Raw genomic sequence first — 199,608 nt, forward strand, 5'->3', positions numbered from 1 at the left:
GGGCGGGGGGTGGGGGCGGGGGGGGTGCGCGGGGGCCGGGGCCGGGGCGGCCCGGGGGGCCGGGCGCGGGGCCCCCTGGGGGGCCCCGGGCGCCCCCGCCCGCGGGGGCCCCCGGCGCGCCGGTCACCCCCGTTTCGGCGGGCCCGTCCGCCGCGCCCCACCTGCCCTCGACGGGAATTCCCGGGCGAGCGACGGCCGCCGCCACCCATTCGCTAACGGGACCGCGCGAAGGCCTGGCGGCGCGCCCGGTGTTGAGTCAGTAAGGCGGAGAGCCGATGTCGTTCGTGATCACCGAACCCGACGCGATGGCGACGGCCGCCGACGAGCTGCAAGGGATCGGCTCGTCGCTGCAGGCGACGAACGCGGCCGTGGCCGGCCCGACGACCGGAGTGCTGCCGCCGGCCACGGATTCGGTGTCGGTGCGCGTGGCGACGATGCTGGACGCGCACGCCCAGCAGTACCAGGCGCTCAGCGCGCAGGCGGAACTGTTCCACAACCAGTTCGTGGAAACCCTGATCACCGCGAAGAACGCGTACGCGCAGACCGAGGCCACGAACGCGGCCGCCATGCAGTCGTCGACGGGCACGGACAAGATCGCGCTGATCATGGGCGGCACCGGGAACCCGTCGCCGGACCTGAAGTACATGACGTCCATCCAGCAGGCGTACCTGGCCCAGAATTACTCCGACTACACCCTGGTGAGTTTGCGTACGCCCGAACAGTTTTGGCCGATCACCGGGCTGGGCAGCGAGACCTTCGGCAAGTCGGTTTACCAGGGCATGGCCACGCTGAACTCCGCGATCCTGACGCAAACGGCGGCCGGCAATCACGTTGTGGTCGTTGGTTATTCGCAGAGCGCGACGATCGCCAGCCTGGAAATGCGCTACTTGCAAGCCCTGCCGGCCGCCCTACGCCCGAGTCAGGATCTGCTGAACTTCGTCCTGCTCGCCGATCCGAACAATCCGATGGGCGGCATCCTGACGCACTTCATTCCGGGCTTCGGGGCGTTCCACTTCGCCACCCCGCTCACCACGTCCTACGCGACGTCCATCTTCACACTGCAATACGACGCGATCGCCAACTTCCCGTCGAACTGGCTGTGGCTGCCGTCGGACCTCAACGCCCTGTTCGGGTTCTTCGACCTGCACCACACGATGCCCTTCCTGTCGGCCGCGCAGGTCGCCGGCGCGATCCAGCAACACGTGGGCAACATGACCTTCTACTTCATGCAGACCGCGCAATTGCCGCTGCTGGATCCCCTGCGCTGGATCCCGATCCTCGGCAACCCGCTGGCGGACCTGCTGCAACCGTTCGTCAAGCCGTTCGTGGACCTTGGCTACTACGCGCCGGGGCTGTTGCCGGGCCCGGTGACCATGGCCGGTTCCCTCGGCCAGGGCGTCACGTCCGGAATCGCCGGACCGCTGGTGCTCGGCTTGCCCCCGCTGGCGCCCAGCGGTGTGGCCAGCGGCTTCTAGCCGCGTCAGCGGATCGACACCAGCGGGCCCGGCGCCCGGCCGGCCGCCAGCGCGGCCGCGTCGCCGAGGAGTTCGGGCAGCTGCATCGGGTACACCGTCTCGCCGGCCGCGGCCAGCGCGGCGATGTCGGAGGCGTCACACCACCGGTGGCCGTGAATGTAGCTGCGTTCGAAGTCGGTTCGGCCCGCGCCGGACGGCTCGAACCGCCGGGTGCGGTAGACGAAGTAGAACTCCTCGCTGTCGATCAGGGAGCCGTTGAACTCGAACACCTCGTCGCGCCGCCAGACCGGGCCCACCATCTCGCCCGGTGCGACCCGCAGCCCGGTCTCTTCGGCCAACTCGCGGGCGGCGGCCTCGGCCAACCGCTCGCCCTTTCCCACCTCGCCGCCGACGGTGATCCACCACCTCGGCGCGTCCGCGCGAGCGATGGCCGGATCCGAACCGCGCAGCAACAGGACGGCGCCGGTCTCGTCGAGCAGCACGACGCGCGCCGACGTGCGGTGGTTGAGCACCCCGTGGTCGCCGTGCGCCAACGCGTGGGGCCGTTCGACGATCTCGAAATAGCTGGGCAGCGCGGCGGTTCCACCGAGGTGGAACAGGCGCACCAGCGGCCGCTCGGCCAGCGCCAGCGTGTCCCGGACCGCGTCGTTGTGGAAGCGGCGGGCCAACACCACCCGCGCCTCGGCGTCGGCCAGCTCGGCGATCAGTCCCGCCGGCAGCGACGCCGGATCGACGATCGCCAGCGCGGCCGACAGCTCGTTCTCGCAGGACTCCCGCGCCTGGCGCGGCGCGGCCTCGGCGGCGTCGGCCAGCGCGGCCAGCCGCCTGCCCTCGGAGGCGCCGCCGTAGGCGTCGATGGCGACGGCGCGCGCGACCACCGCGCGCCGCGCCAGGGCGCCGTCGAGCGCCTGCCATGACAGGTCGTAGCGCACGTGCAACCGGTCCAGCCGGTTGGCCGTCTGATACGCCCAGGCGCCGACGATCGCCAGCACCGCGACGAGCACCGCGATGGCGACCACCAACCACGTCATCAGCTGGCCACCTGCACCTTGGCGCCGGACGCGGCGACCGTCTCGTAGACCCGCGTGATCTGGCTGGCCACCACCGACCAGTCGTAGCGCTGGACGACCGCCGAACCGGCCGCCACGTAGCGTTCGCGCTGCACATCGTTTTCTAGCACCGCGATCAGGGCATCCGCCAGCGCGGCGCCGTCACCCACCGGCACCAGGCAGCCCGCCTCGCCGTCGCGCAGCACGCGCCGGAACGCGTCCAGATCGCTGGCCACCACCGCGGTGCCGGCGGCCATGGCCTCGACCAGGACGATGCCGAAGCTCTCGCCGCCGAGGTTGGGCGCGCAGTACACGTCGGCGCTGCGCATCGCCGACGCCTTCCCGGCGTCGTCGACCTGCCCCAAGAATCGGATGTGCTTTACCAATTCGCCTGCCTGGCGGCGCAATTCGTCCTCGTCGCCGCGACCGACGATGAGCAGTTCGATGTTCGGGAAGCGCGCGAGGACCCCCGGCAGCGCCTCGAGCAGCACGGGCATACCCTTGCGGGACTCGTCGTAGCGGCCCAGGAACAGCACGGTCTTGCCCGGCCGCGGGTACCCGTCCAAAGGTGGCGCCGAGGCGAACGAGTCGACGTCCACCCCGTTGGGGATCTCGACCGCGTCGGTACCCAGCGCCTCCATCTGCCAGCGACGGGCCAAGTCGGACACCGCGATCCGGCCGACGATCTTCTCGTGCATCGGCCGCAGGATGCCCTGGAACACCGTGAGGGTCAGCGACTTGGTGGTCGAGGTGTGAAACGTCGCGACGATCGGCCCGGCGGCGATGTTCAGGGCCAGCATCGACAGGCTCGGCGCGTTGGGCTCGTGCAGGTGCAATACCTCGAAATCGCCTTCGGCGAGCCACTTTTTGACCTTGCGGTGGGTCGCGGGGCCGAACCGCAGCCGGGCCACCGAGCCGTTGTAGGGAATGGGGACGGCCTTGCCGGCGGAGACGACGTAGTCGGGCAACACCGCGTGCGGCGACGACGGCGCGAGCACGCTCACCTCGTGCCCGCGTTCACGCATCACCTCGGCCAGCTGCAGCACGTGCGACTGCACCCCGCCCGGCACGTCGAACGAGTAGGGGCACACCATCCCGATGCGCATCAGATCTCCCTGAGCCGTGCCTGTCTGGCTTCAGACAGGTCGGCCAGCCACTGCGGTTGCAGCATGTGCCAGTCCTCGGGGTAGGCGGCGATGTTCTTGGCGAACTGGTCGGCCAGCGCCTGGGTGATGGCGGCCACGTCCCCGCCGCTGCAGTCCAGCGGCGGGAACACCTCAAATCCCCAGCTATCGCCATCGAACCAGCAATGCACCGGAAGCAACGCCGCACCGGTCGCAATCGCCAGCTTCGCCGGCCCGGCCGGCATCCGGGTGGCCTCCCCGAAGAAGTCGACCTGCACGCCGGTGCGGGTGAGGTCGCGATCGGCCATCAGGCACACCAGTTGGTTGGCTCGCAGCCGGTCGCACAGCACCTCGAAGGCCGGCCGCTCGCCTCCAGACAGCGGCAGCACCTGGAACCCGAGACCCTCGCGGTAGCGCAGGAAGCGCCGGTACAACGACTCGGGTTCGAGCCTCTCGGCGACGGTGGTGAAGGTGCCGCGCGTCTGGGTGAACCACACCCCGGCCATGTCCCAGTTGCCGCTGTGCGGCAACGCGCAGATCGCGCCCCGGCCCGTGGTCAGCGCCGCGTCCAGGTTGTCGGCCCCCCGGAACGCGGCGTCGAGTTCGCCGGCCAGCGCGCGCAGGTCCATCGACGGCAGGCGAAACGCCTCCCGCCAGTAGCGGGCGTAGGAGACCAGCGAGGCCCGCATCAGCTCGTCGGGCACCTCGGCCGGCGTGACGCCGATGACGCGGGCCAGGTTCTTGCGCAGCTGCTTCGGACCGCCACCGCGGGCGGCATACCGAGCGCCGGTCTCGAACGCGGAGCGCGCGGCGAATTCCGGCATCGTCCGGACGGCCATCCAGCCGGCCGCGTAGGTCCAGTCGGTCGCGGCGCCGGACACCAGGCGGCGCGGCGCGGAGATCAAACCCATGCCCGGGATCACGGCATGCGCTCCGTCGCGCCGGGCGAGGTCCGCACCGTGTGTAGCCGCTGCAGGCAGGTGAGGACGCTGGCCGCCGCCAGCAGCCACATCGCCACGGGCAGCGCGGGCGGCCAGGCGAAGAACGGGAAGTCCGACACGCCGGCGCCCACCAGCACGATGATCAGCCGTTCCGGGCGTTCGATGATGCCGCCGTCCCCGCGCAGCCCGCTGGCCTCGGCCCGCGCCTTGATGTAGGAGATGACCTGCGAGGTGACCAGGCAGATCATGGTCGCCACCACCAGCGGCTTGTCGTGCATGCCGAACGCGATCCACCACAGCAGACCGCAGAACACCGCGCCGTCGCTGACGCGGTCGCAGGTGGCGTCCAGCACGGCGCCGAACCGGGTGCCGCCACCGCGCTCGCGGGCCATCGCGCCGTCGAGCATGTCGAACAGGACAAAGAACCACACCACGCAGGCACCGGCGAACAACTTGCCCATCGGGAACAGCGTGAGCGCTCCGGCCACGGATCCGGTGGTGCCCAGGATCGTGACGGCGTCCGGCGTCAGCCCCATGCGCAGGCACGCCCTGGCGGTCGGGGTGGTGAGCCGCGCGAACGCCGCCCGCGACAGGAACGGCACCTTACTCATTGCTGCTTGGCCCACTCGCTCGACAGCAGCCGGCGGGTTTCGCGCAGCAGCTGCGGGATCACTTTCGCGCCGCCGATGATGGTGATGAAGTTCGCGTCGCCACCCCAGCGCGGCACGACGTGCACGTGCAGGTGCTCGGCCAGTGACCCGCCCGCCGACGTGCCCAGGTTCAGGCCGACGTTGAAGCCGTGCGGGTGTGACACGTTCTTGATGACGCGAATCGCCTTCTGTATGAAGGCCATCAGCTCCGCGCTCTCTTCGGGGGTGAGGTCCTCGAGCTCGGACACCCGCCGATACGGCACCACCATCAGGTGTCCCGGGTTGTACGGGTAGAGGTTGAGGACGACGTAGACAAGTTCGCCGCGGGCGACCACCAGGCCTTCCTCGTCGGGCAGTTGCGGAATGTCGGTGAACGGCTGCTCGGTCTTGCCCGACGAGTTCGGCTCGCGCTTCATCGGCGCCTCGGCCAGATAGGTCATCCGGTACGGCGTCCACAGCCGCTGCAGGTGGTCGTCCTCGCCGACACCGGTGTCGAGGATGGTGTCGTCGGTGCGTTCCTCGCGTTCACTCACCGCCGGTGACCTTCACGAGTTCGGCTGTGGGGACGGCGTTTTGGCGGTCGACGATCCAGGCCACGATGGTGTCGACGGCGCTGTCGCGGGGCACGCCGTTGATCTGGGTGCGGTCGCCGAAGCGGAAGCTCACCGCCTTCGCCTGGACGTCGCGGTCGCCGGCCAGCAGCATGAACGGCACCTTCTGGGCGGTGTGGTGCACGATCTTCTTGGCCATCCGATCGTCGCTGCCGTCCACCTCCACCCGCACACCGTGCGACTTCAATTGGGCGGCAATGCTTTCCAGGTAAGGCAGATGCTCGTCGGCGACGGGGATGCCGACCACCTGCACGGGCGCCAGCCACGCCGGGAACGCGCCGGCGTAGTGCTCGGTGAGGATGCCGAAGAACCGCTCGATCGACCCGAACAGGGCGCGGTGAATCATCACGGGCCGCTGACGGGTGCCGTCCGGCGCGGTGTACTCCAGCTCGAAGCGCTCCGGGAAGTTGAAGTCCACCTGAATGGTGGACATCTGCCAGCTGCGGCCCAGCGCGTCGCGGGCCTGCACCGAGATCTTCGGGCCGTAGAACGCCGCACCGCCGGGGTCGGGAACCAGTTCCAGGCCCGACTCGGCGGCCACCTCGGCCAGGGAATTGGTGGCCTGCTCCCACATTTCGTCGGTGCCGACGAACTTCTCCGGGTCCTTGGTGGACAGCTCCAGATAGAAGTCCTCCAGGCCGTAGTCGCCAAGCAGCTCGAGGACGAACCGCAGCAGCGACGCGAGCTCGCCGTGCAGCTGCTCGCGCGTGCAGAAGATGTGCGAGTCGTCCATGGTGAATCCGCGCGCCCGGGTCAGCCCGTGCACCACACCGGACTTCTCGTAGCGGTACACGGTGCCGAACTCGAAGAGCCGCAACGGAAGTTCGCGGTACGAACGCCCCCGCGACCGAAAGATCAGCGTGTGCATCGGGCAGTTCATCGGCTTGAGGTAATAGTCCTGCCCGGGCTTGCGCACCGTGCCGTCGTCGTTCAATTCCGCGTCGAGGTGCATCGGCGGGAACATCCCGTCGGCGTACCAGTCCAGGTGCCCCGAGGTGTGGAACAACTGCGCCTTGGTGATGTGCGGGGTGTTGACGAATTCGTATCCGGCCTCGATGTGCTTGCGCCGCGAATACTCCTCCAGCTCCCTGCGCACCACGCCGCCCTTGGGGTGGAAAACCGCCAGCCCGGAACCGATTTCGTCGGGGAAGCTGAACAGGTCCAGCTCGGTGCCCAGCTTGCGGTGGTCGCGGCGCTGCGCCTCGGCGAGCAGCTCGAGGTGGTGATCCAGCGCCTCCTGCGACTCCCACGCGGTGCCGTAGATGCGTTGCAGGCTGGCGTTTTTCTGGTCGCCCCGCCAGTAGGCGGCCGAGCTGCGGGTCAGTTTGAAGGCCGGGATGTGCTTGGTGGTCGGGATGTGCGGACCGCGGCACAGGTCACCCCAGACCCGTTCCCGGCTGCGGGGATTGAGGTTGTCGTAGGCGGTGAGCTCGTCGCCGCCGACCTCCATGATGTCGGGGTCACCCGACTTGTCGTCGACCAGTTCGAGCTTGTAGGGCTCGTTCGCCAACTCCGCGCGCGCCTGGTCCTTGGACTCGTAGACCCGCCGCTCGAAGAGCTGCCCCTCTTTGACGATCTGGCGCATCCGCTTTTCCAGCTTGTCCAGATCCTCGGGTGTGAACGGCTCGGCCACGTCGAAGTCGTAGTAGAAGCCGTCGGTGATCGGCGGCCCGATGCCCAACTTGGCGTGCGGGAACAGGTCCTGGACGGCCTGGGCCAGCACGTGCGCCGCCGAATGCCGGATGACGCTGCGGCCCTCGTCGGTGTTGGCCGGCACCGCAACGACGTCGGCGTCGGCCCCAGGCACCCAACTCAGGTCGCGCAGCTTGCCGTCGGCGTCGCGCACCACCACCACCGCGTCGGGCGCCCCGCGGCCCGGCAGCCCCGCTTCCCGCACCGCGGCCGCGGCGGTGGTCCCGGCGGGCACCCGGATAGGGCCAGCTGGGGACGGGTTTGCCGGGGCGCTCATCCGTGGGTTCTCCTAGGTCGGTGGGTCGACGACCATGCTATCGGGGCGTTCCGGACTCGAGCAGGGCTGCCGACAGAGCGCTTCCGCGCCGGACGAACGGTTCTTCAATCCGGTGATGGCTTACCGTTTTGCTTTCGGGCCTCCGGGTAGTCGGCGGTGACCGCTCGATTGAGCGCGAAGTTGTCGTTCCGGTACCACGCGAGCCAGGGAGGCCACCCTATGCAATTCGGTTTGTGTTACTTCCCGACGGGTTACGGCATGCGGCCCGACGATCTCGCCGCAGCGGGCGAAGAACGCGGTTTTGAGTCGCTGTTGTTCTGCGAGCACACCCACATCCCGACCAGCAGGAAGTCGCCGTACCCCGGCGGCGGCGAATTGCCGAAGATGTACGCGCACACCTACGACCCATTCGTCGCGTGCACCGCCGCAGCGGCGGCCACGAGCAGCTTGAAGATCGGCACCGGGGTGTGTCTGGTGGTGGAGCGGGACCCCATCACGACCGCGAAGGAGGTGGCCAGCGTTGACCGCCTCTCCGGCGGACGGTTCCTGTTCGGGGTCGGGGCCGGGTGGAACCGCGAGGAGATGGCCAACCACGGCACCGATCCGCGCGTCCGGATGTCCATCATGGGTGAACGCATGGAGGCGATGCGGCAGATCTGGACCGCCGACGAAGCGGAATACCACGGCGAATTCGTCAACTTCGACCCGATCTGGTCCTACCCCAAGCCAGTCCAATCGCCCTTGCCGGTGCTCGTCGGCGGGATGGGCCCGACCGTGGAGGACCGCATCCTTCGCTTCGGGGACGGTTGGCTGGCGCAGAACGTCACGCAGGAAAACTTGGATGATTTCGCCGACCGCGCGGCCGGGTTGCAGCAGCGCGCCGCCGACGCCGGGCGCGGCCGGATTCCGATCAGTCTCTTCGCCGCGTCGTCGGATCGGGGCATGGCGGACAGATACGCATCCGCCGGGATCGAACGGTGCCTGTTTCTGCTGCCGGACGGTGGCGACTCAGAGGTCACCAGGGAACTCGACAGATTGGCCGAACAAGTCGGGATCGGGCAGAACGCGTAGGGCCGCTCAGCTGTGTCGTCTGTGGTACCGGGCGACGGCGTCGTCACGCACGGTGGCGGCGAAGCCCAGGCGCTCACCGCGCCAGTACCCGATCGCACCGAGGGCCGTGATCAGGGCGCCCGCGACCCAGGCGGTCCACGCGGCGTTGCCATCGGCGAACCCGGCGACCCAGGGCGCCAGGAAGAGCGCGAACCCGGCGCAGGCCAGCGTCAGGAAGTCGTGCGTCGGGTCGACCGCCAGCAGCGACCACGCGGCGAACACTGCCGCCAGCACGCCCAGACCGATCGTGACGGCCGTGCCGGCGGGCGTGGTGCGCGCCGCGATGCCCAGCAGCACCGCGGCCAGGGCGACCCCCAGCGCAACCCGGCCGATCCAGAAGCTCATCACGCTGCGCTCGGCCTGCCCGGTGCCCACCTCGTTGACGCCGTACTCCGTCGGCGTCCGGTCACCTAGCCAGCCGATCGCTCCGAGAACCATGGCAATGCCGCCGGCCACCCAGCATGTCCAGGAAGCGCCGGGGTCTGCCTGGTACCCGTTGCCCAAGAACGGGACGACGACCATGGCCAGCCCGGCGACCAGCAAGCCCCAATGATCGGGGGTGCGCTCGCGGGCGAAAGCGGCGAGCACCCCGAAGAAGGCGATGAAGGCGCCGAATCCGAACGCGAAGCCCTCCCCGACCCGGGTCGAGCTGGCGGCGATCGCTGCTACCGCCGCGCAGACGCCCAGCGCCACCGCGGCCCAGGCGATCCATCCCCGCGAAATTGCAGCCATGACTAACGCGCATACCCACCCCTGCGCGCCTCATGCAACCCTCACCGCGTCGGACGGCTCAAATGTTGGCGGCGTCGGCGGGAAATTCCGGCGCCAGTTGCCGGGCGTCGGATCGGGTACCGGCGGCGCGGGGGCAAGGCGATCCCAGGGTGTAAGCGGTCATCGACAGAGATCCGTACGTGAAGCCATCGACCAGGACGTCGACCTCGTCCGACGCCACACCGGCGAGCCCGGCAAAGTACAGCAACGGGATGAAGTGGTCGGGTGTCGGGACGGCGGCCCCGTAATCGCGGTGCCTGTGCAGCCGCACCGCATCGGCCGGGTCGGACAGCATCAGGGCCTTCGCGTCGTCGTCGAAGCGTTCGGCCCAGTCGAAGCCGTATTCGCCGAGCGCCCAATCCATTTCGCGCAGGTTGTGTACGACGTTGCCGCTCGCGATGATCAGCACACCACGCTTTCGCAGCGGGGCGAGCCGGGCACCCAGGTCGAGGTGGTAGTCCAACGGCTTGTCGGCATTGATCGAGAGTTGGACAACCGGAATCGAAGCGTCCGGAAACGCGTGCACCAGCACCGACCACGCGCCGTGATCAATACCCCAGCTGTCCATATCCGCTCCCACCCACACCGGGTTCACCAATTCGGAGATCTCCTCGGCGAGCTGGGGCATACCGGGAGCCGGGTACTGGACCTCGAACAGCTCGTGCGGAAACCCGTAGAAATCGTGGATCGTCCGGGGCCGGGCCATCGCGGTGACGGCTGTGGCGTTGATGTACCAGTGCGCGCTTATCACCAAGATCGCCCGCGGGCGCCGCACAACTTGCCCAAAGGCGGCCCACGCCGCCGTGTATCGGTTGATCTCGATCGCGTTCGTCGGACTGCCGTGGCCGAGGAAGGCCGCGGGCATCGCGTCCGAGCCGGCGGCACTCACCCGGGACTCATCCCGCGGGTTATCGGCCACTCCTCCTTCCTACGCCTGGCGCCGGGCGGTTCGCGAACGGGCGTCAGGGCCGGTTGTGGCCCAACGATTATGTCGGCGCGAGCCAGGCCAGCGCGGCGACCGTCAGGGCTTGAGTCCCGGTGTCGAGGGTGGGCTGGATGACAGGCGCGAACGTCGGGGAATGGTTGACCGGGATGTCCTCGCTGACGCGGCCCGCGTTCACCGCCTTGCGATAGGTGTCGGGGTCCACGCCGCCGATGCCCCAATAGCAATAGGGCGTCTCGAGCGCCCTGGGGATGTCGCTGAAGTCCTCGCTGGCGGCCTGCAGCGGCAGCTCGGACGATCGGTCGCGGAAGAAATCGTCGAACGCGGCGCGCACCCGCTCCGCGACCGCGGAATCGTTGACGGTGGCCGGATAGTGGTCGAAAAGCTCGAAGTCGGGATCCATCGGGGATTTGGACGCCTGGCATTCGGCGGTGACGATGCGCCGGATCGCGTCGAGGACCCTGGTGCGGGTCTGCTCGCTGTAGGTGCGCAGGTTGAGTTCCAGCACGGCGCGGTCGCCGATGATGTTGCTCTTGGTTCCCGCCTCGATCCTGCCGATGGTCAGCACGGCGGAATCGGTTGGCGCGACCTCGCGCGAGACCACGGTCTGCAGCCGGATCACGATCATGGCGGCGAGCACCACCGGATCGACGGTGGCCTGGGGCATCGAGCCGTGGCCGCCGCGGCCATACACGGTAATCCGCATGCTGTCCGCGGTAGACAGAACGGGCCCGGGCCGTGCGCCGACCCGGCCGGCCGGGAAGGGCAGGACGTGCTGGGCGAGGGCGACGTCGACGCGGCCGACCAGCGTTGCGAGACCGTCGTCGAGCATGCCGCGTGCGCCGTCACCGACCTCCTCGGCGGGCTGAAACAACGCGATCACGGTGCCCTTCCACTGGTCGCGGGCGCCGGCCAGCAGCGCGGCCGCTCCCAGCAGGCAGGTCACGTGAACGTCGTGGCCGCAGGCGTGCATCACCGGCACCCGATTGCCGTCCGCGTCGGTGGCGGTGGCCGTGCTGGCATACGGCAAGCCGGTGTCTTCCTTGACCGGTAGCGCGTCCATGTCGGCCCGCAGCAACACGGTCGGGCCGTCGCCGTTGCGCAGGATCCCGACGACGCCCGTGCCGCCGATGCCCTCGTGCACGTCGTAGCCGAAGCCGCCCAGCCGCTCGGCCACGGCCGCGGCCGTGTCGCGTTCCTGGTGTGACAGCTCCGGGTGTTGGTGCAGGTTGCGGTAGAAGTCCTCCTGCCAGTCCCGGGCGTCGCGCAGTCCCGCGAGCACCCGGGTGGACACCGAGTTAGTGGCTGTCCCCATCGTTGACGTCCTCCTCCGTCTGAGGTGCCCCGGGCGCCGACCGGCGGGACCGACCCCGGGCGAAACGGGTTGCCGGCGACCAGGTGCCCACGGCGGGCAACATCCAGCCACGCCACTGCGCGAGCCAGCACAACACCGTCCCTGTCAGTGTGCCCACCAGCAGTCCGGGGGTCGGATGGTCGCGGTAGTTGAAGAGCACCAGGACGCCGCTCGCGGCGAGGGCGCAGGTGGCGTACAGGGTGTTGCCACCGAAGATTCCCGGGACGCGACGCATCACGATGTCCCGCGTCGCTCCCCCACCGACCGCGGAGATCGTGCCCAGCAGCAACGCCGCCAACCAGCCGAGCCCCACGGCAAGCGTCTTATGCGCACCGGTCGCCGCCCAGCATCCCAATGCCAGTGCGTCGACGACCGGCCATACCCGGTTCCACACCCGGCCCTCGACCCGGAACGCGAAGGCGAACGCCGCTCCAGCCAGGGCGGTCAACAGATAGGCGTAATCGGTGAGCGCGACCGGGGTGCCACGCTGCAGCAGAGTGTCGCGGATCATGCCGCCACCCAGGCCCGACAACACGGCGAGGGCCGCGAAGCCAACGGGGTCCAGCTTCTCCTTGCGGGCGACCACGCCGGCCAGCAGGGCATTGCCGAACACGCCGGTCAGGTCGACCGCACGGAACAAGTCCGCCATTGTCAGGCCGGCGAGCGCCACACCGAAACCCCTTTCCCCATCCGGGTCAGTGTCCCGGGTACCCGCGCGGACAGGGCCCACGCAGCGGCGCAGGCATTCACCCGGAAGTGACCGGAATCCTTACGGGGCAACGACTTTCGCCACGGCATAGCTCTAGGGCTGGCCGGGCTTGAGCCGCACGAACAGGGCGTCGGCTTCGGTGAGCAGGGTGTCGCCGTCGGTCAACCGCCCGGACACGAAGATCTTGCGCCCGTCCACGCGGTCCACCCCGGCGTCGAACTGCAACTCCTTTTCGATGGGCACGACGTTGCGGTAGTCGATCTTGAGGTACGCGGTGCGCTGGCGGCGGCTCCCCGTGAGCAGCACCGCCGTCAGGCCGAGCACGGTGTCGAACAGCATGCCGAGCGAGCCGCCGTGCACCGCGCCGTTGCGTCCCAGATGGAACCGGGCGAAGCGCGCCCAGCCGTGCACGCGGCCGTCGTCACCCCTGCGGGCCGACATCGGGACGGTCAGGACGTTGCCGCGCATCGGCAGGTCCATGCGCCGGCCGGACGGCGACGCCCACTCGTCGGCGTCGTAGGGCGCGAGCAACGCCGACAGCTTCTCCAGCTGATTCGCCGCCTCGGTGATCACCTCGTCGGGGGCGTCCACGGCGCGGGCGTGGTCCTGCAGCTTGCGCACGGCGTCGATGAACCGGCCGTAGTCGGGGCCGCCCTTGGTCGTCGGTTCGGGCGGGTTGAACCCGCCGCCGGGGTGCCTGGCCTGTCCGCTGCTCACCCGGACACCGTATCGGGTGGTCAGACGGTGTTCTGACCTCCGGCGGTCGACAGCGCCTCGAACTCGTCGTCGCTCAGCTCGATCTGGGCGGCGGCGACGTTCTCCTCCAGGTGCGCCACCTTCGACGTGCCGGGAATCGGCAGCATCACCGGCGACCGCTTCAGCAACCAGGCCAGCGCCAGCTGCGACGGGCTTGCGTGGTGCTCGGCGGCGATGCGCTGCAGCGGGCCGTCGGTGGCGGCCAGCGGCCCGGCGGCCAGCGGGAACCACGGGATGAACCCGATGCCCTGGCTGGTCGCGGCATCCACCAGCGGTTCGGCGCCCCGGGCCGACAGGTTGTACATGTTCTGCACCGACACGATCTCGGTGGTCCGCTGGGCCTCGGTGAGCTGATCAACGTTCACCTCGGAAAGGCCGATGTGGCGGATCTTGCCCTCGTTCTTCAGCGCCGCCAGCTCGCCCACCTGATCGGCCAGCGGGAAGTCGCGGTCGATGCGGTGCAGCTGGAACAGGTCGATGGTCTCGACGCCGAGGCGGCGCAGGCTCATCTCGCATTCCTGGCGCAGATAGCTCGGGTTGCCCAGCGGGATCCAGACGTCCGGCCCGGTGCGCAGCAGGCCCGCCTTGGTGGCGATGACCAACCCGTCGTAGGGGTGCAACGCCTCGCGGATGATCTCCTCGGCGATGTAGGGGCCGTAGGAGTCGGCGGTGTCGATGAAGTTCACCCCGAGTTCGACGGCCCGGCGCAACACCCGTACGGCCTCGTCCCGGTCGGCCGGTGGACCCCAGACGCCCTTGCCGGTCAGGCGCATGGCGCCGAACCCGAGTCGGTTGATGGTCAGGTCGCCGCCGAGTGTGAACGTTCCGGACGATTCTGCAACGGTTTTCGAGTTTTGTGCGGTCACTTTTACGACCGTACGCCGGAAATCCGCCGCGCATCCCGGCGTGGCAAGCTGGGCAAGTGGACCTAGGAGCGCTCGAGGAACTGCCGTTGACCTACTCCGAGGTGGGGGCGACCGCGTCCGGCACGTTGCCCGCGGGGTACGGCCACCTGCACACCGAGAAACAGATCGGCACGGGACAGGAGCGCTTCGATAAGGCCGCCGACGCCGTCATGCGGTGGGGCATGCAGCACGGCGCGGGCCTGCGGGTGCGGGCCAGCTCGGAGGTCGCCGAGGTCGGCACGGTTGTGTTGGTGCGCATGGGTTTTCTGCCCGCGCCGTGCCGAGTGGTGTACGTCATCGACGAACCCGACATGCGCGGATTCGCCTACGGCACCCTGCCGGGGCATCCGGAATCCGGCGAGGAACGCTTCGTCGTCCGGCGCGACCCCGCCACCTCCGCGGTGTTCGCGGAGGTGACGGCGTTCTCCCGGCCGGCGACCTGGTGGAGCAAGGCCGCCAGGCCGGTGGTGGCGGTGGCCCAGCGCGTCATCGCCAAACGCTATCTGCGCGGGGTCTGAGCCGACCGGTCACCCGCAACGAGGGCTAGGCTGGCGCTAGGTAACCCAGGCCCTAAGCAAACGCTCTGCGCCCGAACACATTTCGTCGATCACCTCGGCCACCGACGCGTCGTCGCGAATCATCCCGACGCCCTGACCGGCATCGACCGGGGCCACCCGGCGATCGTCGGCGGCGATCGAGGCCTCGAGTTCGTCGCACGCCTGCGGGTCGAGCGCGTCCTCCTTGCCGGTCCAGCGCTCGACGAAGTCGTTGGTCAGCACGCGCGACGGGAAACGCGCGGGCCACGGCCGGGCCTGGGCGACGTCGAACGCCCGGGTGACCGCGGTGTCGGTGGCCCGCGCCGCGATCAGCGCGCGGCGGCTGCCGTCGCCGGAGAGCGCCTCAGGGCACGCTGCCAGGCGGGTCCCCACCCACGCCCCGCTCGCCCCGGCGGCCAGCACGGCGGCCAGGCTGCGCGCCGACGCGACACCGCCACCCGCGAGCACGGGCACCGAGACGGCGTCCAGCACGGTGTCGAGCAACGGCAGCGTCGCGAGCTTCGTCTCGCCATGGCCGCCGCCCTCCGCACCCCGGGCGACCAGGATGTCGACGCCGGCGTCGGCCGCCTGCCGCGCCCCGACGCCGTCGTATACCTGTGTCGCCGTGGGGATTCCGACGTCGTGGGCCTTGGCGACCCACGACCAGTCGGTCCCGAAGCTGACAGACAGCAGCGCCGGCCGTGCGGCCAGGGCGTCGTCCAGCAGGCCCGCCTCGGTGCGCATCACCCAGTCGACCAGGCCGATGCCGAAGGTCCCCCGCACGTGCCGCAGCTGGGCCGCCAGCAGTTCCCTCGTCGCGACGCTGCCCATGCCGACCATGCCCAGACCGCCGGCGGCGGTGACCGCCGCGGCCAGCCGGCCGCCGGCGACCCCACCCATCGGCGCGTTGACGATCGGGACCCGCAGCCCGAATTCCCTCGACCAGCGCGTGGCGAGCATCCGGCTAGTGAACCGAGGGAATGGTCTTGAGCACAGTCAGCATGACCACCGAATCCTCGACCGCGTGCAGCGCGTGCCGCACCGCCGGGATGGCGACATAGTCACCGGTCTTGCCCTCCCACGCGTCGCCCCCGGTGGTCAAGCGGACATGACCCTGCAGGACCTGCAGTGTCGCCTCGCCGGGGCTGTCGTGTTCGGAAAGGTCATGGCCGCCAAGCAAAGCCAACACGGTCTGCCGAAGTTCGTGGGTGTGGCCACCGTGGATGGTGTGGGCGGCCCGCCCGCTGTGCGATTCCTTGGCTTCGGCCAGCTTTTCGGACGCGAGGCTGGTCAACGAGATCGATTCCATAGCTGAGTCCTTTGCGGTTGAGCGGACGCGATCAGGCCGTCAATAGCAGTATCCCCGCCACCACCAATGCGATGACCTTGACCACTTCCAAGCCGATGTACACGTAGTGGGCCCGCGAGCGCGGCCCCTGCGCCCCGGCGAGCACGCTGTCGGATCGGCGCGTCAATCGGGGCCGCACCGCGATCAATTGCACCGCCAGCGCACCGATGGCGACGAAGATCGCAGCGGCGACGCCCGCCCGCGACGGGCCGGCGACCACGATCGCCGCCACAACCAGGGCGAAGGCGACCTCGACGGTGTTGAGGGCGCGAAAAACCAGCCGCCCGATGCCGAGCCCGATCTGCAAGGTCACGTTGGGCGCGCGGAATTTCAGCGGTGCCTCCAGGAACGAAATGGCCAGCACCATGCCGAGCCACACGAACGTCACCGCGACGGCGACCGCGGGCCCGACGCTCATTTGGCCACTTTCTGCGGCGCCAGGTGCGCCACGCACAGATCGGGTTCGACGAACGCGTCGAGCCGGTCGACCGAGACCGGCGCGCCCCACGCCTCCATGGCGCCCTGCATGAGGCCGAGGTGCACCGGGCAGACGACGGCCATCCGGTCTTCGGCCAATTCCAGGAACGGGCAGTGCCGCAGCCCGACCTGCTGCTCGCCATCGGACTTCCGGCGCTCGGGTGCGAAGCCGAGTTCGTCCAGCATGTCCACCAGTTGGTCGATGGCGTCGGCGGCGTTGGCGGCCTTCGGCGGCACCGCTTCCAGGCTGGATTCCAGCTTTCGGCCCCAGGCGCGGCCCGCGGCCAAGGCCTTGGCACCGGCGTCCCGCTCGCCGGCGAACGCCACGGCGAGGATCTCGGCGAGGAGGCGATAGTGCCGCGTGCCGCCGCGGTCCATCTGCCGCACCGCGCGGAACATCAGGGGTGGACGGCCCGGCCCCTTGCGGTCCAGCTCGACCTGCTCCACTTGGCCCTGGCCGACCAGGCTCTCGAGGTGGAAGCGGACGGTATTGGGATGCACGCCCAGCACCTCGGCGATGGCGGCGATGCTCATGGCATCGGGTGACGCCCGCAGGATCCGCAGCACCTCGCGGCGGCGGCTGGCGGATTCGCCGGTCGACCTCGGCGGCAACTTCACGGGACCCTCACGCTCCTTCTGCTTGGCCGGCCCTCGATCGAGCGGCCACCCAAGGCGTGTCTACACCGGCCGGGGGCGTCTTGGCCGCCCAACCCGCAAATCCCGCGCGCACGCACGCCATGGGCCAAGAGTTTACACAATAAATTTTTGTAGAAAAGAAAGGCGGCCGACGATCACAACCGGCACCTCCCCCGCGTAGAGCCATCCGCTCAAATGCTCTGCGCCGACGCCCGTTTCGGGTCTTCTGGGTGGGCGAGCCGATACACCTCGATGAGCCGAGCCACGTCGGTAGGCGTGACGATGCCGACCACCTCGTCGCCCTCGAACACCAGCGCACGGCTGCGGGGGCCGGCGGGGGCCATCCGCTCCAGCAGGGCGGTCAGCGGCTCCTGCGGCGCGCCGGACGGCACGTCCTGCAGGGGTTGCGCCACCTCGCCCACGGTGGCGGTGGCGCGCCGCCCGGGCGCCATGTCCCGCAACTGCCGCAACGTGATCAGCCCCGTAACCGACCCGCTCCGGTCGACGACCGGGTACGCCGAATGCCGGTCGCCGAGCACATAGCGCTGCACGAAATCGTCGACGGTGATCCAGCCTGGGGCGGTGTGCGGCCGCGCGGTCATGGCGTCGGCGACGCGTACCCCGGCGAACATCTGCTGCGTCGAAATCCGCGTCTCCTCTTCGCGACTGGCGGCGAAGATGAACCAGCCGATGAAGGCCAGCCACACACCGCCCACGACACCGCCGACCAGGAACTCGGCCAATCCCAACGCAATCAGGATGAACGCGACCACCCGCCCGGCGTGGGCCGCGCCGATGGTGGCGCGCACGCTGTCCCCGTGCCGGCGCCACAGGAAGGCCCGCAGCACCCGGCCACCGTCCAAGGGGGCGCCCGGCAACAGGTTGAACAGCCCGAGCAGCAGGTTGATGCCGGCCAGCCACGAAGCGACCCCGACGGCGATCGGGCTGGCGCCCATGGCCGGCAGGGCGGCTACCAGGCCGCCGAAGACGGCCGCCAGCCCGAGGCTGGTGACCGGACCCGCGATCGCGATGCGCAACGCCGCCGCCGGCGTCTTCGCCTCGCCGCCCAGCGTGGTCACGCCGCCGAACAGCCACAGCGTCACGCTGCCCACCGGCACCCCGGCGCGGCGGGCGACGACGGCGTGCGCCAGCTCGTGCGCCACCAGCGACGCCAGCAGCACCAGCGCACCGCACGCGCCGGCCGCCCAGTACGCGACCGGCGAATAACCCCCGACGCTGGAGGGCAGCGTGCTGGCCAGGCTCCAAGTGAACAACCACAAAATGACCAGCACGCTCCAGTGCAGGTTCACCGGAAAGCCGGCGATCCGCCCCAGTGGGATCGCGTCGCGCACCTCGAACCTCCAAAGTCGTTGAGGGGAGGCGGTTCGAGGGCCGCCTCTGACCCGAACGTAGGTCGACGCCGCCGTCGCCACTAGAGTCGTTGGACCCCGCGCGGGGCGGTTGTACCGGCGCGGGCACTGCCCTCCGGTGATGACTTTGGCCCCGATCCGCAATCCAGCCGTGACGGTTTAACGGCGCCCGCTGCCGTAACTTGGCTGATGCGGTTGACCAAAGGAGTAAGACGGCATGGGGGGTATCTCACCGTTGTTGCTGACCGACTCTGACGTGGACGCCCTGGCTTGCGAATTCCTGCAGTCGCACTACCTCGGACCGTTTTATGCCGACTGGTCCCCCGACCGCCGCCTCGACACATTCCTTCGGCGCCGCGGCCTCTCCCGCGTTGCCGACGATGGCGATCTCTCCAACACCGTCTTGGAACGCATCCTCGGCCTCGGACCCGGGTGATGCACGTTAGGCCTCAATTAGCAACGCCCACAATGCTTTCCAACTCGGCAAGGGATTCCTCGGTCCACGGGATCAGCGTCTCGATATCGGGCACCACGTCGCGGCCCGCGGCGTAGCCGAATCCGACCCGATCGGCGTACAGGCACGTCGTGATGTTGAGCGCGTGGCCGTCGTACACCGTCGACACCGGGTACATCGCCTCGATACGCGCGCCGTTCCAATACATTTGGGCCGAGGGGCCGCGAACGTGCGAGATGGGCAGGTTGTACCCGGTACGGATTTTCGGTGTGAACGGCAGCAACGGGCCGATGGCCGTCGCGGCGATGCTTCCGGCGTTGGTCAGCAGTGATGCCGCCGCTCCCCGCTTGGACACCCACTGCTTGCCCTCCGACATCGACCGATGGATCAGATCGAGCCGGGCCTTCGGATCGTCCAGGTCGGTGCCCAACGGGCACATCCACAATCCAAACCGGTTGCCGTGCTGGTCGTCCGGCACGTCGTGGTCGCGGTCGCGCACCGTGACGGGGCACGCCGCCACCAGGGACCGATTGGGCAGTTCGCCGTGATCACTCAACCAGCGCCGCACCACGCCGGCCGCCATCGCGGTGAGCACGTCGTTGCCGGTCACCCCGGCCGCCTCGCGCACCGCGTGGATGCGCTCGAGTGCCCAGCTGCCCGCGGCGACCGCGCGTTCGGGGCCCGGGCGGCCGTTGAACCGCGTGAAGGGGGCGCCCAGGGGCAGCACCGTGGTGTGCCCGACCAAAGCGTCGAGCACCGTTGCGATCTCGCCGGTGGCCACCTTGCCGATCAGCCCCGCACCCGACGCCGCCGCGCCCGTCAACACCCGCAGCGGCGCGACCAGGCGGGACACCAGCCCGCCCGAAGACGAGGGCGCGGGTTGGGGGCGGCAGTCGGCGTAGAACGGGGGCATGGACCGGCGGCTGGGATCATCGCTCAGGGCGTCGGTGATCATTTGGAAGCCCGCCACCCCGTCGGTGACGGTGTGATGCACCTTGATGTAGAAGGCGAAGCGCCCATCGTCGAGGCCGTCGATCAGATACGACATCCACATCGGCCGGCTCCAGTCCAGGCGCAGCGCGTCCAGCTCCCCGATCAGCCGCCAGAACCCGTCGCCGGACACCGTGCGACGTTGGCAATGTTGGCTCACGTCAACGGGATCCATGTGCCGCCACACCCACACGCCCCCGGTGTCCGCACCGCGGTGCGGGTACTTGCACAGCCGGGGATCGATCGGGTCGTTCGCCGCGAGCGTCTTGCGATGCAGGTCTTCGACGTAGTCGGGCCCGGCGTCGTCGGGCGGCGACAGGATCAGCACGGCGCCGACGTGCATCGGGCTGGACACCCACTCCGCGGTCATCATGGCCGCGTCCAGCGGATCCAGCGGATTCATTTCGGCCTCTGCGCCTAAGCGGGACGGTCGCGCTCGGTCATGGCCCCGTTCAGCAGGCCCGACTGCTGCAGAGCCGCCTCGACGAACCGCTGTACCGGTCGCGCGCGGAAGAATCCGGTGTGACCGCCGCGGTACCAAACGATTTCGGGTTTGCCCCAATGCTCCCAGAGGCGGACCACCTGCTCGCGGGGATGTACCACCTGATCGGCGACCCCGGCATAGATGAAACGCCCCGGCATGGGGACCCGCGGTGCAAGCGACAGCGGCGACGTCATCCGCCCGATGGGCTCCGCGAGTTCGAAGGTCTGACGTCGGGGATCTTCGGGGCCTAGCCCGGAGTGCCGGCTCAGCAACCCGACCAGGTCCGCGACCGGGACGCCGAGGATCGCGCAGGTCAGCCCGGCTTCGAGGCTCGCGACCAATGCGGTGATATAGCCGCCGAGCGATAGACCGTTCAACCCGATCTGAGATTCCGGCTCTTGCCGGCGTATCCAGGACAGCAACCGCCGGATGTCCCACACCGCCTGCGCCGTCGCGTGCACGTCGTCGAAGATGTCCTCGCCCGGAAACACGGCCCCCTTCGGCAGACCCCGGGCCCGGGGCCCGTGCATCGGCAGGACGGGCATGACCACGTTCAGTCCAAGCTCCGCGTGCAACCGCCAGGCCCGGAACAGCGCGAGATCCAATGCGGCCCTGCCCATTTCCGTTCCGTGAATACATACCAGCCAGGGCCGCGGTTGCGGATGGCGAAGCAACAGGGCGTACTCGCGGTTGTTTGCGGTGTAACCCATCCATCGATCCGCGCCGGGTTCGCCCGAACGCGGCCGGTACCCGCTGTCGAAAGACATGCGGTAGAAGGAACGCCTGCCCTTTTTGACCTCGCGCACGGTGACGTCCGACAGCGGCGGGGGCGCACCGAAGAATCTCTTCGGACGGTCGAGCCATCCCCGGTCACCGTAGAACTTCAGCCCGGCAACCACCTCGTTCGTGATGCGCGCGAACTCCTCGGGGCGGCTGACCGGGCGTCGCGCCTTGAGACCCATCAGGACGACCTCGTCGCGAAACGCCTGCGCCGCCAGGGCCAGGGTGGGCCGCGCGATCGGAAGCTCGTCGGGCGCTTGCCCGAGGTAATCGCGCCACGACTCGGCCAGGTAGCGACCGGTGCTCGTGAACGGTTTGACGGCGCTGCTCAAGCCGGTGGGTGGACTCAGCGGCAAAGCGCCGCCCGGGCGTCGGGAAACGCCGTCGTCGTCGGTCGGTACCGCCATGGTGGCAAACTAGCAGGCGCCGAAAACGGCGTGTTAGGGACTTACGGCCCGGTCGCGCCCCCGAAAGTCCTTGCCCGACAACCCGACGATTTGACCGGCCCGGGTCCTATGACCAGGCGCGAAGGGTCCTTAGTCACTCGCGCCGCTGCCCGGGCGGTCGTAACGTCAGAGCCGCCCCAATCTCCCCAGACGCTTCCTAGGAGTCAGATCATGAGCGAGGCGCCGCAAAAGACCGAACCGCGATGGGCCGAATTGTCCGATGATGTGCTGGAATCTGTCGAAACCGGCCGCAAGCAAGCCATCGATGCGGTCCGCAAGTTCGTCGACCAGGTCAGCCCCGTGCTACCCGAGCAGTCACGACGCAAGACCGTCGTCGACGCCGCCCTGGACCTGGCCGACGAGTTGGTCACCGCACGCATGGAGTTCTTCCGCAGCGTCGTCCGCAGTGCCGGCCACGCCGTGAGCAAGCACGACGAGTAGACACGCCCGGCCGGCAGCTTGCCCTAGTCGAACGCGTGGATCACCTGACGGGCCACCAACCGGATCTGTTGATACACAACGCGATCGAGGGGGATATCCCGGTAACGCGGGATCTCCCCCGTCGTGGTGACCACGCCCGGCTCCTCGTGCGCCCAGTGCGCGTTCACCTTCTCGCCCAACGCGCGCGCGGGCGGATTGTCGGACAGCACGCGGGCGTGGAAGCGCCTGATGCCGTCGACGCGCGCCGCGACCGCGAGCGCGCCGAGCAGCAGCGTGCCTATCCCGCGCCCCTGGTAGCCGTCCGCCACCGTGAGCGCGACCTCTGCCGAGGTGGCGTCGTCCTGATCCCGGACGAAGCGGGCGTCCGCGACGACCGGGCCTGCCACGCCGTCGGTGACCACCCAGACGAAGTGGTCGACGTAGTCGACCTCGAAGAGATAGGTCAGCCGCGCATCGGTGGGAGCGCCACCCTGATACCGGCGATACAGGGTCTCCCGGGAGAATGAACCGCTGCTCTTGAACCGCTCGGCGTCACCGGGCAGTACCGGCCGCAGCGAGAGCACGGCACCGTCCTTGACGGTCACCGGGATGGGGGCGACGTATGCGGCGAGCCGCTGCCGCGCGGTGCGCAGCATTCGGTCGGCGATGACCGGCATGGTCAGCATGCGGTCGAAGGCGGCGCCGTATCCGATGTACCCGCGCACGTCCTCCACCGCCGTCACCGTCGCCGTTCTGGTGGCGTGCCGCAACAACGCGATCTCCCCGACGATCGTCGCCGACGACAGCTCGGTGACCGTGACCCGGCCCTTGGATCCGACGTGCCGCACCCCGATGCGGCCGGACGCGATGATCGCGAAAGACTCCGCTCGTTCCCCTTGCCGCATCAGGACCTCGCCGGCCATCGCGTGCAGGGGCTCGAGAAGGGCGGCCAACGTCTTGAGGTCCTCGGCCGAGATGTCGGTGAATACGGGCAGGCCCGCGAGTTCTTCGGCGCGGACAGCCCTCACATCGGCCCACCTGTCAGCTCGAGTCCCCGGCCCGAATCACACCCCGATTGCGAATCCATTGCTAAAGCGGTCATCTCGCCGATTTCGTAATTTGGGGAACTCGAAACGAGTAACGTGGCGATGCACCATCCCGATGTACGGTACGCGACCCGCATCGCCATCGCCGGAGAAGTAAGTAGGTGACCGCAGTGACAAAAGACCCTGTCGGACCGGGACTTCGGCAGGCCGCAAGCAAGACCAAAGCCTTTCGGTAGTCGTGCTCTTGGCCTCTACGCCCGGCCCCTCGGGACTGGTCGGATGGATCGTTAAGGCTAACGGGGAGGGAACATGAATACAGCGAAGTGGCGGCAGCATTGGCCGCAACGCAGGCCCACTGCCACGATCTACCAGCTGACGGATCGCCTCCACGCAGGACACATCGCTCGGGTGCCCGCCCATCAAATTCCCGCGACCGTCTCCGCGTGGTTGGCGGAGCTGGGCGCGCACAGCCCGCTGGTCGACGACCTCGAGCGCGCGGTTCGCGGCGGTGATTGGTCCGCGGCGCACGCCCTCGGGGAGTGCCTGTCCATCGAGATCGCGTTGGCCGACTGACCGGAGTCCGATCGGTCGCAGCGCGCACGGGGACGTTTGCCGCCCCCCACATGACTTTCGTCACTACCGCATAACCGCCACGCTCCGCAGGATCGACGGTATGCCGGTGCGCCACGTCATCGGTATCCGTTTCGGCAACAATGGATTCGCGTTATGAATGCACCACTGGCCTCAATGGAGAGGCCCGACCTCCGCAAGATCGAGAACCGCGCGCCGTCGGTGGCACAGATGTTCGTCAACCGGGTCGCCGCCACTCCCGACGCGGAGGCCTTCCGCTATCCACAGGACCACACCTGGGCCAGCGTGACCTGGCAGCAAGTCGGCGAACGCGTCAACAACCTCGCCGCGGGGCTGATCGCGCTGGGGATCGCGCCCGAGGACCGGGTCGCGCTCGCCTCCGCGACGCGCTACGAGTGGGTCCTCGCCGACTTCGCGATCATGTGTGCGGGCGCCGCGACCACGACCGTCTACCCCACGACGAACGCCACCGATGTGGCCTACATCGTCGCCAATTCCGGGAGCCGGGTGGTAATCGCCGAAAACCAGACCCAGCTCGACAAGCTGATCGAGCATCGTGCCGAACTGCCCGCCGTCTGCAAGGTCGTCATGATCGACGGTAACGGCGACGGCGACTGGGTGATCTCCCTCGCCGACCTCGATCTGTTGGGCAAGCAACTACTCGCGGACACGCCCGATGCCGTCAGCGACAGGGTCGCGGCCGTCGGTCCCGACCACCTGGCCAGCCTCATCTATACCTCCGGCACCACCGGTCGGCCCAAGGGCGTGCGGCTGACGCATGGGGCATGGACGTACACCGCGGCGGCCATCGACTCGCTGGGCATCCTGGGCCCCGACGACCTCAACTTCCTGTGGTTACCGCTGGCGCACGCGTTCGGCAAGGTGATGCTCGCGCTGCCGTTGCAGATTGGCTTCCCGACCGCCATCGACGGCCGCGTGGAGCGGATCATCGACAACCTCGCGGCCCTGCGGCCGACCATCATGGGCGCGGCTCCGCGCATCTTCGAGAAGGCGCACGCGCGCATCCAGGACATGGCCGCCGAGCGCGGCCGGCTCAGAAAAATGATCTTCGATTGGGCGATAGGGGTCGGCAAGAACGTCTCGGAGGCGCGACAGTCCGGGAAGAAGCCCTCGCTGGCATCGTCGCTGGCCTACAAGGTCGCCGACCGGCTGGTGTTCACCACCATCCGCGAGCGGTTTGGCGGCCGCTTGCGGTTCTTCGTTTCCGCGGCCGCCGCGCTGGACCGCGACGTCGCACAGTGGTTCGACGCCGTGGGCATCATCGTGCTGGAGGGCTACGGGCTGACGGAGACCGCCGCCGCGTCATTCATCAACCGCCCCAACGCTTATCGATTCGGTACGGTCGGGTGGCCATTCCCCGCCACCGATGTGAAGATCGCCGACGACGGCGAGATCCTGCTCAAGGGGCCGGGTTTGATGACCGCCTACCACGACCTACCCGACGCCACCGCTGAAGCGCTCGACGGGGACGGGTGGTTCCACACCGGCGACATCGGCGAATTGGATGCCGATGGATTCCTGCGGATCACCGACCGCAAGAAGGACATGTTCAAGACCTCACAAGGCAAATACGTTGCGCCGTCGGCGATCGACGCGCGTTTCAAGGGCTGCTGCCCGTACGTGAGCGAGATGGTGGTCTACGGGGAGGCCAAGCCGTACTGTGTCGCCCTGGTCAGTCTCGACACCGAGGCGATCACCGACTGGGCCAACAAGAACGGCTTGGCGGGCAAGTCTTTCGCCGACATCGCGCGCGACGACAAGACCCAGCAGTTGATCGCCGGCTACATCGACGCCTTGAACACCGAACTCAATCGCTGGGAACAGATCAAGAAGTTCACGATCGCCGACCGCGAATTCACCGTCGAGTCAGGCGATCTGACGCCAAGCATGAAGCTGAAGCGCAAAGTGGTCATCGACAAGTTCACCGACCGCCTCCAGGCTCTGTACGAATCCTGACGCCCCAATACCGGCTCGTTCGCTGCTAGGAGGGGCGAAGCTTGGGGCGGCGGTCCCGGACAGGGGGACGCCGGGACCGCCGCGGATTCAGTTGGCCTATCGGCGTTTCAGGTCGCAGGTTGGATGCGTCCGTAGTGGCCGTCGCAGCGGTGTTGTCTCATCGCGTCACCCGGTCAGTGATGCAGGCCCGTGACGGGCTCGTGCGTGCTGGCTTGAATGTCGGTCGATGTCGCAGCGAACAGCTGATTCGCCAGGTCGGATAGCGCGCGGGCGATCGCGAGCTCGTCGCCGATCGTGGCCACGGGCTCGTCGGCCGGGTCGAGCCGCGCCCGGCCGACGCCGACCAGCGTCTTGCCCTGCCAAGACAGCCGCGCCTTCGCCCGGGTCTTTTCGTCGCGCTCTTCCACCAGCACGTCGATGTGGCACGCCTTGGTGGCGTCGTCGTTCTTCGTCATCACTCGATGCGACCATCGAGCGCCTGGGCCGCAGTAGGGGCGGAAGTCCCGATTCCCCGGGCAGTTCGTCGGCCTGGGCGCGGCCCGCCCCACACGATGAAGCGGCCAGCAAATGCGTCGGCACCCGCAAACAAAGCGCCGAACTTAATCGACATTATTGCTGCGCGTAATCAACCGTTTCGTTCGCGTATATCGGCGTGCCCAACAGTAACGGGCGTGTCCGACCTGCCGACACGAACCAAGTTCCTGCACGCCTCGCGGGGCCGCCGGTCGTCACCGCACTCCGGTGACGACCGCGAGCAAGCGATCCTGGCCACGGCCGAGCGGCTGCTCCAGGAACGGCCGCTGGCCGACTTTTCGGTGGACGACCTAGCAAAAGGCGCCGGAATTTCGCGTCCCACCTTCTACTTCTATTTCCGATCGAAGAACGCGGTGCTGCTGTCGCTGCTCGACCAGATGAACGGCAAGGCGCACGCGGCCCTCAGCACGCTCGGCGGCATCTCGACCGGCGACCCCGCGGATCTCTGGCGGGCCCGCATCGAGGCGTTCTTCGAGGTCTCCGGCTCGCACCCGGCGGTCGCCGTGGCCGGCGCCGCGGCGAAGGCGACCAACCCCGAGGTGCGGCAGTTGTGGTCCGCGCTCATGCAGCGGTGGATCTCGCTGACCACGACGGCCATCAAGGCCGAGCGCGGGCGGGGCGCGGCCCCCGACACCGTCCCCGCCGAGCAGCTGTCGGTCGCGCTCAACATGCTCAGCGAGCGGGTGATGGCCGCGACGTTCACCGGGGAGGACGAGGCGATGCCCGAGGACCGCGCCGTCGACACGCTGCTGCACATCTGGCTGGCCAGCATCTATCAGCGCTGACCGATCACCCGCCGCGCCCGGTCCAGGCTCTCGTCGATCAGCCGGTCCACCGCACCGAAGTAGGTCGGCGACGCGGCCTTACCCGCCAGCTCGGCGATCGCTTCCTGTTCCCCCAAAACATCTGCCGCGTCGAGGTTTTCGTACATTCGATCGGCGTGCACCGTCAGCCCGGCCAGCAATTCGCGGCATTGGGATCCGGCGACCACGGTGCGCCGGGCCAGGATCCGCAGGGTGTCCCACTCCGCGTGCCAGGCGCCATCGGGCCGCTCGTCGTTGGCCAGCGCCGCGGCGGTGTGCAGGGTCGCCGCCAGCTGCGGGCCGGACAGCGCGGTCCGGCGGATGAGGATGGACAACACCGGGTTTCGTTTGCGCGGAATCGACGACGAACCCCCGCGCTTGGCGCCGCCCGGCTCGCCGAGTTCCCCGATCTCCGGCCGGGCCAAGGTGACGACGTCCGCGGCGATCCGGCCCCACGAGTCGGTGCAGCCGACGAACGCGTCGGCCGCCGCGGTGACCGGTGTTCGTGTCGTGTGCCAAGGCATTCGGACCACCAAACCCAGGGCCGTCGCCGCGCTGTGCGCCAGTCCGGCGGAAACCCCGGCGGGGTCGGCCGCGCCGGCGAGCAGCGCGGCCAGCTCGGTGGTGGCGGCCAATGTTCCGGCGGCACCGCCGATCTGGGCGGGCACGACCAACTCGGACAATCCCTCGAAGGCGTCCACGACGCCGTTCAGCCAGACGGCCGCCTTCGCGCCGAAGGTGGTCGGCGCGGCGTGCTGGCCAAGCGTGCGCGCCACCATGGGAGTGCTCCAGTGCAGGGCGGCGAGTTCGGTCAGCGTCGAGACCTGACCCCTGAGCTGTGCGGCGAGCTCCCCCGCGACCTCGCGCACGCCGAGCATGACAGCGGTGTCCAGCACGTCCTGGCTGGTGAGGCCCCGATGGATCCACGGCGCGACTTCCGGCGCGGCGCGTTGGCGCAGCAGCCCGACGAGGCCGATGACCGGGTTGCCGCCGTCCTCGGCGGCCACTGCCAGGGATTCACAATCGTTGGCGGTCAACAGCATTGGCAGGTCCGCCCCGGCGCACGCGGGTGGGGCCAAGTTTTCGGCGACGAGGGCGTCCAGCCAGGCGGACTCCACCGCGACCATCGACTGCAGGAGCGCCCGGTCCGTCATGTGCTCTCCGGCACGGTGATCCCCGGGCCACAACAGGTTGGTCATCGCCCACCGCCCCGGTATGCCAGGAACACTGTCTCACGCGGACCCTGCAGCCGGATGTCGAAACGGTATGCCCGGCAGTCGCTTTCGTGATCACAGAGCAGGGTGGCGCGCCGTTCGGGGTCGAGGCCGGCCAGCAGGGCGTCGGCACCCGGGTCGCCGCCGGGCAGGTAGGCGCGGGTGAACAGCCGGTCCAGCAGACCCCGCGCGAATACGGTGAGGGCGAAGAACGGCGGCGCTCCGGCGCTCGAACCCGGCACCACGGTGGTGAATGCGTAACGACCGTCGGCATCGGTCGCGCAGCGGCCCCACCCGGTGAACGCCGAAGTGTCGCGGCGCAGCGATCCGGCCTGCCGCGGGATGCGGCCGGCGCCGTCGGCCTGCCACAGCTCGACCAGGCCGTCGCCGACGCCGTCGCCGGCGCCGTCGTAGACCGTGCCGTGCAGCCGCACCGCCTGCGGGTGTCCATCGCCGACCAGCGCGCTGTCCCCCGGAAACGGCAGCCCGAGGTCCAGGAACGGGCCGACCGTTTGCCCTGGGGTGCAAGGGAATTCAGTCATCGTCGCCCTCGGTTGGCGTCCGGGCGGCGCCGGCCAGCACGACGTCCCACCGGTAGCCGGTCGCGTACTCCGGCTCGGTGAGGTCGTGGTCGTAGCGCGCGATCAGCCGTCGCCGCGCGGCGGGTTCGAGGACCGACTGGAAGATGGGATCGAGGTCGAACATCGGGTCTCCCGGGAAGTACATCTGGGTGACCAGGCGCTGGGTGAAAGCGGTCCCGAACACGGAGAAGTGGATGTGCGCCGGGCGCCACGCGTTGTGGTGATTGCGCCACGGATACGGGCCCGGCTTGATGGTCAGGAAGCGGTAGGAACCGTCCGGCCCGGTCAGGCACCTGCCGGCGCCGGTGAAGTTCGGGTCGAGCGGGGCCGGGTGCTGGTCGCGCTGGTGGCGGTAGCGGCCACCCGCGTTGGCTTGCCAGATCTCGACCAGCTGGCCCGCGACCGGCCTGCCGGATCCGTCGAGCACCCGGCCGGCCACGATCACGCGTTCGCCGAGGGGCTCGCCCGGGTGGCCCGCCGTCAGGTCGGCGTCGAGCGGGTCGACGTCCTGGTGGCCGAAGCAGGGCGCCCAGCGTTCGACCTCCTCGGGATCCACCGGCACCAGGGGTCGTTGGGGATGGCGCAGGACGGTGCCGCGGTAGGGCGGGTAGTGCAGCCGGGGCTGGGGCTCCGGCCCGCGGTATTCGGCTGCGATGGCGGCGATCTCGGCCGTGATGTCACCCTGAGACGCGACGCACTCGGGGTTCATGAGCCGTGACGCTACTCTCGATGGCCCGGCGAACCCCGCAGGGTGGCACCCGAGTTACAGCGAGCGCACCAGCGCCGCCCGCCCCTTGGTGCGCATCCTGTACAGGGCCGACCCGCGGTATTGCTCCATCTTGGCGGCCATCCGGTTGCCGAGTTCCTCGAGCTCCGCGTCGGTGATCTTCACCTCGGGGGGAGCCGGGATCATGTCGCGCTCCTCCTCGTCGGCGTGGGCTTCCAGCACCGTCTTGAAGGAGTTCCACTCGTCCTCGTAACCGGGCGCGCTCTGCGGCGTCTTGAGCAACACCGAAAGCTGGTCGATCACCTGGCGGTGCTCCGCGTGCGCGACGGCGATCAGCTTGGTGGCGTCTTTGAGCGCCGGGTAGTACAGGTCGTCCTCGATGCGGAAGTGGATGTCGAGCTCGATCAGCATGTCGTCGAAAAGGGCATGCCGCTCTTCGCTGTTCACCGGCGCCTCGCTCACCTTGCGGCCCAGGCCCTTGATCACGATGTGGTGTTCTTTCAACACTTCGTACGCGTTCACTTGGCTACCTCCTCGGCACGTACCTCGACCATTCCGTCGACCAATCTCGCCTGGTAACACGGCAGCGGCGCGGCCGCCGGACCGCGCAGCACATCCCCCGACTCGGCGGCGAACCATGAACCGTGCCAAGGGCATACGAGCCGGCCCCGGTCGATCCAGCCGTCGGCCATCGGGGCGGCCAGGTGCGGGCACCACTCCCCGAACGCCGCGACCTCGCCCGGCTTGGTCTTGCACACCACCAGGCCCACCCCGTCGACCTCGACGCGCACCGGCTTCCCGTTCAGCGAGCTCGCGGGGAGCACCGGCGTCCATTCCGTGCTGCGCAGCCGCGCGCCCGACTGGTCGATGCCGATGCCGGACTCGAACACCAGCGCCCCGCCGAGGTAACTGCCCGCGACCGTAAGGCCGTAACCCGCCGCCGTGAGGGCGATGCCGCGGCCGTGCCGGCCTTGGCGGCGATCCCACCAGGACTGCGCGTACAGCGCCGTGGCGACCAGGTTGACCAGGCCGTGCACCACCCCGACCCGGCGGTCCGATTCGTGGGTGTGCTGCCAATCGGTGACGCCGGTGACGGCGGACCCGATGCTGGCGAGGATGCCCACCCCGAGGGCGCGGGAGGCGAACTTCGACGCGTCGCGCACCTCGGTGGCGGGCCGCCCCGGCAGCAGGCTGATGGCGTCCAGCGCGACTGTGGTGCCGAGCGCGCCGCTCGTCAGCGACGCCAGCGGCGGGTGGACCGGGTGGCCCAGCCACACGCCGTGCAGAGCGTTGGTGACGGCGTTGCGGGCGCCGCCCAGGCCGTTGAAGGCGAAGCTCAACGCGTGCTCGAACCGATAGCTCGGCCGATCCAGCCACTCTTGCCGCCCGATGGCGGACACCACTCGCGATCCGAGTTTCCGCAGCCGATCATCGCGAGCAGCCATTCCACCAGCCCTTCCTCAGTTGCGTCGCCAGCACGCAGCAGCGCACGCAAAATCGAACCATTTACCGCTGATTTACCGCACGCTCACATGAGCGGCGGAGCCGACGTGACCACCGTAGCGCGGCGTTTCGGCCGGGTGATCGTCAGCAACCTGTGAGTTACCAGAAAGCATGCTGGTGAATGCCTGCCCGCCGGTCGGGCCCCGATTGACCGGCGGCGGGTGCATGCGGGATTCTACTTAGCGGAAAGCATCTCTGCTCAGCAGACAACGGGGAGTTACCGTGACGGTCGACAGCGGCGCCTGCGACGCCCTCGCCGACCGCATTTTCGGCCACGTGCGCGACGGCATGATCCCGGCCCACATCTACAACGACCCCGAAGTCTTCGCACTGGAGAAGCGCCGGCTGTTCGTCCGGTCGTGGATCTTCGTGGGGCACGAGTCCGAGATTCCGCAAGACGGCGACTATGTGGTGCGCCGGGTGCTCGACGACTCCTTCATCATCACCCGCGACTCGACCGGCGAGGTGCGCGCTTTTTTCAACATGTGCCTGCACCGCGGCATGCAGGTGTGCCGCGCCGAGATGGGGAACGCCTCCAACTTCCGCTGCCCGTACCACGGCTGGACCTACCGCAACGACGGCCAGCTCACCGGCCTGCCGTTCCACCGGGAGGCCTACGGCGGCGAGGACGGGTTCGCCAGAAGCACCCAAACCCTTTTACCCGCACCGAATTTCGCGAGCTACAATGGCCTGCTGTTCATCAGCCTGGACCCCGGCGCCGAACCGCTGGAAGACTTCCTCGGCGACTTCGCGTTCTATCTGGACTTCTACACCAAGCAGAGCACCAGCGGCCTGGAAGTCCGCGGCCCGCAGCGCTGGCGAATCAACGCCAACTGGAAGATCGGCGCCGAGAACTTCGCCGGCGATATGTACCACACGCCGCATACCCACGCGTCGATCGTCGACATCGGCCTGTTCCGCGAGCCGAAAGCGCAGAAGCGCAAGGACGGCGCCACCTACTGGGCGCACCGCGGCGGCGGCACCACCTACAAGCTTCCGCCGGGCACCTTCGACGAGCGGATGCGCTACGTCGGCTACCCCGACGACATGATCTCCCGGATCAAGCAGGTGTGGACGCCGCAACAGCAGCGGATGGTCGGCGAGGACGGCTTCATGATCTCGGCCGCCACCTGCTTTCCGAATCTGAGCTTCGTGCACAACTGGCCCAAGGTCCGCGACGGCCACGACGATGAGACGTTGCCGTTCATCTCGATTCGGCTGTGGCAGCCGATCAGCGAAAACGAAACCGAGGTGTGCTCGTGGTTCGCGGTGGACTCGGCCGCTCCCCCGCAGTACAAGCGGGATTCGTACAAGGCGTATCTGATGTGCTTCGGGTCGACCGGCATGTTCGAGCAGGACGACGTGGAGAACTGGGTGTCGCTGACCACCACCGCCGGCGGTGCGATGGCCCGCCGGCTGCTGCTGAACAGCCGGATGGGCCTGTTGTCCGACGGCAGCCCGGTCGTCGAGCCGCTGACGGCCGAGTCGTTCCACGGGCCGGGACGCGCGCAGGTCGGCTACAACGAGCACAACCAGCGCGCGCTGCTGAACCTGTGGGCCGATTACCTTCAGGGGGCGGACACGTGAGAAAGGCGTTGCCATTCAACGACGTTCGCCACCTAGAGGCGCATCAGTTCCTGGTGGACGAGGCCTACCTGCTGGACGCCCAGCAGTACGAGGCGTGGCTCGAGACGATGACCGACGACGTCCGCTACGTGATGCCGGTGCGCGTCACCACCGCGCGCGGCGCGGGGTTCGACACCTCTCCGCAGATGGCGCACTTCGACGAGGACAAGTATTCGCTGAGCCAGCGGGTCGCGCGGATGGGCACCGAGCACGCCTGGGCCGAGGACCCGCCGTCGCGGCTGCGGCACTTCATCGCCAACGTGCGCACCTTCGAAAGCGACGACCCGGCACAGTTGTTCGTCGAATCGGCCGAACTGTTGTTCCGCAGCCGGGGCGACGTGAACGACAGCGCGCTGCTGTCGTGCGGCCGCGAGGACGTGCTGCGCTTCAGCGACGGCCGCTGGAAGCTGGCCCGTCGCAACATCATCGCCGACGAGTCGGTGCTGCGGATGCAAAACTTGGCGGTGTTCCTGTGAATGACGAACTGCAACGGCTGCTGGACGGCGCGATCGGCGAACCCCTGGTCGTCGCAAACGAATTCACCGAGGTAGTGGTGCGCCGCGTGGACACCCGCAACGGGTCGAGGCTACTGATCAGCGCGCCGCGGTCCGGGCAATGGATCACGCTGGACGCGCTCGAAGTCGAGGCCCTGACGCGGCAGAACACGCGCACGCTGGCGGCGATGGTCGGCAATTCCCACGCGCCGTTGCTGCCCGACGACGCCGAGGAGGGCGATGACCGGCTGGCTTGAGGGTAAGCGCGCACTGGTGGTCGGCGGCGGTTCGGGGATCGGTCGGGCGGTGGTGGACGCTTTCGGTGCCCAGGGCGCGAAAGTCGCCGTGCTGGAACGGGATAACGGCAAATGCGAGGCCCTGCGCCGGCAGCTGCCCGGCGTCCCCGTCATCCAGGGCGACGCGGTCACCCGCGACGCCAACGAACGCGCGGTCGACGCCGCGGTGGACGCCTACGGCGGGGTGGACACGCTGGTCAACTGCGTCGGAATCTTCGACTTCTACAAGGGCATCGGCGACATCGACGCCGACGCCCTCCCCGGCGCGTTCGACGAGATGTTTCGCACCAACGTGCTGAGCCACCTGCAGTCCGTCAAGGCCGCACTCCCCCGGCTGCGGGCGGGAACGGGGCCCTCGATCGTCCTGACGGAGTCCGCGTCGTCGTTCTATCCCGGACGCGGCGGCGCGCTGTACGTGTCGTCGAAGTTCGCCGTCCGCGGCCTGGTGGCGGCCCTGGCGCACGAGCTGGCGCCGCGGATCCGCGTCAACGGGGTGGCGCCGGGCGGCACGCTGGGCACCGACCTGCGCGGCCTGGCCAGCCTGGGGCTCGACGGCGTCCGCCTGGACGACAAGCCCGGCCGGGCGCAGGAGGTGGCCGCCCGCACGCCGCTGCACGTCGCCCTGTCCGGGGAGGACCACGCGTGGAGTTTCGTGTTCCTGGCCTCCGACCGTGCCCGCGGGATCACCGGCGAAAGCGTCCGTCCCGACGGCGGATTCGGGCTGGGCACACCGCAATGACCTCGCTCGACGAGCAACGCGCGCTGGTGGCTCAGGCCTGCCGGGTGGCCGCGGCCCGTGGCCTGGTCGACGGCATCCTGGGCCACCTGAGCCTGCGGGTGGACGACGGGCACCTGCTCATCCGTTGCCGCAGCGACACCGACGCCGGGGTGGCGTTCACCCGGCCCGCCGACATCCGTCTCATCACCTTCGACGGCGGCTCCGGCGCGAAAGGCGAACTCGACGGGTATCGCGTGCCGAACGAACTGCCCATCCACGTCGAGACCCTGCGGGCCGATTCGCAACACCGGGCCGTCGCGCACCTGCACCCGCCGGTCGTGGTCGCCGCCGACCTGGCGGGCATCGCGATCCGACCGATCTACGGCGCCTTCGACATTCCCGGCGCGTGGCTCGCGCGCGGCGGCGTGCCGGTCTACGAGCGCGCCGTGCTGATCCGCACCGCGGAGCTCGGCCGCGAGATGGTAGCCGCCATGCGCGGCCGGCCGGTGGTGATCTGTCGCGGGCACGGGATCACCAGCGCGGCCGACACCGTGCAGCGGGCGGTGCTGCAGGCGATCAGCGTCGACACGCTGGCCCGAATGTCGTTGCGGGTGCGGGCCGCCGGCGCGACCCTGCGCGATATCGACGACGCCGACTGGGACGACCTGCCCGACCTGGGGCCGTCGTTCACCGCGGAGGCCGCCTGGCGTCACGAAGTGGCGCGGTTGCCGGCCGGCTGAGCGGGCGTCACAGCTTCATATCAACTCCGCGAACACCCCGCGGATGTGCCGGGTTTCGCGGCGGCGGCGCCCCTACCCTGGCAGCTGCCCGAATGTCGTTTTGCCAGGAGTGTTCGCGTGACCGAACTGGACCGGCGCCGGTTCCTGGTCGCGGTGGCCGCGACGCTGGCCGTCACCGGAATCCCGTTGCGGCCCAACGGGGCGACGGCGCTCGCGGACGCGCCCCGGCCGCTGGCACCGCCGCCGGACCCGCGCTCACGCGTCGCGCTGCCCGGTGGCGGTGTGCTGAACAAACTTCCGGGCAATGGCGATCTCTTGGCGTGGACGGTCGACGACGGCGCCAACACCGAAGTGGTGCGGCTCTACACACAATTCGCCAAGGACACCGGTGTGCGTCTGACCTACTTCGTCACCGGCGGCTACCGCTCCTGGACGGACAACGCCGGCCTGCTTCGACCGCTGGTCGACTCCGGGCAGATCCAGCTGGGCAACCACACCTGGACCCATGCCGACCTGACCAGACTGTCCAAGGGCCAGATCGCCGAGGAGCTCACGCGCACGGATGCGTTCCTGCGCAACGCGTACGGCGTTGACGCGGTCCCCTACTTTCGGCCCCCGTACGGCCATCACAATGCCGCGGTCGCCGCGGTGGCCGCCGACCTGGGCTACCAGATGACCACGTTGTGGTCCGGCGACTTACGGGACTCCGCACCGGTTTCCGAGGACCAGATCGTCAAAATTGCCTACCAGTCGTTCGTGGCACAGAACATCGTGATCGGCCACCTCAACCACCCGTCGGTCACCCGCGTCTACGGCCAGCTCGTGGACATCATCCGGTCACGCGGGCTGCGCACGGTGACGCTCAACGACGTCTTCCTGCGGCCCGCGCTCCGGACGCCTCACCCGAGCTGATCGCCAATCTCCTTGGCCGCCTTGACAAGTGCGGCGGCGACGGCCGCATGCCGGGAGGCGTCCAACCGGTTTTGGGGTGCGGCGGCGTTGAGCGCGAGCCGCAGGCCGGGGGCCCGCGTCGGGATGGGCACCGCGATCGATGCGACGCCCTCCTCGCTTTCCTCGCGGTTGATCGCGTACCCCCGTTCGCGGGTCGCGGCGAGCTCGGCCTCCAGCTCGGTGCGCCTGCCGATCGAGGACGCCGTGATGCGTTCCAACCGCTTGTGCGGCAGCAGCTGACGCAGCTCGGGCTCGGTCAGCTGCGCCAGCATGACCTTGCCCGTCGAGGTGCAATGCGCGGGCATGCTGCGGCCCAGCCGCGACGCGACCCGGACCGCGGCGGGGCCCTCGACCGCGGCGACGAAGCGGACGCTGGCACCGTCGAGCATCCCGACGTGAATCGTCTCGCGGAGTTGCTCGGCGAGGCCGCGCATGATCGGCGTCGCCGATCGCTGGATGTCGATGCGGCCGAAGATCGCGACGGCCACGCCGGTCAGCGACGGGCCGGGCAGGTAGGCCTTCGACAGCGGGTCCTGGCGGACGAACCCCCGGTAGGCCAGCATCGCCAGCAGCCGGTGCGCGGTGGACGACGCCACGCCCAGGTAGCGGGTGGCCTCGCTCAACCGGATCTGGGGTTGTTCGCCCAACAACAGCAGCAGCTTGAGCGCGTTGTCGACCGATTCGATCGGATACTGCGGCGCAAGCGAATCGGCGGCCGGCGCTTCGGCGTCCTTTTTCGCCATGACAGTGAAGCTACCCGCGCGGGTGGTGGCTCACAGCAAACTGAGCACGGCCGCGCCGGCCAGTCCCGCCGCGATCACCCCGCCCGTCGCGGTCGCGACGGCCTTCCAGCCGAACGTGCGGGCGACCATCGCGGCGCCGGGAACGCTCACCGCCGGCAACGTGATCAGCAGCGCGCCGATCGTCCCCGACGACGCGCCCAGCAGGGACAACCCCAGCAGGATCGGTATCTCCCCGGCCGTCGGGATGACCATCAGCGTGCCGGCGACCGCGACGACCGCCACGATCAGCAGGGCCGCCAGCACGCCCCGGTGCGCGGGTTGCCCCAGGGTCAGCAGGAAACCACGGAAGGCCCCTAGCAGGAGCACCAGGACCGCGTATTCGGGCAGCAGGAACACGCCCAACCACAGCAGCGCCCGCACGAACCCGCGCGGCCTTGCGGTCGCCTCGCCGTCGCGGTTAAGCGGCGTCGGCCCGGGCGCCTGCGAAAACAGGCCCACCGCGGCCGCGATGCCGAGCACCGCCGCGACCCCGACGATCAGCCTGGTCAGGCTCCACTGCCAGGGGGCGACGAAGAGCAGGAAGACGAGCACCGCCGGGTTGAGCAACGGATTGCCCAACCAATACGCGATGGCCGCCGCGGGGGTGATGCCGTTGCGCCGCAAGGTGACGGCGACCGGGGCGGCGCAGCAGGTGCACATCATCGACGGCATGCCGGCGGCCCCGCCGGCCACCGCGGAAGCGAGCAGCCGGCGGCGGTTCAACGCGCGCGGCAGCCACGACGGCGGGAGCAGCGCCTGCACCGAGGCGCTGATCAGGAGCGCCGCGACCAGCGCCGGCCAGATAGACCACAGGTAGGCGTGGAAGAAGGTCGCCGCCGCGTGCCAAGACGGGCCGTCGCCCGCGCGCACGCCGCCGACGGTCAGAATGCTCGAGGCGGACCAATGATGGGTTCGATGCGCCGCGGTGGCCTTCGCCGCGTAGGGCAGCCACTTCGCCCACAGCAGCCCGACCACGAACACGGTGACGGCGACGAAAACACCGGCCGCCACGGTTCCCCGGCGCCCAAGCTGAATTGCATTGCCCTTCAACGGCATAGCCACGTTCAACGAGGCTAGTCCATGCCCCACGGGCCCGCGGCGGCGCGTGGCGGGCCACGCCTCACGCGCCGGCATCGCCATCGCTATTATTCTCGGCTTCGTGCGCGGGGCTTTTCCCTCTGAATATCGCCGTTACGTCGCCATCGGGGACAGCCAGACCGAGGGCTTGTGGGACGGCGACGACGTCGTCGGCCTCCTCGGATTCGCCGACCGGCTCGCCGCCATGATCGATTCGCTGCATCCGGGCCTGCACTACGCCAACCTCGCGATCCGCGGCAAACGCATCGCCGATGTGTTGCACGAGCAGGTGCCGCGGGCCCTGGCGATGGAACCCGACCTGATCACCGTGTGCGCCGGCATGAACGACGTCATCCAGCCGGGCCGGTCGTTCGGGCCCGCCCTGGTTGACCTCGAGCACGTCTACGCGGCGCTGGCCGGATCCGGCGCGACGGTGGTGACGACCACCTTCCCGAACGTCGCGCAGTTCCTCCCGCTCGGGCGGCTGGTGTCCGGGCGCTTGGCCCGCATCAACGCGGCGATCACCGCGGCCGCCGAGCGCTACGGGTTCGGGCTCGTCGACCTGTACAACGCGCCATCGATGCGCGAGCTGGACACGTGGGCCATCGACCGGGTGCACGCGTCGGCCAAAGGGCACATGCTGTTCGCCGCCGCGGCCGCCGAGGCGTTGAATCTGCCTGGCAGCAACCATGATTGGGCCCACGCGACCGCCGACGCCCGGCGGCGCTCGCGCACCAGCGGCGCGTACGAGCAGCTGCGCTGGACGCAGGACAGCTTCTTCCCGTGGATCTGGCGCCGGCTGCGCGGCATGTCGTCGGCCGACGGGCGCGAACCCAAACGCCCGCAGTTGGAAAGCCTCGGCACGCCCAGCCGCGTCAACCGCAGGGTTTAGGGCGCGCACCGCTCGACGGTCAGGCATCCTGGACGCATGAATGTCGAGGCTTTGCTGCACGCGATCCCGCCGCTCGCCATCTACCTGGTGGTCGGCGGCGTGGTCGGGCTCGAGAGCCTGGGCATTCCCCTCCCCGGCGAGATCATCCTGGTCAGCGCGGCGCTGATGTCGTCGCATCACGACCTGGCCGTCAATCCCATCGGTGTCGGCGCCGCCGCCGTGATCGGCGCGGTGGTCGGCGACTCGATCGGCTACACCATCGGGCGCCGGTTCGGCATGCCGCTGTTCGACCGGCTCGGCCGCCGGTTCCCCAAACATTTCGGTCCCGGCCACGTCGCGTTGGCCGAGAAGTTGTTCAACCGCTGGGGAGTTCGGGCCGTGTTCTTCGGCCGCTTCATCGCGCTGCTGCGCATCTTCGCCGGTCCGCTGGCCGGAGCCCTGAAGATGCACTACCCCCGGTTTCTGGCGGCCAACGTCTCGGGCGCCATCTGCTGGGCCGGCGGCACCACCGCGCTGGTCTACTTCGCCGGAATGGCCGCGGAGCGCTGGCTGGAGCGGTTTTCCTGGATCGCGCTCGTCATCGCCGTCATCTGCGGCCTGATCGCAGCGGTGTTGCTGCGGGAGCGCACCTCGCGCGCGATCGCCGAACTCGAGGCCGAGCACTACCGCAAGGCCGAGAGCACCGCGGCCGACGCCGCCTGACCCCTAGCTGGCCGCCTCGCCGATGTCCTCCGGCGCGACCGGCCGGTGTTCCTCGATGAGGCCGGCCGCCATCTTGCGGGCGCGCAACGCCGCATCCGCGTCGCCGACGGCGGCCAGGATGATGGCGCCCTTCATCAGGATGTGCCAGGACGAGGCGAAGTCCTCGACGTCGGTCAATCCCGCCGCGACGGCGCGGTGACGCACGATGTCGCGGACGTGATCGATGTGGACGATGCAGGCCTGCCCCGCCGGCGAATCGTGCCCGAGCTCGAGCAGCACGTTGATGAACGAGCAGCCTTCGTAGCCGTCGCGGAGCTGAATCCACTCGTGCATCACGTCGAAGATGGCGAGCAACTGCTCCTCGGGCGTCTCGCCGCGCTGCCGTGACTGTTCCTCGATCAGGCCGTGCGTCCACAGCTCCTCGCGCCGCTGCAGCACGGCCAGCACCAGGTCGTTCTTGGTGGCGAAATGCCGGTACAACGTGGCCCGGGCGACACCGGCCCGCTCGATCACCTCTTCGGTCCCGACGGCCCGGATCCCACGCCTGCTGAACAGGTCATATGCCGCAGCCAAGATACGTTCACGAGCGGAGGCGGGGGGCGTTGCGACATCGGGAGTTGTCATAACAACCCACAACATACTCTTAAGTCAGTTATGTAGACAGACAGACCTGTCTTGTTATAGAAATGAGATTCGCATTCCGCGAAGAGTCTGTCTTCAGAGGGCAGGACGGGCATCCATCGCAGCGTCGTAGACGCCGGTCGATTAGGAGTCCACGATGAGCTCGGCCATTGCAGAACTTATGACAACCACCCACTTGATGCTGAGCACGAAGCTGGTCTACGAGCTGGGCGATCCGAACAGCACGCTGCGCGCGACAGCCGATCGCACCGGCCCGGCCGTGCTGATCTATGCGGGCGGCGAGGTCGACGCCTGCAACGAGCACACCTGGCGCCAGCTGATCAGCGAGGTGGCGGGCATCGTCATCGCGCCCGGTCCCCTGGTCGTCGACGTGACGGGCCTGGACTTCATGGGTTGCTGCGCGTTCGCCGTGCTGGCCGACGAGGCGCGCCGGTGCAAGGACCGTGGCGTCGAATTGCGCCTGGTGAGCCGCGAGCCGGTCGTCACGCGCCTCGTCGACGCGTGCGGCCTGTCCGGCCTGCTGCCCATCTATCCGACCGCCGACTCCGCGCTGGCGTCCGCGGCCCGTTGGTGACGGGTCGGCACAGGCGCTGAGCGACGCTCCCACCTTCGGCGCGGAGGAGGAATTTCTCCTCGTCGACCCGCGAACCGGCGAACCGGCGCCGCGCAACGAGGATGTGGCCGCCGAGGCCAAGCGCCGGGGAGTCGAGCTGCAGCTGGAACTGAGCAGCTGCCAGGTGGAAACGACCTCCAGCGTCGTGGCGGCCAGCTCTGAACTCGGCGAGGAACTGGCCCGGCTGCGGCGCACCGCGGCGCAGGCCGCCGAGGCGGTGGGCCTGCAGCTGCTGGCGGCCGGCCTCCCGCCGGCCACCCCGCACGAGTTCCCTGTCACCGACACCCCGCGTTACCGGCGCATCGGCGCCGAGTACGGGATGGTCGCGCACGAGCAGGGCATCTGCGGATGCCATGTGCACGTGCAGGTTCCGGACCGGGCGGCCGCGATCCGGGTCAGCAATTGGCTGCGGCCCTGGCTGCCGTCTTTGCTTGCCCTCTCGGCGAATTCGGCGGTGTACCGCAGCGCCGACAGCGGTTACGCCAGCTGGCGCAGCGTCCTGTGGCGACGCTGGCCGGTGGCCGGGCCGCCGCCCTTCTTTCCCTCTCCCGACGACTACGACCGCACGGTGCGGATGCTGATCGACAGCGACGTGATCCTGGACGAGAAGATGGTCTATTGGGATGTGCGGCCTTCGGAGAACTTCCCGACCATCGAGGTGCGGGTGGCCGACGTGCCGGCCACCGTCGCGGAAACGGTGCTGCTCGCCACCCTGGTCAGGGCCGCGGTGATGACCGCGCTCGACGCCCCCGGGGACGAGCCAGGGCGGCTCGCGCCGGCGGCCCTGCGCGCGGCGTATTGGAAGTCCGCCCACGACGGGCTCGCCGGACGCACGCTCGACCTGATCCACGGCCGCGGGGCGGTGCCGGCGCGGGACCTGTTGGACGCGCTGGTGCAGCGCGTGCGCCCCGCGTTGGAGTCGCTCGGCGAATACGACCGCGTCGCAAGCGAACTCGAGCGCGTCGCCGCCCAGGGCAACGGGGCCATGCGCCAGCTACGGGCCTGGCGCCGGCGGGGCGAGGTGGCCGACGTCGTCACCGAGGCGGCCGCCGCCACGCTGAGCTGAGGCCGCGCGGCGCCTACGCCACCGAGAGCAGGCGGTACAGCCCGATCAGGCCCACCACCACGATCGTGGCGCGCAGCGCGTTGCCCGACAGCCGACGCCCGTAGCGCGCCCCGATCAGTCCCCCGACCAGGGAGCCCGCCGCGATCAGCCCGGCGGCCGGCCAGCTGATCCGGTCGAAGGCCACCAACGTATAGGCAACGGCGGCAACCACATTCACCACCAGGGTCAGCAGGTTCTTCGCCGCGTTCATCCGCTGCACCGATTCGGGCAGCAAGGCCCCCATCAGGCCGACCAGCAGAATGCCTTGGGCGGCAGTGAAATACCCGCCGTAGACGCCGACCCCGAAGGTGCCGAGGACCAGGACGGCCATGCGGGCCGGGGTGATGTGCTCCGGTGAACGGCCCGCCGCCTCGGCGCGCCGGCTCGTCCACGCCTGGAGCCGGGGGCCGATGACCACCAGCACCAGCGCCAGCACCAACAGCACCGGCACCACCTCGGCGAAAACCTTTTCGGGCAGGTGCAGTAGCAGGAAGGCGCCCAGCACCCCGCCGGCCATCGACGCGGGCAGCTGCCAGCGCAGCCGGTCCCATTGCCCGCGCAGTTCCGCGCGATAGCCCCAGGTGCCGGAGACGCTGCCGGCAACCAAGCCCGTCGCGTTCGACATGGTGGCCGTGACCGGCGGGAAGCCGAGGGCGACCAGCGTCGGGAAGGTGATCAGGGTGCCGGATCCGACGAGCGCGTTGAAGGCGCCGGCGGCGAACCCGGCCAAGCAAATCAGGAAGAGGTGGGAAGGCGACACTGAAGAAAAACCCTAGCCTGCCGCCAGTTTCGGCAGGCGGCGGGTTCGGCTTGCGCGTCAGACGGCGGGGGCTTCGTCCCCGCGATCGACGCCGGTGCGCAGCTTCACCGACGCCGAATACGCGAGCGTCCGGAAGTGCAGCACCGGATCGTCGGAGGGTTCGATGCCGTCGGTCACCCGCATCGGGTCGAACACGACGATGTCGCCGCCGTGCTCGCGCTCGGTTTCCGGGCCGGTGATCTCGATGGTGCCGACGGTCGCGATCTGGGTGCTCTGCCAGGGCGCCGACGGGTCGACGGTCGAGTCGGTGGGCCCGGCGATCTGCACGCGATATTCGAACCGCACCGGCCCGCTGCCCAGGCGCGTGTTCAGCTCGTCGGTGAGGAAGTCGGCCCCCTCGCCGTGTGCGGCCGACGGCGACAGGAACTTCTCGGCCGCGGCCGGAACCAGGTGATAGCGAACGAATCTCGCGCTGCCGTCGGCCGCGACCCAGCGGAAGGCGTGCAAGCCGTGGTATTCGACGGTGGCGTAGCTGGCCGGGATCCTGTTGGCGTCGCGCACCACCGGCAGCGCACCGAGCAGCCGGGGGTGGGTGAGGAAGTACTTGGCCATCCGCAGCGGCGTGGTCAGCCCGGGCCGCATCGCCTTGAGCAGGTCGACGAACCCGTCCGGTGTGCTCGACACGAACAGGCGGGCCGTCTGCGTCGACACGTCGGTGGTGGAGCCGTCGGGCAGGGTGAACTTGACCGCCATCCCGCGGATGCCCGGCGCGTTGTCGCGCTGCTTGGGATTTCCGGCGCCGTTGGAGAAGCGGATCAGCGCCGGGACGGTCGAGCCGTCGAGATGCTTTGCGCGCGAGAGCATTAGCGCATCGGGGGTGGCGGTGAAGGTGCCGCGGTACAGCGTGCCTTTGGCGTGCAGCGCGCGGCAGCCCGGCTGCGCACCGCCGGTGCCTCGAATCGCCTCGATCGCGTCATCGGGAGTGACCATGCGCGAATCTTAAGGCGCTAGGAGGGAAAGCCGAAGAGTTTGACCACACCGTGATCTCGGCCGGCGGTGTAGCCGCCGTCCACGGCGATGGCCTGGCCGCTGACGAACGAGGCGTCGGGCGACAGCAGGAAGGCCGCCATGGCCGCGACCTCCTCGGGCTGACCCAGCCGTTGCAGGGCGTGCTCTTGCGTGATCGATTGCAGCGGGCCCTCCATGCCCGGGAGACCGAACACGCCTTGGGCCATCGGCGTTTCGATGAAGCCGGGACAGATGGCGTTGGCCCGGATGCCGCTCGGCCCGTAGTCGAGCGCGATGTTCTTGGTGAGCAACACGACGCCCCCCTTGGCCGCGTTGTACGAGCTGCCGCCCGCCGTGCCTTCCAGCCCCTCGACGCTGGCGACGGTCACGAGCGAACCCCGTTCGCCGTCGACGCGGGGTTGGGAGATCATCCGGGCCAGCGCGGCTTTGGCGACCAGGAACGTGCCGGTGAGGTTGATCCCGATCACCCGGTCCCATTCGGCCCGGTCGAGCAGGTGGACCGGGCCGCCCCCGGCCCCCCCGGCGGCGTGCAGGACACCGTCGAGGCGATCCGGGACGGCGGCCAGCACGGCGGCGACCGCGGCCTCGTCGGCGACGTCGGCGGCGACGAACTCGAACCGGGGCCCGAGGTCGGGCGGGTCGGCCAGGTCGGCGCCGATCACCGTGCCCCCCTCGGCCAGCAGGCGCCGCGCGGTGGCCAGGCCGATCCCGGAGGCGGCGCCCGTGACGACGAAGGTGCGTGAGCGGGCTCGGTCAGGATTCGCCACGGCTGGTCCCCTCTTTCGACGATCGTGTTGCCGCAGAAATGCTGACACACCCAGTCGATAAGGGAGAGCTATCAGCAAATAGCGGGGCGGTCTTGGACATCGCGTGCCGGCGGCGCGATCGTAGAGCCATGTTCACTTCGTCCCCGCCCGTACGGTTGTTCGCCCCGCGGTTCGTTGTCGCCGCGGCTGCGACGGCGGCGATGGTCCTGGTGGGCACGGCCCACGCGCCGTCGCCGGTGCGGCTCGCCTCGGCCGAGGCGATCGACATCGCCCAGGGCGTCTCGATCGTCCCGGCGCCCGGCTGGACGCTGGGGCATCGCGGGCCGAACTGGGTGGCGCTCAGCAACGCCGACGCCAGCGCGCAGCTGCGGGTCACGGTCAAACCCGCCGGCGGGACCGATGCCGTGGCCGTGCTGCAGGCGGACAAGGACCAGCTGACCGGGGACGCGGCGGCCATCCTGAGCAACGTGCGGAACGTGGGTGAGCCGCACACGAACGCGGTGGCGGGGCGGAAGTTCCAGCAGGAGGCCTCCGTCGACTACACCGCCGACGTGCTCGCCCCCGAAGGTGCGATCCCCGTCATCGGCAGCTTCACCGAATTGCTGAACCCGTCGACCGGGCAGTCGGCCTTCATCGACTACCGCCAGGACAACAGCGCGACCCCGCAGGCGGTCAGCGACGGCGGCACGATGATCGGGTCCATGTTCTGATTCCGCTTCGCGGGTGCCCGGGTTTTTGCGCGTGCGTCCACGGCTTTGCGCGTGCGTCCATGGCGGGAAAACCGCCCAATTTCGGCCCTCAGCGCACGGCCAAAGCCCTCAGTGCACACTCGACAGGAGAAAATTCACCTACTCGGAGGGGTTCATGCCATCAGGCGACGACACGACGGAGACGCTCGCCGGGTTCGTCGAGCGGCACGCGCGGCAACAGCCCGAGGCCATCGCGATCCGCTACGGGGAGCGGCAGTGGTCCTGGGCTGACTGGGCGGCGCGGATCCGTCGGGCGGCCGGCGCGCTGCGCGACGCCGGTGTGCAGCGCGGACAGTGCGTGGCGTTCCTGGACAAGAACCACCCGGCCTGCCTCGAGGTGCTGTTCGCCGCCGCGTCGATCGGGGCCGTGACCACCGTCGTCAACTGGCGGGTGATGGGCGACGAACTCGTGCACGTGCTCCACGACAGCGGGGCGCGGCTGCTCTTCGCCGGCGCCGAGCTGCGGCCCGCGGCCGAGGCGGCCGCCGAACGCGTGTCGGGGTTGGAGCGCATCGTCGCGGTGGGCGACGAATACGAGTCCCTGCTGGCCGCGGCCGAGCCCACCGAGGGCGACGCCGCCGTCGACCTGAGCGAGACCGCGCTGGTGATTTACAGCTCGGGCACCACCGGGCGGCCCAAGGGCGTGCTGCTGAGCCAGCGCGCGCTGGTCAATCACGCGGCGAACCTCGCGCCGGCCTTTCCGTTCGGCGACGGGGAAGCGAACCTCGTGGCGATGCCGTTGTTCCACGTCGGCGGAATCGGCTACGCGCTCTTCGGGATTCGGGCGGGGGTGCCGACGATCATGACCCGCGAACCCGACGCCGCCGCCCTGGTGGGGGGGGTGCGGGCCGGCGCGACGCACGCGTTCTTCGTACCGCCGGTGATCGCCCGGTTCCTCGAGGCCGGCGAGGCGGCCCACGCCACGATCGCGGGACTGCGCTACATCGTGTACGGGGCCGCGCCCATGCCGTTGCCGCTGCTGCACCGGGCGCTGGACACCTGGCCGGACACGCGTTTCGTCCAGGTGTACGGGCAGACGGAATTGTGTGGTGCGGTGACCGCGCTCAGCGACGACGACCACCGCGATCCCACCCGCCCGCACCTGCAACTGGCTGCCGGAAAGGCGGTGCTGGGCACCGAGATTCGCGTGGTCGATCCCGAGACGGGCGCCGAGGTGCCGGCCGGGGAGCCCGGCGAGATCTGGGTGCGCAGCAACCAGAACATGAGCGGCTACCTCAACCGGCCGGACGCGACCGCCGAGACCATCACCGACGACGACTGGGTGCGCACCGGTGACGTCGGCCGCCTGGACGCCGACGGTTACGTCTACATCGAAGACCGCCTCAAGGACATGATCATCACCGGCGGGGAGAACGTGTACGGGCCCGAGGTGGAAAGCGTGCTGATCGAGCATCCCGGCATCGCCGACGCGGCGGTGATCGGCGTGCCCGACGACTTCTGGGGCGAATCGGTCAAGGCGATCGTGGTGCCCGACGGTGAGGTCGACGCGGACGACGTCATCGCCTTCTGCCGCCGGCACCTGGCCGGCTACAAGTGCCCGCGAACGGTCGACTTCGTGGAAACGCTGCCCCGCAACGCGAGCGGAAAGATCCTCAAAACCCAGTTGCGCGAACCGTATTGGCGTGACCGGGGTCGGGGCATCTGACCGACCTATAGCCGGCCCTCGACCCGCAGGTCCGGGTGCACCCAGTCGGGCGAGCGGCGCTCCTTGAACGCGCGGAAGCCCTCGCGGGCCTCGGCGTCGCTGAGGCTGCTGACCATGCCGATGCGGTCGTAGAGGCCCAGGTAGCTATCGATGCTCGACTTGATCACGCCGCGGGCGCGCGGGGCGGTGCGACAGCACTGTGCGAGAAGCTCTTTCGCGGTATCGAGCAGGATCTCGTGCGGCACGACGCGGGTGACCAGGCCCCAGTCCAGGGCTTCGGCGGCGGTCAGCACCCGGCCGGTGAACATCAGGTCGCGGGTGCGCACCGGCCCGATGACCCGGGCCAGCATCTGGCTGTAGTAGGTGTCGGCGTAACCGCGGAACAGCTCCGGCACGCGGAAGGTGGCCCGGTCGCTGACCACCGACAGGTCGCTGCACAGCGCGATCTGGAACCCGCCGCCCTGGCACAGGCCGTTGACCGCGGAGACGATGGGTTTGGCCGAGGTGCGCACCGTGTCGAACGGCGTGACGTCCATGCCCAGCGCGCCGCCGAAGGTGATCCAGTTGTCGGTCGCTCCCCCGCCGCCCATGTCGCCGCCGGGCGCGAACACGTCGCCCGTCCCGGTGATCAACAGCCCGGCCAGGTCGGGGTCCTCGTTGAGACGTCCCACGGCGTAACGGATCCCGAAGTACATCGCGGGGGTCAGGGCGTTACGCGCCTCCGGACGGTCGATGGTGCACACCGCGATCGACCCCTGACGCTCGAAGGTCAAATACGGCGTGCCCAGCCAATCCCCCTCGGGCGGGCGGGGGCTGTCGTGCGGGGTCGGGGCCACGGGATTCCTCTGACGTCGGTCGCTACTGTCGCTCTTACAGTAGCCGCGCCGGTCTACGCGTATGCCAGTGTGGCCGTCGCGCTGCCCGCCGATGCGTCGTCGAGCAGGGTCGCGAGCTTGCTCTGCAGCGCGGTCGTGGCCTCGGCCACCGGCTTGTCGCAGAACCGGCAATTAACGCTGAACCTGGGTTGGTCATCTTCGTCCGGCCAGAACCGGCGGGGCCCCACCTGGGCGCCGGGGTCGAAGGCGACCGCCTGGTGCGGGGCATCCTTGAGCAGCCTGCCGACGGGATGACCTTGCGGGCATTCGAGTTTGAGGATGCCGATGCCTTCTTGGTTGCCTACCACGGCCACCGTCCTTTCGCGTGTTGTGTGTCGTCGTCAACCGAGGCCGGCGTCGATGAGCAGCCGCGGCAATCCGTGTCGCGCGCACAATTCGCGCACCAGCGCCAGGTCGTCGCGCGCGTCGTCGGCGCGCCCGACGGCCGTGAGCGTTTCGACCAGCAGCAGGCGGGCCTGCAGGGCCGCGAGTGGCCGGGCGGCCGGATCGATGCCGGCCAGCAGCGCGGTGGCGTTCCGGCATGCCCGGTCGCGGTCGTCGCGGGCGTGACTCCGGGACAGCAGCCGGATGCCGGAGGCGGCGTCGAACTCGGCGGTGACGGTCGCGATCCCGTCGCCGTCCCGGGGCACGTCGCCGGTGGCGCGCAGCCGCGCGGCCTCCGAAGGGTCGATGTCCAGCCCCAGCCTGACCCGCTCGTGGGTGATGGCGGCCGCCAGGCGGGGCAGCCGCAGCTTCTCGGCCACCGCCATCCCGGCGTCGAGGCGGCCGATCGCCTCCTCGCGATCGCCTTGCGCCGCTTTGATTTTGGCGCCGACGACGTAGCGGGCCGCTAGGTAGTCGACCCCGCCGCCTTCCGGACCCAGGTGATAGCTTTCCTCCAGCAGCTCGGCGGCCTCGTCCAATTCGCCTGTCTCGTAGAGCAATTCGCCGAGCACCGCGCCGGCGATGCGGGCGGTGTACGAGTGCGGGCCCATCGCGGAACCGATCTCGAACGCCTCCCGAAACTTGCGCAACGCGAGCGGGATGTCGAGCGACTGACGGGCGGCGATGCCGGCCCAGCTGCACGCGTAGACGGCGCCCACCGCACCGACCTGTTCGTTGAAGGGTTCCGCCCACGCCAGGAGTCGTTGCGCGGCCGGCAGGTCGAAGCGGTAGATCGCCGCGAATGCCAAGGCGGTGGCGGCAGCCTGCGGCAGCACGGGACGCAACTCGTCCGCGTTGGAGACCACGTCGGCCAGCCGCTGCTCGAGCCCGTCGGTGCGGTCGGCGTAGATCTCGGCCACCGCTCCCACCACGCTGGCTTCCAGCGCCAGGTCGGCGCGCCTCTCCTCGGGCAGGTCCGCCTTGGCCAGGGCGGTGGCGAAGCGCTGCAGCGCGGCCTCGGTGGCCTCGCTGCGGTGGAGCAGGATGTTGGCCCACGCCGACGCCAGCTGCAGCAGCGGCCTGGGCGTCACGAGGCTGGGCGGCAGCTTCTCGACGAGGCCCAGGAACGTCGTCATGCGGGACTGGTTGATCAGCGCCCTGGTCTCCAGGCGTTCGACGAGGTCGACCGCGTTCGCCGTCTCGCCCGCGGCCAGCGCGTGGTCGACGGCCTCGTTGAGGTGGCCGTGTTCGGCGAACCATTCCGAGGCCGTGTGGTGCAGCTCGGCGACGCTCCCGGGGTCCTCGCGCTCGAGCCGGCGTCGCAGGAACCCGGCGAACATCTGGTGGTAGCGAAACCATTGCGGCGCATGGTCGATGCGCCGCAGGAACAGGCCGCGCCGCTCGATGTCCTCGAGAATGGCGTGTCCCCCACCGACTTCGGCCAGCACCGTCGCCAGCTCGCCGCAGATGCGTTCGGTGATCGAGGTCGCCATCATGAACTCGACCAGCTCGGGCTCCAAGGTGTCCAGGACGTTCTCGGCGAGGAACTCTTCGACCGCCTCGTCGTCACCGGACATGCGGCTGACCAGGTCGCCGGCGTCGCCGCCGCCGCGCAGCGACAGCGTCGCCAATTGCAGCGCGGCCACCCAGCCGTCCGTCGACGCGGTCAGCGCCGCGACGTCGTCCCCCGGCAGCTCTAGCCCCGCGACGTCGTTGAGCAGGGCCCGCGCCTCGTCCGCATCGAAACGCAGCTTCTCGCAATCGATTTCGACCAGCTCGTCGCGGACCCGCAGCTTGCTCAACGTCACGGCCGGGCGCGACCAGCTGGTCACCACGATCTGCAGGTGATCGCCCGCGTGCTCGATCAGGAAGCGCAGCGCGTCGATCGCTTGGGCGTCCGAGACCCGCTGCCAGTCGTCGACCACCAGGGTGATCGGTTCGCCGAGCTCGTCGATCCCGTCGATCAGCGACGTCAACACGTAGCGGGTCGCCTCCTCCCCGCGCTGTTCGAGCATCTGCTCCAGCGGTTCGGCCAGGGCGGGGCGCACCCGCCGGATCGCGGCGAGCAGGTGCGCGAGGAACCACACCACGTTGTTGTCGTCGGCGTCCACCGTCAGCCAGGCCACCGTCACGCCGGAGGCCGTCAGTTCGGCGCGCCACTGGGCCACCAGGGTGGTCTTGCCGTATCCCGACGGCGCGTGCAGGACGATCAGCCGCCGGCGCCCGGCCTGGCGGAGCAGCGCCATCAACCGGTCGCGCGCGACGAGCGATCGGGCCGGCGCGGGGGGACGGTATTTCGTGGCCGGCGCCGGCGGCGTCGGCGCGGTTTTCTCCTCGGATTTTGCGACGGTCGATCCCGCGCCGGTGCCGTCGACCGGCACGATCATGCTGTCGACGGGGATCCCGCGCCGGCGTTGGGCCTCGCGGAGCTGCTCGCCGTATTCGAGCGCGGTCTTCGGGCGCCGGGTGGGATCGCGGGTCATGGCGGATTCGATGACGGCGATGACGTCGTCGGGCACGCCCTTCTCGGCCAGCATCTCCGGAATGGACCGGCCCATCGGCGGGTGGCCGGTCAGCGCGCAGAACAGCGTCGCGCCCAGTGAGTAGACGTCGGAACCGGTTGTGGGCGTGGCACCTTCGAGGAGTTCGGGCGCGATGAACGCCGGTGAGCCGATGACGACCCCGGCGCGGGTCTCGAACCCGCCGGCAACGCGGGCCAGGCCGAAGTCGGTGAGCTGCGGTTCGCCGTAGTCGGTCAGCAGGACGTTCCCCGGCTTCACGTCGCGGTGCAGGATGCCGGCCCGATGCGCGGCTTCCAGCGCGCCGGCGAGCTTGACGCCGATGCTGAGCACCTCGCGCCAGTGCACGGGGCCCTGGCCGCTGACCAGCCCCCACAGCGAGCCCCTGTCGTGGTAGGGCATCACGATGAACGGCCGGCCGCTGCGGGTGGTGCCGACCTGCAGGACCGTGACGATGTGCGGGTGCGCGGAGAGCCGGCCCATCGCGCGCTGCTCGCGCAGGAAGCGCTCGAGGTTCTCGGGGTCGAGGTCGTTGGTGAGCACCTTGACCGCCACCAGGCGGTCGAGCTCAGGCTGAGCGCAACGGTAGACCACCCCGAATCCGCCGCGGCCGATCTCGGTGACGTCGTCGAAGTCGAGTTCCGTGCCGATGCCGGCGACCAGATCCTGCTGGATCGCCGCTGCGTCCACGTCGGCCATCGACCTGTCCTCGCGAGTAGAGAGGGCCCCCAGTCGTGTCACCATAGCGCGGATTGACCTGGGGCGATGCCGGAAGTTTTATTGCTTGAGCCTGGTGGGCGCGTGCGTGGCGCCGTCAAATGGTGGTCCCGGCTGGGATCGAACCAGCGACCTTCCGCGTGTGAAGCGGACGCTCTCCCACTGAGCCACGGGACCGGCGCCGAGAGGCGAACGACGTCGAAGATTAGCACGAGCCTGGCCTCGACAACACCGGCCCATATGCGCCCCGAGGCCTCTGCGTTAGCCTGGACGCGGCTCGTACCGAGAAATTTGTATGTGCCCGCTCACGTGGACTATCGTCGTGCTTCGCACCGGGCGACGATCTCGTCCGAGGCGCGCGGATGTAGCGCAGTTGGTAGCGCATCACCTTGCCAAGGTGAGGGTCGCGGGTTCGAATCCCGTCATCCGCTCGAAGGTGCAAGTGGCATCAATCCCAGCGGTGGAGTGGCCGAGTGGTGAGGCAACGGCCTGCAAAGCCGTGCACACGGGTTCGATTCCCGTCTCCACCTCCAAGTTTTTGATCCCGGCGCGATTAGCTCAGCGGGAGAGCGCTTCCCTGACACGGAAGAGGTCACTGGTTCAATCCCAGTATCGCGCACCAGAGTTCTTTGCAGGTCAGACCTATTTTTTAGCGCCTTTGCTGCATCCGCGCCAATAGGGTCGCTGGGTTAGACACGCCGGCCGCATACGTACCCGCTGTCATCGCCGAGGAAGACAACCACCGGGGCGCTGTTCGAAGACATACTCGCGCGTAGATGAGCCACTCCCTTTGCCGAAGCGAGCAGAGCCCGCGGCAGTGTCGCGACCGAGCGCTGTGGCACGCGGTCCAGCATTCCCCTTGAACGCAAGGTGCGTCTGCACCTAATCACTGCGCGGTGCTCAAAAGGCGCCTTATCCGACTCGTCGCCGACAGTCGTTCGGGGTGCTCGGGAGGCGAGCAGCGGTTAGCGTCCATCGAGGATCACCCCCCGGGCCAGGGGTTGTGAAGCCTGGCTCGTTCAACTAGACAGAGGAGCCACGGCACTGGTCAGCATCGGACTAGGCCGGTAGACTTCCAATCTTCCTTTGCGGGAGTCTCGCCGGGAGCATTCATGCCCAACCATCATCCGTCGCGATCGTGGCGCGGCTGTGCAATGTGCAAGCCTCAGAAGCGCCGCGGTGCAGGCCGCTCCGTGAAAGACCCTGTCGCAGTGAAGCGGCGGCTCGGCCTGGCCCGACGATACTCACGCCGGACCCTTGAGCCTGGATCGTCGTGAGTCGGAGAACGGCGAGGTCGAGGAAAATCCCATACCGAGCATCGTGACCAGGTGGGATACTGGGCCAATGAGCCGTACGGACAAAGACCACCCGCGAGCGCGCCGCAAGCACTGGATGAGCGTCGGCACGCCCTCGTGGTTTAACCGTGCCCAGCGTAAACGCCAACGCGACAAGGCTCGCCAAGACATTCGCAAAGGTGATGAACCTCAACCGAATTACGGGAACCAACATTACTGGTAAAGACAATCCGCGTGGCGAACACATCGGCGCGCGGCTCGATCAAATCGACCAGCGAGCGGTGTTGAGCCACTACACCTTCCGTGGGAAGTGGTCGCCCGAGGATCGCGAATACGTCGGATTGTGCGCCGAGTTTCCGTCGCTGTCGTGGCTGGCCGGTACAGAGGTCGAGGCGATCGCTGGTATCGAGCGGCTCGTCGGCGAAATCCTGACTGACATGGCAGCCACCGGCGAAGTGCTGTGACGCCGCCGACCGCAAGGTGGTTCAACAGTGGAGCCCGGCATCATTCGGCCTTGGAACCGTGGAATGCTGCCCGCAGCCAATCCCGGGTGACTTCCAGGGTTGCGACAAATATTTGATGTACCCCGATGGCAGGTCGGCAAGGTGGCTATCGAACGGTGACACATACCCTTGGCTGGCCAGTCAATATTGCGCCGCAGGTGGTCACGCCGCGTGCCCGAGCTAGTCGCGCGAGTCGCGAGCCGATGTATGCCCTACCGCGCACCCAACTGGTCGTTGATGTTGGTCCACTGGCCTTCGCCCTTGTGGTTCCCCATGTTTCGGCACTGACCGTCGAGGATGATCTGCCCGTAAGCGTGGTCGGACGGCTGGTAACTGATAGTCGCGACCACGCCGTCCTTATTGAGCCCCGCACCGTGCAGGTGCTGGCCCGGCGACGCCCCCTCGCTCCAGCCGTGCGAGATCATCGCCGTTCGCACTTGCTGGAAATAGGCGTCGGGGTCGCCGTGGATCAGGAAGCTGAGCGTGACGGTGCCCTGAAACGGCGGATCGCCCTGGTCATTGCAGGAGGCGAAGGAGAACGCCCCGCTGACCCCGTCCAGCTTGGCGGCGGCCACGATCTGCCGGGCCGGCTCGATCACCTGAGCCCTGGTCTGGTCGTCGCTCATGGGGTGGGCGGTGTCTTCGTACGGGTTCGTCGATCCCCCGGCTTGTGGTTTGTGTTGCACTGTCGCGCATCCTCCTAACAACACGGCAACGACCAACACGGAACTGATCAGTGCTTGGCGCAACGACATTCGTCGTTCCTTAATGGTGGTGTTGGGCATCGAAAACATGGTTGTCGGTGATAGATCCTGGCGACCGCTCCCACTCGGGGTCAATGACGGCCGGTGTGTGCGGGCCGATGGTGACCGGGGGCAGGCCCGGGATTCGGACCTGCACGCCCCCGACCGAGTAGCGGTGGTCGGCCGTCATGCCGTCGGCCTGCAGCTGGTCGCCGTGGCCGGAGACGATGTCGGCCATGCCGTAAAGCGCTTCGCTGCCGCGGTGGTAGTAGTACGAGTGGTCGTGCGGGTTGATGCCATCGGAGCCGGGAACCTCGGCGCGGAAGCGCACCGAGCCGAACCCGTCGGCGGCCGGGTCGACGCCCAGGCTGGGGTTGGTGCCAAAGAAGTTCTGCCCGAACAGGTTCTTGCTCGTACCGTCGAGTTGACCGAGCATGCCGACCGGATCGGTGGAGGCGTCTCCGACGAAGACGTGTCCGCCGTCGAGGTGAAACTGTGCAGCGGACTGTGCCGCGTCGGTGCCCGGGCAACCCAGCAGCACAGCGTCATTGGCGTGCATCCCGTGCAGCGCGAAGGCGTCGGCAACGGTGGTCGAACCATAGGAATGACCCAACACCGTGACGTGCTGGCCGGCGCCTAGGTGTGTCGCCCACAGACCGTTGACGTCCTGCGCCAGCGCCTCGCTGCCCGCGCGAGCCAGTGCCGGTGTGGAGATGCGCTGCACGTCGTCGAATCCGTTCGGGGCGTCGTAGCCCATCCACGCGATCACCGCCGTCGGGTTGTTCGGGTCGGCGGCGTTGGCCTGTTCGAACAGGTTGATCGCGTCGTTGTGGCCGTCGTGCAGCCAGCCGCCTTTCACGCTGCTACTGGTGCCGGGCACGATCACCGCGGTGTTCTTCGCGGTGTCCGGGTTGCCGATCGCGATCGCCGCCCGGCCCTTGCCGCCGAAAGCCATTGGGTCATAGGCGAATAGATAGACCGGCTTCGGACGAAGCGGGTCTCCCGCGTCGTGATCGAGGCCGAGCTTGGTCTCGTTGGCGTTCTGGTAGCGGGTGACGTACGTTGGGGACAGCCCGTATTTCGCGGGGTCGCGCAGCACGTCGTCCACCGAGACGCCGTTGCGGCCGGCGACACCGCGCACCCGGTCGAGGTCTTGATTCATCACGGTGAGGTTGGCCTGATTGCGCGCTAAGATGGGGACGCCGTTGAGGTTGCCGATCTGGTCGGGGTGCTCGGCGAGGAATCGCTGCCGCTGCTGCGGGGTCAGCGATGTCCACCAGCGGTTCACGTCCTCGGGTTTGGTGCTCGGCGGCGGGATCTGGGTGTCGGCGTCGACCGGCGCGATGATGTTCGGGTCGTAGCCGTCGGTGCGCAGATTGCCCAGGCAATTCTGCAGCGTGGACGAGTAGCCGTCGCGGATCGACTCCATGTCGTGCAGGGCATCCCGGACATCGTCGGCGGCGTCGGCCTTCGCATCCTCGATCAACTTCTCCAGAAAGGCCTTGTCCTTCGCGTCGAGGTTGCCGTGCTGCAGATCGTGCTCGGCCGCGTCGATGAGGTTGTCCAGGCCCTGCAGCTCTTGTTCCAGCGTGGCGATGCGTTGCGCACCGGCCTTCTGCGCCTCGGCCAGCGCTGCGGCGATGTTCTCCAGGTCCGCACCGATCTTGGGTAACTGCTCCGACTGTGCGCCAAGGGATTTGACCACCCGTTGCACCTCGGCCGAGTCGTTGATCGGGTGATCGCCGTTCTGGTGGTTCCACGCCGCGTCGAAGCGCTTCCGGGCTTGCTCGAACGCGTGGTCGGCTTCGGCGGTGCACCGGCCCGCACTGTGGAAGGCCTCGGCCAGGCTCGAAATCTGAGCGGGGCTGCCGGCCTGCAGGCTCTGATTGATCGCCCACGGATCGCCGCCGGCCCTGCCGATCAGTTCGGCAATGCTGAGCCATTTCAGCTGCATCGCACCGCCCCTAAGCCTGCTGGACTCCTCCAACCAGCTATGAGGTTACCTCCGCAGCCGCCGCGGCGACGTCGCTCGACGTGCGCTCGCCCCTTAGGACTTTATGGGCGCTCCTGAATGACGCATTCCACGATCCGATTGGCCAGGCGCGGGTCGAAACCCATCCGCGAGACCTTCTGGCCTTCGGCGGCGGGAGTAACACCGGAATTGAGGTCCTGCTCGATGGTCCCGATGAGTTGCTGGTTCTGGGGGTCGTGCTCCCACAGCGGCACATTCGGGATGCTTCCCAGGCAATTTCCGTAACCGCTCAAGTCGGCACGGGCAGGCGCCGCCACCGGGGCGACCGACAGCATGGCGATGGCTATGCCCATCGCGGCAGCAACGTAGAAGAAACGCACGGTCACCTGGTTACCCAGCCACAACGCCGAGTAATCAGCAAACGGTTTGCGGGGCGGCCCACTCACACGTCGATCCCATATCCACCGCGCAGGTCCTTGTGCGCGGCCTCCAACGTGCGGTCGCACAGCGCCACGAGCGCGTCGAGATCGAGCTCCGATTCCCGGCCCAACCGGTCCAGCCACACCGTCTCCACCTTCCTCAGCTCCGACCACTTGAGTTCGCCCTCGTAGTACACGGTCACGTCCTCCTGCGGCTCGGGGCACGAGGTGGACTGCGCCAATTGCCGCTTGCACGAATCCAATTGGGTCAAGGAGTAGCCATGCTCGCGGAATTGCCGGTCCCACTCGTCGAGCAGCAGGCTGACCGCGTCGCGCACCGGTGGCGCGGCGTAAACCATCAGCTCGGCCACCCCGTCGTCGAGCCCCAGGCGCATGCGGAAGTCATAGAGCTCTCGGATGGCCTCTGCGCGCCGCTGGCTGGCGATCTCCTCGGCGGTGCCGGACCCCTCGTACTGTGCCGCGCGTTTGACGTAGATGGTCGCCGAGATCAGCGACTTCAACACGGCCTTCTTGTCGTCGGCCGCCCGCTTCTCGAAGTCGAGGACGCGTTCGTGGCGGCGGTCTTCCTCCTTGGTCCTGAAGTCGATGCGCTTCGTCCAGATCGCGACGGTGGCGCTCGAGATCACCGACGCGAGGGGGACGAGCGCGTTGGTCACCAATGTCGCCCAGTTCATCGTCGACCCTTACCCGCAGTAGCCGGGGGGCGGCGCCGGGGCGCCGCGCGGAATCGCGGTTTGGTTGCAGAGGCCCGATTCCGAGTGCGGATTTTGGGCCGCGGTGGGGTTGGGGCCGGGGGTGCTGGGCGGCGCGGGATCGGCGTTGGCGAGGGCGGCGGTGAGGCCCGTAACGGCCATCCCCAGCCCCGCGGCAAGAACGGTGCCGGCGGCGAATCTCTTAAGTCTGGGTGTCGTCATGATGCTCCTTTTGCGTCGACCCAACGGCCGGAGCGGAGTTTCGTGCGGGCAGGCGTGCGCCCAAAGCTAAATCGAGGCTATGTGGGTCGCCAGAGGGTGTCTGGCGTTTGAGCAATTCAGACGCGCTCGGCCTTCATGTCCATGTCGATGGTTCCCTGGCATGCGCCGCTCAAGATCTCGGTGTGCATGAGGCCGTCGAGCGTGCCGTCGGGTTGGGGCGTGTAGGTCACGGTGGCCCGCGCCGGATTCCATTGGATCGAGGTGTCGGGCATCATGCAGTCCCACTGGAAATCATTGGTTTGCGTCCACGACTTGCCGTCCCACGTGAACTGGATCGGCTGCGGAACCGTCGGGTTGGTCGGCGGCGGGCCGCTGACGATCGTGGCGACGCACTTTCCGTTGTTGCAGCTCGAGCGGATCCCGTAGGTCTCGGTGTGCTGCTGCTCGGGATTGCCGACCGCCATGCTGTTCCCCGCCTTCGGACCGACCATGAACGTGATCGCGTACTGGCCGTTCCAGGACGGATTATCGGCGAGGGCAGCCGGCGAAAGAGACAGGCCGAGCGGGAACCACGCGGCGCATAGACCGATGAAGCAGCGGGTCGACGTCATCGTCTCTCCTCGTGAGGCCGTACTCATGCCATATTCGTACGCCGGTCGATCACGGGCAAGCCCTCGGCCTCACCAACCCCACTCGTCATCCTCGAGGACATCCACGGTCAGCGCGTTGTCGGCCGCGCCCTTGGTTCCGTAGCTGAAGGTCAGCAGCGTCCGGTCGTCGTCGAGGGGCTCGGTCGCCACGACGGTAGCGTGCCCGATCTTCATGCGGATCTTGTCGCCGGGCTTCAGTTCGTCAACACGTTTAAGGGGCACGCTCCACCCATCAGCACCACAGGATGTGTCAATGTTACCGACGGGGGAATTGCTCAATCTTGTGGCGCCGAAACCTCATGGAGTCAACGGCATTCGCGGCGCTCAGCTCTCCACGAGGTCGGGGATGGGCTCGGCGTCCGTCAGCCAGTGGCGTCCGGTCCGGCGGGCGGCCTCCCACTTGGGGATGCTGACCGCGTCGTCTTGGCCGAGGTCCTTAGGCGTGGGGCCGATGCGCTCGGCCAACCCGGCGAGGGCGCCCAGGTCGAAGTTGTATATCTCCGCCGCGGCCAGGCCCAGCATCTGCCGGGTCTCGTCGATGGGAATGTCCCAGAACGAGCGGTGCAGCCACTTGCGGGTGTGCGGCCACGTCCCCTCGGGGTGGGGAAAGTCGTTGCCCCACAATAGGTTAGACACGCCGATCTCGTAGCGACGCGCCAGCTCCCGACGCTCGGTGGTGGTGGCCCCGATGAAGCAGTTGCGGTCGAAGTAGGCCGAGGGCGGCATCGTCAGGTCGCCCTCCATCTGGTGGCTCATCTTCTTGGCCGAGTGCTCGCGCAGATACCGGGTGTCCATCAGCCAGAGCAGGTCGTTGGCCCAGAACGCGCCGCACTCCGTGACGCCCCACCGCAGCCCCGGGAAGCGCTCGAACACCCCCGACCACAGCGCGAACCACATCGGCCGCGCGCCCCACCAACGCACCTCGGTGACGTAGATGCCCAGGTGGCCGCCGTACTCCTCCTGCGGGGCGGGGCCGGAGTGCGTGTGCACCGGCATCTGCAGGTCCTGGCACGCTGCCCAGACCTTGTCGTAGCGGCGGTCGTGGTAGGGCGGGTAGCCGACCCAGCGCGCGGGAATCAGGATCCCGCCCCGCAGCCCGGACTCGGCCGCGCGGGTGATCTCGGCGACCGCGGCGTCGACGTCCGCCAGGATCGGAACCACCGCGACCCCGGCGCGGCGTTCGGGGCTGTGGCTGCACAGCTCGGCCAACCAGCGGTTGTGGGCGCGCGCCCCGGCCATCGCGCGCCCCGGGTCGAGGTCGCCCGACTGGCCCAGCCCGGCCCCGAAGGGCGCCCCGGCGACCCCGGTCACGGCGTCGGCGTCGGGGAAAATCACCTCGCCGACCACCCCGTCGCCGTCGAGCTCCCTATCCCGCAGGGCCACGTCCCAGCCGCCGGCGATGCCCTCGCCGTTCTCGGAGAACCACTCCTGGGCGAACTCCTCGTCGATGAATCCCCCGGCCTGCGCCGCCGCGGTCTTCTCCGCCAGGTACGCCTCGAAGTCGTCCCGGTATTCGGGGTCGACGTACTCGCGGTAGCGCTCGGTGGGGAGCTCGGCGTGGGTGTCGGCGGAGATGATGACGTACGGGGCCTCAGGATTCATGGTGCGTCCTTTCGCTACCAGGTGCGGATCGGGTCGGGCTCGAAGACGGTGCTGCTCGCGTCGGCCGGCACGGCGGCCAGCGGTTCGGCAACCTCGGCCACGGTCGGGCCGATGCGGGCGGTCAACGGCGCGAGCGCCTCGAGGTCGAAGCCGTAGACGGCCGCCGCGTTCCCGCCCAGCATGGCCGCCACCTCCTCGGCCGGGACGCGGGAGAAGGTGTGCCGCAACGCTTCTCGCGTGTAGGGGGCGGTCCCCTCGTAGTGCGGGTAATCGCTTCCCCACATGATGCGGTCGACGCCGATGCGATGGCGCTCGGCGCACTCGACCGGACGCATGAAGCTCGCGCCGACGTAACACTGCCGCGACCAGTACTCGCTGGGCCGCAGGGTCAGCGAGCCGGCGGTGGGTCCGGCGAACCGGGCGATCGCCGAGCTCGCTCGCCCGTACCGGGCCGCGGCGACGTCCAGCGAGTCCAGCGTTGCCGGTATCCACCCGGCGCCCTGCTCGGTGAAGACGACGGTGAGGTCCGGATGTCGATCCAGTGCGCCGCTGAAGATCAAGTGCCACAGAGCCCGGTGCGCCCACCAGTGCGTCTCGTACACCCACACGGCGAGCGAGCTGCCCCACCCGTCCATGGGACTAGGCCCCGCGTTGCCGCCGTGGTGGTTGAGCACCAAGCCCGCGTCCGCGCACGCCGCCCAGAGCGGCTCCCAATGCTCGGCGTAAAGCGGGGGAAGGCCGGTGCCGGGGGCGATTCCGGGCAGCAGCACGCCCCCGCGCAGGCCCAGCTTGGCGATCTGCGTCAGCTCGATGATGGCTTCGTCGAGGTCGCCGAGCAGGATCTGGCCCACCCCGGCGCGCCGCTCGGGCGACAGGGAACAGAAGTCGGACAGCCAGCGGTTGTGCGCACGCAGGCCGGCCCAGCGCAACTCGAGCTCGCGGGCGGTCTCGGGCGGCGGGGCGGCCAGGCTGGCGTGCGGGAAGAACGGCGGCACTGTGTTGGGGAAGATGACCTCGCCCGCGATTCCTTCGCGATCCAGCTCCGAGTTGCGTCGCTCGCTGTCCCAGTTGTGCTCGGCGTCGGCCTCCGCGAGATCCCCGAACGGGTTGACGTATGTCTTTGCCCAGCCGTCGAATTCGTCCCGGTAGTGCGGATCCAGGTAGTCGCGATAGTCGAGCAGGTCGGCGCCGGCGTGGCAGTCGGCCGAGATGACCGTGTACCGATCCATGCGCCTACACCCGCGCCGGCTCGGGCCCGGGGGCGGCGAGCAGGGCCACATCGTCGTAGCGCTGATGCACGTACGGCAGCAGCCACTCCTGCGGCACCCGCGCCGCAATGCGACCCACCTGGACGGTGCGGCGGCGACACCACGTGAAGGACGTGACCTGGCGGACCGCGACGTCGGCCACCGGGTCCAGCGGCGACTCCCCCAACTCGAGCGTGCCGTCGATGTTCTCCAAAAGCTCGTAGTGCCGGTGATATTCGCCGTACACCAGGTGGGGGTCGGTGATGCCGCTGCCGTCGGGGGCGCGCAGGAACTTGAAGTAGAACTCGGTGTTCACCTGGTCCGGCGGCAATTCCGCCGGGCCGGTGATGCGCCCGTCCACCCTGATCAGCTGGTGGCCCAACCGGTCAACGCCGGCGGTGACACGGTCACCGTCGCGCTCGACCTCGATGTGCGCTAATTTCTTTGGCTCGCCGAATGTTTCGCGCCCGCCCGTGACCGACTGTTCGGTGGACTGGGGCATGAAAAGCGGATAATCTCCCTCGACGTCGCCGTGCCGGGCGGTCACCGAGAACACGGCCGACCCGAAGGGCGCCATGCCCTCGATCCGGACCCGCTGCAGCTGGATGCGCACCAGGGGTTGGTCCGCCGGCGCCAACGGCTTGGGCAGCACGGCCGCGACGATCTCCGGATCGGTGAGGTAGGTGACGGTGACCGCCTCGGTGGCGATGGGCGCCTTGGTGGCGTCGATCTCGTGGTCGACCTGCGCCTCGGGCGGACGAGGGCCGTAACGAATCTGGTTGGCGCTCAACGTTTTCCTCCTTCAGTTTTCTTGGCCTGCTGACCCAGGACGTCAACCAGGTAGTCCGGCGCGCCCCGCGTGAGGATCGATGCCGCCTTGCTGCTCACCACTTCGTCGGCCGGCGTGGGCGGACCCATCATCCAGAACCGGTCAGCCTGAATTCCGTCCACCACCTGGTCGGCGACCGTCTCGAGCGGGGTGAACGCGACGTGCACGCCCGCGGCCTCGAAGCGGGCCACCACCTTCTCGAGTGTCTGGTCGGGTGTGCGGCGTTCCTGTGTCGCGGCATAGCGCTCCGGCCGGTGCCGCCAGGACTCCCAGATGCCGGTGTTCAGGAAGCCGCCGGGGAACAGCACGTGCGCCCGCACCCGGGTTCCGGTCATCTGCAGATGCGTGTAGAGGCTCTCGGTCAGGCAGAGCACCGCGGCCTTGGTCATCGGGTAGACCGCGGTGGCCGGTCCGCCCATGGCCCCCCGGGCGATCGGTGCGAACCCGCCGTTGCCCGAGCAGGTGTTGACCACGTGCCCTTCGCCTTGCTCGAGCAGCAGCGGCACGAACGCCTTGATGCCGTGGATGACGCCCAGCACGTTGACGTCGATCCCCCAGCGCCAGTCGGCCAGGTCGTGCTCCCACATGTAGCCCTCGGAGACGCCGCCGGTGCCGGCGTTGTTGCACACCACGTACACCGCGCCGAAGCGAGATTGCGCCTCCTTGGCCAGCGATTCGACGGAGGCATAGTCGGTGACGTCGGTGACCACCCCGGCCACGTCGACGCCCTCGTCCGCGAGCGCACGGGTCGCCTCGTCGAGGGGTTCGGCGAGCACGTCGGCCAGCACCACTTTCATGCCCTCTTGGCCGAACCGCCTGCCCATGGCCCGGCCGATGCCCCCGGCCCCGCCGGTTACGACCGCCACCTTGCCCGCGAGGTCCTTCATTGTGGCGATCGTCACATAGGCGCTTATGACATCGCAAGCGGTCGCATTATGCGACCATTGCGCCCATGGCTCCGCGGCCCTCCCCGCAGACCGAGCGGGTGGTGAACCTGTTCGAGCAGCTGGCGGGCGACGCGAACCGGGGGTTGACGTTGGCCGAGGTGTCGCGCCACCTGAGCGTGCACAAGGCCAGTTGCCACTCGATGCTTTCCGAATTGCTGCGCGCCGGCTGGCTGCTGCGCGACCCGGTCCGCAAGACCTACCACCTGGGGCCCGCCCTGGTCCGCCTCGGCCGAGAGGCGGCGGCGCGCTACCCCGCCCTGGTGTTGGCCCGCTCGGCGATGGCCGAGCTGTCGGCCGCGACGGGCGCCCACTGCGTGGCCTTCTCGGTGAGCGAGGACTACTCCACCGTCGTCGATCAGGTCCGAAGCCGTCGCGGCGGCGGGCACCCGATGCCGATCGGCACCCAGTTCCCGCACCGCCCGCCGTACGGGGCGTCGACCGTCGCGTGGTCCGCGCCGGAGGCTCGGGAACGCTGGCTGGCCGCGCTGCCCGCGGACGTGCGCGAGCGCTACCGCCAAGCCATCACCACCGCCCGCGAGCGGGGCTACGCGGTCGGTCTGCACCTCCTGCCGGATCTGCGGCTGCAGGAACTGGCGCTAATCGTGCGCAGCGCTGAGGTCCGTTCCACCCGCCTGAGCCAACTCGCACAGGCCTTGACCGACGAACTGATCCACCAGGAGGAATGGTTCCCCGTCAGCCTGGCGCCGGAGCGCACCTACGAGGTGAGCCACATCGACTCCCCCATCCTGGAGCCCGGATCCCGCATCGCGCTGATGCTCAGCCTGGTCCCCAGCGCCGAGCCGATGAGCGGCGAGGCGGTCACCCGGATGGGGGCGCAACTCGCTTCCGCGACCCGCCGACTAAGCGCGGCGTTGGCCGACGACTCGGTGGGCCAAATTAGTTGAGCGCCAATGGTTTCTGAGCGCACGTACTTTCGGCCGAAGCACTTTGCGAAAAGCTCAAACAATTTTTACAAATCCCCCGGTGATGGTCGGCTAAAGCGCTTATGCTTCGACCGACGAGTCGGGCCGTCGATTACGAAATTTTGTCGTCCCCGCCGATAAGGGCTGTGGCGACGTAAGCCCACGGACACATTCCCCCCGAGCCATCGCTTCGGAACGCCGTCTGCGGCTTTCGCACGGGCAAAAGGATCTCGACGAAATGGGCGCGCCCTTGAAAGTGGAGCGCAGTTCGCCGACCCCGACGAGAAGGGTCAGGACGATGTCGATCGACGAATCAACTTCGAACCTCGAGCGTGACAGCGCGGGATCATCGGGTGGCACCGATGAGCTGCGCGCTCTGCTAGCCGGCTACAGCAGCGTTCTCGAGACGCTCAACGAGGCGCCGGCGATCATGTGGGCAAAACCGTCGAGGCCCAGGTCCTTGCGGTGGATGCGGTTTCCAGCGCCGCGGCGCCTGGTGCGCATCCTTATCGTGCGTCATCTCTCCCGTAGCGTCGGCGCCCTTAAAGGCGGTGTGGCCAGGCGCATCGCCCTGGGCGGCGAGGCGCCCGGACCGAAATGCGATCACGAAATGCTCGATCGTTTCGAGCAATCACTACCCACGAAATTGCGATTGGCTGTCATCTGGCCAATGGCGCTGCTGGGCGTATTGCTCATCGCCTATTGCCTCGCGAATTTCTTTCGCGCGCGCTACAGCAAACTGCTCGGTGACCTCACCACCGCTGCGGTGAGCCTCGACCGCAAAGCTGCCGTAGTCGCATTCACGGATTCCTATCGTCGCGCCGCCGTCAGCGGTTTCAGGGTTGAGGCGTTCTCCTACGCAGGAGCGACGATCTTTGTTGCCTGGTCGGCCATGCTGATGATCATCGCGCTGCTCCCCGCGTTCGCCATCAAGCGCAAGTTGTTTGCGGAAGTGATGCCGCTCGAGAAATCCGGCTTCGCCGCACTGGGTGTTTGCCCCGTCCACGACACGGAGCTCGACCTGCTGGCATACGCCCTCCAAGTCTTCACCGTGGCCTTGATCGGCGCGTTTGCCGTCTTGCTTCCCGAAGGGAATCCCAGCCAGGTGGCCGTCGAACGGGCGTTCGGCGGACTGTTGATCGTCGTGACGGTGCTTGCGATTGTCGAGCTGCGTTCCCGCTTTGCGGCCCGCCGTGCAGGCTTCGAGCGCCGCCACGGCCGGCTCAGCCGATTGTCTCTTCGACTGGTCACCGCGGTGTCCATCTTCATCCTCGTCGAGTTGGTAGTCGTTGGGCGCCCGGCCATTACAAAACCAGCCGTGTACGCGATGCAAGTGGGCGACCAGCGAGGATGGTTTCGAGAGGTCAGCTTCAGGGTGACGGCCATCAAACCCGACGCGCCATGCCAAGATCCGTACCGGCCGCTCAAGCAAGACCAACAGTTTCTACGATTCGACCTTGAAACGTGGTCCACCGTCGACCAATTCGTCGATCCCGGGATCGTGAGCGGACTAAACCTTCGTCATTGGAGCGTCGCGAATAGTCGCGGGAAGTTGCAAACGAACCTCTACATGTACGCCAAGTGTGGTGACGGCACGGAGCCAATCTCGCAACCGATCACCCCCGGCGCGCATACGAGGACGGTGGTTGTGGTCAACGCGCCGAAGCCCGCCAAGTTTCTGCAGCTCTACATCCCGAATTATTACGGAATATGGCGCTGGCCCATCCCGGCTGCCAACGGATGAGATCGGACGACCCTCCAGAGCGGGGCTAGTCTGACGATTCTTTGGATTTCTTCGAGTCCGTGTCCTCGTCGTCCTCGTCGTCCTCGTCGTCCTCGTCGTCCTCGTCCTCGTCGTTTTCCTCGTCGTCGTTGTCCTCGTCGTCTTCCTCGTCGTCGTCCTTCTTGTCCTTATCCTTCTTGTCCTTCTTGTCCTTCTTGTCCTTCTTCTCCTTGTCCTTCTTCTCCTTGTCCTTCTTGTCCCCGTCGTCGTCGGAGTCCTTCGAGTCCTCCGATTTGTCGGAGTTGTCCAGCTTGTCCGCGTACTTCGTCAAGAGCTCAGCCAATTTGCGAGCCTCATCAGAGTCCAACGAATCGATGAATAGTTGCTCGTCGGCCTCCGAGACGCGCTGCACAAATACCGCGTCGTCCTTGATGCCGACGTCCCACCGGCCCCCTTCGTCACGAGCCATCTGATGCCGCCTTTCAACTAGTGAGCTGATTGCACAACCGACGCGCCCGGCGCGTTACAGCGTTGTTTACCCACTTGTGCCGGTCACGCCTCACCGATGTCCGCGCGGACTCGGGTAGCGGCGCTCGAAGGGGCGGCCCAGCTATGAGCGCGGCTTACGGCGCAAGCGGCCGCTTGAAGAAGCACGCGACGGAGAAGGCCCCGCGGTGGTCGGCATCGAGTCCGACCATTTCCCACCCCTGGCGGCCGAGTTCGTCCGCCTTCTGCTTCATCTCCTCCATGGCGGTGTCGCCCTCCAGGTAATCCCACGTGTACTCCCACTGCTGCGGGTACCACTTGCCATCGGAGGCCAGCCACCAACCCGGGCCCGGCGAAGGATTGTTCATGTGGTCGTGAGTACCACAGAAGGCGGCGAACGCCGACGCCGCGCCTCGATTACGGCGCGAACGCCCAACCGAGAAAGATGTTTTGCGAATCGTTGGGGCTCGGCCGTATTTCGCGGATGTGCGGCGGGGTGAAGTAGTTGGCGGTGAGGTACTGGCCGTTGCCCTCGCTGAGCATCACGTGTCCGGTGCCGTGGTCGAACCCCGGATTGCTGGTGAACACGAGCGCTCCCTCCGGGATGTTGTCGGCGTTCGGGTGGATCAGCCCTTTGCGATTGAAGTCGTTGAAGGCGTCCATCGCCGACGGGTATCTGAACGTGTGGTTGTAGGCCTGCTCGACGAACGCCTCGCATTGCACCGTGTTGTCGGGATCCGCGGCCAGCTGTCCGCGCGCCCACGCCATGGCGTGAGCCGCCTTGTCCTCGCCGGTCGTCGCGGCGGGCGCCGCCGCGGCGCCGCCGCCGCAGTCGGGCCCCAGCGCGTCGAGGGTGCGCGTGTCGATGTCGACGTCGGCAACGTAATGACCGTCAGTTGTCTTGTACCAGAGGTTATCCCAACCGCCGTTGGCGATTTGGTAACTGAAAAACCCCTTCACCGGCTCGCCCGCGGCGTGGCAGACGAGAGTCAGGACCTGACCGGCGTTGTAGACGCCGTCTTGGCCCGACTTCGCATTCGAGCCATTCATGCGCGGGGTGGTCGGCGCCTTGACGGTGGCGGTCGTCTCGGCGTGTGCCGGCGCGGCGCTGGGCAGACCTAACGCAAAAACGGCTACCGTCGCCGCCGCGATCGCTGCTTTCATTGCTGGGTCTTTCTGCCACGTCGCTATGAAATTGATCGGCACGCTACACCAGCGCCAAAGCCCTTGTCGCCGAAATGGCTATAAGAACTCGCGGGAGCAATTCCGCCGTTGCGCTTACATCGGCGTCTGGGCTTAATTACCATGCGCTGAGACAGGACCCGGTTTAACGAGGTAGACGATGCCGAAAACCGTTCGAGTGAAATTCCTCTATAGGCGCGCGGTCCCAAGGGCGTTGATAGTTCTGGCGATCGCGGGCGGCTCTGCGATCGCGCTGTTGGCTCTGCCGCACACCTGTGTGCCCCACATCGCGCGCTATATCTACGGCGACCGAAAAGGCGTGCTGGGCGTCGCCGATCGGATTCCCGGCTACCTCAGCGCGGACCTCCTCGTCATCCTCGGCTACGTATTGGTGCTCGGCGGTTTCGCGTGCTACTTCCGGACCCGGGCCGCATCCGTGACCGGCCGGCTGGTGGCGGGCTACGTCATTGCGGCCGTGGTGCTTACGGCCCTCGCCGACCTGGCCGAGGATGGGCTGCTTTACCTCACGGTGCATAACCAGAAGTCCACGATCTTGATCAATGCGACGTCCGCGGCGGCGACGGTCAAATGGTGCGCCCTGCTGATAGCGCTCCTGGGCATACCGACGACGGTGGGGATCCTTTTCCGCCAGGCCGCCGCATGGTGCAGGTACCGGCGGCTCAAGTCGGCCGAGGGCGCCGCCACCGCGTGGTGGGATCGCGTGTTGATTCCGAAGGAGCAAACGGGCGTGCGGTCGCCCGGCACGACCACACCGCTTGTCACCAAGGACGAGTGGAGCTGGGTCGAGGCGTACAGCGTGCCCGGCGCCAACGACGTGCTCGACCGGCGGAAAGAGGAACGGGTACAAGCGATTTGCCTTTCCGGCGGCGGGGTGCGGTCGGCCTGCGTGGCGATGGGCGCACTGCAAGTGTTTTCCACCCAGGACAAACTCAAGACGCGCGACGATCCGCAGCGATTCGGCGAGGGCGTAGAGCCGAAACTGGTCGACACCGTGGACTACATCATTTCGGTGTCCGGGGGCGGCTACACCGCCGGCGCCCGCCTGCTCGCCCTGCAGAGCGACCCCGAAAGCCCCTTGATCTCCCAGCGATTCGAGGACGGATCGGTCGAGTTCGACCATTTCCGCAGGGGCTCCAGCTATATCGCGGACTCCCCGGCCGACCTGATCAGGGCGCTGGCCGAGGTGCTCAAGAACCTGCTGGCATCCCTGACCATCCTCTTCACCCTTCCGATCCTGATGGGATGGGTGTTCGGCTATCTGCTGGCCCGGCCGCAATTCTCGTTCGCGGCCATCGTTCCGGTGCCGAATCCGCTAGTCGACGCCAGTAGGAAGCACCTTCCCCGGGGCTATTCCCTTTGCCTGATAGACCATCCCGCGTCGTGGTATGCAATCGGCTTCTTCGCGGCCTCGGCCGTAATTTTCACCACCGTGGCGATCGTCATCGAATTGCTCAGCTGGGAAGAGGGCGGCGAGACCTGGAAAATGCGGATGCAGCGGCTCGCGGTGGGCAGCGCGGTGTTCGGGTTGGTGGTGCTGGCGGTCGCCGTCGGTTTGCCCGTTCTGATGCGGCTCTGCTCGACGTTGAGTCTGCACGCCTCCGACAACCCTGGCGCGGCGGCGGCGACCTTCTCCGGCGTGGTGGGCCTGAACTATCTGGCCGCGGTGGTCGCGATGGCGTGGAAGAAGCGCACCGCCCTCTCCGAAGAGGCGGAGAAGCTTTCGACGTGGAAACGGTTGCTGCCGCCCGGCATTGTCCCGACGATCCTGGTGACCGTCACCCTCGCCGTCCTGCTGGTCGCGTGGCTGACCACCCTCGGCGTCTTCGCCGCGGCCGTCTTCCGCACTGTCACCGCGGACGGGGTGGAGGGGGGCTCTCGATACGTGCCCAACGTGTGGTTCGTCGGGGCGTTGATCGTCACCATTTTGTGGATCGGCGTTGTGGACGTCACCTCGGTGAGCTTGCATCCCTTCTACCGGCGCCGCCTCGCCCGAACCTTCGCCGTGCGTCGCGTCCGCGCACCGGGCGGTGGTTGGCAGGCGAAACGCTACGAGGAAATCGAGTGGACGTGGTTGCCCGACTATGGCCAGGTGCCCGACGACCGAGGGCCCCGGTTCATTTTCGCCGCCGCGGCCACCATCACCGGCGACGGAAAGCCGGCGCCGGGACTGAATGCGGTGTCCTACGTGCTCAGCGGCGACCACATCGGCGGCCCCGAGCTCGGGTGGTTGCACACCCCCGCCCTGTTCGATATCGCGCCCCCACGAATCAAACGCGATCTGACGGTGGTGGCCGCGGTCGCGGTGAGCGGCGCGGCCTTCGCCTCGGCGATGGGCCGCCAGCAGAAGGGATTCGAAAAGCTGCTGGCCGTCTCGGGCGCCCGACTGGGGACCTGGTTGCCCAACCCCAACTTCGTCGCCAGCCTCAAAAACGCCGAGGACGGGACCGGCGGCGACGAGAAGGAGAACCGGAGGCCGTGGCCGAAGTGGCTACCCACCATTCGTGGCGCCGGCTACTTCTACCGAGAATTGTTCGGGTTCAACTACAACGACGCGCGTCTGGTGCAGATCAGCGACGGCGGCCACTACGAAAACCTGGGACTGGTGGAGGCACTGCGGCGCCGCAGCCGGCTGATCTTCTGCTTCGACGGCGGCGGCGACGCTCCCCCGTTGCTCAGTGGGCTGGCCGACGCGATCCGGTTGGCCAAATACGAGTTGGGCGTGACGATCACGTTCGACTCGGCCGATTACCCGTTGACTTACCTGGCCCCGGGCTCGGGCACGCTTCCAGAAGACAAGGCGTTGGAAAGCCTGAAAGACCGCGTCACCAAGAAGACGGTCGCGGTGGCCACCATCACCTACCCGGCCGCCTCGGGCCTTGCGAAGGACGACCGTACGGGCGTGCTGATCTACGCGAAAGCCGTTCTGTCCCAGGACTGTCCGCAGTGGCTATTGACCTACGCCGCGTCGAACGTCGTGTTCCCCCACGACCCGACGTCGGACCAATGGTTCAACGAAGGGCAGTTCGCCGCCTATACCGCGCTCGGCCGGATCATGGGGCAACAGGCCTACGACTGTGCGAAAGATGTCCTCAAGTGAGCGGTTTCTAGTCACGGCGGGGGCGGCGGGGGCGGAGGAGGTGTCCATCGCCGCCCGTCCGTCGTCCAGCCGCACGGCAGCCAGTTCAATTGGGGGCCGTCGAACGTCAGACATTTCGGTCCGAAGGGCGGCGGGGTGGGACCCGGTGACGGGGGGTCGGCGCGGGCGGTCGCTCCGCCGAGCATCAAAGCCCCAACGGCTACACATATCGCTGCCGGCTTCTTCATCGCCACTCACAAAGCGGCGATCGCTAGCCTTCGGCCTGCGCGTTCACGGTACGAAATTCTAGTCGTCCCGCCGCGTTAAAGACCTTGAGAATTCCTGCCAATCGGCGCACGAAGGCCTGTCCCCAACCCGGGCTCGGGGTGACGGTGCGACGCGGCCGAGAGTGTTAAGTTCGCCGGCATGAGTGGCCGCGACGCCGCGAAACCGCTGGCGGGGCGATGCAGCTGCGGTGCGTGAGCATCGCGGCGCTGGTCGCCGAAGCCGGCGGTGATCCCTGGGCGATCAACCAGAGCCTGCAGGCCGGTAGCCCGCGCCAGATTTCAAATCTCGCCGAAGCTTTTCATCGGGCGGCCCGCTGCGCCCGCGAGGCGAATGCCGCCTTCGAACAAGCGCGCAAGCGGTTCGAGGCGGCCTGGGACCACCCGAACGGCGATCATCCGATCAACGACTCCACCGAAGTGCGCCGGGTGACCAGAGCCCTCGGCGCCCAGTCGTTCCAATTACCCACGATCGCGGTCGACCTGGAGAACATCGCCGCCGCCTTGGCCGAGGCACAGAAGTCGGCAACCGGCGAGATGGCCACCCTGAACGCCCGGCTGCACCACCTCGACGACGTGATCGGGCGGGTCATCGAAATGGAGAAAACCGCCCACCTTGGCGCGGCCGACAACGACGCCCTCGAAGCGCTCGTCCGCGCCTGCGAAGACGACGCCGTCAGCGACACCACCGCCGCGCTTACTTCGCTGCGGTCGCTGCGCGCCGGCTACTCGGGTACGTTGCGGGACGCGCTGAACAACTTGGGAGCGGATGACCACGGCCCGGAGCCCTTGCCGAAAGCCGGTGCGGACGACCAAGTCCCGTCACCGAACAGCAACGCCGCCGACGTGCATCGCTGGTGGACGTCACTGACGCCCGAGCGGCGCCAGTGGTTGATCGACGAAAACCCGGACCGCATCGGCAATCTCAACGGCGTGCCGGTCCCCGCACGGAGTAACGCCAACATCGCCGCGATGACCCGGGACCTCGACCGGGTGCGCGACATCGCCACCCGCGCTCGAACGTCCGTCGCCGATGTGCTGCGTGATCCGGCCCGATACGGGCTATCGGTCACCGACGTCACCCGCTATCGGAACGCCAACGAGACCAAACAAGGCCTCGACCACGACGCGGTCGACGATCCCAACCCGACTTATCTGTTCGCCTACGACCCGTTGGCATTCGGCGGCAAGGGGCGCGCCGCCATCGCAATCGGCAACCCGGACACCGCGCACAACACCGCCGTGATCGTGCCCGGCACCGGAAGCAGCGTGCGGGGCGGCTGGCTGCGTGACGCGCACAACGACGCAATCAACCTGTTCGCTCAGGCCAATGCCGCCGACCCGGGCAAGTCGACCGCCGTGATTGCGTGGATGGGCTACGACACCCCCGACGACTTCTCCGACGTCGAGCGCATCTCCACACCCAAACTCGCCCGGGCGGGCGGCGCGGCGCTCGCGCGAGATGTCAACGGGCTGTGGGCCACTCACCTCGGCACCGGCCAGCACGTTACCGTGCTCGGTCACTCCTACGGTGCGACAACCGTGGCCGATGCCTTCGCCGTGGGCGGCATGCACGCCAATGACGCTGTGCTGCTTGGTTGTCCGGGCATCGACGCCGCCAACAGCGCGAGGGATTTTCACCTGGATGGCGGTCATGTATTCGTCGGGGACGCCTCCACCGATCCGGTCGGGATGCTCGGGCAGCTCGACGGGCTGGGCAACCATTTCTTCGGCGGCGACATCGTCGGTCAGGTGACGGGCAGCGACCCGGGGCTGGGCGCCGACCCCGCCGTCGACGGCTTTGGAACGGTGCGCTTCCGCGCCGAGGTGCCCGGCTCGGACGGCATCGACCCCCTCGACCACTCGCACTACTACTACCCGGGCAGCGAGGCGCTGCACGCCATGGCCGACATCGTCTCCGGCCACGGCGAGGCGTTGGAGGCCGACGGGCTGACGGCGGGACATCGCCGCCAGGTGGGCGGCCTCCAGCTTCGGATTCCGGGGCTGGCCCCGATCACCGTGGGCCCGCACACGCCGGCGATCCTCGACCCCGAGTGGGCCCGCCCGCGCGGTTCTATCACCGATAACCATTTTTTTGACGGCCAGCGCCATCATTGATCGGCTGATGCTTAATTCTTTTGCAGCGCAATGATTTTCGCCGGACGGGTAGAGTCGCGGGCATGAATGTGGTCGAGTGGCTGAGAACTCCGCGTTACCTGCGGACGCGACTGATGATGGAACGACAACCGATACGGAACCTGCAATTGGAGACGGTGTTTCTCGAAATCTCCCACCGCGAGGCGATGCTGCGGTTCCCGGTGATGTTCATGGTGCTCCCGAGGCGGTCTCGCCCGGCGGGCGAGGACACCCCGCGCCGCGGCCAGGCCAACTGACCGCGGAAACTTCGATCAGCTCTGGGTGGCTTTGCTGACGTACTGCGGGCAGTACGACTGCGTCGCGGCGCCGATGAAGTAGCCGGAATCGTGGTCGGACAATGAGAGCGCACCCTTTACATCGGACAAGGTCTGCGCCAAAGTCGCGCCATTGGCCCAGTCCTGGCAAACTCCATGCCCGGCGTTGACGATCGTTTGGTTCGACAGGCCGGAAAGGGTGATGCCCTGCTGTACGAGCGCCTGCAGGAAAACGTCGTCCGTCGAGTCTGCGTTCGCAATCGGGATCGCGACGGCCGCCGCGCCCGCCAAAGCCGCAGCGGCGGCGCCGGTCAGCAGTGTCATTTTCTTCATGGGTGTCTCCTCAGTCGGCTGCGGGTCCGAAGACCGAATCGTGACTGTCTGTCGATGCGCTAATCAATAACGCTGAGGCAACTTTCGCACAACTGACGCGTCGGCGCTGGGCAATCGAGCAAACTCGAATCCCGACCCGCCGGCCGCCTACGCCTTGATTCAATTAACGGAGGCGCAATTTAAACGGGCGCCATTGTTTGGGTGAAGTGGCGTGGCATTCAACGCAGAGGGGCGGGACGCGGGCGCGGCGTTGCGGGCGATGGCCCGAGCGCTCGGCGGGCGCGTAATCGGCTTGGGCACCGGCGCCCGATGGGGGCATGCTTGCGGTATGCACATCGTCAAAGGCGTCCGTGACCCCGCGGCAAGTTTTCCTCTGGACACCGGCACCGATGACGCGGCCGAGCGCCGGCAGGCCAACCGGGCCGTGGCCGTCAGCGCCGTCGGACTGGCGCTGACCGGGCTCGTCGAACTGGCCATCGCGCTGCTCTCCGGTTCGGTGGCGTTGCTCGGCGACGCGCTGCACAACCTGTCCGACGTCTCCACCAGCGTCCTGGTGTTCGTCGGGTTTCGGGCGTCGCGCAAAGTCCCCACCGAACGGTATCCCTACGGGTACGAGCGCGCCGAAGACCTCGCCGGAATCGGTGTGGCACTGGTGATTTGGGGCAGCGCCGCCGTCGCCGCCTTCGAAAGCGTCAACAAGCTGCTCCGGCACGGCGGCACCGGGTACGTGGGCTGGGGCATCGCCGCCGCGCTCGTGGGGATCGCGGGCAACCAGCTGGTGGCGCGCTACAAGTTGATGGTGGGCAAGCGGATTCGCTCGGCGACCATGGTGGCCGACGCCAAACATTCGTGGCTGGACGCGTTGTCGTCGGCGGGGGCGATGCTCGGCCTGATCGGCGTGGCGCTCGGCTGGGGCTGGGCGGACGCGGTCGCCGGCATCGTCGTCACCGGTTTCATCTGCCACGTCGGCTGGGAGGTGACCTCCGACATCGCCCACCGGCTACTCGACGGAGTCGACCCCGAAATCATCACGACCGCCGAGGCCGTCGCGGCCACCGTGCCGGGCGTCACGCACGCTCACGCCAGGGCCCGATGGACCGGCAGGACGTTGCGCGTGGAGGTGGAAGGATTTCTCGACCCGCAGACTCCGCTGGAGGCGGCCGATCGAATCGGTCGCCTCGTCGCCGAAGCCCTGGCGCCGCGGATACCCGACATGCACAACTTCACCTGGACGGCGAGAGCCGCCTGAGCAAGGTCAGTTCCCGGGTTGCCCTTCCGGCTTCGGGCCGCGGTCCTCGCCGGTCACGTACTTCGGGCAGTAGTGCGCCGCCGCCAGGTAGGTGAACTTGGCCGCGCTGGCTCCCTGAAAAGCGGGGTTCTGATTGCGTAGCTGCGTCACGATCTCCGCGGACGACTGGCCGTCGTCGAGCAGGTCGCACACCGACTTCGCGATGGTGATCGCGTTGCCCCCGTCTTGATAGGTGAGGCCGGCATCTCGCAGGTCGGTGAGGAAGTCCTGATCGTTGTTGACGTCGGCATGCGCGGGGACGGCCAGGCCGATCGCGGTGGCGACGCTCGCCGAAACCAGTAGAAATCGCATAACGCAGCGATTGTCGCAGACCCGTTGGCGAATGGCACCTCGGTGGGCGAACGGCGGGTGAACTCTCGCAGGGTTACGCCGCCGGCGCCCGGGAAGGCCGCAGCGCCGGGCGGCGCAGGGTCAAGGACTCGGGCAGCGCGCCGACCTGCCGGCGCCCCGCGCGTTCCCAGATGTCGCCGTCGAGGACACCGGGCAGGCCGGCCTCGCTGGCGATGAAAACCGGCATCCCGCCTTGCACGAACTGCCGGTGGTAATCCTTGAGCGCCGCGAACGCCCACTTGCCGAGCAGGCAGATGGTGAGCAGGTTCGCGATGGCCATCACCGCCATCGTCAGGTCGGCGAGCGCCCACACCAGCGTCAGCTTGGCCAGGGCCCCGAAGACGATGGACAGCAGCGTGACCACCTTCAGCACGTTGGCGGCCAGGCGCCGGCCACCCAGGTAGAACAAGTTGGCCTCGGCCACCACGTAATTGCTCAGCACCGAGGCGAACGCGAAGACGAACACCACCGCGGTCATCAACACCGTGGTCCACGAGCCGAGGTCGGCCGCGACCGCGGACTCCGTCAGGCTCGCCCCGGCGACCGCGCCCAGCCGGGCCGGGTTGTAAGTCTCGGGGCCCGACAGCAGCACGATGAATGCCGTTGCCGTGCAGATCACCATGGTGTCGACGAACACTGCGAGCGCCTGAATCAGCCCCTGCTCCACCGGATGCGCCACGGTCGCGGCGCCCGCAATGTTGGGTGAGCTGCCCATCCCGGCCTCGCAGGCGAACAGGCCCCGCTTGACGCCGGTGAACATCGCGGCGAGCACGCCGCCCGCGAAACCGCCTGCCATTTGGCGGATTCCGAATGCCCCGCCGATGATCTCCTTGATCACCGTCGGCAGCTCGGTGATGTTGACCGCCACGATTCCCAGCGCGAGCAGCGTGTACACCAGCGCCACCACCGGAAGCACCGATCCGGCGAACTGGGCGACCCGTCGAACGCCGCCGAACAGCACGGGTGCGGCGAGTACGGCCAAAACGAGGGTGGTCCAACCGACCCCGATGCCGTGCGACGACTTCAACACCCCGCTGATCGCGTTGGTCTCCACCATGTTGAACGCGGTGGAGAAGGTGATCACCAGCAGCATGGCGAACACGACACCGCCTGCGCGCGAACGCAATCCGCGTTCGATGTAGAACGCTGGGCCGCCGCGGAAGGCGCCGTCGTCTGAGCGGACCTTGAAGATCTGGGCCAGGGTCGCCTCGATCACCGCGGTGGCCATGCCGACCGCCGCCACCACCCACATCCAGAAGATCGCACCGGGCCCACCGACGGTCAGGGCGATGGCGACGCCCGCGATATTGCCGGTGCCCACCCGCGACGCGAGCCCGACGCAGAACGCCTGGAACGACGAGATCCCGCCGTCCTGGCGGTGTGCCCTGCCGAGTTGGCGAACCATCCGCCCGAAGTAGCGGACCTGAATGCAGCGGGTGCGGACCGTGAAATATATGCCGCCACCGATCAGCAAATAGATCAGGACGTGCGTATTGAGGATGTTGCTCAGGGGTTCGACGAGCTGCTGCTGAAGGAAGTCCAAACCCCTGCTTCCTTTCGACTGCGGCCGCTGTCCGTCGCCGAAATGGTATGGGTGAATTGTTGATTACACGTTTCGTTCACCCGCGGTTAGTGCGCGCTTATGTTAAAAGCGCGTCACAATCTCCCCGCCGTGCCCGGCCGTTAGGAGGCGGTGCTGGGCGCCGAAAGGGCTTGGGGGCAATACGAGTTGGCGGCGATGGCGGCGAACCGGGTGGCGTCGTCGCCCTGCAGCCCACGATTGAGCATCTGGAGCATCCGGACGACGTCCGTCAGATTCGCGCCCTCGCTCACCAGCTTGCACACGGACTTGCCCGAGGTGATGGCCTGCTCGGGATCCGAATAGGCCAGGCCGGCGGCGCGCACCGTGCCGAGGAAGGTGTCGTCGCTGCTGTCGGCGTGCGCGGGAGCGGCCAGGCCGACGGCGGCGGCGAGGGCGAGCGAAATCGGAATTAGCCTCACGGCTCACTGATCGTTCCAGAGCCGCGGGCGATCCGCATCTCGAGGAGCGAGGCGATCAGGAGCTGGCGGTGGCGGTCGTCGTGGTGGTCGACGAGATCGCGTCCGGGCAATACGCACTGGCCGCGATCGCGGTGAACTTCTCCGCCTTCTCCTCGGTCAGCGCGGCCGCCTTGGACGTCATCGCCTTCGCGATGTCGGGCATCGCGGTGCCGCCGCTGGCCGCCGAGCAGACGTAGTGGGCCGCCTGGATGACCTGACCCGGATCGTTATAGGTGAAGCCGGCCGCGTCGAGCGACGCGAGAAAAGCGCCGTCGGTGTCGTCGGCGTGCGCGGGCGCGGCCAGCGCGATTGCGGCCGCAATGCCAGAAATTGTCAGAACGAGCCTCATAATTCGAAATCGTTGCAGAAGGCCCGCCAGGTCTGCGTCTGGCGAAACAATTATTAACAATCGTCAACCTCCGGTTGACATCACGCCGGCGTCAACCTACCGTTGACGCCATGTCCGACCCGACCCGCATCGCCTACCCGGTGAGCCTCGACGAGCTGATCAACGCCATCAAATCGGTGCACACCCACGCGCTGGATCAATTGGCCGACGCCGTGCTGGCCGCCGAGCACCTGGGCGAGGTCGCCGACCACCTGATCGGGCACTTCGTCGATCAGGCCCGCCGGTCCGGGGCGTCGTGGACCGACATCGGCAAGAGCATGGGCGTCACCAAACAGGCCGCGCAGAAGCGATTCGTGCCCCGCGCCGAGCCCGCCACGCTGGACCCGGAACAGGGCTTCGGCCGCTTCACCCCGCGGGCGCGCGGCGCGGTGGTGGCGGCCCAGAACGCCGCGCACGAGGCCGGCAACGACGAGATCACCCCCGATCACCTGCTGCTCGGTGTGCTCGGCGATCCGGCCGCCCTGGCCACGGTGCTGCTCCGCCGGCAAGATGTCGACACCGAGGCGCTGCGCGCCGCCGTGCAGCTACCCCCGCCCGGCGCCGAGACCCCCGCCCTCATCCCGTTCAGCGGGCCGGCGCGCAAGGCGCTCGAGCTTACCTTTCGCGAGGCACTTCGGTTGGGGCACAACTACATTGGGACCGAACATCTGCTGCTGGCGCTGCTCGAGCTGGAGGACGCCTCGTCCGACGAAGGACCGCTGCGACGCCTCGGTGTGGACAAGGGCCGCGTCGAGGCCGACCTGATCAAGGCACTCGAGTCGCTCGGCGGCGCCACCGGCGTCTGAGCGGGCGTGATCGACCCCTCCCCGCCGCATCACCGCGTGTGCGATCATTCGAAGATCCCCTTCCAGGGCGCCTAGGAGGCGAAGACATGGCGAAGACGCACCGCTGGCTGGTCGTTCTGTCGGCGTTCCTCGTCGCCGCGGCGAGCAGCACCGCCGTCGCCGCGCTCCCCGCGCCCCGGGCGTGGGCCGGCGACGCCCCGATCGGCCACATCGGCGACACGCTGCGGGTGGACACCGGCACCTACGTCGCCGACGTCACCGTCACCGGCGTCTCGCCGTGCGACCCGCCGCCGGGGTTCGGCTACACGCGCGAAGGCACCTTCAGGGGCTTCCCCGGCAGCAGCGTTGAGCGCGCCGACGTCGTCGTGCGCGCGGTCCGGGTGCCCAACCCGTTCATCATGGCGACTAATTTCAGCTTCGACGGCGTGACCCCGTTCGCCGACGCCTACAAGCCGCGGGCCTCCGACGCGCCCGACGCGCTGGACAACGTCCTCACCAACGCGCCGAACGGCGCGATCGTGCGCGGCGAAGTCTATTGGGACGCCTACCGCGATCCCGTCTCCACCGTGGTCCTGCTGGACAAGAAGACGGGCTACCACCTCGCGCAGTGGAACCTCTGACCCGCGCCGTACGCGTCGTCACGTCGAATTCGGTTGACGTTCAAGAACTTGCCGATGTCGCCGCGCGCACCTTCCCGCTGGCGTGCCCGCCCTCGATGGCGCCCGAGAACGTCGCGGCGTTCGTCGCGGCCAACCTGTCGGCCGCCCGCTTCGCCGAATACCTGGCCGACCCGCATCGCGCGATCCTGACGGCCGAGGTTGGCGGGCGAATCATCGGCTACGCCATGCTGATTCGCGACGACGACGACACCGCCGAGCTGTCCAAGATCTACCTCGCACCCGAGCACCACGGCACCGGGGCGGCGACGGCGTTGATGGACCTCGCGCTGTCCACGGCCAGCGACTGGGGCGTGACCCGCGTGTGGCTGGGGGTCAACCAGGGAAACGAACGCGCCCAACGCTTCTACGCCAAGAGCGGCTTCGCGGTCAGCGGCACCAGGACCTTTCGGGTCGGCACCGCCCGCGAAAACGATTTCGTCATGAGCCGCGCGCTTGGGTGACCGTCAGCGCCAGCAGCCGAGACATGGCCCGCAGGTACTTCTTTCGGTAGCCACCGGCCAGCATTTCGTCGCTGAAGACGGTGTCCAACTTGTCGCCCGAGGCGATCACCGGGATGCCGGCGTCATACAGCCGATCGGTCAGCGCCACCAACCGCAGCGCGACGTTCTGGTCGTCGATGCCGTGCACGCCGGTCAAGAACACCGCGGTGACGCCCTCGATGAGGGTCAGATACCGCGACGGGTGCATGGTGGCCAGGTGCGCGCACAGCGCGTCGAAGTCGTCGAGGGTCGCCCCGTCGACCCGGGCCGCGCGCGCGGCCACCTCGTCGTCCGACAGCGGCTGCGGCGCCGGCGGCAGGCCGCGGTGGCGGTAGTCGGGTCCCTCGATCCGCACGGTGGTGAAAATGCTTGCCAGCGTGTTGATCTCGCGCAGAAAGTCCTGAGCGGCGAACCGGCCCTCGCCGAGCTGCTCGGGCAGCGTGTTGGAGGTGGCGGCCACCGACACCCCCCGCTCGACCAGCGACGAGAGCAGCCGCGAGATCAGCGTGGTGTTGCCGGGGTCGTCCAACTCGAACTCGTCGATGCACACCGCGGTGTAACCGGCCAACAGGTCGATGCATTCGACAAAGCCGAACACCCCCGCCAGCTGCGTGAGTTCGCCAAAAGTCGCGAACGCCTTGGGAGTTGACGAGTCCGGGCCGTCACCGGGCAGCTGGTAATACGCCGATGCCAGCAGGTGCGTCTTGCCCACGCCGAACCCGCCGTCCAGATACAACCCGACGCCGGGCAACACCGCCCGCCGGCCCAACAACTTTCGCCGGCCCGCGCGGCGTTGCACGGCCTGGTGGCAGAACTCCTGGCAGGCCACCACGGCCGCGGCCTGGGTCGGCTCGGCCGGATCGGGCTCGTACGTCGCGAAGCTCACATCGGCGAAGGTTGGGGGCGGCCGTAATTGAGCGATCAGCCGCTCCGGCGACACCGTCGGGTGCCGATCCACCAGACGAGCCACTCGCCCGGAAGGGGACCCGTGCATGCCAGAACTGTAGCGACGTGCTGCAATCGACCTCATGCCCCTGCCCGAGACGCCGCTGTCGCTGCTCGGCTCGGTCCGCGAACTCACCGACGGTGAGCTCCCCCGGCTCTACGACTATCCCGACGGGACCTGGGTGCGGGCCAACTTCATCACCAGCGTGGACGGCGGGGCCACCTCCGGCGGCAGCAGCGGGACGATGGGCGGTCCCGGCGACCGGTTCGTCTTCAACCTGCTGCGCGAACTCGCCGACGTCATCGTCGTCGGTGCGGGCACCGTGCGCGTCGAGGGCTATTCCGGCGCGCAGCTGAGCGTCGCCCAGCGCCAGCCGCGGCAGGCGCGCGGGCAAAGCGAGATCCCGCCACTGGCGATCGTCACCAAATCCGGGCACCTGGACCGCGACATGGCGGTGTTCACCCGCACCGAGGTGCCGCCGCTTGTGCTCACCTGCGCGGCGGCGGCGGCCCCGGCGCGCCAGATGCTCGGCGACCTGTGCGAGGTGATCGACTGCTCCGGCGACGATCCCGGCGAGGTCGACGAGGCCGCCATGCTGGAGATCCTGGGCGCGCGCGGGATGCGCCGCATCCTGACCGAGGGCGGCCCGATGCTGCTCGACTCGCTGATCCAACGCGACCTGCTCGACGAGCTCTGCCTGACCATCGCGCCCTACATCGTCGGCGGCCTGGCCCGGCGCATCGCGACCGGCCCCAGCCAGCTGCTCACCCGCATGCGCTGCGCCCACGTTTTGACCGACGACGCCGGTTACCTCTACACCCGTTACGTCAAGGCCTAGCTTTGCGGCGACCCGCAGCGCCCGGCGTTGCCGCGCTTGCGATCGCCGCTAGCTACTGTGGTCGGCATGAGTCGGCAGATCGCGTTCGCGGCGCTCTTGGTCGCGGCGACCACCGTGGTCGCCGGCTGCGTCCCGGGCCTGGCCGCCGACCCGCGCTTCGCCACCAACTCCGGCGCGCGACCACAGGGGGCGAGCACCGCCAAGCCGCCGCCCAGCGGCCCGCCCCCGATCGCGGCCCCGAAGAACGACCTGCCCTGGCACGACTGCACCTCGCGGGTGTTCGGCGACGCGGCGGTCCCGCCCGCCGCCGGGGTCCAGCTGGATTGCGCGAACTACGACGCGGACCTGGACCCGGTCAACGGTGGGACCGGGACGGTGAGCGTCGGCGTGGTCCGCGCCCGCACGAACCAGACCCCGCGCGACGCGGGCCCCCTGGTCTTCACCACCGGCACGGATTTGCCGTCGTCGGCGCAGCTGCCGGTCTGGCTGTCGCGGGGCGGCGCCGACGTGCTGCAGAGCCACCCGATCGTCGCCGTCGACCGTCGCGGCATGGGCATGTCGAACCCCATCGACTGCCGCGACACCTCCGACCGCCAGATCATGCGCGACCAGGCGCAGTTCCAGACCGGCGACGACCCCGTCGCCAACCTCTCCGACGTCGCGAACACCGCCACCACCAGCTGCACCGACGCCATCGCGCCCGGAGCGTCCGCCTACGACAACGCGCACGCCGCCTCCGACATCGAGCGGCTGCGCACGCTGTGGGACGTGCCCGCGGTCGCGCTGGTCGGGATCGGCAACGGCGCCCAGGTGGCGCTGGCCTACGCCGCGGCGCGCCCCGACAAGGTCGCCCGGCTGATCCTCGACTCGCCCGTTGCGTTGGGTATCAACGCCGAAGCCGCCGCCGAGCAACAGGTCAAGGGCCAGCAGGCCGCGCTCGACGCGTTCGCCGCCCAGTGCGTCGCGGTGAACTGCGCGCTGGGCCCCGACCCCAAGGGCGCCGTCGGCGCGTTGCTGGCCGACGCCCGCGCCGGCAAGGGGCCCGGGGGCGCGTCGGTGGCCGAGGTGGCCAACGCCATCACCGTGGCGCTGGGCTTCCCGTCCGGCGGCCGCGTCGGCGCCACCACGAACCTGGCCAACGCGCTGTCGGCCGCCCGCTCCGGCGACACCAACGCCCTGACCAATCTGATCAACCACGCCAACGCCACCGCGGACTCCGACGGCCAGTTCGTCAACACGTGCAGCGACGCCGTCAACCGCCCCACCCCCGACCGGGTGCGGGAACTCGTGGTGGCGTGGGCCAAGCTCTACCCGCAGTTCGGCACGGTCGCGGCGCTCAACTTGGTCAAGTGCGTGCACTGGCCCACCGTGTCGCCGCCCGCGCCGCCGAAATCGTTGAAGGTCGACGTCCTGTTGCTCGGCGTGCAGAACGACCCGATCGTCGGCACCGAGGGGGTCGCCGCGACGGCGGCCACCGTCATCAACGCCAACGCGGCCAGCAAGCGGGTGATGTGGCAGGGCATCGGCCACGGCGCCAGCATCTACTCGAGCTGCGCGGTTTCCCCGCTGATCGGCTACGTCAACAGCGGCAAGCTGCCCGGAACCGACACGTACTGTCCCGCCTGATACTTTGCGCTTCGTGACGGCAGCTGACTCGACCTTGCGCGATCGGACCCTGGCCGCCTTTCGTCCCCGCAGCGGCCCGCCCAGCACCGCGACGATATTGCGCTCGGTGCTGTGGCCGGTGGCCATCATGTCGGTGTTGCACCGCAGCATCATCTTGACGCTCAACGGCAACATCACCGACGACTTCAAGCCGGTCTACCGCGCGGTGCTGAACTTCCGGCACGGCTGGGACATCTACAACGAGCACTTCGACTACGTCGACCCGCACTACCTGTACCCGCCCGGCGGGACGCTGCTGATGGCGCCGTTCGGGTATCTGTCCTTCACGCCGTCGCGCTATCTGTTCATCCTGATCAACACCGTGGCCATCCTGCTCGCCTGGTATCTGCTGCTGCGGCTGTTCAAGTTCACGCTGTCGTCGGTGGCCGCGCCCGCGCTGCTGCTCGCCATGTTCTGCACCGAAAGCGTGACCAGCACGCTGGTGTTCACCAACATCAACGGCTGCGTGCTGCTGGCCGAGGTGCTGTTCTTTCGCTGGTTGCTGGACGGCAAGGTTGGGCACCAATGGTGGGCCGGTGCCGTGATCGGCCTGACGCTCACGCTCAAACCCGTGCTGGGTCCGCTGCTGCTGCTGCCGCTGCTGAACCGCCAGTGGCGGACGCTGGTGCCCGCGTTCGTCGTCCCGGTCGTCATCAATGCGGTGGCGTGGCCGCTGGTGAGCGACCCGATGGACTTCGTCACCAAGACGCTCCCCTACATCGGCGGCGTCCGCGACTATTTCAACAGCTCGATCGAGGGCAATGGCGTGTACTTCGGGCTGCCCACGTGGCTGATCGTGTTCCTGCGGCTCCTGTTCACGCTGCTGGCGATCGCCGCGCTGTGGCTGCTGTACCGCTACTACCGCACCCGCGACCCGCTGTTCTGGTTCACCAATTCCTCGGGCGTGCTGCTGCTGTGGTCGTGGCTGGCGCTGCCGCTGGCCCAGGGCTACTACTCGATGATGCTGTTCCCGTTCCTGATGACCGTCGTGCTGCGCAATTCGCTGATCCGCAATTGGCCGGCGTGGCTGGGCATCTACGGCTTCATGGCGCTGGACGACTGGCTGATCTACCGGTACATGAGGTACGGCCGGGCGCTGCACTACCTGAAGATCACCTACGGCTGGTCGCTGCTGCTGATCGTGGCGTTCACCGTGCTGTACTTCCGGTACCTGGACGCCAAGGCCGAGAACCGGCTGGAGGAGGGCATCGATCCTCCTTGGCTATCGGCTAAGCCCGATCGCGCTACCGTGGAGGCATGACTGAGATCGCCCCGCCGAAGCTGCAACTCTCCGACGACGAGTGGCGCAAGAAGCTGAGCCCGGAAGAGTTTCACGTGCTGCGCCGCGCCGGCACCGAGCGGCCGTTCACCGGCGAGTACACCGACACCAAAACCCAAGGCGTCTACCAATGCCGGGCATGCGGCGCCGAATTGTTCCGCAGCACAGAGAAATTCGAGTCGCACTGCGGCTGGCCGTCGTTCTTCGACCCGGCGAACTCCGACGCGGTGATTTTGCGGCCCGACCACTCGATGGGGACGACGCGCACCGAGGTGCTGTGCGCGAACTGCCACAGCCACCTGGGGCACGTCTTCGCCGGCGAGGGGTACCCGACCCCCACGGATCAGCGCTACTGCATCAACTCGATCTCGCTGCGGCTGGTGCCGGCGTAGCGGTCTTCGCGGGCCGGCCGCCGCGACACTGAAACGACGCACACGACACGCCGAGGCGCATCGCAAAGGTTTATATCTCGCGGCATCCCCGGCGGATGAGCGCGTCGCGCACGCGTCGGACGACGTCCTGCGGACTGTCCTCGGCGATCACCCGGATGACGATCCAGCCGAGGGCTTCGAGCTTGCGTATCCGCCAATGGTCTCGCGCATACTGGCGCCGGTCGGTGCGGTGCTGGTCACCGTCGTACTCGGCGGCCACTTTGTATCTCTCCCAACCCATATCGAGCACGCCGACCGTCCGCCAGTTTTCATTTACCGGTATCTGCGTCTCCGGAGCCGGCAATCCGGCATCGATCAGCAAGAGTCGTAGCCACGTCTCCTTGGGAGAGGCGGCACCCGCGTCTACGAGCGGAAGGATCATGCGCAACGACCGCAGGCCCCGTGCGCCCGGATGCGCCTTGGCCAGCCGCAACACCTCCTCGACATCAAACGGCGTCGCCCGCATCAACGCGTCGAGCCGCGCAACCGCCTCCCCAAAGGGCGGCTGCCGAGCCAAGTCGAACGCTGTGCGAGCGACTGTGGTCACCCAGAGGCCCGCGACACGGGTGATCTCATCGGGTCGAAGTCGGTGATTGCGAGTTATCACGCCGTCGGGAGCGTGCTGGTTACGCCAGACCAACTCGACGGGCACGTCGTCGTCGATCCAGTTCGAGCCGTGCAGCGCGGCAGCGGCAAGCCCAGCCACGACACCGCGCCGGTTCGACCACAACCACGCCGCGATGGAACGCGTTCTCAATGACACCGCGACATCAACCGGCACGTAGACATCGGGATAGATCGCGCGGAAACTGGTCCGCAATTGATAAGGACTCAGGCGCCCCAGCCGCACCGACTCGCTGCCGATAATCACTTCGTCCACAAACGAAAGACGCCGGCACGCATCACGGGGATCCACGAGACATAAACCATTGCGACGCCTCCCGGCGTGTCGTCGCAGAGGTTTATGTGTCGCGGCACAACCCCAAAAGCCCCGCGAACTCAGTCCAGCCGCGTCGCGTGCACTTCCCAGAACGGGGCGTGCACCCGCCCGCCCTCCAGCCACGGCTCCATCGCCCGGAATCGCTCCAGCAGCTCCTGCGCCTGCTCGGCCATGTCGGGGTTGCGCGCCGCCATCATCTCGATCTGCTCGGCGCTGATGTTCACCAGATAGGTCGTCGTCCCCAGGTAGGTGATCTCCCAGCCGCCCTGGGGCAGCACGTCGCGAAAGTCGTTCTCCGACAAGGATCTCATCATCTTGAAGCCGTTGACGTCGTGCTGCCCGAACTCGAACATGTACAGCCGCGCGCCCGGCTTGGTGGCCCGGTGCAGCGCCTGGGCGTAGGACCGGGCGAGCTCGGGTTCGGTGCTGAAGGTGTGGTAGAACGCGCAGTCGACGACGGTGTCGAAGCGGCCGTCGAACCCGTCGAGCTTGGTCGCGTCGGCCACCTCGAAGTTCACCGATACCCCGGCCTTGCGCGCGTTCTCCCGCGCCCGTTCTATTGCGGCCGCCGACCCGTCGATGCCGGTCGCCGCATAACCCTTGGACGCGTAGTAGATCGCGTGGTGGCCCGGTCCGGTCCCCGGGTCGAGCACCTCACCCTTGACCGCGCCCAGCGCGACGAGCCGCTGCACCACCGGCTGCGGGCCGCCGATGTCCCATGGCGTGGCGGCGGGCAAACCGTGCGACGTCCGCTCGTCGCGGTACATCTCCTCGAAACGGGCGGGGTCGGTGAGGTCGGGCTGAGTCATATGGCGCCGCTCCTCCTCATCGCTTCGCTCTGCATCGTCGCCGGCGCAGTCATGGCAGGGCATTCACCAACTGCTCGACGGACACGCGCGGCCCGGTGAAGAACGGCGTCTCCTCCCGGGTGTGTCTGCGGGCGTCGGTGGCGCGCAGCTCGCGCATCAGGTCGACGATGCGGTGCAGTTCGGGGGCCTCGAAGGCCAGGATCCATTCGTAGTCGCCGAGCGCGAACGCCGGCACCGTGTTCGCGCGCACGTCCTTGTATTCGCGGGCCGCCATGCCGTGTTCGGCGAGCATGCGGCGCCGCTCCTCGTCGGGCAGCAGGTACCACTCGTAGGACCGCACGAACGGATACACGCAGATGTAGTTGCCGGGCTCCTCCCCGGCCAAGAACGCCGGGATGTGGCTCTTGTTGAACTCGGCCGGTCGGTGCAGTGCGACGCTGCTCCACACCGGCGAGCAGGCCCGCCCCAGCGCGGTGGTGCGCCGGAAATCGGCGTAGGTGGCCTGCAGCGCCTCGACGGTTTCGGCGTGGGTCCAGATCATGAAATCGGCGTCGGCCCGCAGCCCCGCCACGTCGTAGAGGCCGCGTACCACCACCCCGCGCTCCTCCTGCTGCTTGAGGAACCGCGACGCTTCGTCGATCACGGCGTCGCGCTGTTCCCCGAGCTCGCCCGGGCGCACGGAGAACACCGAGAACATCAGGTAGCGGATCGTCGCGTTGAGGGTGTCGAAGTCGAGCTTGGCCATGGAACCTATCGTGCCACTTTCACTTCGAGGGCCTCGATCGCGCGCGTGGCCGCCCCGACGCACGCCGGCACCCCGATGCCGTCGAGGTAGCTGCCGGCCACCGCGAGCGTCGGGGGCAGGCTCGCGCGTATCTCGGCGACCAGCTCCGCGTGGCCCGGCCCGTACTGCGGCATGGCCTCGATCCAGCGCTGCACGCGGGCGTCGACCGGGTCGACGGCCAACCCGAAGACGGCGGCCAGGTCGTCTCGCGCCCAGGCCAGCAGCTCGTCGTCCGACGCCGTCTCGGCCAGGCCGTCACCGCACCGCCCGAACGACAGCCGCAGCAGCTGGGTGTCCCCGCGCGCACCCCACTTGCGCGACGAGAGGGTAATCGCCTTGGCACGCAACGGTTCTCCGGTCGCGACCAGCACACCGGAGCACTCCGGAAAGGGCGTGTCGCCCGGCACCGCGAGCGCGACCACCACCGACGACGCGCTGGCGATCCGGCCGGCGGCCGCGGCGCCGGCCGGGGCGATGTCGGCGATCAGGCGCGCCACCCGCGGGGCGGGCACGGCGAGGACCACCGCGTCGGCGTGCCGGCGGGCGCCGGTGTCGTCCAGCACCGCCCACCCCGCCCCGTCGGGTTCCAGCCCTTGCACGGCGGCGGGAATCCAGTCGGGCCGGGCCCGCTCGACCAGCGCGTCGAGCAGCACCCGGTAGCCGCCGTCCAGCGCCCCGAACACCGGCGCGCCGGTGGCCGGCGGCAGCGCCCGCCGGACCGCGTCGGTCAGGCTGGTCGCGCCGCGGTCCAGGGCGTTGGCGACGCCGGGGGCCGCCGCGCGCAAGCCGATGGTGGCCGCCGAGCCCGCGTAGACCCCGCTCAGCAGCGGGTCCACCGACCGGGTGACGACCTGCTCGCCGAACCGCTCGCCGACCAGGTCGGCGGTCGCGGGATCGCTCCCCGGTCGCCACGCGAAGGCGCGGCCGGGCTCGGCTTCGATGCGCGCGACCGTCGCCTCGTCGACCAGTCCCGCCACCGAGCCGGCCGACGACGGGATACCGATGACCGTGCCGGTGGGCAGCGGGTACAACTCCTGCTGGCTGTAGATCAGCGGCCGCGCGCCGGTGGACACCAGTTGGCGCCCCGAGAGGCCCAGCTCGGCCAGCAGCGCCGGCATTTCGGGCCGGCGCAGCACGAACGCCTCGGCGCCCAGGTCCATCGTCTGCCCGCCGACCCGCTCGGTGCGCAGGATCCCGCCCAGCCGGTCGCCGGGATCGAACAGGGTGATGGCCGCGTCATAGCCCACCGCCGCGCGCAGCCGGTAGGCCGCCGTCAGCCCCGAAATACCGCCCCCCACAACGCAATACGAGCCGGCGGTCATAGGGAGTGGACCAGCGACACCAGATCGGTCAGCACCGCGGGGTCGGTGTCCGGCAGCACGCCGTGGCCGAGGTTGAAGACGTGGCCGCGCGCCCCCGCGTCGACGGCGCGGCGTCCGTCGTCGACGACGGCCCGGGCGGCGCGTTCCACGGCCGGCCAGCCCGCCATCAGCACCACCGGGTCGAGGTTGCCCTGCAGCGCCGTCCCGGGCGCGACGCGCGTCGCCGCGTCGGCAAGGGAGGTCCGCCAATCCACCCCCACCACCGTCGCGCCGACCGTCGACATGGCCCCGAGCAGTTCGGCGGTGCCCACCCCGAAGTGCGTCATCGGCACGCCGTGCTCGGCCAGCGCCCCGAAAACGCGGGCGCTGTGCGGCTGCACGTAGGTGCGGTAGTCGGCGAGCGACAGGGCACCCGCCCACGAGTCGAACACCTGGATGGCGTCCACCCCGGCGTCCAGCTGCGCCCGCAGGAAGCCGACGGTGATGTCGGTCAGCTTCTCCAGCAGCGCGTGCCAGCTGCCCGGGTCGGCGAGCATCATCGCCTTGGTGCGGGCGTGGTGGCGGCTCGGGCCGCCCTCGATCAGGTACGACGCCAGGGTGAACGGCGCCCCCGCGAACCCGATCAGCGGGACGCCCCCGAGGGCGGCCACCAACAGCGTGACCGCGTCGGCCACCGGCTGTACGCGTTGCCGGTCAAGGGGTTTCATCGCGTCGACATCGGCGGCGGTGCGCACCGGCGACGCGATCACCGGCCCGACGCCCGCGACGATGTCCAGGTCGACGCCCGCGCCGAGCAGCGGCACCACGATGTCGGAGAACAGGATCGCCGCGTCGACGTCGTGCCGGCGCACCGGCTGCAGGGTGATCTCGCAGACCAGCTCGGCGTCGAAACAGGCCGACAGCATGTCGGTCTGGGCCCGCAGCGCCCGGTATTCGGGCAGCGAGCGACCCGCCTGCCGCATGAACCAGACCGGCAGCCGGCCGGGTTTGCGACCGGTGACGGCGGCCAGGTACGGCGACTCGGGAAGGTCGCGGCGAGTAGTCATCGCGTTCAATGCTGCCACGGCGGCGGCCCCCTCCCCGCGCTGCGTACTATCACGACCGTGCCAGTCAGCGAGCCGCCCGTGAATTACGACGAGTTCCCCAGCCTGCGCTGCGAAGTGGACGACGACGGCATCCTGACCCTGGTTCTCGACTCCCCCGGCCTCAATTCCGTCGGGCCGCAGATGCACCGCGACCTCGCCGACATCTGGCCGGTGATCGGCCGCGACCCCGCGGTGCGCGTGGTGCTGGTCCGCGGCGAGGGGAAGGCCTTCTCCTCCGGCGGCAGCTTCGACCTGATCGACGAGACCATCGGCGACTATGAAGGCCGGATGCGCATCATGCGGGAGGCCCGCGATCTGGTGCTCAACATGGTCAACTTCGACAAGCCCGTCGTCTCGGCGATCCGCGGCCCGGCCGCGGGCGCGGGCCTGGTGGTGGCCCTGCTCGCCGACGTCTCGGTGGCCGGTGGCACCGCCAAGCTCATCGACGGGCACACCAAGCTGGGCGTGGCCGCCGGCGACCACGCCGCGATCTGCTGGCCCCTGTTGGTCGGCATGGCCAAGGCCAAGTACTACCTGCTCACCTGCGAGACGCTGCTGGGCGAGGAAGCCGAGCGCATCGGCCTGGTGTCCGTCTGCGTCGACGACGACGACGTGCTGTCCACCGCGACGCGGATCGCCGAGGACCTGGCGCGGGGGGCGCAGAACGCGATCCGCTGGACGAAGCGCAGCCTCAACTCCTGGTACCGCATGTTCGCGCCCACCTTCGAGACCTCGCTCGGCCTGGAGTTCCTCAGCTTCAGCGGCCCCGACGTGCAGGAAGGGCTGGCCGCGCACCGGGAAAAGCGGCCCGCCCGATTTACCGGCGGAAATGCCTCCTGAGCAGGGGCGATACCGTCGGATGAGGTCTGGTAACGGGTTGGTAGCGGTCGGCGCGCCTGATTCCGCGTGTCGGCCGATGGGTCTACCGTCGGACCCTGTGACCCGTGCCGCGCCGACGAAGGACGGCCGGGATGAACAGGAGCGGCGTCAAGTGACCTCAGCTGAACCGGAGCCATTCCGCGAGGCAGTCGCGGCCATGAACGCCGTCACCGTGCGGCCCGAGCTGGAGCTGGGCCCCATCCGGCCGCCGCAGCGCCTGGCCCCCTACAGCTACGCGCTGGGGGCCGAGGTGAAACATCCCGACCGCGAGATTGTCCCCGAGCGATCCGACGGCGACGCCTTCGGCCGCCTGATCCTGCTCTACGACCCCGAAGGCGCCGACGCGTGGGACGGCACCATCCGGCTGGTCGCCTACATCCAGGCCGACCTGGATCCCAGCGAGGCGGTCGACCCCCTGCTGCCGGAGGTGGCGTGGAGCTGGCTGGTGGAGGCCCTGGAGTCCCGGATGGAGCAGGTCACCGCCCTGGGCGGCACCGTCACCGCCACCACTTCGGTGCGCTACGGCGACATCTCCGGCCCGCCGCGCGCCCACCAGTTGGAGTTGCGGGCGTCCTGGACGGCGACCACGCCGCAGGTGGGCGTCCACGTCGAGGCCTTCTGTGAGGTACTGGAACACGCGGCGGGCCTCCCGCCGACGGGCGTCACGGATCTGAGCTCTCGGTCACGCGCCTGACATGTGCGAACCGGAGGCCGACGGGCCCGGCAGCACCGCGCCCGACAGCGCCGAACCGGAGCCCACGCCGCTGCTGCACCCGGCCGACGGGATCCCCGATCTTTCGGTGACGGTCCGCCAGATCGAGGAGGCCGCGGAGCGCCTGGATCGGGGGCGCGGGCCGTTCGCGGTGGACGCCGAGCGGGCGTCTGGTTTCCGGTACTCCAACCGCGCGTATTTGATCCAAATCCGGCGGGCCGGTGCCGGCACCGTGCTCATCGACCCGGTCAGCCACGGCGCCGACCCGCTGCAGGCGTTGCGGCCCGTCGCCGAGGTGCTGGGCGAGGACGAGTGGATCCTGCATTCCGCCGATCAGGACCTGCCCTGCCTGGCGGAGGTCGGCCTGCACCCGCCGGCCCTGTACGACACCGAGCTGGCCGGGCGGCTGGCCGGGTTCGAGCGGGTGAACCTGGCGACCATGGTGGAGCGGCTGCTGGGCGCCGGGCTGGCCAAGGGCCACGGCGCGGCCGATTGGTCTAAACGGCCCCTGCCCGAGGAATGGCTCAACTACGCGGCGCTGGATGTCGAACTGCTCATCGAGCTGCGCGCCGCGATCGCCGGCGTGCTGACCGAGCAGGGCAAAAGCGGTTGGGCCGCAGAGGAATTCGACTACCTGCGCGCGGTCGGATCCCGCGACCCGAGCGCGGCGACGCGGCGGGACCGGTGGCGGCGCACGTCGGGAATCCACCGGGTGCGCGACCAGCGCGGCCTGGCCGCGGTCCGCGAGCTGTGGCTGACGCGCGACCGCATCGCCCAGCGCCGCGACATCGCGCCGCGGCGCATCCTGCCGGACTCGGCCATCATCGAGGCCGCCATCGCCGACCCGAAGACCGTCGAGGAACTCACCGCGCTGCCGGTGTTCGGCGGGCGCAATCAACGGCGCAGCGCCGCCACGTGGCTGGGGGCGCTGGAAGCGGCCCGGCAGACCAAGAATCCGCCCGTGGACGCCGAACCACCGAACGGGCCGCCGCCGCCGGCGCGGTGGAGCCGGCGCAAACCCGAAGCCGCCGCCCGGCTGGAGGCGGCGCGGTCCGCGCTGTCGGAGGTGTCGGAACGGGTCAACGTCCCCACCGAGAACCTGGTCTCGCCCGACCTGGTGCGGCGGCTGTGCTGGGACTGGGAGGCCGCGCCCGACCCCTTCGAGGCCGTCGAGACGTTCCTGCGCGCCGGGCAGGCCCGGCCGTGGCAGCGGGAATTGGTCGATCCCGTGTTGGCGCGCGCGCTGCAGCCGCCGGTCGAGGACGACTAGTTCCGAACGCGAGGCCGGGCGTCTAGTCGAGGTGCTCGCGGATCTCCGCCTCGGTGACGGGGCTGCCCAGGGCGGCGACCCAGCCGGTGATGCGGCGGGCGACGTCCTGATCCGTCAGCCCCAGGTCGGCCAGCAGCTCACCGCGCGCGGCGTGCTCGTAGAACCGTTGTGGCAGGCCGACGTCGCGGCACGGAACGTCGATGTCCGCGCCGCGCAGGGCCGCGGACACCGCCGACCCGACGCCGCCGTTGACCCCGTTGTCCTCGCAGGTGACGACGAGCTTGTGCTGCCGGGCCAGTTCCAGCACCCCGTCGGACACCGGGAGCACCCAGCGCGGGTCGATCACCGTCACGCCGATCCCCTGGTTGTGCAGCCGCTTGGCCACCTCGAGCGCCATCGGGACGAATGCGCCGACGCCCACCAGCAGCACGTCGTGGTTCAACCCGGCGGCCGGCACGGCGAGCACGTCGACGCCCGACCGGCGCTCGAGGGCCGGAATGTCTTCCCCCACATCGCCTTTGGGGAACCGTAGCGCCGTCGGGCCGTCGTTGACGTCGAGGGCCTCACCGAGTTCCTCACGCAGCCGGGTGGCATCCCTGGGCGCCGCCACCCGCATGCCTGGCACGATGCCCAGCATCGAGAGGTCCCACATGCCGTTGTGGCTGGCGCCGTCGTTGCCGGTGATCCCGGCCCGGTCCAGCACCATGGTGACGGGCAGCTTGTGCAGCGCGACGTCCATCATGATCTGGTCGAAGGCCCGGTTGAGGAACGTCGAATAGATGGCCACCACCGGGTGCATGCCGCCCATCGCCAGGCCCGCGGCCGACGTCATCGCGTGCTGCTCGGCGATGCCGACGTCGAACAGGCGATCCGGGAACTGTTGCCCGAACGCCGACAACCCCGTCGGGCCGGGCATCGCCGCGGTGATGGCGACGATGTCGCGGCGCTTGCGGGCGTAGCCGATGAGCGCCTCGGAGAACGTGGCGGTCCAGCCCGGGCCGGCGATCTTGGTGGCCTGCCCGGTGACCGGGTCGATCACGCCGCAGGAGTGCATCTGCTCGGCCTCGTCGTCCTCCGCCGGCGCGTAACCCATGCCCTTGCGGGTGACGACGTGCACGATCACCGGCCGGCCGAAGCCGCGCGCGTGGCGCAGTGCCATCTCCACCGCGCGTTCGTCGTGACCGTCGACCGGGCCGACGTACTTCAGGCCGAGGTCGGTGAACAGCAACTGCGGGGACAGCGAGTCCTTGATGCCGGCCTTGACGCTGTGCATGAACCGATAGGCGATCTGGCCCACCAGCGGCAGCGAACGCACCGCGTCGCGGCCCCGCTCCAGGGCCTGCTCGTAGGCCGGCTGCAGGCGCAGGGTGGCCAGGCGGTCGGCGACGCCGCCGATGGTCGGCGCATAGCTGCGCCCGTTGTCGTTGACGACGATGATCACCGGCCGGCGCGAGGCGGCGATGTTGTTCAGCGCCTCCCAGCACATGCCGCCGGTGAGCGCGCCGTCGCCGACCACGGCGACGACGTGCCGGTTGCGGTGGCCGGTCAGCTCGAACGCCTTGGCCAGGCCGTCGGCGTAGGACAGCGCCGCGCTGGCGTGGCTGGACTCCACCCAGTCGTGTTCGCTCTCGGCGCGCGACGGATAGCCCGACAGGCCGCCCTTCTTGCGCAGGCTCTCGAAGTCCTGCGAGCGCCCGGTCAGCATCTTGTGCACGTAGGCCTGATGACCGGTGTCGAAGACGATCGGGTCGTGCGGCGAGTCGAAGACGCGGTGCAGCGCCAGCGTCAGTTCGACCACGCCGAGGTTGGGCCCCAGGTGTCCCCCGGTGGCAGCGACCTTGTGGATCAGGAACTGGCGAATCTCGGCGGCAAGTTCGCGCAGCTGCTGTTGGGACAGGTGTTGCAGATCAGCGGGCCCGCGGATCTGTTCCAGCATCCCGACAGTCTACGCAGCGTCGGTGGGTACAGCAGGAAAGCGATTGGCGGCAACCGGGCTACGGCGGGCCGAAGAGCTGGGCCAGGGTGTCACGAAGTTCGGGATCGGCCAGGATGACGACCTCGTCGCCGGCCCGAAGTTCGGTCTCACCCCGCACCGGTACGAGCCCGGTGGTCCGGACCACGATACTCACCCAGATGTCACCGACGCGGTCGCTGAGCCCCTCGACCGTGCACCCCTCGGCCGTAGACCCCTTGGCGACGCTGAAGCGATGGGCTCCCTGCGGTTCGTCCGCCAGCCGCACACCGATCTCCCACGGCTGGGTCTCGACGGTGCGCATGGGCAGGTGCAGAAGATTCGCGACGCCGGGCACCGAGCTGCCCTGCACCAGCACCGAGAAGATCACCACGACGACGACGATGCCGTACAGGCGTTCGGCGTTGGCGACGTGCGCGGCGCGCAGCAACTCCCCGAGCAAGATTGGCACCGCCCCTTTCAGGCCGGCGAACATGACGAAGACCCGTTCGTTTCGTTCGAGCTGCACACCGAGCAGGCAGGCGCTCACCGCGAGCGGACGGATCAGCGCTGTCAGGGCCACACCGAGGGCGAGCCCGGGAATCCAGACGTCGGGATGGGTCAGCACATCGAGGTCGACGGTCAGGCCGAGCACGACGAAGGCCACGATCTCGGCGAGTCCGGCGAGAGCGGCGTGGAATCGCTTGATCTCAGGCTTGTAGGGCGCGCGGGCGTCGCCGATCACGATTCCGGCGACGAATACCGCCAAAAAGCCCGAGCCGTGCGCCAGCGTGGCGATGCCGTACAGCATCAGGCTGGATGCCAGCGTTCGCAGCGGGTAGAGGCCTTCGCTCGGCAGCGCCACCCGGCGCATGAAGGCGAGCAGCGCGCGGCCACCGAGGACCCCGACGGCCAATCCGATCGCCATCTGGAGGGCGAATTGCGTTCCGACGCTGGCGAATCCGGCCGCGGTGAGGCTTCCGGCGGCGATCAGGCTGGACATCAGCGAGATGCCGACGGGGTCGTTGGCGCCGGACTCGCCCTCCAAGATGGTGCTACTGCGACCACGAATTTCGCGTTTGCCGAGGACCGAGAAGACGACCGCCGGGTCGGTGGGGGCCACGGCGGTGGCGACGAGCACCGCGGGAAACCAGCCGATTCCGCATGCGTAGTGCAGCATCAGCGCGGCGCCGGCGGCGGTGAAGGCGGTGCCGAGCACGCCCAGCGACAGGATGGGGCCGATGGCCCTGCGGAAGCGGGCGGGGCCGATATGCATGCCGCCGTCGAACAACACCAGCACCAGCGCGATGGTGATGACCCGCTCCACGACCCGCTCGGCCGGCGGCTGCACCGCAGGGCTGGCGTGCACCGCCACGGCCGCCCCGACCAGCACGAGCAGGGGCACCGGGATCTTGACCCGCTCGCTCAGGCGGTTCGCCAGCACCGCGATCAGACCGACGGCGCTGGAGAACAACACCATGAGCGCATAGCTGAGGGTCTCGTTCATGACGGCCGCAATTCCTGACGGGTGAAGGGCGACTCCGCGGCCAGTTCTTCGGTGGAAGGCACCCATGCCTTTCGGTTGGTCGACAACGACATCGCCGACCAGGCTTCCCGGCACACCGCCAGGGAGTCTATCCGCTGCGACGCCCTTCCTCTAATCTCGGCGGGTCAACAACGCGACGCATTCGGTGTGATGGGTGAGCGGGAACGCGTCGAACACCTTGATCTGCTCGACGGCATAACCGCAGCCGAGGTAAAGCCCGACGTCGCGGGCGAAAGAGGCCGCCTCGCAACCGATGTGCACCACACGCGGGACGCCCGCGGCGGCCAACAGATCGATGATGTCACGCCCGGCGCCCGCCCGCGGCGGGTCCAGCACCGCGACGTCCGCGCGCGATCGTTGGGCGCCGAGCGCCCGGCGCACCGAGTCGGTGACGACCTGCACCTGCGGCAGGTCGTCCAGCGCGGCGCGGGCGGCCCGCGTGGCGGCGCGCGAGGTGTCGACGCTCAGCACCCGCCCGGACTCCCCGACCGCCGCCCCGAGCGCCGCGGCGAACACGCCCGCGCCGCCGTAGAGGTCCCAGGCGGTCATGCCGGCGGCGGGCTGCGCCCAGTCGGCGACCAGGCGGCTGTACACCGCGGCCGCGCCGCGGTGCGCCTGCCAGAAGGCGGTCACCGGGATCTGCCAGCTGCGCCCCTCGACTCGCTGCACCGCCTCGTAGGCGCCCTCCACGACCTTGGTCACGGTCCGTCTGCCCTGCCGCAGCGTGCGCACCACGTGGCGCGCACCGTCGTCGTCCACCACGACGTGCAGCTGCGCCGTTGGGGGCCAATCGGGTTCGGCGAGCCCGTCGAGCATGCCGGCCGGCAATTGCGCGCAGCGCAGGTCGGTGACCAGCTCGTCGCTGTGGTACCGGTGGAAGCCGGGGCGGCGGTCCGCGCCCACGTCGAGCCGGACGCGGGTGCGCCACCCAGTCGGCCCGGAACCCGGCAGCGGTTCGGCCTCGCCCTCCCAGGAGTGCCCGCCCAACCGCTCGAGCTGATTGGCCACCACCTGAGCCTTGAGCGCGCGGGCCGCCTGCGGGGCGGCGAACGCCAAGTCGCAACACCCGGCGCCGTCCACCCCGGCGATCGGGCACAGCGATTCGATGCGGTCGTCCGACGGGTCGAGCACCTCGACAACCTCTGCGTGCCAATAGGATCCGCGGTCGGCGGTGACCCGCACCCGCACTCGCTCACCCGGCAGCGCGTAGCGGACGAACACCACGCGTCCTTCGTGATGCGCCACGCAGCTGCCGCCGTTGGCCGGTGCGCCGGTGACCAGCGTCAGCTGCTCGCGCGCGGGCAGCACCGCGCCAGGCGATTCGCGGGTCAATCGAAGATTCCCCTGCGCGCGTCACCGGGGGCGGCGTGCGGCTGCAAGGTCTTCAGCCGCTCCGACGAAGTCAGTTGCCACGGAACGGAAGTCACCATCACGTTGGGCATGAACAGCAACCGGCCCTTGAGCCGCAGCGCGCTCTGGTTGTGCAGCACCTGTTCCCACCAGTGGCCCACCACGTACTCGGGGATGAACACGGTGACGACCGTTCGCGGCGAGTCCTTGCTGACGCGTTTGACGTAATCGAGTATTGGCCGGGTGATTTCGCGGTACGGCGAGGCGATGACCTTCAGCGGCACGCTGATGTCGCTCTCTTCCCACTGGTGCACCAACTCGCGGGTTTCGCCCTCGTCGACGCTGACGGTGAGCGCCTCGAGCACATCGGGCCGGGTCGCGCGGGCGTAGGCCAGGGCGCGCAGCGTCGGCAGGTGCAGCTTGGACACCAGCACCAGGGCGTGATTGCGGCTGGGCAGCACCACGTCGTGCTGGGCGGCCGCCTGCTGCTCGAGTTCCCGGCTGACGGTGCCGTAATGCCGGTGGATCATCTTCATGATGCCGAACAGCAAACCCATCGCGAACAACGCGATCCACGCCCCGGCGACGAACTTGGTGACCAGGACGACCAGCAGAACGGCGCCGGTGGAAAGCAATCCGATGGTGTTCACCACCCGGGAGCGCATCATCTTGCGGCGCGCCCGCGGATCGGTCTCGGTGCGCAGCAACCGGGTCCAGTGCCGCACCATGCCGATCTGGCTCAGCGTGAACGAAATGAACACGCCGACGATGTAGAGCTGGATCAGGGCGGTGACCTCCGCCCGGAACGCGATGATCGCCAGCAGCGCCGCCCCGGACAAAAACAGGATTCCGTTGGAGAACGCCAGCCGGTCGCCGCGGGTGTGCAGCTGGCGCGGCAGGTAGCTGTGCTGCGCCAGGACCGAACCGAGCACCGGGAAACCGTTGAACGCGGTGTTGGCGGCGAGTACCAGGATGAGCGCCGTCACCGTGGCGATCAGCAGGAAGCCGATGTGGAAGCTGCCGAACACCGTTTCGGCCAGCTGGGTGACCAGGGTCTTCTGGTAGTAACCCGGCGGGGCGCCGGTCAGTTGCCGGGCGGGATCCTCGACCAGCTGAACCTTGATCTGCTGGGCCAGCACGATGATCCCCATCAGCAGGGTCACCGCGATCCCGCCCAGCATCAGCAGCGTCGTCGCCGCGTTGCGCGACTTCGGTTTCTCGAACGCCGGGACGCCGTTGCTGATCGCCTCCACACCGGTGAGCGCCGCGCAGCCCGAGGAGAACGAGCGGGCCACCAGGAAGGCGAGCGCGAAGCCGACGACCTGGCCGTGCTCGGCGTGCATCTGGAACCCGGCGGACTCCGCCCGCAGCGGGTTGCCCAGCACGAAGATCCGGATCAGCCCCCAGCCGATCATCACGAAGACGCCGACGATGAAGGCGTACGTCGGGATGGCGAACGCCACCCCGGACTCGCGGATGCCCCGCAGGTTCAACGCCATCACCAGCAGGATGGCCGCCACGCAGAACCACACCTTGTGCTGGGCCACGATCGGGATCGCGGAGCCGATGTTGGACATCGCCGATGCCGTCGAAACGGCAACGGTGAGAACGTAATCCACCATCAGCGCGCTGGCGACCACCAGGCCGGCCGTATCGCCGAGGTTGGTGGTGACCACCTCGTAGTCGCCCCCGCCGGACGGGTAGGCATGCACGTTCTGCCGGTAGCTGGCCACCACGACCAACATCACCGCGGCGACGGCCAGACCGATCCACGGCGTCATCGCGTACGCGGTGACGCCGGCCACCGACAGCATCAGGAAGACCTCTTCGGGGGCGTACGCCACCGAGGACAGCGCGTCGGAGGCGAACACCGGCAGGGCGATCCGCTTGGGCAGCAGGGTGTGACTGAGCCGGTCGCTGCGAAACGGCCGGCCAATTAGCAACCGACGCGCTGCGGTGGAAAATTTGGACACGAGAGCCAAGACTAAGCCCACCGGGTTGTGGCGGTAGCTTCGTAGGTGAGAATGTTTGCCGACCCGAAATCGGCTGGCCGACGTGGGTTGCCGATGGGGGCCGCAGGACGCAGCCGAGAGGATCGGAAATTGCGAGTAGTGGTGATGGGCTGCGGCCGCGTCGGTTCCTCGGTGGCCGACGGGCTGTCGCGGATCGGCCACGACGTCGCGGTCATCGACCGCGACAGCACCGCCTTCAACCGGCTCAGCCCGGAATACGGCGGCGAGCGGGTGCTCGGCCAGGGGTTCGACCGCGACGTGTTGCTGCGGGCCGGCATCGAGGAGGCGGACGCGTTCGCCGCCGTGTCCTCCGGGGACAACTCGAACATCATCTCGGCGCGGCTGGCCCGGGAGACCTTCGGCGTGAAGCGCGTCGTGGCCCGGATCTACGACGCCAAGCGCGCGGAGGTGTACGAGCGCCTCGGCATCCCCACCATCGCCACCGTGCCGTGGACCACCGACCGCCTGCTCAACGCGCTGCTACGGGACACCGAAACCGCCAAGTGGCGGGACCCGACCGGCACGGTGGCCGTCGCCGAGGTCGTCCTGCACGAGGAGTGGATCGGGCACCGGGTCACCGATCTCGAGCAGGCCACCGGCGCCCGGGTCGCCTTCCTGATCCGGTTCGGCGCCGGCGTCCTGCCCGAGCCCAAGACGGCCCTGCAGTCCGGCGATCAGGTCTACGTCGCTGCGATCTCGGGCCGCGTCGCCGAGGCCGTGGCCATCGCGGCGCTGCCACCCAGTGAAGACCTCGGTTAAGGAGCGGCGCAAATGAAGGTAGCTGTCGCCGGGGCCGGCGCGGTCGGCCGCTCCGTGAGTCGCGAACTCGTCGGAAACGGCCACGACGTGACGCTCATCGAGCGCAACCCCGATCACGTCGACGTCGACGCCATCCCCGCCGCGCACTGGCGGCTCGGCGACGCCTGCGAGCTGAGCCTGCTCGAATCGGTGCACCTGCAGGAGTTCGACGTTGTGGTGGCCGCGACCGGCGACGACAAGGCCAACGTCGTGCTCAGCCTGCTGGCCAAGACCGAATTCGCGGTGCCCCGGGTGGTGGCCCGGGTCAACGACCCCCGCAACGAGTGGTTGTTCACCGACGCCTGGGGCGTGGATGTGGCGGTGTCCACCCCGCGCATGCTCGCCTCGCTGATCGAAGAGGCCGTGGCGGTCGGTGATCTGGTGCGGCTCATGGAATTCCGCAGAGGGCAGGCCAACCTCGTCGAGATCACCCTGCCCGACGACACGCCCTGGGGCGGCAAGCCGGTGCGCCGGCTGCAGCTGCCGCGGGACGCCTCGCTGGTGACGATCCTGCGGGGCCCGCGGGTGATCGTGCCCGAGGCCGACGAGCCGCTGGAGGGCGGCGACGAGCTGCTGTTCGTCGCGGTCGCCGAGGCCGAAGAGGACCTGCGCAAGCTGCTGCTGCCGGACGGCCCGGCGCTCAGCGACTAGTCGCGGACCGGGTCGGCCGCGATCTGGGTGCCGGTGTCACCGGCCGCCAACATGGCACGCTGGGCCGACTTGATCGCCAGGTACGTCACAAGCGCGGCCGCCACGGTCAGCGGCCAGCCCATCGCGATGCGCGCGAATGCCAGCCAGCCGGTCTGGTCGGCGTCGTAGAGCATGCCCTGGACCACGAACCGGGCGGCGAAGACCAGCACCCAGAAGACCGAGGCGATGTCGAACGCGTAGACGGCCCGCGGCACGTCGCGCCAGGCGCGGCCACGCCCGGTGGCCCAGCTCCACACGTAGCCGACCAGCGGCCGCCGGATGATCACCGACGCCGCGACCACCACCGCCCAGAGCAGCGAAGTCCAGATGCCGATCAGGAAGTAGCCCTTGGACTCCCCGACGATGTAGGCGACCAGCGCGCAGATGGCCACGCCGAAGAATCCCGAGAATGCGGGCTGCGGCGATTCCCGTCGGATCAGCCGCCACAGCAGGACCAGCGCCGCGGCGGCCAGCGCGGCGCCGATGGCCACGAACAGGCCCCACAGGCTCGACGCGATGACGAAGATCACAACCGGCAGCGACGAATAGACGACGCCGCTGACCCCGCCCGCCTGTCGCAGCAGCCGTTCCGCGGTGAGCCGGTTGGCGCCGGCGCGCTCGGGCGCGGTCGAATCGTGCGATCCCGGACTCGACTCCCGATCGTCGGGAAGCGTCACCGCTGAATTTCGTAGTGCGGGTTGTAGATGGCCTTGGTGCCGTTCTCCAGCTTGCCCAGCCGCCCCCGCACCCGCAGCTTGCGACCCGAGTCGATGCCCGGGATCCGCCGCTGGCCCAACCAGACCAGGGTGACCGTGTCGCTGCCGTCGAACAGCTCGGCGCGGACGCCGCCCGCGCAGGCCTTGCCGTTACATTCCACGCTGCGCAGCGTGCCGATCATGGTGACCTCTTGGCCACGCTCGCAATCGATAACCCGTTGTGCGCCGGTACTTGCGACCTCGTCGGACAACTCTTCAGAGTCGCGTTGCTCCGGCGCCTCCGTCAACCGACGGGTGAGCCGGCGAAGATATCCCTGGGCCCCCATGGCCACTCCTGACAATGCTGATAAGCCTCGGCGCTTCCACTTATGCCAACGGACACCGTAGACCTGTTGGTTCCCGCGCGCCAACCGACTCAAACGTGATGCCACTATCGGGGTGTGGCTGTCGATCTGCGGGGTGTCACGACGGTGTTGTTGCCGGGTACGGGGTCCGACGACCACTACGTCTACCGGGCCTTTTCCGGTCCGTTGCGCGGCGCCGGCGCCGTCCTGGTGACCCCGCCGCCCCAGCCGGGCCGGTTGATCGACGGCTACGTGTCGGCGTTGGACGCCGCCGCGCGCGCCGGCCCGATCGCGGTCGGCGGCGTCTCGATCGGCGCGGCGGTGGCGGTCGCCTGGGCACTGACCCACGCGGACAAGGCGGTCGCTGTGCTGGCCGCGCTGCCGGCCTGGGCCGGGGCGCCGGAGGAGGCGCCCGCGGCGCTGGCGGCGCGGCACACCGCCGCGCAGCTGCGCGCCGACGGGCTGGAGGCGACGACCGGCCAGATGCGGGCGTCGAGCCCGGCGTGGCTGGCCGACGAGCTGGCCCGTTCGTGGCGCGCCCAGTGGCCGCAACTCCCCGACGCGATGGACGAGGCCGCCGCCCATGTGGCGCCGGACCACACCGAGCTGGCCCGGCTGGCCGCGCCGATGGGCGTGGCGGCCGCCGTCGACGACCCCATCCATCCGCTGCGGGTGGGTCAGGAGTGGGTGGACGCCGCGCCGCGCGCGGCGCTGCGGACGGTGACGCTCGACCAGATCGGCTCGGATCCCGCCGCGCTGGGCGCGGCGTGCCTGGCCGCCCTCGCCGACGTGGACTAGCCGGTTCGGGTCAGCCGCCGGTGGTGGTGCGCAGCTGCTGCATGGCCGAGCCATCGGCGCTGCGGCGCGCCGCCGGCTCGGGCGGCCCCTGCTCCGCGGCCTCTTGCGCCGCGGCCTGCTGGGCGGCCGCGGCCTCGCGCAGTTGCTGGGCCATCGGCTCGGGCAGCTGCACGGTCAACGGGGTGCGCACCGGCAGCGGTGTGTCACCGCGGCGAACGACGGTGTCCGCCAACGCCGCTCGCGCCTCCTGCTCGAGGGCTTCCATCGTCTCGTGCGCCCCGTTGACGACGCAGCGGATCATCCAGCGGTAGCCGTCGACGCCGATGAAGCGGACCGCGCCGGACGCGGAGCCGACCACCTCGCGGCCCCACGGGCCGTCCTTGATGCTGACTTGCGCCCCGTCGTTGCGCAGCGAGTCGGCGAGCTCGCCGGCCACCTCACGCCACAGCCCGCCGGTTTTCGGTGCCGCGTAGGCCGCGATGGTGAACCGGCCGTTGGGCGTGACGACCCACACGGCGCTGGGAACCCCGGTCTCGGTCAGCTCGACCTGTAACTGGCCCGCCTCCGGCATCGGGATGAGCACCGAGCCCAGGTCCAGCCGCGCGAGCTCCGCGACCGAGGGGTCGTCGAAATCGTCGATGTCGAACGGGCCCTCGAGTTCTTCGTCGAACTCCTCGTCGATCGGGTCGGCGACGGCTTCCGCGTCCACCGGCTTGTCACTGTCGTCGTTGTTTCTCTTGATTGCCATCACAAACTCGCATGTCCGCCGGAGGAACCGTGGCCACCGTCGCCACGGGATGTTTCGGCCAGGCCGGCCTCGTCGAACGACGACACCTCGACCAGCTCGACCAGCTCGACCCGCTGCACCAGCAGCTGGGCGATGCGGTCACCACGATGCACGACGATCGGCTCGGCCGGATCGAGGTTGATCAGCGCGACCTTGATCTCGCCGCGGTAGCCCGCGTCGATGGTGCCCGGGCTGTTGACGATCGAAAGCCCAACGCGCGACGCCAAACCCGAACGCGGGTGGACCAAGCCGACCATCCCGAACGGGATCGCGACCGCCACGCCCGTGCGCACCAGGGCGCGTCGCCCGGGTTCCAGCTTGAGGTCTTCGGCGCTGTAGAGATCCACCCCGGCGTCGCCGTCGTGGGCGCGCACGGGCAGTGGGAGCTCGGGATCGAGGCGGACGATGGCCAGACTGGTCGACACGGGGCCACAGATTACCCTTGACTGCGTGTCCGGTACGCGCGTCGCGCCGCACAGTGTGCGATATCGCGAACGACTGTGGGTGCCCTGGTGGTGGTGGCCGTTGGCCTTCGGGCTGGCGGGGCTGATCGCGTTCGAAGTCAACATGGGAGTGGCCCCCCGGCCGTCCTGGCTGCCGTACGCAACGCTTTTCGCGGTGGCGACCGGAGCCCTGCTGTGGCTGGGCCGCGTGGAGATCCGGGTCACCGCCGACCCGAGCGTGCCGGGCGGGGTGGAACTCTGGGCCGGCGAGGCCCACCTGCCGGTCACCGTGGTCGCCCGGTCCGCCACGGTTGCGCCGTCGGCCAAATCCGCGGCGTTGGGCCGACAGCTCGACCCCGCGGCTTTCGTGCTGCACCGGGCATGGATCGGCCCGATGATCCTGGTCGTCCTGGACGACCCGGACGACCCGACGCCGTACTGGCTGGTGAGTTGCCGCCACCCCGAGCGGGTGCTGTCGGCATTGCGCAGCTGACCTGGGTCAAGCCGCGCAGTCGGTACAGATCATCAGGCCGTTCTTCTCGCTGGCCAGCCGGCTGCGGTGTTGCACCAGGAAACAGCTCGAGCAGGTGAACTCGTCAGCCTGCTTCGGAATGACGCGGACCGACAGTTCTTCTCCGGACAGGTCGGCACCGGGCAGTTCGAAAGATTCGGCGGTTTCGGATTCGTCGACGTCGACCACGGCCGAGGCCGCCTCGTTGCGTCGTGCTTTGAGCTCCTCCAGCGAGTCCTCCGAGACGTCGTCAGTCTCGGTGCGCCGTGGAGCGTCATAGTCGGTAGGCATTGCCCTATCCCCTCACATGCCCTCATTGCTCAAGCATCGCTTTGTACCAGCGTCGAACGCATCCACCAAATGATTCGTGCCCGGATCACGGTCCGTTAATGTGTGATTTACGTCACACACCCATATTGGGCCTTGCGTTCGCCTTTGAACAGTGCGTTTAGGGTGCGACTAGAGTGCACCTGTGGTCGCACAAATCACCGAGGGTACCGCCTTCGACAAGCACGGTCGGCCCTTCCGGCGACGCAATCCCCGGCCCGCCATCGTGGTGGTGGTTTTCCTGGTCGTAGCCACGGCGGTGGTGTGGACGATCGCGCTGACCCGACCGGCCAAGGTGCACGAGGTCGCCGTGTGCAACCCGCCGCCGAAGGCGGACGCCTCGGGGACGGCTCAGCTCGGCGAGCAGGTGTCGCGCAGCGCGATGATGGACGTCACGCCCGCCAAGCTCGGCGACACCAAGATCCGCGTGCTCAACGCCAGCGGCCGCGGCGGGCAGGCCGGCGACGTCGCGGGCGCGCTGAAAGACCTCGGGTTCGCCCAGCCGGCCGCGGCCAACGATCCGCTGTACGCCGGCGCCCGGCTCACCTGCCAGGGTCAGATCCGGTTCGGCACGGCCGGGCAGGCTTCCGCGGCGACGGTCTGGCTGGTGGCGCCGTGCATGGAGCTGTTCAACGACAACCGCGCCGACGCCTCGGTCGACCTGGCGTTGGGAACCGACTTCACCGCCCTGGCCCACAACGACGACATCGACGCCGCCCTGGCCACCCTGCGCCCCGGCGCCACCGAGCCGTCGGATCCCGCGCTGCTCAACAAGATTCACGGCAGCGCCTGCTGACGTCAGTCGAGGATCGGGTCCAGCCCGTCGATGTCGTCCAGGGCGGCCAGCAGCTCGTCGGCGATTCCCGGCGCGGCGGCCAGCACCAGGCCCGCACCCTCGATGTCGTTCGCCGGCAACGAAACTCGCGCGCCGGCCTCGGCCGCGATCAGCGCACCCGCGGCGCAATCCCACGGCTGCAGGCCGTGCTCGTAGAACGCGTCGAGCCGGCCCGCCGCGACCATGCACAAATCCAGGGCCGCCGAACCGATCCGGCGAACGTCGCGGACCAGCGGCAGCAGCCGCGCCAACAACGCCGCCTGCGTCGCCCGGCGCTGCCGTGAGTAGCCGAAACCGGTGCCCAGCAACGCCATCGACAAGTCGTCGACCGCTGCGCACCGCAACGGTCTGATTCCCTGCCCGTCGCTGACATGCGCGCCCAGGCCGGTTGCCGCCGAGTACACCTGGCCGCCGACGACGTCGGCGACCGCGCCCGCCACCGACACGCCGGCGACCTGGACACCGACCGACACCGCGTACGCCGGGATGCCGTAGACGAAGTTCACCGTGCCGTCGATGGGATCGAGCACCCAGGTGACCGCATCGGCGGGGGTGTCCGCCGGGTCGGCCGGGCCGCCGCCTTCCTCGCCGAGAATCGGGTCGCCCGGGCGCAATTCGGCCAACCGCTCCCGCAGCAGGCGCTCCGTTTCGGTGTCGACGACGGTCACCGGATCGGTTGGGGTGCTCTTGGAGCGCACCGCGTCGCCGCCGGTGACCGTGGAGCCCGCACCGAACACCTCGGCGCGACGACGGCGCACGAACGCGGCCGCTTCCGTGGCCAGCGACTCGGCCACCGTGCGCAACCGGGCGGGCTCGTCATCTCCTCGGCTCACCGGTCTATCGCATCACAGGCGGCGCGGCCGCGCAGATACCCCATGGCCGCATCGGCGCCGGGCTAAGGTGGGCGAACAGCCGCAGCCACGCCCAGGAGCTCCGATGACCAGCACCGACTCGACCACGGACACGCCCCACACGGGCCCCGCCGGGGGCAGCCCACAGCGTCGGGGATTCGGCATCGACGTCGGCGGCAGCGGCATCAAGGGCGGCATCGTCGACATGGACACCGGGCAGCTGATCGGCGAACGGGTCAAGCTGTTGACCCCGCAGCCGGCGACCCCGGCGGCGGTCGCCAAGACCATCGCGGAGGTGGTCAACGCGTTCGGCTGGACCGGCCCGCTCGGCGTGACCTATCCGGGGGTCGTCACCCACGGCGTCGTCCAGACGGCGGCCAACGTGGACAAGGCGTGGATCGGCACCAACGCCCGCGACATCATCAGCGCCGAACTGAACGGCCAGGACGTCACCGTGCTCAACGACGCCGACGCCGCCGGGCTGGCCGAGGAACACTACGGGGCCGGCCGCAACCAGTCCGGCCTGGTGGTGTTGCTGACGTTCGGCACGGGAATCGGCTCGGCCGTCATTCACAACGGCACGTTGATACCCAACACCGAGTTCGGGCACCTCGAGGTCGGCGGCAAGGAGGCCGAACTGCGGGCGGCGTCGTCGGTCAAGGAGCGCAACGGCTGGACCTACGAAAAATGGACCAAGCAGGTCACCCGGGTGCTGGTGGCGATCGAGAACGCGGTGTGGCCGGACCTGTTCATCGCCGGCGGCGGCATCAGCCGCAAGGCCGACAAGTGGCTACCGCTGCTGGAAAACCGCACCCCGGTGGTGGCCGCGGCCCTGCTCAACACGGCCGGGATAGTGGGCGCGGCCATGGCCTCGACCTCCGACGTGACCCACTGATTTTCCCCGGCAGGGCCGTTCGGCCGCTCACTGTCGTTACAATGGTCATCGGCGACCGCCCGACCGACAGCGTACGAATGCCGACGCTGATCCAACGCCGACATCGACATAGCAGACACTTTCGGTTAACCATGCCCAATACCCACCGAAGGTGAGCCCAAACGAAGGGGTGTAAGTGGCAGCCACCAAGGCAAGCGCGGCAACCGATGCGCCGGTAAAACGGACCGCGACGAAGTCTTCGCCCTCCCCCGCCAAGCGACCCGCGGCCAAGGCCGCGCACGCCGCCGCCCCCGCGAAGCGCGCCGCCAAGGCGCCGGCCCGGGCAGCCAAGCCCGAGGCCGCCGGCGAGGCCAAGAAGCCCCGCGCGGCCAAGGCGCCGTCGGGCCGTGGGACGAAGGCGGCCAAGGCCGCCCCGGCAGACGCCGAGGTCGATCTGGAGGCCGTCGAAGATCTCGACGACGCCGAACTCGACGCTGAGCCCGGCGACGACCTGGAGATCGACGCCGGCGACCTGAACCTCGAGGACTTAGAGGACGACGTCGCGGCCGACGGCGACGAGGCCGAGGTCGAGCCGGCCGACGCCGAGGACAGCGAGGAGGCGCCCGCCCCGGTCGCCGCGGCCGGCGAGGCCGCCGCCGAGGAGGACGAGGAGATCGCCGAGCCCTCCGAGAAGGACAAGGCCTCCGGCGACTTCGTCTGGGACGAAGACGAATCCGAGGCGCTGCGCCAGGCCCGCAAGGACGCCGAACTCACCGCGTCCGCGGACTCGGTCCGCGCCTACCTCAAGCAGATCGGCAAGGTGGCGCTGCTCAACGCCGAGGAAGAGGTGGAGCTGGCCAAGCGGATCGAGGCCGGCCTGTACGCCACCCAGCTGATGAGCGAGATGGCCGAGCGCGGCGACAAGCTGCCCGCCGCTCAGCGCCGCGACATGATGTGGATCTGCCGCGACGGCGATCGCGCGAAAAACCATCTGCTGGAAGCCAACCTGCGCCTGGTGGTGTCGCTGGCCAAGCGCTACACCGGCCGGGGCATGGCGTTCCTCGACCTGATCCAGGAAGGCAACCTGGGCCTGATCCGCGCGGTCGAGAAGTTCGACTACACCAAGGGCTACAAGTTCTCCACCTATGCGACGTGGTGGATCCGCCAGGCGATCACCCGCGCGATGGCCGACCAGGCCCGGACCATCCGCATCCCGGTGCACATGGTCGAGGTGATCAACAAGCTGGGCCGCATCCAGCGCGAGCTGCTGCAGGACCTGGGCCGCGAGCCCACGCCCGAAGAGCTGGCCAAGGAGATGGACATCACGCCCGAAAAGGTGCTCGAGATCCAGCAGTACGCGCGCGAGCCGATCTCGCTGGACCAGACCATCGGCGACGAGGGCGACAGCCAGCTGGGTGACTTCATCGAGGACAGCGAGGCCGTGGTGGCCGTCGACGCGGTGTCCTTCACCCTGCTGCAGGACCAGCTGCAGTCGGTGCTCGAGACGCTGTCCGAGCGCGAGGCCGGCGTGGTACGGCTGCGCTTCGGCCTCACCGACGGCCAGCCGCGCACGCTTGACGAGATCGGCCAGGTTTACGGCGTGACCCGCGAGCGCATCCGTCAGATCGAGTCCAAGACGATGTCGAAGCTGCGCCACCCCAGCCGCTCCCAAGTGCTGCGCGACTACCTGGACTAACGCTCACCGTCTGCGCGGCGAGTCCCAGGCACCCAGAACACACGAGGCGTCAGCCGCCACCGGGTTTCCCGGTGGCGGTCCTGACGGCTGTGACGGCTTCAATGTCGTTGCGCTGCTTACAATTTCTGGGTCAACACAGGTGCGTGGCTCGGCGGTACCGGCCGATGGGGATTCGTGCGCGCCGGCGCATCGGTGACCACCGTTTTCCCGCCGGTGCAGGTGACGAGCTTGCCCCCGACGATCACGCCCTGGCCCTCATCGATCGGGATGTCGTAGCCGTCGGGGTCGGTGTAGTGGCAGCCGCCGCTCGGGCCAGAGGGCCCATTGGGCTCGGCGTAAGCGGTGGCAGGGGCCAACGCGACGATGGCCAGCGCGCCGAACAGCGCGGCGGCGTAGTGGATGCGGGTGGCGTTCTTCATGGTGATCTCCTTATGCGTCGTCGCGGCCCGTCCTTCGGGCTGCGTTCATCGACCTAGAGCGACCAGGAGCACCGACAGGGACACTTTCTTCCGCCCGCGCGCGATCGCTCAACTACAGAGCCAGCCGAACCTGTTGCCGCACAAGGGCGCTCAATCGCAGACGAAAAACCCGTGGCGTCGGCGGCGCCACCGTCGTACGGTGACGGCCATGAACCGCACCCTGGTCTCCTCCGGATCCGAGTTCGAATCGGCCGTCGGTTATTCACGCGCGGTCCGGGTCGGCCCGCACGTGGCCGTGGCCGGAACGACCGGCGCCGGGCGAGACATCGCGGCCCAGGCGCGAGATGCCCTGCACCGCATCGAGATTGCGCTCCGCGAAGCGGGTGCGTCGCTTACCGACGTGGTCCGCACCCGCATCTACGTCACCGACATGTCCCGGTGGCGCGACGTCGCGGCGGTGCACGCGCAGGTCTTCGGCGCCATCCGGCCCGCGGCCACCATGGTGGAGGTGTCCGCGCTGATAGCGCCCGAGCTGCTGGTCGAGATCGAGGCCGACGCCTACGTCGACTCCCCCGCCGGCGCGAACGTGCCGTCGGCGCCCGGCCGGTAGTCGGTGACCCGAATCACAGCGTCGATGGGCAACGGACCGTACAGGTGCGGGAACAGCATCGCCTCCGGATCCGTTGCTACGCCTGGCTCCCAACGCACTTCGGAGTCCAGCCTCGCCGGGTCAATGGTCAGTAGCACCAAGTCGTCGCGCCCACGGTAGAGCCGGTTGGCCGGCAGGTGGACCTGCCCGGGGGCCGAAAGATGGATGAACTCACCACCGCCGGACGCGTCGGGACGAATCTCGCCGGTGGCGCGGGCCCGCGACCAGTCGTCACGGCCGCACAGATGTACCAGCACTTCAGGAGCGAAAGTCACGAATGATCAGCTTAGAAAGTTCGCCGAAACCAAACGTTTACAGGCCGTGAGAAACGACACACCCGATAACGATCGGGGAACAACGCGAAAACCCCATACGTCTGAGAGAGTGGATAAAAGCAAGAACGGAGAAGCCATGAATGCAACTCTGACCAGTCCCGAGCTAACCCGTGCGGACCGCTGCGATCGCTGCGGTGCCGCGGCTCGAGTCCGCGCCAAGCTGCCTTCCGGAGCCGAGCTTCTCTTCTGCCAGCACCACGCCAACGAGCACGAGGCGAAACTGACCGAGCTGTCGGCCGTCCTGGAGTTCAGCGGGAGCTGATTTCGCCCAACTCACCCGTGGGCAATGTGGCTGAGTGCGGCGGTCTTCGGTAATGCTGGACGGGTATGAGCGATCACATCGCAAAACCGTCCCGCCATCACATCTGGCGACTCACTCTGAGGACCATCTCCAAAAGTTGGGATGACTCCATCTTTTCCGAGTCGGCGCAGGCGGGTTTCTGGTCGGCGCTGTCGCTCCCCCCGTTGTTGCTGGGGATCCTGGGCAGCCTGGCCTACGTGGCGCCGCTGTTCGGCCCGGACACGATGATGTCGATCGAGAAGAGCATCATCTCCGCGATCCGCAGCTTCTTCTCGCCCAGCGTTGTCAACGAGATCATCGAGCCGACCATCCGGGACGTCACCGCCAACGCCCGTGGCGAGGTGGTGTCGGTCGGGTTCCTCATCTCGATGTGGGCCGGATCGTCGGCGATCTCGGCCTACGTCGACGCCGTCGTGGAGGCGCACGACCAGACCCCGCTGCGGCATCCCGTGCGGCAGCGGCTGTTCGCCCTGTTCCTCTACGTGGTGATGCTGGTGTTCGTGGTGTGCGCGGCGCCGGTGTTGGTGGTGGGGCCGCGCAAGGTGAGCGAGCACATCCCGGACAGCCTGGAAAACGTCCTGCGCTACGGCTACTACCCGGCGCTCATCCTCGGCCTGCTGGTCGGGGTGGTGATCCTGTACCGAGTGGCGCTGCCCGAGCCCCTGCCGACGCACCGGCTGATCTTCGGGGCCGTGCTCGCCACGGCCGTGTTCCTGATCGCCACGCTGGGCCTGCGGGTCTACCTGCGGTGGATCACGAGCACCGGCTACACCTACGGCGCGCTGGCCACCCCGATAGCGTTCCTGTTGTTCGCGTTCTTCGGTGGTTTCGCCGTGATGTTCGGCGCCGAGCTGAACGCCGCGATCCAGGAGGAGTTCCCGGCGCCCAAGACGCACGCGCACCGGCTGCGCAAGTGGCTGGAACACCGCGTGCCGGTGCTGAAGCGGTCGATGGTTTCGGACCCGGAGCCGGCGCCCGACAGCGCGACGCTGTGAGCGCCGGGCCTAGCCCTTCTTCATCCGGTCGTAGATCTGCTTGCAGTCCGGGCACACCGGTGAGCCGGGCTTGGCCGCCTTGGTGACGGGAAAGACCTCCCCGCACAGGGCCACCACGTGGCTGCCCATGACCGCGCTCTCGGCGATCTTGTCCTTCTTGACGTAGTGGAAGTACTTCGGCGTATCGCTGCCGGTCCCGTCGTCGACGCGTTCGTCGGTCTCGGTGCGTTCGATCGTCTGGGTCTGCATACCTGACATTGTGCCCCGTGACTCGCTCCTGCCGGAATTCCCCGGGTGTGGGACAGTGGAAATGAGGCGCAGAAAGAAAAGAGGCGCGGGGAGACATGAAGCGCTCTGAGTTGGGTTTCGACGACGATGGCAGGCCAGTCCTCATCACCGGCGCCGCCCAGTCCTACGAGGAGCAGCACCGCGCGCGGGTGCGTAAATACCTGACGCTGATGGCGTTCCGCATTCCGGCGCTGATCCTGGCCGCCGTCGCCTACGGCGCCTGGCACAACGGTCTGATCTCGCTGGCGATCGTCGCGGTGTCGGTGCCGTTGCCGTGGATGGCGGTGCTGATCGCCAACGACCGGCCGCCGCGCCGTTCCGAGGAGCCCCGGCGGTTCGACGACGCCCACCGGCGCACCCCGCTGTTCCCGACGGCCGAGCGCCCGGCGCTCGAGCCGCGCCGCCAGCCGCAACCGGACTGGCCCCCGGGCCCCGGCGGCGACGTCTTTCCGTAGCTCCGGGGGGCGTCCCTCCCACTTCTCAGGACATTCTCAGGTCGGCGGCACATTTCTGCACGTCAAGACGTGTGAGATGGCAAGGGGCTGGGAACTCTCAGGGCTGATCTGTCGTTGAACTCAATGACAGTACAAGCCGAACGGGAGGTCGCTATGGCGAACGCCAGCACGAGCAGATTTGACGGCGATCTGGATGCTCAGAGCCCGGCCGCGGACCTCGTGCGCGTATATCTCAACGGCATCGGTAAGACGGCGCTGTTGAACGCCGCGGGCGAAGTGGAACTTGCCAAGCGCATCGAGGCCGGGCTGTATGCCGAGCATCTGCTCGAAACTCGTAAGCGGCTGGGCGAGAACCGTCGCCGCGACCTGGAGGCCGTCGTGCGCGACGGCGCGGCGGCGCGACGTCACCTGCTCGAAGCGAACCTGCGCCTGGTGGTGTCGCTGGCCAAGCGCTACACGGGTCGCGGGATGCCGCTGCTGGACCTGATCCAGGAGGGCAACCTGGGGCTGATCCGCGCGATGGAAAAGTTCGACTACACAAAGGGTTTCAAGTTCTCCACGTACGCGACGTGGTGGATTCGCCAGGCCATCACCCGTGGCATGGCCGACCAGAGCCGCACCATCCGGCTGCCCGTGCACCTGGTAGAGCAGGTCAACAAGCTGGCCCGGATCAAGCGGGAGATGCATCAGAACCTGGGTCGGGAGGCCACCGACGAGGAGCTGGCCGCCGAGTCCGGCATTCCCGTGGAGAAGATCAACGACCTGCTCGAGCACAGCCGCGACCCGGTGAGCCTGGACATGCCGGTCGGCTCCGAAGAGGAAGCGCCGCTGGGCGATTTCATCGAGGACGCCGAGGCGATGTCCGCCGAGAACGCGGTGATCGCCGAGCTGCTGCACACCGACATCCGCAGCGTGCTGGCCACTCTCGACGAGCGCGAGCACCAGGTGATCCGGCTGCGCTTCGGCCTCGACGACGGCCAGCCGCGCACCCTCGATCAGATCGGCAAGCTGTTCGGGCTGTCGCGTGAGCGGGTCCGGCAGATCGAGCGGGACGTGATGTCCAAGCTCCGCCACGGCGAGCGCGCCGACCGGCTACGGTCGTACGCAAGCTGAGGCCGCACGTAACAGATCGCGGCGACCCGCGGCGCCCGGCTCGCGCCGCGCCTGGGACCGCCGCCCGAGCTAGGTAGCAGACGGTATGCCCGCCGCACACGCGGCGGGCATACTGCTTGTCGGGGAAGCGTTACACCCATTCGCGCAGCTGGCCAAGTAGACTCGGCGTCGATGGAGGGTGCTGAATGAACGACCTGGTTGACACCACCGAGATGTACTTGCGGACCATCTACGACCTCGAAGAAGAGGGCGTGACGCCGCTGCGTGCCCGCATCGCCGAACGCCTCGAGCAGAGCGGGCCGACCGTCAGCCAGACCGTATCCCGCATGGAGCGCGACGGGCTGCTCCACGTCGCCGGCGACCGCCACCTCGAGCTCACCGACAAGGGCCGGGCGCTGGCCATCGCCGTCATGCGCAAGCACCGGCTGGCCGAACGATTGCTCGTCGACGTCATCGGGGTGCCCTGGGAGGAAGTGCACGCCGAGGCGTGCCGCTGGGAGCACGTGATGAGCGAGGACGTCGAGCGGCGTCTGGTGAAGGTGCTCAACCACCCGACCACCTCCCCCTTCGGCAACCCGATCCCGGGGCTGTTGGACCTGGGCGTCGGCCCCGACTCCGGCGCCGACGACGCCAACCTCGTCCGGCTGACCGAATTGCCGCCCGGCTCGCCGGTGGCCGTCGTCGTCCGCCAACTGACCGAGCACGTGCAGGGCGACATCGATTTGATCACCCGCCTCAAGGACGCCGGCGTCGTTCCCAACGCCCGGGTGACCGTCGAGACCGGTCCCGCCGGGGTCACCATCGTCATCCCCGGCCACGAGAACGTCACCCTGCCGCACGAGATGGCGCACGCCGTCAAGGTCGAGAAGGTCTAGCACGCGCGGCGGCCGAACGGCCGCCGCGGCGGTAACCGCACACCCAGCTGTTTGGCCAGCCGATAGCCGGTGAGCGCCAATTCGCGGATGTCCTCCGGCCGCAGCCCCGACTGCAACGCCGTGTCCAGCATCCCTGCCATCCGATGCTCGGGCTCGCAACGCAGCGCGGCCTCCAGCGACACCCCGGCCAGCGGACCGTCGCCGCGGGCGTAGGCGCTGAACGCCAGCAGGACCAGGGCCTCGACCCGCCAGGGCGGGGGCAGGGTGCGCGCCAGCAGCGCCCACAACGACTCGGCCGCGCCGGCGCTCTCGCCGACCGCCAGGGCGTAGAAGATGTCGCGCACCTGCGCGTCGCCCAGCGCGCAGCTCAGCTTCGCCAGCTGCGCCCGGGACAGTGCCTGGCCGGCGGCCACCCGCGAGGCGGCCGCCATGGCCTGCTTGACGTCGGCGCGCGCGCAGCGGGCCGGGTCCGCGAGGTGGGCCGCCCGGCGCCTGCCCTCCTGCCGGTCGATGGCGCCGGCCAAGGCGGCGCTGCGCGCCGTGTCCTGCACCGCGATCACCGCCTGCAGGTCGGCGCGCCGCGCGTAGAGCCGCCTGCCGTCGAGCACCGCGGCGGCCGCCAGCGGCGAGGCCGACGGATCGTCGACGAGGCCACTCGCACCGCAGTTGTCCACGCAGTGCCAGCGCCCCCCGGCCGCGACCCGGTCCACCACGTGGGTGGCCCACAGCTCGATATCGTTGTCCGACAACGACTTTGCCAGATTTTCGGAGAGCTGCCGGTATTCCTCGGTACAGCAGGGGCAGTCCGCGCCGTCCGCGTCGACGATCACCGCGATGGCGCCGTCGGGCCGGGCGGCGGCGGCGACCTGGGCCAGGTGTCCCACCCGGGCCGCGAGCTCGTCGGAGAGGTCGACCCGCAGCACGGCTCCCAGCTCGCCACGGTCCAAAGACACCAGGACCAATGAATTTTCGGGAACGAAGCCGAGAACGGCCGGCAGTGCGGCGATGAGTGCGCCGGGTCGGTTGAGTTTGAAGTCGGGTCGATGCGTCGTCATGGGCACCACGCTGGTGGGCCGCACCGTCAGCCGGTGCTCGCGGGAACCGGTCGGATCCCGGGCCTGTGAATGAACCCAGCACTGTGAGTTGTGCTGATCTACTGTTGTTCGCATGGGTTCGGCGCAAGAGTACGACATGGTGGTCATCGGTTCGGGGCCCGGCGGCCAGAAGGCCGCGATCGCCTCGGCCAAGCTCGGCAAGTCGGTCGCGGTCGTCGAACGGGGCCAGATGCTCGGCGGCGTCTGCGTCCAAACCGGCACCATCCCGTCAAAGACGTTGCGCGAGGCCGTGCTTTACCTCACCGGGATGAGCCAGCGCGAACTGTACGGCGCGAGCTACCGGGTCAAGGAGAAGATCACGCCGGCCGACCTGCTGGCCCGCACCCAGCACGTGATCGGCAAGGAAGTCGACGTGGTGCGCAACCAGCTGATGCGCAACCGCATCGACCTGTTGCTGGGCCACGGCCGGTTCCTCGACCCGCACACCATCGAGGTCGAAGACCCGTCCCGCCGCGAAAAGCTAACGGTCACCGGCGAACACATCGTCATCGCCACCGGCACCCGGCCGGCGCGACCGTCCGGCGTCGAGTTCGACGAGGAGCGGGTGCTGGACTCCGACGGGATCCTCGACCTCAAGTCGCTGCCCACCTCGATGGTGGTGGTCGGCGCCGGGGTGATCGGCATCGAATACGCCTCGATGTTCGCGGCGCTGGGCACCAAGGTCACCGTCGTGGAGAAGCGCAGCGACATGCTGGACTTCTGCGACCCCGAGGTCGTGGAGGCCCTGAAATTCCACCTGCGCGACCTCGCGGTGACGTTCCGGTTCGGTGAGGAGGTGACCGCGGTCGACGTCGGCTCGGCGGGCACGGTCACCACCTTGGCCAGCGGCAAGCAGATCCCCGCCGAGACGGTGATGTACTCCGCCGGGCGCCAAGGCCAGACCGACCACCTCGACCTGCACAACGCCGAGCTGGAGGCCGACAACCGCGGCCGGATCTTCGTCGACGACTTCTTCCAGACCAAGGTGCCGCACATCTACGCCGTCGGCGACGTGATCGGCTTCCCCGCGCTGGCCGCGACGTCCATGGAACAGGGCCGGCTGGCCGCCTACCACGCCTTCGGTGAGCCGACCGACGGCATCACCGAACTGCAGCCGATCGGCATCTACTCCATCCCCGAGGTGTCCTACGTGGGGGCCACCGAGGTCGAGCTGACGAAGAACGCGATCCCCTACGAGGTCGGGGTGGCCAGGTACCGGGAACTGGCCCGCGGCCAGATCGCCGGCGACTCCTACGGCATGCTCAAGCTGCTGGTGTCCACCGACGACCTCAAGCTGCTGGGCGTGCACATCTTCGGGACCAGCGCCACCGAGATGGTGCACATCGGGCAGGCCGTCATGGGCTGCGGCGGCACGGTCGAATACCTGGTGGACGCCGTGTTCAACTACCCCACTTTTTCCGAGGCCTACAAGGTGGCCGCGCTCGACGTGATGAACAAGGTGCGCGCGCTCAACCAGTTCCGCAGCTAACAGCTGTCGTCGAGCTGGCCGGTAAGCGGGTCGCCGGGGCCGCCCGCCTCGGCGCGGGCCAGCAACTGCGCGGTCTGCGCGTCGAACGGCGCCGAATACGACACGTTCGCGGCGCACCCGCCGCGCTCGAAACCACCGATCACCCCGGTGAGCATGGTGCCGCTGACCCAGGGCGCGCCGCTGGTGCCGTCGACCAGCCCCTCGCACGGGAACGACGGGAACCCGCCCTCGGTCAGCGACGTGCTGGCCTGACACCCGATCGGCGCGCCACCCACGCCGGCCGGATAGCCCATCACGGTGACGTGGCTGCCGGGCGGCGGCGTTTTGCCCAGGGTCAACGCCAGGCCGGCGCGCGACTCCACCGAGCCCCCGGCGTCGTTGCTGAGCCGCGCGATCGCATAGTCGGCGTTGGGATCCTTGCTGGCCGACCAGCGGGGGTCGAGGTAGACCGCGTCGGCCTTCCACACGTCGGCCGGGGCGGGCGGCGCGTCGCCGGCGAACCCCGGCACGAAGGTGATCTGCGAGGCCCCGGCCAGGCAGTGCGCCGCGGTCATCATCAGGTTCCCGCCCGTCGAATGCACCACCGAACCCGTGCAGACGTGCAGTGGCCCGCCGTCGATGAAGATGGCGCCGACGCGCTTGTCCGGGTCCACCGGCGCCGCCACCGCCTTTTGCTGGGGCTGACCCATGTGCTGCACCGGTGTGCTGCTGCGCGCGGGGGACGGCGACGGGACCAGCGCGCGGTCGCCGGGCGGCCGCTTGCACGACGTCACCGACGTCGCCACGGCGACCACCAGGCACAGCATCACGGTCGGTACGCGCATCGGTTTCATCATGCCTGACGCCCGGTCAGCGGGCCGACTCCCACGCGTCGCGCGCCTGCCCGCCCGTCCGCCGACGTCGAAAGATGTTCGCCTCCGGATGAAACGCGAACTTCACACCGCTGTTTGATATTGGTGTCCCCTGATTCGGGGGACACTGGTAGGGCACGCTGGCGACACCCCCGACAGGAGGCGAGCGGTGATGGCTGACGAACAGGACCCGCAGGGGCAGGCCGGGATGTACGAGCTGGAGCTGCCGGCGCCGCAGTTGTCGACGTCGGACGGCCGGGGCCCGGTGCTGGTGCACGCGCTGGAGGGGTTCTCGGATGCCGGGCACGCCATCCGGCTGGCCTCGTCGCACCTGAAGGCGGCCCTGGACTCCGAGCTCGTCGCGTCGTTCGCCATCGACGAGCTGCTGGACTACCGGTCGCGGCGCCCGCTGATGACCTTCAAGACCGATCACTTCACCAACTACGACGAGCCGGAACTGAGCCTGTACGCGCTGCGCGACACCATCGGCACCCCGTTCCTGCTGCTGGCCGGCATGGAACCGGATCTGAAGTGGGAGCGCTTCATCACCGCCGTTCGCTTGCTGGCCGAACGGCTCAATGTGCGTCAGACCATCGGCCTGGGCACCGTCCCCATGGCGGTACCGCACACGCGGCCCATCACGATGACCGCGCACTCCAACAAGCCCGAACTGATCGCCGAGTTCACGCCGTGGATCTCCGAGATCCAGGTCCCCGGCAGCGCGTCCAACCTGCTGGAATACCGGATGGCCCAACACGGTCACGAGGTCGTCGGCTACACCGTGCACGTGCCGCACTACCTGACGCAGACCGACTACCCGGCCGCCGCCGAGGCATTGCTCGAGCAGGTGGCCAAGATCGCGTCGCTCGAGTTGCCGCTGACGGCGTTGACCGAAGCAGCGGCGGTGATCCGGACCAAGATCGACGAGCAGGTCGAGGCGAGCGCGGAGGTTGCCCAAGTGGTGACCGCGCTCGAGCGCCAGTACGATGCCTTCATCGACGCTCAGGAGAACAGGTCGTTACTAACGCGCGACGAGGACCTGCCTAGCGGAGACGAGCTTGGTGCAGAGTTCGAGCGATTCCTCGCCCAGCAGGCGGAGAAGAAGCGCGACGACGACGACCAGGTCTGACCTTTTCACGGCCCTAGGCCCGACACCAAGGTTGGCGACATGACCGAGCGGAAGCGCAAGAGCACTCTCCGCCCGGTGCGTGAGGTCACCGCGCCCCGGCTGGAATTCCGCACCATCCACGGCTACAAGCGGGCCTACCGGATCGCCGGTGACGGGCCGGCGATCCTGTTGGTGCACGGCATCGGTGACAACTCCACCACCTGGAACACCGTGCAGGCCAAGCTCGCTCAGCGGTTCACGGTCATCGCCCCGGACCTGCTCGGTCACGGGCGATCCGACAAACCCCGCGCCGACTACTCCGTCGCCGCCTACGCGAACGGGATGCGTGACCTGCTCAGCGTCCTGGACATCGAGCGGGTGACGGTCGTCGGGCATTCGCTGGGGGGCGGCGTGGCCATGCAATTCGCCTACCAGTTCCCGCATTTGGTCGACCGGCTCATTCTGGTCGCCGCGGGTGGTGTCACCAAGGACGTGAACGTCGCACTCCGACTCGCGTCGCTGCCGATGGGCAGCGAGGCGCTGGCCCTGCTGCGGCTCCCCCTCGTGCTGCCGGCCGTGCAGCTGGCCGGGCGAATAGCGGGCCTGGCGATCGGCTCGACCGGCCTGGGCCGCGACCTGCCCAACGTTTTGCGGATCCTCGATGATCTGCCGGAGCCGACGGCCTCGGCGGCCTTCAGCCGGACCCTGCGGGCGGTGGTCGACTGGCGCGGACAAATCGTCACCATGCTCGACCGATGCTATTTGACCGAGGCCATCCCGGTGCAGATCGTCTGGGGCACCAAGGATGTGGTCGTCCCGGTCCGGCACGCCTGGATGGCACACGCGGCGATGCCCGGCTCCCGCCTGGAGATCTTCCAAGGCTCCGGACACTTCCCGTTCCACGACGACCCGGCCCGCTTCATCGACGTGGTCGAACGCTTCATCGACACCACCGCGCCCGCCGAATACGATCAGGCCGCCCTGCGCGCGCTGCTCCGCAGCGGCGGCGGAGAGAAGGCCGTCAGCGGCCCCGCACCCACGCGCGTCGCCGTGCTGAACGCGATGGGTTCCGACGAACGCAGCGCCACCTGAACCACCTTGCTCGATGCGGCCCCGCCGGGGGTCGTACAGTCGGGCCATGGCTATCGACGTCACGGTGCTGCGGGTGTTCACCGACGCGGAAGGCAATTTCGGCAATCCGCTCGGCGTAGTGAATGCCGCTCAGGTCCAGCCCGCCGGCCGGCAACGGCTGGCCACCCAATTGGGCTACAGCGAAACGGTTTTCGTCGACCTGCCCGCCGCCGGTTCCACCACCGCGCACGCCACCATCTACACGCCGCGGGTCCAGATCGCATTCGCCGGGCACCCCACCGTCGGCGCGTCGTGGTGGCTGCGGGAGAACGGCACGCCGATCAACACGCTGCACGTGCCGGCCGGCCTCGTGCAGGTGAGCTACGCCGGCGACCGCACGCGCGTCAGCGCGCGCTCGGATTGGGCGCCCGAGGTCGCCCTGCACGAATTCGATTCCCCCGACGAGCTTCTCGCCGCCGACCCGGGCGATTTCCCCGACGACACGGCGCACTACCTGTGGGCCTGGACCGACCGGGAAGCCGGAGCCCTGCGCTCTCGCGGGTTTTTCGCGAACCTCGGTGTGCCGGAAGACGAAGCGACCGGCTCGGCCGCGATGCGGATCACCGACTACCTCAGCCGCGACCTGCACGTCACCCAGGGCAGGGGGTCGGTCATCGAGACGACGTGGAACGCCGAGGGCTGGGTCGGGGTGGCCGGACGCGTCGTCAATGACGGTGTGCGGCAACTGGATTGACCGCGCGCCGCGCTCAGGCCTGCCGGCGCAGCGCCGCGCTGAGGTGATGCTGCAGGGGCTGCCCGACAGCACCCATCCGCACCGAATACGACAGCTCATCGCCGTCAACGCGGATGGTGCGGCCCAGCGCGGTCACCTCTTTGGCGGAGGGCGTGAGTCCGACGTCCGTTGTGGACAGCTCGATTTCGATGACACCGCCGCTGACCGTTAAGGTGCCCACCTCGATTTCGGTGATGCCGCTCGGGTGGGCGAGCACCAGCTCGATCTGACCGGGCTGCGGCGCCCGCAGGTATCCGACCTCGGCGTGCAACGGCTTGCCGTCGGCCACCGCCTTGGTCTTTTGGGCGTACGCCAGAAAGGGCTTACCGACGTGGGAGAACACGACTTCTTCGAGGTAGTCGAAGGGCTGGATCGTCGGATACTCGCCCGAGCCCTGGCCCGCCCACGTCCCCAGGAGCGGTGCGAGGGCAGCGATATCGGGATGCAAGTCGGGGGGCATGAATCCGAGACTAGCCCGGAGACGAGGGCCGTCAGCTCGGCGTCGTCACCTGGCGGTGTTCGCGCAGCGCCTGGATCTCACGCTCGAAGTCGTCCGCAGACTCGAAAGAGCGATACACCGACGCGAACCGCAGGTAGGCCACCTCATCGAGGTCGCGCAGCGGACCGAGGATGGCCAGGCCGACCTCGTGGCTGGCGACCTCGGGGGAACCCGCGGCGCGCACCGTGTCCTCGACCTGCTGGGCCAGCAGGTTCAGCGCGTCGTCGTCCACCTGGCGGCCCTGGCAGGCCCGGCGGACGCCGCTGATGACCTTCTCCCTGCTGAAGGGTTCGGTGACTCCGCTGCGTTTGACCACAGCCAACACCGCCGTCTCCACGGTGGTGAAACGCCGCCCGCACTCGGGGCACGATCGGCGGCGCCGAATGGCCTGCCCCTCATCGGTTTCCCTCGAATCGATCACCCGGGAATCGGGATGGCGACAGAACGGGCAATGCATGACCGCTCCTTCGCCGTGCCGACATCCAGGTACCGCAGCACTTCGAGCGTACTCGCGCCGTTAGCCGACCGGGGCGATCAGGGTCTGGCCGGCCACCAGGGCCGGCGAGTTCATGTCGTTGAGTTCGCGGATGCGGTCGGCGACCTGGCGCGCCGGCGCGTCGGGTGCCACCCGGCGGGCGACGTCCTGCAGCGACTCCCCCGCCTCGACGCGCACGACGGCCAGCCGGTCCGGGACGTGGGCGGCCGAGTTGCCCGAGTCGCCGTTGAGCACCTGGCCGACGTTGCCGACGAGGCCCAGCCACAGGGTGATGGCGCCGGCGGCCAGCGCGAGCCAGATGGTGGTCGTCACCGTGACGGGCCGCTTGCGGTGCGGCGCGCCGGACATCGCGACCCCGGTGCCGTGATAGCGGGTGGGCGCGCCGGCCGGCCGCGCCGGGCCGGGCCTACGGGAGCGGGCCAGGCCGTCCCGGCCGTAGCGAAGCCCCTGGACCGGTCCGTTGACCGGACGCCGAGGGTTGCTGGTACGCGGCGCCAGCGTGTGGATGGTTGTCATCTGCGTTCCTCCGGTCAACTATTCTTCGCTCAGCTGTTCGACTGTATCGCTCGTGTGTTCGAAATCCGAACATGTGAGCGAAGCGTGTCGCACGAGTCGAACGCTAGACCACGCCACCGACAAGTCCGTGGGCGCCAGAGCTGACATGCGGCTGAAATACCCGATCCGTCGAAGAGTTACACCTTTGTGATTCAAGACATCAGAAGCCATTTTGGCGGACGCGGTAGGATCCCGACACGCTAGTCGAACACATGTTTGATTCTTGGGCGCGGTGGGGTTACATTCAGTGCCATGAGCGACAGCAACGACACCTCATCGGCGGGCACGGACGGTCGGCTGCACGCCGTGGATTCAACGCTGACCGAACGGCAGCGCACCATCTTGAACGTCATTCGCGCGTCGGTCACCAGCCGCGGTTACCCGCCGAGCATCCGGGAGATCGGCGACGCCGTCGGCCTGACGTCGACGTCTTCGGTGGCCCATCAGCTGCGCACCCTCGAGCGCAAGGGCTATCTGCGCCGCGATCCGAACCGTCCCCGGGCGGTCGACGTCCGCGGCGCCGACGACGAGATGGCGGCGCCGGCCACGGAAGTCGCCGGTTCGGACGCCCTTCCGGAGCCGACGTTCGTTCCCGTCCTGGGCCGCATCGCGGCCGGCGGGCCCATCCTCGCCGAGGAAGCCGTCGAAGACGTCTTTCCGTTGCCGCGCGAGTTGGTCGGCGAAGGGACGCTGTTTCTGCTCAAGGTCGTCGGGGACTCGATGGTCGAGGCGGCGATCTGCGACGGCGACTGGGTGGTGGTCCGGCAGCAGAACGTCGCCGACAACGGCGACATCGTGGCGGCCATGCTCGACGGGGAGGCCACCGTCAAGACGTTCAAGCGTGCGGGCGGTCAGGTGTGGCTGATGCCGCACAACCCGGCGTTCGATCCCATCCCCGGCAATGACGCGACCGTGCTCGGCAAGGTCGTCACGGTGATCCGCAAGGTATAGCCGGCGGCCGGGGTCAGTCCGCCTTGTGAAAGCCGTTGGCCTGCGCCACTTCTTCGCTGGACAACCAGAGTTCGGCGAGCGTGTCGTGGTAGAGCTCGCTGCCCGGCGTGTAGTACAGCCCGAAGCGGGCGCTCGCCTTGATCGGATAGCCCTCGGGCACCTGGTAGGGGTCCTCGAGCGGTAGGTGGATCGTGGGGCGCCCGGCCGGGCCGGCCCCGGCTCCGCTGTCCTCGTCCTCCGCGGCCGCGTGCCGCCCGCCGCGCTGTTCGGCCGCCGGGGTTGGGGGCACGGCGTCGGCCTCGACATCTTCCACGGCGTCGGCAACGTCCGCCGGGACGTGGGGTACGGCGACGTCCGGGTACTCGGCCTCGGGGGCCACGGCCTCGGGGACGCCGGGCTCGAATTCGGTGTCCGGGGGCGTGTGCGGCACGGCGACGTCGAGGTATTCCGCCTCGACGTAGTCCTCGTCGGCCCGGACGGGCTCCGGGTAGGCGGGCTCGGGCACGTCGTCGACGTACTCGGCTTCGACGTAATCGGACTCGGCGTAGTCGGCTTGCGCGTAGCCGGGTTCGGGGAGATCCGGTTCGGCATAGTCGGATTCGGCGTATTCGGACTCGGGGTAGCCGGACTCGGGGTATTCGGATTCGGCCTCGGGGTAGCCGGCCTCCGCCAACGTGGCCGGCGAGACGGCGGCGAAGGAGTCGGTGTCCACCGCATCGGGATCCTCGTCGGCCCGGTAGGAATCCTCGTCCGCGCCGCCGCGGCGCCAGCTGACCCGGCCGCCGCCCTCGGCATCGGCCGCTTCCGGCTGGCGGGCGAAGTGGTCGGTGGCGACTTCGTCGCGTCCCCAGTGTTGGTCGCCCGCGGCGTCGTAACCGGCATCGAGGTCGCGGTGGGGCTCGTAGCCGACATCCGCGCGGGCGGCGCGGCGCCGACGCCAACCGAGGGCGACCAATCCCGCCAGGACGATCAGCACGAGCACCGGAATGGCGGCCAGCAGCCACCACCACTGCCAGGTGAACTTCTTGGCGTGGCTGGGCATCGCCGAGTTGCTCGGCTGGTTCTGCCCCGACACCTGCAGGCCGGACAGCAGCGGCGCCAGATTGGCCGGGTCGGTGCTGAACGTGTTCTTCGCCCGGTTCCACGAGACCTTGCCGCCGGTGAACTGCTGGGAGACGACGTCGCCGTCGACGGCCTGGTCACCGACGGGCGCGCCCAGCTTGCCGGTCGGCCCGCGAAGCTTGTCCCACGCCGCCTTCATGGCGCCGCGCACCACGAACGCGCCGTGCTCGGACGTCCAGAAGATCACCGGCTTGTCGGCACCGGAGAAGGGGACGACGCGGCTGGACGGGATGCCGCCGTCGGATTCGTTGGCGGTGGGGAAACCCAAATCGCTGCCGGCCGGCCCGCCCAGCGCGTCGTATTTGGCCAGGATGTTGGTCTCGATGGCGTTCGCGCCGGTGGCCGGGCTGAAGTACACCTTCCCGTTGGCGAAGTCCTGGACGATCCCGTCGCCGCCGATCGGGTATTGCGCGCCCTTCTTGACCCCCAGCGTCCCATTCGGTCCGCCGGCGGCGCGCCACGCCATGTTGATGGCCGCGGTGGGATCGATCGCCACCTGCAGGCCCTTCAACTGGTCGGCCAACGCCGACGGTTCGGTGGTGAACTGCTTCGTCTGCCTGTTCCACGAGACCTGACCGCCGCTGAACTTCTGCGCGGACACCTCGCCGTTGTACGTCTCATCGCCGACCGGGACCCCGAGCACGCCACCGGAACTGCCGAGCTTGTCCCAGGCGGCGTTGATCGCGCCGCGCACCACGAACGCGCCGTGGTCGGGCGTCCAGAAGATCACCGGCTTGTCGCTGGCCGAGAAGGTCGCCACCCGGCTGTCGGGTCCGGCGAGGCCGGGCACCTCATTGATGGCGGGGAAGCCCAAATCGCTGCCGGCGGGCCCGCCCAGCATCTCGTATTTGTCCAGGATCGGCCCGTAGACGAATTTGGCGCCGGTCGCCGGGGTGAAAAACATCTTGCCGCCGTCGAAATTCAGCTCGAAACCGTCGCCGGCGGGGTACACATCGCCCTTGCGGGGGCCCAAGGGCGAACCGTCGCCGCCCGCCTTCTCCCACGCGGCCATCATGGCGGCCTCGGCGTCGCCGATCGGAGACGCCGCCGCCGGTGAGGCCAGCAAGCCGAGGGCCAGTGCCGTGGCGGCCAAGCTGACCAGCGCGCTCCCGATCAGCCCGCGCATGTGACCTCTCTGCCCGTTCACCAAGCCTCCCAGCCGACGGCTGCGCCCCGACCTGCGGCCATGCCCGTGCCTACACAGCCGGCGAGCGGGCCGTCGTACGACCGCGGGGACGCAGCCCCGTTCCGATCCGCGTTATCGCCGCGCTCGGACAACTTTGCTCCCGCCGACGAACAATGCGAAGTCAAATCACGAATATTACAAAAACGGATACCACGCCGATGTCGAAATGATGCCGAGCCACGCTCAAATCCCAATACGGCACAGCCTCGGCGGTGCGCCATTACGCCGCCGACGAACCCAAAACGCATGGGGCGACGGTACGTGAAGCCATTAACCCGTCAACGATCCACCCGAACAAACGGACACGGCCCGCGCGGCGGTTTGCCCTCGAGGTCCGAATTGGCCGTTTGCGCTGACTAAGTGCTAGACCCCGAGACTGCGGCCGATGATCTCTTTCATGATCTCGGTCGTGCCGCCGTAGATGGTCTGCACCCGCGCGTCCAGATAGGCACGGGCGACGGAGTATTCGCGCATGTAGCCGTACCCGCCGTGCAATTGCAGGCAACGGTCGATCAGGTGCACCTGCTTTTCGGTCGAGTACCACTTGGCCATCGCCGCTTGTTCCGCGGTCAGCTTCTTGTCCAGGTGCAACCGGATGAACTCGTCGACCATCATGCGCACGACGGTGGCCTCAGTCGCCAGCTCGGCGAGCACGAAGCGGCTGTTCTGAAAACTGCCGATCGGTTTGCCAAAAGCCTTGCGCTCCTTGGTGTATTGCAGCGTGTGCTCGAGCACCTGCTCCATGGCCGCGGCCGCCATGATGGCGATCGAGATGCGCTCCTGCGGCAGGTTCTGCATCAGGTAGATGAACCCCATGCCCTCCTGCCCCAGCAGGTTCTCGGCGGGAACCTTGACGTCGGTGAACGACAACTCCGCCGTGTCCTGCGCGTCCAGCCCGATCTTGTCCAGGTGCCGGCCGCGTTCGAAACCCTCCATGCCGCGTTCCACCACGAGCAACGAAAAGCCCTGCGCCCCTTTGTCGGGATCGGTCTGCGCCACCACGATCACCAGGTCGGCGTTGATTCCGTTGGTGATGAAGGTCTTTGCCCCGTTGAGCACGTAATGGTCGCCCTGCTTGACCGCGCGGGTCTTGATGCCCTGCAAGTCGCTGCCGGTGCCGGGCTCGGTCATCGCGATCGCCGTGATGAGTTCGCCGGTGCAGAATTTCGGCAGCCAGCGCTGCTTCTGCTCCTCGGTGGCCAGGGCCAGCAGGTAGGGCGCGACGATGTCGTTGTGCAGGCCGAAGCCGATCCCGCTGTAGCGACCGGCGGTGGTCTCCTCGGTGATGATCGTGTTGTACCGGAAGTCGGGGTCGCCGCCGCCGCCGTACTCCTCGGGCACGGCCATGCCCAGGAAGCCCTGCTTGCCGGCCTCCAGCCACACGCCGCGGTCGACGATCTTCGCCTTCTCCCATTCGTCGTGGTGCGGCGCGACGTGACGGTCGAGGAAGCCCCGGTAGGACTCGCGGAACAGGTCGTGTTCCGGCTCGAAAAGAGTGCGCTGGTACTTGACGGCACTGCCCATGTGGATGACCTCCGGCGACTGGGAACTCTGCCGCCCAACATATACCAACCAGACGGTTGGTCGGCAGCGGCCCGGGTCCGGTCACCCGGTAGGTCAGTCGGCCGAGAACTCCTGCAGCCGGCCGGCCAGCGCCACCGGAACCCGGGCCTTGATCCGGGTGCCGTCGGGGCTGTGCTCCTCTTCCTGCACCCGCCCGTCGGCGTGCAGCCGGGCCACCAGGTCGCCGCGGTGATACGGGATCACCACGTCCACGGCCGTGTCGACGGGGACGGCGAGCTCGCCCATCCGGCGCCGCAGCGCGTCGATGCCCTCACCCGTCCTGGCCGAGACGAAGACGGCGCCGGGCAGCGCGTGCCGAAGCTCGGCCAGCGTGAGGCCGCTCGCGGCGTCGACCTTGTTCACCACCAACAACTCGGGCGGCGGGTCACCGTGATGGTCGGCAATGACGTCGGAGATCACCTCGCGCACCGCGTTGATCTGCGCCAGCGGGTTGGCGTCGGAGCCGTCCACCACGTGCAGCAGCAGGTCGGCGTCGACGACCTCCTCCAGCGTGGAGCGAAACGCCTCGACCAGTTGGGTGGGCAGGTGACGGACGAACCCGACGGTGTCGGTGAGCACCAGCGGGCGACCGTCGTCGAACTCGGCGCGGCGGGTGGTGGGCTCCAGCGTGGCGAACAGCGCGTCCTGCACCAGCACGCCCGCCCCGGTCAGCGCGTTGAGCAGGCTCGACTTACCGGCGTTGGTGTAGCCGACGATGGCGATCGACGGCACCTCGCTGCGCAGGCGGCGGCTGCGCTGGGTGTCGCGAACCTGCTTCATGTCCTTGATTTCGCGGCGCAGCTTCGCCATGCGTTCGCGAATGCGGCGGCGGTCGGTCTCGATCTTGGTTTCACCGGGACCGCGCAGGCCCACGCCTCCCCCGCTGCCGCCGGCGCGGCCACCGGCCTGCCGGGACATCGACTCACCCCAACCACGCAGCCGCGGCAGCATGTACTCCATCTGCGCCAGCGACACCTGGGCCTTACCCTCTCGGCTGGTGGCGTGCTGGGCGAAGATGTCCAGGATCAGCGCGGTGCGGTCGATGACCTTGACCTTCACCGCCTTTTCCAGCGCGGTCAGCTGCGCCGGGGACAGCTCACCGTCACAGATCACGGTGTCGGCGCCGGTCGCCAGCACCACCTCGCGCAACTCCTGGGCCTTGCCCGAGCCGATGTAGGTCGAGGGGTCGGGCTTGTCGCGGCGCTGGATGAGACCTTCGAGCACCTGGGAGCCGGCGGTCTCCGCGAGGGCGGCCAACTCGGCCATGCTGGCCTCGCTGTCGGCGGCGGTGCCGTCGGTCCACACGCCGACCAGGACGACGCGTTCCAGCCGAAGCTGGCGGTACTCGACTTCGGAGACGTCGGTGAGTTCGGTGGACAGGCCGGCGACGCGGCGCAGCGCCGACCGTTCTTCCAGGGCGAGCTCGCCGGTGCTTGGCTCCTCAACTGCGGGAGCGAAATTGAGAGATTCAGGATGTGTCATAGGCAATACAAGATGATGCACGGCGAATCGGCGCCGTGCACTCGAATTAACGCTCCTGCGCGTTCCACCATTCCCCGCTGACCTCCCCGTGCGCGACCAATACCGACGGCCCCCGCAGGTAGCTGGTGGCGTCGGTGACGGTGACGACGACCTCGCCGCCGGGCACCCGCACCGTCAGCGTGCCGGTGGCCGCCCCGCCGGCCGCCAGCGCGGCCACGGTGGCCGCGACCGTGCCGGTGCCGCAGGATCGGGTCTCGCCCACGCCCCGCTCGTGTACCCGCATGCGCACCGCGCCATCGGTCGGCGCGGTGAGAACTTCGATGTTGACCCCCTCCGGGAACTGGGCGTGGTCGAAGTCCACCGGGGCCGCCACGTCGAGGCGGGCCAGCTCCTCGGCGGTCAGGCCGGGGTCCACACAGGCCAGGTGGGGATTGCCGACGTCGACGGCCAGGCCGGAGAACCGGCGGCCGCCCACCACGGCGCTTCCGCCGCCGAGCGTGTTGGCCTTGCCCATGTCGACGGTGATGTCGGCGCGGGTCGCGTCGGCACCGTGCACCGTGATCGGTCGGGCGCCGGCCGGCGATCCGACGACGAACTCGTCGCGGGCCTCCATGCCGCTGGCCCGCAGGTAGTGGGCGAACACCCGGACCCCGTTGCCGCACATCTGGGCGATGGAACCGTCGGCGTTGCGGTAGTCCATGTACCAGTCGGCCGAGGCCACGCCGTCGGGCAGCCGGTCGAGCACGCCGGCCGACAGGGCGGCGCCCGCGGTGGTGACCCGAAGCACGCCGTCGGCGCCCAATCCGCGCCGCCGGTCACACAGGGCGGCGACCCGGGCGGGGGTGAGATCGAGCGTGGCCTGCGCGTCCGGCAGCAGCACGAAGTCGTTCTCCGTGCCGTGGCCTTTGGTGAATCTCACGTGCTCAGGATACGTGGCCCCACGCCCGCAGGGCCCCGTCGACGAGCGTGGCCGGGTCCGCCGCGTCCAGCCAATTCACCCGGTGGTCGCGGCGGAACCACGACCGCTGCCGCCGCACGTAGCGCCGGGTGCCCACGTAGGTCAGCTCCCGCGCGTCGCGCAGTCGATCGGCGCCGCCGCCGGCGTCGAGCGCCGCGATCACCTGCGCGTAGCCCAGGGCCCGCGACGCGGTCACGCCGTCGCGCAGCCCCGCGTCCAGCAGCGCGAGCACCTCGTCGACCAGGCCCCGGTCGAACATGTCGTCGGTGCGCCGGGCCAGCCGCTCGTCGAGAACCGTTGTCTCGCAATCGAGGCCGACAATCGCGGTGCCCCATCTCGGGGAACCGATGCGGGGTGCGGACGCGGCGAACGGCCGGCCGGTCAGCTCGATTACCTCGAGCGCCCGCACGGTCCGCCGAGCGTCGGTGGGCAGGATGGCCGCGGCCGCGGCGGGGTCGCGCCGCGCCAGCTCGGCGTGCAGCCCGCCTACCCCCACCTCGGCCAGCCGCTGTTCCCAGCGCGCCCGCACGGCGGGATCGGTGGCCGGGAACGACCAGCCGTCGAGCAGGGATTGCACGTAGAGCATGGACCCGCCCACGATGATGGGCACCGCGCCGCGGGCCGCGATCGCCTCGATGTCCGCGGCGGCGGCGCTCTGGTAGCGGGCAACGGTCGCGGTCTCGGTGACGTCGAGGACGTCGAGCTGGTGGTGCGGGACGCCGCGGCGCTGGTCGGCGGGCAACTTCGCGGTGCCGATGTCCATCCCGCGATACAGCTGCATCGCATCGGCGTTCACGATTTCGGCGCCGGGGTCGAGCCGTTCGGCCACGTCGAGCGCCAGCTGCGACTTGCCGGTGCCGGTGGGGCCGATGATCGCCAGTGGTCGCACGGCCACCTCAGGGCTGCCAGGCGCCCGCGAAGTAGCCCACGCCGTAGGGCGCACCGCGGTAGAACTCCTTGGCCGACCGCGGCCCGGGCTCGGCCAGGCCCGCGAGCACCTGAAAGGCCACGCGCCCGAGGATCTGTCGCGGCAGCCGCGTCAGGGCGGCGATGTCGCCGGTTGCCAGCGCATCTTCGAGGGCCAGCTGCGCGTCGGCGTTGGCCGGGTCGTAGCCGCCGGGGGCGGCCGGTGTCAGGGTGTTCGCGCCGTCGGCCACCACCAGCACCCCGATCGGCTCCGGCGCCCGGTCGATCTCGGCACGCAGGTCGCGGCACCGGGCCAGCGCGGTGCCCGCGTCAAGACCGGCCGCGTAGATCCGGGCCTCGGCGGTCGCGTCGGGCCGGACCTGGCCCCGGACCCAGCCGGCCAGCAACGCGCACACGGGCAGATCGGCGGGCGGTTCGGGGTGGGCCCGCGGGGAAAGCCGCACCCCGACGTCCGCCCCGAAGCCCGCGAACGTCCCGGCCGTGGCGGGGCCCCAGAATTGGTCACGCTCGCCGGTCCCGACGACGGCCCAGCGCGCGGGCAGGAAGGCGGCGGCCGCCAGCACCGCGGCCGCCAGGTCGGTCACCTCCGCGGCGGCCGCTCCGGCGAGCTCGGGCACCAGCAGCGGGGTCGACGGAACGATCGCGATGCCGCTGAGCACGCCACCAAACTAACGTTTTGCCGTCGCGATGCGGTCAGGCCTCGGCCGTCGCCGCCAAGACCGGATCGCTAAAAGGGTCGGCCAGGCTCCCGTCGTCTCGCCCGACCTCCGCGACCATGGTGGCGGCCTCGCCGCGGGCCAGCATGACGGTCGCGACGATCACCACCGCGATCGCGGCAACCAGCAGGATGGCCTTCGGCCCGTCGGCGTTCAGCGTTTCGCCGAGCACGAAGATGCCCAGCAAACCGGCCACGACGGGCTTGGCCACCGTCATCGTCGGCATGGACGCCGTCAGCGCGCCGGCGCGGAACGCCGACTGCTGGAAGATCATCCCGGTCAGCGCCAGCAACAGCCACGGGACGAACTCGGGTGCGCTCACGACCGCCAACGGGCCCTCCTCGCCCACCTCGACGATGCCCTTGGTGAGCACCGCGAACAGCGCGAGCGCCGAGCCCGCCACCACCGCGAGCAGCGCGGCCGCGATCGGGCTGCCCTTCCAGATCCGCGCGGCGACCACGCACGCGACCAGCAGCGGCACCATCACCGCGGCCACGATGGCCCACGTTTCGACCGAGGCGCGCTGGTTGCCGGAGGCCGGGTCGCCGACGATGATGACCACCGCCAACGCGCCGGCCAACACGACCGCCCACACCCACTCCCAGCGGGTCACGGGACGCTTGGTCAGGCGCGCGTAGATCGGCAGGGCGAACAGCAGGGCGGTGACCTGCAACGCGGTCACCAGCACCACCGAGCCCCAGGCGAGGGCCCCGGCCTGCAGGCTGTAGTTGACGATGGCCGCCAGGCCTCCCAGCCACCAGCGGGTGTCCCGCAGCGACATCCGGAACAGCTCGAGGTGGCCGACCTCCTTGTCGGTGATCTCCTGTGCCGAGCGCTGACGGATCACGTCGCCGATCGCGGATGCCAACGCCGCGCACAACGCGATCAACGCAGCGACGTCAACTTTCGACATGAGCGGACCCCTCACCTCATGATTGCCCCGACCAGCTTTCCCTGGGGCTCCGGCAAATACACGCAAAATTTGCGATCAGTTCAGCAACAACTGTATGACGTTGCCCACGCTGCTGCTCGCCGACAAAATCATCCTTTAGTTGATACGCGATCAAGCTATGCAACGGCTGTGGGCAACCTTCGGTTCAGCCCAGGCCGGGGACGGACCACTGACACCCGATGCGTGCGCGCCGAGGCATCTTGCGCGGGATCATCAGGGTGGCGGCGCGTGGGCCGCCAAGCTGCTTGAATACTGTTGAGCAGCTGTTGGGAAGGGCCGAGCCGGCCGACCGACGGGTGCAGCAGACGGTGCCGCTACGCGCGGCAGGTGCGCGGAATCTCGACCGCGCGAAGGGTAGGTGACGAGCGCATGACGGCAGACGAACCCCGCGGCGAAGACCCGGCTGGGTCGGCGCCCCAACCGGTTTCGCGCCCGGTGCCCCGCCCGGGACCGCGTCCCGGTCCCCGGCCGTCGAGCTCCCCGCGACCCACCGCCCACCCGGTGCCGCCGCCCCCGCGCAGCAATCCGCACCAGTTCGGGCGCGTCGACGACGACGGCACGGTCTGGCTGATCACCGCCGGCGGCGAGCGCATCGTCGGCTCGTGGCAGGCCGGTGACCGGGAAGCCGCTTTCGCCCACTTCGGCCGCCGCTTCGACGACCTGAGCACCGAGGTCACGCTGATGGAGGAGCGGCTCGCGGCGGGAACCGGTGACGTCCGCAAGATCAAAGCCCACGCCTCCGAGCTGGCCGAATCGTTGCCAACCGCGGCCGTGCTGGGCGACTTGGACGCGCTGGCCGGCCGGCTGAGCAGCCTCGTCGAGCAGGCCGAGGCCGCCGTCGCCGAGGAGCGTTCGCGCCGCGACGAGCTTCGCGCCACCCAGACCGCGCGCAAGGAGGCGCTGGCCGCCGAGGCCGAGGAGTTGGCCGCCAACTCGACGCAGTGGAAGGCCGCCGGCGACCGGCTGCGGGCCATCCTCGACGAGTGGAAGACCATCAGCGGCCTGGACCGCAAGGTCGACGACGCGCTGTGGAAGCGCTATTCGGCGGCCCGGGAGGCCTTCAACCGCCGGCGCGGCTCCCATTTCGCCGAACTGGACCGGGAACGCGTGGGCGTGCGCCAGGCCAAGGAGCGGCTCTGCGAACGCGCCGAGGAGTTGTCCGATTCGACGGACTGGACCGCCACCAGCGCCGAGTTCCGCAAGCTGCTCACGGAGTGGAAGGCGGCCGGGCGCGCGGCCCGGGACGTCGACGACGCCCTGTGGCGGCGGTTCAAGGCGGCCCAGGACGTGTTCTTCACGGCCCGCAACGCGGCGACGGCGGAGAAGGACGCCGAGTTGCGGGCCAACGCCACCGCCAAGGAGGCGCTGCTGGCCGAGGCGGAAAAGATCGACACCAGCAACCACGACGCGGCCCGGGCGGCGCTGCGCTCGATCGCCGAGAGGTGGGACGCGATCGGCAAGGTGCCGCGGGAACGGTCCGCCGAATTGGAACGCCGGCTGCGGGCGGTCGAGAAGAAGGTGCGCGACGCGGGCGAGGCCGATTGGTCGGATCCGCAGGCGCAGGCGCGCGCCGAGCAGTTCCGCGTTCGCGCCGAACAGTACGAGCAGCAGGCCCAGAAGGCCGAGGCGGCCGGTCGCACCAAGGAGGCGCAAGAGGCCAAGGCGAACGCCGAACAGTGGCGGCAGTGGGCGCAGGCCGCCGCCGAGGCGTTGACCCGTAAGCCCTAGGCGTCGGGGTCCGGGGGCGCCGGCTTGGCCGTGTCGTCGTCCAGGCTGTCGAGCAGCGTCCTCGACTGCTGCTGCGCCGCGACCCGGCGCCGCTGCTCCTCGGCGGCGAGCTGCACGATGGTGCGCGACCACACCACCCGCGCCCACTGGTAGGTCAGCGCAAGGACGACGATCCAGGCCGCGATCAGGCCGACCCCGGGACCGGGATGGCCGGCGGACACCGTCTGGCGCGACCAGATCGCCAACAGCCCAGCGGCGCCGGCGAGGGCGGAACCCGCCAGCGCGGTCCAGGCCAGCGCCCAGCGCCGCGTCACCAGCGCCAGCATCGAGAACCCGACGCCGAACACCAGGGCCAGCCAGGCGAATACCCGCGACGGCAGCGCCACCGCGGCCGCGCCGGCCCCATGGCTGCTGAACAACACGTCCCAGCCGCGGACGGCGCCGGTGTGCGGCAGGATGAACGACCCCAGCAGCACGAAGACCAGGATCGCCACCACGAAACCGCGTGGGCCCGGGTCGAATCCGCGCGCCACCCGGCGCTCGGCGGCCTCGATCTCGGTTCGCAGGGCGTCGAGGTCGGGGTGTTCTTCGTTCATCGGGCACATCCCAGGGGTTCTATCGGTTCGGCGGGGTCGGTGGGCGGTCCGACGGCGGGTATGCCCAGGCCGATGCCGCGCGGGCGCTGGCCCGTGGCGTGCGCGTCGCCCGCGCGGGTGCGGCGGTGGCTGAGGATGCCGGCGTCGGCGATCAGGTGGTGCGGGGCGGCCTGGGTGACCACCGCCGTGACGACGTCACCGGGTCGCACCGTGTCGTCGGCGCTGAAGTGCACCAGGCGGCCGTCGCGGGCGCGGCCGGTCATCCGCGCCGTGCGGCTGTCCTTGCGCCCCTCGCCGGCGGCGACCAGCAATTCCACGGTCTGGCCGACCAGCGCGAGATTACCCTCCAGCGAGATCTGCTCCTGCAGCTCGACCAGCCGCTCGTAGCGTTCCTGCACAACGGCTTTCGGCAGCTGCCCGTCGAGTTCGGCGGCCGGGGTGCCGGGCCGCTTGGAGTACTGGAAGGTGAAGGCGGCCGCGAACCGCGCCTGCCGCACCACGTCCAGCGTGGCGGCGAAGTCCTCTTCCGTCTCACCGGGGAAGCCGACGATCAGGTCGGTGGTGATGGCGGCGTGCGGCATGGCCGCGCGCACCCGGTCGATGATGCCGAGGTACCGCTCGGCGCGGTAGGAGCGCCGCATCGCGCGCAGCACCCGGTCGGAGCCCGACTGCAGCGGCATGTGCAGCGCGGGGCAGACATTCGGCGTCTGCGCCATCGCCTCGATGACGTCGTCGGTGAATTCGGCCGGATGCGGGGAGGTGAACCGCACCCGCTCCAGCCCGTCGACGTCCCCGCACGCCCGCAGCAGCCGCGCGAACGCGCCGCGATCGCGGGGCAGCGCCGGGTCGGCGAATGACACGCCGTAGGCGTTGACGTTCTGGCCCAGCAGCGTGACTTCGAGCACGCCGTCGTCCACCAGCGCCCGCACCTCGGCCAGGACGTCCGCCGGGCTGCGGTCGACCTCCTTGCCGCGCAGCGACGGGACGATGCAGAACGTGCAGCTGTTGTTGCACCCGACCGAGACGGAAACCCAAGCGGCGTAGGCGGATTCGCGGGCGCTCGGCAGCGAGGACGGAAACTCCTGCAGCGACTCGGCGATCTCCACCTGGGCGGCCCGGTTGTGCCGGGCCCGTTCGAGCAGCGTGGGCAGCGACCCGATGTTGTGCGTGCCGAAGACGACGTCGACCCACGGCGCCTTGCGCAGCAGGGCGTGCCGGTCCTTCTGGGCCAGACACCCGCCGACCGCGATCTGCATCTCGGGATTGCCGCGCTTGCGCGGGGCCAGGTGGCTGAGGTTGCCGTACAGCTTGTTGTCGGCGTTCTCGCGCACCGCGCACGTGTTGAAGACGACCACGTCGGCGTCGGCCCCCTCGGGCGCCCGCTGGTAGCCGGCCGCTTCCAGCAGCCCCGCCAACCGCTCGGAATCATGGACGTTCATCTGGCAGCCGTAGGTGCGCACCTGGTAGGTGCGCGCGGGAGCCAGCGTCGAAGTCACGGGGCCATGGTACGGCGAGCGGTCGGCACGCGAGAAACCGCACGTCACCGGCCTAGACTCGGCGGCGCTCCCGTTCGGCGGCCAGCTCGGCGAGGACGACCTCGCACGCCAGATTCTGGCTGTAGCCGCGCCGCGCCAGCATCCCGACCAGTCGGCGGGTCACCCGCGCGTCGTCGCCGTCGAGCGCCTCCCGCCGCAGCTTGGTCCGCACCAACTGCTCGGCCCGGTCCCGTTCGGCGCCGGCGTCGATGTCCGAGAGCGCCGCGGCGATGACCTCCCGGTCGACCCCCTTGGTGCGCAGCTCGGCGGCCAGCGCCCGCCTGCTTTTGCCGGCCGTCGCCCGGCGCGACCGCACCCACTGTTGAGCGAAGTCGGTGTCATCGACCAGGCCGACCGCGGCGAGCCGGTCGAGCACCGAAGCGCTGACGTCCTCGGGGTAGCCACGCTTGGCCAGTTGGCCGTGCAGCTCGGACCGGGTGCGCGCTCTCGCGGTGAGCAGACGCAGGCACAGCGTCCGCGCCTGCTCCTCGCGGGAGGGCTCAGAAATCGACGGGGGCGGGCAGGACGCTGTCATCGGACAAGCCATCGGTCACGACCGCGCCGATGCCGAGCTTTTCCTTGATCTTCTTCTCGATCTCGTTGGCGACCTCGTCGTTTTCCATCAGGAAGGTGCGGGCGTTCTCCTTGCCCTGGCCGAGCTGCTCGCCCTCGTAGGTGAACCAGGAGCCGGACTTGCGGATGAAGCCCTGCTCCACACCCATGTCGATCAGCGAGCCTTCCTTGCTGATCCCCTGGCCGTAGAGGATGTCGAACTCGGCCTGCTTGAAGGGCGGCGCCACCTTGTTCTTGACGATCTTGACCCGGGTGCGGTTGCCGACCGCGTTGGTGCCGTCCTTGAGCGTCTCGATCCGGCGCACGTCCATGCGCACCGACGCGTAGAACTTCAATGCCTTTCCACCGGTGGTGGTTTCGGGGCTGCCGAACATCACCCCGATCTTCTCGCGCAGCTGGTTGATGAAGATCGCGGTGGTGCCCGAATTGTTCAGCGCGCCAGTCATTTTCCGCAGCGCCTGGCTCATCAGCCGGGCCTGCAGCCCGACGTGGCTGTCCCCCATCTCGCCCTCGAGCTCCGCGCGCGGCACCAGCGCCGCCACCGAGTCGATGACCAGGATGTCCAGGGCGCCGGAACGGATCAGCATGTCGGCGATCTCCAGGGCCTGCTCCCCCGTGTCGGGCTGGCTGACCAGCAGGGAATCGGTGTCCACGCCTAGCTTCTTGGCGTACTCCGGATCCAGGGCGTGCTCGGCGTCGATGAAGGCCGCGACGCCGCCGGCGGCCTGGGCGTTGGCCACGGCGTGCAGGGCGACGGTGGTCTTACCCGAGGATTCCGGGCCGTAGATCTCCACCACCCGGCCGCGGGGCAGGCCGCCGATGCCCAGGGCCACGTCCAGGGCGATGGATCCGGTCGGGATGATCGAGATCGGCTGACGCGTCTCGTCGCCGAGTCGCATCACCGAGCCTTTGCCGTAGCTCTTTTCGATCTGGGCCATCGCCAGGTCGAGAGCCTTCTCGCGGTCGGGGGCTTGCGCCATGGTGCCTCTCCTATGGTTCGTTGTGTTCGGTGACCGGTGTCGGTCGGTTGGCCGTGACAGTAGAGAAGGCCACCGACAAGTTGACTCACCGAACGTTTCCCACAGTAGACGAACACTTGTTCGATTCAAGCGGACACGCCGAACCCCGGTAATCGCGTGTGGCAACATCTGCCCCCGAAAGGGCCGACGGGGCACATCCGGGACGCCGCACCCGGGAGCCCGACAACCGGGGCGGATCCCCCCCTTACGAGGCGCACACATGGACATCTCCGCCGAGCTGGCCGAAATCGCTTCCTACGGAGGGTTTTTCGCGTTGACCGTGGGTGGCGCGGCGGCCGGATGGCACCCGGTCGGGCAGTCCTACGCCGACGGCTTCACCGACCTGGTTGACGCCACCGCCCGGCGCTATCACACGACGGACCGGCGGGTCGCCGCCTCGCTGGTTCATCTCGGCCACGCCAGCCGGCTGTGGTCACCCGTGCTCGCCTGCGCCGTCGGCCACGGTGTCGTCCCGGACCTGGGCGCCCTGCAGCGCGCCGACGACGGGGCGCCGCTGCGCTTGCCCGCGCCCGTCGGGATCCCGGCCGCCTCCCCCGACGCGCTGTACCGGGTGGTCGTGCGCGACCACCTGGAACCGCTCGCCGCCGGCCTGCGGGTGGGGCTGGCGCCCGCCCTGCTCGCGGGCAACATCGCGTCCGCGCTCGCCGGGGCCGCCCGGGCGCTGCTGGCGGCGCGGCCCGACCTGGGCCCGCGGATCGCCGAAACGACCCGGGCGCTGCTGGGCATCGGCGTGCTGGCCGGGTCGGGCGTCGTCACGGGCGCGGACCTGGGCTTCAAACGCCGCAGTTGCTGCCTCTTCTACCGCCTGCCCGGGCGAGCGGTCTGCGGCGATTGCGTGTTCGAGACGCCGCCGGGCTAGCCGTCGTTTGCCCTTGTCGCGCAGGGGTAATCGGTCGTCATGTCCACAGATTCCCTGCGCGCCCTCGCCCTGACCTGCTCGTTGAAGAAGAGCCCGGAGCCGTCGAGCAGCGAGCTGATCGCCGATCAGGTGCTCGCCCAACTGCGCCGCGCGGGCGTGGACGGCGAGAAGGTGCGCTGCGTGGACCTGGCGCTGCTGCCCGGCGTGGAAGCCGACATGGGCCCCGGCGACGAGTGGCCGGCGCTGCTGGAGAAGATCACGGCGGCCGACATCGTCGTGCTGTCGACGCCCACCTGGGTCGGCCACATGTCCAGCGTCGCGCAGCGCGTCCTGGAGCGCCTCGACGCGGCGATCTCCGACAAGGACGACGCCGGACGGCCCCGGATGGTGGGCAAAGTGGCCCTGGCGGCGGTCGTGGGAAACGAGGACGGCGCCCACAAGATCGTCGCCGACCTGTTTCAGGCGCTCAACGACATCGGGTTCTCGATCCCCGCGCAGGGCTGCACCTACTGGAACGGCGAGGCGATGCAGGGGACCAACTTCAACGACCTGGACGACGTGCCGGAGGCGGTGGCCGCCACGACCGAAACGGCGGCCCGCAACGCCGTGCACCTGGCGAAGCTACTGCGGCAGCACGAATACCCGCCCTACGAATAAGCCGCGCACTCACCACTGTTCGCGCGGCACGTCGAAGTCGACGCACAGGGCCCGCCACACGTCGCGGGGTTCGACCCCGTCCTCGATCGCCTGGGCGGCGGTGCGGCCGTCGAACACGGTCAGCACATGATCCGCCAGCACCGAAGACCCGTACGCCGCACCGAATCGCAGGACCACCCGCTCGTTGAATTCCGTTAGCCGCACGCCAGCAAGATACCCACCGGACGGCGATCGGACACCGCGCGCGTCACCGCCAGCTCGCCGGCAGGTCGGCCAGGTGGTTGGGGCAGTAGTCCTGGACGGCCTCGGAGATGACGGTCCGCGCGCGCTGCGCCGACATCCGCGAGCGCAACTGCATGAAGGCGTATTCGACCGGAGCCAAACTCTGCTCGGCGGCCGCCGGGTCGTCCATCAGCTGGCACGCCTGCTGCTCATCGCCGGCGTCGGCGTGCGCGACGCCCGCGCCGAACATCAGGGCGAGCAGCACGCCGCCGGCGGCGATCGTCCTCATTGCCGTTGCCCTCCCCCCGTCATCCCGCCATCGCCAACGCCTCGTGGCACACCCGCACCGGATCGGCCACGCCGGCGATGCTGGCGGCCGCCGCCTGGGCGGCGGCCCGATAACGGGGCGACGACAGCACCTCGTTCACCGCGGCCACCAGCGCCTCGGCTGTGAACGGCCGGATCAGCCGTCCGCTGCCCTGGCGGACCACCCGGTTGGCCATCTCCCACTGATCGCCGCCGCCGGGCACCGCCACCACCGGCACCCCCGCCAGCAACGTCTTGGCGACCATGCCGTGCCCGCCGCCGCAGATCACCAGGTCGGCGTGGGTCAACAGCTGGGCCTGGCTGCCCAGCCCGACCACCGCCCACGGCGGCACCCGCAGCTCCGCCCCGCCCAACCGGGAGACCACCAGCCGGGACCCGGCCGGCAGCGTCTCCCCCGGTCGCAGCTGCGCCAGCGCGGCCTCGGCCAGCCCCTCGGTGCCGGTCAACGCGGTCGACGGCGCCACCACCACGACGGGTCCCGAGCCCGCCGGGATGTCCAGCACGCGATCGGTCGGTTCGAAGTGCAGCGGGCCCACCAGCACGGCCTCGGCCGGCCAGTCCGGCCGCGGCACCTCGAGGGCGGGCAGGGTGGCGATCAGCCGCCGCAGCGGCCCCGGGTCGCGGGCCGGCAATCCGATTTCGACCCGCACGGCCGCGCGCTGGCGCAGGCCCGCGCGCCACGACCTCGCGGTGAGCGCGCGCATGGTGGCATCGCGCAGCCGGCCGCGGATGCCGGTGCCCGGTGCCAGTCCGCTGCCGATCGGCGGCAGTCCCTTGGAAGGCAGGTACAGCGGGTGCGGGTTCAGCTCGATCCACGGGATGCCCAGCAGCTCGGCCGCCATCCCGCCGCCGGCGGTGATGACGTCGGACACCACCAGGTCGGGCGCCAGCTCGCGCAGCGCCGGCACGTTGAGGACGGCCATCCGCGCGGCTCGCCGGTGAATCCGGGCCCCGGCGTCGACGTCATCGTCGGTGGCTGCCAGGCCGTCCAGCGGGGCGGCGCCGATGCCGGCGGCGCGGGCGGGGTCGACCCACTCGTCGCCGGTGAAAAGCGTGGGCTCGTCGCCGGCTTCGGCGAAGCGTTGGCACAGCGCGATCGCCGGAAACGAGTGCCCGGGATCCGGCCCGGCGACCACGGCGACGCGCATCGGCCTTACCCTGCCACAGCGCGCGGCCGCGACGCTCGCCTACGCTGGCACTCATGACCGAGCTGACTGGGACAGGCGTCGCGAACACCCGCACGGTCGAGGGTTTCCTGAACGCCCTGCAGGACGCGGATTACGACACCGCCGACGCGGCACTGGCCGACAACCTCGTCTACGAGAACGTGGGGTTGCCGACCATTCACGGCCGCGCCAGAGCGATGAAGCTGTTTCGCCAGATGGACGGCCGGGCCGCCTTCGAGGTGAAGATCCACCGCATCGCCGCCGACGGCGGGGCGGTGCTCACCGAGCGCACCGACGCCCTGATCTTCGGCCCGGTCCGGCTGCAGTTCTGGGTGTGCGGCGTGTTCGAAGTTCAGGACGGGCGAATCACGTTGTGGCGCGACTACTTCGACTTCTTCGACATGTTGAAGGCCACCGTTCGCGGCCTGGCGGCGGTGGTGCTGCCGTCGCTCAAAGCGACGTTCTAGGCTAGCTGGCGCCCCGCAGGCCGCCGAGTTCGTCGAAGGCCTGCGCCCAGCCGACCAGGCGGTCGGTGGCTCCGGTCAGCTCGGCGCGGTAGCGCTGCGACGCGGCCAACTGATCGCCGTTGGCCGAGGACACCAATTGCGCTGCGGCGGTGACCATCTCGTTGTACTGGCGGACGCCTGCGCTCAGCTGCGCGGTGAACGCGTTGATGGTGGGCACGAGGTAGGACCGCGATGATTCGCTGGACTGGGCCGCCCGCTCCATCGACACCACCTCCGCGGCGGTGGCCGCCATGGCCGCCGAGCTCTTGTCGGCCGCCGCGGTCAGGTCGCGGATTTCCGCGGTCGGCAACATCGAGCCCCGCTCGATCACGTTCAACAGCGACAGGAACCCGCGTTCGGAAGCGCCCAGCGCGTACATCGCGGGCCGCGCCGCCGAGCCGGGCGGCGGCAGCCGGCGCACGTTCGTCGGGCGGGGCGTGGGCAACGGCTCGGCGCGCAACCACCGGTAGCGCAGCAGCAACAGCGTCGCGGGGATCGCCATCACGACCGCGACGGCGCCGGTGATCTCCAGCAGCAGCGCGAACCAACCCCACGCCGCCAGCAGTATCGTCACCGCCGCCCAGAACACGCAACCGGCGGCGAATATCAGGCCCCACCGCAGCGCGCGGCGCTGCCGCCGCAGCAGCCGCGCACGCGGATCCGTTGCGGCACTGATCTTCTGGGCCACCAGGTCGGACAGGTCGGCGGCGGTGGCCAACCCGCGCCCCAGCAGCGAGCGCCAGAGCCCGCGCTGCGTCCCGCTCACCGACACGACACCGGCTTACTGGCCAAAGGGTTTCTCCGTGACCGCGCCCCCGGTGGTCTCGGCGGGAGCGGGGGTCGCGGGGGTCGCCCCGGCGGCGGGCGTGCCACCGGTCGGCAGCGCTTCGCCGCGCATCGAGGCGCGGATCTGCTCGAGCCGGGAGTGGCCGGCCATCTGCACCCCGGCCTGTTCGACCTCGAGCATGCGGCCCTGCACCGAGCCCTGCGCGAGCTCGGCCGCGCCGACCGCATTGGCGTAGCGGCGCTCGATCTTGTCGCGCACCTCGTCGAGGCTGGGCACGTTGCCGGGCGCGGCGATCTCGCTCATCGACCGCAGCGAGGCGCTCACCTGCTCCTGCATCTTGGCCTGCTCGAGCTGGCTGAGCAGCTTGGTGCGCTCGGCGATCTTCTGCTGCAGCACCATCGCGTTCTGCTCGACCGCCTTCTTGGCCTGGGCGGCGGCGCTCAGCGCCTGATCGTGCAGCGTCTTGAGGTCCTCGACGCTCTGCTCGGCGGTCACCAACTGGGCTGCGAACGCCTCGGCGGCGTTGTTGTACTCGGCGGCCTTGGCGGCGTCACCTGAGGCGGTGGCCTGGTCGGCCAGCGTCAGGGCCTGACGCACGTTGACCTGGAGCTTTTCGATGTCCGCGAGTTGCCGGTTGAGCCGCATTTCCAGCTGGCGCTGGTTGCCGATCACCTGGGCCGCCTGCTGGGTCAGCGCCTGATGCGTGCGTTGCGCTTCCTCGATGGCCTGCTGAATCTGCACTTTGGGGTCGGCGTGCTCGTCGATCTTCGCGTTGAACAGCGCCATGAGGTACTTCCACGCTTTGACGAACGGATTGGCCATGAGTGAGCTCCGCCTTCGCTTCTTGTGGGCCGGACGGCCCCTGGATGGGCCGTCGCTTGTCGCTCAATTTAGTGGGTCGACGCCCATCGCCCCACCCCTAACGCCGGATCCCCGCGCTCAGGCGATCGCCAGGGAGGCGACCGGCGGGATGACGACCTTGGTGTCGACGTCGATGCTGGGGCCGCGCAGCCCGTCGGCGGGCGCGGCGTGTTCGTGAGCCCGTTCGACGCCTGCCATCCGCTCGCCGGCGTCGGTGAGCACCGACGACAGCGGCACCTGCAACGCCTCGCAGATCGCGTTGAGCAGTTCGCTGGACGGCTCCTTGCGGCCCCGCTCCACCTCGGACAGATACCCGAGGCTCACCCGCGCCGAATCGGACACCTCGCGCAGCGTGCGGCCCTGCGTCATGCGGGCCTCGCGCAGCACGTCGCCGATGACCTCGCGCACCAATGGCGGCATTTCTGCCCTCCTTCGTCCAGTCAGCCCGCCCGGCACGTGATCGGCCGCGTTCGGCAGGCGCTCATTACGTGAAACGCCGGCGGTGGGGTCTTGGTTCCCGTTCGGCGGCCGAGATTCAGTCGGCGGTCCGGCGTATTTCCCGCACGGTCGAGACGACGTAGTCGATGCCGGTGACGACCGTCAGCAGGATGGCCGCCCCCATCACCACCGCGGCCGCGACCCGCAGCGGCCCGGTCAGCGGCAGGATGAACAAGCCGATCGCCACCACCTGGACGACGGTCTTGACCTTGCCGCCCCAGCTGGCGGGGATGACCCCGCGGCGGATCACGGCCAGCCGCAACACGGTCACCCCGAACTCGCGGGCCAGGATCAGCACCGTGACCCACCAGGGCAGGTCGCCGAGCATCGACAGCCCGATCAGCGCCGATCCGACCAGCGTCTTGTCCGCGATCGGGTCGACGAACGCGCCGAATTCGGTTGCCATGCCGTAGTTGCGGGCCAACAGGCCGTCCAGCCGGTCGGTGATGCACGCGATCGCGAAGATCACGAAAGCCACAACCCGGAAGGCGATCTCGTGACCGTCCTTGGCGAACAGGGCCAGCAGGAAGATCGGGACCAGCACCAGGCGCAGCAACGTCAGGGTGTTGGCGAGGTTTGCGATATGAGCGCGGGCCGGTGGCCCCGTAAGCGGACCCGTTTGCGGCTGCCCCGACACCGCAACAGAATAACCGGTGACCAGCGCACCCGTCCCCGATGTCGATACTGTTAGCCGTGACCGAAAGTTCGCATGACTACCGACCGGTGGTGCGCCGCGCGCGAACGTCCGATGTCCCCGCGATCAAGCAACTCGTCGACACCTATGCGGGAAAGATCCTGCTCGAGAAGAATTTGGTGACGTTGTACGAGGCCATCCAGGAATTCTGGGTGGCCGAATGCGAGGGCAAGGTCGTCGGGTGCGGCGCGCTGCACGTGATGTGGTCCGACCTGGGCGAGGTCCGCACGGTCGCCGTGGACCCGGCTATGACCGGCCACGGCATCGGCCACGCGATCGTCGACCGGCTGCTCGAGGTCGCGCGCGAACTGCAGCTGAAGCGGCTGTTCGTGCTGACCTTCGAGACGGAGTTCTTCGGCAAGCACGGCTTCACCGAGATCGAGGGCACGCCGGTGACCGCCGAGGTGTTCGAGGAGATGTGCCGCTCCTACGACATCGGTGTCGCCGAGTTCCTGGACCTGAGCTACGTCAAGCCCAACATCCTGGGCAACTCCCGGATGCTGCTGGTGCTCTGACTCAGCTGACCGCCGAACGTGAACTAAGGGCGGAAAATCGGCCGAAATTCCGCCCTCAGTTCACGTTCGGCGACCTGGCGACCCGGGATCAGTCCTCGGGGTCGCCGCCGTCGGCGTCGGCGCCGCCGCGGATCAGGGCCAGCGTGCCGGCCAGCTCGTCGGGCTTGACCAGCACCTCGCGCGCCTTGGATCCCTCGCTGGGCCCGACGATGCCGCGGGTCTCCATCAGGTCCATCAGCCGGCCGGCCTTGGCGAAGCCGACGCGCAGCTTGCGCTGCAGCATCGAGGTGGAGCCGAACTGGCTGGACACCACCAGCTCGACCGCCTGCAGGAACACGTCCATGTCGTCGCCGATGTCGGGGTCGACGTCGGTGCGTTCGCCGGCCGGCTTGACCGTGGTGACGCCCTCGGTGTACTCGGGCTCGGCCTGCTCTTTGCACGCCCCGACAACAGCCTGGATCTCCTCGTCGGTGATGTAGGCGCCCTGCAGGCGCAGCGGCTTGCTCGCGCCCATCGGCAGGAACAGGCCGTCACCCATGCCGATCAGCTTCTCCGCGCCGGCCTGGTCCAGGATCACCCGGCTGTCGGTGAGCGACGACGTGGCGAACGCCAGCCGGGACGGCACGTTGGTCTTGATGAGCCCGGTGACCACGTCCACCGACGGGCGCTGGGTGGCCAGCACCAGGTGGATGCCCGCCGCGCGGGCCTTCTGGGTGATCCGCACGATGGCGTCCTCGACGTCGCGGGGCGCGGTCATCATCAGGTCGGCCAGCTCGTCGACGATCGCCACCACGTACGGGTAGGGCCGGTATTCGCGCTGGCTGCCCAGCGGCGCGGTGATGGCGCCCGACCGGACCTTCTCGTTGAAGTCGTCGATGTGGCGCACCCGGGAGGCCTGCATGTCCTGGTAGCGCTGCTCCATCTCCTCGACCAGCCACGCGAGCGCGGCCGCCGCCTTCTTCGGCTGGGTGATGATGGGGGTGATCAGGTGCGGGATGCCCTCGTACGGCGTGAGCTCCACCATCTTCGGGTCGATCAGGATCATCCTGACCTCCTCCGGGGTGGCCCGGGTCAGCAGCGACACCAGCATGGAGTTGACGAAGCTGGACTTCCCCGAACCGGTGGAGCCGGCGACCAACAGGTGCGGCATCTTGGCCAGGTTGGCCGAGATGAAGTCGCCCTCGATGTCCTTGCCCAGGCCGATCACCAGCGGGTGGTGGTCGCGCCGGGTCGACGGCGCGGTCAGCACGTCGGCCAGCCGCACCATCTCCCGATCGGTGTTGGGCACCTCGATGCCGACGGCGGACTTGCCGGGGATCGGGGCCAGCATGCGCACGCTCTCGGTGGCCACCGCGTAGGCGATGTTCTTCTGCAGCGCGGTGATCTTCTCCACCTTCACGCCCGGCCCCAGCTCGACCTCGTAGCGGGTGACCGTCGGCCCGCGGGTGCAGCCGGTGACCGCCGCGTCAACCTTGAACTGGGTGAGCACCTCGCCGATGGCCTCGGCCATGACGTTGTTGGCGGCGCTGCGCTTCTTGGGCGGGTCGCCGGCGATCAGCAGGCCCATCGAGGGCAGGGTGTAGGGCCCCTCGACGACCCGGTCCAGCACCTCGGTCTTCTTCTTCTCGCGGCGGCGGCTTTTCCCGATGGCCGGTTCCGGCGTGGTGGGAATGTCGTCCTCGTTGTCGCGCAGGGCCGGGGCCGGGTCCGCCGTCGGCCAGGCCTGCGGCCCATCGTCGGGAAGCGCGCTCTCGTCGTAGAAGTCTTCGGCCGCATCGGAATCCGCGTACTCGTCGTAGTCGTCGTACTCGTCGTAGTCGTCGCCGGGCAGCCGGGCGCCGACCATGGCGCGGACCGCGTCGGGCACCTCCCGGATGGTGGTCCCGGTGAGCAGCAGCAGGCCGAACATGAAGCCGATGAACAACAGCGGCGCCGCGATCCAGGCCGTCAGCCCGTCCGACAGCGGGCCGCCGATGGCGAAGCCGATGAATCCCGCCGCGCGGCGGCGCGCCTCCGGGTCCTCAGGCGAGCCGGACCACAGGTGGCGCAGGCCCAGCACGGACAGCGCGATCAGGGTGGCGCCCAGGATCAGCCTGGGGCGCGCGTCGGGGTTGGGCTGGGTGCGCATCAATGCCATCGCCACCACGGCGGTCACGACCGGGAGCGCCAGGACGCCCGCGCCGACGAAGGTGCGCAACAGCGTGTCCACCCAGGCGCCGACCGGCCCGGCGGCGCTGAACCAGGAGCTCGCCGCGACCACGACGGAGAGGCCCAGCAGCATCAGCGCGATCCCGTCGCGGCGGTGCCCCGGGTCGATGTCGCGGGCCCGCCCGATCGACCGGGCCGCCCCCCCGGTGCTGCGGGCGGCCATCAGCCAGGTGGCGCGCAGGGCGCGGCCGCCGGTCAGCCCGGCGGCCACCAGTAGCGAATGCTGACGCCGCTTGGCGGGCCTGCTCGGCCGCTTGCGGGGGGCCGCCGGCCGCGCGCGACCCGACCCGCTTCGCGAACTGGCCTTTGACCGGCTCGTTCGAGCTTTGGAGCGGGTGGCGGTCTTGTTAGCCATGTCGGCCAGGGTAGTCGCATCGATATCATCTGCACCACCCGCCACACTGGTAACGATTGGGGCTTGTGACCCATCTGACGGGTGGGTCGCGGTGCCGCCTGAGTAGGGTGGCAACCGGTGACCGAGGTAACAGAGCCATGCGCGTCACCCACCCCTTAGCCGCAGGAGGCCCCAGCATGCCCGTCGTCGTCGTTGCCACCTTGACCGTCAAACCCGAATCGGTCGACACAGTCCGCGACATCCTCACGCAGGCGGTGGAGGAAGTGCACAACGAACCGGGCTGCCAGGTGTACTCCTTGCACCAATCGGGCGAGACCTTCGTCTTCGTGGAGCAGTGGGCCGACCCCGAGGCGCTCAAGGCCCACAGCACCGCGCCCGCCGTCACCAAGATGTTCACCGCGGCCGGCGACCACCTGGCCGGGGCGCCGGACATCAAGATGCTGCAGCCGGTGCCCGCGGGCGACCCGGACAAGGGTCAGATCCGGTCCTGATGGGGCGGCCACTCGAGGGCAAGGTCGCCTTCATCACCGGCGTGGCGCGCGGCCAGGGTCGCGCGCACGCGGTGCGGCTGGCCTCCGACGGCGCAGACATCATCGGGGTCGACCTGTGTGATCAGATCGCCAGCGTCCCCTATCCGCTGGCCACCGAGGAAGAACTGGCGCAAACCGTCAAGCTGGTCGAGGACACCGGCGCGCGGATCGTGGCTGCCCGAGGCGACGTCCGCGACCGGGCCTCGCTGTCGGCCGCCCTGCAGGCGGGCCTGGACGAATTCGGCCGGCTCGACATCGTCGTGGCCAACGCCGGCATCGCCCCGATGCAATCCGGCGACGACGGCTGGCGCGACGTCATCGACGTCAACCTCACCGGCGTCTACAACACCATCAAGGCCGCCATCCCGACCATGGTCAAGCAGGGCACCGGCGGATCGATCGTGCTGATCAGTTCGAGCGCCGGCCTGGCCGGCGTGGGCAGCCCGGACGCGGGTTCCGTCGGTTATGCCGCCGCCAAGCATGGCGTGGTGGGCTTGATGCGGGTGTACGCGAATCTGCTTGCGACGCAGTATATTCGGGTGAACTCGATACATCCTTCCGGTGTCGAGACCCCGATGATCAACAACGAGTTCACCCGCGAATGGCTGGCGAAGATGGCCGCCGCGACCGAGACGCCGGGGGCCATGGGCAACGCCATGCCGGTGGAGGTGCTGGATGTGGAAGACGTCGCCAACGCGGTGGCGTGGCTGGTGTCCGACCAGGCCCGCTACATCACCGGCGTCACGCTGCCGGTCGATGCCGGCTTCTTGAACAAGTAGCGGCTTATGGCACGAAATCCCGCCGCGCAGACCGCCTTCGGCCCGATGGTCCTGGCGGCCGTCGAGCACAACGAGCCGCCGGGCCGACGGCTGGTGGACGACGACCTCGCCGAGCTGTTTCTGCCGCCGCCGCTGCGTTGGCTGGTGGCCGCGACGCGGGTCGCGCCGCTGCGTCGCTTGATGATCCGCGGATCGGAGTGGTCCGGCCGCGGGCTGTGGGCGAACCTGGCCTGCCGCAAGCGCTTCATCGGCGACAAGCTCGCCGAGGCACTCGACGGCATCGACGCGGTCGTCATCCTCGGCGCCGGGTTGGACACCCGCGCTTACCTGCTCACGCGGCAGGTGCGCATCCCGGTCTTCGAGGTCGACCTGCCGGTCAACATCGCCCGCAAGGTCAAGACGGTCCGGCGGGTGTTGGGCGGGCCGCCGATGTCGGTCCGCCAGGTGGCGCTGGACCTGGAGCGCGACGACCTGCTGACCGCCCTGGCCGAGCACGGCTACCGCACCGATTACCGGGCGTTCTTCATCTGCGAGGGCGTCACGCAATACCTGACGGAAGCCACCGTCCGACGGACCTTGGAGGGGTTGCGCGCGGCCGCCCCGGGCAGCCGGTTGGTATTCACCTACGTGCGCGGGGATTTCATCGACGGCACGAACCTGTACGGCACCCGCACGCTGTACCGCAGCGTGCGGCAGCGGCGGCAGTTGTGGCACTTCGGCCTACAGCCCGAGGACGTCGGTGCCTTCGTCGCGGAATACGGTTGGCGGCTGCTGGAGCAGGCCGGGCCCGACGAACTCGTCCGGCGCTACGTCGAACCCACCGGCCGCAAACTCGCTGCCTCCCAAATCGAATGGTCGGCCTACGCGGAGAAGTTGTAGGAGGGCGCACCCCAGGTGCGGTTCAGACCTCGATGACCGTCGGCACGATCATCGGCTGCCGCCGGTAGGTCTCGCCCACCCACTTGCCCACGGTGCGGCGGACGGCCTGCGCGATGCGGCCCGGCTCGGTGATGTTCTCGGCCACCAGCGCTTCCAGCTCGGCCTCCACCCGCCGCACGGCCGGCTCGAGCGCCTTCGGGTCCTCGGAGAACCCCCGCGAGTGCAGGTGCGGCGCGACCACCGGACGCCCGGTGCCGCGCTGGACGATCACGGTCACTGCGACGAAACCCGACGACAGGATGAGCCGCTCGCCCAGCGTGATGTCCCCGACGTCGCCGTTGATCAGCCCGTCGACGAACATCTTGCCGACCGGCACCGCCCCGGCGATCGACGCCCTGCCGGCGACCAGGTCGACGCTGACCCCGTTCTCGGCCAACAGGATTGACTCCTCGGGCACCCCGGTGCTGGCCGCCAGCTTGGCGTTGGCGCGCAGCATTCGCCAGGTGCCGTGCACCGGCATCACATTGCGCGGCCGCACACCGTTGTAGAGGAACAACAGCTCGCCGGCGTACGCGTGCCCCGAAACATGCACGCGGGCTTGGGCATTGGTGACCACGCGGGCACCGATCTTGGCGAGCTCGTCGATCACGCCGTAGACCGCCTCCTCGTTGCCCGGGATCAGCGACGACGCCAGGACGATGAGGTCCCCCGCGGTCAGCGTGATGCTGCGGTGCTCGCCGCGCGACATCCGCGACAACGCCGACATCGGCTCGCCCTGGGTGCCGGTGGTGATCAGCACCACCCGCTCGGGCGGCATCAGCTCGGCCGCGCCGATGTCGATCACGTCGGAATCGGCCACCCGCAGGAACCCGAGCTCGCGGGCGATGCCCATGTTGCGCACCATCGAGCGCCCGACGAACGAGACGCGCCGGCCCAACGCGACTGCGGCGTCGATGATCTGCTGCACGCGGTCAACGTTTGAGGCGAAGCACGCCACGATGACGCGGCCCTCGGCGCCGCGGATCAGGCGATGCAGCGTCGGACCCACCTCGCTTTCCGACGGCCCCACGCCGGGGATCTCGGAGTTGGTCGAGTCGCACAGGAACAGGTCCACGCCCGCGTCCCCGAGGCGGGACAAGCCGGGCAGGTCGGTGGGCCGGCCGTCCAGGGGCAACTGGTCGAGCTTGATGTCGCCGGTGTGCAGGATGGTCCCCGCGCCGGTGTGGACGGCGATCGCCAGCGCGTCCGGGATGGAGTGGTTGACGGCGAAGTATTGGCACTCGAAGACGCCGTGGGTGCTGCGCTGCCCCTCGGTCACCTCGACGAAGACCGGTTTGAGCCGGTGCTCACGGCATTTCGCGGCGACCAGCGCCAGGGTGAACTTGGACCCGACGACCGGGATGTCCGGGCGCAGCTTGAGCAGGAACGGGATGCCGCCGATGTGGTCCTCGTGCGCATGGGTGAGCACCAGCGCCTCGATGTCGTCGAGCCGGTCTTCGATGTGGCGCAGGTCCGGCAGGATCAGGTCCACCCCGGGCTCGTCGTGGGTGGGGAACATCACCCCGCAGTCGATGATCAGCAACCGGCCGAGATGCTCGAAAACGGTCATGTTGCGGCCGATTTCACTGATACCGCCCAGCGCGGTGACCCGCAACCCACCATTCGCCAAGGGACCAGGAGGGGCGAGGTCTACATCCACTTACGGTCCACCCTTTGGGTCATCGGAGCACCGACGCCGCGCGCATATCGGCGGCAAGCGCATCGATCTGCTCGGGCGTCGCGGGCATTTGCGGCAGGCGGGGATCGCCAACCTCGATGCCCTGCAGGCGAAGCCCCGCCTTGGACAACGTGACGCCGCCCAGCCGGCTCATCGCGTCACACAGCGGGGCGACGGTCGTGTTGATCTTCCGCGCGGTGGCGATGTCGCCGGAAGCGAAGGCGGACAACATTTCTCGCAGGTGCCCCGCGGCCAGATGGGAGATCACGCTGATGAAGCCGGTGGCGCCCATGGCCAGCCACGGGAGGTTCAGCGCGTCGTCACCGGAGTAGTAGGCCAGCCCGGTCTCGGCGATGATCTGGCCGCCGGCGTGCAGGTCGGCCTTGGCGTCCTTGATTCCCACGATGTTGGGGTGGGCGGCCAGCGCGCGGATGGTCGCAGTCTCGATCGGTATCACCGAACGCGGCGGGATGTCGTAGAGCAGCACCGGCAGGCCGGTGGCGTCGGCGATGGCGGTGAAATGCGCGATCAGCCCGCTCTGCGGCGGCTTGGAGTAGTAGGGCGTCACCACCAGCAATCCGTGCGCGCCCTCCGCCGCGCAGGCCTTTGCCAGGCGGACGCTGTGAGCGGTGTCATAGGTACCCGCGCCGGCGATGACGCGCGCGCGGTCGCCGACGGCCTCCAGCACCACGCGCACCAGTTCCCGCTTCTCGTCGTCGGTGGTGGTGGGCGACTCGCCGGTGGTTCCGGAGACCACCAGGCCGTCGCATCCGGCGTCTACCAGGTGGTTCGCCAACTGCGCCGCGGCGGCGGTGTCGAGCGAACCGTCGGGAGCAAACGGCGTCACCATCGCGGTCAGGACGGTTCCCAACCGTGCCGGGGCGTCGAATCCGACGGTGCTCACGGTCTTTAGGTTACCTGGCGGCGGCAAGGCTTTTACCTAGCGGCGCGGGCCTGCCACGGCCGCCTCCGAATCAGGCCTCGGTCGCCAGCGGGCTGGTCGCGACCTCGGTCCCGTCGGCCAGCGTCGAGATCTCGAAGTCGGCGAACACCGCCGGCGCGGCGTTCCAGAGCTGGCGCAGGCACTCGATGGCCAGCCGCCGGATTTCCACGTCGGCGTGCTCGCTGGCGCGCATGGCGATGAAGTGCCGCCAGGCGCGGTAATTGCCCGTCACGACGATGCGGGTCTCGGTCGCGTTCGGCAGCACGGCCCGCGCGGCCTGGCGCGCCTGCTTGCGCCGCAGGATGGCGTTGGGCTGGTCGGCGAATTTGGCCTCCAGCCTGGCCAGCAGCTCGGCGTAGGTGGCCCGGCCGGCGTCGGCGGCATCGGTCAGGATCCGTCGCAACTCGGGGTCGTCTTCCATGCCCGGGGGCACCACGACGTGCGATTCGCCCTCCGGCACGTAGCGCTGCGACAGCTGGGAGAAGGAGAAATGCCGGTGCCGGATCAGCTCGTGGGTGAGCGACCGGGAGATGCCGGTGATGTAGAACGACACGTTCGCGTGTTCGAGCACCGAGAAATGGCCCACGTCGATGATGTGCTTGAGGTAGCCGGCATTGGTCGCCGTCTTGGGATTGGGTTTGGACCAGCTTTGGTAGCAGGCCCGGCCGGCGAACTCCACCAGCGCCGGCCCGCCGTCGGCGTCGGTGGTCCAGGGCACGTCCGGCGGCGCCAGGAACTCGGTCTTGGCGATCAGTTGCACGCGCAGCGGCGCGGTCTCGGCCACGGCGCTCACCTTAACGCGCTGGCCGAACGCGGAGTTCACCCGATATCAGCCGCGGCAGCAGCGCGTCGCGGAACGCGGCCAACCGCGCGCTCTCGGTGCGACGGGCATGGCACAGCGTCCCCAGGCCGGTGATCGTCTGGCGGGCCGCGGCCGGGAGGCGCCGGACGTCGGGGACCCGGACGTCCAGCAGATCGCCCGGCCTGATCCGCTGATGGCTGCCCGACGTGCCGCCCACCCGCCGCCGCAGCCGGTCGCAGACGTGCGGTTGGCGCACCGCGGACCACAGGGCCGAGGCCTCGACGCCGGTCGGCGTCAGGACGACGAACTCGGTGCTGGCCACGGCCATTTCCGGCGGTAGGGCGGCCACGTTCCAGATGCGCGGGATTCGCGGATTCAGCTTCGCGAACAAGACGCAGGGCACCGAGAGGAGGTACTTGCCGCTCCTGATGGACCCGGCGCTCACGACGCGGGGATTCGCCCCGTCGTCGAAGGCCGGCAGGCTGAAGTGCGCGACCACCTCGTCGAATTCGGCCACGGTGACGAACGCCGACGACCGGCTCGCCAGGCGGCCCAGCGGCACGCGCCCGGGGGCCGACCCCGCGATGGCCACCATCAGGTTCTCGGCGGCCGCGATCACCCGCTCGTTGGCGGACACCTTGTCGTCGAGGGCGCCGAGCAATTCGGCGATCGCCGCCCGTTGCGGAGCGGCCACGGTGCGCACCGCCACGTCGCGCAGGATCCGCTGGTTGAGCAGCGGCTGTCCCGATCCGGATCGGTGATCGCCCAGCCGGCAGGTTTGCATCGCGTAGTACCAGTACCGCGTGTCCCGTGCGTCCTTGGCCCGGCAGATCAGCGCGTTCTCGGTGACCCAGACGTCGGATTCGCAGTACCGCAGGCTGCCGCACTGCGAGCCGACGCGCCCGAGCACGATCAGCGGGCCGGCCGCGTTGTGTTCGGTGGCGTACCCGATGGCCCCGTTGGCGCCGTAGACGCGGAATTGCCCGCCGGGCCCTCGCCGCGGCGCGCCGGTGCTGAAGAGCAGGTGCTCACCCAGCGTGGTATTCACCGCAGGCGCTCCAGTTGTTGGCGCACAACGCTTTCCAGGCGCGCGGATTCGTCGAGCGCGGACAGCAGCTCACCGGTCAGGCGGGTGATCTTCCGATCGACCGGTTCGCCGTCGTCCGCGGCGGCGGGCGTGCCGACGTAACGTCCCGGCGTAAGGGTGTAGCCGGCCGCGGCGATCTCGCCGATCGACGCGGAGCCACAGAACCCCGGAACATCGTTATATTCAAGGCCTTTCGCGGTCGTAGAGCCCGATCCGCGCCACGCGCGGTAGGCGTCGGCGATGCGCCGCACCTCCTCGTGCGTCAGCGCCCGCTCGCCGCGATCGACCAGGTAGCCGAGCTCGCGGGCGTCGATGAACAGCACCTGGCCGGACCGGTGGCCCTTGTCGGTGTCGAAGAACCACAGACACACCGGGATCGACGTGGAGCGAAACAGCTGCGCGGGCAGCGCCACCATGCACGAGACCAGGTCGGCGTCGACGATTCGGGCGCGGATGTCGCCCTCCCCCAAGCTATTCGACGACATCGATCCGTTGGCCATCACCACACCGGCCTTGCCGCCGGGGGCCAGCTTGGACAGGATGTGCTGAATCCACGCGTAGTTGGCGTTGCCGGCCGGCGGGACACCGAAGTGCCAGCGCGGGTCGTGCTCGTCGCGGGCCCAATCCTTGATGTTGAAGGGCGGATTGGCCAGCACGTAATCCATCTGCACGCCGGCGTGTTGGTCCTCGACGAACGTGTCGCCCCATCGCGCGCCCAGGCCCGTGTCGTCGATGCCGTGCACCGCGAGGTTCATCTTCGCCATCCGCCAGGTCTGCTCGACGCTTTCCTGTCCGAAGATCGCGACCCGCGCGGGATCGCCGTCGTGTTCGGCGATGAACCGCTCGGTCTGCACGAACATCCCGCCCGAGCCGCAGCACGGGTCATAGACCCGCCCGCCCGAGGGTTCCAGCACCTCGACGATCACCCGGACCACGCTGGGCGGGGTGAAGAATTCGCCGCCCCGCCGCCCTTCGGCGCGCGCGAAGTTGCCCAGGAAGTACTCGTACACCTCGCCCATCAGGTCCCGCGCGCATCCTCGTTCGCCGACTGGCGCGGCGTCGAGCAGGCGCAGCAGCTCCCCGAGGCGGCGTTGGTCGAGGCCGTCGTACAGCCGGGGCAGCGCCGCGGCCTCCATCGCGTCGTCGACGAGCCGGCCGATATCCGCGCGTTCCGCGTTGTGCGCCAACGCTTCCCACTGCACGGCGCAGGTGTGCTTGAGGAACACCAGCCCGAGGATGGCGTCCTTATACTGGCTGGCCGACAGGGAGCCGCGCAGCTTGTTGGCCGCCCTCCACAGCGTGTCCTTGAGGTCTTTGTCCGTCGCCCGCATCAGCTCACCGCCCTCAGGTCGGCGGCCAGGTCGCCCCGGGTGGCGACGCTGAACCCGCCCAGGTCCAGCCACGAGGCCATGGACCGCAGTTCACCGGCCAGGGCCCGCAGCACGCGCGGTCGCGGGGTGTCCGGCTCGGCGAACGCGCCCATCACGCGCAGCGTGTCGGCGGCCCGGTCGGCCTTGAGGTCGACGCGCGCGACCAGCCGCCCGTCCATCAACAGCGGCCACACGTAGTAGCCGTATTGGCGCTTGGCCGCCGGGGTATAGATCTCGATGCGGTAATGAAACCCGAACAACCGCTCGACCCGCGGCCGAAAGAAGATCAGCGGGTCGAACGGACACAACAGCGCGGTGCCCCGGTCGGAACGCGGCACCGCCCGGCCGGTTCGCAGGTAGGCCGGCGCGGGCCAGCCTTCCACCTCGACCCGTTCGATATCACCCGCGGCCACCAGGTCCGCGACCGCCGGCTTGACCTGCTGGGCCGACAGCCGGAAGTAGTCGCGGATGTCCGCCTCGGTGGCCACGCCGAGCGCGCCGGCGGCCCGCAGCGTGAGCTCCCGGACGGCCTCGTCGTCGTCGACCTCGCGGGCCAGCACGCTCGCCGGCAGCACCCGCTCCACCAGGTCGTAGTGGCGGGCGAAACCCACCCGGGTGGCCGTGGTGAGCACGCCCGCCGCGAACAGCGCCTCGGCGACCCACTTCGTGTCGCTGCGGTTCCACCACGTGCCCTTCTTCCTGCGTGGCGCGGCGTATATCGAGGCGAGGTGCGCTTCGATCTGCCCGGCCGTGCTGGGCCCGAGTTCGGTGACGGCCGCGACGATGTCCTCGGCGAGCTGGGGATTGGCCTTGACGATGTGGGTGCCCCAGCGGCCATGGGTGTACTGGCGCATCCGCCAGCGCAGCAGCGGCCAGTCGTCGACGGCCACCAGCGCGGCCTCGTGCGCCCAGTACTCGGCCAGCAGCCGCGACGACCGCGGACCCCAGGCCGCGCGGTCCAGCACGTCGCGGTCGTAGGGACCGAGCCTGCTGAACACCGGGGCGTAATGGGCGCGCACCGCGACGGACACCGAATCCAGTTGCAGCACTTGGATTCTCGATATCAGCCGCTTCAAGTGGGCGCGGGTGACCGGACCGGCGGGCCGCGGCTCGCTAAAGCCTTGGGCCGCAACGGCGATGCGCCGGGCTTGGTCGGCCGACAGGGTCCGGCTGGGCACGGCGCCGAGAATACCGCCCGGGTGCGACAGGGCCCGGCCGCGACGCGGCGAGCCCGGCCCGAACCGCCTATCCCGTGCTGACCTTTCGGTCCAGCGGCACCACGACGCTGGGCTCCGGCGCGTTCTTCTGCTCCTGATAGGCCGACTCGAGAGCGGCCGGGACCGCCTCGAGGTCGCGGTAGACGCCCATCAGCTGCTCGAGGACGCTGATCCGTTGCTGAATCGCCTCGTCGGCGGCGCGGCGGGCCTGCTCGCGGTAGTGATCGGCCTCCCGCTGGGCATCGCGCCAGGCCTTGTCGATCGCGGCCTCGGTTTCGGCACGCTTCTCGGCCAATTCGGCCTCGAGCTGCTTCTTGGTTTCCTCGTAATCGGTTTCCATGGCTTTTCGTTGCTCGGCCATCTCCGCCAACTCCTGTTCGTGCTTTCGCTGCGCGGCCTCGACTTCGGCCTCGGTCGCCGCGATCAGCGCGTCCGCCTCGCTCCGCGCCTCGGCCTGCATCTCGGCAACCTCGTCGACCGCGCGGCGCAGCATCTGCGCCATCCGGCGCTGCACCGCGTGGGGTGAGGGTGAGGTGTCGGTGAGGACCGCGACCTCCTTGCGCAGCGCGGCCGTCTGGTCGCCGGCTTCCTTCAACCGGGTCCGCAGGCTCTCGACGTCGGAGAGCAACAGCTGCTGCTTGGTGGTCAGCATCTCGATGTGGGCGTCGACCGCGGTCGGGTCATAACCCCTGAACATGCGAGTGAACGATTTCGTGGGTTCGGTTATCACTGCCAATTCCCCCTCCTGGCAATTGATGTCTTTGTCGAGACCGACCCCCGCGTCCGAGTATGTCACGGCGCGGAGACCGACGGCTCATGCCCGACGGTAGCTGTGCAGCCGGTACCGCAGCCCCGTGCGGCTGACCTGCCACTCCCCCGTCTCGCCCAGCCAGCTGTCGTCGAGCACCGGGGCCAACGCGTCGTCGTCGTCGCGTCGCAGGTCGACTTCGACCTCGGTGACCTCGCACCGGGTGGCATGCGGCAGCGCGAGCAGATAAACCTGCTCACCGCCGATCACCCAGGTCTGCGGCTCGCCCTCGCAACCGCCGAGGGCCGCTTCAAGCGAACCGACGACCTGCGCCCCGTCGGCGACGAAGTCGCCCCGGCGCGAGAGTACGACATTGGTGCGACCCGGCAACGGCCGGACCTTGGTCGGCAACGACTCCCACGTGCGCCGGCCCATCACCACCGTGTGCCCGAAGGTCAGCTCTTTGAAGCGGGCCAGGTCCTCGGGCACCCGCCAGGGGATGTCGCCGCCGCGGCCGATGATGCCGGATGTCGACTGGGCCCAGATCAATCCCAGCTGCGTCATACTCGCCACTTTCTGACCCCAGCTTCGCCGGCGTCATCGTGGTCGGCGCGGGTCATACCGCGACGGGGGCTTTGATCGCCGGGTGCGGGTCGTAGTTCTTGACGACGACGTCGTCGTATGTGTAGTCGAAGATCGAATCCCTATGCGCCAGAACCAGTTCCGGGTAGGGCCGCGGCTCGCGGCCGAGCTGAGTCTGCACCTGCTCGACGTGGTTGTCGTAGATGTGGCAGTCGCCGCCCGTCCAGACGAACTCGCCGACCGACAGCCCCGCCTGCGCGGCCATCATGTGGGTGAGCAGCGCGTAGCTGGCGATGTTGAAGGGCACCCCGAGAAACAGGTCGGCGCTGCGCTGATACAGCTGGCAGCTCAACCGCCCGTCGGCGACGTAGAACTGGAAGAACGCGTGACACGGCGGCAGCGCCATCTGCGGGATCTCCCCGACGTTCCACGCCGACACGATGATGCGCCGCGAGTCCGGGTCGGTGCGCAGCAAGTCCAGCGCCGCGCTGATCTGGTCGATGTGCTCGCCCGTCGGCGTCGGCCACGACCGCCACTGCACGCCGTAGATCGGTCCGAGATCGCCTGTGGCACTGGCCCATTCGTCCCAGATGGTGACGCCGTGCTCGTGCAGCCAGGCGACGTTGGAGTCGCCGCGCAGGAACCACAGCAACTCGTAGACCACCGACTTCAGATGCACCTTCTTGGTGGTGAGCAGCGGAAAGCCGGCCGACAGGTCGTAGCGGATCTGCTGGCCGAACAGGCTGCGGGTGCCGGTGCCGGTGCGGTCGGATTTGGCGGTGCCCCGCTCGAGCACCACGCGCAGGAGGTCCTCGTAGGGCGTGGGGATCGGCACGCGCCGATACTACGTCCAGCCCTCCGGAGTAGAACGAATGCCATGCCGAAAATCACCGACAGCGTCACCACCGCCGATGGCACGTGCCCCGTCGGCCTGTTCACCCCCGACGGAACCGGTCCCTGGCCGGGCGTAGTCATGTACTGCGACGCCGGCGGGGTGCGCGACACCTTCGACCAGATGGCCGCCAAGCTGGCCGGATTCGGTTACGCCGTGCTACTTCCCGACGTCTACTACCGCAGCGGCGATTGGGCCCCGTTCGACATGGCCACCGTCTTCGGCGACGAGCGGGAACGCCGGCGCCTGTTCGGCATGATCGGCAGCATCACTGTCGACAAGATGGCCGGCGACGCCGCCGCGTTCTTCGACTACCTCGCGGCCCGCCCGGAGGTGTCCGGGCAGCGCTTCGGCGTGTGCGGCTACTGCATGGGCGGCCGGGCGTCCCTGGTGGTCGCCGGCCGGGTCCCCGAGCGCGTCGCCGCCGCGGCGTCGTTCCACGGCGGCGGCCTGGTGACCGACACCGCGGACAGCCCGCACCTGCTCGCGGACCGGATGACCGCCACCGTCTACGTGGGGGGCGCCAAGGACGACGCGTCCTTCACCCGCGACCACGCCGAGCAGCTCGACAAGGCGCTGACCGCGGCCGGCGTGCAGCACACCATCGAGTGGTATCCGGCCGCACACGGGTTCGCGGTTCCGGACAACACGCCCTATGACCCCGCCGCGGCCGAGCGGCATTGGCAGGCCATGACCGAGGTGTTCGGTTCGGCCTTAGGTGCCTAACCCCTGCAGCATCAGCGTCGCGGCGACGCTCGCCCCGTCGGGGCGGATCCTCGCGGCCACCGCGCTCGCCCGACCGCGGGCCTGCGGCGTCAATACCGGCTCGAGCGCGGCCGCCAGCGACTCGGCCGTCGGGGCCGGGCCGTCATGCGCGGTGCCGATGCCCAGCTCCGCCACCCGGGCGGCCCAGTACGGCTGATCGGCGCCCTGGGGCACCAGCACCTGCGGCGCACCCGCCCGCGCGGCCGTGGTGGTGGTGCCCGCGCCACCGTGGTGCACGACGGCGGCGACGTGGGCGAACAGCGCCCGATGGTTCAGCTCGCCGACGCCGAGGCAGTCGTCCCGGTCGTCTATCGGGGCCAGGCCGGACCAGCCGCGGTAGAGAATCGCGCGGTGGCCGTGCGCGCGCACCGCCTCGACGACGGCCCGGGAAAGGTCCTTGGCGGCGCGCATGGGCATGCTGCCGAAGCCCACGTACACCGGCGCCGGCCCGGCGTCCAGGAACGCCTCCACCGCCGGCGGAAGCGGGCGTTCGTCGGCCAGCAGCCACGCCCCCGTTTGGATCACGTCAAGCCCGCTGTTCTCGGGCCACGGGCTCAGGATCGGATCCACCGCCAGCCAGGGACGCTCGGTGAGCGCATAGTCGCGGACGTCGTCCAGCGGCGGGAGGCCCAGCCTCGCGCGGTGACCGTTGAGTGTCGCGCCGAACAGCGTGTTCATCTGCAGGGCGTCCGTGCGCCACAGCACCCGGTTGTCGATCAGGCCCTCCGGCAGCTGGCCGGCGTACGTGGGGGGTAGCTGGTGGGGCGACGGCAGGATCGTGGGTTGGTAGCTCACGTACACGTAGGGGATGCCCAGGCGCTCGGCCACCGACCGCGCACCCGCCGCGACCGGCGGGAATCCGGTCGCCACCAGCAGGTCGCATCCGTCGGCCGCGGCGGCCACGGTGTCGAACTGCGCGGCGACGAGCCCGTCCAGGTGCCGGCGCAACTGGTCCTCCGAGGGCGTGAGGCTCGCCGCCATCGCGCGCCACGAATCGCCGAATGGCGTCAGCGGCAGGCCGATGTCGGCGAGCAAGTCCGCGAATTCCCGGTCGGGCGGCGCGCACACCCGAACCTCCGCGCCGAGCGCCCGCAACTGAACCCCGAGCGCGGCGAGCGGTTCGACCGCCCCGCGCGAGTCGTGGGTGGACAGCAGCACGCGCATTCCGATGCTCGTCACCTCCGGGATTCGTGAGCGGACCGACACATTCTCATGAAATGCGGGTGCGGTGACGCGCGCGTCCGGGCGACATGCCCGCACGCCGATGAATGTCGCTGCGCGACAGAATGTTTCCCATGCAGCGTCCGCTCCGCGCTAAAAATCAGTGCGAGCGCAACTAGCTGGGGGGCAGACCCACCAGCTCGGCCAGGCGGGCCCGGTGACGGTATGCGGTGCCGAAGGCCAACTGGTCGCTCTTGGCCCGCTTGAGGTACAGGTGGGCGGGATACTCCCACGTCATGCCGATGCCACCGTGTAGCTGGACGCACTCCTCGGCCGCGTGCACGGCGACGCCGCTGCAATACGCCTGGGCCAGCGCCGCCGCGACGGCCGCGTCTTCGTCGTCCCGGGCGGACGTGTCGGCGGCGTGGCGGGCCGCCGCGGTCGCGGCGCTGACCTCGAACCACAGATCGGCCAACCGGTGCTTGATCGCCTGGTACGAGCCGATCGCGCGGCCGAACTGCTTGCGCTGCTTGGCATAATCCAGCGTGGTCGCGAAACACCACTGGGCGATCCCGAGTTGCTCGGACGCCAGCAGCGCCGCCCCGGTGCGCAGCGCCTCGGCGATCGGGCCGTCCGCCGGCCCGACGCGTGACGAGTCGGCCGCCGAAAAGCTCACGTCCGCAAGGGGTCTCGTCATGTCCAAGCCCAGCAGCGGCGACACCTCCACGCCCGCGGCGGCGCGCGAGACGGTGTGCAGCTCCAGCCCGTCCGCGCCGCCGACCGGCACCACCAGCACGTCGGCCTCGGCGGCGCCGGCGACGCTGGTGACGGATCCGCTCAGCCCGTCGGCGCCGCCGCTCACCGCCGGCACCGGATCGCCGGGCCCGGTCGACAGCGGCACCGCTAACGCGGCGGTCAGCTCGCCTTGCGCCAGCGCGGAGACGGTTTCGGTGTCGCCGGCGGCCAACAGCGCGACCGTGGCCAGCACCGCGCTGGACAAGAACGGCACCGGCGCGACGGCCCGGCCGATCTCCTCCATGACGACCGCGGCCTCCCGAGGGCCGGCGCCCGCGCCGCCGAGCGACTCCGGGACCAGCAGGCCGGCCACCCCCAGCTCGACGGCCAGGGTGCGCCAGACGTTCGAGAAGTCTGGTGGCTCGGCCTCGTAGGCGCGGGCCACCGCTTCCGGCGGGCAACGGTCGGCGAACAGGTGCCGAACGCTGTCGCGCAAAGCCTCCTCGGTGTCGGAGTACAGCAGATCGCTCATCGATCCAGGTCCTTCCAGGCGACATCCTTGTCGACGCGGTGCTCGCCGGGCAGGCCGAGGATGCGTTCGGAGATGGTGTTGCGCAGGATTTCCGAAGTGCCGCCCTCGATCGAATTGCCGCGGGCGCGCAGGTAGCGGTAGCCGGGCTCGCGCCCGATCAGGTCGACGGTCTCGGTCCTGCGCATGGTCCAGTCGTCGTACCGCAGACCCACCTCGCCGTGCAGCTCGATCTCGAATCCCGAAATGGCTTGCGCCAGCTTGGCGAAGGCGATCTTCATGCCGGCGCCTTCCGGCCCGGGCTGACCGGCCTGGGCCTGTTGCCGCAACCGTTCGCCGGCCAGCCGGAGCACCTCCGCGTCGACCCACAGTTTCATCAGCTCGTCGTGCATCGCGGGGTCGCGAAGCGCGGGTTCGTGCCGCCACGCCTTCGTGACCTTCCCGATCATGCCGCCCTCACGCGGAGTTCCGGCTCGGGTGCCGATGGCGACGCGCTCGTTGTTGAGCGTGGTGGTCGCGACCCGCCAGCCGCCGCCGACCGGGCCGAGCCGGTTCGCGTCGGGCACCCGGACGTCGGTGAGGAACACCTCGTTGAATTCGGCCTCGCCGGTGATCTGGCGCAGCGGACGCACCTCGACGCCGGGCTGCGTCATGTCGCACAGAAAGTACGTCAGTCCCGCGTGTTTGGGCACTGTCGGGTCGGTGCGGGCGACCAGGATGGCCATCTTCGCGTGCTGCGCCATCGACGTCCACACCTTCTGCCCGTTGACAATCCAGTCGTCACCGTCGCGGACCGCGCGGGTGGCCAACCCCGCCAGGTCCGATCCCGCGCCGGGTTCGCTGAACAACTGGCAGTAGACCTGCTCGCCAGTGAACAAGGGGCGCAGAAACTTTCGCTTCTGTTCGTCGGTGCCGAACGCGGCGATGGTGGGCGCCGCCATCCCCATGCCGATGAAGTTCTTGGGTGTGCCACCCACCGGCGCGCCCGCCGAGGACAGCTGGGCGTCGACGAGTTCCTGAGCCTTGCGCGGCAGGTCCAAGCCGCCGAAGCCGCGCGGCAGATGCACCCAGGCCAGCCCCGCATCGTATTGCGCCCCAAGGAATTCGCGCGCGTCGGTGGCCGCCGGGTCGTGCTCGTCCAGCAGCGCCTGCACCCGCGCCTGGAGGTCGGCCGACCACTCTTCGGTGCTCATGGCTAGCCCTGTGGCCGCGTTTGAAAGCCCTGCGCCGCGCCCAGCAGCAGGCCGCCGTCGATGACCATCGTTTCACCGGTGATCCAGCTCGCGGCGTCGGAAACCAAGAAGGCCACGGCCGCGGCGACGTCGGCGGGTTCGCCGATGCGCCCGAGCGCGATCGAGGACGCGAGCGGGTCCTCGTGGTCCTTCCACAGCGCCTCGGCCAGCCGGGTGCGCACCACACCGGGGGCGATCGCGTTGACGCGGACGCGGGGCGAGAGCTCCAGCGCCAGCTGCTTGGTGACGTGGATCAGCGCGGCCTTGGTGGCGTTGTACATGCCCATGGCCGGCGACTGGTGCAGGCCGCCGATGGAGGCGGTGTTGACGATCGCGCCGCCGTGCTCGCCCATCCACGACTTGACGACGAGCGAGGTCCACAGCAGCGGCGCCCAGAGGTTGACGTCGAAGATCTTGGTGAAGCGGGCGTGGTCCTGGTCGATCAGCGGGCCGTAGGCCGGATTGGTGCCGGCGTTGTTGATCAGGATGTCCGCGCTGCCGAAACGTTCGAGCGTGAGGTCCACGCAGCGCCGGGCGGCGTCCTCGTCGACCGCGTGCGCCCCGACGCCCAGGGCGTTGCCGTCCACCTGCGCGGCGGCCTCGTCGGCGGCCTCCTGCTTGCGGGCGGTGAGCACCACGTTCGCCCCAGCGGCCGCGAGCTGCTGGGCGATCGCGAGCCCGATGCCGCGGGAGGCGCCGGTGATGATCGCGGTTCGGCCGCTCAGATCCAGTGATGTCATCGTGGTGCGCCTTCCGTTGCGGTGCGTGGCCTGGGTGTGGCGATGTTTACGCGGGTGTATGCGTGGTATGCGACGCGCATGTCAGTGAAATTAACCCCCATGAAAAGACTGATGGTGGGCGGGGCGGCGGCCGCGGCGGTCGCCGTGGCGCCGATCGCCATGACCGATTCCCCCGTCGTCGCGGCTGCGCCGACCGCGGCGCCCACGCACGTCGTCTTCAAGGACGACCCGAGCGGCGGCGGTTGCGACGCGAACGGCAACTGCGGCTCCGGCGGCCAATTCAACGGGCCCGGCGGCGGTCCCGGCGGTCAGGGCTGCGTGCCGGGCGTCGGCTGCGGCTCCGGTGGCCAGAACGCGGGACCCGGCGGCATTCCGGGCGGCCAGGGTTGCCTGCCCGGCGTCGGCTGCGGTTCCGGCCACGCCTGATCAGCTCCGGCCCTCCCGGAGCCTGGTGATCCAGGCCCGGGAGTCCGCGGGGTCGATGACGTCGTCGAGTTCGAAGGTGGTGGCGGCCCGCAGCGCCTTGCCGTGCTGGTAGGCCGCGGCCACCAGCTTGTCGAACAGTTCCTGGCGCTTGACGGGGTCGCCCTCGGCGGCCAGCTCCTTGCTGAACCCGAGGCGCACGGCGCCCTCGAGTCCCATCCCGCCGATCTCGCCGGTGGGCCACGCGACGGTGAACTGCGGGGCGCGGAAGGAACCGCCGGCCATCGCCATGGCGCCGAGCCCGTACCCCTTGCGCAGGATGATCATTCCGAGCGGCACGGTCAACCGCGCGCCCAGCACGAACATCCGCCCGAACCGCCGGACCGCCGCCTGGACCTCCGCATCGGGCCCCACCATGAAGCCCGGGGTGTCGCACAGCGAAATGACCGGCAGCCCAAACGATTCGCACAGGGCGAGGAAGTCGCCGGCCTTGTCGGCCGCCTCGGCGTCGATGGCGCCGCCCAGGTGGTGGGTGCTGTTCGCGATCAGCCCGTACGCCGCCCCTTCGACGCGGACGAGGGCGGTGACGATGCCGACGCCGTAGTCGGGTCGCAGCTGAAGCACCGAGCCGGTGTCGACGATCGCCTCGATCGCCCGATGCACGTCGTAGGCGCGTAATCGGTTCTCCGGCACCACATGCCGGGCCAGCTGCGGATCCGGCGCGGTCCAATCGTCCACGCCGCCCTGGAAATACGACAGATACCGCTTGGCCAGCGATACGGCGTGCGCCTCGTCGCGCGCGACGAGGCCGACCACGCCGTTGCGCCGCTGCACGCCGATCGGACCGATGGCCTCCGGCGGGTACACGCCGAGCCCGCCGCCCTCGATCATCGCGGGCCCACCCATCCCGATGTTGGCGTCCGGGGTCGCGATGATCACGTCGCACACCCCGGCCAGCGCGGCGTTTCCGGCGAAGCACCGGCCGGAGACGATCGATATCAACGGCACCCGCCCACTCAGCGCGGCCAGCATCCGGAACGTCGGCACGTCCAGCCCGGCGACGCCGCCGACGTCGGTGTCGCCCGGCCGGCCACCGCCGCCCTCGGCGAACAGCACCACGGGCAGCCGTTTCCGGGTCGCCAGGTCGAACGCCCGGTCGGTCTTGGCGTGGTTGCGCATGCCTTGCGTGCCGGCCAACACGGTGTAGTCATAGGACACCACGACGGCCTCGGCCGCGGCCCGCCCGAAGCGGTCGGCGCCGATCGTGGCCAGGCCGGCGACCAGGCCGTCGGCCGGGGTGTTGGCGATCAGGTCCTCCTCCGAGCGCCGGCTGCGTTGCGCCGCGATGGCCAGTGCGCCGTATTCGACGAAGCTGCCGGGATCGACGAGATCGGCGATGTTCTCCCGCGCCGTGCGGCGACCCTGCCGGTGCCGCTTGGCCACCGCGGCCTCCCGGCCCTCGTCGAGGGTAAACAGGTGCCGACGGCGCACCTCCTCGAGGTCGGCGCGCGTCCGGTCGAGATCCGTTGCCGCCGTGGCCAACTCGCCCCCGGCGGCGGCGTCGGTGCGAGTGAAGACCAGCAGCGGGTCGCCGGTGCCGACCACCTGCCCGGGCGACACCAGGACGCGCACGGTCCGCAGCGCGTCGGGCGCGGCGAGCACATGCTGCATCTTCATGGCTTCGAGGACGACGAGCTGGCTGCCCGCGCCGAAGTCGGCGCCCTCGGGCGCCACCTCGACGACGGTGCCGGCCAGCTGGGCCCGCAGTACGTCCTCGCCGGGATACAGCTCGACCGGCGCGGCCCGGACCTCGTGCTGGTGTGTCGACGCCGACGCCGCCAGCTCCGGCAGCTTGTCGTCGAGGAAAGCGGTGGTCACCCAACCGGATTCCAGCGCGGGGTCACACAGCAGCTCACGCAGGAAGTCGACGTTGGTGCGGACGCCCTCGATGCCGAACTCCGCGAGGGCGGTGCGGGCCTTCCGCAGCGCCGCCGGGGCCGACGACCCGTGCACGCGCGCGACGACCTTGGCCAGCAGCGAGTCGTATTGTCCGTTGACGACCAGGCCGGCCCGGCCGTAGGTGTCGACGCGGATCCCGGGCCCGCTCGGCGGACTGAACGCGGTAAGCGTGCCGGCCGCGGGAACGACGGACAGGTCGGGCGCGAACGTCTCCGTGTTGACCCGGGCCTGGATCGCGATGCCGCGATGCGCGGCGGGCTCGCCGATGACTTCGTTACCGTCGGAGGCGATTCCGGCCGGCAGGCCGAGCTGGTAATAGGAGGCGCCGCCCGCGATGGCCAGCTGTAGGGCCACCAGGTCGAAGCCGGTGGTCTCCTCGGTGATGGTGTGCTCCACCTGGATTCTGGGGTTCACTTCGAGGAACACGAATTCCTCACCGGCGACCAGGAATTCGACCGTGGCCAGCCCGCGCAGCGCGACGCGCGCGCACAACCTGGCCGCGGCCTGGTGCAAGTCGTGCCGCAGCCTGTCGGAAAGCCCTTGGGCGGGGGCGATTTCGACGAGCTTCTGATAGCGCCGCTGGATGCTGCAGTCGCGGTCGCCGAGCGCGAGCGCGCGCGTTTGGTGCCCCGCCGGCGCGGCGACGACCTGAACCTCGATGTGCCGCGCGCCGTCGAGCAGCGCCTCGGCGAACAGCGCAGGATCGCCGAAGCCCAGTTGCGCCTCCGCGGCGCACTGTCGGCAGGCGCCGGCGATCTGGTCGGCGCGGCGCACCGCGCGCATCCCCCGGCCGCCCCCGCCGGCGAGCGCCTTGATCATGATGGCGCCGCCCTGGGTCGCGAAGAACGCCTCGATGTCCGCGACGCTGCTCGGCCCGTCGGTCGCGGGCAACACCGGCACCCCGGCGGCGACGGCGGCGGCGCGGGCGGCGGTCTTGTTGCCCAGCAGTTCGAGCGCGTCGGCGCCCGGTCCGACGAACGCGTACCCGGCGCCGACGCAGGCGCGGGCGAATTCGGCGTTCTCGCTGAGGAAGCCGTACCCGGGGTGGATCAGCTCCGCACCCGAGCTCTTGGCCGCGGCCAGCAGGGCGGGCTGGTCCAGGTAGGCGCGCGGCCCGGCGCCCGGCAGCCCGATCGCCTCGTCGGCCGCGTGCACGTGCGGGCTCTCGGCATCGTCCTCGGCGTAGACGGCGACGGTTCGCATGCCCAATTCGACTGCGGTGCGGACGATTCGGAGCGCGATCTCGCCGCGGTTGGCGATCAGCACCGTCGCGCTCATCGCAGCGGCTCCCCCCACTGCACCTGCTCGCGAAGCCTGCCCTTGAGCAGCTTGCCGCCGGCGTTGCGCGGCAGCGCGGCGTCGACCACCGTGACGTACTGCGGCACCTTGAAGTCGGCGAGCCGCTCGCGGCAGTGGTCGAGCACCGCCGGCACGTCGATCTCGTCGGCGCCGCCGAACAGCACCGCGCCCACCTTCTCACCCATGACGTCGTCGGGAACCGCCAGCACGCACGCGTCGGCGACGCCGGGCGCCGCCAGCAGCGCCGCTTCCACCTCGACGCTGGAGACGTTTTCGCCGCCGCGGTTGATGATGTCCTTGAGGCGGTCGACGATGTGCACGCGCCCCGCCCCGTCGACCCGCACCACGTCGCCGGTGTGCAACCAGCCGTCCACGATGGTCGCCGCGGTCGCTTCCGGGCGGTTCCAGTACCGGGCGGTGACGTTCGCGCCACGCACCACCAGCTCGCCGACGCCCTCCTCGTCGCCGCCGAATGGAATCAGTCCTAGGTCGACGGAGGGCACCGCGTACCCGACCGAGTCGGCGTGCTCCACGGCGTCCCGGCTCGGGAGCACGGTCATCAGCGAGGCCGTCTCGGTCATGCCGTAGCCGTTGAACACCGTTGCTTGCGGAAAGGCGTTCTGCACCGAACGCACCAGCGACGGGGCGATCGGGGCGCCGCCGTAGCCCGCCCAGCGGACGCCCGAGACGTCGGCGTCGGCAAAGCCGCTGTGCCGCAACATCAGTGCGTAGACGGCCGGGACGGTGACCATGACGGAGATGCGCTCGGCGGCCAGCGTGGCGATCAACCCGTCCAGGTTGAGGGCGGGCATGATCACCGAGGCCCCGCCCAGCCGGGTGGCGGCCAGCAGTTGGGAGTTGCAACCGGTCACGTGGAAGAGCGGCACCGAGATCAGCGTGCGCATCGCTTCGCCCAGGTCGCGCGGCTGGTCGAGGCAGCGAATCGCGTTCTCCGTGTTGGTCAAGAAGGCCTCGTGGGTGGTCGGCACCCCCTTGGGGTGGCCGGTGGTGCCCGACGTGTAGAACAGCGCGGCCACGTCGGCGCGGTCCAGTCGCTCCGTCACATGCGGCTGGCCGTCGGGCAGCGGCGTGTCCGCCGCCAGGTCCAGGGTGGCCCCGGAGTCGTCGAGGACGAACTCGACTTCCGGTTGCGCCGAGCGGGTATTGACCGCCACCGCAACACCACCGGCCATCACGATGCCCCAGAACGCCAGCACCCAGTCGACGCCGGCGGGGTAACGCACCGCGACGCGGTCACCGTGTCGCAACCCGCCCGCGCGCAGCCCGCCGGCGACGCGCGCCGCGCGGTCCCACAGCTGGCGGTAGGTCAATCGGCCGGCACCGAGTTCGGCCACCGCCTCGCTGTCCGGGCGCTGCTCGACCTGTTCGGCGAGCATGTCCAGCAGCGTGTCGGGCAGGTCGTCGTAATGCGGGACACCGTCGGCGTCGCGGGTCACGCCTGTCGTCGGGAAGGGGTTATGGCCGCGCGGAATTTCGATCACTGGAGGCATGCCCGGTCCTTACTATCGGCGTGTCCTATCGTGATGGCCGTGACGGTCGACGATTCCGCCATCATGCCCGAGGCGTTCTTCACTGTCGACGGTGACTCCTTTGTGCCGGGCCCGCTGACCCGGGGACCGTGGGGGGCCGCGATGGGCGGTCAGAACGTCGGCGGCCTGTTGGGTTGGGGCATAGAGCAATCCGGCATCGAGCCGGACTTTCAGCCCGCCCGCCTCACGGTCGACCTGCTCCGCCCGGCGTTGCTCGAGCCGGTGCAGATCCGGACCTCGGTGCAGCGGGAGGGCAGGCGGATCAAGCTCGTCGACGGCGCGCTGGTGCAGGGCGGCAACACCGTCGCCCGGGCCAGTGCGCTGTTCCTGCGCCGAGGGGAGCATCCCGAAGGGGAGGTGTGGTCCGCGCCCCTGGCGATGCCGCCGCCTCCGCCCGATTCCGGCGGTGTCCCGGACGACATGCCGTTTCTGATCTGGGGCTACGGGGCCACCGACGCGGGCAGTCCGGGCATCGCGGCCGGTGAGTGGGAACAGTCCCACTCCCGAAAGTTCGCCTGGACGAGGGTATTTCGCCCGATGGTGCAGGGCTACCCGCTGACCCCGTTCACCCGACTGGCCTTCGTCGGGGACATCACGAGTTCGCTGACCCATTGGGGCACAGGCGGTTTGCGCTACATCAACGCCGACTACACCGTCACCGCCAGCCGCCTGCCCGACGGTGAATTCCTGGGGCTGGCGGCGCAAAGCCATTACGGCGCGGCCGGGGTGGCCACCGGCGCCGCCACCCTGTTCGACCGGCACGGGCCGATCGGCACCAGCTCGGCGCTGGCCCTGGCCCAACCGGCCGAGGCGTTCAAACCGACCTACACCTAGACGGCTCATTCCATGAGCTGGGCGGCGACCGTCGCGCCGAGTTCCCAGCAGGCCTCCAGGTCGCCCTTGTCCGGCTTGCCCGAAACCAGCACGGTCTCAGCGGCTTTCACCCAGCCGAGCCCCGTCGTGATCGACATGACGCCGCGTTCGGCGCCCTCGGTGCCCTCGTTGCCGTGCAGGTAGAGGCCGAACGGGCGCCCACGCGACGAGTCCAGCAGCTGGTAGTAGGCGCAGTCGAACGCGTGCTTGAGCGCCCCGCTCATGTAGCCCAGGTTCGCCGGGCTGCCCAGCAGATAGCCGTCGGCTTGCAGCATCTCGGCCGGCGACACCGTCAGCGCCGGCCGCCGAACGACCTCCACGCCCTCGATCTCGGGGTCGGTGGCGCCGGAGACGACCGCCTCGAACATCTCGTGGCAGTGCGGGGAGGGCGTGTGGTGGACGATCAGCAGGGTCTTACTCATTGGCGGCCCTGCAATTGGAGGGCGGTCTTCATGGCCTCGCGCGCCCGGCGGCGATCCCCCGCGTAGTCGTACGCGCGGGCCAGCCGGTACCAGCGCCGCCAGTCGTCGGGGTGGTCTTCCACTTCGGTGCGCACGGAGGCGAACAGCGCGTCGGCGGCGTTCCGTTCGATGCGGCCGGACGCCCGTCGCGGCAGCGCGCTGGTGTCGAGCTCCATGCCGTCGGCCGCGATCAGATCGGCGAGCTTCTGGTGGGCGAACCCGAACCGCAGCGTCGCCACCATGGCCCACAGCCCGATCAGGGGCATGATCAGCACCGCCAGCCCCAGGCCCACGACGGCCGCCCGGCCGGAGGCGATCATCGCGACGGCCATCCGCCCCAGCAGCACGAAGTACGCCAGCATCGCCACGCACAGGAAAGCGATCAGCAACTGGGTGCGCAGGGCTGAGTTCATCGCAGGTCGTTCATTGCAGGTCGTTCATTGCAGGTCGAGCAGGGGCTCGAGCCCGACGGTCAGGCCGGGGCGTTCCGCGACGCGCCGCACCGCCAGCAACACGCCGGGCACAAAGGAGGTGCGGTCCAGGCTGTCGTGGCGGATGGTCAGCGTCTCCCCCTCGGTGCCGAACAGGATCTCCTGATGGGCCACCAGCCCGGCCAGCCGCACCGAGTGCACCGGGATGCCGTCGACGTCCGCGCCCCGGGCGCCGGGCAGGCCGGTGCTGGTGGCATCGGGGTTGGGCGGCAAGCCTTTTCGCGCCTCGGCGATCAGCTTGGCGGTGCGGGCGGCCGTGCCCGATGGGGCGTCGGCCTTGTGCGGGTGGTGCAGCTCGATCACCTCGACCGAATCGAAGAAGCGCGCGGCCTGCTTGGCGAAGTGCATGGACAGCACCGCCCCGATCGCGAAGTTGGGGGCGATCAGCACCGAGGTGTCGGGGCTTTCGGCCAGCCACTTCTCGACCTGGTCCAGCCGCTCGGCGGTGAAGCCGGTGGTGCCGACGACGGCGTGAATTCCGTTGCCGATGAGGAACTCCAGATTGCCCATCACCACGTCGGGGTGGGTGAAGTCGATGACCACCTCGGTCTTGGCGTCGGTGAACAGGCTGAGCGAGTCCCCCGCATCCACCTCGGCGGACAGCGTCAGATCGTCGGCGGCCTGCACGCCGGCCACCATCGCCGAACCGACTTTTCCCTTAGCTCCCAAGACGCCTACCCGCATGGGTTTCACCCTAGACCGGGCGGGTTCATCCACAGTTGGGTGTTTATCCACAACCTGGGCTCTTGCCGGTGGCGCGGGGCTGGCTCCACGTTCTAGTGTTCGAACATGCGTTCGATGGAAGTGCCGTCCGAGGTGGCCGCCGCCCTGGACGCGCTGGACGCGGCCGACGTGGCGGTGCGCGGGCTCGATTTCGGCGCGCTGAGCCCCGTCGTCCGGCTGCACGTGCTGGAGGCGATGGAAAACTCGCACCGGCGCCAAACCGCGGTCGGCACCGACGTGATCGCGGGCCTGGCGAACGAGGATTCCGCCGAGGTCGGCGGACCGGTCCACAAGGTCATCGCCGACTGGTTGCGGATCAGCTACGCCGACGCGTGCCGCCGAGTCCGAGACGCCAAGCAGCTCTCGCCGCGGCTGACGCTCACCGGCCAGGAGTTGCCACCGGAGTTGCCGGCCACCGCCGCGGCGTGGCGGGACGGCGTCCTCGATTGCCAGCACCTGCGGGTGATCCAGGCGTTCGTGCGTGACCTGCCGGCCGCCGTCGGCGCCGAGGAGGTCGATGCGGCCGAGCGATTCCTGGCCCGGCAGGCTGCCGGTTTGCGTCCCGACCAGTTGCAGAAGGTCGCGCACCGGTGCGCATTACGACTCAATCCCGACGGTAAGTTCTCCGACGTCGACCGCGCCCGTCAGCGCGGCTTCAGCTGGGCCGCGCAACGGCCCGACGGGATGAGCGTCGGCAAGCTGGTCGCGTCCCCGGAACTGCGCGCCAACCTCGACGCGTGGCTGGCGCGCTTCGCCGCCCCCGGCATGTGCAACCCCGACGACGAAAAGCCGTGCACTGAAGGCGAACCCGGGGACCAGACCGCGAGCGGGGACACGCGCAGCCACGCGCAGCGCCAGCATGACGCGATCAACGCGCTGGTGCGCGGCCAGCTGGGCGACCCGCGGTTGGGGGCGCACAACGGGTTGCCGGTCACCGTCATCGTCTCGACCACGCTGCAGCAGCTCACGGCCGGCACCGGGCGTGCGGTGACAGGCGGCGGAACGGTGCTGCCGATGCGCGACGTGATCCGGACGGCGCGCCACGCCCATCACTATTTGGCCGTGTTCGACGAACACTCTCACCGCCCGCTGTATCTCGGCCGGTCACGGCGGATCGCCACGCCGGACCAGCGGATCGTCCTCTACGTGAAGGACCGCGGCTGCACGCATCCGGGCTGTGACGCGCCGGGCTATTGGTGCGAGGTCCACCATCTCGACGAGTGGGCCGCCGGCGGCCGGACCGATGCCGACAGCCTTACCTTCGCCTGCGCACCGCACCACAAGCTCCTCGAAAAGGGCTGGCGGACAAGGAAGCTTCCGGACGGGCGCACCGAGTGGATTCCGCCGCCGCATCTCGATCGCGGGCAGCGCACGAACGACTACCACAACCCGGAAGACCCTTGACGACGCCTAAATCTTGAACCGCCCGGCGAATCCGCGCAGCGGGAGGTCGGCGCTGGTGATGAGTCCCGGCGGGGCCGCGACGACCGATTTGATCGAGGCCAGCGCGGGCATGCCGGTCACGGTCATGCCGATGGAGGCGAAGTTATCCGGGTTGGACAGGTCCACACCGGGCTTGGGGAAAATCATGTGCTTGTTGTAGATGCAAGGGTCGCCCTTGATCTGAGTGATGTAGCAGCCCTTGATGTTCCAGCTCGGGTCGGTGTGTGGGGTCATCTGCCACTCCAGGTGTGTCTCAACCCGGGGAACGCCGGCCACCATGCCCTGGTACTTGATGTAGTTGCCGCCCAGCGAGCCCTTGGGCAGCGTGTACCACCCCAGGTCGACGTCCTTGGTGCAGGCGCCGAGCTCGTAGCTGAACTTCACCTCGTCCAGCGGCAGGTCGAAGCAGTCCGCCATCATCAGCACGCTGTCGGCGAAGACGCGGGTGTACTTCTCCAGCTTGCGCGGGATCTCCGGGTCGTCGACCGGCTGGCCGTAGCCCACCTCGATCCAGGTGTCCTTGGAGTGATGGCATGAGACGTCGACGGATTCGATGGTGGTGACGTTTTCGATATCGGCAACGTCGGCCGAGCACACGACGCCCAGGATCTGGTTCAGGCCCGGGTTCATCCCGGTCCCGTAGAACGTGGCGCCGCCCTTCTCGCAGGCCTCGGCCAACAGTTGGCTCACCGGCTTGCCCGACGGGTGCGGGTGGTTCTTGTCGCGGTGCCAGCCGGTGATCCAGTCGGCGGTGGTGACGATATCGATGCCCGCCTCGAGCACTGTTACGTACAGGTCCTCGTCGGGGAACACGCCGTGAAACGTGAGCACGTCCGGTTTGGAGGCGATGATCTCCTCGACGCTCCCGGTGAACATGACCCCGTTGGACCCCACCCCGGCGAATTCGCCCGTGTCCTTGCCGACCTTCTCCGCCGAATAAGCATGCACCCCAACGAGTTCCAGGTCAGGATGGGTGGCGATCCGTCTGATCATCTCCGAGCCGACGTTTCCGCTGCCAACCTGGAAGACACGGATCGGTGCGCTACTCATTGCATAGAGCCTTCCTGTGTTGCGAACGCCTCGGGATAGAACTGCTTGGCCCACTTGCGGATTGCGGTGAAGCCCTCGTACTCGTCGGTGGCCAGCGCCGGCGGGTCGGAATAGCGCTGGTGCTGCCAGATCTCGATGTCCTGCTCGAACTGGCGGATCACTTCGCGGCCGAACTCGGCCGCCTTGCGCTCGGCGCGGGCCGGGTCCTTGCCAGGGCTGCGGCCGATGTAGACCATGAACCGGACATCGGAGGTGCACTCGTCGACCGGGGTGACCGCGGAGATGGTGCGGTTGTCGATCATCCCCCAGCTCTTGGTCACCGCGATGCCCAGGCCGCCGTTGACGGCCTCCACCCCGCTGTTGACATCCTCGATCTTCTGCCCGTCGTCACCCTCGAACGTGATGGTGAAGTCGACGAACGACACCGGCTCCGCGAAGTCGTGGCGGGTGAACACCGGCACGATGGGCGTGTTGTGCACGAACTTGAAATGCGCGAAGTCCACACCGTTTTCGAGCACATACTGCGGATGCAGTTCCAGGGCCTGCCGGTACAACCGCTGCTGCGGGTAGTAGTCGTCCGCGCCGCCGCCGTCGCGGAACGCGCCGAACACGTCCGGCGCGTCGAAGTACGGGTCACGGCGATCGACGTCGTGCCAGATGTAGACCGAGGCGTTGCGTTCCACCACAGGATACGTGCGGATACGACGGCCGCGGTTCGGCCGATCCTGGTAGGGAATGCAGACGTTGCGACCCTCGCCGCTCCACTGCCACCCGTGGAACGGGCACTGCAGCACCTCGCCGACCACCTTGCCGCCGTAACCCAAGTGCGCGCCGAGGTGTTCGCAGTAGGCGTTCATCACGGTGAGCTGCCCGGACTCGGCCCGCCACGCGACCATCTCCTGGCCGAAGTACTTCATCTTGTGCACGTCGCCCACGCCGATCTCGTCGGACCAGGCGACTTGGAACCAGCCGGTTGGTTTCATCGACAACGGCGGCTTAGCCATGCGGGATCCCTCCTTGGATACGAATGATAGGCAACGCCCGCCAAAAATCAAAGTACCCTCTATGAAACCTTCACCGCTGCCCCGCGCGATAGGCTCGGCAGATGACTCGGCAGGTCAGCGGGTCCGGAACCGTGAACCGGCGCCCCAACCGACGTGGCAACGCCACGCGGGAGAGCATGCTCGAGGCCGCGCTCAAGTCGTTGGCCTCCGGCGACCCGGGCTCGGTGTCGGCCAATCGCATCGCCAAGGACATCGGCGCCACCTGGGGCGCGGTGCAGTACCAGTTCGGCGACACCGACGGGTTTTGGGCGGCGGTGCTGCACCGCACCGCCGAGCGCCGCGCCGCGACCTTTTCAACGCTGTCGACGCCCGTCTCGCAGCACGCGCCCCTGCGTGAGCGGGTGGGCGCCATCATCGACACCCTCTACGACGGGTTGGCCTCGCCTGATTCCCGCGCGATCGAGAACCTGCGGGCCGCGCTCCCCCGCGACCCCGACGAGCTCGAGCGCCTGTTTCCGCGCACCGCCGCCGAGCTGTTCTCCTGGGGCAAGAGCTGGCTGGAAACCTGCCAGCACGCCTTTGCCGGGCTGGACGTCGACCCGGACCGGGTGCGCGAGGTGGCCGCGCTGATCCCCGGCGCGATGCGCGGGTTGGTCTCCGAGCGCCAGCTCGGCTCGTACGCGGACCTGGACATGGCGCGGCGCGGCCTGACCAACGCGCTGGCCGCCTACCTGGAGCCAACCCGCCGGTGACCGACGGCGGCATCACGATCCGCCGCGCCGGACCGAACGACTTCGCCCGGGTCGCCGAAATGCATTATCCGGTCTGGCGGCAGTCGTGGACGGGCGTGCTGCCGGATTCCACCCTCGACGTACTCGGATCACCGCGGCGCTGGGCCATCCTGGCGTATCCGCGGCTCCTGCAGCGCCGCGACTGGAGCATGTGGGTCGCCGAATTCGGTTCGGCCACAATCGGTATGACCATCTTCGGGCCAAACCTCGCGAATCCCGAACAGGTCGAACTCGACTCGCTGTACATCGCGGCGGACCACCAACGCCACGGCGTCGGCGGCCGGCTGCTCGGCACTGCCCTGACCGAAAGCCCTCCTGGCGACGTCGTCTTGTGGTGCGCCGAACGCAATACGCGGGCGCGAATCTTCTACGAGACGAACGGCTTTCGCGCCGACGGCCGCACCCTGGACTGGGAGCCGCTGCCCGGCGTGAAGGTCCCCCACCTGGGCTACCGGCTCACCCGGCGGTGACCTCCCGGCGCAAGTCGTATTGGCCGAGATCGGTGTTCGCCAGCATGGCGCGGTGTTCGCCCGGCGTGAAGGGCCAGACCTCGGGCACCCCGTCCTTGTTCAGGTACCAGCTCTGGCAACCGGTGGTCCACACCGTGTCGGGCATCGCCGCGCGCAGCCTGGCGTTGAAGTTCTCGGTCGCGGGCCACGTCGGTTCCACCGTGTCGAATTCGCCTCGGCGCCAACGCTGGATCCAGCGCAGTATGTGATCGGCCTGCGATTCGGCGACGGTGGTGAGCGCGAGATTGCCGACCGGGCTGTGCGGCCCCAGCATCATGAAGAAGTTCGGGAAGCCCGGCAGCGCCACCGTCTGGTAGGCCCGCGGACCGTCGCGCCACACGTCGTCGGCGGCGATGCCGTCGCGGCCGATCAGCCGCATCGGCCGGAAGAAAGCGTGGGTGTCGAACCCGGTGGCCAGCACGATGATGTCGGCCTCGTGCAGGATTCCGTCGGCGGTCACGATGCCGCGACGCTCCACGTGGTCGATGGCGGCGGTGACCAGTTCGACGTCGTCGCGCTGCACGGCGCGGTAGAAGCCATTGGACATCACCAGCCGTTTGCACATCGGCGTGTAGTCGGGCGTCAGCGCGCGGCGCGACTCGGGGTCGCGGACCTCGCGCAGGCTGGCCCGGCACAGCGCGCCCATGATCTTGCGGCGCAGCCCCGGCTTGGTGAGCCCGACGGCGAAGGTGTCGTAGCCGAAGCTGTAGCACCGGTAGGCCAGCCGGTCGAGCCAGCCCCACCTGTCGTGGGTGAGGTGGGTGAGCCTGCTGTAGCGGGGGTTGGGCAGCCGCAGCACCCACTGCGCGGTGCGCTGGAAGAGCAGCACCCGGCCCGCCACCCCGGCCAGGCCGCAGACGAGTTGCACGCCCGTCGACCCGTTGCCGATGACGGCAACCCGCCGGCCGCGCAATTCGACGGAGTGATCCCACCGCGCCGAGTGAAAAGCGTGTCCACCGAAGTCCTCCAGGCCGGGGATCGACGGCAGGCGCGGGTGATGGAGCACGCCGGTGGCGCAGATCAGGAAGTCGACGGTCGACTCTTCGCCGGCGTTCGTGCGCAGCCGCCAGCGACCGCCCTCGAATCGCGCGCTGACGATCTCCGTGCCGAACCGGATGCGGTCGCGCAGCCCGAACTTCTCGGCGACGCCGCGGAAGTAATCCTGGATTTCACCGCCGGGCGAGAACACGTGCGACCAGTTGGGGTTGTGAGCGAACGTGTACTGGTAGACGCGCGACGGGATGTCGCAGACCAGGCCGGGGTAGGTGTTCTCCCGCCAGGTCCCGCCGACCTCGTCGGCCTTCTCGTAGACGGTGACGTCGGTTATCCCGCTGCGCAGCAACGCAATTGCGACGCATATCCCCGACATGCCCGCTCCGACGACGGCTACGGCCGGGTCGCGTCGCATGCCGGCCGGCTACTCGGACTCGGCGCGCTGCTTGAGGCGCTGCAGGGTGAGCCGGATGTGTTCGGAGTTGGCCGCCACCCGATCCGGGACGCCGGTGGCCTTGCCGGCGATTTTGCGAAACCAGGCGGGCCTGCGATCCCAGGTGCTTTCGGTGACCCGGCAACCGCCGTCGGTCGCGACGATGTCGTACTGCCAGCGCGCGATCGGGAGCATCGAGTGCCGGACGTCGAACGCGAAGATCCGGCCCGGTTCCGCGTCGGTGACGGTGCACTTGGTGCTCCAGCGCCGTTTGGCGCTTTCGTTGTGCCCGGTGAACACCGCCCCGGGGCGCGCCGCATCGCCTTGGCGCCACTCCATGGCGACCGCCTCCTCGGCGAACGACGCGAGCGTCGGCAGGTCGGTGATGAGCCGATACACCAGGTCGGGACCGGCGGCGACCTGCACGGAGGCCGTCACGGACGGGTCGGTCATTGGGCGATCATAGCCAGCGCGCGGGTGGTTTCACCCTCGATTGCGGGCAGGCGGAACTTTCCCCACACTTGAGGGCGAACCTTCGCAAAAGCTAGGGGCAGCCATGCGAGTCGGCGTACCGACCGAGACCAAGGTCAACGAGTTCAGGGTTGCCATCACGCCCGCCGGCGTCGCCGAACTGACCCGACGCGGGCACGAGGTGCTCGTCCAGGCCGGTGCCGGTGAGGGCTCGTCCATTCCCGACGAGGAGTTCAAGTCGGCGGGCGCCCAACTGGCCGACTCGGCCGAACAGGTCTGGGCCGAGGCCGATCTGCTACTGAAGGTGAAGGAACCGATCGCGGCCGAGTACGGCCTGCTGCGCTCGCGTCAGGTGCTGTTCACCTATCTGCACCTGGCCGCCTCGCGCGCCTGCACCGACGCGCTATTGGCCTCGGGCACAACGTCTATCGCGTATGAGACCGTGCAGACGCCCGACGGCGCCCTACCGCTGCTGGCCCCGATGAGCGAGGTCGCCGGCCGGCTGTCGGCGCAGGTCGGCGCCTACCACCTGATGCGGACCCACGGCGGCCGCGGCGTGCTGATGGGCGGGGTGCCGGGCGTGAAGCCCGCCGACGTCGTGGTGATCGGCGCCGGCACCGCCGGTTACAACGCCGCCCGGGTCGCGAACGGGATGGGCGCCAGCGTCACGGTTCTCGACGTCAACATCAACAAGCTTCGGCTGCTCGACGCCGAGTTCGGCGGGCAGGTCCGCACGCGCTATTCGTCGGCGTACGAGCTCGAGGGCACCGTCACCCGGGCCGACCTGCTGATCGGCGCGGTGCTGCTGCCGGGCGGCAAGGCCCCGGAACTGGTTTCGAATGCGCTTGTCGCGCAGATGAAACCGGGTGCGGTGCTGGTCGACATCTCCATCGACCAGGGTGGTTGCTTCGCCGATTCCCGGCCCACCACGCACGACGACCCGACCTTCGCGGTGCACGACACGCAGTTCTACTGCGTGGCGAACATGCCCAGCGCGGTGCCCAAGACGTCGACCGTGGCGCTGACCAACGCGACCATGCCGTACGTGCTCGAACTCGCCGACCGCGGCTGGCAGGCCGCCTGCCGATCGGATCCGGCTCTGGCGCAAGGCCTTTCGACGCATGACGGCGCGCTGCTGTGCGGGCGGGTGGCCGCCGACCTGAATCTGCCGTTCACCGATCCGGCGAGCGTGCTGGCCTAGTCCGCCTCCACCAGGCTGGCGATGATGTCGGCCGCCGGCCCGGCCTGGGCCTCTTTGAACGACGTTCCGGCCCACAGGGGTATGCCGTTGGGGTCCTCCAGGGCGGCGGCCGCCTCCCGGATCGGCGAGGTCATCTGGTTGACCTCGGGGTAGCCCAGCGGCGCCACGTTGTCGAGCAGTCGGGTGAAGTTGTTCTCCAGGCCGCGCGCGTACCGGCCCGAGAACGCCCGCGTGACGACGGTGGTCCCGAAGACGGGATTCTTCAGGGCGGTGCGGTGCGCGGTGCTGGTGCCCGCCTCGTCGCTGAGCAGCAGCGCGGTGCCGACCTGGGCCGCCACCGCGCCCCGGTGCAGCACGGCGGCGACGTCCCGGGCGTTGCCCAGGCCACCGGCGGCCACGACCGGGACGTCATGCGCGTGGCGGATGCGGTCGATCAGGTGGTGTAGCGACTCGCCGCTGGGCTCCATGTCGGGCGCGAAGGTGCCCCGGTGCCCACCCGCGTCGGGACCCTGCGCGATCAGGCTGTCCGCACCGGCGGCGACGGCCACCCCCGCCTCGTACGCCGAGGTCACCGTGACCATCACCAGCAGACCCTGCGCCCCCAGGCGGCGGATCACATCGGGCGGCGGGACGCCGAAGGTGAACGACACCAGCTCGGGCCGCATGTCGGCCACCACCTCGAGCTTGCGCTCCCAGTCGTCGTCGTCACCGTATTCCGGATGGCCGACCTCGACCTGGTAGTAGTCGGCGATCTCTTCGAGTTCTTCGGCGTAGTAGTCCAGCGCCACCCAGTCGGCGACGCTGGGTTGCGGGACGAACAGGTTGACGCCCAGCGGGCCGGTGGTCGCGGCGCGGGCGGCGGCGATGTCCTCGGCGAACCGCTCCGCGCTCCGGTGGCCGCCGGGCACGAAGCCCAGCCCACCCGCGTTGGACACCGCCGCGGCCAGTTCCGGCGTGCCCGGTCCGCCGGCCATCGGCGCACCCACGATGGGCACCATGATGTCCCAAAAGCCCAGTACCACGGGCCTAATTTACCATCGCCCGAAGTTGTTGGGGCAGTGACCGTTTGGAGGCGTACGGGCCCAGCACGGCGGCGCCGTACGGCTGGCTGAGCAGCCGGCGGGCCACCGCGTTGACCTCCTCGACGGTCACCTGGTCGATCTGGCGCAGGGTGTGTTCGATGCTGCGGTGCTCGCCGTAGTTCAGTTCGTTGCGGCCCAGCCGGCTCATCCGGGAGCTGGAATCCTCCAGGCCCAGGACGAGCCCGCCGCGCAACGAGCCTTTGGCGATGCGGCACTCCGCCTCGGTGATGCCGTCGCGGGCAACCGATTCGAGGACCTCGTTGGTCACCTGCATCACCTCGGCGAACCGCTCCGGCTGGCACGCGGCATAGACGGACAGCGCACCGCTGTCGGCAAAGATGTCCACCGTCGAGTAGACCGAGTAGGCCAGCCCGCGCAGCTCGCGAACCTCTTGGAACAGACGGGAACTCAGGCCGCCACCGAGTGCGCTGTGCAGCACCGACAGCGCCCAGCGATGCCGCCAGCTACGCCCCGGCGTGCGCACCCCGAGCGAGAGATGCGTCTGCTCGGCGTCGCGGTTGCCCAACATCAGCCGGGGCCGTCCGGTCACCCGCCCGGCACCCTTGCGCGGGGCGATCGGCCGGCGGCCGCGGACCAGGTGCGGCCCGAAGTGCTCGCGCACCAGCGCGACCACCTGGTCGTGGTCGACGTTGCCGGCCACCGCGACCACCATGCGTTCGGGCGTGTAGCGCCGCACGTGAAACGAGTGCAGCTGGGTCCGGGTCATCGCCGACACCGACCGCGCGGTGCCGATCACCGGCCGGCCCACCGGGTGGTCACCGAACATCGCGCCCAGGAACATGTCCCCCAGCGCGTCCTCGGGGTCGTCGTCGCGCATCGCGATCTCTTCGAGCACCACGTCGCGCTCCAGCTCGACGTCCTCGGCGGCGCACCGGCCGTTGAGCACCACGTCGGCAACCAGGTCGACCGCCAGCTCGAGATCGCTGTCGAGCACGTGCGCGTAGTAGCAGGTGTGCTCCTTGGCGGTGAAGGCGTTCAACTCCCCGCCGACCGCGTCCATCGCCTGCGCGATGTCCACGGCGCTGCGGGTCGGGGTCGACTTGAACAGCAGATGCTCGAGGAAGTGCGCCGCCCCCGCCACGGTGGCGCCTTCGTCGCGCGATCCAACGCCTACCCAGACCCCGACGGAGGCCGACCGCACCGCCGGCAGGTACTCGGTGACGACCCGCAGCCCGCCCGGAAGCGTGCTGCGCCGCAGGGCGGTCGAGGGTTCGGCCTCGAGGGTCTGCTCGCCGCGGCGCAGGGCCGCGGCGCGGTCAGCTGCTGGTGGTCGCGGCATCGGCAGGGGCGGCCGCCGGGGCGTCGGCAGGGGCCGAGCTGTCTTCCTCCACCAACACCAGCGAGATCTTGCCCCGCTTGTCGATGTCGGCGATCTCGACCCGCAGTTTGTCGCCGACGTTCACCACGTCCTCGACCTTCGCGATGCGCTTGCCCTTGCCCAGCTTGGAGATGTGGACCAGGCCGTCGCGACCCGGCAACAGCGACACGAACGCGCCGAAATCCGTTGTCTTGACCACGGTTCCGAGGAACCGCTCGCCCACGGTCGGCAGCTGCGGGTTGGCGATGGCGTTGATCCGGTCGATCGCGGCCTGCGCCGAGGGCCCGTCGGTGGCGCCGACGAACACGGTGCCGTCGTCCTCGATGGAGATCTGCGCGCCGGTCTCCTCGGTGATGGCGTTGATGACCTTGCCCTTGGGGCCGATCACCTCGCCGATCTTGTCCACCGGGACCTTGATGGTGGTGACTCGCGGCGCGTACGGGCTCATCTCGTCGGGCCCGTCGATCGCCTCGGCCATCACCTCGAGGATGGTCAGCCGGGCGTCCTTGGCCTGCGCGAGCGCACCCGCGAGCACCTGGGAGGGAATGCCGTCGAGCTTGGTGTCCAGCTGCAGCGCGGTGACGATGTCCTTGGTGCCGGCGCACTTGAAGTCCATGTCGCCGAACGCGTCCTCGGCGCCCAGGATGTCGGTCAGCGTGACGAAGCGGCGCTCCGTCTTGCCGTCAACCTCGACGTCGTCGGAAACCAGGCCCATCGCGATGCCGGCCACCGGCGCCTTCAGCGGCACACCGGCGTTCAGCAGCGCCAAGGTGGACGCACAGACCGATCCCATCGACGTCGAGCCGTTGGAGCTCAGCGCCTCCGAGACCTGGCGGATGGCGTACGGGAACTCCTCGACGCTGGGCAGCACCGGGATCAGGGCCCGCTCGGCCAGGGCGCCGTGGCCGATCTCGCGGCGCTTGGGCGAACCCACCCGGCCGGTCTCACCGGTCGAATACGGCGGGAAGTTGTAATGGTGCATGTAGCGCTTTGAGGTTTCCGGTCCCAGCGAGTCGATCTGCTGGGCCATCTTCACCATGTCCAGCGTGGTGACACCCATGATCTGGGTCTCGCCGCGCTCGAACAGCGCGCTGCCGTGCGCCCGCGGCACCACGGCGACCTCGGCGCTCAGCGCGCGGATGTCGGTGATGCCGCGGCCGTCGATGCGGAAGTGGTCGGTCAGGATGCGCTGGCGGACCAGCTTCTTGGTCAGCGAGCGGAACGCGGCGCTGACCTCCTTCTCGCGGCCCTCGTAGGTCTCGGCGAGCCGCGCCACCACCTCCGCCTTCAGCTCGTCGGTGCGGGCGTCGCGCTCGGCCTTGCCACCGATGGTCAGCGCCTTGGCCAGCTCGTCGGTGGCCACCGAGGCCACCGAGTAGTACACGTCGTCGCCGTAATCCGGGAACGTCGGGTAGTCGCTGGTGGGCTTGGCAGCCGCGCCGGCCAGCTCCTCCTGCGCGGTGCACAGCACCGCGATGAACGGCTTGGCGGCCTCCAGGCCTTCGGCCACAACGGTTTCCGTCGGCGCCTGGGCGCCGCCCTCCACGAGCTCGATGACCTTCTCGGTGGCCTCGGCCTCGACCATCATGATGGCGACGTCCCCGTCGACCTTCCGGCCGGCGACCACCATGTCGAAGACGGCGCGCTCAAGCTGCTCCACGGTCGGGAACGCGACCCACTGGCCGTCGATCAGCGCGACCCGCACACCACCGACGGGGCCGGAGAACGGCAGGCCGGCCAGCTGTGTGGAGGCGGACGCGGCGTTGATCGCGACCACGTCGTACAGGTCGTTGGGGTCCAGGCTGAGGATCGTCACCACGACCTGGATCTCGTTGCGCAGGCCGTTGACGAACGACGGGCGCAGCGGCCGGTCGATAAGCCGGCAGGTCAGGATCGCGTCCGTGGAGGGCCGGCCCTCGCGACGGAAGAACGAGCCGGGGATGCGGCCCGCGGCGTACATCCGCTCCTCGACGTCCACGGTCAGCGGGAAGAAGTCGAAGTGTTCCTTGGGGTTCTTGCTGGCGGTGGTCGCCGACAGCAGCATGTTCTCGTCGTCGAGGTAGGCGACGACGGCGCCGGCGGCCTGCTGGGCCAGCCGGCCGGTCTCGAAGCGGATGGTGCGGGTGCCGAAGCTCCCGTTGTCGATGGTGGCGGTGGACTCGAAGACGCCTTCTTCAATTTCAGCGACAGACATAGGTGTCCGTACAGCCTCTCTGGGTATTCAGCTTTTTCGCGTCGTCACGCGCAGGTAACCCGAGAGCTTCCTAAGAGCGGAAAGAGCCTGAATGCGGCTACGGCCATCGATCGAAGCGGCCGAGAAGCTCCAGATCCGGAGAGCCCGGCAGCCACTACCGAAGACCGCCCGATACAGACTGGGCTGCTCCCGTGTGACGTGCACAATGACACGCTGGAACGGCACACGCGGATCTGCGTAGCCGCACCGTTTGCTCGGGCCGAACCGGCCCAGAACGCTCCCACTCTACACTGGCGGGCTTGGCCCGCCAGCAGGGCGGAAGGATTGCGATTGCGGGCCTCAGCGGCGCAGGCCGAGGCGCTCGACCAGCGAGCGGTACCGCTCGACGTCGATCTGGGCGACGTACTTGAGCAGCCGGCGGCGGCGACCGACCAGCAGGAGCAGCCCCCGCCGGGAGTGGTGATCGTGCTTGTGCACCTTCAGGTGCTCGGTCAGGTCGGCGATCCGCTTGGTCAGCAGCGCGACCTGCGCCTCCGGCGAACCGGTGTCGGTTTCATGCAGGCCGTATGTGCCCAGGATTTCTTTTTTCTGCTCGGCGGTCAGCGCCACGAATACATCTCCATCAATCGGTGCCGCGAAAGGTGTCGAAAGGTGTCGTGCGTGGCCGCCGCGGACTGCAGCACACGCCGGGAGAGTCTATCAGCGGCTGTCATGTCCGCTGAAATCGCAGGCCAGGGCCGCCGGCTTGACAACATACAACCGATTGGTTGTATGTTGTTCCCGTGACCGTAGATGTGACCGTAGACGAGGAGGACCGGGTAGACGCCCTGTTCCACGCGCTCGCCGACCGAACCCGGCGCGACATCATGCGCCGGACGCTCGCCGGGGAGCACTCGGTTTCCAGGCTCGCGTGCAAGTACGACATGAGCTTTGCGGCGGTGCAGAAGCACGTCGTCGTGCTCGAAAAGGCCGGCCTGATCACCAAACGCCGCAGCGGCCGCGAGCAGTTGGCCAGCGGTGACGTGACCGCCGTGCGCTCGGTGGCGGCCATGCTCACCGAACTCGAACTCCTGTGGCGCGATCGCATCGCTCGCATCGACGAGCTCATCTCATCCGACCCCAAGGAGGACTGAACCATGCCCGTGACCGGTGTCCAGCACGATCCCGAGAACCTGACGCTGACCATCACCGCGGAGTTCGCCGCACCGGTGGAGCGCATCTGGCAGGTCTACGCCGATCCCCGCCAGCTGGAGAAGGTGTGGGGACCGCCGTCCTGCCCGGCGACCGTCGTCGACCACAGCCTGACGCCCGGAAGCCGCACGACGTACTACATGACCGGTCCGGACGGCGAGAAATACGCCGGCTACTGGCAGATCACCGCCGTCGACGCGCCGAGAAGCTTCTCCTTCGACGACGGCTTCGCCGACTCGGACTTCAACCCCAACCCTGGGCTGCCGGTCTCCAAGCACGTGTACACCTTCGCCGCGCACGACGGCGGCACTCGCGCGACCTACGTGAGCACGTATGAGTCCGCCGAGGCGCTGCAGCAGGTGCTGGACATGGGCGTGGTCGAGGGCGCCACGTCGGCCATCAACCAGATCGACGATCTGGTCGCTGCCTGACGGGGTCTGATGGTGGCGACCCGCAGCGCCCGGCTACGCCGCGCTTGCGATCGCCGGGTCTGATGGTGGCGACCCGCAGCGCCCGGCTACGCCGCGCTTGCGATCGCCACTGCTCACTCGGCGAGCAGCCCGCGGGCGCGCTCGGTGTCCTTGCCCATCGCGTCGATCAGGTCCTTCACCGAGTCGAACCTCTTCTGCCCGCGGATGCGCGCGATGAAGTCCAGCGCCACGTACTGGCCGTACAGGTCGGCGTCGGTGTCCAGGACGAACGCCTCGACGGTGCGGGTGCGGCCGGAGAAGGTGGGGTTGGTGCCGACGGACACCGCGGCCTGGTAGCGCTCGCCCGGGACGACGGTGCCGGTCACCGGCCCGTGCCCGAGCAGGGTGAACCAGGCGGCGTACACGCCGTCGGCCGGGATGGCCGAGTACATCGGCGGCGCCACGTTGGCGGTGGGAAAGCCCAGCTCCATGCCTCGGCCCTCGCCGCGCACGACCACCCCCTCGACGCGGTGCGGGCGGCCCAGCGCGTCGGCGGCCGCCACCACGTCGCCGGCGTCGACGCAGGACCGGATGTAGGTGGAGGAGAACGTCACCGTCTCGTTGCTGTGGTGTTCGGAGAGCAGCGACATCGACTCCACCGCGAACCCGAAGCGTTCACCGGCGCGCCGCAGGGTCTCGACGTTGCCGGCGGCCTTCTTGCCGAAGGTGAAGTTCTCCCCCACCACCACCTCGACGACGTGCAGGTGCTCCACCAGCAGCTCGTGGACGTAGCGCTCCGGGGTGAGCTTCATGAAATCGCTGGTGAACGGCATCACCAGGAAGACGTCGATGCCCAGCTCCTCGACCAGCTCGGCGCGCCGCGTCAGCGTCGTCAGCTGCGCCGGGTGGCTGCCCGGGTAGACCACTTCCATCGGGTGCGGGTCGAACGTCATCAGCACGGTCGGCACGTTGCGCGCGCGACCGGCCTTAACCGCATGCGCGATGAGCTCCGCGTGGCCCCGGTGCACGCCATCGAATACGCCGATGGTGAGCACGCATCTGCCCCAGTCCGTGGGAATCTCATCCTGGCCGCGCCACCGCTGCACGATGGTTAGCCTACGGCGCCCGGCGATCCACCGGGAGATCCGTACGGACGAGGGTGGCGAGGAGCACACGACCAGGCCCGGGTTGCCTAAACTTTCTCGTTGTGAAGGCTGACGAAGAGCGTGGCGGTCTCACCGCCGTCGGCCAGGACTACCTCAAAGCGATCTGGAACGCCCAGGAGTGGTCGGTGGAGAAGGTCAGCACCAAGATGCTGGCCGAGAAGATCGGGGTGTCGGCCAGCACCGCGTCGGAGTCGATTCGCAAACTCGCCGAGCAGGGCCTGGTCGACCACGAGAAGTACGGCGCCGTGAGCCTGACTGAGGCCGGCCGGCGGGCGGCGCTGGCCATGGTGCGCCGGCATCGACTGCTGGAGACGTTCCTGGTCAACGAGCTTGGCTACGGCTGGGACGAAGTGCACGACGAGGCCGAGGTGCTCGAGCACGCGGTGTCCGACCGGCTGGTCGCCCGCATCGACGCCAAGCTGGGGTTCCCGCAACGCGACCCGCACGGCGACCCGATCCCGGCCTCGGACGGGCAGGTGCCCACGCCGCCGGCCCGCCAGCTGTGGGCGTGCGACGAGGGGGACGCCGGGACGGTCGCCCGCATCTCCGACGCCGACCCGCAGATGCTGCGCTACTTCGCCGACGTCGGGATCAACCTGGACTCGCGGCTGCGGGTGCTGACCCGGCGGGAGTTCGCCGGGATGATCTCGGTGGCCATCTCCGCCGGCGACGGCGCGGAGTCGACCGTCGACCTGGGCAGCCCGGCGGCCAGGGCGATCTGGGTGGTGGGCTAGCGGCGATCGCAAGCGCGGCGAAGCCGGGCGCTGCGGGTCGCCGCCATTGGGCTCGCCCCTAGCGCTCGGCCCGCTGATACGCGGTGACGACGGCAGCGCCGCCCAGCCCGATGTTGTGCTGCAGCGCGGCGTTGACGCCCTCGACCTGACGCTTGTCGGCGGCGCCGCGCAGCTGCCACGTCAGCTCGGCGCACTGCGCCAGCCCGGTCGCGCCCAGCGGGTGACCCTTCGAGATCAAACCGCCCGAGGGGTTGACCACCCACCGCCCGCCGTAGGTGGTGTCGCCGTTGTCGATCAGCTTGGGCGCCTCCCCCGGGCCGCACAGCCCCAGCGCCTCGTACAGCAGCAACTCGTTGGCCGAGAAGCAGTCGTGCAGCTCGATGACCTGGAAATCCTCGGGGCCCAGCCCGGACTGGTCGTAAACCTGTTGCGCGGCTTGGACATTCATGTCGTAGCCGATCAGGTTCTTGGCGCTGCCGTCGAAGGTGGAGGCGAAGTCGGTGGTCATGGCCTGCCCGACGATCTCCACCGCGCGGCCGGCCAGCCCGTGGCGATCGACGAAGCCCTCCGAGGCCAGGATCGCTGCGCCGGAGCCGTCGGAGGTGGGCGAGCACTGCAGCTTGGTCAGCGGGTCGGAGATCATCCGGGCCGCCAGGATGTCGTCGAGCGTGTAGGACTCCTGGAACTGCGCGAACGGGTTGTTGACCGAGTGCTTGTGGTTCTTGTAGCCGATCTTGGCGAAATGCTCTGCGGTGCTGCCATATTGGCGCATGTGCTCGCGGCCGGCCGCGCCGAACATCCACGGCGCGACGGGCATGGCGAACTCGTCGATCTCGGCCATGGCCTTGACGTGCTTGCCCATCGGCGATTCGCGGTCCTGGGCGCCCCCGCCGAGGGGGCCGGGCTGCATCTTCTCGAAGCCGAGCGCGATGGCGCAGTCGACGATGCCGCCGCGGATGGCCTGCGCCGCCAGGAACAGCGCGGTCGAACCGGTCGAGCAGTTGTTGTTGACGTTGACGATCGGAATGCCGGTCATGCCCAGCTCGTAGAGCGCCCGCTGCCCGGACGTGGAATCGCCGGCGACGTAGCCGACGTAGCCCTGCTGCACCTCGCGGTAGTCGATCCCCGCGTCGGCCAGCGCGTTGGTGCCGGACTCGCGCGCCATGTCGGGGTAGTCCCAGCCTTCCCGGCGGCCCGGTTTCTCGAATTTCGTCATGCCGACGCCGACGACGTAAACCTTGTTAGACATCTTTGTCCCTTTCCACAGGCCGCGACTTCCGGTCAGCCTATTCCTCGAGCGTCGCCGGGCGGATCACCACCACCGACTTGGTCTTCGCACCCTCGTCGCGCAGCAGCGCGACCACCCTGCCGGCGGCGTCGCAGGCGGCGTAGACGCCGGCGATGCCGGCCGGCGCGAGCGGCCGGCCGTTGGCCGTCGCCTCGGCCTCCGCGGCCGTCAGGTCGCGCCGCGGAAAGATCAGCAGGCACGCCTCGTCCAGCGTCAGGGACAGCCCGGGCGCCTCGGTCAGCTCGTCGAGCGTGCGGGCCTGCTCCAGCGTGAAGCGGCCGACCCGGGTGCGCCGCAACGCCGTCAGGTGCCCGCCCACCCCGAGCGCGGCGCCGACGTCGCGGGCGAGCGCCCGAATGTAGGTGCCCGACGAGCAGTCGACCTCCACGTCGACGTCGACGAACCGACCGTCGGATCGGACGTCGCACACCTCGAACCGATCGATGCGCACCGGCCGGGCCTCGAGTTCGACGGCCTGTCCCTCGCGCACCAGCCGGTAGGCGCGCCGGCCGGCCACCTTGATCGCGCTGACCGCCGACGGCACCTGCTCGATGTCACCGCGCAGGGCGGCGACCGCTTCGGCGATCTGCTCGTGCGTCAGGTGCGCGGCCGAAATGCTTTGCAGCACTTCCCCTTCGGCGTCCTCGGTGGACGTGGTCTGGCCGAGCCGGATGGTGGCGGCGTATGACTTGGAGGCCGCCGTCAACAGGCCCAGGATCTTGGTGGCGCGGTCGACGCCGACCACCAGCACGCCAGTGGCCATGGGATCCAGCGTCCCCGCGTGGCCCACCCGGCGGGTGGCGAAGATGCGACGGCAGCGGCCCACCACGTCGTGACTGGTCATCCCGGCCGGCTTGTCGACGACGACGATGCCCGGACCGCTCATAGCACGATGGCGGTCAGCACCAGCCCCCGCTCGACCGACCACCGGCCCCGCAGCGCGGTCAGCGGTTCGCCATCGAGGGCCTGGCCGTCGATCAGGATCTTGGACACGAACACCCCGGTGGTCGCGCCGTCGGGCGGGTCGAGGTCGAACACGATGTGGGCGTCCTCGAAACCCAGCCAGCGCTTGGTCAATGGGAACCAGGCCTTGTACGTTGCCTCCTTGGCGCAGAACAGGATTCGGTCCCAGTGCAGGCCCACGGGCAACGACGCCAGCTCGTGGCGCTCCTCGGGCAGGCTGATCGCGTTCAGCACGCCGTCGGGCAACACGTCGTGCGGTTCGGCGTCGATGCCCACCGAGCGCACCGCGTCGGTGCGGCCCACGACCGCACCGCGGTAGCCGGTGCAATGGGTCAGGCTGCCCACCACGCCGTCGGGCCAGCACGGTTCGCCCTTCTCGCCCTTGAGGATCGGCACCGGCGGCAGGCCGAGCTCGCCCATCGCGACGCGCGCGCAGTGCCTGACGGTGATGAACTCGTTGCGCCGCTTGGCGACCGACTTGGCGATCAGCGGCTCCTCCTCGGGCAGCGGGGCCAGGTCGGGCGGATCGGAATACAGCTCCGAATAGGCCAATTCGTCCACGTCCGGGAGCACCGAGGAGACCAGCTTTTCCTCGGTCATCGGGATTGCCGCTGCCGCAACCGTTCCCGGAACTGCGCGGCCTGCTGCCGCATCTCGGGAGTGATCTCGAAGTGGCCGCCGAAGTCGTTGAGGTAACCCGGCGCGTATTGCGGGTCGGGCAGCACCTGGCGCAGCCAGCTGTGCGGCTTGCGGCGCCGCCACTCGCGCGGGTAGCCCACCGACACCTCCTCGAAGCGCACGTCGTCGTACCAGGTGGTGCGCGGGATGTGCAGGTGGCCGTAGACCGAGCAGACGGCGTTGTAGCGGGTGTGCCAGTCGGCGGTCTTGGTGGTTCCGCACCACAGCGAGAACTCCGGGTAGAACAGCGCGTCGCACGGCTCGCGGACCAGCGGGAAATGGTTGACCAGGACGGTCGGCGTCATCCAGTCGAGTTGCTCGAGCCGGGCCCGCGTGCTGGCGAGCCGCTCCCGGCACCAGGCATCCCGGGTCGGGTAGGGCTCCGACGAGAGCAGGAATTCGTCGGTGGCCACGACGTTGCGCTCCCGCGCGATGGTCAGGCCCTCGGCTTTGCTGGTCGCCCCCTCGGGCAAGAAGCTGTAGTCGTAGAGCAAGAACATCGGCACGATCGTCGCCGGGCCGCCCCGCTCGGTCCACACCGGGAACGGATGCTCGGGCGTGACGACGCCCATCTCGTCGCACATGTGGACGAGGTAGTCGTAGCGGGCCTTGCCGAAGATCTGCACCGGGTCCCGCGTCGTGGTCCACAACTCGTGGTTGCCGGGCACCCAGATCACCTTGGCGAATCGCCGGCGCAGCAGGTCAAGGGCCCACCGGATCTCGTCGGTGCGTTCGGCGACGTCGCCGGCGACGATCAGCCAGTCGTCGGGCGAGGACGGGTGCAGCGATTCGGTGACCGGCTTGTTGCCCAGGTGGCCGGTGTGCAGGTCGGAGACGGCCCACAGCGTCGGTTGCCCCCCGTTGGGCGATTCGTGCCCCGCATTTTGACCAGCCACGATTAACCAGACTAATGACCCGCGGCCGCGGGCCGGTCGGGACGGGCCCTTGCCCGCGGCATTAGAACGTGTTCTTGTTTCACTGTGACCGTGCCAACCCGACTTGTACACTCCCGGCAAGGAGCGCCGAGCCGTCAGGGGGTGTCGTGTTCGCCAAGGTGCGTCTGATCGGGGCGGTCGGTGCCCTGATCGCAGCGGCCGTCGCAGGAACGGCGGGGTGGCACGGCGCCGCGCCGGCGAGCGGCGGGCCGGTCGAGCTGCGCTCGACCGCGGCTCCGATGGAAACCACGATGAAGAGCCCGATCGTGGCCACCACCGACCCGCGCCCCTTCGACGCGTGCGAGGACATCCCGTTCGATGCGCTCCAGCGGCTCGGGCTGGCGTTTACCCCGCCGGAGCACGAAGACGGCCTGCGCTGCCACTTCGACGCGGGCAACTATCAGGTGGCGGTCGAACCCATCATCTGGCGCACCTACGAGGAGACGCTGCCCCCCGACGCCGTCGAGACCACCATCGCCGGCCACCGGGCCGCCCAGTACTGGGTGCTCAAGCCGACCTATCACAACAGCTACTGGTATTACTCCTGCATGGTCGTGTTCAAGACCAGCTACGGCGTGCTGCAGCAGGCGCTCTACTACTCGACCGTCTACTCCAACCCCGAGGTGGACTGCATGTCCACCAACCTGCAGCGCGCCAACGACCTGGCGCCGTACTACAAGTTCTGACGGCGGGCCGGGCCTTAGCCTGGGCACCGTGAGTATCACCTCGACGCGACCCGCCCAGCCCGCGCTGCACGCCCTGCGCCACGTCGGCGGCAAGGCTCTCGGCCGGCTGCTGGGCCTGCCGCCCGCCACGACCGACTACACCGTGCAACGCCTCCGGGTGCCCATGCGCGACGGGGTCGACCTGGTGGCCGACCACTACGCGCCGAACACCGCTTCCCCCGCCGGCACCCTGCTGGTCCGCGGGCCCTACGGACGGGCCTTCCCGTTCTCCCTGGTGTACGGCGCGCTGTACGCGGCGCGCGGCTACCACGTGGTGCTGCAGAGCGTGCGCGGCACGTTCGGATCGGGCGGGGAATTCGAGCCGATGGCCAACGAGGTCGCCGACGGCGCCGACACCGCGGCCTGGCTGCGCGAGCAGACCTGGTTCACCGGCCGCTTCGCCACCATCGGGCTGTCGTACCTCGGCTACACCCAGTGGGCGCTGCTGACCGATCCACCGCCGGAGCTGGCCGCGGCCGTCATCACCGTCGGGCCGCACGACTTCAACGAATCCAGTTGGGGCACCGGCTCGTTCGCGATCAACGACTTCCTGGGCTGGAGCGACATGGTTGCCCACCAGGAGGACCCGGTGCGCGCCCGGTCGGCGCTGCGCCAGCTGCGCGTCCGGCGCGACGTGGCGCGGGCGGCCCTCGGGCTGCCGGTGGGCGAGTCGGCCCGGGCGCTGCTCGGGGCGGGTGCGCCGTGGTTCGAGTCGTGGCTCGAGCACACCGACCGCGACGATCCGTTCTGGGACGCGCTGCGCTGCGGCGACGCGCTGGACCGCGTCGACGTGCCGGTGCTGCTGATCAGCGGCTGGCAGGACATCTTCGTGCGGCAGACGCTGCAGCAGTACCGGCGGCTGCGGGCCCGCGGCGTCGACGTCGCGCTCACCATGGGCCCGTGGACCCACACTCAGATGCTCACCAGCGGGCTGAGCACCGGCGTGCGGGAGACGCTCGATTGGCTGGGCACCCACCTGGGCGGGGCACCCGCCCGGCGCCCGAGCCGGGTGCACGTTTGTGTCACCGGCCAGGGTTGGCGCAACGTCGCCGACTGGCCGCCCGCCACCACCGAGCGCGCGCTCTACCTGCGGCCCGGCGGCCACCTGGGCGAGACGGCGCCGACGGGCCTGCCGCGGCTGGCGCCGGCGACCTTCCGCTACGACCCCTCCGACCCGACGCCCACCACCGGCGGCCCGTTGCTGTCGCCGGACGGCGGTTACCGCGACGACAGCCGGCTCGCGACGCGCGACGACGTGCTGGCCTTCACCAGCCTCACCCTCACGCATGACTTGTGCGTCTACGGCGGCCCGGTCGTCGAGCTGGTGCACGGCGCCGACACGCCCCACGTCGACCTGTTCGTCCGGGTGAGCGAGGTCGACGCCAACGGCCGGTCCAAGAACGTCAGCGAGGGCTACCGGCGGCTGGACAACGCCGTCAAGAACTCGAAGAAATCCGTCCGGGTCGAACTCGACGGCACCGCCCACCGCTTCCGCGCCGGGTCGCGCATCCGCGTGCTGATCGCCGGCGCCTGGTTTCCCCGCTACGCGCGCAACCTGGGCACCGACGAGCCGATCCTGACCGGCCGGCAGTCCAGGCCCGCCACCCACACTGTGCGCTACGGCCGCTCCCGGCTGCTGCTGCCGGTCGGCCCGCCGGACCTGTCAGCCAACGGCTCCGCGGACGCGGTCGGCGACCTCGGTTAGGGCCGCGCCGTCGCACACCGGCGGCGCCAGCGGCGGCCGCACCGGCAGCTCCACCCAGCTCTTGCAGCCGCCGTATTCGGGTGTGCGGGTGATCGTCACCGGCTCGAGGAACGGGTGCACGGACACCACCAGCACGGCGAGCTTGTGCTTAGGACGGAAGTCGAGCCGGTCGGCGCGCACCGATTCGGCCGTCCAGATGTGCAGGTCCTCTATCGAGCCAAGGCCTTCGGGCCGGTTAACCGCCACGGCCGCAACGACTTTCGCGGCCGCCCTGAGCACCAAGCGATCCCCGGTGCTGTCGACGGCGGCCGCCTCCAGCAGGTCGCGATGCTCGGGCCGCACCCGCTCGAAGTGGCTGTGCGCGACCGTCGGGAACAGCAGGAACTCGCTGGCGGCCAGTTCGAAGCGCTTCTCCCCAATGCCGCCCTTGCGCAGCAGCACCCGCTGGCGACCGTCCAGCAGGGCGTGCACGACGGCGCTCCACTCCTTGAGCGCGGGCGTCGTGAGGGGGGTGGTGGCCGTTCGGGTCATTGCGCCCCGGCCAGCCGGGCGATCACTTCGGGCCGGCGCAGCGGCGGGACGGTCTTCGGCGGCTGGCGCCGCGGGGGCAGCGCCGCCAACAACCGCGTGGTCGTCTCGGTGACCTCGGCGACGGCGGCCTCGAAGGCCTCGGCGTTCGCCGCCGACGGCCGGGTGATCCCGCTGACCTTGCGCACGTATTGGCGCGCGGCGGCCGCGATCTCCTCGGCGGTGGCCGCCGGATCCAGCCCGCGCAGCTCGGTGATGTTCCTGCACATGGGATCCACGATAGGCGCCGCCAGCCACCCTCTACGGTGAACACATGACCGATGACATCCTGCTGATCGAAACCGACGAGCGGGTGCGCACGCTGACCCTGAACCGGCCGCAGTCCCGCAACGCCCTGTCTTCGGCGCTACGGGACCGGTTCTTCGGGGCCCTGGCCGACGCGGAAACCGACGACGACGTCGACGTCGTCATCGTCACCGGCACCGATCCCGTGTTCTGCGCGGGACTGGATCTCAAGGAGCTGGGCGGGTCCTCGGCGCTGCCGGACATCTCCCCGCGGTGGCCGGCGCTGAGTAAGCCGGTGATCGGCGCGATCAACGGCGCCGCGGTCACCGGCGGGCTGGAGCTGGCGCTGTACTGCGACATCCTGATCGCCTCGGAGAACGCCCGATTCGCCGACACGCACGCCCGCGTCGGCCTGTTGCCCACGTGGGGGCTCAGCGTGCGGCTGCCTCAGAAGGTGGGCGTCGGCCTGGCCCGCCGGATGAGCATGACCGGGGACTACCTGTCCGCCGCCGACGCGCTGCGCGCCGGGCTGGTGACCGAGGTGGTGGCGCACGAGGCACTGTTGAGCACGGCGCGCCAGGTGGCCGCCTCCATCGTCGGCAACAACCAGGACGCGGTGCGCGCGCTGCTGTCGTCCTATCACCGGATAGACGACGCGCAGACCAGCGGCGGGCTGTGGCTCGAGGCCATGGCCGCCCGCCAGTTCCGGACCAGCGGCGACGACATCGCGGCCAACCGCGACGCGGTGCTGCAGCGCGGCCGGGCCCAGGTGCGTTGATTGGCGCCGGTGCGGCCACGCCGGTCGCGGCCAACCCCTACCATCAGCTGATGCGTGCGGTTGTGGACGTCACAGTGCGGGCGCTCGCGGGCGCCCTGGTGCTCGCGGGTGCGATGGCGATACCGGCGCCGCGCGCGGCCGCGGAGCCGCCGGGGTTTCCAAACCTGGACGGTTTCGCGCCCGTCCCGGCGGACGGCTTCCTGGTTAGCTCCGGGCCGGGCACCGCGCCCCGGATCAGCTTCTCCACTCCGTACGCCCTGGCCTGCGACTTCTATGGCGGCCCGGCGCCGGCGCCGCAGCCGTCGCAGGACATCAAGTGCAAGGGCGATATGCCCGGGATCGACGACGTCCCGGTCCTCGGCGGGCGCCCGCACCCGGGCGATTGCCTGGTGGGCTCCGCCGAATTCAAGGGACCCGGCTACCAGCTGAGCCGCATGTCCTTCGGCGGCTGCGACGGCAACCCAACTGCGCTAGCGCCGGGCGGCAAGCTGCTGGGCGCCGGTCAGAAGTTGACCCACCTGAACGTCACGTGCGCCGTCGGGGCCGACAACCTGGTCGCCTGCCTGGACACCACCAGCGGGGACCACGGGTTCGTGCTGCAGCGCTCGGGCAGCTGGGCGTTCTAGCCCACGGCGTTTCAGCCCAGGGCAATCAGCCCAGCGCGGCGAGCAACGACGCCACCGCGTCGTCGATCGGGCCGCTCGTCGAGTAACCGGCGGCCAGTCGGTGGCCGCCGCCGCCGAAGGCGGACGCGACCGCCGCCAGGTCCACGTCGGCCTTGGCCCGCATCGACACCGACCACTGTTGGGGGTCGACTTCCTTGAACACCGCGGCCACCTCGGCCTGCTGCGTGGTGCGCACGATGTCGACGATGCTTTCCACTTCCTCGGCCCGCGAAGTGACCCAATCCTGGTGCCCCACAACGGCATACACCAGGCCGCGGCCGCCGACCGCGTCGGGCAGCAGGTGCGCCGAGCCCAGCACGCGGGACAGCAGCGGCAGCCAGGTGAACGGGTGGCTGTCCATCAGCGTTCGGCTGATCTCGGCGTTGTCGACGCCGGTATCCACCAGCCGGGCCGCCAGCCGAAGCGCGCGGGCGCTGGCCCAGCGGAAGGATCCGGTGTCGGTCGTCAGGCCGGCGTAGATGCAGTGCGCCACGTCCGGGTCGATCGGCTTGTCCCACGCGTCGAGGATGTCGGCGATCATCATCGTGGTCGAATCAGCCGACACGTCAACGAAGTTGGCGGTGCCGAACAGTTGGTTGGTGGCGTGGTGGTCGATCACCAGCACCTCGCGGCCGGGGCCGGCCAGATCGCTCAGCGCACCCAACCGCTTGACGCTCGGAACGTCAACGGTGACAACCAGATCCACGTCGCGCCGCATCGCCTCCGCGCCGACCAGCAGCGAGCACCCGGGCAGGGACGCCAGGGAGTCGGGCAGCAGCGCAGGCTCGGCGAAACCGACCTCGACGCTCTTGCCGCACTTGTCCAGGACCAAAGCCAGGGCCAAACCCGCGCCGATCGTGTCGGCGTCGGGGTGCACGTGGGCGACCACCGCGACAGTCTCGGCGCCGGAGAGCAAGTCGACCGCGCCGTGGGCGTCGACGCGTGCCCCGGCTCCCGCGGCGCGGGACAGCTCAGTCTTCGCGTCGGTCGTCGTCACCGTTGTCCTTATACACCTCGCTGGGCCCGCTGTCGCGGTATGGGTCGGCCTCCCCGGCCGGCTTGGCCCCTGAGCGAACCCGCGCCAGGTCGGCGTCCGCCGCGCGGGCGCGCGCCAGCAGCTCGTCCATCCGCTGCACGGTGTCCAGCGTGGTGTCGCGGGTGAAGGTCAGCGTGGGCGTGAAGCGCACACCGGTGCCCGCCCCCACCATCGTGCGCAGCGCACCCTTGGCCCGTTCCAGCGCGGCCGACGCGGCGGCGTAGTCCGGCTCGTCGTCCAGGGTGCGGCCCATCACGGTGTAGAACACCGTCGCATCGTGCAGGTCCGCGGTGACCTTCGTGTCGACGATGGTCACCCCGTCCAGCCCGGGATCTTTGATCTCGAATTCGATCGCCGAGGCGACGATCGTGTTGATGCGTTTGGCCAGACGGCGCGCCCTTGCGGGGTCAGGCACTTTGATTCACCGCCTTCTCCTCATCACTTCGTTCTGCATCGTCGGCGGTGGTCAGGAGCGCTCCTTCTCGACGAGCTCGTACGACTCGATGATGTCGCCTTCCTTGATGTCGTTGTAGCCCAGCGTCATACCGCACTCGAAGCCCTCGCGGACCTCGGTCACGTCGTCCTTCTCCCGCCGCAGCGAGGTGATCGTCAGGTTGTCGGCGACCACGATGTTGTCCCGCAGCAGCCGGGCCTTCGCGTTGCGGCGCACCACACCCGAGCTGATCATGCAGCCGGCGATGATGCCGACCTTCGAGGACCGGAAGATCGCGCGGATCTCGGCGCGACCCAGCTGGCTCTCCTCGTAGATGGGCTTGAGCATGCCGCGCAGGGCCTTCTCGATGTCGTCGATCGCCTGGTAGATCACCGAGTAGTAGCGGATCTCGACGCCCTCGCGGTTGGCCAGCTCCGTCGCCTTGCCCTCGGCGCGCACGTTGAAGCCGATGATCACCGCGTCCGACGCCGACGCCAGGTTGACGTTGGTTTCGGTGATGCCACCGACGCCGCGGTCGATGACGCGCAGCTCCACCTCGTCGTCGACCTGGATGCCCATCAGGGCCTCCTCGAGCGCCTCGACCGTACCGGCGTTGTCGCCCTTGAGGATCAGGTTCAGCTGGCTGGTTTCCTTCAGCGCCGAGTCCAGGTCCTCCAGGCTGATCCGCTTGCGGGACCGGGCCGCCAGCGCGTTGCGCTTGCGGGCGCTGCGCCGGTCGGCGATCTGGCGGGCGATGCGGTCCTCGTCGACGACCAGGAAGTTGTCGCCGGCGCCCGGCACCGAGGTGAAGCCGATGACCTGCACCGGCCGCGACGGCAGCGCCTCCTCGACGTCTTCGCCGTGCTCGTCGACCATGCGGCGGACGCGACCGTACGCGTCGCCGGCCACCACGGAGTCACCGACGCGCAGCGTGCCGCGCTGAACCAGCACCGTGGCCACCGGGCCGCGCCCGCGGTCCAGGTGCGCCTCGATCGCCACACCCTGGGCCTCCATGTCGGGGTTGGCCCGCAGGTCCAGGGCGGCGTCGGCGGTCAGCAACACCGCCTCCTCGAGCGCCTTGATGTTGGTGCCCTCCTTGGCGGAGATGTCGACGAACATCGTGTCGCCACCGAAATCCTCTGCCACCAAACCGTATTCGGTGAGCTGGCCGCGAATCTTGGCCGGGTCGGCGCCCTCCTTGTCGATCTTGTTGACGGCCACCACGATCGGCACGTCGGCCGCCTGCGCGTGGTTGATGGCCTCCACCGTCTGCGGCATGACGCCGTCGTCGGCGGCGACCACCAGGATCGCGATGTCGGTGGCCTTCGCGCCGCGGGCACGCATGGCGGTGAACGCCTCGTGACCCGGGGTGTCGATGAAGGTGATCGGCCGCTCTTCGCCGTCGAGCTCGACCGACACCTGGTAGGCGCCGATGTGCTGGGTGATGCCACCCGCCTCGGCCTCGCGCACGCTGGCGTTCCGGATGGTGTCCAGCAGCCGGGTTTTACCGTGGTCGACGTGACCCATGACGGTCACCACCGGCGGCCGGGTCTGCAGGTCTTCCTCGGTGCCCTCGTCCTCGCCATAGGTGAGGTCGAAGGATTCCAGCAGCTCGCGGTCCTCGTCCTCCGGGCTGACGACCTGGACGACGTAGTTCATCTCGCTGCCCAGCAGCTCGAGCGTCTCGTCGCCGACCGACTGGGTGGCCGTCACCATCTCGCCGAGGTTGAACAGCGCCTGCACCAGCGAGGCCGGGTTGGCGTTGATCTTGTCGGCGAAGTCCGACAGCGACGCGCCGCGGGCCAGCCGGATGGTCTCGCCGTTGCCGTGCGGCAACCGCACGCCGCCGACGACCGGCGCCTGCATGTTCTCGTACTCGGCGCGTTTCGCCCGCTTGGACTTGCGCCCGCGCCGGGGCGCACCACCGGGACGGCCGAACGCGCCGGCCGCGCCGCCGCGCTGACCGGGGCGGCCACCGCCGCCACCGCCGCCGGGGCGACCGCGGAAACCGCCCGCACCGCCGCCGCCACCGGGCGGGGCCCCAACTCCACCGCCACCGCGGTAGTTGCCGCCGCCGCCGTCACGACCGCCGGGCCCGCCGGGTCGGCCACCGCCGGGCCGCGGGGCGCCGGGCCGGGCGGGGCGGCCCTGACCAGCGGCGCGGCCCGGACGGGGCGGCATGTTGCCGGGCGAGGCGCCCGGACGCGCGCCGCCGGGCCGGGGCGCCCCGG

209 protein-coding genes, 4 tRNA genes and 1 pseudogene are annotated in these 199,608 nt (G+C 69.3%); 80 read left to right on the forward strand and 134 right to left on the reverse strand.

Annotated elements, in window-relative coordinates; all coding sequences use genetic code 11:
• The first annotated feature begins 275 nt into the window (after window positions 1-275).
• Complete coding sequence (locus A5730_RS06050) at window positions 276-1,475, forward strand: PE-PPE domain-containing protein (RefSeq protein ID WP_067896985.1); 1,200 nt, start codon at window positions 276-278, stop codon at window positions 1,473-1,475.
• Window positions 1,476-1,480: 5 nt separating this feature from the next.
• Here the strand turns inward: A5730_RS06050 and A5730_RS06055 are convergent, their stop codons facing one another.
• From A5730_RS06055 to thrS, 6 genes are read right to left on the reverse strand one after another with little or no spacing between them, the layout of a single operon-like run.
• Window positions 1,481-2,506 (reverse strand): NUDIX hydrolase, encoded by a 1,026-nt coding sequence (locus tag A5730_RS06055; RefSeq protein ID WP_067896988.1) that lies wholly within the window; start codon window positions 2,504-2,506, stop codon window positions 1,481-1,483.
• Window positions 2,506-3,630 (reverse strand): glycosyltransferase family 4 protein, encoded by a 1,125-nt coding sequence (locus tag A5730_RS06060; RefSeq protein WP_067896995.1) that lies wholly within the window; start codon window positions 3,628-3,630, stop codon window positions 2,506-2,508. The genes A5730_RS06055 and A5730_RS06060 overlap by 1 nt, the downstream gene beginning before the upstream one ends.
• Entirely contained in the window at window positions 3,630-4,559 is a 930-nt protein-coding gene (locus A5730_RS06065) for a phosphatidylinositol mannoside acyltransferase (protein ID WP_067897487.1), read from the reverse strand. The genes A5730_RS06060 and A5730_RS06065 overlap by 1 nt, the downstream gene beginning before the upstream one ends.
• Window positions 4,560-4,567: 8 nt before the next feature.
• Window positions 4,568-5,200 (reverse strand): phosphatidylinositol phosphate synthase, encoded by a 633-nt coding sequence (gene pgsA, locus A5730_RS06070; RefSeq protein ID WP_067897003.1) that lies wholly within the window; start codon window positions 5,198-5,200, stop codon window positions 4,568-4,570.
• Window positions 5,197-5,772, reverse strand: coding sequence for an HIT domain-containing protein (locus A5730_RS06075; RefSeq protein WP_067897006.1), 576 nt, complete (start codon window positions 5,770-5,772; stop codon window positions 5,197-5,199). The genes pgsA (A5730_RS06070) and A5730_RS06075 overlap by 4 nt, the downstream gene beginning before the upstream one ends.
• Window positions 5,765-7,819: a threonine--tRNA ligase gene (gene thrS / locus A5730_RS06080; RefSeq protein ID WP_067897009.1), complete on the reverse strand. Its 2,055-nt coding sequence runs from the start codon at window positions 7,817-7,819 to the stop codon at window positions 5,765-5,767. Before thrS ends, A5730_RS06075 begins: the two co-directional genes overlap by 8 nt.
• Before the next feature lie 219 nt (window positions 7,820-8,038).
• Here thrS and A5730_RS06085 point away from each other — a divergent pair, with 219 nt between their 5' ends.
• A complete protein-coding gene (locus tag A5730_RS06085) occupies window positions 8,039-8,890 on the forward strand; it encodes an LLM class F420-dependent oxidoreductase (RefSeq protein ID WP_067897011.1) in 852 nt (283 codons plus the stop codon).
• 6 nt (window positions 8,891-8,896) lie between these two features.
• On the opposite strand, the gene A5730_RS06090 is transcribed toward A5730_RS06085, so the two are convergent.
• From A5730_RS06090 to A5730_RS06115, 6 genes are all read right to left on the reverse strand, one after another.
• A complete protein-coding gene (locus tag A5730_RS06090) occupies window positions 8,897-9,661 on the reverse strand; it encodes an SPW repeat protein (protein ID WP_082946724.1) in 765 nt (254 codons plus the stop codon).
• Window positions 9,662-9,719: 58 nt separating this feature from the next.
• Window positions 9,720-10,565, reverse strand: coding sequence for a 4,5-DOPA dioxygenase extradiol (gene ygiD / locus A5730_RS06095; RefSeq protein WP_067897492.1), 846 nt, complete (start codon window positions 10,563-10,565; stop codon window positions 9,720-9,722).
• A gap of 121 nt (window positions 10,566-10,686) precedes the next feature.
• Window positions 10,687-11,925, reverse strand: coding sequence for an amidohydrolase (locus tag A5730_RS06100; protein WP_197506182.1), 1,239 nt, complete (start codon window positions 11,923-11,925; stop codon window positions 10,687-10,689).
• A 16-nt stretch (window positions 11,926-11,941) separates the two neighbouring features.
• Entirely contained in the window at window positions 11,942-12,667 is a 726-nt protein-coding gene (locus A5730_RS06105; protein ID WP_082946725.1) for a trimeric intracellular cation channel family protein, read from the reverse strand.
• Window positions 12,668-12,799: 132 nt separating this feature from the next.
• Complete coding sequence (locus A5730_RS06110) at window positions 12,800-13,423, reverse strand: PaaI family thioesterase (RefSeq protein ID WP_067897016.1); 624 nt, start codon at window positions 13,421-13,423, stop codon at window positions 12,800-12,802.
• Window positions 13,424-13,443: 20 nt separating this feature from the next.
• Window positions 13,444-14,328, reverse strand: a complete 885-nt coding sequence (locus A5730_RS06115; RefSeq protein WP_067897022.1) for an aldo/keto reductase — start codon at window positions 14,326-14,328, stop codon at window positions 13,444-13,446.
• 56 nt (window positions 14,329-14,384) lie between these two features.
• Here A5730_RS06115 and A5730_RS06120 point away from each other — a divergent pair, with 56 nt between their 5' ends.
• Window positions 14,385-14,885: a DUF1990 family protein gene (locus A5730_RS06120; protein ID WP_067897027.1), complete on the forward strand. Its 501-nt coding sequence runs from the start codon at window positions 14,385-14,387 to the stop codon at window positions 14,883-14,885.
• 36 nt (window positions 14,886-14,921) lie between these two features.
• Here A5730_RS06120 and A5730_RS06125 read toward each other — a convergent pair whose 3' ends face one another.
• The 5 genes from A5730_RS06125 to A5730_RS06145 form a co-directional block, all read right to left on the reverse strand.
• Window positions 14,922-15,863, reverse strand: a complete 942-nt coding sequence (locus tag A5730_RS06125; protein ID WP_067897028.1) for a nitronate monooxygenase family protein — start codon at window positions 15,861-15,863, stop codon at window positions 14,922-14,924.
• 4 nt (window positions 15,864-15,867) lie between these two features.
• Complete coding sequence (locus A5730_RS06130) at window positions 15,868-16,212, reverse strand: cupin domain-containing protein (protein WP_067897029.1); 345 nt, start codon at window positions 16,210-16,212, stop codon at window positions 15,868-15,870.
• Window positions 16,213-16,243: 31 nt separating this feature from the next.
• Window positions 16,244-16,669 carry a hypothetical protein gene (locus A5730_RS06135; RefSeq protein WP_067897031.1) on the reverse strand — a complete coding sequence of 142 codons (426 nt, stop codon included), beginning with the start codon at window positions 16,667-16,669 and terminating at the stop codon, window positions 16,244-16,246.
• The gene (locus A5730_RS06140) at window positions 16,666-17,346 is read right to left on the reverse strand and encodes a metalloregulator ArsR/SmtB family transcription factor (RefSeq protein ID WP_067897034.1); all 681 of its coding nucleotides are present in this window, start codon (window positions 17,344-17,346) and stop codon (window positions 16,666-16,668) included. The genes A5730_RS06135 and A5730_RS06140 overlap by 4 nt, the downstream gene beginning before the upstream one ends.
• A 209-nt stretch (window positions 17,347-17,555) precedes the next feature.
• Entirely contained in the window at window positions 17,556-18,716 is a 1,161-nt protein-coding gene (locus tag A5730_RS06145; RefSeq protein WP_067897037.1) for a site-2 protease family protein, read from the reverse strand.
• Between the two features lie 259 nt (window positions 18,717-18,975).
• Here A5730_RS06145 and A5730_RS06150 point away from each other — a divergent pair, with 259 nt between their 5' ends.
• Window positions 18,976-19,170 (forward strand): hypothetical protein, encoded by a 195-nt coding sequence (locus A5730_RS06150; RefSeq protein WP_197506184.1) that lies wholly within the window; start codon window positions 18,976-18,978, stop codon window positions 19,168-19,170.
• Between the two features lie 13 nt (window positions 19,171-19,183).
• On the opposite strand, the gene A5730_RS06155 is transcribed toward A5730_RS06150, so the two are convergent.
• Window positions 19,184-20,581 carry a wax ester/triacylglycerol synthase family O-acyltransferase gene (locus A5730_RS06155; RefSeq protein WP_067897042.1) on the reverse strand — a complete coding sequence of 466 codons (1,398 nt, stop codon included), beginning with the start codon at window positions 20,579-20,581 and terminating at the stop codon, window positions 19,184-19,186.
• A gap of 14 nt (window positions 20,582-20,595) precedes the next feature.
• Entirely contained in the window at window positions 20,596-21,849 is a 1,254-nt protein-coding gene (locus A5730_RS06160; RefSeq protein WP_067897046.1) for a S9 family peptidase, read from the reverse strand.
• 210 nt (window positions 21,850-22,059) lie between these two features.
• On the opposite strand from A5730_RS06160, the gene A5730_RS06165 reads away from it, so the two are divergent.
• Window positions 22,060-22,329: a hypothetical protein gene (locus tag A5730_RS06165; RefSeq protein ID WP_067897049.1), complete on the forward strand. Its 270-nt coding sequence runs from the start codon at window positions 22,060-22,062 to the stop codon at window positions 22,327-22,329.
• Between the two features lie 23 nt (window positions 22,330-22,352).
• Here A5730_RS06165 and A5730_RS06170 read toward each other — a convergent pair whose 3' ends face one another.
• Window positions 22,353-23,336 (reverse strand): GNAT family N-acetyltransferase, encoded by a 984-nt coding sequence (locus A5730_RS06170; RefSeq protein WP_067897052.1) that lies wholly within the window; start codon window positions 23,334-23,336, stop codon window positions 22,353-22,355.
• 327 nt (window positions 23,337-23,663) lie between these two features.
• On the opposite strand from A5730_RS06170, the gene A5730_RS06175 reads away from it, so the two are divergent.
• On the forward strand, window positions 23,664-23,927 hold the full coding sequence (locus A5730_RS06175) for a hypothetical protein (protein WP_067897057.1): 264 nt from the start codon (window positions 23,664-23,666) through the stop codon (window positions 23,925-23,927).
• A gap of 153 nt (window positions 23,928-24,080) precedes the next feature.
• A complete protein-coding gene (locus A5730_RS06180; RefSeq protein ID WP_067897059.1) occupies window positions 24,081-25,922 on the forward strand; it encodes a long-chain fatty acid--CoA ligase in 1,842 nt (613 codons plus the stop codon).
• A 173-nt stretch (window positions 25,923-26,095) separates the two neighbouring features.
• Here A5730_RS06180 and A5730_RS06185 read toward each other — a convergent pair whose 3' ends face one another.
• Entirely contained in the window at window positions 26,096-26,377 is a 282-nt protein-coding gene (locus tag A5730_RS06185) for a DUF1876 domain-containing protein (RefSeq protein WP_067897061.1), read from the reverse strand.
• 216 nt (window positions 26,378-26,593) lie between these two features.
• Here A5730_RS06185 and A5730_RS06190 point away from each other — a divergent pair, with 216 nt between their 5' ends.
• Complete coding sequence (locus A5730_RS06190) at window positions 26,594-27,241, forward strand: TetR/AcrR family transcriptional regulator (RefSeq protein WP_067897062.1); 648 nt, start codon at window positions 26,594-26,596, stop codon at window positions 27,239-27,241.
• On the opposite strand, the gene A5730_RS06195 is transcribed toward A5730_RS06190, so the two are convergent.
• Genes A5730_RS06195 through A5730_RS06215 form a run of 5 tightly spaced genes read right to left on the reverse strand, consistent with a single transcriptional unit; the run spans window position 27,232 to window position 31,226 of the window.
• Window positions 27,232-28,458: a lyase family protein gene (locus tag A5730_RS06195; protein WP_067897065.1), complete on the reverse strand. Its 1,227-nt coding sequence runs from the start codon at window positions 28,456-28,458 to the stop codon at window positions 27,232-27,234. The two genes, A5730_RS06190 and A5730_RS06195, sit on opposite strands and share 10 nt — an antisense overlap.
• The gene (gene pcaG / locus A5730_RS06200; RefSeq protein WP_067897068.1) at window positions 28,455-29,015 is read right to left on the reverse strand and encodes a protocatechuate 3,4-dioxygenase subunit alpha; all 561 of its coding nucleotides are present in this window, start codon (window positions 29,013-29,015) and stop codon (window positions 28,455-28,457) included. The genes A5730_RS06195 and pcaG overlap by 4 nt, the downstream gene beginning before the upstream one ends.
• Entirely contained in the window at window positions 29,008-29,763 is a 756-nt protein-coding gene (gene pcaH, locus A5730_RS06205) for a protocatechuate 3,4-dioxygenase subunit beta (RefSeq protein WP_067897071.1), read from the reverse strand. The genes pcaG and pcaH overlap by 8 nt, the downstream gene beginning before the upstream one ends.
• A gap of 54 nt (window positions 29,764-29,817) precedes the next feature.
• Window positions 29,818-30,303, reverse strand: a complete 486-nt coding sequence (locus A5730_RS06210; protein ID WP_067897074.1) for a hemerythrin domain-containing protein — start codon at window positions 30,301-30,303, stop codon at window positions 29,818-29,820.
• The gene (locus A5730_RS06215) at window positions 30,300-31,226 is read right to left on the reverse strand and encodes a Rieske 2Fe-2S domain-containing protein (protein WP_067897077.1); all 927 of its coding nucleotides are present in this window, start codon (window positions 31,224-31,226) and stop codon (window positions 30,300-30,302) included. The genes A5730_RS06210 and A5730_RS06215 overlap by 4 nt, the downstream gene beginning before the upstream one ends.
• A 346-nt stretch (window positions 31,227-31,572) precedes the next feature.
• Between A5730_RS06215 and A5730_RS06220 the strand changes: the two genes are divergently transcribed.
• From A5730_RS06220 to A5730_RS06245, 6 genes are all read left to right on the forward strand, one after another.
• Window positions 31,573-32,871, forward strand: a complete 1,299-nt coding sequence (locus A5730_RS06220) for an aromatic ring-hydroxylating dioxygenase subunit alpha (protein ID WP_067897497.1) — start codon at window positions 31,573-31,575, stop codon at window positions 32,869-32,871.
• Window positions 32,868-33,386 (forward strand): 3-phenylpropionate/cinnamic acid dioxygenase subunit beta, encoded by a 519-nt coding sequence (locus A5730_RS06225; protein WP_067897080.1) that lies wholly within the window; start codon window positions 32,868-32,870, stop codon window positions 33,384-33,386. The genes A5730_RS06220 and A5730_RS06225 overlap by 4 nt, the downstream gene beginning before the upstream one ends.
• The gene (locus A5730_RS06230) at window positions 33,383-33,661 is read left to right on the forward strand and encodes a dihydrodiol dehydrogenase (RefSeq protein ID WP_067897083.1); all 279 of its coding nucleotides are present in this window, start codon (window positions 33,383-33,385) and stop codon (window positions 33,659-33,661) included. The genes A5730_RS06225 and A5730_RS06230 overlap by 4 nt, the downstream gene beginning before the upstream one ends.
• Window positions 33,645-34,439, forward strand: coding sequence for a 3-(cis-5,6-dihydroxycyclohexa-1,3-dien-1-yl)propanoate dehydrogenase (gene hcaB / locus A5730_RS06235; RefSeq protein ID WP_067897086.1), 795 nt, complete (start codon window positions 33,645-33,647; stop codon window positions 34,437-34,439). Before A5730_RS06230 ends, hcaB begins: the two co-directional genes overlap by 17 nt.
• Entirely contained in the window at window positions 34,436-35,158 is a 723-nt protein-coding gene (locus A5730_RS06240; RefSeq protein WP_067897089.1) for a class II aldolase/adducin family protein, read from the forward strand. The genes hcaB and A5730_RS06240 overlap by 4 nt, the downstream gene beginning before the upstream one ends.
• A gap of 126 nt (window positions 35,159-35,284) precedes the next feature.
• Window positions 35,285-36,070 carry a polysaccharide deacetylase family protein gene (locus A5730_RS06245; RefSeq protein ID WP_067897500.1) on the forward strand — a complete coding sequence of 262 codons (786 nt, stop codon included), beginning with the start codon at window positions 35,285-35,287 and terminating at the stop codon, window positions 36,068-36,070.
• Here the strand turns inward: A5730_RS06245 and A5730_RS06250 are convergent.
• Both A5730_RS06250 and A5730_RS06255 read right to left on the reverse strand, forming a co-directional pair.
• Entirely contained in the window at window positions 36,058-36,852 is a 795-nt protein-coding gene (locus A5730_RS06250; RefSeq protein WP_067897091.1) for an IclR family transcriptional regulator, read from the reverse strand. The genes A5730_RS06245 and A5730_RS06250 overlap by 13 nt on opposite strands.
• A gap of 30 nt (window positions 36,853-36,882) precedes the next feature.
• Window positions 36,883-37,947 (reverse strand): permease, encoded by a 1,065-nt coding sequence (locus tag A5730_RS06255; RefSeq protein WP_067897093.1) that lies wholly within the window; start codon window positions 37,945-37,947, stop codon window positions 36,883-36,885.
• 103 nt (window positions 37,948-38,050) lie between these two features.
• Between A5730_RS06255 and A5730_RS06260 the strand changes: the two genes are divergently transcribed.
• Window positions 38,051-38,860, forward strand: a complete 810-nt coding sequence (locus tag A5730_RS06260) for an SGNH/GDSL hydrolase family protein (RefSeq protein WP_067897503.1) — start codon at window positions 38,051-38,053, stop codon at window positions 38,858-38,860.
• Window positions 38,861-38,896: 36 nt separating this feature from the next.
• The gene (locus tag A5730_RS06265) at window positions 38,897-39,562 is read left to right on the forward strand and encodes a DedA family protein (protein WP_067897095.1); all 666 of its coding nucleotides are present in this window, start codon (window positions 38,897-38,899) and stop codon (window positions 39,560-39,562) included.
• A gap of 3 nt (window positions 39,563-39,565) precedes the next feature.
• Here the strand turns inward: A5730_RS06265 and A5730_RS06270 are convergent, their stop codons facing one another.
• The gene (locus A5730_RS06270) at window positions 39,566-40,186 is read right to left on the reverse strand and encodes a TetR/AcrR family transcriptional regulator (RefSeq protein ID WP_055403921.1); all 621 of its coding nucleotides are present in this window, start codon (window positions 40,184-40,186) and stop codon (window positions 39,566-39,568) included.
• A gap of 154 nt (window positions 40,187-40,340) precedes the next feature.
• Between A5730_RS06270 and A5730_RS06275 the strand changes: the two genes are divergently transcribed.
• Window positions 40,341-40,778: an anti-sigma factor antagonist gene (locus tag A5730_RS06275; protein WP_067897098.1), complete on the forward strand. Its 438-nt coding sequence runs from the start codon at window positions 40,341-40,343 to the stop codon at window positions 40,776-40,778.
• A gap of 16 nt (window positions 40,779-40,794) precedes the next feature.
• Entirely contained in the window at window positions 40,795-41,883 is a 1,089-nt protein-coding gene (locus A5730_RS06280) for a glutamate--cysteine ligase (RefSeq protein WP_067897100.1), read from the forward strand.
• 13 nt (window positions 41,884-41,896) lie between these two features.
• Here the strand turns inward: A5730_RS06280 and A5730_RS06285 are convergent, their stop codons facing one another.
• Genes A5730_RS06285 through A5730_RS06295 form a run of 3 tightly spaced genes read right to left on the reverse strand, consistent with a single transcriptional unit; the run spans window position 41,897 to window position 44,478 of the window.
• Complete coding sequence (locus tag A5730_RS06285; protein WP_067897103.1) at window positions 41,897-42,682, reverse strand: sulfite exporter TauE/SafE family protein; 786 nt, start codon at window positions 42,680-42,682, stop codon at window positions 41,897-41,899.
• A 57-nt stretch (window positions 42,683-42,739) separates the two neighbouring features.
• Window positions 42,740-43,672: a catalase family peroxidase gene (locus A5730_RS06290; protein ID WP_067897106.1), complete on the reverse strand. Its 933-nt coding sequence runs from the start codon at window positions 43,670-43,672 to the stop codon at window positions 42,740-42,742.
• 17 nt (window positions 43,673-43,689) lie between these two features.
• Window positions 43,690-44,478, reverse strand: a complete 789-nt coding sequence (locus tag A5730_RS06295; RefSeq protein ID WP_067897117.1) for an SDR family NAD(P)-dependent oxidoreductase — start codon at window positions 44,476-44,478, stop codon at window positions 43,690-43,692.
• A 200-nt stretch (window positions 44,479-44,678) separates the two neighbouring features.
• Here A5730_RS06295 and A5730_RS06300 point away from each other — a divergent pair, with 200 nt between their 5' ends.
• Together A5730_RS06300 and A5730_RS06305 are read left to right on the forward strand one after the other, a co-directional pair.
• Window positions 44,679-45,188, forward strand: coding sequence for a hypothetical protein (locus A5730_RS06300; RefSeq protein WP_067897506.1), 510 nt, complete (start codon window positions 44,679-44,681; stop codon window positions 45,186-45,188).
• Between the two features lie 154 nt (window positions 45,189-45,342).
• Window positions 45,343-46,893, forward strand: coding sequence for a long-chain-fatty-acid--CoA ligase (locus A5730_RS06305; protein ID WP_067897120.1), 1,551 nt, complete (start codon window positions 45,343-45,345; stop codon window positions 46,891-46,893).
• A 5-nt stretch (window positions 46,894-46,898) separates the two neighbouring features.
• On the opposite strand, the gene A5730_RS06310 is transcribed toward A5730_RS06305, so the two are convergent.
• The 4 genes from A5730_RS06310 to A5730_RS06325 form a co-directional block, all read right to left on the reverse strand.
• Entirely contained in the window at window positions 46,899-47,729 is an 831-nt protein-coding gene (locus tag A5730_RS06310; protein ID WP_067897122.1) for an enoyl-CoA hydratase/isomerase family protein, read from the reverse strand.
• 53 nt (window positions 47,730-47,782) lie between these two features.
• Window positions 47,783-48,076, reverse strand: coding sequence for a hypothetical protein (locus A5730_RS06315; protein ID WP_067897509.1), 294 nt, complete (start codon window positions 48,074-48,076; stop codon window positions 47,783-47,785).
• Window positions 48,077-48,109: 33 nt separating this feature from the next.
• Entirely contained in the window at window positions 48,110-51,370 is a 3,261-nt protein-coding gene (locus A5730_RS06320; RefSeq protein ID WP_067897125.1) for a serine/threonine-protein kinase, read from the reverse strand.
• Window positions 51,371-51,490: 120 nt separating this feature from the next.
• Window positions 51,491-51,565 (reverse strand) — tRNA-Val (locus tag A5730_RS06325).
• A 181-nt stretch (window positions 51,566-51,746) separates the two neighbouring features.
• Here A5730_RS06325 and A5730_RS06330 point away from each other — a divergent pair.
• The 4 genes from A5730_RS06330 (at window position 51,747) to A5730_RS06345 (ending at window position 53,147) form a co-directional block, all read left to right on the forward strand.
• Window positions 51,747-51,819 (forward strand) — tRNA-Gly (locus tag A5730_RS06330).
• Window positions 51,820-51,847: 28 nt separating this feature from the next.
• Window positions 51,848-51,921 (forward strand) — tRNA-Cys (locus tag A5730_RS06335).
• Window positions 51,922-51,935: 14 nt separating this feature from the next.
• Window positions 51,936-52,010, forward strand: a tRNA-Val gene (locus tag A5730_RS06340).
• An 801-nt stretch (window positions 52,011-52,811) separates the two neighbouring features.
• Window positions 52,812-53,147 carry a hypothetical protein gene (locus A5730_RS06345; RefSeq protein ID WP_156745708.1) on the forward strand — a complete coding sequence of 112 codons (336 nt, stop codon included), beginning with the start codon at window positions 52,812-52,814 and terminating at the stop codon, window positions 53,145-53,147.
• Window positions 53,148-53,398: 251 nt separating this feature from the next.
• Here A5730_RS06345 and A5730_RS06350 read toward each other — a convergent pair whose 3' ends face one another.
• The 11 genes from A5730_RS06350 to A5730_RS06395 form a co-directional block, all read right to left on the reverse strand.
• Window positions 53,399-53,971, reverse strand: a complete 573-nt coding sequence (locus tag A5730_RS06350; RefSeq protein ID WP_067897137.1) for a hypothetical protein — start codon at window positions 53,969-53,971, stop codon at window positions 53,399-53,401.
• The gene (locus tag A5730_RS06355; protein WP_067897139.1) at window positions 53,952-55,883 is read right to left on the reverse strand and encodes an alpha/beta hydrolase; all 1,932 of its coding nucleotides are present in this window, start codon (window positions 55,881-55,883) and stop codon (window positions 53,952-53,954) included. Before A5730_RS06355 ends, A5730_RS06350 begins: the two co-directional genes overlap by 20 nt.
• 101 nt (window positions 55,884-55,984) lie before the next feature.
• Window positions 55,985-56,347, reverse strand: coding sequence for a hypothetical protein (locus tag A5730_RS06360; protein ID WP_156745709.1), 363 nt, complete (start codon window positions 56,345-56,347; stop codon window positions 55,985-55,987).
• The gene (locus A5730_RS06365) at window positions 56,344-57,015 is read right to left on the reverse strand and encodes a hypothetical protein (RefSeq protein WP_067897143.1); all 672 of its coding nucleotides are present in this window, start codon (window positions 57,013-57,015) and stop codon (window positions 56,344-56,346) included. The genes A5730_RS06360 and A5730_RS06365 overlap by 4 nt, the downstream gene beginning before the upstream one ends.
• Window positions 57,016-57,024: 9 nt before the next feature.
• On the reverse strand, window positions 57,025-57,255 hold the full coding sequence (locus tag A5730_RS24635) for a hypothetical protein (RefSeq protein WP_156745710.1): 231 nt from the start codon (window positions 57,253-57,255) through the stop codon (window positions 57,025-57,027).
• Window positions 57,256-57,371: 116 nt separating this feature from the next.
• Window positions 57,372-57,866 carry a hypothetical protein gene (locus A5730_RS06370; RefSeq protein WP_067897145.1) on the reverse strand — a complete coding sequence of 165 codons (495 nt, stop codon included), beginning with the start codon at window positions 57,864-57,866 and terminating at the stop codon, window positions 57,372-57,374.
• Window positions 57,867-57,935: 69 nt separating this feature from the next.
• On the reverse strand, window positions 57,936-58,127 hold the full coding sequence (locus A5730_RS06375) for a hypothetical protein (protein ID WP_067897148.1): 192 nt from the start codon (window positions 58,125-58,127) through the stop codon (window positions 57,936-57,938).
• 102 nt (window positions 58,128-58,229) lie between these two features.
• Window positions 58,230-59,507, reverse strand: a complete 1,278-nt coding sequence (locus A5730_RS06380; protein WP_067897151.1) for an amidohydrolase family protein — start codon at window positions 59,505-59,507, stop codon at window positions 58,230-58,232.
• Between the two features lie 14 nt (window positions 59,508-59,521).
• On the reverse strand, window positions 59,522-60,736 hold the full coding sequence (locus A5730_RS06385) for an amidohydrolase family protein (protein ID WP_067897154.1): 1,215 nt from the start codon (window positions 60,734-60,736) through the stop codon (window positions 59,522-59,524).
• A gap of 4 nt (window positions 60,737-60,740) precedes the next feature.
• Window positions 60,741-61,544 (reverse strand): acetoacetate decarboxylase family protein, encoded by an 804-nt coding sequence (locus A5730_RS06390; protein WP_067897157.1) that lies wholly within the window; start codon window positions 61,542-61,544, stop codon window positions 60,741-60,743.
• Complete coding sequence (locus tag A5730_RS06395; protein ID WP_231994643.1) at window positions 61,541-62,470, reverse strand: SDR family NAD(P)-dependent oxidoreductase; 930 nt, start codon at window positions 62,468-62,470, stop codon at window positions 61,541-61,543. The genes A5730_RS06390 and A5730_RS06395 overlap by 4 nt, the downstream gene beginning before the upstream one ends.
• A 65-nt stretch (window positions 62,471-62,535) precedes the next feature.
• Between A5730_RS06395 and A5730_RS06400 the strand changes: the two genes are divergently transcribed.
• Together A5730_RS06400 and A5730_RS06405 are read left to right on the forward strand one after the other, a co-directional pair.
• Window positions 62,536-63,435 carry an IclR family transcriptional regulator gene (locus A5730_RS06400; protein ID WP_067897170.1) on the forward strand — a complete coding sequence of 300 codons (900 nt, stop codon included), beginning with the start codon at window positions 62,536-62,538 and terminating at the stop codon, window positions 63,433-63,435.
• A 316-nt stretch (window positions 63,436-63,751) separates the two neighbouring features.
• Window positions 63,752-65,197, forward strand: a complete 1,446-nt coding sequence (locus tag A5730_RS06405) for a hypothetical protein (RefSeq protein WP_156745711.1) — start codon at window positions 63,752-63,754, stop codon at window positions 65,195-65,197.
• Window positions 65,198-65,222: 25 nt separating this feature from the next.
• Here the strand turns inward: A5730_RS06405 and A5730_RS24915 are convergent, their stop codons facing one another.
• The 3 genes from A5730_RS24915 to A5730_RS06420 all read right to left on the reverse strand — a co-directional run bounded on the left by A5730_RS24915 (window position 65,223) and on the right by A5730_RS06420 (window position 66,826).
• Window positions 65,223-65,645 (reverse strand): hypothetical protein, encoded by a 423-nt coding sequence (locus A5730_RS24915; RefSeq protein WP_067897177.1) that lies wholly within the window; start codon window positions 65,643-65,645, stop codon window positions 65,223-65,225.
• 154 nt (window positions 65,646-65,799) lie between these two features.
• Window positions 65,800-66,030: a hypothetical protein gene (locus tag A5730_RS06415; protein WP_055403595.1), complete on the reverse strand. Its 231-nt coding sequence runs from the start codon at window positions 66,028-66,030 to the stop codon at window positions 65,800-65,802.
• 49 nt (window positions 66,031-66,079) lie between these two features.
• The gene (locus A5730_RS06420) at window positions 66,080-66,826 is read right to left on the reverse strand and encodes a hypothetical protein (protein ID WP_067897180.1); all 747 of its coding nucleotides are present in this window, start codon (window positions 66,824-66,826) and stop codon (window positions 66,080-66,082) included.
• 274 nt (window positions 66,827-67,100) lie between these two features.
• Here A5730_RS06420 and A5730_RS06425 point away from each other — a divergent pair, with 274 nt between their 5' ends.
• The 3 genes from A5730_RS06425 (at window position 67,101) to A5730_RS06435 (ending at window position 72,618) form a co-directional block, all read left to right on the forward strand.
• Entirely contained in the window at window positions 67,101-69,962 is a 2,862-nt protein-coding gene (locus A5730_RS06425) for a hypothetical protein (protein ID WP_197506173.1), read from the forward strand.
• A gap of 443 nt (window positions 69,963-70,405) precedes the next feature.
• Window positions 70,406-72,343 carry an alpha/beta hydrolase gene (locus A5730_RS06430; protein WP_067897185.1) on the forward strand — a complete coding sequence of 646 codons (1,938 nt, stop codon included), beginning with the start codon at window positions 70,406-70,408 and terminating at the stop codon, window positions 72,341-72,343.
• Between the two features lie 62 nt (window positions 72,344-72,405).
• Window positions 72,406-72,618 (forward strand): hypothetical protein, encoded by a 213-nt coding sequence (locus tag A5730_RS06435; RefSeq protein ID WP_067897188.1) that lies wholly within the window; start codon window positions 72,406-72,408, stop codon window positions 72,616-72,618.
• Window positions 72,619-72,633: 15 nt separating this feature from the next.
• Here the strand turns inward: A5730_RS06435 and A5730_RS24200 are convergent, their stop codons facing one another.
• Window positions 72,634-72,969 (reverse strand): DUF732 domain-containing protein, encoded by a 336-nt coding sequence (locus A5730_RS24200; RefSeq protein WP_231994644.1) that lies wholly within the window; start codon window positions 72,967-72,969, stop codon window positions 72,634-72,636.
• 328 nt (window positions 72,970-73,297) lie between these two features.
• Here A5730_RS24200 and A5730_RS06445 point away from each other — a divergent pair, with 328 nt between their 5' ends.
• Window positions 73,298-74,218 carry a cation diffusion facilitator family transporter gene (locus A5730_RS06445; RefSeq protein ID WP_067897191.1) on the forward strand — a complete coding sequence of 307 codons (921 nt, stop codon included), beginning with the start codon at window positions 73,298-73,300 and terminating at the stop codon, window positions 74,216-74,218.
• 6 nt (window positions 74,219-74,224) lie between these two features.
• Here A5730_RS06445 and A5730_RS06450 read toward each other — a convergent pair whose 3' ends face one another.
• The 4 genes from A5730_RS06450 to A5730_RS06465 all read right to left on the reverse strand — a co-directional run bounded on the left by A5730_RS06450 (window position 74,225) and on the right by A5730_RS06465 (window position 76,997).
• A complete protein-coding gene (locus A5730_RS06450; RefSeq protein ID WP_067897194.1) occupies window positions 74,225-74,569 on the reverse strand; it encodes a DUF732 domain-containing protein in 345 nt (114 codons plus the stop codon).
• 73 nt (window positions 74,570-74,642) lie between these two features.
• Window positions 74,643-76,151, reverse strand: coding sequence for a sodium:alanine symporter family protein (locus tag A5730_RS06455; RefSeq protein ID WP_067897197.1), 1,509 nt, complete (start codon window positions 76,149-76,151; stop codon window positions 74,643-74,645).
• A 140-nt stretch (window positions 76,152-76,291) separates the two neighbouring features.
• Window positions 76,292-76,609 carry a DUF732 domain-containing protein gene (locus tag A5730_RS06460; protein ID WP_067897200.1) on the reverse strand — a complete coding sequence of 106 codons (318 nt, stop codon included), beginning with the start codon at window positions 76,607-76,609 and terminating at the stop codon, window positions 76,292-76,294.
• Between the two features lie 55 nt (window positions 76,610-76,664).
• A complete protein-coding gene (locus A5730_RS06465; protein ID WP_067897203.1) occupies window positions 76,665-76,997 on the reverse strand; it encodes a DUF732 domain-containing protein in 333 nt (110 codons plus the stop codon).
• Window positions 76,998-77,107: 110 nt separating this feature from the next.
• On the opposite strand from A5730_RS06465, the gene A5730_RS06470 reads away from it, so the two are divergent.
• From A5730_RS06470 to A5730_RS06480, 3 genes are all read left to right on the forward strand, one after another.
• Window positions 77,108-77,842, forward strand: a complete 735-nt coding sequence (locus A5730_RS06470) for a Clp protease N-terminal domain-containing protein (protein WP_067897204.1) — start codon at window positions 77,108-77,110, stop codon at window positions 77,840-77,842.
• Window positions 77,843-77,928: 86 nt separating this feature from the next.
• Window positions 77,929-78,462, forward strand: coding sequence for a hypothetical protein (locus A5730_RS06475; protein WP_067815459.1), 534 nt, complete (start codon window positions 77,929-77,931; stop codon window positions 78,460-78,462).
• Window positions 78,450-78,962 (forward strand): N-acetyltransferase, encoded by a 513-nt coding sequence (locus tag A5730_RS06480; protein ID WP_067897207.1) that lies wholly within the window; start codon window positions 78,450-78,452, stop codon window positions 78,960-78,962. The genes A5730_RS06475 and A5730_RS06480 overlap by 13 nt, the downstream gene beginning before the upstream one ends.
• On the opposite strand, the gene zapE is transcribed toward A5730_RS06480, so the two are convergent.
• A complete protein-coding gene (gene zapE / locus A5730_RS06485; protein ID WP_156745713.1) occupies window positions 78,940-80,031 on the reverse strand; it encodes a cell division protein ZapE in 1,092 nt (363 codons plus the stop codon). The two genes, A5730_RS06480 and zapE, sit on opposite strands and share 23 nt — an antisense overlap.
• Between zapE and A5730_RS06490 the strand changes: the two genes are divergently transcribed.
• The 4 genes from A5730_RS06490 (at window position 80,030) to msrB (ending at window position 84,121) form a co-directional block, all read left to right on the forward strand.
• A complete protein-coding gene (locus A5730_RS06490; protein ID WP_067897213.1) occupies window positions 80,030-80,785 on the forward strand; it encodes a pyrimidine reductase family protein in 756 nt (251 codons plus the stop codon). The genes zapE and A5730_RS06490 overlap by 2 nt on opposite strands.
• 66 nt (window positions 80,786-80,851) lie before the next feature.
• Window positions 80,852-82,411, forward strand: a complete 1,560-nt coding sequence (locus A5730_RS06495) for an alpha/beta hydrolase (protein WP_067897216.1) — start codon at window positions 80,852-80,854, stop codon at window positions 82,409-82,411.
• Window positions 82,412-82,415: 4 nt separating this feature from the next.
• Window positions 82,416-83,711: an arabinofuranan 3-O-arabinosyltransferase gene (gene aftC, locus A5730_RS06500; RefSeq protein ID WP_067897219.1), complete on the forward strand. Its 1,296-nt coding sequence runs from the start codon at window positions 82,416-82,418 to the stop codon at window positions 83,709-83,711.
• Window positions 83,712-83,716: 5 nt separating this feature from the next.
• On the forward strand, window positions 83,717-84,121 hold the full coding sequence (gene msrB / locus A5730_RS06505; RefSeq protein ID WP_156349486.1) for a peptide-methionine (R)-S-oxide reductase MsrB: 405 nt from the start codon (window positions 83,717-83,719) through the stop codon (window positions 84,119-84,121).
• Between the two features lie 70 nt (window positions 84,122-84,191).
• On the opposite strand, the gene A5730_RS06510 is transcribed toward msrB, so the two are convergent.
• The 5 genes from A5730_RS06510 to hemE all read right to left on the reverse strand — a co-directional run bounded on the left by A5730_RS06510 (window position 84,192) and on the right by hemE (window position 89,061).
• Complete coding sequence (locus A5730_RS06510) at window positions 84,192-85,040, reverse strand: endonuclease domain-containing protein (RefSeq protein WP_067897221.1); 849 nt, start codon at window positions 85,038-85,040, stop codon at window positions 84,192-84,194.
• Window positions 85,041-85,159: 119 nt separating this feature from the next.
• On the reverse strand, window positions 85,160-85,909 hold the full coding sequence (locus tag A5730_RS06515; RefSeq protein ID WP_067897224.1) for a class I SAM-dependent methyltransferase: 750 nt from the start codon (window positions 85,907-85,909) through the stop codon (window positions 85,160-85,162).
• A gap of 49 nt (window positions 85,910-85,958) precedes the next feature.
• Window positions 85,959-86,654, reverse strand: a complete 696-nt coding sequence (gene hemQ, locus A5730_RS06520; protein WP_055401607.1) for a hydrogen peroxide-dependent heme synthase — start codon at window positions 86,652-86,654, stop codon at window positions 85,959-85,961.
• A gap of 5 nt (window positions 86,655-86,659) precedes the next feature.
• The gene (locus A5730_RS06525) at window positions 86,660-88,015 is read right to left on the reverse strand and encodes a protoporphyrinogen oxidase (RefSeq protein ID WP_067897227.1); all 1,356 of its coding nucleotides are present in this window, start codon (window positions 88,013-88,015) and stop codon (window positions 86,660-86,662) included.
• Window positions 88,012-89,061, reverse strand: coding sequence for a uroporphyrinogen decarboxylase (gene hemE / locus A5730_RS06530; protein WP_067897230.1), 1,050 nt, complete (start codon window positions 89,059-89,061; stop codon window positions 88,012-88,014). The genes A5730_RS06525 and hemE overlap by 4 nt, the downstream gene beginning before the upstream one ends.
• Window positions 89,062-89,118: 57 nt before the next feature.
• Between hemE and A5730_RS06535 the strand changes: the two genes are divergently transcribed.
• The 3 genes from A5730_RS06535 (at window position 89,119) to A5730_RS06545 (ending at window position 91,961) form a co-directional block, all read left to right on the forward strand.
• The gene (locus tag A5730_RS06535; protein WP_067897233.1) at window positions 89,119-89,940 is read left to right on the forward strand and encodes an enoyl-CoA hydratase/isomerase family protein; all 822 of its coding nucleotides are present in this window, start codon (window positions 89,119-89,121) and stop codon (window positions 89,938-89,940) included.
• Between the two features lie 76 nt (window positions 89,941-90,016).
• Window positions 90,017-90,673: a DUF3000 domain-containing protein gene (locus A5730_RS06540; RefSeq protein ID WP_082459790.1), complete on the forward strand. Its 657-nt coding sequence runs from the start codon at window positions 90,017-90,019 to the stop codon at window positions 90,671-90,673.
• A 1-nt stretch (window position 90,674) separates the two neighbouring features.
• The gene (locus tag A5730_RS06545) at window positions 90,675-91,961 is read left to right on the forward strand and encodes a ribonuclease D (protein ID WP_067897235.1); all 1,287 of its coding nucleotides are present in this window, start codon (window positions 90,675-90,677) and stop codon (window positions 91,959-91,961) included.
• Window positions 91,962-91,983: 22 nt separating this feature from the next.
• On the opposite strand, the gene dxs is transcribed toward A5730_RS06545, so the two are convergent.
• From dxs to A5730_RS06565, 4 genes are all read right to left on the reverse strand, one after another.
• Window positions 91,984-93,897, reverse strand: a complete 1,914-nt coding sequence (dxs, locus tag A5730_RS06550) for a 1-deoxy-D-xylulose-5-phosphate synthase (protein WP_067897239.1) — start codon at window positions 93,895-93,897, stop codon at window positions 91,984-91,986.
• Window positions 93,898-93,955: 58 nt separating this feature from the next.
• A complete protein-coding gene (locus A5730_RS06555; RefSeq protein WP_067897242.1) occupies window positions 93,956-95,419 on the reverse strand; it encodes a cation:proton antiporter in 1,464 nt (487 codons plus the stop codon).
• Between the two features lie 150 nt (window positions 95,420-95,569).
• Window positions 95,570-96,766 carry a class I SAM-dependent RNA methyltransferase gene (locus A5730_RS06560; protein ID WP_067897245.1) on the reverse strand — a complete coding sequence of 399 codons (1,197 nt, stop codon included), beginning with the start codon at window positions 96,764-96,766 and terminating at the stop codon, window positions 95,570-95,572.
• Window positions 96,767-96,786: 20 nt separating this feature from the next.
• Window positions 96,787-98,781 (reverse strand): APC family permease, encoded by a 1,995-nt coding sequence (locus A5730_RS06565; protein ID WP_067897248.1) that lies wholly within the window; start codon window positions 98,779-98,781, stop codon window positions 96,787-96,789.
• A 129-nt stretch (window positions 98,782-98,910) separates the two neighbouring features.
• Between A5730_RS06565 and A5730_RS06570 the strand changes: the two genes are divergently transcribed.
• Entirely contained in the window at window positions 98,911-99,579 is a 669-nt protein-coding gene (locus tag A5730_RS06570) for a TrkA family potassium uptake protein (protein ID WP_156745714.1), read from the forward strand.
• A 12-nt stretch (window positions 99,580-99,591) separates the two neighbouring features.
• Window positions 99,592-100,269 carry a TrkA family potassium uptake protein gene (locus A5730_RS06575; RefSeq protein ID WP_055401627.1) on the forward strand — a complete coding sequence of 226 codons (678 nt, stop codon included), beginning with the start codon at window positions 99,592-99,594 and terminating at the stop codon, window positions 100,267-100,269.
• Here the strand turns inward: A5730_RS06575 and A5730_RS06580 are convergent.
• Together A5730_RS06580 and A5730_RS06585 are read right to left on the reverse strand one after the other, a co-directional pair.
• The gene (locus A5730_RS06580) at window positions 100,266-100,892 is read right to left on the reverse strand and encodes a DUF3159 domain-containing protein (RefSeq protein ID WP_067897518.1); all 627 of its coding nucleotides are present in this window, start codon (window positions 100,890-100,892) and stop codon (window positions 100,266-100,268) included. The two genes, A5730_RS06575 and A5730_RS06580, sit on opposite strands and share 4 nt — an antisense overlap.
• A gap of 89 nt (window positions 100,893-100,981) precedes the next feature.
• Window positions 100,982-101,350, reverse strand: coding sequence for an OB-fold nucleic acid binding domain-containing protein (locus A5730_RS06585; protein ID WP_055401629.1), 369 nt, complete (start codon window positions 101,348-101,350; stop codon window positions 100,982-100,984).
• Between the two features lie 114 nt (window positions 101,351-101,464).
• Here A5730_RS06585 and A5730_RS06590 point away from each other — a divergent pair, with 114 nt between their 5' ends.
• Window positions 101,465-102,166 carry an alpha/beta fold hydrolase gene (locus tag A5730_RS06590; protein WP_067897250.1) on the forward strand — a complete coding sequence of 234 codons (702 nt, stop codon included), beginning with the start codon at window positions 101,465-101,467 and terminating at the stop codon, window positions 102,164-102,166.
• A 10-nt stretch (window positions 102,167-102,176) separates the two neighbouring features.
• Here A5730_RS06590 and A5730_RS06595 read toward each other — a convergent pair whose 3' ends face one another.
• Window positions 102,177-102,914 (reverse strand): DUF3710 domain-containing protein, encoded by a 738-nt coding sequence (locus A5730_RS06595; protein WP_067897253.1) that lies wholly within the window; start codon window positions 102,912-102,914, stop codon window positions 102,177-102,179.
• On the reverse strand, window positions 102,914-103,378 hold the full coding sequence (dut, locus tag A5730_RS06600; protein WP_067897255.1) for a dUTP diphosphatase: 465 nt from the start codon (window positions 103,376-103,378) through the stop codon (window positions 102,914-102,916). Before dut ends, A5730_RS06595 begins: the two co-directional genes overlap by 1 nt.
• Window positions 103,379-103,403: 25 nt before the next feature.
• Between dut and A5730_RS06605 the strand changes: the two genes are divergently transcribed.
• On the forward strand, window positions 103,404-103,889 hold the full coding sequence (locus tag A5730_RS06605; protein ID WP_067897258.1) for a DUF3093 domain-containing protein: 486 nt from the start codon (window positions 103,404-103,406) through the stop codon (window positions 103,887-103,889).
• Window positions 103,890-103,895: 6 nt separating this feature from the next.
• Here the strand turns inward: A5730_RS06605 and A5730_RS06610 are convergent, their stop codons facing one another.
• The gene (locus tag A5730_RS06610) at window positions 103,896-104,198 is read right to left on the reverse strand and encodes a DUF4193 domain-containing protein (protein WP_007171590.1); all 303 of its coding nucleotides are present in this window, start codon (window positions 104,196-104,198) and stop codon (window positions 103,896-103,898) included.
• 181 nt (window positions 104,199-104,379) lie between these two features.
• On the opposite strand from A5730_RS06610, the gene cei reads away from it, so the two are divergent.
• Window positions 104,380-105,030, forward strand: coding sequence for an envelope integrity protein Cei (cei, locus tag A5730_RS06615; protein WP_067897260.1), 651 nt, complete (start codon window positions 104,380-104,382; stop codon window positions 105,028-105,030).
• A gap of 2 nt (window positions 105,031-105,032) precedes the next feature.
• Here the strand turns inward: cei and A5730_RS06620 are convergent, their stop codons facing one another.
• On the reverse strand, window positions 105,033-105,902 hold the full coding sequence (locus A5730_RS06620) for an inositol monophosphatase family protein (protein WP_067897263.1): 870 nt from the start codon (window positions 105,900-105,902) through the stop codon (window positions 105,033-105,035).
• A gap of 103 nt (window positions 105,903-106,005) precedes the next feature.
• On the opposite strand from A5730_RS06620, the gene ppgK reads away from it, so the two are divergent.
• Window positions 106,006-106,815, forward strand: a complete 810-nt coding sequence (gene ppgK / locus A5730_RS06625) for a polyphosphate--glucose phosphotransferase (protein ID WP_067897266.1) — start codon at window positions 106,006-106,008, stop codon at window positions 106,813-106,815.
• A gap of 175 nt (window positions 106,816-106,990) precedes the next feature.
• Window positions 106,991-108,490, forward strand: coding sequence for an RNA polymerase sigma factor (locus A5730_RS06630; protein WP_067897269.1), 1,500 nt, complete (start codon window positions 106,991-106,993; stop codon window positions 108,488-108,490).
• 116 nt (window positions 108,491-108,606) lie between these two features.
• Here the strand turns inward: A5730_RS06630 and A5730_RS06635 are convergent, their stop codons facing one another.
• The gene (locus A5730_RS06635) at window positions 108,607-108,909 is read right to left on the reverse strand and encodes a hypothetical protein (protein WP_067897272.1); all 303 of its coding nucleotides are present in this window, start codon (window positions 108,907-108,909) and stop codon (window positions 108,607-108,609) included.
• A 208-nt stretch (window positions 108,910-109,117) separates the two neighbouring features.
• Between A5730_RS06635 and A5730_RS06640 the strand changes: the two genes are divergently transcribed.
• A complete protein-coding gene (locus A5730_RS06640) occupies window positions 109,118-109,519 on the forward strand; it encodes a RidA family protein (RefSeq protein ID WP_067897275.1) in 402 nt (133 codons plus the stop codon).
• Here A5730_RS06640 and A5730_RS06645 read toward each other — a convergent pair.
• On the reverse strand, window positions 109,468-109,833 hold the full coding sequence (locus tag A5730_RS06645; protein ID WP_067897278.1) for a DUF952 domain-containing protein: 366 nt from the start codon (window positions 109,831-109,833) through the stop codon (window positions 109,468-109,470). The two genes, A5730_RS06640 and A5730_RS06645, sit on opposite strands and share 52 nt — an antisense overlap.
• A gap of 136 nt (window positions 109,834-109,969) precedes the next feature.
• Between A5730_RS06645 and A5730_RS24205 the strand changes: the two genes are divergently transcribed.
• Window positions 109,970-110,155, forward strand: a complete 186-nt coding sequence (locus A5730_RS24205) for a hypothetical protein (RefSeq protein WP_082459792.1) — start codon at window positions 109,970-109,972, stop codon at window positions 110,153-110,155.
• A gap of 65 nt (window positions 110,156-110,220) precedes the next feature.
• Complete coding sequence (locus tag A5730_RS06650) at window positions 110,221-111,189, forward strand: YihY/virulence factor BrkB family protein (RefSeq protein WP_067897281.1); 969 nt, start codon at window positions 110,221-110,223, stop codon at window positions 111,187-111,189.
• 9 nt (window positions 111,190-111,198) lie between these two features.
• Here A5730_RS06650 and A5730_RS06655 read toward each other — a convergent pair whose 3' ends face one another.
• Window positions 111,199-111,438 carry a DUF3039 domain-containing protein gene (locus A5730_RS06655; RefSeq protein ID WP_067897283.1) on the reverse strand — a complete coding sequence of 80 codons (240 nt, stop codon included), beginning with the start codon at window positions 111,436-111,438 and terminating at the stop codon, window positions 111,199-111,201.
• A 95-nt stretch (window positions 111,439-111,533) separates the two neighbouring features.
• Here A5730_RS06655 and A5730_RS06660 point away from each other — a divergent pair, with 95 nt between their 5' ends.
• From A5730_RS06660 to A5730_RS06670, 3 genes are all read left to right on the forward strand, one after another.
• Window positions 111,534-111,932 carry a DUF3099 domain-containing protein gene (locus tag A5730_RS06660; protein ID WP_067815388.1) on the forward strand — a complete coding sequence of 133 codons (399 nt, stop codon included), beginning with the start codon at window positions 111,534-111,536 and terminating at the stop codon, window positions 111,930-111,932.
• 123 nt (window positions 111,933-112,055) lie between these two features.
• Entirely contained in the window at window positions 112,056-113,045 is a 990-nt protein-coding gene (gene sigB / locus A5730_RS06665; RefSeq protein WP_082459793.1) for a sigma-70 family RNA polymerase sigma factor SigB, read from the forward strand.
• Window positions 113,046-113,230: 185 nt separating this feature from the next.
• Entirely contained in the window at window positions 113,231-113,920 is a 690-nt protein-coding gene (locus A5730_RS06670; RefSeq protein WP_055401662.1) for a metal-dependent transcriptional regulator, read from the forward strand.
• Here the strand turns inward: A5730_RS06670 and A5730_RS06675 are convergent.
• A complete protein-coding gene (locus A5730_RS06675) occupies window positions 113,917-114,975 on the reverse strand; it encodes a DUF4192 domain-containing protein (RefSeq protein ID WP_067897521.1) in 1,059 nt (352 codons plus the stop codon). The two genes, A5730_RS06670 and A5730_RS06675, sit on opposite strands and share 4 nt — an antisense overlap.
• A gap of 112 nt (window positions 114,976-115,087) precedes the next feature.
• Here A5730_RS06675 and sthA point away from each other — a divergent pair, with 112 nt between their 5' ends.
• Window positions 115,088-116,503 carry a Si-specific NAD(P)(+) transhydrogenase gene (gene sthA / locus A5730_RS06680; RefSeq protein ID WP_055401664.1) on the forward strand — a complete coding sequence of 472 codons (1,416 nt, stop codon included), beginning with the start codon at window positions 115,088-115,090 and terminating at the stop codon, window positions 116,501-116,503.
• Here the strand turns inward: sthA and A5730_RS06685 are convergent.
• Window positions 116,500-117,339 (reverse strand): serine protease, encoded by an 840-nt coding sequence (locus A5730_RS06685; protein WP_067815385.1) that lies wholly within the window; start codon window positions 117,337-117,339, stop codon window positions 116,500-116,502. The two genes, sthA and A5730_RS06685, sit on opposite strands and share 4 nt — an antisense overlap.
• A gap of 187 nt (window positions 117,340-117,526) precedes the next feature.
• Between A5730_RS06685 and A5730_RS06690 the strand changes: the two genes are divergently transcribed.
• From A5730_RS06690 to A5730_RS06700, 3 genes are read left to right on the forward strand one after another with little or no spacing between them, the layout of a single operon-like run.
• Entirely contained in the window at window positions 117,527-118,483 is a 957-nt protein-coding gene (locus A5730_RS06690) for a proteasome assembly chaperone family protein (protein WP_067897290.1), read from the forward strand.
• 39 nt (window positions 118,484-118,522) lie between these two features.
• Complete coding sequence (locus A5730_RS06695) at window positions 118,523-119,554, forward strand: alpha/beta fold hydrolase (RefSeq protein ID WP_055401670.1); 1,032 nt, start codon at window positions 118,523-118,525, stop codon at window positions 119,552-119,554.
• 46 nt (window positions 119,555-119,600) lie between these two features.
• A complete protein-coding gene (locus A5730_RS06700; protein ID WP_067897293.1) occupies window positions 119,601-120,287 on the forward strand; it encodes a PhzF family phenazine biosynthesis protein in 687 nt (228 codons plus the stop codon).
• 13 nt (window positions 120,288-120,300) lie between these two features.
• Here A5730_RS06700 and A5730_RS06705 read toward each other — a convergent pair whose 3' ends face one another.
• The 3 genes from A5730_RS06705 to A5730_RS06715 are packed head-to-tail and all read right to left on the reverse strand — an operon-like array spanning window position 120,301 to window position 121,837.
• Window positions 120,301-120,786, reverse strand: a complete 486-nt coding sequence (locus A5730_RS06705) for a peroxynitrite isomerase (protein ID WP_067897296.1) — start codon at window positions 120,784-120,786, stop codon at window positions 120,301-120,303.
• A gap of 31 nt (window positions 120,787-120,817) precedes the next feature.
• Window positions 120,818-121,282 (reverse strand): transcriptional regulator NrdR, encoded by a 465-nt coding sequence (gene nrdR / locus A5730_RS06710; protein WP_046184812.1) that lies wholly within the window; start codon window positions 121,280-121,282, stop codon window positions 120,818-120,820.
• 60 nt (window positions 121,283-121,342) lie between these two features.
• Entirely contained in the window at window positions 121,343-121,837 is a 495-nt protein-coding gene (locus A5730_RS06715) for a LysM peptidoglycan-binding domain-containing protein (RefSeq protein ID WP_067897299.1), read from the reverse strand.
• 291 nt (window positions 121,838-122,128) lie between these two features.
• Between A5730_RS06715 and lexA the strand changes: the two genes are divergently transcribed.
• Window positions 122,129-122,827: a transcriptional repressor LexA gene (gene lexA / locus A5730_RS06720; protein WP_055401680.1), complete on the forward strand. Its 699-nt coding sequence runs from the start codon at window positions 122,129-122,131 to the stop codon at window positions 122,825-122,827.
• A 13-nt stretch (window positions 122,828-122,840) separates the two neighbouring features.
• Here lexA and A5730_RS06725 read toward each other — a convergent pair whose 3' ends face one another.
• The 7 genes from A5730_RS06725 to A5730_RS06755 form a co-directional block, all read right to left on the reverse strand.
• On the reverse strand, window positions 122,841-125,075 hold the full coding sequence (locus A5730_RS06725; protein WP_067897302.1) for an LGFP repeat-containing protein: 2,235 nt from the start codon (window positions 125,073-125,075) through the stop codon (window positions 122,841-122,843).
• Window positions 125,076-125,498: 423 nt separating this feature from the next.
• Window positions 125,499-126,659 carry an acyl-CoA dehydrogenase family protein gene (locus tag A5730_RS06730; RefSeq protein ID WP_067897305.1) on the reverse strand — a complete coding sequence of 387 codons (1,161 nt, stop codon included), beginning with the start codon at window positions 126,657-126,659 and terminating at the stop codon, window positions 125,499-125,501.
• Between the two features lie 93 nt (window positions 126,660-126,752).
• Window positions 126,753-128,180, reverse strand: coding sequence for a GTPase HflX (hflX, locus tag A5730_RS06735; protein WP_067897309.1), 1,428 nt, complete (start codon window positions 128,178-128,180; stop codon window positions 126,753-126,755).
• Between the two features lie 46 nt (window positions 128,181-128,226).
• Window positions 128,227-129,099: a diaminopimelate epimerase gene (gene dapF, locus A5730_RS06740; RefSeq protein WP_067897312.1), complete on the reverse strand. Its 873-nt coding sequence runs from the start codon at window positions 129,097-129,099 to the stop codon at window positions 128,227-128,229.
• 4 nt (window positions 129,100-129,103) lie between these two features.
• Complete coding sequence (gene miaA, locus A5730_RS06745; RefSeq protein WP_067897525.1) at window positions 129,104-130,027, reverse strand: tRNA (adenosine(37)-N6)-dimethylallyltransferase MiaA; 924 nt, start codon at window positions 130,025-130,027, stop codon at window positions 129,104-129,106.
• A 7-nt stretch (window positions 130,028-130,034) separates the two neighbouring features.
• The gene (locus A5730_RS06750; protein ID WP_067897316.1) at window positions 130,035-130,724 is read right to left on the reverse strand and encodes a hypothetical protein; all 690 of its coding nucleotides are present in this window, start codon (window positions 130,722-130,724) and stop codon (window positions 130,035-130,037) included.
• Between the two features lie 34 nt (window positions 130,725-130,758).
• Window positions 130,759-131,694, reverse strand: coding sequence for a DMT family transporter (locus tag A5730_RS06755; protein ID WP_067897319.1), 936 nt, complete (start codon window positions 131,692-131,694; stop codon window positions 130,759-130,761).
• A gap of 408 nt (window positions 131,695-132,102) precedes the next feature.
• On the opposite strand from A5730_RS06755, the gene A5730_RS06760 reads away from it, so the two are divergent.
• Window positions 132,103-133,461: a DUF349 domain-containing protein gene (locus tag A5730_RS06760; RefSeq protein ID WP_067897322.1), complete on the forward strand. Its 1,359-nt coding sequence runs from the start codon at window positions 132,103-132,105 to the stop codon at window positions 133,459-133,461.
• On the opposite strand, the gene A5730_RS06765 is transcribed toward A5730_RS06760, so the two are convergent.
• Genes A5730_RS06765 through recA form a run of 4 tightly spaced genes read right to left on the reverse strand, consistent with a single transcriptional unit; the run spans window position 133,458 to window position 137,145 of the window.
• Window positions 133,458-134,057, reverse strand: coding sequence for a hypothetical protein (locus A5730_RS06765; RefSeq protein WP_067897325.1), 600 nt, complete (start codon window positions 134,055-134,057; stop codon window positions 133,458-133,460). The genes A5730_RS06760 and A5730_RS06765 overlap by 4 nt on opposite strands.
• A complete protein-coding gene (gene miaB / locus A5730_RS06770) occupies window positions 134,054-135,553 on the reverse strand; it encodes a tRNA (N6-isopentenyl adenosine(37)-C2)-methylthiotransferase MiaB (protein WP_255384665.1) in 1,500 nt (499 codons plus the stop codon). Before miaB ends, A5730_RS06765 begins: the two co-directional genes overlap by 4 nt.
• Window positions 135,554-135,605: 52 nt before the next feature.
• Window positions 135,606-136,127, reverse strand: coding sequence for a recombination regulator RecX (recX, locus tag A5730_RS06775; protein ID WP_067897329.1), 522 nt, complete (start codon window positions 136,125-136,127; stop codon window positions 135,606-135,608).
• Window positions 136,093-137,145 carry a recombinase RecA gene (gene recA / locus A5730_RS06780; RefSeq protein WP_067815356.1) on the reverse strand — a complete coding sequence of 351 codons (1,053 nt, stop codon included), beginning with the start codon at window positions 137,143-137,145 and terminating at the stop codon, window positions 136,093-136,095. The genes recX and recA overlap by 35 nt, the downstream gene beginning before the upstream one ends.
• Before the next feature lie 259 nt (window positions 137,146-137,404).
• Between recA and A5730_RS06785 the strand changes: the two genes are divergently transcribed.
• Complete coding sequence (locus tag A5730_RS06785; protein WP_067897331.1) at window positions 137,405-138,064, forward strand: (2Fe-2S)-binding protein; 660 nt, start codon at window positions 137,405-137,407, stop codon at window positions 138,062-138,064.
• A gap of 39 nt (window positions 138,065-138,103) precedes the next feature.
• Window positions 138,104-138,721, forward strand: a complete 618-nt coding sequence (locus tag A5730_RS06790) for a flavodoxin family protein (RefSeq protein WP_055405291.1) — start codon at window positions 138,104-138,106, stop codon at window positions 138,719-138,721.
• A gap of 9 nt (window positions 138,722-138,730) precedes the next feature.
• Here the strand turns inward: A5730_RS06790 and A5730_RS06795 are convergent, their stop codons facing one another.
• The 3 genes from A5730_RS06795 to A5730_RS06805 are packed head-to-tail and all read right to left on the reverse strand — an operon-like array spanning window position 138,731 to window position 140,418.
• A complete protein-coding gene (locus A5730_RS06795; protein WP_055405292.1) occupies window positions 138,731-138,925 on the reverse strand; it encodes a DUF3046 domain-containing protein in 195 nt (64 codons plus the stop codon).
• A gap of 43 nt (window positions 138,926-138,968) precedes the next feature.
• Entirely contained in the window at window positions 138,969-139,232 is a 264-nt protein-coding gene (locus A5730_RS06800; RefSeq protein ID WP_067897334.1) for a DUF732 domain-containing protein, read from the reverse strand.
• A 19-nt stretch (window positions 139,233-139,251) separates the two neighbouring features.
• Window positions 139,252-140,418 carry a glycosyltransferase gene (locus A5730_RS06805; protein ID WP_067897337.1) on the reverse strand — a complete coding sequence of 389 codons (1,167 nt, stop codon included), beginning with the start codon at window positions 140,416-140,418 and terminating at the stop codon, window positions 139,252-139,254.
• Window positions 140,419-140,471: 53 nt separating this feature from the next.
• Here A5730_RS06805 and A5730_RS06810 point away from each other — a divergent pair, with 53 nt between their 5' ends.
• Entirely contained in the window at window positions 140,472-140,903 is a 432-nt protein-coding gene (locus tag A5730_RS06810; RefSeq protein WP_055405295.1) for a limonene-1,2-epoxide hydrolase family protein, read from the forward strand.
• Window position 140,904: 1 nt separating this feature from the next.
• On the opposite strand, the gene A5730_RS06815 is transcribed toward A5730_RS06810, so the two are convergent.
• The 4 genes from A5730_RS06815 to pgsA (A5730_RS06830) form a co-directional block, all read right to left on the reverse strand.
• Window positions 140,905-141,714 carry a hypothetical protein gene (locus A5730_RS06815; RefSeq protein WP_067897339.1) on the reverse strand — a complete coding sequence of 270 codons (810 nt, stop codon included), beginning with the start codon at window positions 141,712-141,714 and terminating at the stop codon, window positions 140,905-140,907.
• A 9-nt stretch (window positions 141,715-141,723) separates the two neighbouring features.
• The gene (gene pspA / locus A5730_RS06820; protein WP_055405297.1) at window positions 141,724-142,551 is read right to left on the reverse strand and encodes a phage shock protein PspA; all 828 of its coding nucleotides are present in this window, start codon (window positions 142,549-142,551) and stop codon (window positions 141,724-141,726) included.
• A gap of 117 nt (window positions 142,552-142,668) precedes the next feature.
• Window positions 142,669-143,010: a transcriptional regulator ClgR gene (gene clgR, locus A5730_RS06825; protein WP_067897342.1), complete on the reverse strand. Its 342-nt coding sequence runs from the start codon at window positions 143,008-143,010 to the stop codon at window positions 142,669-142,671.
• 115 nt (window positions 143,011-143,125) lie between these two features.
• Window positions 143,126-143,725 (reverse strand): CDP-diacylglycerol--glycerol-3-phosphate 3-phosphatidyltransferase, encoded by a 600-nt coding sequence (gene pgsA / locus A5730_RS06830; RefSeq protein WP_067897345.1) that lies wholly within the window; start codon window positions 143,723-143,725, stop codon window positions 143,126-143,128.
• Window positions 143,726-143,781: 56 nt separating this feature from the next.
• Here pgsA (A5730_RS06830) and A5730_RS06835 point away from each other — a divergent pair, with 56 nt between their 5' ends.
• On the forward strand, window positions 143,782-144,297 hold the full coding sequence (locus tag A5730_RS06835) for an amino-acid N-acetyltransferase (protein ID WP_197506175.1): 516 nt from the start codon (window positions 143,782-143,784) through the stop codon (window positions 144,295-144,297).
• A gap of 88 nt (window positions 144,298-144,385) precedes the next feature.
• On the opposite strand, the pseudogene A5730_RS06840 reads toward A5730_RS06835, so the two are convergent.
• Window positions 144,386-147,038, reverse strand: a pseudogene (locus A5730_RS06840) (DNA translocase FtsK 4TM domain-containing protein).
• Here A5730_RS06840 and A5730_RS06845 point away from each other — a divergent pair.
• From A5730_RS06845 to A5730_RS06855, 3 genes are read left to right on the forward strand one after another with little or no spacing between them, the layout of a single operon-like run.
• Window positions 147,037-147,351, forward strand: coding sequence for a putative quinol monooxygenase (locus tag A5730_RS06845; RefSeq protein WP_067897351.1), 315 nt, complete (start codon window positions 147,037-147,039; stop codon window positions 147,349-147,351). The pseudogene A5730_RS06840 and the gene A5730_RS06845 overlap by 2 nt on opposite strands.
• Entirely contained in the window at window positions 147,348-148,169 is an 822-nt protein-coding gene (locus tag A5730_RS06850; protein WP_067897531.1) for a mycofactocin-coupled SDR family oxidoreductase, read from the forward strand. Before A5730_RS06845 ends, A5730_RS06850 begins: the two co-directional genes overlap by 4 nt.
• A gap of 6 nt (window positions 148,170-148,175) precedes the next feature.
• Entirely contained in the window at window positions 148,176-149,048 is an 873-nt protein-coding gene (locus A5730_RS06855; RefSeq protein WP_067897354.1) for an SAM-dependent methyltransferase, read from the forward strand.
• A gap of 22 nt (window positions 149,049-149,070) precedes the next feature.
• On the opposite strand, the gene A5730_RS06860 is transcribed toward A5730_RS06855, so the two are convergent.
• The 9 genes from A5730_RS06860 to A5730_RS06900 form a co-directional block, all read right to left on the reverse strand.
• Entirely contained in the window at window positions 149,071-150,747 is a 1,677-nt protein-coding gene (locus A5730_RS06860; protein ID WP_067897357.1) for a ribonuclease J, read from the reverse strand.
• A gap of 19 nt (window positions 150,748-150,766) precedes the next feature.
• Window positions 150,767-151,669 (reverse strand): 4-hydroxy-tetrahydrodipicolinate synthase, encoded by a 903-nt coding sequence (gene dapA, locus A5730_RS06865; protein ID WP_067897360.1) that lies wholly within the window; start codon window positions 151,667-151,669, stop codon window positions 150,767-150,769.
• Window positions 151,670-151,739: 70 nt separating this feature from the next.
• Window positions 151,740-152,492: an FAD-dependent thymidylate synthase gene (gene thyX, locus A5730_RS06870; RefSeq protein WP_067897535.1), complete on the reverse strand. Its 753-nt coding sequence runs from the start codon at window positions 152,490-152,492 to the stop codon at window positions 151,740-151,742.
• A gap of 10 nt (window positions 152,493-152,502) precedes the next feature.
• On the reverse strand, window positions 152,503-153,558 hold the full coding sequence (locus A5730_RS06875) for a restriction endonuclease subunit S (protein ID WP_067897362.1): 1,056 nt from the start codon (window positions 153,556-153,558) through the stop codon (window positions 152,503-152,505).
• Window positions 153,555-154,928, reverse strand: coding sequence for an N-6 DNA methylase (locus tag A5730_RS06880; protein WP_067897366.1), 1,374 nt, complete (start codon window positions 154,926-154,928; stop codon window positions 153,555-153,557). Before A5730_RS06880 ends, A5730_RS06875 begins: the two co-directional genes overlap by 4 nt.
• Entirely contained in the window at window positions 154,928-156,175 is a 1,248-nt protein-coding gene (locus A5730_RS06885) for a winged helix-turn-helix domain-containing protein (protein ID WP_197506188.1), read from the reverse strand. Before A5730_RS06885 ends, A5730_RS06880 begins: the two co-directional genes overlap by 1 nt.
• A 37-nt stretch (window positions 156,176-156,212) precedes the next feature.
• Window positions 156,213-156,914, reverse strand: coding sequence for a cell division protein DivIVA (locus tag A5730_RS06890; protein WP_067815498.1), 702 nt, complete (start codon window positions 156,912-156,914; stop codon window positions 156,213-156,215).
• Window positions 156,915-156,998: 84 nt separating this feature from the next.
• A complete protein-coding gene (locus A5730_RS06895; RefSeq protein WP_067897372.1) occupies window positions 156,999-157,496 on the reverse strand; it encodes a dihydrofolate reductase in 498 nt (165 codons plus the stop codon).
• 52 nt (window positions 157,497-157,548) lie between these two features.
• Window positions 157,549-158,349: a thymidylate synthase gene (locus A5730_RS06900; protein WP_067897375.1), complete on the reverse strand. Its 801-nt coding sequence runs from the start codon at window positions 158,347-158,349 to the stop codon at window positions 157,549-157,551.
• 42 nt (window positions 158,350-158,391) lie between these two features.
• Here A5730_RS06900 and A5730_RS06905 point away from each other — a divergent pair, with 42 nt between their 5' ends.
• A complete protein-coding gene (locus A5730_RS06905; protein WP_067897378.1) occupies window positions 158,392-159,132 on the forward strand; it encodes a dienelactone hydrolase family protein in 741 nt (246 codons plus the stop codon).
• On the opposite strand, the gene A5730_RS06910 is transcribed toward A5730_RS06905, so the two are convergent.
• The 4 genes from A5730_RS06910 to A5730_RS06925 all read right to left on the reverse strand — a co-directional run bounded on the left by A5730_RS06910 (window position 159,121) and on the right by A5730_RS06925 (window position 163,568).
• Window positions 159,121-160,335, reverse strand: a complete 1,215-nt coding sequence (locus A5730_RS06910; protein WP_067897381.1) for a glycosyltransferase — start codon at window positions 160,333-160,335, stop codon at window positions 159,121-159,123. The two genes, A5730_RS06905 and A5730_RS06910, sit on opposite strands and share 12 nt — an antisense overlap.
• A 172-nt stretch (window positions 160,336-160,507) precedes the next feature.
• Complete coding sequence (locus A5730_RS06915) at window positions 160,508-161,599, reverse strand: acyl-CoA dehydrogenase family protein (protein WP_067897384.1); 1,092 nt, start codon at window positions 161,597-161,599, stop codon at window positions 160,508-160,510.
• Entirely contained in the window at window positions 161,596-162,789 is a 1,194-nt protein-coding gene (locus tag A5730_RS06920; protein WP_067897386.1) for an acyl-CoA dehydrogenase family protein, read from the reverse strand. The genes A5730_RS06915 and A5730_RS06920 overlap by 4 nt, the downstream gene beginning before the upstream one ends.
• A gap of 2 nt (window positions 162,790-162,791) precedes the next feature.
• On the reverse strand, window positions 162,792-163,568 hold the full coding sequence (locus A5730_RS06925; RefSeq protein ID WP_067897389.1) for an SDR family oxidoreductase: 777 nt from the start codon (window positions 163,566-163,568) through the stop codon (window positions 162,792-162,794).
• Between the two features lie 99 nt (window positions 163,569-163,667).
• On the opposite strand from A5730_RS06925, the gene A5730_RS06930 reads away from it, so the two are divergent.
• The gene (locus A5730_RS06930) at window positions 163,668-163,994 is read left to right on the forward strand and encodes a PE-PGRS family protein (protein ID WP_067897392.1); all 327 of its coding nucleotides are present in this window, start codon (window positions 163,668-163,670) and stop codon (window positions 163,992-163,994) included.
• Here the strand turns inward: A5730_RS06930 and A5730_RS06935 are convergent, their stop codons facing one another.
• Together A5730_RS06935 and A5730_RS06940 are read right to left on the reverse strand one after the other, a co-directional pair.
• Window positions 163,995-167,228, reverse strand: coding sequence for a carboxyl transferase domain-containing protein (locus A5730_RS06935; RefSeq protein WP_067897395.1), 3,234 nt, complete (start codon window positions 167,226-167,228; stop codon window positions 163,995-163,997). It abuts the gene before it with no gap.
• Window positions 167,225-168,760 carry a class I adenylate-forming enzyme family protein gene (locus A5730_RS06940; RefSeq protein WP_197506177.1) on the reverse strand — a complete coding sequence of 512 codons (1,536 nt, stop codon included), beginning with the start codon at window positions 168,758-168,760 and terminating at the stop codon, window positions 167,225-167,227. The genes A5730_RS06935 and A5730_RS06940 overlap by 4 nt, the downstream gene beginning before the upstream one ends.
• 39 nt (window positions 168,761-168,799) lie before the next feature.
• Here A5730_RS06940 and A5730_RS06945 point away from each other — a divergent pair, with 39 nt between their 5' ends.
• Window positions 168,800-169,633, forward strand: coding sequence for an acyl-CoA thioesterase domain-containing protein (locus A5730_RS06945; RefSeq protein WP_197506179.1), 834 nt, complete (start codon window positions 168,800-168,802; stop codon window positions 169,631-169,633).
• A 5-nt stretch (window positions 169,634-169,638) separates the two neighbouring features.
• Here the strand turns inward: A5730_RS06945 and A5730_RS06950 are convergent, their stop codons facing one another.
• Genes A5730_RS06950 through dapB form a run of 3 tightly spaced genes read right to left on the reverse strand, consistent with a single transcriptional unit; the run spans window position 169,639 to window position 171,308 of the window.
• Window positions 169,639-170,094: a flavodoxin family protein gene (locus A5730_RS06950; protein WP_067897405.1), complete on the reverse strand. Its 456-nt coding sequence runs from the start codon at window positions 170,092-170,094 to the stop codon at window positions 169,639-169,641.
• A complete protein-coding gene (locus tag A5730_RS06955; RefSeq protein WP_067897408.1) occupies window positions 170,091-170,546 on the reverse strand; it encodes a hypothetical protein in 456 nt (151 codons plus the stop codon). Before A5730_RS06955 ends, A5730_RS06950 begins: the two co-directional genes overlap by 4 nt.
• A 24-nt stretch (window positions 170,547-170,570) precedes the next feature.
• Window positions 170,571-171,308 (reverse strand): 4-hydroxy-tetrahydrodipicolinate reductase, encoded by a 738-nt coding sequence (dapB, locus tag A5730_RS06960; RefSeq protein WP_067897411.1) that lies wholly within the window; start codon window positions 171,306-171,308, stop codon window positions 170,571-170,573.
• A 105-nt stretch (window positions 171,309-171,413) separates the two neighbouring features.
• Between dapB and A5730_RS06965 the strand changes: the two genes are divergently transcribed.
• Window positions 171,414-172,751, forward strand: coding sequence for an HNH endonuclease signature motif containing protein (locus A5730_RS06965; RefSeq protein ID WP_067897413.1), 1,338 nt, complete (start codon window positions 171,414-171,416; stop codon window positions 172,749-172,751).
• 6 nt (window positions 172,752-172,757) lie between these two features.
• Here the strand turns inward: A5730_RS06965 and A5730_RS06970 are convergent, their stop codons facing one another.
• Together A5730_RS06970 and A5730_RS06975 are read right to left on the reverse strand one after the other, a co-directional pair.
• Window positions 172,758-173,840, reverse strand: coding sequence for a dihydrodipicolinate reductase (locus tag A5730_RS06970; protein ID WP_067897416.1), 1,083 nt, complete (start codon window positions 173,838-173,840; stop codon window positions 172,758-172,760).
• Window positions 173,837-174,844 (reverse strand): Rieske 2Fe-2S domain-containing protein, encoded by a 1,008-nt coding sequence (locus tag A5730_RS06975; protein ID WP_067897420.1) that lies wholly within the window; start codon window positions 174,842-174,844, stop codon window positions 173,837-173,839. Before A5730_RS06975 ends, A5730_RS06970 begins: the two co-directional genes overlap by 4 nt.
• 176 nt (window positions 174,845-175,020) lie before the next feature.
• Here A5730_RS06975 and A5730_RS06980 point away from each other — a divergent pair, with 176 nt between their 5' ends.
• Both A5730_RS06980 and A5730_RS06985 read left to right on the forward strand, forming a co-directional pair.
• Entirely contained in the window at window positions 175,021-175,596 is a 576-nt protein-coding gene (locus A5730_RS06980) for a TetR/AcrR family transcriptional regulator (RefSeq protein WP_369829857.1), read from the forward strand.
• Window positions 175,593-176,105, forward strand: coding sequence for a GNAT family N-acetyltransferase (locus A5730_RS06985; RefSeq protein WP_067897426.1), 513 nt, complete (start codon window positions 175,593-175,595; stop codon window positions 176,103-176,105). Before A5730_RS06980 ends, A5730_RS06985 begins: the two co-directional genes overlap by 4 nt.
• On the opposite strand, the gene A5730_RS06990 is transcribed toward A5730_RS06985, so the two are convergent.
• Both A5730_RS06990 and A5730_RS06995 read right to left on the reverse strand, forming a co-directional pair.
• A complete protein-coding gene (locus A5730_RS06990; RefSeq protein ID WP_067897429.1) occupies window positions 176,092-177,552 on the reverse strand; it encodes an NAD(P)/FAD-dependent oxidoreductase in 1,461 nt (486 codons plus the stop codon). The genes A5730_RS06985 and A5730_RS06990 overlap by 14 nt on opposite strands.
• 9 nt (window positions 177,553-177,561) lie before the next feature.
• Window positions 177,562-178,023 carry an SRPBCC family protein gene (locus tag A5730_RS06995; RefSeq protein WP_067897432.1) on the reverse strand — a complete coding sequence of 154 codons (462 nt, stop codon included), beginning with the start codon at window positions 178,021-178,023 and terminating at the stop codon, window positions 177,562-177,564.
• A gap of 103 nt (window positions 178,024-178,126) precedes the next feature.
• Between A5730_RS06995 and ald the strand changes: the two genes are divergently transcribed.
• Window positions 178,127-179,242, forward strand: coding sequence for an alanine dehydrogenase (gene ald, locus A5730_RS07000; RefSeq protein ID WP_067897435.1), 1,116 nt, complete (start codon window positions 178,127-178,129; stop codon window positions 179,240-179,242).
• Here the strand turns inward: ald and A5730_RS07005 are convergent.
• The 4 genes from A5730_RS07005 to rpsO form a co-directional block, all read right to left on the reverse strand.
• Window positions 179,239-180,264, reverse strand: a complete 1,026-nt coding sequence (locus tag A5730_RS07005) for a nitronate monooxygenase (RefSeq protein ID WP_067897436.1) — start codon at window positions 180,262-180,264, stop codon at window positions 179,239-179,241. The genes ald and A5730_RS07005 overlap by 4 nt on opposite strands.
• A 4-nt stretch (window positions 180,265-180,268) precedes the next feature.
• Window positions 180,269-181,624 carry a pitrilysin family protein gene (locus A5730_RS07010; RefSeq protein ID WP_067897439.1) on the reverse strand — a complete coding sequence of 452 codons (1,356 nt, stop codon included), beginning with the start codon at window positions 181,622-181,624 and terminating at the stop codon, window positions 180,269-180,271.
• Complete coding sequence (locus tag A5730_RS07015) at window positions 181,602-183,857, reverse strand: polyribonucleotide nucleotidyltransferase (protein ID WP_067897442.1); 2,256 nt, start codon at window positions 183,855-183,857, stop codon at window positions 181,602-181,604. Before A5730_RS07015 ends, A5730_RS07010 begins: the two co-directional genes overlap by 23 nt.
• 339 nt (window positions 183,858-184,196) lie before the next feature.
• Window positions 184,197-184,466, reverse strand: coding sequence for a 30S ribosomal protein S15 (gene rpsO, locus A5730_RS07020; RefSeq protein WP_055400345.1), 270 nt, complete (start codon window positions 184,464-184,466; stop codon window positions 184,197-184,199).
• 185 nt (window positions 184,467-184,651) lie between these two features.
• Between rpsO and A5730_RS07025 the strand changes: the two genes are divergently transcribed.
• On the forward strand, window positions 184,652-184,990 hold the full coding sequence (locus A5730_RS07025) for a helix-turn-helix transcriptional regulator (protein WP_067897445.1): 339 nt from the start codon (window positions 184,652-184,654) through the stop codon (window positions 184,988-184,990).
• A 3-nt stretch (window positions 184,991-184,993) separates the two neighbouring features.
• Window positions 184,994-185,479 carry an SRPBCC domain-containing protein gene (locus tag A5730_RS07030; protein ID WP_067897448.1) on the forward strand — a complete coding sequence of 162 codons (486 nt, stop codon included), beginning with the start codon at window positions 184,994-184,996 and terminating at the stop codon, window positions 185,477-185,479.
• 113 nt (window positions 185,480-185,592) lie between these two features.
• Here A5730_RS07030 and A5730_RS07035 read toward each other — a convergent pair whose 3' ends face one another.
• Window positions 185,593-186,564, reverse strand: coding sequence for a bifunctional riboflavin kinase/FAD synthetase (locus A5730_RS07035; RefSeq protein WP_067897452.1), 972 nt, complete (start codon window positions 186,562-186,564; stop codon window positions 185,593-185,595).
• A 101-nt stretch (window positions 186,565-186,665) separates the two neighbouring features.
• Between A5730_RS07035 and mntR the strand changes: the two genes are divergently transcribed.
• Window positions 186,666-187,358: a manganese-binding transcriptional regulator MntR gene (gene mntR / locus A5730_RS07040; RefSeq protein WP_067897455.1), complete on the forward strand. Its 693-nt coding sequence runs from the start codon at window positions 186,666-186,668 to the stop codon at window positions 187,356-187,358.
• A 58-nt stretch (window positions 187,359-187,416) separates the two neighbouring features.
• Here the strand turns inward: mntR and A5730_RS07045 are convergent, their stop codons facing one another.
• From A5730_RS07045 to A5730_RS07060, 4 genes are read right to left on the reverse strand one after another with little or no spacing between them, the layout of a single operon-like run.
• Complete coding sequence (locus A5730_RS07045) at window positions 187,417-188,607, reverse strand: lipid-transfer protein (protein ID WP_067897458.1); 1,191 nt, start codon at window positions 188,605-188,607, stop codon at window positions 187,417-187,419.
• A 37-nt stretch (window positions 188,608-188,644) separates the two neighbouring features.
• Window positions 188,645-189,532, reverse strand: coding sequence for a tRNA pseudouridine(55) synthase TruB (gene truB / locus A5730_RS07050; RefSeq protein WP_067897461.1), 888 nt, complete (start codon window positions 189,530-189,532; stop codon window positions 188,645-188,647).
• Entirely contained in the window at window positions 189,529-190,209 is a 681-nt protein-coding gene (locus A5730_RS07055) for a 4'-phosphopantetheinyl transferase (protein WP_067897463.1), read from the reverse strand. The genes truB and A5730_RS07055 overlap by 4 nt, the downstream gene beginning before the upstream one ends.
• The gene (locus tag A5730_RS07060) at window positions 190,206-191,183 is read right to left on the reverse strand and encodes a metallophosphoesterase (RefSeq protein ID WP_067897466.1); all 978 of its coding nucleotides are present in this window, start codon (window positions 191,181-191,183) and stop codon (window positions 190,206-190,208) included. Before A5730_RS07060 ends, A5730_RS07055 begins: the two co-directional genes overlap by 4 nt.
• A 146-nt stretch (window positions 191,184-191,329) precedes the next feature.
• Between A5730_RS07060 and A5730_RS07065 the strand changes: the two genes are divergently transcribed.
• A complete protein-coding gene (locus tag A5730_RS07065) occupies window positions 191,330-191,908 on the forward strand; it encodes a DUF3558 domain-containing protein (protein ID WP_067897469.1) in 579 nt (192 codons plus the stop codon).
• Window positions 191,909-191,936: 28 nt separating this feature from the next.
• Window positions 191,937-193,652, forward strand: coding sequence for a CocE/NonD family hydrolase (locus A5730_RS07070; protein ID WP_067897472.1), 1,716 nt, complete (start codon window positions 191,937-191,939; stop codon window positions 193,650-193,652).
• On the opposite strand, the gene A5730_RS07075 is transcribed toward A5730_RS07070, so the two are convergent.
• Window positions 193,611-194,183, reverse strand: a complete 573-nt coding sequence (locus A5730_RS07075; RefSeq protein ID WP_067897474.1) for a DUF1802 family protein — start codon at window positions 194,181-194,183, stop codon at window positions 193,611-193,613. The two genes, A5730_RS07070 and A5730_RS07075, sit on opposite strands and share 42 nt — an antisense overlap.
• Entirely contained in the window at window positions 194,180-194,449 is a 270-nt protein-coding gene (locus tag A5730_RS07080) for a DUF2277 family protein (protein ID WP_067897477.1), read from the reverse strand. Before A5730_RS07080 ends, A5730_RS07075 begins: the two co-directional genes overlap by 4 nt.
• Before the next feature lie 44 nt (window positions 194,450-194,493).
• Between A5730_RS07080 and A5730_RS07085 the strand changes: the two genes are divergently transcribed.
• Both A5730_RS07085 and A5730_RS07090 read left to right on the forward strand, forming a co-directional pair.
• On the forward strand, window positions 194,494-195,243 hold the full coding sequence (locus A5730_RS07085) for an enoyl-CoA hydratase (RefSeq protein WP_067897480.1): 750 nt from the start codon (window positions 194,494-194,496) through the stop codon (window positions 195,241-195,243).
• A gap of 50 nt (window positions 195,244-195,293) precedes the next feature.
• On the forward strand, window positions 195,294-195,869 hold the full coding sequence (locus A5730_RS07090) for a hypothetical protein (RefSeq protein ID WP_067897537.1): 576 nt from the start codon (window positions 195,294-195,296) through the stop codon (window positions 195,867-195,869).
• A gap of 25 nt (window positions 195,870-195,894) precedes the next feature.
• Here the strand turns inward: A5730_RS07090 and A5730_RS07095 are convergent, their stop codons facing one another.
• The 3 genes from A5730_RS07095 to infB form a co-directional block, all read right to left on the reverse strand.
• Window positions 195,895-196,905 carry a bifunctional oligoribonuclease/PAP phosphatase NrnA gene (locus A5730_RS07095; protein ID WP_067897482.1) on the reverse strand — a complete coding sequence of 337 codons (1,011 nt, stop codon included), beginning with the start codon at window positions 196,903-196,905 and terminating at the stop codon, window positions 195,895-195,897.
• The gene (gene rbfA, locus A5730_RS07100; protein ID WP_055400380.1) at window positions 196,880-197,359 is read right to left on the reverse strand and encodes a 30S ribosome-binding factor RbfA; all 480 of its coding nucleotides are present in this window, start codon (window positions 197,357-197,359) and stop codon (window positions 196,880-196,882) included. The genes A5730_RS07095 and rbfA overlap by 26 nt, the downstream gene beginning before the upstream one ends.
• 51 nt (window positions 197,360-197,410) lie before the next feature.
• The coding region (gene infB, locus A5730_RS07105) for a translation initiation factor IF-2 (RefSeq protein ID WP_082946733.1) at window positions 197,411-199,608 on the reverse strand (2,198 nt) is incomplete at its 5' end.

This window comes from Mycobacterium sp. ACS4054 (assembly GCF_001667275.1).
Lineage (GTDB): Bacteria > Actinomycetota > Actinomycetes > Mycobacteriales > Mycobacteriaceae > Mycobacterium.

Excerpts from the sequence above, each read along its gene's own strand:
- A5730_RS06050 (WP_067896985.1), top strand. The coding sequence starts at position 276 with ATGTCGTTCGTGATCACCGAACCCGACGCGATGGCGACGGCCGCCGAC.
- A5730_RS06055 (WP_067896988.1), bottom strand. The coding sequence starts at position 2,506 with ATGACGTGGTTGGTGGTCGCCATCGCGGTGCTCGTCGCGGTGCTGGCG.
- A5730_RS06060 (WP_067896995.1), bottom strand. The coding sequence starts at position 3,630 with ATGCGCATCGGGATGGTGTGCCCCTACTCGTTCGACGTGCCGGGCGGG.
- A5730_RS06065 (WP_067897487.1), bottom strand. The coding sequence starts at position 4,559 with ATGGGTTTGATCTCCGCGCCGCGCCGCCTGGTGTCCGGCGCCGCGACC.
- pgsA (WP_067897003.1), bottom strand. The coding sequence starts at position 5,200 with ATGAGTAAGGTGCCGTTCCTGTCGCGGGCGGCGTTCGCGCGGCTCACC.
- thrS (WP_067897009.1), bottom strand. The coding sequence starts at position 7,819 with ATGAGCGCCCCGGCAAACCCGTCCCCAGCTGGCCCTATCCGGGTGCCC.
- A5730_RS06085 (WP_067897011.1), top strand. The coding sequence starts at position 8,039 with ATGCAATTCGGTTTGTGTTACTTCCCGACGGGTTACGGCATGCGGCCC.
- A5730_RS06090 (WP_082946724.1), bottom strand. The coding sequence starts at position 9,661 with ATGGCTGCAATTTCGCGGGGATGGATCGCCTGGGCCGCGGTGGCGCTG.
- ygiD (WP_067897492.1), bottom strand. The coding sequence starts at position 10,565 with ATGCCCGCGGCCTTCCTCGGCCACGGCAGTCCGACGAACGCGATCGAG.
- A5730_RS06125 (WP_067897028.1), bottom strand. The coding sequence starts at position 15,863 with ATGCTCGCCACGCGCTGGTCGAGGGAATTCGGGCTGCGGGTCCCGATC.
- A5730_RS06130 (WP_067897029.1), bottom strand. The coding sequence starts at position 16,212 with ATGGAATCGATCTCGTTGACCAGCCTCGCGTCCGAAAAGCTGGCCGAA.
- A5730_RS06135 (WP_067897031.1), bottom strand. The coding sequence starts at position 16,669 with ATGAGCGTCGGGCCCGCGGTCGCCGTCGCGGTGACGTTCGTGTGGCTC.
- A5730_RS06155 (WP_067897042.1), bottom strand. The coding sequence starts at position 20,581 with ATGAATCCGCTGGATCCGCTGGACGCGGCCATGATGACCGCGGAGTGG.
- A5730_RS06160 (WP_067897046.1), bottom strand. The coding sequence starts at position 21,849 with ATGGCGGTACCGACCGACGACGACGGCGTTTCCCGACGCCCGGGCGGC.
- A5730_RS06165 (WP_067897049.1), top strand. The coding sequence starts at position 22,060 with ATGAGCGAGGCGCCGCAAAAGACCGAACCGCGATGGGCCGAATTGTCC.
- A5730_RS06175 (WP_067897057.1), top strand. The coding sequence starts at position 23,664 with ATGAATACAGCGAAGTGGCGGCAGCATTGGCCGCAACGCAGGCCCACT.
- A5730_RS06180 (WP_067897059.1), top strand. The coding sequence starts at position 24,081 with ATGAATGCACCACTGGCCTCAATGGAGAGGCCCGACCTCCGCAAGATC.
- A5730_RS06185 (WP_067897061.1), bottom strand. The coding sequence starts at position 26,377 with ATGACGAAGAACGACGACGCCACCAAGGCGTGCCACATCGACGTGCTG.
- A5730_RS06195 (WP_067897065.1), bottom strand. The coding sequence starts at position 28,458 with ATGACCAACCTGTTGTGGCCCGGGGATCACCGTGCCGGAGAGCACATG.
- pcaG (WP_067897068.1), bottom strand. The coding sequence starts at position 29,015 with ATGACTGAATTCCCTTGCACCCCAGGGCAAACGGTCGGCCCGTTCCTG.
- pcaH (WP_067897071.1), bottom strand. The coding sequence starts at position 29,763 with ATGAACCCCGAGTGCGTCGCGTCTCAGGGTGACATCACGGCCGAGATC.
- A5730_RS06215 (WP_067897077.1), bottom strand. The coding sequence starts at position 31,226 with ATGGCTGCTCGCGATGATCGGCTGCGGAAACTCGGATCGCGAGTGGTG.
- A5730_RS06220 (WP_067897497.1), top strand. The coding sequence starts at position 31,573 with ATGATCCCGGCCCACATCTACAACGACCCCGAAGTCTTCGCACTGGAG.
- hcaB (WP_067897086.1), top strand. The coding sequence starts at position 33,645 with ATGACCGGCTGGCTTGAGGGTAAGCGCGCACTGGTGGTCGGCGGCGGT.
- A5730_RS06240 (WP_067897089.1), top strand. The coding sequence starts at position 34,436 with ATGACCTCGCTCGACGAGCAACGCGCGCTGGTGGCTCAGGCCTGCCGG.
- A5730_RS06250 (WP_067897091.1), bottom strand. The coding sequence starts at position 36,852 with ATGGCGAAAAAGGACGCCGAAGCGCCGGCCGCCGATTCGCTTGCGCCG.
- A5730_RS06255 (WP_067897093.1), bottom strand. The coding sequence starts at position 37,947 with ATGCCGTTGAAGGGCAATGCAATTCAGCTTGGGCGCCGGGGAACCGTG.
- A5730_RS06265 (WP_067897095.1), top strand. The coding sequence starts at position 38,897 with ATGAATGTCGAGGCTTTGCTGCACGCGATCCCGCCGCTCGCCATCTAC.
- A5730_RS06270 (WP_055403921.1), bottom strand. The coding sequence starts at position 40,186 with ATGACAACTCCCGATGTCGCAACGCCCCCCGCCTCCGCTCGTGAACGT.
- A5730_RS06275 (WP_067897098.1), top strand. The coding sequence starts at position 40,341 with ATGAGCTCGGCCATTGCAGAACTTATGACAACCACCCACTTGATGCTG.
- A5730_RS06290 (WP_067897106.1), bottom strand. The coding sequence starts at position 43,672 with ATGGTCACTCCCGATGACGCGATCGAGGCGATTCGAGGCACCGGCGGT.
- A5730_RS06300 (WP_067897506.1), top strand. The coding sequence starts at position 44,679 with ATGGTCCTGGTGGGCACGGCCCACGCGCCGTCGCCGGTGCGGCTCGCC.
- A5730_RS06305 (WP_067897120.1), top strand. The coding sequence starts at position 45,343 with ATGCCATCAGGCGACGACACGACGGAGACGCTCGCCGGGTTCGTCGAG.
- A5730_RS06320 (WP_067897125.1), bottom strand. The coding sequence starts at position 51,370 with ATGGCCGACGTGGACGCAGCGGCGATCCAGCAGGATCTGGTCGCCGGC.
- A5730_RS06350 (WP_067897137.1), bottom strand. The coding sequence starts at position 53,971 with ATGCCCAACACCACCATTAAGGAACGACGAATGTCGTTGCGCCAAGCA.
- A5730_RS06355 (WP_067897139.1), bottom strand. The coding sequence starts at position 55,883 with ATGCAGCTGAAATGGCTCAGCATTGCCGAACTGATCGGCAGGGCCGGC.
- A5730_RS06365 (WP_067897143.1), bottom strand. The coding sequence starts at position 57,015 with ATGAACTGGGCGACATTGGTGACCAACGCGCTCGTCCCCCTCGCGTCG.
- A5730_RS24635 (WP_156745710.1), bottom strand. The coding sequence starts at position 57,255 with ATGACGACACCCAGACTTAAGAGATTCGCCGCCGGCACCGTTCTTGCC.
- A5730_RS06370 (WP_067897145.1), bottom strand. The coding sequence starts at position 57,866 with ATGACGTCGACCCGCTGCTTCATCGGTCTATGCGCCGCGTGGTTCCCG.
- A5730_RS06380 (WP_067897151.1), bottom strand. The coding sequence starts at position 59,507 with ATGAATCCTGAGGCCCCGTACGTCATCATCTCCGCCGACACCCACGCC.
- A5730_RS06385 (WP_067897154.1), bottom strand. The coding sequence starts at position 60,736 with ATGGATCGGTACACGGTCATCTCGGCCGACTGCCACGCCGGCGCCGAC.
- A5730_RS06395 (WP_231994643.1), bottom strand. The coding sequence starts at position 62,470 with ATGAAGGACCTCGCGGGCAAGGTGGCGGTCGTAACCGGCGGGGCCGGG.
- A5730_RS06400 (WP_067897170.1), top strand. The coding sequence starts at position 62,536 with ATGGCTCCGCGGCCCTCCCCGCAGACCGAGCGGGTGGTGAACCTGTTC.
- A5730_RS06405 (WP_156745711.1), top strand. The coding sequence starts at position 63,752 with ATGTCGATCGACGAATCAACTTCGAACCTCGAGCGTGACAGCGCGGGA.
- A5730_RS24915 (WP_067897177.1), bottom strand. The coding sequence starts at position 65,645 with ATGGCTCGTGACGAAGGGGGCCGGTGGGACGTCGGCATCAAGGACGAC.
- A5730_RS06415 (WP_055403595.1), bottom strand. The coding sequence starts at position 66,030 with ATGAACAATCCTTCGCCGGGCCCGGGTTGGTGGCTGGCCTCCGATGGC.
- A5730_RS06420 (WP_067897180.1), bottom strand. The coding sequence starts at position 66,826 with ATGAAAGCAGCGATCGCGGCGGCGACGGTAGCCGTTTTTGCGTTAGGT.
- A5730_RS06430 (WP_067897185.1), top strand. The coding sequence starts at position 70,406 with ATGCAGCTGCGGTGCGTGAGCATCGCGGCGCTGGTCGCCGAAGCCGGC.
- A5730_RS06435 (WP_067897188.1), top strand. The coding sequence starts at position 72,406 with ATGAATGTGGTCGAGTGGCTGAGAACTCCGCGTTACCTGCGGACGCGA.
- A5730_RS24200 (WP_231994644.1), bottom strand. The coding sequence starts at position 72,969 with ATGAAGAAAATGACACTGCTGACCGGCGCCGCCGCTGCGGCTTTGGCG.
- A5730_RS06445 (WP_067897191.1), top strand. The coding sequence starts at position 73,298 with ATGCACATCGTCAAAGGCGTCCGTGACCCCGCGGCAAGTTTTCCTCTG.
- A5730_RS06450 (WP_067897194.1), bottom strand. The coding sequence starts at position 74,569 with ATGCGATTTCTACTGGTTTCGGCGAGCGTCGCCACCGCGATCGGCCTG.
- A5730_RS06465 (WP_067897203.1), bottom strand. The coding sequence starts at position 76,997 with ATGAGGCTCGTTCTGACAATTTCTGGCATTGCGGCCGCAATCGCGCTG.
- A5730_RS06470 (WP_067897204.1), top strand. The coding sequence starts at position 77,108 with ATGTCCGACCCGACCCGCATCGCCTACCCGGTGAGCCTCGACGAGCTG.
- A5730_RS06475 (WP_067815459.1), top strand. The coding sequence starts at position 77,929 with ATGGCGAAGACGCACCGCTGGCTGGTCGTTCTGTCGGCGTTCCTCGTC.
- A5730_RS06490 (WP_067897213.1), top strand. The coding sequence starts at position 80,030 with ATGCCCCTGCCCGAGACGCCGCTGTCGCTGCTCGGCTCGGTCCGCGAA.
- zapE (WP_156745713.1), bottom strand. The coding sequence starts at position 80,031 with ATGAGGTCGATTGCAGCACGTCGCTACAGTTCTGGCATGCACGGGTCC.
- A5730_RS06495 (WP_067897216.1), top strand. The coding sequence starts at position 80,852 with ATGAGTCGGCAGATCGCGTTCGCGGCGCTCTTGGTCGCGGCGACCACC.
- A5730_RS06515 (WP_067897224.1), bottom strand. The coding sequence starts at position 85,909 with ATGACTCAGCCCGACCTCACCGACCCCGCCCGTTTCGAGGAGATGTAC.
- hemQ (WP_055401607.1), bottom strand. The coding sequence starts at position 86,654 with ATGGCCAAGCTCGACTTCGACACCCTCAACGCGACGATCCGCTACCTG.
- A5730_RS06525 (WP_067897227.1), bottom strand. The coding sequence starts at position 88,015 with ATGACCGCCGGCTCGTATTGCGTTGTGGGGGGCGGTATTTCGGGGCTG.
- hemE (WP_067897230.1), bottom strand. The coding sequence starts at position 89,061 with ATGACTACTCGCCGCGACCTTCCCGAGTCGCCGTACCTGGCCGCCGTC.
- A5730_RS06540 (WP_082459790.1), top strand. The coding sequence starts at position 90,017 with ATGGGTCTACCGTCGGACCCTGTGACCCGTGCCGCGCCGACGAAGGAC.
- A5730_RS06545 (WP_067897235.1), top strand. The coding sequence starts at position 90,675 with ATGTGCGAACCGGAGGCCGACGGGCCCGGCAGCACCGCGCCCGACAGC.
- dxs (WP_067897239.1), bottom strand. The coding sequence starts at position 93,897 with ATGCTGGAACAGATCCGCGGGCCCGCTGATCTGCAACACCTGTCCCAA.
- A5730_RS06555 (WP_067897242.1), bottom strand. The coding sequence starts at position 95,419 with ATGAACGAGACCCTCAGCTATGCGCTCATGGTGTTGTTCTCCAGCGCC.
- A5730_RS06575 (WP_055401627.1), top strand. The coding sequence starts at position 99,592 with ATGAAGGTAGCTGTCGCCGGGGCCGGCGCGGTCGGCCGCTCCGTGAGT.
- A5730_RS06585 (WP_055401629.1), bottom strand. The coding sequence starts at position 101,350 with ATGGGGGCCCAGGGATATCTTCGCCGGCTCACCCGTCGGTTGACGGAG.
- A5730_RS06595 (WP_067897253.1), bottom strand. The coding sequence starts at position 102,914 with ATGGCAATCAAGAGAAACAACGACGACAGTGACAAGCCGGTGGACGCG.
- A5730_RS06610 (WP_007171590.1), bottom strand. The coding sequence starts at position 104,198 with ATGCCTACCGACTATGACGCTCCACGGCGCACCGAGACTGACGACGTC.
- ppgK (WP_067897266.1), top strand. The coding sequence starts at position 106,006 with ATGACCAGCACCGACTCGACCACGGACACGCCCCACACGGGCCCCGCC.
- A5730_RS06635 (WP_067897272.1), bottom strand. The coding sequence starts at position 108,909 with ATGAAGAACGCCACCCGCATCCACTACGCCGCCGCGCTGTTCGGCGCG.
- A5730_RS06640 (WP_067897275.1), top strand. The coding sequence starts at position 109,118 with ATGAACCGCACCCTGGTCTCCTCCGGATCCGAGTTCGAATCGGCCGTC.
- A5730_RS24205 (WP_082459792.1), top strand. The coding sequence starts at position 109,970 with ATGAATGCAACTCTGACCAGTCCCGAGCTAACCCGTGCGGACCGCTGC.
- A5730_RS06650 (WP_067897281.1), top strand. The coding sequence starts at position 110,221 with ATGAGCGATCACATCGCAAAACCGTCCCGCCATCACATCTGGCGACTC.
- A5730_RS06655 (WP_067897283.1), bottom strand. The coding sequence starts at position 111,438 with ATGCAGACCCAGACGATCGAACGCACCGAGACCGACGAACGCGTCGAC.
- A5730_RS06660 (WP_067815388.1), top strand. The coding sequence starts at position 111,534 with ATGAAGCGCTCTGAGTTGGGTTTCGACGACGATGGCAGGCCAGTCCTC.
- sigB (WP_082459793.1), top strand. The coding sequence starts at position 112,056 with ATGACAGTACAAGCCGAACGGGAGGTCGCTATGGCGAACGCCAGCACG.
- A5730_RS06670 (WP_055401662.1), top strand. The coding sequence starts at position 113,231 with ATGAACGACCTGGTTGACACCACCGAGATGTACTTGCGGACCATCTAC.
- A5730_RS06675 (WP_067897521.1), bottom strand. The coding sequence starts at position 114,975 with ATGACGACGCATCGACCCGACTTCAAACTCAACCGACCCGGCGCACTC.
- sthA (WP_055401664.1), top strand. The coding sequence starts at position 115,088 with ATGGGTTCGGCGCAAGAGTACGACATGGTGGTCATCGGTTCGGGGCCC.
- A5730_RS06685 (WP_067815385.1), bottom strand. The coding sequence starts at position 117,339 with ATGATGAAACCGATGCGCGTACCGACCGTGATGCTGTGCCTGGTGGTC.
- A5730_RS06690 (WP_067897290.1), top strand. The coding sequence starts at position 117,527 with ATGGCTGACGAACAGGACCCGCAGGGGCAGGCCGGGATGTACGAGCTG.
- A5730_RS06695 (WP_055401670.1), top strand. The coding sequence starts at position 118,523 with ATGACCGAGCGGAAGCGCAAGAGCACTCTCCGCCCGGTGCGTGAGGTC.
- A5730_RS06700 (WP_067897293.1), top strand. The coding sequence starts at position 119,601 with ATGGCTATCGACGTCACGGTGCTGCGGGTGTTCACCGACGCGGAAGGC.
- A5730_RS06705 (WP_067897296.1), bottom strand. The coding sequence starts at position 120,786 with ATGCCCCCCGACTTGCATCCCGATATCGCTGCCCTCGCACCGCTCCTG.
- nrdR (WP_046184812.1), bottom strand. The coding sequence starts at position 121,282 with ATGCATTGCCCGTTCTGTCGCCATCCCGATTCCCGGGTGATCGATTCG.
- A5730_RS06715 (WP_067897299.1), bottom strand. The coding sequence starts at position 121,837 with ATGACAACCATCCACACGCTGGCGCCGCGTACCAGCAACCCTCGGCGT.
- lexA (WP_055401680.1), top strand. The coding sequence starts at position 122,129 with ATGAGCGACAGCAACGACACCTCATCGGCGGGCACGGACGGTCGGCTG.
- A5730_RS06725 (WP_067897302.1), bottom strand. The coding sequence starts at position 125,075 with ATGCGCGGGCTGATCGGGAGCGCGCTGGTCAGCTTGGCCGCCACGGCA.
- A5730_RS06730 (WP_067897305.1), bottom strand. The coding sequence starts at position 126,659 with ATGGGCAGTGCCGTCAAGTACCAGCGCACTCTTTTCGAGCCGGAACAC.
- hflX (WP_067897309.1), bottom strand. The coding sequence starts at position 128,180 with ATGACACATCCTGAATCTCTCAATTTCGCTCCCGCAGTTGAGGAGCCA.
- A5730_RS06755 (WP_067897319.1), bottom strand. The coding sequence starts at position 131,694 with ATGTCGAAAGTTGACGTCGCTGCGTTGATCGCGTTGTGCGCGGCGTTG.
- A5730_RS06760 (WP_067897322.1), top strand. The coding sequence starts at position 132,103 with ATGACGGCAGACGAACCCCGCGGCGAAGACCCGGCTGGGTCGGCGCCC.
- A5730_RS06765 (WP_067897325.1), bottom strand. The coding sequence starts at position 134,057 with ATGAACGAAGAACACCCCGACCTCGACGCCCTGCGAACCGAGATCGAG.
- recX (WP_067897329.1), bottom strand. The coding sequence starts at position 136,127 with ATGACAGCGTCCTGCCCGCCCCCGTCGATTTCTGAGCCCTCCCGCGAG.
- recA (WP_067815356.1), bottom strand. The coding sequence starts at position 137,145 with ATGGCGCAAGCCCCCGACCGCGAGAAGGCTCTCGACCTGGCGATGGCC.
- A5730_RS06785 (WP_067897331.1), top strand. The coding sequence starts at position 137,405 with ATGGACATCTCCGCCGAGCTGGCCGAAATCGCTTCCTACGGAGGGTTT.
- A5730_RS06790 (WP_055405291.1), top strand. The coding sequence starts at position 138,104 with ATGTCCACAGATTCCCTGCGCGCCCTCGCCCTGACCTGCTCGTTGAAG.
- A5730_RS06800 (WP_067897334.1), bottom strand. The coding sequence starts at position 139,232 with ATGAGGACGATCGCCGCCGGCGGCGTGCTGCTCGCCCTGATGTTCGGC.
- A5730_RS06805 (WP_067897337.1), bottom strand. The coding sequence starts at position 140,418 with ATGCGCGTCGCCGTGGTCGCCGGGCCGGATCCCGGGCACTCGTTTCCG.
- A5730_RS06810 (WP_055405295.1), top strand. The coding sequence starts at position 140,472 with ATGACCGAGCTGACTGGGACAGGCGTCGCGAACACCCGCACGGTCGAG.
- pspA (WP_055405297.1), bottom strand. The coding sequence starts at position 142,551 with ATGGCCAATCCGTTCGTCAAAGCGTGGAAGTACCTCATGGCGCTGTTC.
- clgR (WP_067897342.1), bottom strand. The coding sequence starts at position 143,010 with ATGCCGCCATTGGTGCGCGAGGTCATCGGCGACGTGCTGCGCGAGGCC.
- A5730_RS06845 (WP_067897351.1), top strand. The coding sequence starts at position 147,037 with ATGCCCGTCGTCGTCGTTGCCACCTTGACCGTCAAACCCGAATCGGTC.
- A5730_RS06855 (WP_067897354.1), top strand. The coding sequence starts at position 148,176 with ATGGCACGAAATCCCGCCGCGCAGACCGCCTTCGGCCCGATGGTCCTG.
- A5730_RS06880 (WP_067897366.1), bottom strand. The coding sequence starts at position 154,928 with ATGCGGGCGACGGACAAAGACCTCAAGGACACGCTGTGGAGGGCGGCC.
- A5730_RS06895 (WP_067897372.1), bottom strand. The coding sequence starts at position 157,496 with ATGACGCAGCTGGGATTGATCTGGGCCCAGTCGACATCCGGCATCATC.
- A5730_RS06905 (WP_067897378.1), top strand. The coding sequence starts at position 158,392 with ATGCCGAAAATCACCGACAGCGTCACCACCGCCGATGGCACGTGCCCC.
- A5730_RS06910 (WP_067897381.1), bottom strand. The coding sequence starts at position 160,335 with ATGCGCGTGCTGCTGTCCACCCACGACTCGCGCGGGGCGGTCGAACCG.
- A5730_RS06915 (WP_067897384.1), bottom strand. The coding sequence starts at position 161,599 with ATGAGCGATCTGCTGTACTCCGACACCGAGGAGGCTTTGCGCGACAGC.
- A5730_RS06920 (WP_067897386.1), bottom strand. The coding sequence starts at position 162,789 with ATGAGCACCGAAGAGTGGTCGGCCGACCTCCAGGCGCGGGTGCAGGCG.
- A5730_RS06925 (WP_067897389.1), bottom strand. The coding sequence starts at position 163,568 with ATGACATCACTGGATCTGAGCGGCCGAACCGCGATCATCACCGGCGCC.
- A5730_RS06930 (WP_067897392.1), top strand. The coding sequence starts at position 163,668 with ATGAAAAGACTGATGGTGGGCGGGGCGGCGGCCGCGGCGGTCGCCGTG.
- A5730_RS06935 (WP_067897395.1), bottom strand. The coding sequence starts at position 167,228 with ATGAGCGCGACGGTGCTGATCGCCAACCGCGGCGAGATCGCGCTCCGA.
- A5730_RS06940 (WP_197506177.1), bottom strand. The coding sequence starts at position 168,760 with ATGCCTCCAGTGATCGAAATTCCGCGCGGCCATAACCCCTTCCCGACG.
- A5730_RS06950 (WP_067897405.1), bottom strand. The coding sequence starts at position 170,094 with ATGAGTAAGACCCTGCTGATCGTCCACCACACGCCCTCCCCGCACTGC.
- A5730_RS06955 (WP_067897408.1), bottom strand. The coding sequence starts at position 170,546 with ATGAACTCAGCCCTGCGCACCCAGTTGCTGATCGCTTTCCTGTGCGTG.
- dapB (WP_067897411.1), bottom strand. The coding sequence starts at position 171,308 with ATGCGGGTAGGCGTCTTGGGAGCTAAGGGAAAAGTCGGTTCGGCGATG.
- A5730_RS06965 (WP_067897413.1), top strand. The coding sequence starts at position 171,414 with ATGCGTTCGATGGAAGTGCCGTCCGAGGTGGCCGCCGCCCTGGACGCG.
- A5730_RS06970 (WP_067897416.1), bottom strand. The coding sequence starts at position 173,840 with ATGAGTAGCGCACCGATCCGTGTCTTCCAGGTTGGCAGCGGAAACGTC.
- A5730_RS06975 (WP_067897420.1), bottom strand. The coding sequence starts at position 174,844 with ATGGCTAAGCCGCCGTTGTCGATGAAACCAACCGGCTGGTTCCAAGTC.
- A5730_RS06980 (WP_369829857.1), top strand. The coding sequence starts at position 175,021 with ATGCTCGAGGCCGCGCTCAAGTCGTTGGCCTCCGGCGACCCGGGCTCG.
- A5730_RS06990 (WP_067897429.1), bottom strand. The coding sequence starts at position 177,552 with ATGCGACGCGACCCGGCCGTAGCCGTCGTCGGAGCGGGCATGTCGGGG.
- A5730_RS06995 (WP_067897432.1), bottom strand. The coding sequence starts at position 178,023 with ATGACCGACCCGTCCGTGACGGCCTCCGTGCAGGTCGCCGCCGGTCCC.
- ald (WP_067897435.1), top strand. The coding sequence starts at position 178,127 with ATGCGAGTCGGCGTACCGACCGAGACCAAGGTCAACGAGTTCAGGGTT.
- A5730_RS07010 (WP_067897439.1), bottom strand. The coding sequence starts at position 181,624 with ATGCCGCGACCACCAGCAGCTGACCGCGCCGCGGCCCTGCGCCGCGGC.
- A5730_RS07015 (WP_067897442.1), bottom strand. The coding sequence starts at position 183,857 with ATGTCTGTCGCTGAAATTGAAGAAGGCGTCTTCGAGTCCACCGCCACC.
- A5730_RS07030 (WP_067897448.1), top strand. The coding sequence starts at position 184,994 with ATGCCCGTGACCGGTGTCCAGCACGATCCCGAGAACCTGACGCTGACC.
- A5730_RS07045 (WP_067897458.1), bottom strand. The coding sequence starts at position 188,607 with ATGTCTAACAAGGTTTACGTCGTCGGCGTCGGCATGACGAAATTCGAG.
- truB (WP_067897461.1), bottom strand. The coding sequence starts at position 189,532 with ATGAGCGGTCCGGGCATCGTCGTCGTCGACAAGCCGGCCGGGATGACC.
- A5730_RS07055 (WP_067897463.1), bottom strand. The coding sequence starts at position 190,209 with ATGACCGAGGAAAAGCTGGTCTCCTCGGTGCTCCCGGACGTGGACGAA.
- A5730_RS07075 (WP_067897474.1), bottom strand. The coding sequence starts at position 194,183 with ATGACCCGAACGGCCACCACCCCCCTCACGACGCCCGCGCTCAAGGAG.
- A5730_RS07080 (WP_067897477.1), bottom strand. The coding sequence starts at position 194,449 with ATGTGCAGGAACATCACCGAGCTGCGCGGGCTGGATCCGGCGGCCACC.
- A5730_RS07085 (WP_067897480.1), top strand. The coding sequence starts at position 194,494 with ATGACCGATGACATCCTGCTGATCGAAACCGACGAGCGGGTGCGCACG.
- A5730_RS07090 (WP_067897537.1), top strand. The coding sequence starts at position 195,294 with ATGCGTGCGGTTGTGGACGTCACAGTGCGGGCGCTCGCGGGCGCCCTG.